This is a genomic window from Bacillus thuringiensis (assembly GCF_001182785.1).
GTDB lineage: Bacteria > Bacillota > Bacilli > Bacillales > Bacillaceae_G > Bacillus_A > Bacillus_A thuringiensis_S.
Map to the genome: position 1 here is coordinate 3,450,864 of NZ_CP012099.1, position 230,686 is coordinate 3,681,549.

Consider the following 230,686-nt stretch of genomic DNA (forward strand, 5'->3'; position numbering starts at 1 on the left):
TGTTGTCCCTCCATTTGTCCCGCTTTAACGGGCAGTAAAATTCCTAACTCAAAATTCAGCGAAAGCTAAGAAATTAGGTGAGGAATCAACTGCTTGTTAAAGCCCGATTGGTTCAACTAATAATCAATGTGGATAAAGAAACTCCCCATTGATTAAAGTTCCACTTTATGAGAACGATTTCATTCAGTTATTATAACAAGATTATTATCATTTACATAATAAATTGCCTAGAAAAAAGCACCTTGCTACTATTCATAGCAAGATGCTTTTTTACTCCGGTCGTTTTTTCGTCCACGTTTCTACTACTTCACCAGTATCATTAACATCTAGCACTAGGCTACCATTACTATACCGGTCTTTATTTCGATACGCTTTCGGATCAATTTCTTCTACAATGTTTTTCTCTGTCTTCATGTAAACTAATTCATCGTCCCGAACAATTTCAATACCGACAATGCGGTACGGATTACGTTTTAACTCTTTGAAAATAACAAGACCTCGCTTTGCCCTCGTCGATTTCTCAATTTCTGATGCTTTTAGACGCTTTACAGCACCGCGCTGCGTTACGAGAATAAGTTGATCTTTGTCACCATTTAATGGTTTACCAGAAGCGACATAGTCATCTTCTTTTAAATTAATTGCTTTCACACCAGCAGCTCTTACACCGACTGGACTTACTTCATCTTCATGGAAAATAAGTGCATATGCACCATGTGTAGCAAGAACGATATCACTCGTTCCATCTGTCGCAAATATATCGACAACTTCATCACCTTTTTTCAAGTTTACAGCAACGAATGCCCTTGAATAACGCTGAACTTTATATTGATTTAATTCTGTTTTCTTTATCATACCATTTCGCGTTACAAATACGATAAATCGTTTTTCTTCCTCAAAGTTCGGTACAACCGTTGCCCAAATGATTGTTTCATCTCGGTCGAGTGAAACGATATTTGCAACGTGCTGACCTAAATCTTTCCAACGAATATCTGGCATTTCGTATACTGGAAGATATATATAGTTTCCTTTACTTGTGAATAAAAGAACTGTTTCAGTCGTATTCGTATCGAATCGTTCAAGTAAGATGTCACCCTCTTTCATACCGAAGTCTTTGCCGTTTGAGGCATTATGCGAGCGCCATCCAGTACGTTTCACATATCCTTCTTTCGTTACAGTAACGATGACATCTTCTTGTGGAATCATCACTTCTACGTCTATTTTAATTTCTTCAATTTGCTCTTCAATAATAGCACGGCGATCATCACTATATGTTTTCTTAACTCTCTTCAAATCAGTTTTAATGACTTGAAGTAATCTTTTTTCACTTTGTAAAATTGACTGTAGCTCTAGAATTTTCTTATTAAGCTCATCTGCTTCTTCTTGTAACGCCGTAATGTCTGTATTCGTTAAGCGATATAATTGCAAGGATACAATTGCTTCCGCTTGTGCTTCTGTAAAGCCAAATTTTGCACTTAAATTATCTTTCGCATTACGTTTATCTTTTGAAGCTCGAATTGTCTCGATTACTTGGTCTAAAATCGATAATGCTTTCTTTAAACCTTCTACAATATGTTGACGATTTTCTGCTTTTCTTAATTCATACTGTGAACGTCTCGTAATAACCTCTTTTTGATGTCCAATATAAGCATCCAAAATTTTCGGTAATGTCATAAGTGTTGGACGACGATTATTGATCGCTACCATATTAAAGTTATATGGAATTTGCAAATCTGTATTTTTATATAAATAATTTAAAATACCTTCGGCGTTTGCTTCTTTCTTTAATTCAACAACAATTCGTAAACCAGTACGATCTGTCTCATCACGTACTTCAGCAATACCATCTAACTTTTTATCTAGACGTAATTCATCCATTTTCTTTACAAGGTTCGCCTTATTCACTTCGTAAGGAATTTCAGTGATTACAATTTGTTGTTTCCCACCGCGTACTGTTTCAACTTCTGCTTTTCCGCGAATAATAATTTTACCTTTACCTGTTTCATACGCCTTTTTAATACCATCAATCCCTTGAATAATACCACCTGTTGGGAAATCTGGTCCTTTCATAACTGTTAATAAATCATCAACAGTACTATTTGGCTTATCAATACGCATCATTGTAGCGTCAATAACTTCTCCAAGATGATGCGGAGGAATTTCTGTTGCATAACCAGCGGAAATCCCTGTAGATCCGTTCACTAATAAATTCGGGAACGCTGCTGGTAATACAACTGGTTCTTCACTTGTATCATCAAAGTTTGACACGAATTCAACTGTTTCTTTATCAAGATCACGTAATAATTCAGATGCGATTGGTGATAAACGAGCTTCCGTATAACGCATTGCTGCCGCTGGATCCCCATCAACACTACCGTTATTACCATGCATTTCAACTAAAACATTACGTACTTTCCAAGTTTGGCTTAAGCGTACCATTGCCTCATATACAGAGGAATCTCCATGTGGATGATAATTACCAATAACGTTACCTACTGTTTTAGCTGATTTACGAAACGCTTTATCATGTACATTACCTTCTACATACATAGAATATAAAATACGTCTTTGTACTGGCTTTAAGCCATCACGTGCATCTGGAAGTGCACGATCTTGAATAATATATTTACTATAACGTGCAAAACGATCACCTAACACGTCTTCAAGCGGGAGGTCATGAAACTTCTCTGCTTGCATGTTATTCCACCTCCGTCTCCATAATCATTTCATTTTCTAAAATATTTCCTTCTTCTTGCATACCAAACTGTACATTACGTTCAATCCATTTACGGCGTGGTTCTACTTTATCGCCCATTAATGTTGTAACGCGACGCTCTGCTCTTGCTGCATCATCAATTTTCACGCGAATTAATGTACGCGTTTCAGGATTCATTGTTGTTTCCCATAATTGATCCGCATTCATTTCACCAAGTCCTTTATAACGTTGTAACATATAGCCTTTGCCAACTTTTTTCGTTACACCGTCTAATTCCTCATCTGACCAAGCGTATTCAATTACCTCACTCTTACCTTTTCCTTTACTTACTTTGTATAAAGGAGGAAGTGCGATAAACACTTTACCAGCTTCGATAAGTGGCTTCATATATCTGTAGAAGAACGTTAATAACAATACTTGAATATGAGCTCCATCCGTATCGGCATCGGTCATAATTACAACTTTATCGTAGTTAATATCTTCAACATCAAATTCATTTCCTACACCGCCGCCAATCGCATAAATGATTGTATTAATCTCTTCATTTTTAAAGATATCAGCAAGCTTTGCTTTCTCTGTATTAATTACTTTACCACGTAATGGTAATACGGCCTGGAAACGACGGTCTCGTCCTTGTTTCGCTGAACCACCGGCAGAGTCACCCTCTACTAAATACAATTCGTTTTTCTGAGGATTACGTGATTGTGCAGGTGTTAACTTCCCGCTTAACGTACCTTCTGATTTTTTTTTCTTCTTACCACTACGTGCTTCTTCTCTCGCTTTACGAGCAGCCTCACGTGCTTGCGCTGCTTTAACTGCCTTTCTCACAAGAAGTGTAGCTACATCCGGGTTTTCCTCTAAAAAGTAAGCTAAATGCTCTGATACAATGGCATCAATAGAAGAACGAGCTTCACTTGTACCAAGTTTCCCCTTCGTTTGTCCTTCAAACTGAAGTACTTCTTCTGGTACACGTACAGAAACGATAGCCGCTACACCTTCACGAATATCTGTACCTTCTAAATTTTTATCTTTTTCTTTTAATAATGAAACTTTACGAGCATACTCATTGAACACACGCGTCATTGCTGTTTTAAATCCAGCTTCGTGTGTTCCACCATCTTTTGTACGTACGTTATTTACAAACGAAAGAATATTTTCTGAGTAACCATCATTAAACTGGAATGCTAGTTCTGCTTCAATCCCGTTTTGTTCACCAGTGAAGTATACAACCGGGTGAATTGAATCTTTTTCTTCGTTTAAATATGAAACGAAAGCTTCAATTCCTGTTTCATAATGAAATACATCCTCTAAATCATTACGTTCGTCTTTTATCGAGATTTTCATTCCTTTTAATAAGAATGCAGATTCACGTAATCTCTCACATAATGTTTCATAATTATAATTTGTCGTGCTGAAAATCGTTGTATCTGGTTTGAAGTGCATTGTCGTACCAGACTCTTTTGTTTTCCCGATTTTCTCTAACGTCGTTGCAGGAACGCCACCATTTTCAAAGCGTTGTTCATAAATGCTACCATCACGTTTAATTGTTACTACTAACCATTCTGACAAGGCGTTTACAACTGATGCCCCAACACCGTGTAAACCACCACTCGTTTTATAGCCACCTTGACCAAACTTACCACCTGCATGAAGTACAGTTAAAATAACTTCAGGTGTAGGTTTCCCAAGTTTATGCATTCCCGTAGGCATTCCTCGCCCTTTATCTATAACGCTAATACTATTATCTTTATGTATTACGACTGAAATTTCGTCGCCAAATCCCGCTAACGCTTCGTCAACGGAGTTATCTACTATTTCATATACTAAATGATGCAATCCACGGCTATCCGTACTCCCGATATACATACCCGGGCGTTTTCGAACGGCTTCAAGTCCTTCTAACACTTGAATCGCATCTTCATTATATTGGAACTGATGCTTCGCCAAACTCCTTGCCCCTTTCCTAATCCAAAATCAGAACATATGTTTCTATTATAGAATAACGCCTCGACTATAGTTTTGGCAAGTTATCTTATCTCTTTTATATACCATCTTCAATAGAAAAATCCTTGTTTTCTCACAAGGATTCCTCTAGGCTACTATTTCAGAAAAATAATCGTTTGTCAACGAGAAATGGATATGTATTCCAAGATTACACATTCCAAACCTTTATTATGATCCAAATGATCAAAATCCAAAATGGGATTACAAATAACAATCCCCAAAAACAGCCTTTAAAAAATCTCATGATGAACACCTCGTTCATCGGCCCTACTTATCTATAATGAGGGCTGAATCAATCTTTCTACCTTTAAATCTATACTATTTTGTCATCGCATGTTCTACTTTAATACAACGATCCATTATTACAGTATAGTCTTTTTCTTTTAAAAGTTTATATGTATCTTCATCTTGTACTCCTAATTGTGCCCAAAAAACATCTGCATCAATCTCTACAAATTCTTTTGCAACATCCATTAAAAACTCTGAGCGACGAAATACATTTACAATGTCAACGTGTTCCTTAATATCCTTTAGTGAAGAAACTGCCTTTTCTCCAAGCACCTCATCTACTGTTGGATTAACTGGAATAATGCGGTATCCAGCATCTTGCATTGCTTTTGAAACCATATACGATGTACGTTCTGGCTTATCTGATAATCCAACAACCGCAATTGTTTTGCTTTTCTTTAATACTTCACCAATTTCCGTACGAGTTGGGTTTTCAATTGTCATAATTAATCCCTCCTATTCCTTTAGTATAGCCGATAAAGAAAGTCTCTTTCAATATGAAAGAGACTTTCTTTTATTTCGATTATTGATTCTTTGTAGCTGAATTATCTGCTAAAGTAGCTGTTTTCGTCATTTTTTGACCGTTACGATAGAAAGTAACTTCTACTTTCTCGCCTACTTTTTTCTTCTCATATAAATATTTACGGAATTGAAGTGAGTTTTCTACTTTTTGATCATCTAATGCTACTACAATATCATATTGCTCTAAACCAGCTTTTTCTGCCGGTGATATTGGATAAATTTTACCTAATACAACACCATTCGTTACTTCTTTCGGTACTTTCAATTGATTGACTGCATAAGCTTGCACATCTTCTAACGAAACGACACCTACTCCAAGAGCTGGACGTTTTACTACTCCGTCTTTTTCAAGTGATTCAATAACTGGCTTTGCGATATTAATTGGAATAGCAAATCCAATTCCTTCAACTTCTTGTTGTGCAATTTTACTTGAATTAATCCCAATTATTTCACCGTTTTGGTTAAATAATGCACCACCACTATTACCAGGGTTAATCGCTGCATCAGTTTGAATAACTTGTGCTTGCCAATCTGGGCGTTTATCGCCATCAATATCAACTGGGATTTCGCGTTCTTTACTACTGATTATACCTTCCGTTACACTTCCGTCAAATCCAAGTGGGTTACCGATTGCAATTGCTTTTTCACCCGCACGGATTTTACTTGAGTCACCTAAAGTTGCAACTTTATTCACATTAGATCCGTCAATTTCAACAACAGCTAAATCTAACCAAGGATCTTTCCCTACTAACTTTGCATCTACCTTTTTACCATCACTTAGTTTTACAGCAAGTTTATTTGCTCCATCTACTACGTGGTTGTTTGTTACAATATATGCTTTATTTCCTGCTTTTTTATAAATAACACCTGATCCTGAACCAGCTTGTTGTTCTTGACCTGTCGGTTGCATCGCAAATGGATCAACACTTTGTTGCATATTAATAACACCTACAACAACATCTTTCGCCCCTTCAATCATACCAGGTAAATCAGTTTCATTTTTCGCTTTATTTACAACTGGAACTACAGTACCTTCTACTTTTGAATCCGAACTAAATGATGATACTGGCGCTCCATTATTTTGAGCCCATGGCATATATGGTGCTGCAAAACTAATCGAAACCGCTCCGACTACAGCCCCCACTAAACCTGTGAAGAAATAGCCTTTTTTACTACCTGATTTTCTCACTTCTCTCGTTTCACTATGCTCTTCATTTAAATTTGGTCCGTCGTAATATCCCATGCTTTATTTCCCCTCTCTGGTGAATTCGTATTTTCAGTATAGTCACGTTTTGTGTCCTTCTTGTGAACTCATCGTGAAATCCAATTAAAAAAATACTCCTATCTAACATTGTAGACAAGAAAAGTATTTTTTGTACATTCTACCTTCAAAAGAGAGTATCAAATCGCCATTTTCCTAGGCTAAATTACACAAATCGTTCTAGATTATTCTTCAAATTTATAACCAACTCGAATAACAGTACCGATATGCGTCGCTTTATCTCCCAGCTTATTTCGAAGTTTTTTAATATGGGTATCAACCGTTCGGTCATCACCGTAATAGTCATATCCCCATAACTGGTCTAATAAATGTTGACGTGATAACACGATTCCTTTGTTCTCCATTAAATAAACGAGAAGTTCAAATTCTTTATGTGTCAATATAATTTCTTCTCCATCTACTAAAACAGTTCTAGATAGACGATTCACTTCTATTCCAGCTAAAGACATAGCATTTTCTTCCGCTACTCCTACCGCACCATCCGCACGTTTCAATAACGTCTTCGCGCGAGCTACTAACACTTTCGGGCTAAATGGTTTCGTTACATACTCGTCTGCACCTAATTCGAAACCTAACAATGTATCATCCTCATCCGAACGTGCTGTCAACATAATAATTGGTACTGCTGATTCTTTTCTAATTCGTCTACAAACAGACCATCCATCTATTTCCGGTAACATAATATCTAACATAATTAAATCAATTTCATGCTCTGCAAATAACTCTAACGCTTTTTTTCCATCTTCTGCTTCGATTACTTCAAAGCCTTCATTACGAAAATAATCACTAACAATTTCACGTAGTCTTCTTTCATCTTCAACAAGCAATACTGTTTTATTCATATAATCTATCCCGCCTTTTTACTCTTTCAATCGAATAATACGTTGATTGGAGCTTCCGCGAAATGGAAGTGTTAAATCTTTTTTCTCAATTTCAAACCTTCCATCGACCAAAACATCCCCATAATGTAACAACTCTATCATATCATTATTTTGAGAACTCTGTATCTCTTCTAACGTATAACCTGTATACATCCATAGGTTTTTTTTCAAATCTTTCACGATCTTTGCTACCTTTTTTACTTCAGCAGCTTGAAAAAATGGATCTCCACCTGAAAATGTTACATCAGTTAATGGATTACTTGCAATCTCTTTCACAATTTCTTCTACTGTCATTTCCGTTCCGTTGCAAATATTCCACGATTTTGGATTATGGCAACCGACACAACGATGCGGACAGCCCGCAAAAAACACGACCGTCCGCAATCCTTCTCCATCTACTACACTATCATGAATAATATTCATCACTTTCATTTATGTTTCACCCGATCTATCTCTTCACTACGTTTCGCACTATTCCACTTCGACATATCTCCTACAAGATAGCCTGTTATGCGGCGAATTCTTTCTATATTAGCCTCATCTTCATTCCCGCAACTTGGACATTCATTTCCAATAACCCCGTGATAACTACAGCACTTACAACGGTCAACAGGATGATTAATTGAACCGTATCCAACACCATGTTCTGCCATGGCTTGTACAATTTGTTTTAATGCCTTTTTGTTATGCATTGCTGCTCCGTCTAGTTCAATATACGTAATGTGTCCTCCATTACATAGAGCATGGAACGGGCCTTCTAAACGGATTTTTTTTATCGCTTGAATGTTATAATAAACTGGAATATGGAATGAATTCGTATAGTAATTATGGTTCGTTATACCGCTAATCACGCCAAATTCTTCTCTATCTTTTTTCACAAACTTCCCTGACAATCCTTCCGCTGGAGTTGCAATTATCGAGAAATTCAGTTGATGTTCTTCTGTCGCTTTATCCATTCTATCTCTCATAAAGGAAATAATTTCATACCCAAGTTTCCATGATTCTTCATCTTCCCCATGATGCTTTCCTGTTAAAGCTACTAAACATTCCGCAAGACCGATAAAACCAATACTTAACGTCCCTTGTTTTAAAATCGAAGCTACGGAGTCTTCAGGCTGCAATGTTTCTCCACCACGCCATACACCTTGTGAATATAAAAACTGAAAATCTCTTGCTCGCTTCGTACATTGATACGCAAATCTTTCTAATAGCTGCTTAATTCCTAAATCTAAATAGTAGTTTAGCGCTTCAAAAAATGCTTCTTTTGAACCACTAATTAACGCTAATTTCACTAAATTAATAGACGTAAATGATAAATTCCCTCTACCAATCGCTGTTTCTTCTCCATGTATATTAGACATAACACGGGTACGACATCCCATGTAACATACTTCACTTTCTGGTCTTCCATCATAATGCACTGCATTAAACGGAGCATCTAAAAATGAAAAGTTAGGGAATAATCGCTCTGCAGTTGTCTCTAATGCTAATTCAAATAAATCGTAGTTCGGATCACTTTCTTCAAAATTCACACCTTTTTTCATCTTGAAAATTTGAATCGGAAAAATCGGTGTCTCTCCTTTACCAAGCCCAGCTTGTGTCGCTTTTAAAAGTTGTTTAATCAACAGTCTTCCTTCTTTTGATGTGTCTGTTCCGTAATTAATAGAAATAAACGGTACTTGTCCTCCGCCCCTACTATGCATACTATTCGAATTATGAACGAAAGCCTCACACGCTTGATACGTATCATTTTCCGTTTCTTTCCACGCGAATTCTTCTATTTGTTCTTTCGTAAGCGGATATGATTGTAATCGTTTTTTATGTCTCTCAATTGTTTTTCGTACATAAGGTGCTAAATCAATATCAAAGAGTGCAAACGATTGACCACCATGCTGCATATTTTGATTCGCTTGAAAAATAATAGACGAAAGAGCCAATGCACTTTTAATGTCTTGCGGTTGTCTCATATGTCCATGTCCAGTATGAAAACCGTTAGCAAGCATTTGCGCTAACGGAATTTGCGAACAAGTCGTCGTTCCTGTCGTATAAAAATCTAAATCATGTGGATATAATATATTTTCATTTATCGCTTTTTTCACTTGATCTGACAATAAATTCTCAACAGCATAATATTTTGCACTCTCAGATGCGAACGTTCCCATTACGCCCATTGGAGAGCGGCCGTCTACATTTGCATTTTCTTGCATTAAATCTTGTTCATTGCCGTGGACTATCGTCTCAAACACTTTCATTAATTCTTCTCCACGTGTAATATTTCGTAACATTTATAACCCTCCACCAATATGTTGTTGTCTTGTGATTAAAATGTTACTACATATAGTCTTACTGTTTCTGTGAGAAATGTAACATTACTGTGAAATTTTTTTCACGAAATAATGAATTTTTCATTTACAAAAAAGAAATGTGCTCTTTACAAATGTATGGTACAATATACGGGAAAAACTCTTTTTACCCTTTATCAACACATTTGAATAAAGGAGACTGAACTTATGGTTACTACATATCTTTTATTTATCGTTGCCTACTTACTTGGCTCGATTCCATTTGCACTAGTTGTTGGAAAAATTGGCTACGGAATCGATATTCGTGAGCACGGGAGCGGTAATCTAGGCGGAACAAACACATTCCGCACATTAGGGAAAAAAGCAGGTTTTACCGTTACAATTGCTGACATTTTAAAAGGGACATTAGCAACAAGTCTACCAATGATTTTCGGATTAGATATTCACCCACTATGGTTCGGGTTAGCGGCTGTTCTTGGACATGTCTACCCGATCTTCGCGAAATTCCGCGGTGGTAAAGCAGTTGCAACTTCTGCTGGGGTGCTATTATGCTATTCACCAGTTGTTTTTGCAATATTAGCTGTTGTATTTTTCACCCTTTTATTTACAACAAGATACGTATCACTTTCTTCTATGGTAACAGCAGTTGTTGCTGTTATTGCATCCATTGTTAGCGGGGATAAAATCTTCATTATTGCGATGTGTTTATTAGCAGGTATGGTTATTTATAAACACCGTGCAAATATCAGACGAATTATAAATAAAACTGAGCCTAAAGCAAACTTTTCAAAAAAGCAAAAATAAGATCGTAACCCACATAACGCAAAAAGAAAACGTGAAGCATATTAATAGCGTCTTTTTGCGTTATTTTTTATACTAAAGAAAAAGCAACATAATTTGGAGGAACTATACATGAATCTTTCCGTAACAAAAGAAGCAGCACAATGGTATAAAACTGAATTAAACTTACAATCAAATGAAACACTACGCTTTTTCGTACAATACGGTGGTTGCAGTACTGTGCAAAAAGGACTTTCTTTAGGTATTCGTAAAGATGATCCTGCACATCCTGCTGTTCAAATTCAAGAAGAAGGTATTAATTTCTTTATTGAAGGCGATGATGAATGGTTCTTCGATGGACATAATTTATCTGTTACACTTAACGAAGGTGACGACTTCCCACAATTTAATTATGAAAAATAAAAAAACGTGGCTTCTGCCACGCTTTTTTATTTTTTCTTAATTTCCTCATATTTCGCATACCACTCAGGATATAACTTTTTAAATGATACAGGGCGGAACCCTTCTTTTTTCGCACAAATATTCGTCGTACTTGCAGTAATACAAAGTTCACCATCACCATTATATATTTCATATCCATATACAACGCGAAGTGGGCTCACAGTATCTACCCATGTTTTTACGATTGCTTTTTCTCCGTAACGCATCGCTTTACGGTATGAAATTTGTAAATCTAACACAGGAGAAATAATTCCTTCTTTCTCCATTTCAACATATGAAAAACCTAAATCTTGTATAAGTTTCGTGCGACCTAACTCAAGCCACACTAAGTAGTTTGAATGGTAAACAACACCCATTTGATCTGTTTCCGCATAACGGATTTCAACTTCATGTTCTGCTACAAACATATGTATTCGCCTTCTTTCACTTCTGCTACCTTGCATACATTTAATCATAATACAGTGACATCAAAAATAAAATAAAAATAGTGAATCTTTTCCCGAAAGGAGCCAGCATATGATTCAAATTGTAACTGTTCGTAGTGGTGATAGCGTATATAGCTTGGCATCAAAATATGGATCAACACCTGACGAAATAGTAAAAGACAATGGATTAAATCCAGCTGAAACACTCGTTGTTGGTCAGGCACTTATCGTTAATACGAAAGGAAATAATTATTATGTACAGCCTGGTGACAGCCTATATCGAATTTCTCAAACATATAATGTCCCCCTCGCTAGTTTAGCTAAAGTGAATAATTTATCTTTAAAATCTATTCTCCATGTCGGACAACAATTATACGTACCAAAAGGTACAAAACGAGCTGTAGAATCCATCGCTTATTTACAACCTTCAACTATACCGATTAAAGAGAGTTTAGTTAATGCTACACGTGCCATCAATCCATTCTTAACATACTTAGCTTATTTTAGTTTTGAGGCAAAAAGAGATGGCACATTAAAAGAACCTACTGAAACAGCTAAAATCGCTAATATTGCAACGCAAGGTAAAACAATCCCTATGCTCGTTATTACAAATATTGAAAATGGTAATTTCAGTGCCGATCTAACATCAGTTATTTTACGCGACGCAACGATTCAAAACAAATTTATTACTAACATTTTGCAAACAGCTGAAAAATATGGCATGCGAGACATTCATTTCGATTTCGAAAGTGTAGCACCTGAAGACCGCGAGGCGTATAATCGCTTTTTACGAAATGTAAAAACACGCTTACCTAGTGGGTACACATTGAGCACAACTCTCGTACCGAAAACAAGTTCCAATCAAAAGGGCAAATTTTTCGAAGCTCATGATTATAAAGCGCAAGGGCAAATTGTTGATTTCGTCGTCATTATGACATATGACTGGGGATGGCAGGGCGGGCCACCGATGGCGATTTCTCCTATCGGTCCAGTGAAAGAAGTACTTCAATATGCAAAATCTCAAATGCCTCCACAAAAAATTATGATGGGGCAAAATTTATACGGGTTTGATTGGAAGCTTCCATTTAAACAAGGAAATCCACCTGCAAAAGCAATTAGCTCCGTCGCAGCTGTTGCACTAGCTCGTAAATATAATGTTCCTATTCGTTATGATTTCACAGCCCAAGCTCCTCATTTTAATTATTTTGATGAAAACGGCGTGCAACACGAAGTTTGGTTTGAAGATTCACGGTCTGTTCAAAGTAAATTCAATTTAATGAAAGAACAAGGTATAGGCGGTATTAGTTACTGGAAAATCGGTTTACCATTCCCACAAAATTGGCGTTTACTCGTTGAAAATTTTACGATTACGAAAAAAGGCTGACAAAAGTCAGCCCTTTTTTTCATATTACTGCTAAAAACTCATCTTTCATTTCCTCACAAAAAAGAAGAATGATAACATTCTCCTTTTTAACCGTTATCAACAATCGGTTGTTTACCTGTTTGATCTTGCATTTGCTTTCCTTTATTTCCACCAGCTTTTTTCGACTGTGTTCCAATATGATTTGGTGCAAAGTCTTTTGAATTTTTTTTCGGATTACCCATTACTATCGCCTCCTTAACACTAGTATCGTACTAGTGTTAAGAATTATTCAGCTTGCTTAAAAAGTTTCATTTCATAACGTTTTTCAATGCGCTCTTCAATGCGATCAATTGCATCACGATCGCTTAATAATTGTTGTTTATTTTCATTTACAAGTTCTTCAAACGATTTACGGCGACTTCTTCTCATGTTGTTCACCCTCTCTCCTTCGCTTTCTTATTACATAGTATGAGCAAACGAAAAACTCTTTAATCAGATTTGTAAGAAAATTTTATGTTTTAGTACTCCTAAAAAAACTCCGTGTACAATATATTGCACACGGAGTTTTTTATACCATAATATTTAAATACTCTTTCAACTTTTCATCTGCATTCATTTCATTTTCTTTATAATCATGAAGCGCCTGTAATACAAAATCATACTGCTCTAAAATATAACTTTCTAATTTCGTAACATCCTCTAAGCTATTAAGCATAATTCTCGTATTACCAACTTCACTTTTTAACGCTGGTTCACATTTTAAGCTTGTACATATTTCTTTCACATCATCTTCTAATATATCTGTTAATACATATTTCTTTCGTCCTGTTACCTTTACTCTCATAACCGGATAAAAAGCTTTTATATCTAAATAACTTCCTACGTTCATACAACGTAGCCATTCTACATTACGTTTATTACGTGCAAGCATTTCTTTCACCGCTTCGTATACTACGATTTCATCAAGTGAGACCTTATTTACTTTTCTCTGTCCTTCTTCTTCAATCGCTGCACACTTTTGATAAACAGCAGCACACGTAATGCAATCATCAAATGCATTATGAGAACTTAAACGAATGCCAAGCATTCGCTTTAACGTTTCAAGTTTATGATTAGGCGCATGCTTCATGTATTTCTTCGCTAAAAATACAGTATCTATTACTTTATTTTTAGGTTCAGGTAGCCCTAGCATATTTACATTACTTTTCAAAAAGCGCATATCAAAAGAAGCATTATGGGCCACAATAACATTTGTATGTAAAAATGCTAAAAATAAAGGTAATACTTCTTCAATCGTCGGTGCATCTGAAACACGATAATTGGTAATACCGGTTAAACTCGTTATTCGGTCCGGAATTAGCCGCTCTGGATTCACGTATGAAACAAATTGATCTACCAGTTCATGATTACGATATTTCACCGCTGCAACTTGAATAATTTTATCATTATAAGGGTTAAATCCTGTTGTTTCAAAATCAATTACAACATAATCTAACGGTAAGGATACATTCCCCACTCCATACACTCCTTTATCTCTAAACGATTATATTTCTTACATCATATCATGAAGTTATTACTACTTGAAAAAGAAAAGGCAGAAATGGGAGCTCTCCACCTCTACCTTTTCACCATTATTTTAATTTAGCAACCCTTTTCTCCATCTCTTTTTGCGTCATCGGCCCAATAAACTTATCTTGAATGACACCTTTTGTATCTATAAAATACGAAGTTGGAATCGTAATTACTTTATACGCTGTTGTCACATCAATGTTCTTGTCCAATAAAATAGGAAAAGTAATTCCTTTTTCTTTAGCAAAATTGCTTACCTTTTCTTCCCCCCCACCTTTTTCTGAAGGCGTATAGTTGATTGCTAAAATTTCTACGTTTTCTTTATGTTCTTTATAGAAAGCCTCCATATCCGGCATTTCTTGTTGGCAAGGTCCACACCACGTTGCCCAAAAGTTTAAAATCACTTTCTTTCCTTTTAAATCTGATAGCTTTACATTCGTTCCATCTAACTTCGTTAATTCGAAGTCTGGCGCACTCTTCCCTATTTCAATACCATTACTTGCAATCATCTCTTTCATCGCAGCTTCACTTTGTTCTTGCTCCCCTTGTACCACCTGCTCTTTTTTACCAAACTGTTCATAAGCTGCATATCCCGCTAAACAAAGTAACACTACAATAATCGTAAGCTTCCGCCACATGTTATATCACCCTAACGTATTTATCTTCTTATAACTTAATTACTCAAATACTATATACCTTATTTTAGCTTATACGGACAAGCTTGGAAATATTCAGAGTCGAAATAATTAGAATATTCTCATTTAAAGTGTAATCTTTTCCTTTTTATCATATAATTAGAAAAACAGATGAGGTGTTGTTTATCTTCTAATGGGCCCATTCACCTTTTTACTTTCGTAGTTATATAAACTTCAACAAAAGGGGGATTTTTTATGAATTCATTCGAAAAAATAACATTATATATTCTTAGTTTTCTTTTATACCCAATCGGTATTATTACATGGATCATTTCACTCTTTAGTAACGATCTTGAAAAGAAGAAAGTAGGGCGTATTTGTCTTTATATCTCTCTAGTCTCATTCGTCCTTTTCTTAATCCTTGGAATTGCAACTTTCCTTATGACTGCTACTTTTAATGTAGATCTAAATCATTCAGAATCTATCCAATATCAAATAAATGATGTTGAATAAAGATAAGGGCACTGCTCTTATCTTTATTCACATCTCTTTCAAAATGAATGACTATTTATTAATTTTTCAGGACTTCCACATGCAATAATACTTCCTTCTCTCATTATGACAACACGATCCGCTAGTATCACTTTCTCTACATCATGTGTTGCCACAATTCTCGTTACATCTCTTCCTAGTCCTTCAATCATATTCCAAACAGTTTCTTGATTACTCGGATCTAACCCCGCAGTCGGTTCATCTAAAATAATAAGATTCGGATTTGAACCAATTGCTCGTAATAATGCAAGACGTTTTCTTTCTCCTCCCGAAAGCTCTTCTCCACTTTTATGTAGTACAGTTTGAATCCCCTTAGGTAAATCTCTAATTATCGGCTTCATATTTATAAGGTCAATATTTTTTTCTAATTCGTTTTCTAAATACTCCTCCCGGAAATACATATTCTCTTTTACTGTCGTCCGAAAGAAACGAGGTTCTTGCCACACTGTAGTCATTCGAGCCTTTTGACCATAATAAACAACACTACCGTTAGATGGTTTATACAAACCTGTCATTAATTTTAAAAGCGTTGTTTTTCCTGCACCGCTTTCTCCCACAATAATAACGAGTTCACCAGGACGAATTTGCAAATCAATATTATGAATTCTGCATTTCTCTTTATCATTCTCCTGAAATGAAACATTTGTTATCCTCATCCCCATCGCTCTTTCTACATTACTATCTGCCATTCTTTTATCTAAAAAGGAAAAAACTCTATTTGCCGAAGCGACTGCAACTTGTGTCATCATTAATAAATCGCCCACGTAACGGACTGGGAAAAAGAGCATTTCAATTGTAGCTAACACTGCAACGAGTGAACCAACTTCCATTTCCCCTTTCATTATTTTTTGTGCGCCTACAATGAGAACAACGATATATGCTCCTGTTTCAATCACTGTTCCAACTACTCCAATGCAATGTTGCATCATCGTCTTCTTTACTTCCGATTTATAAGATTGTGCCGTTACTCCTTTAAATAAGCGAATGGCCCATTTTTCTTTTTGTAAACTACGTAAATCTTGTATAGCCTTTACAAACTGTGACACCATCTCTACAACACTCGATTGATTTTTTTGAGCAATGCTTGCAATATCCCTTACCTTTTCTCCCATCAGTATTGGAACAATTGCACTTAAAAATAAAAACGGAGTTACCCACAATATAAACTGTATATCTATATGTTGTAGTGCTATGAAAGCTCCAATAAATTGGGCAATAGCATGTATATACTCTATTAATATAGAACCATATAATCTGACCCAGTTCGGAATATCAGATACGACCAAAGTTTCTAACTCCCCTTGCTTAATCTTCTCGCTCTCTTCAAACGGTAATGAGAAATAGTGACGCAATAATTCTATACGTTTCGTTTGTGATATACGTTGACTCGCTTTTGAGCTTATATAATCAAATAAAAGATTGTTCGTCCACATTAAAAAGCGAATACCCGCAAACAAAGCTATATATAAATACGCACCTTTTAGCTCCCTTTGAATAAGATTGTCTACAATTAATCCCATGAAAATTGGGCGTGATAAGTTTAAAATGGCAGCAATTATCCCACTACATACAGCTGCCATTACTAATATTTTCTCTTTTCGTAACGGCAACAATATTCTTTTATATTCTTTCATGACGTTCCCTCCACTTTTCGTAGTAAAAAGAAAGGGATGAAACCATATGGTTTCATCCCTTTCCATAAAATAAGGAAGCTAACTATTGTTAGCTTCCTTATTTTTCATTTCAATTATTTAGTTCGACACTTTTGACTCTTCAATTTTCTCACGAAGAACCATTTGCAGAATACCACCGTGACGGTAGTAATCAATTTCAACTTCACTATCGAAACGAGCTACTACTTCAAATTGTTTTTCGTTGCCATCTAAATCAGTTGCAACTACTTTTACAAGATCGCGTGGTCTAACTGTTTTGTCAATTTGGATTTCAAATGACTCGTTACCAACAAGACCTAACGTTTCAGCACTTTCGCCATCTTTAAATTGAAGTGGTAATACACCCATTAACACTAAGTTACTGCGGTGAATACGTTCGAAGCTTTCTGCGATTACTGCTTTAATACCTAATAAGTTAGTACCTTTCGCAGCCCAGTCACGAGAACTTCCCATACCGTAATCTTTACCAGCAACAACTAGAAGACCTGTTCCATCTTCTTTATATTTCATAGCAGCATCATAGATAGATGTTACTTCACCAGTTGGCCAATATGTTGTATATCCGCCTTCTGTGCCTGGTGCGATTTGGTTTTTAATACGGATGTTTGCAAATGTACCACGCATCATAACTTCATGGTTACCACGACGAGAACCGTAAGAATTAAAGTCAACTGGTTGTACGCCGTTTTCTAATAAGTAGCGTCCAGCTGGTGTGTGCTTACCAATTGAACCTGCTGGTGAAATGTGGTCTGTCGTTACAGAATCACCAAATTTACCAACTATGCGTAAACCTGATAACGTTTCAACTTCACCTGGCTCTTTAGATAAACCTTCAAAGAATGGTGGGTTTTGAATGTATGTTGAATCATTATCCCAAGTATATAAAGCTTCGTTTGAAGTTTGGATTTCATTCCAACGCTCATTGCTGTTAAATACTTGTGCATATTCTTTCTTGAACAGTTCAGATGTAACAACACTTTGAACTACATCTTCAATTTCTTTAGCTGATGGCCAAATATCGTTGAAGTAAACAGCATTGCCATTTGCATCTTTACCGATTTCATCATTTTTCAGGTCAATATCAACAGTACCTGCAAGTGCATATGCCACAACAAGTGGTGGTGATGCTAAGTAGTTTGCTTTTACAAGAGGATGAATACGACCTTCAAAGTTACGGTTACCAGATAAAACAGATGTTACTAGTAAGTCGTTTGCTGCGATTGATTCTTCTAATTCTGACGCTAATGGACCAGAGTTACCGATACAAGTCGTACAGCCGTAACCAACTGTTTGGAAACCTAATTGGTCTAAATATGTTGTTAAACCTGATTTATCTAAGTACTCAGTAACAACTTTAGATCCTGGTGCTAATGATGTTTTTACGTACTCAGGTACTACAAGTCCTTTTTCAATTGCTTTCTTCGCAACTAGACCTGCCCCAATTAATACGTATGGGTTTGATGTATTTGTACAGCTTGTAATTGCAGCGATTGCAATTGCACCTGTTTTCATCGTTACTTCTTTATCTTCTAATGTAACCTTCACTTCTTTATCGAACTCTTGCTCATTAAATCCAAGCCCTTGTGTTCCAACTGGTGCTAATACAGCTTTGTGGAACGCATCTTTCATATCTGAAAGTGGAATTAAATCTTGTGGGCGTTTCGGTCCAGAAAGGTTAGATTCGATTGTATTTAAATCAATTTCAACAAGATCAGTGTAGATTGGATCTTTACTGTCTGCTGTATAGAATAAACCGTTCGCTTTACAGTATTCTTCAACAATACGAATTTGCTCTTCATCTCTACCTGTTAAACGTAAGTATTCTAATGAAATATCATCGATTGGGAAGAATCCACAAGTTGCGCCGTATTCTGGTGCCATATTTGAAATTGTTGCACGGTCAGCTAAAGGCATACTCTTTAGTCCATTACCGAAGAACTCAACAAATTTACCAACTACACCTTTTTGACGTAATACTTGTGTTACTTTTAATGCAACGTCTGTTGCCGTAGTACCACTTGGAAGTGTGCCAGTTAATTTCACACCGATTACTTCAGGTACTGGGAAGTATGAAGGCTGTCCAAGCATTCCTGCTTCTGCTTCAATACCACCAACGCCCCATCCAAGAACGCCGATACCGTTAATCATTGTTGTATGTGAGTCTGTTCCAACTAATGAATCTGGGTATGCAACTAAGTCACCTTCAGCATTTTTCACAGCATGAACAACTGGTGCTAAATATTCAAGGTTTACTTGGTGTACAATGCCTGTAGCTGGTGGAACTGCACGGTAGTTATCAAATGATTTTTGTGCCCAGCTTAAAAATTTATAACGTTCTTCATTACGTTTAAACTCTAAGTCCATGTTGAATGCAAGCGCGTCTGCCGTACCCGCTCTATCAACCTGTACAGAGTGGTCAATTACAAGGTCTACAGTAATTTCAGGATTAATTTTGTCAGGATCCCCACCCATGTCTGCCATTGCTTTACGAAGCGAAGCCAAATCAACAACAGCTGGAACACCAGTGAAATCTTGTAAAATTACACGAGATGGTTTAAATGGAACATCGATATCTTGCACATCTTTCGTTCCCCATTTCGCTAAATTTGTAACATGCTCTTCTGTGATTACACGTCCATCTACTTGACGAAGTACTGATTCAAGTAAAACTTTCACGGAATATGGTAATTGAGATACGTTGCCAACCCCTGCATTTTCAAGCGCTTTCAAATCATAATAATGATACGTTTTTCCATCTACTTCAAAAGTTGCACGTGATTGAAATGGATTATGTTTGACCATTATGTTTCCCCCCTGTTAAACGTGACTAAGTTGTCTGAATATAAAATGTAGACAAACTTTTCAATACCTTACGATAATATCTTATTACAACTTTCTAAATAAGTAAATAATAAGAAACTTATAGATTATCATAAGTTTTCTTTATGTTTCTAAATTTGAATAGCTTTCATGCTCCTTATGAATACTATTATCATAAAGTAAAGTGCTCTATTAGCGGTTTACTTACAGTTCATACATACTATGAACTGCTCATCATTCAACATACAAAAAATATTATAGAGGTGAAATAAAATGGGTAAAAGAAAAGCAAATCATACTATTTCAGGAATGAATACTGCATCTGCACAAGGACAAGGAACTGGTTACAATGAAGAATTTGCAAACGAGCCTTTAACTCCAGCAGAGCGACAAAATAATAAGAAACGTAAAAAGAACCAGTAAAGAAAAATCCCAAAAGGTCTATTTTCCTTTTGGGATTTTTTCTAATGTTTATAACGTAGTAATTCCGAAACCGTTACAAATCGATAGCCCTGCTTTTTCAGCTCAGGTAAAATTTTTGCTAGCGCTGCTACCGTTTGACTACGATCATTTCCTCCATCATGTAACAATACAATATCGCCACTTTTAGCATTTTTCACTACATGATTTACAATGGATTCAACCCCTGGATTTGCCCAATCACGTGGGTCTTGATGCCACGACCATAGAACAATTTGATAGCCAGCCTCTTTCGCTGTTTTAAATACAGCATCGTTAATATATCCGCCAGGAGGACGGAATAGCAAAGGTTCTTTCACCCATTTTTCAAAAAATTTCTTTCCATCTAAAATATCATTTTCTAATTTTTCATCTGACGAATTACTTGCGTACAAATGATTCATCGTATGATTTCCAATTTCATGTCCCTCTTTTAACACTTGCTTCACTAAATATGGATTACGCTGAACTCGAAATCCAATCATAAAAAATGTCGCTTCCGCCTTATATTGACGTAATAAATCTAAAACTTGTGGTGTATACGTTGGATCTGGCCCATCATCAAATGTAATTGCAATGATTTTTTCATTATTAGGTACTTCCCATGTTACATAACCAGTTGGTTCTAACTCTTTTCTGAGCAACATTTTCGCTTCCACTTTTTCCACTTGAAATATATGTACTGCGCATAATAAAGAAAAAACTATTAAAAGAATTTTCTGTTTTAACATAACGTTCACTAAAGCAGCAAGGTTGTCGAATAGACAACAACCTTATTTACTTTTCTAATTGATCTACATTTCGCATTATATTTTGGAGATTATTTTCATATTGCTCAAGTTGTGGACGTTGTGTTTCTGAAGCTACCTCTAGTGCATTTTGAATTTGTTCATATGCTTCCTGGACCTCTTGGCGTAACTCTTTTAAATCATGACCGTAGTTAGGGTCATTTTTCACAATATTATTAAATGCATTTTCTGCTTGTGTAACTCCTTGCTGTGCCGCTTGAAAGGCTTGTTGCTTATCTTTATGATATGGCATTATATAATCCCCTTTCCATAATAGTTAGTCCTATTTATCTTTGCCTTTTTTTCTAAAAACATTCCCGTATAAATTTACAAACTTCTCTCATTCTAAAGAGAAAGAGGAGGTGTCACATATAATGGGCAAAAACAATCGTGAAGCGAAAGAAAAAAAAGGACAACCTGAACCATTAAGCGGATCTCATAAAGTAAAAAACCGTAACCATTCACGTCAAAAGAATCATGCACATCATGATATGTAAAACAAAAGGTTCACACTAGCTACCTTTGCCACATACAATGTTTATATTTTTCCATTTATTCTTCACCCCTACTTCATTCATGCATAACATAGTATGAATTGAGATTTTACGGAGGGTGTCTTACATGGGCAAGAAAAAGAAGGATTGTCTTTTTCATGTTGATGGTTTCGAAGAATGGATGGATCAATTTTGTTCCGATTCTTGTAGTAACTTTAGTTTCCCAAATCAAATTCATATTGACCTTTGTGAAACTGAACAAGAGTATATTTTGGAAACAGATGTACCAAATGTATCCGAACAAAATGTAGTTATTAAAAAGATGGAGACAGGCCTAAATATTTGCATACTTCATAATAATAGTTCTTTGCAGCGGATCATTCCTTTACCCGCTACTATTATTTACAAGAAGATGCTGGCCTGCTTAGAGAATGGATATTTAGCCATTCATATTTCGAAAAATGAAGTTGCTAATAAACATGAAAAAAAAGTTCTTTTTCAAATTGAGAATTAAAATAAAGTGAAACTTTAATCAATAGGAGTTTTACTGCCCGCAAATACAAATAGCGGGATGAATACAAAAATAAGCCCCAGTCGTCTGCTGGGGCTTATTTTATTTCGCATGTAATTCTAAATTACAATTTCTATCATCTCTTTTTTTCAATAAACCCTTTGTAACTACAAGCACAGGAAATGCTACAGTTGAAAATATAGCTAGCGCTGAAAAGACAATAAATCCATTTTGGTACCCGTAGTAATCAAGAAGTACTCCCCCAAGCCACGGACCAATTACTGCTCCAATTCCTGAAAAACCCATTGCTCCAAAATACGTTCCTTTTAAATGTGAAACAGCTATACCATCTATAAATACATCCGTCATTGAAAACATGAGAACTTCTCCAATTGTAAAAATAATTGTGCAAATGGCAGCACCTAGCGTAGATTCTGCTATTCCAAATCCAAACAGTCCTCCGCTCACAAATAAAGTTCCAACCATAATGGATACTAACGGTGTATACTTTTTACACATTTGAATAACAGGGTATTGAATTACGACTACAACAATCGCATTTAAAGCTAACATATATGAAAATAATTTCACTCCATCCTGAAATATATGTGCATTTGCAAAATATTGAGATACTGTTGTCGTTAAGTGAGAAAAACCACAATTACTCAAAATAATACCGACTAAAGCAACTAAAAATACGACATCCTTTCGCAAAATGCGAATTGCATTTAACATTGTGACAGGTTTTTCTGTATTTACTTTCTTTTTTTCAATTGGATACTTCTTAAATTGGAATGCTAATATAGCTGTATATAGAATGTACACTCCAGCTGCTACTAAAAAAGGAATTGTAGATTTTGCGCTTCCAATCTGTAATCCGACAAGTGGGCCAATCGCTACGCCAACATTGATTGCACCGTAACGCAAATTATACACGAGTAAACGATACTCTGGTTTCGTTAAATCTGATAATAACGCTCTTGACGTCGGTTCAAAAAAAGACCTACATAATCCATTCAAAGCATTTAATAAAAAGAAACTTAAAACATGATTTGCAAGTGAAAAACCTATAAATACAAACACCCAAGCGATCATGGAGCATATTATAATCATATTTCGGCCAAATCGATCCGATAAATTCCCTCCAATAAAACTAGCGAACACCCCAACAAGTGCACTCGTTCCGATAATAGCACCCGTCATTCCTGCTGATACGCCTTTAACAGTCGTTAAATAAATTGCTAAAAAAGGAATACTCATTGACGTGGCAAACCTCGCAAATAAAGTCCCTATTATAATTGTCATTCCTAACGGATGAATATTTTGCAACTTCCCCTTCATCTTCAAACCTTCTCTCCCAATTCTTACATAAAAAAAAGAAAGCAAAGGATCTGCTTTCTTTTCCCTTTTTATACTTGAGCTGTTGATACCCTCGTTGTTCTCGTTATATCCATATCTATGCCATATGTAAACTGTAATTCTTTACAAACATCTTTAATTAATATTGCAACATTATACTTCTCATTAAATTGTAAAACGATGTTCTCTACTTCTTCATATGTATACTTATATTCGCCTGTAATGACACTTTTTAGATCAAAGCATTCATTTATACAAAGTTGCACAAGCAGCTGGTCATATTTCTCTATTACATCTTCTTTCTTCCACAGTACCTCTTTTACATATAACCGATCAAACTTAACACTTTCTCGATTACAATCCGTTAAAATCCGGGTCATTTCATTTAATTCTCGATACAGTTCAGAAATATTTTTGCTTAAACTAAGCAGTTTATCTACGCCGTTTTCATATAACATATTCATTCCACCCCCGCATTTTCTTTTTCTTATTATAGCAAGAAAATTCTAAAAATAGTTTCTTTCTTCTGAAATATTAGGAAACTAATTTCAATTGCTTTACAATGAAACTAGTTAATGCGAGAGGAGAAAGAAAATTGGAGCACAAATTATATTACACTGACGCTTATAAGCAAGAATTTACTACTAAAATTATAAAGCAAGATTATGATAAAGACGGTAACTTATACGTTGTTTTAAACGAAACCGCATTTTATCCGACTGGTGGCGGACAACCACACGACACTGGAACTTTAAATGGTATTGCTGTATTTGATGTTGAAGAAATCGACGAAGAAATCCGCCACTTCATTGCAGAACAATTACACACAGAAGACGTAGAAGGTAAAATCAATTGGGAGCGCCGGTTTGATTATATGCAGCAACATGCAGCTCAGCACATTTTATCTGCTGCTTTTTGGGATCATTTTAACATACCTACGATTGGATTCCATCTTGGTAAAGAAACGGTAACAATTGATTTAGAAACAGAAAATCTTCATGCAGAAACGGTTGAAAAAGCAATACAAATTGCAAACAAAATTGTTTTTGAAAACCATCCAATCCGTACTCTGTGGATGGACTTAGAAGAAGCGAAAACGTTGCCTCTTCGTAAAGAACCGACTATGACAGAAAATATACGGGTTGTTATTATCGAAAACTTTGACTACAACGGCTGTGGTGGAACGCATCCGAAACGAACTGGTGAAGTTGGTCCTATTCAAGTACTAGGATGGGAGCGCAATAAAGGTGGTATACGCTTAACGTTTATCGCTGGTTGGCGTACACTTAAATTAATGGGACAACAGCAACAAATTATGAAAGATATTTCTAAACAATTAAACAGTAGCGAAACTGATATTCCAGCAAAAGTGGCGCAACTGCTTACTTCTCAAAAAGAAAACGAAAAAGCAATACAAACAATGAATGAAAAATTATTATTTGCAGAGGCAAATGAACTACTTCAACACCCTACGGAAATACATGCCGGCATACTTATTTCTAAAGTATTTACAAATCGTTCTATGCAAGAAATCGCAAAGCTTTCCGCTATTATTACAGAACAACAAGAGCATGCAATTACATATTTCGTTATTGAAAACGAGGACAAATTACAATGTATTCTCGCTTGCGGAAAAACTGTAACGCTTGATATGAATGCTCTTTTAAAAGATGCTCTTCCTCCAATTGAAGGAAAAGGTGGCGGAAATAAAAAGAGTGCCCGTGGCGGCGGGAAAGCAATTATGAGCGGAGATGAATTTTTAAATCAGCTTGTTTCTTCTTTACAGTCGGCGGTGTAAAACATTTTTAGGAAGGATAGCTAATAGCTATCCTTCCCCTATAGTTACAGGCCAATATTTTGTTTCAATCCTTGGTAACTCCCTGCATTTGAAAAACCTTCACTTATAAGAGTTATAAAAGTTTCCGAAAAACCATAATGACTTAAATCTTTAATCGGCACCATTTGTACATCATGAATCGGATTATGATCAAATTCATTTGAGGGTAACGTAATTTCCCCTGTAATCTTTTCAAGTAGAAATGTAATATGTAGTAAAGATGGACTGGCATCCGGTTTATCACAAACATAGAGTAGCTTCTTAATTTTAACTTCTAACCCTGTTTCTTCTATCATTTCTCGAATCATTGCTTCTTCTAACGTTTCACCGTTCTCTACCCTTCCTCCAGGTAAAGACCAATTTCTATTAGCAACTCTTTGCTTTACTAGCAATACTTTTTCATCTTCAATTAAAATTCCCGTAACTCGAACTTGCATTACATTTTCCATATATAATCTCCTTCCCTATTAAATTTACAAATTAATCCTTCCACAAAAAGAACATACGTTTTATAATTAAAGGAAATTATGGAAGAAAGAAGTTGTTATATTCATGCGTCCACCTTTAACTAAGTCTATATCACTTGAAGATTTCCAAAACTATTATTGGTTAAAAGCAGAACTGCAAACATTTTGTCGTGAACATGATTTTCCAGCTAGTGGCTCTAAGATCGAGATAACCGAGCGTATCTCACATTATTTAACTACTGGTAAAATATTAAAAAACAGCTCTGTTCAAAAGGTTACTAAAGCTTCCCTATCCTATAAAGACCTTTCTCTTCAAACGATTATTACTAAAAATCACCGCTGTAGCGAAGATGTTCGTGCTTTTTTCAAAGAAAAAATCGGAACAAACTTCCGCTTTACAGTAGCTCTTCAAAAATTTTTCAAAGAGAATGTTGGAAAAACATATGAAGACGCGGTAGCTTTTTGGCATGAAGAAAACGAACGAAAAAAAGAACCTACATACAAAACAACTATCGGTGCACAATTTGAATACAATCGCTTTACTCGTGACTTTTTCGAAGATCCAAATAATAAAGGGAAAGCAAAAGCTGATGCGATTGCTGCTTGGAACGAAATGAAAGCGAAGCCTGGTAGTAATGTTTATATTCCTCAAAAAGTAGAAAACTAGTTCCTACTTATCAAGACCAAATTTGTAAAAAACGTTTTAAAATACCTCCCCAAACATATTATATATGTCTAATATGTTTGGGGATTTCTATCATTAAACCGGAAAAGAATGATTTGTGCCCAATTTAATATATATAAATGTAATTTATTTGATTGAAGTATGATTTTAATTAGAATCATATCAAAAGGTGTACCTTTTGATGTATATTGATAATAATAATATAATTGAAAATTAATACAAAAAGACTCCCTATAATAAGGGAGTTTTTGTATTAATTTTTATTTAGGTATCATATCCATATCTATAAACCTTTGCCATCTTTCATTTTAAAATTCATGTTTATTATTTGAGATAAACTTTCCTTTAATTGTAAATGCAGCCACTCAGTTCTTTTAACAGGCATACTAGAGCTTCTAAGCATATCAATTAACGGCGATATGTTTTTTAAGCTTACTAGATGATTTAAAACTCTAAAAATTGGTCTTCTTCTTGTAATTAAGTTACAAAACACCTCAAATTCATCTATACTAAAATTAAAAAAGCCTCGGACATTTGGATGTAACTTCCCATCGACTTCTTTATACACCTTATCGTACAAGCTCCAAACAGGAGGGATATTTTCATTATTCAAAGTAATTATATATATATTAGTAACCCCATCAAATACTTCTCTAAAATTTGAATTTAATATTGCCTTATAAGCCTTGTCTGCTTGTAAAAGCGGCGATATAAATAATTTTTGCAAGTCTCTATTTATACTTTCCTCATCTCCCTGGTATGTTGTCTTTACAGTTGGTTTTGCATTCTTCACCTCAATAATTATTAAATTGTTTCCCTCTTTAATATATAGATCTGATGAACGTTTATTTCCATTTTTTTCGTAAACAAATTCTGGAATCAATTGATAAGGAATTTTTGCTTGTGAGATAGATTTTTCAACTAAAATCTCTACATATTTTTCAAAAGGTCTTCCTAAAAAACTAATAAATTTTGTATCTTCTTTAGGATAACATTCTCTTATCTTATGGAACAAACCCATGTATATTGCATTTTCTAATCCGTCTTTATTAAACGCAATAAACTTTCCTTTCTCAACTTCTAGTAAAGGGCGATTCAAAAAAGCACTATAATCCCACTGATTATCGATAGTTTTTTTTGACCATGTACATAAACTACTTATATCAGTCATTAAATCGTCTATAACCTTAGGAGCTACATCCTTTAATAATGAATTGCTAAAATAATTGTCAATTTCATTTGCCCATGAGATTGACAATTCAATCTTATCTTTCTTCATAGTTGTATATAGCCCAAAACAGACAGCCAAATATTCTTTTATTGTATATCCATACCTTTTCTCAAAATCAGTATTAAAATCAACGAATTCATTTTTATCATATAGTTCCTCTTTTTTAGATAACTCTGTATAAATATAAAAAGCTCTTAAAATATCATTTCCCATATCTCTTTTCTTACTAAAAAATAAATTTTGAAGAAGATATGTTGAAAGATTTAAGTCTTTTTCATCTAGATAATCCGCCGTAATTAATTCCAAATGAAGTAATTGTAAGATATCTTTCCCCTCAATTGGAGTAAGAGCCTCATCATTTAGTTCTCCATATGATAACAACCATTTATATAAATTTAATAAGCTTTGTGGACTAAATATATATTGGCTTTTTGCCTCTTTTAACTTTTCGGCTGAAATATATTTATTAAAGGATATTAGATATTCATTTTTAAGTATCATACTTTGCTTATAATCCATTGTACTAAATTGAGAAACTAAGATAAGAGATTTTTTTAATCCCAAAGATTTTATGATACTAATAATGTCTTCTTTTTTCCATTTATTAGTTTGAAACAAATCACTATATACCATTATTATCTTGGACTTTTCAATCATTTCCCTGTTGTTAAACATTTATTACACTCCTTCTAAAATTGGGGACAATTTTTCGCCTTGTTTGTTCAACTCACAAATGTGAGGCTTAAACCCAACATCTATAACGTCATCTTTCGGTGTATCCAGTTGTAGCTTAGGTGCTTGTGGCATATTGTAGTAAATTTTGATGTAACTTGGGTTGTAGAAAATCCACTTTTAATTTTTTTTTTTATATTAATGGTACAGCTGTGAAATTATAAATAAAAAAACTGTGGCTATTGCCACAGTTTTCTACATGCTCAAATGTTGAATAAATTCTAATACTGTAGAGATTCCAACAAATGCAGAAATAACCTTATCAAAATTACATTGAAAATTAAATTCAAATTCATCGAAACTCTTTTTTATTGTTAATTTAAGCATGTTATCACCCGCCTTTTAAGGCAAGCAATGAGTCTTGCAGAATTATCTTTCGGCATATTCTTACTCCTTAGACCTTAGACAACTCCGACACAATTAAGTTGTTATGAGCATATCATTATTTCTTTATATTGTAAATAAAATTGACTATGAGTTGTTTTTTGTGTTTTTACTTGTAACTGTTATCTGTCATAATGGTGATTTTATAATGTGGATTTTATGCTATTATACGGATATATTCAAAACCACTTAGGAGGTAACCATTTGGATTTTGAGAGAATACCAGTAGTGTTAAAACGATATGGTTTTAAGGAGAAAATGAAAGTTTGTCAAGAACATTCGAAGGAGCTCATGTCTATTAATGGTTTAATCCCTATTAGTGAATGGCCTGGTAAAGCATCGCCGTGGGATTTAGAGACATTTGCTTTGTTTTCTGTTATAACAATTGGGGAATATTCTGACCGTAGATTTGATGACGTAAAAGAAAGGAAACAGTTTGCTAAAATAATTAATGCAATCAAGGATTATCTTCCTCCAAAATTAGAAATTTCCCAAGATAACAACAGATTTTTAGATTATTTTATGATTGTCACAGGGTTAAATCAAATTCAAATTCAAGAAGATATAGGTATTAAGATTTACAGACATTCATATCTCTTCAATTTTGAGAATGAAAATGTGAATATGAAGCAAAAATTTATTGAAAAATTTGGATGTAGTTACGAGGAATTTAAAAAATTTGGTTTTATTATTCATAGTCTTTTCTCAAGAGAAATCAATAAATCTTTAAAAACAGATATCTATGATTACGTAATCAGAAAGTACAGGGATGTAATTCAGCATCTTCTTATTGAACGAGCTGATTATGTAGCCCTTCAAGAAAAGATAATACATGACATTACTCAATATATTTATGGCTTTAAATATTTTTATCAATTTCCTTTCATTTCTTACAATCAGGAGACTTTTTTGCCATTGCCTCACCTTATTATGCAATCTGTTACATCTTCCCTTTTGTTTAGATTAACAGAAGGGAATAATAAACTTCGCGAACTGCTTGGAAAAGAGGTTCTTGAGAGCTATCTTTTACACATATGCGGTTTATCCGAATGTTTTGATGAGGTTATAGCTGAATACTCATATAAGCATAAACGAAATACTAAACGTACATTAGATATAATGATTAGAGAAGGTGATAAATGTCTAATGTTAGATAGTAAAAGCATGAGTCCACGGGTTTCTTTAAGGAATCTAAATGATGAGGACGTAGAATATACGGTTAATCGGATGATTGATGCTGTCATTCAAGTTTACGAGCAAATAACTGAGCGTTTTCATAACGAGTATTACCCGTTCAATGTAAAAGTTGACTTCTTGAAAAAAAAACATCTTTGGAGCTGTTATTTTAAACGAGGATAGTTATATTCTAAGAGAAAACATAATGACTAGGGCTGCGGAAAAGCTAAAAATTGTTCATGGCAGCGAAGAATATAAATATCTATGCTCTAACGTCAAATTGATGAGATTGTATGAATTTGAAAAAATGATATTTCAACAAGAAGACGTGCTTCAATTGTTAATAAATAATAGACAGAATGAGAGTAAATGGTTTGATTTTTCATTTATAAATTACGATGAAAAGAATGATAAGGGAGTGATCGAAGAAATTTCTCAAACTAGCGAAAATATGAAAGAAATTTTAATGGAATTCGCACAGGAATTAGTCAAAGATGGTATCATAACACAATGATAAGTAAAATGATGGTTTCAATTTTCTCTTTTAAATACAATAAGAAAAGCAAAAAGAACTTGTAGAAATCTCTACAAGTTCTTTTTTAGATAATGTAAAAAAATTAAAATAAACTATCTCATAATTTGAATCGGAGCAAACACTCTAACCACGGATTGATTGTATTATATATCAAATCTTAACATGTGAATTTTTACATTTGGAAAAGTATAACAAACAAATGTATCAAATCCCTAAAAACTTTATTACTCCCAACTTTATTCAAATTCTTTACTAATTTCTACAAAAATTATTCTATCCTCACATATGTCTATATACATCCGCATAAGCCATCTTCAATTGCTCACGCAATTGTTTTTTCTCTTCTTCTAATCTCTTAATCTTTCGTTTCAAGGAAGCAATGATCGCATCTTTATTGTTTTCATTTCTCTCCCGCTTCATCTGTTTTGGAGTGAGATCTTGAGCTTGTTGTTGACGTAATGATTCAATTCGATTACGGAGTTCCTGGTTGTTATATAGTGTAGCCTTGGCCACACCAGCCTCGCTTGCTACACTGTTAAAATTGATGTTTTGATTAGCTCGCAAGAGCCTTCGAATAGCGTCATCAACTTTTTGAGTGGTGCCTGCCTTTCTTGATGCATGGATTGCTTTCAGTTGTTCTCTACGATTATAATTAGTCATTTTTCCACACCTGACTTTCTTTTCATCCTTTCTTGCCTTCCGAAAATAACATTACCCTCACTGATATTTATTAAAATGTCATGATAACGTTGTAGATTTCTCTCTTGTTTTTCCACCACATCGTCCCTACCGTGCTGTTTTGCAACCTCAATGGATTTAGATGTTGTTTTTACATGAAGCATATATTTTTGTATATCATATTCTGAGAAACCGATTGCCAAGTCCTTACACGGACTCCCACCATTACATGTAAGACAAGGAGGTGCTTCCATATGAGGGCAACTCCCTTTCAATCGAGCGTGACACGTCCCATACGGATTGTCCATAGCATTCAGCTTATGATTCTGCCAAAGAGTATGCAAAATGTCCTTTGGAATATCTTCACCCGCTTTCACTTCTTGCACCTCTCCATTTAAATCAAAACTAAACACACCTTGGCTGATAACTGATTCAAATGCTTTTCGCTTTGTATCGTCCAACAGTTTGGCATACTGCAAGGTCATTTCAGGCGACGCATGTGCTAAAAGCTCCTGTACAGTTAGAATATCTGCGCCACCATTTAACATTTTGATAGCGTAGGTATGACGGAATTGGCGAGCTTTGAAGTGGAATATCTTTCCAGTTTCATCTACAATTTTCTTCTTATGAGCCAGAATATTCAAAAATTTATTGAAAGATTGTTGTTCATAAGGTTTTCCTTTTCGAGCGCCCAGATAATGAACAAAAATATAACCCTCAGGGTTATTCTCTTGGTTACTGTTCTCTTTAGAACGTTGAATGAGAACAGCCAAGATGCCCGCTAATTCTTCATCAATTGGAATTCGATGTCCTTGTACATAGGTTTTTTCGATATCTGTTACAATGGAGTATTTTCCATTCAATCGTTCCAAACAATTAGATGTGAGTCCCAATACATCTGAAATCCGTAATCCAGTTTTATAAGCCACCCATACAACAGGGATAACCTCCCTATGTAAATCGTTTATATGTGTAAAGAGTTGTTCTAATACAAAGTCAGGAATATAATTAATTTGATCAAAAGATTTCTTTTTACGTTTCGGTTTATCCTCCGGAAAAAGTAACAATCGCACATGGGTTTCAGGAGCAATATCGTATTCATATCGTTGGATGTCTTCCAAAAACTTCCCTAAATAGTTCAGTGTCCCTGATATATAGTTTTCAGCGTTAGAATTTTTCCGACTTAAATTATTTCTAGCGTATCCATTTAAACATTGAATGTACTGTTCCATATGTGAACGTTTTAATCCTTTTAAATTTGTCCATGAAGGTTCTAAAGAAAGTATAAGAGATATGAATCTTGGTAAATGTGATAGATATATTTGCGCTGTCCCCCACGCAAGACTCTTATTAATTAAGCGGTGTTTGATATACCGTTTAATAGATTGGCGTATATTCACTTGTTCAAATTTGTTGAAATCAATAAAGTACCCAGCCCTACTTTTGTTATAGGGAATTCCATACTTGTTATGTAACTCCCGCACATCCCATCTATCTTTCTCCCATTCTTCACGGATGTCTGTCATCTTAAATAAATTGGAATAAATCGTTCGTAAAAAAACTGCTAAGGATGATTTATGAGTGTAAGTACCATATGTTACAAGAAATTTCTTTCTTTGTGTTGGAAGACCGTGCTGTTCTAACCAGAAACACCACTCCCGTTCAGCTTGATCAATGTCTAAGTTAAGAAGTGAATGAAGATTAGGATATTTCTCGTTGAGAAACGATGTTAATTTTTGTAAATACGTTGCGTATCCACTAAATAAGCTACTTATTCTCCATTCCTCCTTAAATAATTTGTGAAACCACACATATTTTATTTCCAAATTAACAGTGGCACTATCAATTTGAAAACGCACATGCTGCCTTCCACTATGTTCCTCCACCAACTTCTGAAATTGAGGGATTGTTTCCAAAAAACTAGTATGCCAAATGTCATGAGTCAAAAAATAAGGATTCTTTACATATTGGATATCAACAGAGCCATTTATTTCTATAATATTTACTGGATAACTCGACAGCTCTTGTTGCAACCGCTCGTGAAATTCAAATTGCTCGTCCTCCATTTGATAAATTTGTTTCATTTTCTCCCACCGTTCTATTGTTGAATTCGAAATACATCCTGCGCTTTTTCCCAATCCTTACGGATATCTTCCTCAGATGGATGAAGATACAGACTCATGGTTGTTTGGATATGGGAATGCCCTAAACGCTCTTGCACCTGTTTGATATCCTTTGTCTCTTGATAGTACATTGTCGCATGTGTATGACGAAATAGGTGAGGATGTATGTTAAGCCCTGTTTTTTTTCGTAATCGTTTAAATAAAGATTCTACATCACCATATGTCATCGGTTTTCCCATGTTCTTACCACGTAGTTTGACGAACACAAATTGGGCTTCAAAATCCAATTCGTCAATAATTTCGTACAAGTAGTCGTCGTATAGATCCATAAGGTTTTGTGACACAAAGATTTCCCGTTCACCTGTTTTCAGTTTTGCACCATTCTCCAATTCTCCACGATCCCTCAAACGAATACGATGTCCTTTTTTATGATTAAACTTGAAATCCTCCAAAAATAAAGAAAGAACTTCTCCAATCCTTAATCCTGTCTCAAACAAAAGTTGAATTAGGAAAGTGTCCCGTATATTCGTTGTTGCCGTTAAAACTTGTTGCACCTGTTCTTTCGTGAGTGTTTTCACTCTCTTACGAGGTTCCTTTAACTTTAATACATTCTGTATAGATGGTTTACCCTTATTAATGTGATGAAGGAAACTCTTGTACCGCTTTCCCCCACCTATAAAACCTTGACGCATCAATTTCCCATACATATCATGGGGTAATTCTTCGTTTCTGTACAAATAATCATAGAAATTTATGATGGCAGTGACCGTAAGGTTTACTGTCTTTTCTGTTCTCTTTGCCCTCACAGGTCGAAGGGAAATTGTCTTGCTGCTCTCATACGGGCTCCGAAGCCATCCCACAAATTCCACCAAATCCTCTAATCTTATATCCTTATAATCTTTTTCTGTTTCTTGTAAGTACAGAAAATACTGTTTTAATGCATAGCAGTACGTCTTTTGTGTATTATTACTTTTCCCTGTAACATCCAAATACTTAAGATACTTCAATACAGCAATTACAGGAATGCCTTCATTATCTATTAACATGTATCTCTTTCTCTCTTCTATAATTACCTCTTGTACACGAATAAACATCCACTCCTCAAACCATTTTGACAATTAGGCTATAGACTTCACTACGCCTCCTGTTGTGGTTTCCTCCTAACTAATAAGAGTAAAATTTCGTTAGTGACATTATATACATAATAGACAATCTTTTTTACATCTGATTATTCAGTCTATTATGTGTGAAAAAAATAGGATATTTGTTCTATATTGAACATACTATCCTATTACCATTTTAGTATAGTTAATACCTCGCTAGTCTTCTACTTTCTCAAATAATAGCGCAATCCCTATCCCACCTCCAATTCCTAATGTAGCAACTCCATATTTCATAGACTCTCTTTGCGCCTGATAAAACAAGCGTGTTACAAGCATAGATCCAGATGCACCGTACGGATGACCGAGCGCAATTGCACCACCATTTATATTTAATTTTTCGTAAGGAATTTGTAATTCATTTGCACAAGCTACAACTTTTGAAGCAAACGCTTCATTTATTTCAAAATAATCGATGTCCTCTACCTTTACATTCATTTCATTTAATAATTTATTCACCGCAAATATTGGACCCGTTCCCGGGAGATTAGGATCCACTCCAACCACAGCACTGTGAACGAAACGAAGAACAGGTTTATAACCTAATTTCCGAGCTTTCCCCTCTTCCATAACAAGAACAGCACATGCCCCATCATTTACACCACATGAATTACCTGCCGTTACTGTACCATTTTTTAAAAATGCGGGCTTTGTTCTTTTAATGATTCGTTCATAATTCATTTCTAGCTTTATAGATTCATCTAATAATCCATTAAAAGAAAATATTTCATCATGTATATATCTTTTTTCTAACGCTTGCAGTGTCCGCTTATAACTAAGACAAGCGTACTCGTCTTGCATTTCTCTCGTTATGTTATAACGCTCCACAACATATTCAGCCGCTACTCCCATGTCAGGATCACCAATTGTTTCAGGTGAAAATCGTGCTCTTTTTTGAAAAGGTGACGTACTTGTACTCTCTACTCCTCCTGCGATATAACAAGTACCTGCCCCGCCTTGAATGAAATGACATGCGGTGCGAATCGCTTCCAATCCAGCACCACATTGCCGATCAATCGTTACACCAGGAATATAATAGCCAAGTCCTGCCTCTAAAGCAGATAATCTTGCAACATTCCCTCCCGGTCCAACAACATTCCCTAATATAACATCGTCTATCTCTCTCTCAATTCCTTTACTTAAAAACGTAAGAAGCGGCGCTGCTAATTGCTGAACTTCATAATCTTTAAACATCCCATTCTTCTTACCAATGGGCGTCCTTTTCGCTTCTACAATAACCGCTCTATTCATATATCTTCTCCCGGTTTTCAATCATACTTTTTGCTTCCATACGAGCGATTTTCCCACTATTTGTATAAGGTATTCCATCTACAAAATGCCATTCTTTCGGTATTTTAAACGAAGATAATCGTTGTAAGCAAAAACTCTTTAATTGTTGCTTTGTAGCACTTCCTTTTACGATCGCGACGGGCTTTTCACCCCAGTAACTATCTTTCACACCAATTACAACTATTTCATCTACAGCTGGGTGTTCATGTAATACACTTTCTATTTCTTCTGGGAAAATATTAATTCCTCCAAATAAAATCATATTCTTCTCTCTACCAACAATATATATAAAGCCTTCTTCATCTTCATAGCCTACATCTCGCACTGTCATCCAGCCTTCTGCATTCAACTCCCGTGTTAAAACCCCATCTATTATGTATCCCATAAAAAACTGATCACTTTTCACATAAACAGTTCCTATTTCACCTTTTTGTACTTCTTCGCCTGCTTCATTACATATTCGAATTTGCACATTATGACAAGGTTTTCCTACTGAATTTGGCCTTCTTTCGCTTTCTTCATCGACTAGTGCTGTTACAAAACTTAACTCTGATGCACCATAAAATTCATATCTTTTCGCATAAGGAAATATATTCTTTATTTTTCCTTTCGCTTCAGCTTCCCATTTCGCTCCTGACGAAATAATTTTCACTTTATTTTCTATTACTCTATTTTCTTTATATAAAGATTCAAGCATTGTCGGAACTGTATACATAACTGATATATTTTCAGTTTCTAACTTATCTAGTACTTGATTTGGAATGAACTTTCTCATAATGTACACCGTTTGTCCTACATATAATGCACTTATTGCCCCGTATAAGAAAAGAGAATGAACGAGCGTCCCAGCTATTAAAATCGAATCCTCCCTTTTCATATGAAAGTCATGTACATTACAATCAAAACTATGAACCCACGATTGTTGTGCACGTAAAAATGCTTTTGCTGTTCCTGTTGATCCTGATGTAAATCCCATATAAAAAGGAGCATGTTGTACACTTTCTACAGTGGAATATGTAGGAAGATATTTCTCTATCATTCTTTTCCACCCATCAATTTCAATTACTCTTCCTTCTTCATCTAATAGATCATTTACCTTATATCGTTCTGTCACAATCATATCCGGATTACTGATTTCAATTCTTTCTCTGAGCTCATCTTGTTTCCACTTTATATCTAACGGAACACAAACCCACCCGGCCATAGCGGCACCAGAAAATAGTTGTAAAAACTCTATACGATTTTCTAATAGGATTGCTATTGTTTTATTCTTCGATTCTTTTTCATTTAACCAGTTTGCTACTTTACAAACTGACTCGAACCACTCTTTATATGTTAATACTCTATCATTTTCCTTTATCGCTATTTTATTTGGTTGTAAAGAGGCATGCTTTTTATATTCTTTTGTAATCCCCATATGAGACGTCCTTTCTTTACAAAAATAATAAAAAGAAACACGCAATTAACGTGTTTCTTCCCTTTATCATCCCGCATTTGTATATTTTCCATTCTTTAAAGCGGGCGTAATAATATGTTTCAATGAACGATGTAATTTTGTTACGAGAACTGCCGCAATAATTGCTTTTATACAATCCCCTGGTAAAAACACAGCACTCACTTTCATTGTCTCCCATACAGAAACATCCATTAAGAACGCTTGTACAGTAATACCAAATACATAAACTACGAAAATACCACCAATTATATTAATACATAATACTTTTATAATAGAAACTTCACGTAAACGCTCAATTAAATAACCAATAACAAACGCCCCAATAATGTAACCAAGTAAATATCCTGCACTTGGTCCAACAAATACACCAAGGCCACCGCGTCCACCAGCAAGTAATGGTGCTCCTACTCCTACAATAAGTAAGAAAATAAGCTGACTTAATGCACCTAGTCGTGAGCCTAACAACCCACCCGCAAGCATAACACCGAGTGATTGCAATGTAATTGGAACTGGTGTAATAGAAAGAGCAATCGGAGGTATTAACCCTAACACTCCCATAATAGAACTAAATAAAGCGACAAAAACTAAGTTTTTTGTATTCATATTTGCTTCTCCTATTTGTAAACTTAAAATTTATTTTAGATAACATATCACAAAAATTATATTATCTTTCCACCCCTCTTTTGTCAACCATTAATGTATTAGAGTTTACAAATAGAAGTTCACTTATTTCTCTCTATGCAAATGCTCCAGTTCTTTCCGAAGCGCCTGTTTTAAAAACTTCCCAACAGATGTTTTCGGTATTTCTTCCATAAAAACAATATCGTCTGGCAACCACCACTTCGCAAACTGTGGTTTTAAAAACTCATATATTTCTTCTTTTGTAACCGTACTATTTTTCTTTTGAACAACGCAGGCAATTGGTCGCTCTTGCCACTGAGGATGAGGAACTGCAACGACAGCCGCTTCAAATATAGCATCATGTGCCATTAAAGCATTTTCAAGATCGACCGAAGAAATCCATTCTCCCCCGCTTTTAATAACATCCTTCGTACGGTCAACAATTTTCACGCAACCTTCCTCATCGACTGTGACAACATCACCAGTATATAACCATCCATCGCGAAAACCTTCGACAGTACGATCATCGTTATAATAGCTTTCAGCGATCCAAGGTGCTCGTAAACATAATTCTCCCATCTCAGTACCATCCCACTTCACTTCACCATTTGTACCGACTACTTTCATCTCGACACCAGGTACAAGATATCCTTGTTTGGAGCGAATTTCTAGTTGCTCTTCATACGATAATTCCGTTTCATAACTTTTTAAACGTGCAAGTGTTACGAGTGGACTCGTTTCAGTCATACCATATGCATGTATGAACGGAACATTATGTTTCTGTTCAAATGCTTTAATAACACTTTTCGGCGCCGCTGCACCTCCGCATAGTATTCTCGTCATACTAGATAAATCGTAACTATTATTTTCTAACTCTTGTAATACGCCGAGCCAAATTGTCGGCACACCCGCAGCTAACGTCACTTTTTCTGATTGAATCATCTCTAATAAAATTTTCGGAGTAAACATCGGTCCAGGAAGAACTTGTTTTGATCCAAACCAAGTAGCCGCAAAAGGAAGTCCCCAAGCGTTCACATGAAACATCGGGACGATTGCCATTGCTGCATCACTTTCCGATAAAGCAGCTGTATCAGCTAAACCGAGTGCCATACAGTGTAATACAGTACTACGATGCGTATATACAACACCTTTTGGATTTCCTGTAGTCGCTGACGTATAACACATACCAGCAGGTGTATTTTCATCAATATCTTTTACAAATTGGAAATTGGGATCGCCTTCTTCTAATAGCTTTTCATAATGATATACAGGCTGAAGTGTAGTTTTTGGGAGCTCATCTTTATCAGTCATAACAATGTAGGCTTGTACAGTTGATAATTCGGATTGAATACTTTCAACGAGTGGTACAATATCTTCATCTATAAGTAGAATTCGATCTTCTGCATGCTGAATAATGTATGAAATATGTTGAGGAGATAAACGAATATTAATTGTGTGCAAAACAGAAGCAATACCTGGAATAGCAAAATACGCTTCCACATGCCGATGATGGTTCCACGCTAACGTTCCTACACGTTCACTTTCTTTAATTCCAAGCTTTTTCAACGCACTGGAAAGTCTTCTCGTTCTTTCCCCTAACTGCTTATACGTTAACGTTGTAACTGTATCATGTGTCCGTGAAACAATTTCTTTCTTCGAAAACAGTTTCTCTGCTCTTTCCATCATAGAACTAATTGTTAGCGGTACATTCATCATCATATTGGTTATGTCCCCCTTTAAAACGTTTTCATTTTTTCGTTTATTATAACAGACTTCTACAAATGATTACGACATTTTTCTGTATTTTCTGAATTATTTCTTTGGAAATAATTCAGAACGATAAAAAACATGTTTTGAATACATTGATTCGAAACATGTTTTTTATTTTTTATAAACTATCTACCTTTTTCCTTACTTTCTTTTTCAATTTAAAAATAAAACGATTACTGTATTCCTTATTTTCTACTAAAATCCGATACGTCTCTAACACTCCTAACACACGTACAAAAAGATAAACTCCGATAGCAATAAGTACAACACAATAAGGATAATACTGTACGAGTTCTCCTGAAGTAATTCGTTTTTTCTCAAATAAAAACGGTATCGCTCCTGCTGCAATAAAACAAAATCCAACGATCACTACTGCCGTATACTTCTTCTTAATAGTCGCATATCTTTTGGTCAATTCTTTTAGAAAGTTTTGATCAAATAGTAGTTCTTCCTTTTTCAATACATTGTATCGACTCTCTTCTATCGTTACAGATGCCATCATTGCTCCGATCCCAAGCACTGCAATGATAATGACAAGAAACGTAGACATTGTTGCATTTTCTTTAAATAATAAGTACGGTATTGTAGATAAAATAAGCAAGCTAAATCCTAATGCAATATATTTAGAAATTTTTTGTCCATACACTACATACCCTTCTGCCATTTCCTTACTTACATAATAACCATTTTCCTTTTCGTTACTTTGCTCAGCAGTTTCTTTTAATAAATAGTCAAGTGATACTTCAAATACATTTCCAATCATTATTAACTTTTCAGTTTCAGGAAAACCTTGACCGTTTTCCCATTTACTAACCGCTTGCCTTGTTGTATTTAATTTTTCAGCTAATGCTTCTTGAGAAAGGCCCTTTTCCTTTCTTAATTTAAAAAGCTTTTCACCAAATCCCATATGTGTGTCCCCCTTTGTTTTCTTACCTAAATTGTATGTAAACATTCCCCTTATCTCTATCTTCCCGCGGTTGCACTTTGTCAACTTACGGTTGCGAATGTGTTATATAGTGGTTTTGTATACGATTTAGCTATTATTCTTCTATGATTATGGCGTTAATAAACCACCCTCTCTCAATAACCAATTATAACAATTAAAGGTAAATATTGTTATAAAAAACAAAAAAAACTCCTTTATTCATTTAAAAGAGTTTTAAATATGAAATATTCCAAGAGGAGCTGTTTTTTCTTCCTCCTACTGCCTCACAATTTCTTCTATATATTTTTATGTGTCATATAACGAACTATGTACAGTATATGTTTTCATCTCTTTATCTGAGGCATACTCATATATATGTAAAATATTACTCTTATTAACTTTTCTAATAAAACCACTACTCAATAATCATAACGGCTTCTGCTTAAACTTTTCATAATGTCGTACTTTTAATAGAAGAATATTCCCGCAATCTGTACAAATATAAGCATCCACCGGTGAAGATGTGAACATCGTTTCCTTTTTCCGTATTTGTGCATATCCGACAAACTCACCTTCTCCTATGTTTTGAGAACCACAATTAGAGCATGTCTGCACGGCTTTTTGTTTCATGAGAGCACCACCTTTAATCTGTTTCTACTCCCTTCGACAGTTCAATTCCATTTCCCTTCCAAAAAACTTCTTATTCTCTTACATTACAACAGGAATCTCAAAACAAAAATCGTATATGTACTATGAAAGATATTTATTAATGGAGGAATTTTATGACTACTGTTATGACACTCGATATAGCAACAGAAATTGAAAATGCAGAAATTGATATGCTCTCTTCTAGATTAGAGGGACTACAAGCAATAATCGGAAATCCAATGCAAGTGCAAATGAAAAAGTTCGGTAGTGCCACTGCCTTTTCATCAAAAATAATTGCCGGTCCTGCTTTTAATACGGTAAAAGGTATTACAAATGCAGATGCGATTGATGCAATCATTTCTTATTATGAATCACTACAAATCCCTTGTCGTTTTGAAATTACCCCAGCACAAGGTACAACTGAATTATTTCAATACTTATCTCAAAAAGGTTTTTACCAATCTAGCTTCCATACTGCTTTGTATAGTATACCGAGAGAGGATTCATCACTTCTTCCTTCTAATATTACAATACGAAAACTAAAAGAAAATGAATTTGATATTTTTGCAGACATATATGTACGTGGATTTAATATGCCATCCTTTACAAAAGATGCTGTTCGCCAAAATAACGAAATTCTTTACAATGAACCAGGATGGCATTTTTTCATAGCTGCAGTTCAAAATATCCCTGCTGGTATTGGTGTCCTGTATATAAATAAAGGTGTCGCATCATTAACTGCGTCTGCTACTTTGCCAGAATTTCAGCGTAAAGGCTGTCACACTGCATTAATTCAAAGACAAATTAAGACAGCTATTGAATCCAATTGTACTTTAATAGTTGGACAAGCAAGGTTCGGTAGCGGCAGTCAAAATAATATGGAACGTGCCCATATGAAAATCGCTTATACGAAATCGATATGGACTGCAAAAGACATATAATTTACTTTCTTTCTCCTTCCGTTACATTTTTAAACATTTTATGACAATTCCTTTTCTATCCCGTTAATCATTTGAATATTCAAACTAAATTTGTTACGCTATTACTAGATACATCATTCAACTTGCAATATGAAAAGAAAATTCTAATCAAACTACAAGGAGGAGAAATGTATGACTAAGCACGAACACGGTTTAAAAGAAAAAGTAGAAGGTGCCATTGATAAGGTAAAGGGCGAAGTAAAAGAAGTTGTCGGGAAAGTAACTGACAATAAGAAGTTACAAGCTGAAGGAAAATGGGATAAGGTGAAAGGCACCGCTAAAGATACAGTTGGTAATGTGAAAGAACAAGTACATGAATATAAGGAACATAAATAATAAAAACACGTTAGATGTATTTTCATCTAACGTGTTTTTATTTTACTTTATATATAATGAACCAAATAACATATGATATATTTTTATTTCTCTATACTCTTTGTAAGTGGTTTTTTAAAGGCATTTCTATTCCATACAGCAAAAACAGTAAGAGAAATAATAAAGAATACTACAAGACATATACCCAGATAATCAAAATTAACTACCTGTATGAGATTCCAAAACGGTCCCTGTAAATTATAGCTTTCAATAAGCAAAGATAATAGTTGATACCCCCCTATTAAAAAAGCCGTTATAACAGATATTGAGGTAATTAATACATTATATGAATTTCTTATTCGACTATTTTCCATTGCCCACTTATAATTCGTATTCATGAATGTACTATCTAATGTATCCATCAATGACATTCCTGCAGCAAATAAAATGGGGAAAGCAAATATACTTACAAGTGGAATAGATTGACTTGTTGCAGTTACTGTAGAAAGAGCAATTAATCCAATTTCACTCGCTGTATCAAAACCAAGCCCAAATAAAAAACCGATCATATACAATTGCTTCTGACTATCAATAAATGTAAATAAGCGCTGCGTGAAACGGTATATAAATCCCAGGTTTTCTAGCTGTTTGTCCTCTTGACTTCGTAACACTTTAATAAGGTACAACAGATTGGTAAGACCGATAATGATAAGGAATGTACTAGAAACGATTGTACCAATAATACCGCCTATAGTTGAAAAACTCTCCATCCCATGTTTTGCAGTTTTTCCAATTAAAGCAATTAATACAATCATCACAAATACTACTGTAGAGTGTCCTAGTGAGAAGTAAAATCCCACCCCCTGTGAGTTTTTACCTTTTTCAATTAATTTCCGAACAGTATTATCAATTGCGACAATATGATCACTATCAAACGCATGACGCAATCCTAAAGAATATGCAATAATAGCCATTCCGATTATGCTATTACCTTTATACAGTGCCGGTAATAATAAGAGAATTCCAAGCACATGAAGAAATATAATAATAACAAAAAAGTTAGTTGCCTTTTTCAGTTCACTTTTCCACATAGTTACTAACCCTTTCTACTTTAAATTGAATACTTTTGAAAAAGAAAAGTGCCATAATAAAAACTACAATCGTTATAATAGTCACTAAAATAATTACAAAATTATTTAACACGTCTGTATGATTTGTAAGTGTTAACAGAGCTGGTACTGTTGCAGTAATCCAGGATTCAACGAAGCAAACAATACCTACATAAATATGAATCTTCTTTTTCAATCCATCTTGTAGGAAAAATAAAAACCAAAGGAATGCCCAAAAGAACCAAATTATTGTACTTTGTAAACTTCCACTCTCATGTAATTGATTCACTATTCCCATAACCGTTGCAATGATAGCAACCCAAAGAGAATAGTAACCTACACCTGAAGAATCAAGTTTTAATATATTCGTAAGACCAACATATAAATAAGTAAAACCAAATAAAAAAATAGTTCCACTAGATAGGATAGTCCACTCATCGGATTGACTTCCTGTAAATAATAAATATAATGGTGTCAAAGTTTGTAATGCCCCTACAAATAAATTAAAGTATCCTACACTTTTGCTATCAATGAGTTTAAAAGCTGCTAGTGAATTCATAAATAGAACTGCACCGACAAACAATAATCCCACATTAGTCATAGTATCCCCTTCTCTTACTTAATATTTTCGATAGGATGTTAATTCTTCATGTAGACAATGCTCTCTAACAAAACGATGACACTGAAAAAATATAGACTCGATATCCTCTGTATTATGACTAAGTATGCGTATGACAAAGCCTTTACATGGTGTAGAAGATATTCCAATTTTCATATTGTTAGTGTTAGATAGTGATGTTTTCAATGCTGCAATTAAATCATTTGTAATGTTCTCATTAATAACTATGAAAGTACCATAATGGGAATATTGATTTAATATTCCCATTTGATCTAACGACTCTTTGAAAGGGTTTAACAATAGATGATCGTATACTACAAGTTTATTTTCCATATATATTTTTGTTAACGAATCAAAATATTGGTATGTGAACTTCTCCATATTTGGCGACCAACCGGGCGTAACTGAATCGCATAAAATCAATGTAGAATTATTTTGCATATATATATTGGTTTTTTGCTTATATGCTGCATCCTTGTACATAATTAACGGGTCTGGTAGATATTCCATAACAGCATTCTCACCAATATAAAAATTCAATTCTTGCAAAGCATAACTATTTGGAGTCTTGTAAACTTTCGTTGCCGATTGGCTTGTTATATATGTTTTCGCATCTTTACCAACATTTATATTTATAGAATAGAAATCTCCTTTTAAATAGCCTCCACCAGAATTCATAATATAGTAATATGCTCTACCATACTCGTCCAAATATATTGGCTGCGTTACTTTTAAGGCATCTTTATGATAAACCTTAATAGGTACGGTTTTATGTCTCTTTTCCATCACATCAATATTTAAGACACCTGTAGGGGATTTCATTTTTTCAATCCTTCTAACATAATGTTTTGTCGCATCCAATTTATTAATTCTTGTAAACCTTCTTCATCCTTCAAATTTGTAAAAAAGTATGGTTTATTATGTCGGTAATTTTTCGTATCCTGCTCCATAACTCCAAGATCAGCCCCTACATAAGGTGCCAAATCCGTTTTATTAATTACAAATACATCAGATTTGATCATTCCTTGTCCACCTTTACGCGGAATCTTTTCTCCCTGTGCCACATCAATAATATAAATTGAAAAATCCACTAGCTCCGGACTAAATGTGGCAGCTAAATTATCACCCCCACTTTCAATAAAAATAATATCTAAATTATTATGTCTCATCATAAGTTCTTCAATTGCTTCAAAATTCATAGAAGCGTCCTCTCGAATTGCTGTATGCGGGCACCCTCCTGTCTCTACACCAATAATTCTATCTTCTGGTAAAACACCTGTTTTCAATAAAATTTTTGCATCTTCTTTCGTATAAATATCGTTTGTAATTGCTGCAATTTCATAATCTGTATTTAGATGTTTTGTTAACTTTTCAACTAACATTGTTTTCCCAGCACCTACTGGGCCACCGATACCAATTCTAATAGGCTTTATCATTTTATTTTTTCCTCCCTATGACATGAAGACCCTTACATTTACATCTTCATGTTGCATTTGATTTATTTCGAATTCAGGATCATTCAATCCAAAATCCTCTAATGAAAGTATTTGAATTCTATCAATAGATTCACAGATTAATTCATGGCATTCTTGTAATAATTTTTGACCATCTGTTTGTCCAAGAGGAATGGCTCTCACACCGTTTTGAATTATACTTCCAACACTTGAGTATAAGAAAACTAAGAGCGTTTCTTCTATTGTCATTTTCAATTCCGCCCCTAATATTCCGTATACGATACTCGGATGACCTTGTAATTTATTACCCATAATATTTTCTTTATATATATTTAAATTTACAAATGAGAACAATTCACACAATAATTTAGAAGTACTTTTACTAATCATTCTATTTGCTTTTCTACATTCAAAAGGCAGTGTTTGTGCTGTTATTAAATCATCTAAAAATGTAATTTGTTCTCCCTCATTAGTCTTAATTGCTTCGTAAGTACATTTGCAAATTAAGCCATCCGTGTATGTTAATTGGACCTTTATATATCGATTAACCCATTTGAAAAATTCGGCTTTATTTGTAACTTGTCCCTCTTGAATAAACGTTTCTAATCCAAAAGAGTGACTAAAACTTCCTGTTGGGAAGTTCGAATCACTAATTTGGAGTAGGTTAAGTAGGTTAAATATGTTTGTGTGAAGCATGCTTGAATGGTTTTGGTAATACTCTATTTTCTTTTTGATAAGGAACACCTTCCTTTTTAAGTAAATCTTCTACTAAGTAGTCATTTGCCAAAATCATGCACCCTTCATCGAATTGTGCTGGTAAATGTCTATTTCCTAAGTTATGAGCAATAATTCCCATTTCTTTTATTGATGTTGGAGTAATTACAATCACCTCTTCTGGTAATACTTCAATATATACAATTCGATTTTCATCTTCATATAAAATATCACCGTTCTTTAATGTTTCTCCACTATCTAAAGACACCCCAATTTCAAAACCAGATTCTGAATATAATTTCTGAACCCTCTTCAGTAAAAGCTCACTAGAAATCGATATTTTATCAAGATGCTTTGTTGTATTTGAAAAATTATTCATATTACATACGTTGTTATTAATTTTTTCAATAATCATTTTATCTCCCCCGTTATATCAAAATAAAAAATATCTTTGAGCCATAGGTAGTATATCTACTGCTTCACACGTGATTACTTGTCCATCAACTTTAACTTCATATGTCTGCGGATCTACTTCAATTTTTGGTGTTGCATTATTTAGTTTCATATCTCGCTTCGAAATCTCTCTCGTATTTTTAACAGGTAATACAACTTTATTTAAACCTAATTTTTCTTTAATATTATTCTCATAAGCTACTTTCGATACAAATGTAATCGAACTTGACTGTACTGCTTTTCCATATGCACCAAACATCTTTTTTTCATAATATGGTTGTGGGGTAGGAATCGAAGCATTCTCGTCTCCCATTAATGCCATCACTACCATCCCATTTTTCAAAACCATATCTGGCTTAACACCGAAAAATTGTGGATCCCATATTACAAGGTCTGCATACTTTCCTACTTCAATAGAGCCAACATATTCTGAAATCCCATGTGTAATAGCTGGATTAATTGTATACTTAGCTATATAACGTTGAATTCTATTATTATCGTTATATTCTTTATCTCCCTCTAAACTACCAATCTGCTTTTTCATTTTATCGGCAGTTTGCCAATTGCGAATAATAACCTCGCCAACCCTTCCCATCGCCTGTGAGTCAGAGCTAATCATGCTGAAAACCCCTAGATCTTGCAAAATATCCTCTGCCGCGATTGTTTCTTTTCGAATCCTTGAATCTGCAAACATTACATCTTCTGGAATATTCGCTTTTAAATGATGACATACCATGAGCATATCTAAATGTTCATCCAGCGTATTCACTGTATATGGCAAGGTCGGGTTCGTTGAAGATGGTAAAATATTATTCAGCGCAGCAATCTTTATAATATCTGGTGCATGCCCACCTCCAGCTCCTTCAGTGTGGTACGTATGAATAACACGATTATCAATAGCTTTTATCGTTTCTTCCACAAAACCACATTCATTTAAAGTATCCGTATGAATAGCGACTTGAATATCATATTTATCAGCAATCTGTAACGAGTGATTAATTGCTGAAGAAGTCGCTCCCCAATCTTCATGGATTTTCAATCCGATAGCCCCTGCAAATATTTGTTCTTCCAGGGCAGGTAGACTTGAACTATTTCCTTTCCCTAAAAACCCAAGGTTTACAGGAAAAGCTTCTGCTGCTTCTAGCATTTTTCTTAAGTTCCAAGATCCAGGTGTTATTGTAGTTGCCTTAGTCCCTTCTGCCGGTCCTGTTCCCCCACCAATTAAAGTTGTTATACCTGAAGCTAATGCTGTATCAATTTGTTGTGGGGATATGAAATGCACATGTGTATCAATACCTCCAGCTGTAACGATTTTCCGCTCACCAGAAATTACTTCCGTTGATGTTCCAATGATGATATCAATGTTATCCATAACTGAAGGATTACCACTCTTACCTATTGCTGAAATCTTTCCATCTTTTATACCAACATCCGCTTTATATATTCCTGTATAATCAATAATAATTGCATTGGTAATAACAACATCCACAACCCCCTGTTCTCTTGTAAGTTGTGAATTTTGTCCCATACCATCCCTAATTGATTTTCCTCCACCAAAGACAGCTTCATCACCATATACAGTGGCATTTCGATCAACATGTGCGAATAATTGTGTATCCGCTAAACGAATAGAATCTCCTGTAGTTGGACCATATAAATCAGCATATTGTTTACGTGACATCTTAAAACTCATGCTATCTCCCTCTTTTTGTATAAGATTGAATATCGCCATCCACTTTATTTTTAAATCCATATACTTCTTGTTCCCCTGAATATGGAACTAATTCAATCGTTTTTTCATCTCCAGGCTCAAATCTTACCGCTGTACCTGCTGGAATATTTAAATGTCGTCCAATTGCTACACTTCGATTGAATTTTAACGCCTCATTCACTTCATAAAAGTGGTAATGAGATCCAATTTGAATAGGTCTATCTCCCTGATTTAGTACTTTGACTTTCGTTGCTTTTTTATTTCCATTACATACTATGTCTTCTTTCGCAAGGATATATTGCCCTGGAATCATAACATTCACTTCCTTTAATGAATTGGTTGATGAATAGTTACTAATTTTGTTCCATCAGGAAAAGTTGCCTCAACTTGAATATCTGATATCATGTCTGCAATACCATCCATAACATCTTCAGCACTTAAAATGGTTTTTCCAAGCTCCATTAATTCCGCTACATTTTTACCATCTCTTGCTCCTTCCAAAATTTCATACGTAATAATAGCAATACTTTCTGGATAGTTTAACTTAAGCCCCCTCTCCTTTCGTCGATAAGCTAAATCAGCCGCAACAACTACTAGCAGTTTATCAATTTCTCTTGGCGTTAATCTCATTACAATCTTCCTTTCTGAAGTATTTTAAAACTAAGAATATTCTAAAAATAAAAGGTGTATTTTCAATGTCCTTTCCGTGTTTTCTCCATGTTTTTTTGCTATCAATCAAATAAAAAAAGAGCCCATCGGCTCTTTTTTTATTTTCCTTCATTCTTCTCTAGCACGTATAAATCTTCTTCGATATTCGTTAATTTCTCACTTACAAGCTTTCTTGCATCTCCAATTGCTTGATTGTATGCAAATGGTCCAACTAATTTAATCATTTCTTCTATTAAACGCTCTGCTTGGAAACGTCCAATTTCATCTAAATCTTCTTCCATGAAAAATTGCTGAATTTGCGCTACAAGCTCTTCTTTTTTATCATTTGGTATTTTTATATTCATCATCGCTGTTACTCCTCTATATTTAAGATAATATCTTCCTTAACTCTACCATAGAAAAACGATTACCAGGACAGCTTTTTGTAACTCCTTCTAACTCTCTATGACCTAGTATATTTTCTTTCTTTATAGCAAATTGCTTCATAAACATTTTGCATAAAGAATATAATGCATTCACTTGTGCAGGAGTGGGATCGTATTTATCGAAATTTCCCGTCATACATATTCCAATTGTATGACGGTTATGGTCTTTCGCGTGCGCTCCAATATGTAAACCTCGCCCTTCCACTACAGTTCCGTCCTTTTCGATAAAATAGTTGTAACCAATCCCGCTCCACCCTTTTACAGTTTGATGAAATTCATGCGTTTTATACACGTCCCATCCATCTTCAGCTGTATGGTGAATAATCAGTTTATTTACTTTTTCTAAAGGAACTAATTCATCTTGAAATGTTAGATTGACACATTTAATTTCCATTTGAACTGCCTCCTCTTAAAAATCAATCATAATAATCGTTTTATCATCTGGCCTTATTCTTTTTTCGCCTTCTAGCTCTTCAATGATTGCTACATATTCGTTTATACTATTCTTTCTTATATATGCAACGGTTTGTTCTAATGACCAATCTGGGTGAAATAACCCGTCTGAACAAATAAAAATTCCACTCACTTCATCTGTATGTAATTCACCATGTTGTAAATAATGTATCGCTTCTTTCATTCCATTTGCAACTGAATAACCATTTGGCATATTTGCAAGATAACGATTGTATTTTAACTGTTCTCGAACATCTTGAAAAACATATTCTTCTGGTACAGATAATCCTTTTTTACGATCTTCTTCCCTCTTCTTTTTTGCTCGTTTACTAATTCCTTCAACTGTGTCTTTCGTTAATACTTGCATCGTTCCATTTTGAAAAGTTACGACAATCATACAGTCCCCAAGCTGCGCATATTCAATTTTCTCACCAACTATTTGGACTGCCGCGATACATGTGCACCACAAATACTCTTTTTTTCTCGTGTCTACTTCATATTCTAACATTTTGCTTTGCAATGCTTCATTTGCTTTGGCAACTGCAAATTGTAAACTATGATTCTCTCGTAATGCAGTAAAATAACTTGCAAATAAATGCGAAGCGATGTATGCTCCATTATGTCCCTTTTCATCACGAAACGGGACAAGTGGTGTTGCACCGTCACATACACCATAAATCTTATTTTCTTTATTACAAAAATAAGAATCCTCACATTCTTGCTTCAACGGGCTTTTCTGTTGATATGTTTTTATCTTCACAACTGTATCCCCTTTCAAATGATAAAATACTCAAATTCTTTTGATTAATCTAATTTACCTAAATAAACTGTTTTCACCCAAAACTTTCAATATCATATATAATCTTGAAATAATATGAATTTTTCAGTGAAGGACGGGAAAGAAATGGTCAGATTCCTTGGTGTTATTATCGGTTCTATTATTATTGCGGTTGCCTTTAATCTTTTCCTTATCCCCCACAAAATTTTAAGTAGTGGAATTGGCGGAATTGCTATTATTTTAGGGATTGTAACCCCTGTAAACACAGGCATTATTAACTTTGTATTAAACTTACCTATCCTTATTTTAGGGTACATAGGTCTTGGAAAAAAAGTAATTTTTAACACAGTTGTCTCTGTAGTTGTATTATCTGTTGCATTATACTACGTTCCAGTAAAAGTCGTAGCAACAGATCCATTGTTATCTTCTATCTTCGGAGGTGTCATCGCCGGAGCTGGTATTGGTCTTGTTTTTAACTGTAATGGATCCACTGGTGGATTTGATATTATCGGTATGCTTTTATCCCGCAAGCGAGACATTAAACTTGGCGGATTCCTTATTGTTTTAAATACAGTCGTTGTAATAATCGCAGGATTCTTCTTCACTTGGGATGTTGCACTTACAAGCTTACTTTCAATTTATGTAACTGGTAAAGTAATTGATGCTGTTCATACAAAACATCGTAAAGTTACACTTATGATTGTAACAAATGAAGCAGAAAAAATGAAAAAACAGCTTCTTTCAACTGTTGTACGTGGAATAACGTTACTTGATGGCGAAGGCGCTTATTCAAGCGAGAAAAAGCGTGTACTTATGACAGTCGTTTCTCGTGAAGAATTAGCAAGTATGAAACTAACAATTTCTGAAATCGACCCGAATGCATTCGTTAATATTACAGAAACTGTAGAAGTGTTAGGACTTTTCAGAAGAAGTTAAAGACTAGGTGGGAATCCACCTAGTCTTTATTTTGCATAAATTCAATTCGGTTTCCAAATGGATCTGACACGTAAAATCGAATTACATCTGGTCGTGCATAATCATCAATCACTTTGACACCTTGCTCTATAAGCGTTTGCTTAAATTCATTAATTTCATTCACATAAAAAGCTGGATGAGCCTTTTTAGCTGGTGTAAAGTTCTGCTCGACACCAATATGGACTTCTTGATTTCCACACTTAAACCAACATCCACCTCGTTTTTTCAACTCTTCTGGCTTTGGAATTTCTTCCATACCAATTGTATTCCCATAAAAATCACGTGCCTCTTCTTCACACCCTACAGGTGCAGCTACTTGCACGTGATCAATCCCTCTAATATAACTTTTCATTTTCCATCCCCCCTCTACCCTTATGTTATAACAAAATCATTTCAATGTAACTTACAAAGAAATAATAAAACGATATAAGATTCTCTTATTACTGCATTTTATGTTTTTAGTAAAAAAAGAAAATAAATTCAATTCTGTAACTTCATTTTTTATAGAAATATGGGTTATACCTATATTATAGTTATGAATAGACAAATCTTTTTAGATGCTAGTTGTACGGAGGAAATATTATGAGTCGTAAAAAAATTTCATCAACTCAAAGAAAACGTCATCCGAGCATTTCTGGACGTTTGCGAAACCATATGCACGATCGTTCATTAACAGAAATGTACGCATCTCTGTTCGAACACAATCCTGATAGTATTATTTCACTCAATTTAGAGGGAACTATTTTACATATTAATCCTTCTGCTGAAAGAATACTTGGTTACACTTCTTTAGAATTAGAACGTAAAAACATTACCTCTATTTTAGAAGCTCATATTTCTGAGCAAGTATTACAATATATAAAAACTACTAAAGCGGACAATCAACAAGAGTATATCCTATCTATTTATCATAAAGGCGGCTATTTACTAGATGTCATAACAAAACTAGTTCCTATCTTTTCAAAAAATCGGTTAACCGGTGTATATGCAATAATGAAACCTCTTGAAAAATCAGAAAGAATTGAACAAAGATTAAAAGAAAGTGAGAAGAGATTACGTACATTAATGAATGCAATGCCTGCATTTGTTATATTTAAGGATCATGAAGGCCGTTGGCTTGAAGCAAATGACTACGCCCTTACATGTTTCAATTTCCACCATGTACCTTATCACGGAAAAAAGGACAATGAACTCATTCAATATAATGAAGCGTACCGAGAAGGTTTTTTACACTGTGAAAAAGTTGATGAACTCGCATGGCAACAAGGGCAAATTCTTCATGGAGAAGAATTTATTATACATAGGGATGATTCCGACCTAATCTTAAGCATATCAAAAGTCCCTCTTTATCATCCCGACGGTTCCCGTAAAGGTCTTATCGTGATGGGAAGAGATGTTACCGAGCTAAAAGAAACTGAAAAGTTATTAAGAAAATCAGAAAAGCTCGCGGTAGTCGGACAACTGACAGCTGGAATTGCCCATGAAATTCGAAATCCGCTCACTTCTCTAAAAGGCTTTTTAACATTACTACTCCCTGAAATAAATGAGGAAAATAAATGGTATGTCGATGTGATGTTAAGCGAAATTTCACAAATGGAATCTATCACGAGTCAATTTATGGCAATGTCTAAACCACAAGTATTGTCTATGCAAACTTGTAACATACAAACTTTAATTGAAGAGGTAGTCACATTTATTTTACCGACTGCTATTATGCATAGTGTTCATATCATTATGGATCACTTTGATTACAAACATGATATTCAATGTGATGGTAACCAATTAAAACAAGTTTTCATAAATATATTAAAAAATTCTATAGAAGCAATGCCAAATGGCGGAAATATTTTAATACAAACAAAACCAGTAGAAGATTCCTTTATCTTAATACGCATTATGGATGAAGGTTGCGGTATCCCAGAAAATCGTATCTCTCGTTTAGGTGAACCATTTTATAGTTTAAAAGAAAAAGGCACAGGACTAGGTTTAATGATATGTTACAAAATAATTGAAGAACATCATGGTAAATTACACATTTCAAGCGAATTAAATAAAGGTACTATCGTTGATATTCAGTTGCCACTTTCTTCATCTCATCTTGCAATCCAGTCTTAAATAAAAAAGAAGCATCTGCTAATCGTTAGCAGATGCTTCTTTTTTAAAATGCTTTGTCATACCACTCTTTTGCTTTTTCTACTTCACCCATTGTTAATTGATGCCCTCGATTTTCCCAATGCATTGTTACATTTGCATTTGCATTTTCTAATAATACCTTCAATTCCTCTGACTCTGCTGATGAACAAATTGGGTCATTTGTCCCAGCAGCAATAAACACAGATTTCCCTGCTAAATTTGCTAATTGCATTCCTCTTCTAGGTACCATTGGGTGATGAAGCACAGCACCTTTTAATGCATTCTCGTAATGGAATAATAAGCTTGCTGCGATATTTGCTCCATTCGAATAACCGATAGCTACAATGTTGTTTCTATCAAATTCATATTCTTTAGCCGCTTCATCTAAAAATTCATTTAATTCCTTCGTACGGAAAATTAAATCCTCTTCATCAAAAATGCCCTCTGCTAATCGGCGGAAGAAACGCGGCATCCCATTCTCTAACACATTTCCCCTAACGCTTAATACCGCCGATTCCGGATCAATTATTTCTGCAAGTGGTAGTAAATCTAATTCATTACCACCTGTGCCATGAAGTAATAACAACACTGGTTTTGACGTATCTTTTCCTTTTTGAAAAACATGTTTCATCATAATCCTTTTCCCCTTTCAATCACTTTAATCTAAATTTCTCACTTCAAATGGTAAAAGCGTTTGTTCAATCTGTTTTCTATGTTGTTCATATTGTTCCGGTAACTTTAATTCCTCACCCATCGTCTCTAACGATTCATCATGAGCGAAACCAGGAGGATCTGTTGCAATTTCAAATAAGATTTCACCATGTTCTCTAAAATAAATCGCGTTAAAATAATTTCGGTCTTGTACAGGAGTTACGTGATATCCAAAACGAGACACATGCTCTTTCCAGTCTAGCTGATCAGCATCGTCACTCGCTCTCCAAGCAATATGATGAACTGTACCAACGCCCATTTGGCCACGACCAATTGTTGATAATTTCAAATCAATAATATTTCCAATGTCAGCAGAAGAACGGAATCGAACAAATTCACCCTCTTCTCCAATTTTCTCAAGACCCATAATATGTTCTAACAATTCAGCTGTTTTTTGAGGCTGTGCAGATAAAAGAACAGCACCTCCAAACCCTTTAATTGCTACTTCTGGTGTAACTTCTCCAAAACTCCAATTATTTAATTCGCCTTCTTCTCTTTCAACTAATTCTATATGCAAACCATGCGGATCATCAAATTCTAAATACTGCTCTCCAAAACGAGTCATTTTTGTATACGAAACATCGAATTTTTCTAATCTATTTTCCCAAAACTCCATTGCACCTTTTGGTACAACGTAAGACGTAATTCCTACTTGACCGTCGCCAATAATACCTTGACGAGCACCTGCCCATGGGAAGAACGTAATAATTGTTCCGGGCTTTCCTCCTTCATTTCCAAAATAAAGATGGTACGTACCTGGATCATCAAAATTCACTGTTTGTTTCACTAAACGTAACCCTAATACACCAGCATAAAAATCTACATTTTCTTGTGGATTCCCTACAATCGCTGTAATGTGATGGATTCCCATTGTTTTCTTTTCCATTTCTTCCACTCCTTTTTTATTTCATTATAAAAATTCTTTTACATTTAAATTCATTATTCATTTTGTCCATGCTACAAAGTAAAATCCGTCATTATAATTTTATCTCGAATTCGAGATATCGATTATAAAATTACGCATTAGTGTCTAACCTATAGAAATCATCTCGAATTCGAGATAATCTACAAAAAAACATTTGTTCAATCTATAATTATAATAAACCTTGATTTAGAATGTTATTTATCTCGAACTCAAGATTTATTATAAGTTACTTATTTTTTATTGTCAATAAGTCCTTACTTTCATTTTACATGTAAAAAGAGTAAACGCTATTCATCGTTTACTCTTTTTGCAAATCATTTCATTTCTTCTTCCAGTACTGCTTCCATCTCATTAAATTCACGATAAACTGCCTTAACGGGTTCTTTCGTTAATAAACTTACAACGATAACAGTTAATAAACTACAGAAGAATCCAGGTACCATTTCATACATAATTGCTTTTAAACTTGGAATTTGTACCCATGCTATAACAACTACTGCACCAACAATCATACCTGCAAGAACGCCCCATTTATTCGTCCTTTTCCAATATAAACTTAATAAAATGGCTGGTCCGAATGCTGAACCAAATCCAGCCCAAGCATAACCTACAAGTGTTAAAATTGTATCACTTGGATGATACGCTAAAACAACTGCGATCATAGCTACTACTAATACTGACAATCTACCGATAAATACAAGTTCTTTGTCACTTGCGTTACGACGGAAAAATGTTTTATAGAAGTCTTCCGTTACTGCACTTGAAATAACAAGTAATTGTGAGGAAATACTACTCATAATCGAAGCCAAAATAGCTGATAATAAAAATCCTGTAATGTACGGATGGAATAAAATATTTGAGAATGTTACAAAGACCATTTCTGGGTCTTGTAATGTCGCATTATTTTTAGCATAATAAGCGATACCAATTAGACCAGTAAGCATTGCACCTATAATTGAAATCGTCATCCAACCGATACCGATTCTACGAGAAGTCTTTAAATCTTTAATAGAGGTGATTGCCATAAAACGGACAATAATATGCGGTTGACCAAAATACCCAAGTCCCCATGCTAAAAATGAAATAATGCCAAGTATTGTGGTCCCTTTAAACATATCTAAATGCGATGCATCGACTTGTTTAATCGTATTAAATGTTTCTGTTACACCACCTACATCCGTAAAAGCAACAATTGGCACTAGTACAAGCGCAATAAACATAATACAACCTTGTACAAAGTCCGTCCAGCTTACGGCTAGAAAGCCACCGAATAGTGTATACGCAACAACGACACCCACTGTTACAAATAAACCAATTTTATAATCCAGGTTGAAAGAATTTTCAAACAAACGTCCACCTGAAACTAAACCAGCCGACGCATAAAATGTGAAAAATACTAAAATGACGATAGCGGAGACAAAACGAAGTATTTTCGTACGATCTTTAAACCGATTCTCGAAAAAGTCTGGAATCGTAATTGAATCATTTGCCACTTCTGTATACGTTCGTAAACGTGGGGCAATGATTAAATAGTTTGCATAAGCACCTATTAATAAACCTATCGCAATCCATACACTTGATAATCCTGTTGCATACATCGCACCAGGTAATCCCATTAGCATCCAACCACTCATGTCAGAAGCACCAGCTGATAAAGCTGTAACTGCTGGACCGAGTCCCCTTCCACCTAACATATAATCTGATAAATCGGATGTCTTCTTATAAGACCAATATCCGATATACAACATACCTGCCATATAAATAGCAAGCGAAACCATAATTTCAATCTTCACCAAATCTCTCCCTTATTCCATAAGCCATTCAAAATTTCGAAAAATGACTTTTTCTATTTTCTTGTTTTCGCTTATGGTTCCCTACCTTAACAAACATTTTTTGTTCTTTCAAGTGAACGAGCACTTTTTACTACATGTGAAAACCTTTATAAACGCCTTTATCCCAGTGGATTACAATGATTTTTCAAGAAATTAAAGTAATAATATTCAGAAGATTAAACAGTGTTTTTTCACACCTTATTTTCATTCGTTTACCCGATAAATTTTAAAAGAAAAAGCCATACAAATGTATGACTTTTAGCTTATTGACGTCTCAATTTTCGCTTTCTCTACATATACTTTACGAAATTTCATATAGCATCCAATACGCCAAGGTACTATATAACAAACCGCAAGAGTATAGAAAAGAATGCCGATTGACTTTGGATCTAAACCTTGTAAATGTCTTCTAAAATAAGCACGTAAAAGAACGATAACTAAAAATGTAGCAATAAAAGCGATACTTTTTTTTGCATAAATTTGACCATCTTCTCTGACTTCATACCCACTTAAAATAATAAGTGGAATTGACAATAACAGTCCGATCCCAGCAGCTATACCAATTTGCCAATCAGCAAGTTGTATCGGTGCAGCATATAAAGAAAAACCTGGTAATAAGAAAAATAATGGCAATAGTAGTCGTCTTCCTTTATTATTAATTGGTCGATTCATAGAGCGCATGCGTCTAAATATAACGAGCCCTATGACGAGTAAAAAAATTGTAATACTGTAAGAACCTTGCTGCAAGTGAATCTCTCCCTAAAAATAGTCATTTTTAAAATACTTCCCTATTATACTCCTAATTTTTCCAAAAATATGATTATTCCTTTAAAAAATCTTACATATCAAATATACTTTTAGGTTTGATTTACTATAGGAAACAATTCCGAAAGAGGAACTACTCTCCCCACCTCATCTTTAAACACAATATGCTCTCTCGTTAAATGGCGCGGGCTCTTCACTCCGGCTGCCGCTGCTAATGAAAATAAACTATATCTCATACTAATAATATAATTCATGACTCGCCACTTCTTCTCATACGGATCTAACGCTTTTTGATAATGCGGATTCGTCGTAGCTACACCAGATGGACATTGGCCAGAATTACATTGAAGAGCCATAATACAGCCGCTTGCCATCATAAATCCGCGGGCTGAACTTACAGCATCCGCTCCAATCGCTAAAGCGATCGCCACTTTATCTGGTGTGATTAATTTACCCGATGCAAATACTTTAAACTTGTTACGCACACCATAATAATTTGCTGTATCGATAAATGTAAGTAATGCTGGAATAAGTGGCAGTCCCATACAATCTGCCATCGATTTATACGTTGCCCCTGATCCGCCTTCTGAACCGTCTATTGTAATAAAATCTGGGTAAATGTTTAGTTCTTTCATTGTTTTTATTAAATCTTCCAAAGGCTCCTGCTGACCAATTACAATTTTCATTCCAACTGGTTTACCGCCGCTTTCTTGCAACTGTTGAATAAAATAAAGTGTATCCGCTGCATTCTTTAAAAATGAAAATCGATTCGGTGAATTAATCGTCTCTCCCTTTCTGACGTTGCGAACAGAAGCAATTTTCTCATTTACTTTTTGTCCCTCTAGATGACCACCACGTATTTTAGCACCTTGCCCAAATTTCAATTCGAATGCTCTAATATTACTTTCTTTTGCTTTCTCCATGAATTTTCCCATTGAAAAATTACCGTCCTCATCACGGTATCCAAATAACCCTGGACCAATTTGCGCAACGATATTCGCTCCTGTATGTAAATGTTCTGGAATAACGCCACCTTCACCAGTATTAATCCACGATCCGCCTGCCATTTTTGCTCCAAAACCACTCGCTAAAATATAATTTTCTCCAATCGCGCCGTAAGAAGTCGCAGATGCACCAAACATGCCATGTAGCTTCCACGGATATTTACGGTTCTCACCGACTATAATTGCATCTTCTTCTTCATACAGCCAAAGATTCGTTGTATCCGCTGTCAATTTTTCTCTTCTTGAAAATAACCCTTCTTTATGAATCACGTACTTTTTACCTTCCCGCTCTTGCGTGAGATTCACACTTAATTCCTCAGTTAATATTGGAAATAATGTATTAGCAATATAATAGCCAGAAGATTCAAAATCTCGTTTTGATCCAAAACCAAGTATTTCAGAGCGATATTTCGCTAAAAACATAACACTTTGAAAATCATAACGTGAGAAAGGCTTTCCATCCGTATCATGATCAAACCAATATTGTCGAAATTCAGGCCCTATCTTTTCCAGTAAGTAGCGCATTCTTCCTAAGTACGGATGTAACTTTAAAATAGAATGATGTGTTCGTTTTTTTATAAAAAATGTAATGATAAAAAAGACGATTAAAAGCAACATTAAAAATAGTAATATACTAATAATAACGAGTAGCGTTTCACTCATCCCGCTTCCCCCTATGAAATCCCATAATAAAAGGAGAACACTCGATGTGCTCTCCTTTTATCTTTATTCATACTAACGTAGCAAGATGCTCTTTCGCGTCATATTCAACTAAACTTTCAGCATGTTTAATTCGATGAACAAAGTCTGGATTAGCAATTAACGGTCTGCCAAATGCCACTACATCAATCGTTCCTTCTTGCAACGCTTCTTCGGCCTCTTTCGGATTTAAATTACCAACCCCTACAATCGTACCATCCCAATATTTTCTTACTAGTTGATGAAAATTCTTTCCGTCAGCAATCTCTTGCGTATAGTTCATCGTTGAAGGATGTATCATCGTTAATCCAACTTCTTTGAACATATTTACGAACGTTTCAATTGCAAGCTCAGGGTTTTCCCACATATAAGCAGGATTATCACCTTTGAAAGCAGAGAAACGAAGAAGTGTTTTATTAGCTCCAACAGCTTCTATTACAGCCGCCGTTACTTCTTTCATAAACGTTAACCTTTGTTTTAAATTACCGCCATATTTATCTGTTCGCTTATTCGCAAACTCATACGTAAATTGATCGATTAAATATCCGTGTGCACCGTGAATTTCTACTCCATCAAATCCAGCTTCGATCGCATTTTTCGCAGCTTGTGCGTATTGACCGATCACTTCTTGTATTTCTTCTAACGTCATTGCTTCTGGCGTATCAAACGGTTTACGAAAACGTGGAACATTTCCCTCTGCAGCGATAGCAGATGGTGCTTGCGGCATTTGACCACCAATTATTTCATGATGACTCATACGCCCAACATGCCATATTTGAGCAATAATCGTCCCGCCTTCTTTATGTACTGCCTCTGTAACAGGTTTCCAAGAATTGATTTGTTCTTGTGTATAAATACCTGGTACTCCTGGGTTCCCTTTTGCTCTCGGACTAATGACAATTCCTTCTGTAATAATTAGTCCAATTCCATCCGCAGCACGTTTTCTGTAGTATTCCACTACATCAGCGCCAACTACTCCAGTCTCATTATCTGCAAAGCATCTTGTCATCGGTGCCATTGCTATACGATTACGAAGAGACCAAGCTCCAATTTGAATTGGATCAAACAACTTTGTTTCTTCAACGTTTTCAAAAGATCCACCAGCGTTTACATTTGTTCCTTCATAAATACTCGCTGCTTTATTACTTGAACTTGTCATCTTTTTTCCCCCTAAAAAATCTTACTATAATCGCATCATACTTACTTTTAGATAGTAACGTCAATTTTTACGACTTTACAATAAAACATTCGAATATCAAAAAAATAAAATGCTATAAATAATATTAAAAAGGTTTCCTTAGAAGGAAACCTTTTTTGTTGAACATATATGGCTGTCAATTCATTTATCTCTTTAATATAAAAAATACCTTATCAATAGAAGTGAATATGGTTCAGTATTCTTCTAAAAATAATAACTTATATACCTAAAACAATGAAAGCCCTACCTCTCTTTCATCCTTACGGCTCCTCGTCCGTGCCAGTGTGAATCAGGATTGCAAAAATCAAGTAACTATTTTATCGAAGTATTCAATTAAACTTCGAACATTCATAAATGAAATTTAAAAATAAAAATGGATTTGATTGTAGTAATAACAATAGAGGTAATGCTCTAAAAGTGGTGTGAAAGAGTTGAATGTCTTTGAAATGATAAATTTTCTATAATTATGTTCCCAAAAAATTCAAAATCTTTTTTGGGATATAATACATTATTTGTAATGAACCTTAACAAAAGCTTTTTATCTGATTTTCTGTGATACCTTCAATTAATCCCAGTTCACTAATCAAAAATTCATATGCGTTATCTAACATCTTCTTTTCGCTTGCATTAAGTGCTTTTTCTTTCTGTATACGCATTAAATCACGCACAACTTCAGCACCTTCTTGCATTTTACCCGTCTTTATTTTATCAGTGTTCAATTTATACCTTTGTTTCCACGTAAGTAATCTATCTGATGCCCCATGTTGAAAAATATGCATTATGTGTGCTAATGCGGTTATATCCGTAACTGGTCGTATATTCGAATTCAATATTCTCCCTGCTGGAATCATTAGTTCCATATTACTAGCCGACATTTTTATAACATAATACTGTTGTTTTTCTCCTGAGACTTCCTTCTCTTCTATGGCTTTAATTATACCTGCTCCCTGCATTGGATAAACAATGTTATCGCCAATTTGAAACAAATAATCCACCTCCATATATGGTAACCTTCTCAAGCTTAACATACTTTTAGTTTTTTATCAAAATTTTTATTTTATCATAAAATTATTTTACACGTCAATACTTCAGAAGCAAGAAATTAAATTTACATAATACACTATAAAAACCCGCAATTTTATTAACGGTTCCACAAACATCCATTCTCTTTTAACATAAAAACACATCACTACATTTGAGTAGTAATGTGTTTTTGATAAGGCATAGATAAAGATCTACTTTTCCGTCTATATACTAACCTGCTTACTAACTATTTCCCTCGCTAAAAGAAAACTCATAATCACTTGCGCTGCTACTCTACTCGTCATATCCCTGAAATCAAGAGTTGGATCAATCTCTACTATATCCATCCCTTGAACGAGCGGTTCTTTACCAAGGAATTCAATCGCATCTAGTAAAGTCGTACTATCCATTCCACCAGGCCCAATTGCTGGACAACCTGGTGCAAACGCTTGGTCTAGTACATCCATATCAAGAGAAATATAAATAGAAGTCACACCTTGTTTTCTTAATACTTCAATACTTTCCGTGATAATATCTTTTATTTCTCGCTCTCGTACGTCTTTCATTGTATACACTGTTACGCCATGCTCTATTGCATATTCATGGTACGCACGTGCATTAGAAAAATTACGAATTCCAATTTGAACAAGTTGTTTTCCTGTAATGACATCATTTTCTAGTAAACTACGGAATGGTGTACCATTTGACGGGCCTCCATCATCTAAATTACGTAAATCATGATGAGCATCAAATTGAATAATCCCGACCTTTCCTTTACTGTTTGCAAAGCCTGTTATACTCGGAAAACTAATCGAGTGGTCACCACCAAGAACGATTGGTATGATGTTCGGATTTACTTTCGTTACATGACCAACTGTTTTCGCAATTCGGTTATGACTTTCTTTTATATCCGTCACATGCATCGTAATATCGCCGCAATCATATAAGACACTTTCTTTCATATCGTGTTCTTCTGTAATTGCATATGTGCTGTATGCATCTAACATCGCACGAATTGTTTTTGGAGCAAAACTTGCTCCTGAATGACTAATAGATGGTTTAGAAAGGGGTGCTCCAATTAAGGCAGCACCGAATATTTCTACGCCTTCCTCCCAATCTTTAATCATCTCACTCCATTTTGTCACTTCACGATCAATAAACTTTGCATTTTTCTTTAAATAGTGGCCGTGCTCCACGATTGTTCACCTCTTGTATATGCAATATTACCATTCTTCCATACTGTATTTACATGGCTTACACCGTAATGGTACGGTACGTAAGCATAATTGTAAGCATCCCATAAAACTAAATCTGCCTTACGACCAACTCTAATTTTCCCAGCTACATCACCACGGTTAATGGCATATGATGAGTTAACCGTTACGGCATTCCACACTTCTTCTGGTGTCATTTTCAGTTTTAGCATCGCAATGCTCATAATAAGCTGAATATTTTCAGTTGGACAGCTACCTGGGTTAAAGTCTGTAGCTAACGCAACTGCAACACCTTCATCAATCATTTTACGACCACGAGCAAAGCTTTCTTTATTTAAATAGAAAGTTGTTCCTGGTAATAACGTTGCTACTGTATTCGAATTTGCAAGCATTTCAATCCCTTTATCAGAAGCGCCAACTAAATGGTCCGCTGATGCTGCACCAATTTCTGCCGCTGCTTCCGCACCACCAAGAGGGTCGATTTCATCTGCATGAATTTTCACATCAAAGCCAAGCTCTTTCGCTTTTAATAAAAACTCTTTTGACTCTTCGACAGAGAACACACCTGTTTCACAGAAAATATCAACGAACTCCGCTAATTGCTTCTCTTTCATTTCTGGTAGTAGGTCTAACATCCATTGTAAAAATTCTTTCGATCTACCTTTATATTCTTTCGGAACTGCATGAGCACCTAAAAATGTGGAAACTAAATCAATCGGATGCTCTTTTTGTAATTGTGCAGTTGCCTCTAATTGTTTCCATTCCGTCTCATCATCTAATCCGTAACCGCTCTTCGCTTCTACAGTAGTAACTCCGAAAGATAGCATACGGTCTAAATGGAATTTCGCTTTTTGAACAAGCTCTTCCTTCGACGCCTGTTTCGTTGCATTTACAGTTGAAAGAATACCTCCACCTTGTTCTAAAATTTCTAAGTACGGAACTCCTTGTAATTTTAGTGCGATTTCATTTTCGCGAGATCCACCAAATACAAGATGAGTATGCGGGTCGACAAGACCAGGAGAAACCATTTTTCCGCCGCAATCAATAACTTCTTTCGCCTGAAGTCCTTTCGCTTCTTCCGCTGTTCCAACGAAAGTGATTACATCATTTTCAATTCCAACCACACCGTTTTCGATAACAGGAAGCGTGTTCATCGCTTCCCGTCTTAACAAGCCATCTTCTTGATCCATTGTTAGTAATTGACCGATATTTATTAGTAAAGTGTCCAGCATGTTTTCTCCCCCTTATTTCATCATTGGAATGTTAACGCCTTTTTCTTTCGCAGTTTCCACTGCTAAGTCATACCCTGCATCAACGTGACGAACAACACCCATACCAGGGTCAGAAGTTAATACGCGCTCAATACGTTTTGCTGCTGCTTCTGTTCCATCTGCAACAATAACCATTCCAGCGTGAAGTGAATAACCCATACCAACGCCGCCACCGTGGTGAACAGATACCCAACTCGCACCGTTTACACTATTAATTAATGCATTTAAAATTGGCCAGTCTGCTACTGCATCACTACCGTCTTTCATCGCTTCTGTTTCACGGTTTGGAGATGCTACTGAACCGCAATCTAAATGGTCACGACCAATAACGATTGGTGCTGATAATTCACCATTTGCCACCATTTCATTAATGATGCGGCCAAACTTCGCACGCTCACCGTAACCTAACCAACAAATACGTGATGGAAGTCCTTGGAACTCCACTTGTTGACGCGCCATACGAATCCAGTTACATAAATGCTCATTGTCAGCGAATTCTCGTAAAATTACTTCATCTGTTTTATAAATATCTTCTGGATCACCAGAAAGAGCTACCCAGCGGAATGGTCCTTTTCCTTCACAGAATAATGGACGAATAAATGCTGGAACAAATCCCGGGAAATCGAAAGCATTTTTCAAACCTTCATCAAAAGCAACTTGTCGAATGTTATTTCCATAATCAAATGTAATTGCGCCTTTTTCTTGCATCGCAAGCATTGCTTCTACGTGCTTTGTCATGCTTTCTTTTGATAATTGTACGTAACGTTCTGGGTCTTCTTCACGAAGTTTCGCTGCCTCTTCTAACGTATAACCTACTGGAATATAACCGTTTAATGGATCATGAGCAGATGTTTGGTCCGTAACTAAGTCAGGGATAATATTACGATTTACTAACTCAGGTAAAATTTCTGCTGCATTACCTAATAATCCAATTGAAATAGGCTCTTTCTTCTCTTTATACTCGTTTGCAATAGCCAATGCTTCTTCTAATGATTCTGTATACTTATCACAATATCTCTTTTCAATACGACGATCGATGCTGCGCTTATCTACATCAATCGCAATGACAACACCGCCATTCATCGTTACAGCAAGAGGTTGTGCACCACCCATACCACCTAAACCAGCAGTAAGTGTTAATGTACCTTTTAATGAACCATCGAAATGTTGACGAGCTGCCTCACCAAATGTTTCATATGTTCCTTGTAGAATCCCTTGTGTTCCAATGTAAATCCAGCTACCAGCTGTCATTTGTCCGTACATCATAAGTCCTTTTTTCTCTAGTTCTCGGAAGTGATCCCAATTCGCCCATTTTGGTACTAAGTTTGAGTTCGCTAATAGAACGCGCGGCGCGTCTTCATGCGATTTAAAAATTGCTACTGGTTTTCCTGATTGAACAAGTAACGTTTCATCGCTTTCTAACGTTTTTAATGAATCTACGATTGCATTGTAGCTTTCCCAATTACGAGCTGCACGGCCAATTCCGCCATATACAACTAATTCTTCTGGTTTTTCAGCTACCTCAGGATCTAAATTGTTCATTAACATTCGAAGTGCTGCTTCTTGCACCCAACCTTTTGTTTGTAACTCTGTACCTCTTGGCGCGCGAATTGTTTGTTGTACTTTTTCCATTTCAATCTCTCCCTTTTCTCATTTTATAGTGCTGCGTTTACATCTAATCTTTCTTTTATCGAATAATTCGTTTTTAACCAATGTGCAATATTTTCAATATCCGTTGAGAATATGCGGTCATTTGTAATAGAAGGTACTTGCTGACGCCCTTGATGGTAGAAACTCTTCGTCACTGTACTCATATTTTCAATTCCGCGATATTCTGCCGCTTGCATCGCACAAATCATCTCAATTGAAAGAACACGTCTTGCATTTTGAATAATTTGATGTGCATGGCGTGAAGCAATTGTTCCCATACTTACATGATCTTCCTGGTTAGCTGACGACGGGATTGAATCTACACTCGCTGGATGTGCTAACGTTTTATTTTCAGAAACAAGTGACGCTGCTGCATACTGCATAATCATTGCACCAGACTGAAGTCCTGGTTCTGGACTTAAAAATGGAGGTAAATCATTTAATTGCGGATTTACTAAACGCTCAATACGACGCTCTGAAATATTTGCAAGTTCTGCCATCCCTACTTTTAAGAAGTCCATCGCAAATGCAATTGGTTGACCGTGGAAGTTACCACCTGAAATTACTTTTTCTCCGCCATCAAAAATAAGTGGGTTATCTGTCGCTGCATTCATTTCAATTTCTAGCTTTTCTTTCACATAATTTAAAACTTGCCAAGAAGCACCGTGTACTTGCGGGATACAGCGAAGTGAATAGGCATCCTGTACACGTAGTTCTCCTTGTTTTGTTGTTAACTTACTATCATGAAGAATGTCACGAATTCTGCTTGCTACATCCACTTGCTCTTTATAACCACGTGCTTTATGAACATTTTCATCAAATGCATCAATAATGCCTTGTAACCCTTCAATTGTCATCGAAGCAATTAATTCAGCTTGATACGCCGTTGCTTCTGCTTCTATATAAGAAAGAACTCCTTGCGCTGTCATCGCCTGCGTACCATTAATTAATGCAAGACCTTCTTTCGCTTCAAGTTCAATCGGCTCAAGACCTTCTTCTGTAAGAGCAACCATTGCATGAACGCGTTTCCCCTTATAGAACACTTCACCTTCGCCTAATAATACGAGCGCAAGATGAGATAAAGGTGCTAAATCTCCACTCGCACCAAGCGAACCTTGTTGCGGGACAACTGGGTGAATTTTACGATTTACAAACTCAAGAAGCATATTTACAACAAGCGGTCTTACGCCTGATACTCCTTTAAGCATCGTGTTTGCTCGTAAAATTAACATTCCGCGCGATACTTCTTCCGGGAATGGATCACCTATCCCACATGCATGTGACTGAATTAAATTATGTTGAAGTGCCTTTACATCATCTTTTTGAATTAGCACATCACTAAACTTTCCAAATCCAGTTGTAATACCGTAAACGACTTTTCCGTCCTCTACAATTTTCTCAACTACTTCGCGGCACTCCGCTACCTTTTGCATACTAGTTGGACAAGCTGTTACACCTTCTCCTTCAAGTAATAACCTCTTCATTTCTTCAACTGTCAATGTATGTCCTGTTAACGTAATCATCATTTTTCCTCCTTAAAAAGGCAAAAGGGGACCTTATCTTTTTAAGACAGACTTCTGTCCTAAAAAAAGTAAGGCCCCCTTCTAACTAATAGACTATGGGCAAATCATATGTGATTAATTCCTAAACCAATCGCCTCATGCTCAGATCCTTTTACAGGTGCACCAATCGTTCCATATAATGCAACAGCAACCCATTCGCCTTCTTTTTTTCCGTCGTATGGTGTACCGCGCACAATCGCAAACCGAAGTCCTACTGTACGAAGAACGTCTGCTAACTGAATTTGACCTCTCGTCACTCCGTACAAAGCTTCCATAATTGCATGATAAAGTGCATGTGTTTCTCTGTAAACATCTGTTTCAATAACTTGGTTGCTCTTAGCCGCTGTTTCCATTGCTGCGACAACCTTTTGCGAATTCATCGAACCCACTTTCCCCGTACAATACTTCCAACCTTTCGGAATGGATAATACAGGACTTTCATTTTCATCCGCAAGTGCCAACAGCATGGCCATACGACCAATTCGATGTGTTCCTTGAAGAAGCATGTGACTCTCTCATTTCTTTTGAATTATTTGAATATTACTTAATTTAAGAATATATGAAAACGGTTAAATCGTCAATAGTTTAAACTCACATTCAAACAATTTTTTCATCCCCTCCATTTGTGTACACAAATTATTTACACAATTTTTCCAAGCATGCTATTGTCTCACTAACAGATGCAAAGGGGCGAGATTTCAATGACGAAGCGAAAAGATATTCATTTTCGAATTGAAGAAAAATTACTTGCAAGGTTTGAAGCTGCACTCCATTACGAAGGTTTAAAGAAAACGGATGTATTAACACATGCGATCCAACAATTTTGTACGAAAGTGGAATATGAAAAAATGAATGATGTAAAAAGGCAATATAGCGTCAGTAACAATTTACAAACACGTATCGATACGCATGAACATTACGAAGAAAAACAAGTGAATTTAGATGAAATCGTTATTGAACATTTACAACTTCAAGGGGAAGAAAACATATTAGAGGTTGGGTGCGCTAGCGGAAAATCCCTTTCCCTTTTACAAACAAATGGTCATAAAGGCCCATTAACCGGGTTGGATCAATCCGAAGCTATGCTTGCTGAAGCTGCTAAGACGAATAACTTAATAGAATGGAAACGAGGGGATGCTAGTAAACTCCCTTTCGAAACAAATTATTATGACCTAATAATCGCAAGACATATGTTATATCACATGAAAGATGTTGAAAAAACAATTCAAGGATTCCATAAAGTAATTCGTCCCGGTGGCTCACTTTTAGCTACAACAAATTCTAGTGTTACATTACCTCGTATAGTTGAAATGTGTAACCGCATGTTAGACGCATTTGATTTACCGAAAACAACATCATCAGTCACTCCATTTTGTTTAGAAAATGGTAAAGAGATATTACAATCCGTTTTTCCAACGGTTGAAGAAACAGTTATTCATAATGCGCTCGTTTTTCATCATTCTACCCCAATAGTAAACTATATTTCTAGCATGTTTCCGTCGCTAAATATACCTGATAATACACTTCTTCACGCGGAAATGAAGGTATGGCTAAAAGAAGAAGTAGAAAATGAATTATCACTTCATAACGGTATATGGCGCGATCCGAAAACTTTAGTTATTTATTGGTGTAAAAAAGAAAAAAGCTAGCATTCGCTAGCTTTTATACATTTTCAGATAAAAGTTTCTCCATCATCACATTACCCTTACCGCCATAAAAATTTGTATTATGTTCGTTCGCTATCCCAAAGTAAGAGGCAATCGCTATTCCGAATGGTACAAATGCATGTCCTTGTGCTGTAATAATATTTGAGTGTTGCACAACTTCTTTATACACAAAATTTTCTACTGGAAAACAATCAAGTTTTTGATAATCTATGGTCACTGTATACGAGATTTCTTTGAATAAGCCTGCTTTTGCTAGCGCATACGGTCCAGCGCAAATAGCAGCTACTAATTTTTCTTGTTCGTGAAATTGGCGAATGACTGAAAAGAGTCCTTCTGCATCCTTCATATGTATCTCATCCCCGCCTGGAATAATAATTCCCTCATATTCTTCTACATGCACTTCCCTTAATTCTATATGTGGTTGCACTTGCAAACCTGTTTCACTTATAATCAATTCTTTTGTTAAGCCCGCTGTAATGATTTCAAATTTATTCTTCAGCAATGCCGTTGCTACTGTTATTTCAAACTCTGCAAATGTTGGGTATACAAGTAAAAGTATTTTTTTCATAGCTCTCTCTCCTTTAACCAGTCCATAAAATATACCTCTAAATCGTCCACTGTTAATCTATTCGTGTCCACATAAGTTACAGGAAATTGTTTATACCAGTCTTTTTCAGTTTCTACTAATTTAAATTGCTCCTCAAACGTACTTCTGTTTCTTGTTCTATCATTATTTTTTCTATCATATACATTCTTCTTCGTAACATCTAAGTAAAAAATCGCATCCGAACGGCATTCTCTTAATTCATATAATTCATCTTTCAATTCAGCTTCTATATCCCACTCTTCCCCTATAATCGTTGGATAAAAGAGTGTAAAAAACTCAATATCTTCTGGTCCGCGATCAAAAATTACGACTGAATCTTTCACATTTTGAAACTCCTTAATTTTTGCTTCCATAAACATTTTTTGATTCATAATAAACCCTACTTTTGAATTCATATCTAAATTCAATTTTTTTCGCTTCTCTACAATTGGATATGGATTTTCATATATAACTCGAAACCCTCTCTTTTCTAATCTTTTTGCTAATGTTGTTTTTCCGCTAGCCATCGGCCCTTGCAGTGAAATTACGTATGCCACGCCTATCATTCCCTTACACTTTAGTACACCTATAATATACAGAATTTTGAAAACTCTCAACATTATATATATCATCTTGTTTCTTATTCTTATCTAACTTATAATGAAAAATAGAGATTATGACGGACGCATCAATAATGTAAGCTTGGAAATCCAAGCTTACATTATTTTTTGCTTTCCCTTTTCTAATAAAAAGAGTATACTATATTAGAACGTATGTTCTTAATAATTACATACAGTAAGGAGATAGAACAATGGTATACGACACAAAAGCAATTTCTTGGAATGAATCTTTAAAACAACTTCAACGCCGCTATACAAACAAACAAGTTGACCGAAAAGAATTTGAGGATATTGAACTAATGGAATTCTTCCGCGATAACGACTACATTTCTTTACCTACACATATAAGCGGCCTATCAAAAACACGTTTTACTTCTTACTCTATTTTCACAACTGAAGATAAAGATCGTAAAGTTGGCACACTTATTATTGAGTATGTTGAAGACGATAATAATAATTTATGCGTTGAACAACTATACTTCGTTTAAACTATAACGCTTGGTCAAAATGACCAAGCGTTCTTGCTTTCTATGAATCTCACTGTATATAATATGAATAAAAGAAAACCGCTATCATTAAGGGGGGATATGCTTGCTCGAAGGATGGTTCAGTTGGTTCATTTTATTATGGACGGTTATTTTATTAGGGCTTATGTCTATCGGTGGATACTTTATGTTCAGAAAATTTTTAAAACGATTACCAAAAGAAGACGGCATGTCCATTTTGGATTGGGAAGAACACTACATAAATAAAACGAGACATTTATGGGCTGACGAACAAAAACAATTGTTAGAAGAGCTTGTAAGTCCTGTTCCAGAACTATTTCGCGATGTTGCAAAATCAAAGATCGCTGGAAAAATCGGGGAACTTGCATTACAAGAAAATGCCTCTCAAATTACACAAGACTTAATTATTAAAGGATATATCATTGCCACACCAAAGCGTGATCATAAATTTTTAATTAAAAAACTACAAGAAAAAAAGATTGATTATTCTAACTATCAATCTTTACTCGCAAAGTAACTCCATATTATTTTCGATAAAAAAGACAGCGCCTTTAACGCTGTCTTTTTATTTAGTACATATACAGTTTTTAAGTTAGCTTCATATCTTTTTCATTATAAAAACCATCTTCTTTTTCCATTTCCTTCTGTAATTTCGTAAAGGAACGATACATTGCAATTCTCCATGACACAATCATCGCAAACGCAAGTAAGAAGAACATGCCACTAAGTTGTCCTAAATCAAGAGATTGGCTTAAGTATGTTTTAAATACAATCCGCACGACAAGTAATCCAATTAATATAAAAACAAAGGCTTTTGAACGCTTCAAATAAATCTCTTGTCCTCTAATTTCAAATTTAGATGTTTTAATAAGAAAAATAGAGAAAATCAAACCGACACCAATTGCTTCTAACATTTCTGCTGGAGTTAATCGAAATTCAGGAAAAACATACATCAATGCGCCCGTACTCATAAAAAATGGCGGAAGTATAATTTTTTTCAATGTTGCAGGTTTCTTAGCTGCTTTTAAACGAATAAACATCGCACCGACAGCCATACAAACAGCAACGATACTGGATAAAACAACTATGTTCATATTTTCTCATCCTTTTTTGTGGCTATATGCAAAATATACTTTCATTATATGCTTTTCCGTTAGTATTTCCAACATTTTCGCAGAATAATACTAAAAACCGGTAAAACCACCAAATAAACTTGAGAAATATACGATAATTTTCGTCATCCAGTTAAAGTATAGGAAGACACCCATAACAATCATAATGTATCCTCCGACTTTCATGAAGGCCATACTATTTCTTTTAATCCAAGACATTTTCGTAATAAAAAATGACAGTACGAAAAACGGGATAGCAAATCCAAGTATGTAAGCAATCATGTAAATCATTGCTGATTCTGGGTTTGTTGCTGCTAATCCAATTACGGACACTAGAATTGGTCCGGTACATGGCGTCCACCCTGCTGCAAAGGCTAATCCAATTAGTACTGATCCAAAATAGCCACTTGGACGATTTTTAAATGTAAATTTACGGTCTTGCATTAAAAATTTCGGCTTAAACACCCCGACAATAATTAAACCGAACACGATGATAAAGATACCACCTAACTGTCTGATTAAATCTTTATAGTCAGTAAAGATTCCTCCAATAAAACTTGTACCAAATCCAATTGCAATAAATATAATTGAAAATCCAAGTAAGAAAAACGCTGTATGTATCATACTTCTTTTGCGAAGCATTGCATTTTCTTCTTTCAATTCAGAAACCGACATACCTGTTATGTACGATAAAAATGCCGGATAAAGCGGTAAGCAACATGGGGAAATAAATGATAAGAACCCGGCGCCAAACGCTAAAAAAATACTAATATCTTGCATCATTCCACTCCTCTCCCTAAATATTGTAACAAAAACACATAAAAATACTATGAACAATTCGTGAAATCACTTTTACAACGTGGCAATAAGAAAAAACATATTTCCTCACAGTTTCTAATAAAACGTTTTCATTTCCTTCTATTATATAGAAAAAACTCAAATGCATTATGAAACTCCTTTAATTGTTATTAACATAACAAAGGTAACATAGTTTCTCAAATAATTAGCACGCTACTAGTACGCCTATTTACATATTTGTTTAAAAAATATTTTTTTCAAATGCTGTCTCTATACAATGCAAAGTTGATTTTATAATACTTCTACTATTAATAATTTCAAGATTATGCATAAATATCATACTTTTATTATTATTCTATAAAATGTCATACTTTTCTTTCATTTGACCCTTTATTTCTAATTTTGTATACTTCCCTCTAGTTATATATTTTCGATACGGAACAACTTCATATAGATGGGAGGAATTTTTCATGCTTCGTTATTCTCTTTTAGTTTTATTAGGAGCGTGTAGTTATGGAATTTTAGCTATTTTTGTTAAGCTTGCATATGCAGAAGGATTTTCACTTGGAGAGGTAATTGGCAGCCAATATTTGTTCGGTTGGATTATTTTGCTTGCTATTACACTTCTATTTTCTAGACATCGCGTTCCTTTAAAGCAAGCATTACTTTTATTCGTTGCAGGAACATCTGCAAGTTTTACCGGAATTTTTTATTATGCCTCATTAAAAACTGTACCAGCTTCTATTGCAATTATTCTTTTATTCCAATTCGTTTGGGTCGGAATTATCATTGAAGCAGTCGCAACAAAAACATTACCTTCAAGAGAAAAAGTTATTTCTGTTATTTTCTTACTTGTAGGGACATTTTTATCAAGTGGTTTACTAGAACAATCAGCAGGTGCTTTCGATACGACTGGAATCATTTTAGGTTTATTATCTGCTGTTACATTCGCAACATACATTTTCGTGAGCGGAAAAGTTGCTGTTGAAGTACCTTCATTACCGCGCGGTGTTCTCTTAATGACTGGTGCTTTAACTTTAGTCATGATTGTATTCCCACCAACATTTATTTTTAATGGTGCCATTTCTCAAGGTCTTTGGAAATACGGTTTAGGATTAGGAACATTTAGTATCGTCATTCCATCTATTGCCTTTACAATCGGGATTCCAAAAATCGGTTCTGGCTTAGCGACTATTCTTGGTGCAGCGGAACTACCAGTTACAACAATTATGTCAGTATTCGTTTTAAAAGAGGCTGTACTATCTTCACAATGGTTCGGTGTATCACTTATATTAATTGGGATTGCAATCCCGCAAATTGCATACGCAATGCGTGGACGTTATCGTAAACATCATACGCATAAAAAAGTCGCAGCATAAAGTGAAACTTTAATTAGTTGAACCAATCGGGCTTTTATGGGATAAACGAGAGAGGATTTTCATTTGAGAATCCTCTCTTTTATTGTTGTATACTTATGGTAAATATTTTGCTTAAGAAAGAAGGCATACTACATGGTATCTATTTCAAATCACCTAAAAGAAAAACTTATTTCCATCCGCCGACATTTACATGAGTATCCAGAACTATCATATGAAGAGTTCGAAACAACAAAAGCAATAAAAAATTGGTTAGAAGAAAAAAACATTACTATCATTGATTCCAATTTAGAAACAGGAATTATCGCTGAAGTATCTGGTAATAAAAACGGGCCAATTGTAGCAGTTCGTGCTGATATTGATGCCCTTCCTATTCAAGAAGAAACACATGTGTCCTATGCATCTAAAGTATCAGGGAAAATGCATGCTTGTGGACATGATTTTCATACAGCTGCTATTTTAGGTACTGCTTTCTTATTAAAAGAAAGAGAATCTTCCCTAAATGGCACGGTTCGCTTCATATTCCAGCCAGCTGAAGAAAGCAGCAATGGTGCTTGCAAAGTTATTGATGCTGGACATTTACGTAATGTGCAAGCGATTTTCGGCATGCATAATAAACCTGATTTACCAGTAGGTACAATTGGCATTAAAGATGGTCCACTGATGGCCGGAGTTGATCGATTTGAAATTGAAATTCACGGAGTTGGTACACACGCGGCTGTACCAGATGCTGGCGTAGATCCTATTGTCGCATCCTCTCAAATTGTGATGGCACTGCAAACAATTGTAAGCCGAAATATAAGTTCATCTCATAATGCGGTTGTTAGTGTTACAAGTATTCATTCAGGAAATACGTGGAACGTGATTCCTGAAAAAGCTACGTTAGAAGGAACTATCCGCACGTTCCAAGCTGAAACACGTGAAAAAATCCCAGCACTCATGGAGCGTATTATTAACGGCGTATCTGATGCATTAGGTGTAAAAACGGAATTTCGTTTTTATTCAGGTCCTCCTGCTGTTCACAACGATAAAGCTCTTACAGACTTATCTACTCACGTTGCCGCAAAGATGAATCTTAATATCATCTCACCTAGTCCGTCAATGGCTGGAGAAGATTTTTCATTTTACCAACAGGAAATACCAGGTTTATTCGTCTTTATGGGAACGAGCGGTACACATGAATGGCATCATCCTGCTTTTACAATTAATGAAGAGGCACTGCCTATAAGTGCAGAATACTTTGCTTTACTAGCCGAAAGAGCACTTAAACAATTCTCATAAAAAAAACCGTTCAAAGTGCATCTCAGCGCTCTGAACGGTTTTTTTATTAAGTTAAATCGCGTTTTAAAAACACAGTATATGAAATACATAAAAATACGAACAAATAAAGTAGTAACATACATGATGCAAACGGGAATGTTACTCCATCAATAAAACTTCCATTCTTTGAAATACTATATAAATCTGTGTTTGCTGGCAATAAATATTTCGCCCAGTTATATCTAGTGGCTGCTAATAACGCAATATTGCCTGATAAAGCAAGGAATAGTGAAATACCAATTGCACCTCCACTAGATCTCGTTAACACAGAAATCATAAATGCAAACGATGCATACACAACCGTTGGTAACCACGATAAAACATAATATTTACTTGCTTCCACAAAAATATTTTGTTTTATTATATTTCCATCTTGGAAAATAAACTCACTCCATGCGGGCTGTTGGAATTTATAAATAACAAGTCCACATAAAGCGGAGAAAATCATATTAAATATAAACAATAAAGCTGCAAATATAACGATTGCTAAAAACTTTGCTGTTAAAATTTTAAATCGACTCGCCGGACGGATTGTTAAAAATTTATATGTTCCCCAGCTATATTCATTCGCAAAAATTGTACTTGCATACACGAGGATAAATGGGAGCAAAATTGGAAATACGATAAAACCTGTATCTCTCATGAAAGAAAGTGGAGAACTGCTTGCCGGTGCTGTATCCGTATCTAAATGCTTCATCTTAAGCTGGTATTCTTTTACAAGCTCATCCCCTGATTTTTCTGCTAAAATAGCTTCTTTTTTCATGCCAAGCTTTTTCTCAATTTCTACAGTACGTTCTGTATAATCTACTTTCCATCCTTTTGTTTCCGGTTCAAAATACTTTACCGTAACCCACCCTAATCCGATTATTAATACTGTAATAACCGCAAATGGAATAATCGTTCGCTTCCGCTTAAATATTTTATACAGTTCGTTATATACTAAATTAAACAATATCTTTTCCCCCTGTTAATTCTAAAAATTGCTCTTCTAACGTTTTTCTTTCTTCATATACACGATACACTTGAATGTTTTTCTCAAGCAATGTACGAATAACATTTGGGATTTCTTCATCTTTTACGTTAATAATTAATTCATTATTTTTTACTAAAACATCATGCCCTAACATTTCCGCTGCTTTATTCGCATCATCTACACGTATACGGATCGTCTCCATCTCTTCACTTTGACTATGCTGAATGTTTTGCGTAGCCACATATTCCCCGTGCTGAATAATGATAACTCTGTCACACATTAATTCAACTTCTGAAAGTAAGTGACTCGATACAAGTACAGCTTTTCCTTGTTCATGTGCAATTTTTTTTATGTACATTCTCATTTCATGTATTCCACTAGGGTCTAATCCATTCGTCGGTTCATCTAGTACCAACACATCCGGATCGTGAATAAGCGCCTGAGCGATTCCTAAACGTTGTCTCATGCCAAGTGAATATGCTTTTACTTTACGATTAATTACTTGTCCCATTCCTAACAATTTCACTACTTCATCGATACGTTCTTCGGTCACATTACCATTCATTCGTCCGAAATATGTTAAATTTTCATACCCGCTCAAAAAAGGATAAAATTCGGGTGTCTCAATTACCGCCCCAATTTTCGCAGCGGTTTTTTCAAATTGCTGTTTCACAGATTGACCATCAATCCATACTTCACCTTCTGTCATACGGATCATACCAACCATCATTCTCATTAAAGTCGTTTTTCCAGCACCGTTTGGTCCGAGTAAACCGACAACCTCGCCTTTTTTCACTTCAAAACTAATATTTTGTACAAGTGTCTTTGATCCGATTCGCTTCGTTAACCGATCGACTTTTACAATTGATTGTTCATTTGTCATTCTATACAACCTTTCCTTCCCATTCTTTGTCAGGTCTTTTCACTGTAACATGATTATTTTTATGTGTAAAATAGAAAAAAGCATGATTTCTCATGCCCTTTCTTTAAACCGCAACGAATTTTCATCTTTTAAACTTCGAACAAATCGATAACATTGCATCATCGATATTAAAACGACAGTCATCATAATTACACTAATAATTACAACTGCATATATTGTAATTGGCGCACTATTTACTCCTTGTATCCCTGCGATTTTCATAAAGATAACCGTGAATAATTTCAAAAATAGCATCCCATTAATTAATCCGAAAACAAATGCTGCTCCATAAATGAATAATTGCTCCTGACATAATAAACATAGTACTTCTTTTCTTTTCATATTTTCTGCTACATAAGATGTAAACTCCTCTCTCCTCACTAGCAAAAGGGAGTACATCATTTTATATGTAGTAAAAATACATATGAAAATTAGTACAATAAACAGTGTGTAAAAATACATTTGAAATACAAATGTATCCCCTACTTTCAAAATAGCTCCTTCATTAAATTGTAACGATATCATAAAAAACAAAATCATAGTACTCATAGCAATCCAAATAAATTGCTTCATCCTTTTGGTAGCAAATGTTCTAATATTTTTTCTCGCTAACCGACATAAAGACATAAAATTCTTCCCCTACCTTATTACATACGCATTCTATACTACTAGTGTATAAAAATATGACATTTTAAACATCGCACTACAATCGGAATTTCTTCTAAGTCTTTAGTCCTAGAAAACGAAATGATAAAAAAAGCATATTTAGAATATAATTGTAAAAAGGAGGAGATTGCATGCGTATAAAATTACTATCAATCTTGTGTTTATTATTACTCACAAGTTGTAGTCAAATAAAAAACAATGAAGTTGCCATTGTTGAGCCATACAAATTAACAAAAGAGCAAGCTTCTATTTTACAAATGACTCCTTTTCCAGAAGGAAATAGCATGTTTTATAACGTTACTCTTAAAAATGATAAAGATGAAATAAATGCTACAATTGATTATTATAACAATGGTAAAAAAACAAAAGAAATTGCTAATATAGCTACCTCACATTTTTCAAAAAAGAAAGTAAAGCTTTCTTTTTTACCACCACATTTCCAATTCGATAAAGATATACAAGAAAAAAGGCAGTGGTATCTGAATATTGAAGGTGGTTCAACACTTGTTCCTGAAGAAGCGCCACCAAGCGTAAATAGCTCTGCAACTACTACAATCCAATCTATAAAAAATTTAAAATACAATCAAAAAACAACTTTAGCTGCTGTAATCCAAACCAGTAAAGAAACTGTAAGCGTTCCTATCATTGATGAAGAAACAGGTATTGATCTACTCTTAAAAGAAAATGAACACGTTTATCTATTTAGTATCGAGCTAAAAAAAGAACAATAAAGCGGAAATGCAACTTAAGTTGCATTTCCGCTTTATTGTTTAATAAGGTGTACTTTTATGGATTTGAATTAAATCCATTTTCTGTTACTACTATTACTCGTCTTCTACTTCTATTCTTTTCTTCTCTCTTGCAATTTTTAAAAACTCTAGCAGCTCTGGATTACTATTCATTTTTTTGTAAGCCACTGACATTTCTGCAACAAAATTAGAATCATATAACTCTTTATATACAACTTCTGTTTTATATAACTTATTTGCCGACACGGGTATTACTGTAATTCCAATCCCTGCTGCTACAAGCCCCATAACTGTTTGATACTCTGTTGCTTCTTGTACAATACGCGGACTAAATCCAACTTCTCTGCAAAGAGATAAAATTGTATCATACAAAGCTGGCCATACTGGTCTCGTAATAAATACAAACGGCTCATCTCGTAAATCTTCTATATGTATTTCACTTTTCTCTGCAAGCGGATGTGCCTTTGGTAAACATAAGGTGCAAGATAACCTTTGAATTGGCTCTAATTCTAATAATTGCGTTGGAATTGGTGGACGTAAAAAGCCAATATCAATACGGTTATCATGAAGTGCATGAACTTGATCTGGTGTTGACAATTCATGTAATGCAACAGACACTCTCGGAAATTTCTTTCTATATTCCCTAACAATTGATGGTAAAATATCATATATCGCCGCACCTACAAAACCAATTGAAAGTGATCCTACTTCTCCCCTTTGCGCACTTTGTGCAACTTCTACTGCTTTTTCAATTTGTTCAAACGCTTTTTTTACTTCTTTCAAAAACATTTCTCCTGCTTCTGTTAGTTCAACCTTTCTTTTCGTTCTTGAAAATAATGTAACTCCCATTTCTTTTTCTAATTGCTGTATTTGTTGACTAAGTGGTGGTTGTGTCATTTGTAAACGAGCAGCCGCCCGTCCAAAGTGTAACTCTTCTGCCACAACAACAAAATATTGCAAATGCCGTAATTCCATTTTTGGACACCCTTTTCACTTTCGATTAATATGTCTAATATATTAATAACATATAATTTATATATTAGACAAATATTTTGAATGAACGTATAGTAGAAATTGTTAATTCTTTTTTACAATTTTTATGTAAAAAAAGAAAGAGGGGTTACTGTATGAAATGGTGGAAGTTAAGCGGACAAATTTTATTACTATTTTGTTTCGCTTGGACAGGTGAATGGATTGCAAAACAGGCACACCTCCCAGTTCCAGGAAGTATAATCGGTATTTTTTTATTATTAATTTCATTAAAATTTAACCTAGTTAAAAAAGAATGGATACAGGACGGAGCAGATTTTTTATTAAAAGAACTTATTTTATTTTTCATCCCTTCTGCAGTCGCTGTCATACGTTACAGAGATACACTAACACAATATGGAATCGATCTCATTTTAATTATTATGATTAGCACTCTTTGCGTTACCTTAGTTACAGGACTTTTAACAGAATTGCTACTAAAGCGGAAAGGATCAACGCAATGATCGGATTTCTTTGTTTACTATTAACACTATTCACATATTGGCTATCAAAAAAAATGTATCAACGCTGGAATTGGAGTCTACTTTCTCCTCTTCTCGTCTGTCCCATTATTTTAATTGCTTTATTGCTCGGATTAGATACACCTTATGAAACATACGAAACTGGTGGTCACTGGTTAACTGAATTATTAAAACCCGCAACAGTTGCTTTTGCATGGCCAATCTATAAATACTTTGATTTATTAAAGAAACATGGAATGGCTATCTTACTTAATGTCATTGTCGGTTCGTTTTTATCAGTCATTACTTCAGCACTACTAGCAAATTATTTTCAAATTGATTCATCACTAGAACATAGTTTAGCGCCACATATCGTAACAACACCAATCGCAATGGCTATTTCAGAAATGATTGGTGGTATGTCACAATTAACTGCTGTCTTTGTCGTTTTAACTGCCTTAACAGGAGCATTGCTCGGTCCTTCTCTCATACGTATTTGCCGTATTAAAACAGCAATTGCAAAAGGTATTATGTTAGGAACGAGCGCAAACGGAACCGGTACATCAAAAGCATTCGAAATCGGTCCTGTGGAAGGAACAATTGCAAGTTTATCCATGCTTTTAACAGCAGGCGCTAGTTTAGTTATCGTTCCGCTTTTCTTGTCTTGGATACATTAAAGAAGCAAGTATTTACATACTTGCTTCTTTATTTATATATTGGCACAGCAATTCATAATCCTCTGGAAAAGCTAAACACAATTGTTCAACTTCATATATCCCTTTCCAAGCAATTTCATGTATTAACTCATCAGGATCTTGGATTTTCATATTACCGCCTATTTGTTTAACAAAATAATAATGGACATACACTGGAATTCCGTATGTAATACCCTCTTTTTCATATATTTTATTTACAACTTCCACATTGTAACCTGTTTCTTCCCAAACTTCCCTGATACAACATTCTTCTAGTGTCTCTCCCTTTTCAAGTCCTCCACTTGGGACAGACCACCTTTTTTCTTCTCCCTCTTTGCCCTGCAATACCATTAAAACTTCATTTTTTTCATTTACACATACCGCTGCACTACCTATCCATCTCTCCATAAACATCCCTCCCCTACTAAAATTCGCCTTCTTTATTATTTTCCCCTTGAAAAAAAGAGGAAAATAATAAAACAATGACGAAAAGTTACATCAACTTCATAGACAATCCCTTCTTAGAAATTAAAACTGGAAGGATGAAAATATGATTTCTAATTATGTTGTGGAATGTGTCTTTTGTGAAGAAAATCGAAAACCTCGCCAAGCTATTGTCACAGTTCCCGCCACTACTCAGCTACTAGCCCTTGAAAAAGTGCGCGCGGAATGCAAACGTCGCTTCGGAAAAACTGTATTATTGCAAACAGAAGTTAAAGAAGAAATAATTTTCAAACAAAAAGAAAGCTGACCATAAATTGGTCAGCTTTCATATCCGATCATATTTTCACATGAAGATTAGGGGCATCCTCTTTAAGGATCGGGATTTTCCCATTATGTACGTTCCATAATGGTCATCGAACAATATATTTCTATGCAATTAACTATTGAATAGAATAGGGCAAAACTTGTTCGCATTTTTAGAAAAGGGATAGGGATATAATTCAAGTAGTACTTCGAATACTCGAACTTTACACTCATAATATTAAAACAAATCCTTTTATATGGGAAATATGAATTACCTATATAATTCATTCGTAAAATATATTAATAGTTTGCTATATTAATTTTATCCCGCTATTTGTAGGCAGTAACCCCCTACTGATTATAATTTCACTTTATTCCATCAATAGCATACATCCAGCTAAAACCGGTGTCATAATCATCGAAAACCTCAAAAGCGTTCGCGGTGCATAATTTGTAAACTTCGCGCCAATGTATGCCCCTAACATGGTCCCAATCAATACTTGCAATAACAATATATAATCTAAATATCCTTCCGAACTATATCCTAGCCCGCCTCCAATTGCAATCGGTAATATAACAAGCATTGTTGTCCCTACAGATTGCTGAATCGTAAGTCCCAATAGAACCATTAATCCAAGTTGAATAAACGGTGCAGAACCAATCCCAAATGAACCAGCCATCATTCCAGTAACTAATCCAAGGCATACACATTTCAACAAGTAGTTCGCGGAAAACTCTTTATGTTTATATGAAGACGACTGTTCTTTGTTTTTGAACATAATTAATTTAATAAACATAAAAATTGCCGATAAAAATAACATCCCAGCTGTAAACCAATGAAGAAGATGTGCTGGTATAAGTGAACCAAATTTAGAACCAATATAAGAGCCAATTGCGCCAAATCCCCCAACAATCCCGCCTATAATAAGTGCAACATTGCCTTCACGGTAATGACTTACAACACCTGATAATGTCGTAAATGCCATTGCAGTTAAAGATGTTGCAAGAGCAACATGAATAGGAATTTGGAATACTAAAGTGAGTATCGCGATAATAAACCCAGCTCCTCCAGCTCCAACAAATCCTAATAAAATACCCATTACTAACATTGTTATAATAATTGCCACAGACTTTCCCTCCAGTAACACAATTATCCATCATATTTATCCTTACATACAAATAAAAAGCATCCTAGACGGATGCTTTTTATTTCAATGATATGTACTTAATCTTGATTAATCAAAATAACCGCTGGACCAGCGACCACTACTCCAGCTACTTCTATCTTTTCAAATTCCTTTACTGTAATAGATATAACTCCTTCTCTTTCCATCAATTCTTTACTCAGGACATCAGTCGGGATTGCTTTCACCGTCTTACCTCCTTTTCATTTATACAATATGATAAAGTGAAATTTTAATCAGTGGGGTTTTTGCCCACCCTTATTGATTATTAACCCTCATCAATCGGGTTAATAATCACCCAATGCATCTATATATATGCATCACCTCCGCTTTCATTCCTTATTCCACTCAAAAACCTTCTCTCCCTTCCGTGACATATTGAAAAATAAAAAAGAAGCTATAACATATAGCTTCCCTCTACGTTTCTTTAATCTTTATGCACCGTATATTCCATGACTTTACCATCTCTATCAAATTGTAAAACAAGCTGTTCGCTATCTATTGGAATAAAGCCACGTTCAGTCCCAAGATAATACAAAGTGGTAACTCCTTCTTCTCCACTTCTCGTTTCCGTTGGAGCTCCTAACAATTGGATAATTTCTTCATTTGATTTCCCTATTAATTTATATTTTTGTAATAGATCATCTACCATATGTACCCGCTTATCTGCATGATTTAACCATCTATTTTGATTAAACTTTGATGTATATTCATTTACACTTAGTTGTACAGTGCACACTATTAATGGTATGAGTGCTACTATTAAAACCCCCAACATTTGCTTCTTTTCTTCATTACGATTTTTAGAAACATATAAAATAGCCCTTTGAACCATGACTAATAAAACAAATGGTATGAATACTACAAAAATGCTCCTTACACTTAAGGGCATATGGATCATATCGATGACGAATATAAATAGAATGTACATTACTATATACAAACAAAAATAGACATACAAAATGCCACGTAACATAGCGCTCAGAAAGATCTCCCCTTTTAACTCACTATATAATTCATCCTGCTAATCATTTCTCGAATCTGTTCTAATTCTTGCACTGTATATACTATTTTCCCTGCTAAGATTTCATTTCTGAAGAACGTTACAATTTGCTCCCGATCTTTTAATCTAGGTGTTTCCTCACTTGAAAGATCTATTATTTCTTTTCCATTTTCATTATAAAAATATACAACTGGTTTTACCTTTTCTTTTATACTATTAGCCTGCATTTCTTTCAAACAATTGTATAAAATTTGAGATAGTTTCTTCGCCTTATATACTGGGTTCCCTTCATTTTTCACTTGTATAGTTGACGAATCTTTACCTACTATATATTCAAATGTCTCTTCTTTTTCAACTTCTTGTTGATACTTACCCATTTCATCAATCATAAATGAATATATACCAGCATTTTCTTTCGTTAAACCATGAATTAATTTCTCTTCCCATTCTTTCGTCTCAAGTAGATAAATACCAGTTTTGCACAAGATGAGATGATGGATTCGATTATCGTTTATTTCACTATTATTTTTAATAAAAACATTCGGCATGATTTCAATTTCAGCATCTAATATGATACCTTGCTCTATGAATCCTCGCTTCATATAATGTAATGTTTCGTACGTATTCATTTCAGCGCCGTTTTTAGTATATTCTCGTAATTTTGCAATTAATTTTTGAAACATATGTATTTCGTTATTATGTTTATTTTGTATTTCACTACGTTCTTTACTATGTTGTATAGCTAATTGATTTTTCATCATACGCATATTTTCAATTTCTCTATTTGCACTTACTTGTAAATCATTGTATTTTTTCTGTTCCATATTTTTTAAATTATTTTGTTGTTCTTTATGCTCTATCACCGTAGCTGCAATTTCATTTTCATACGTTTCAATTGCTTGTTTCTTTTCAAATTCTACTTGCTGACTCTCTGATTCTAACTGTTTATTTTTATAAAACAGCACAAATACTACAGCTAATAATATTAAAACCGCACCTATTAGCACATAATTCATATTTTTACCCCTTTATTTCATTTTCTATTATTTTTTATAAATATATCTACTATAGTATACTATGGTTTCGATATAGACTTTGTAAAAGTTGTACATTTTTAATAAAGTGAAACTTTAATCAGTGGGGGTTTTGTTCATTCCCCACTGATTATTAGTTGAACCAATCGGGCGTTTACTGGCAATTGATCCCCCACCTAACTTCTTTGCTTCCGCTGAATTTTGAGGTGGGGGTCTTACCGCCAGTTAATGCGGGATAAAAGGCACCTCTGACGGGGCACCTTTTATTTTTACTCTATTGTACACCATACTGAATATAACTTGGATCGTAGTATATCCATTGATTTGTCCCTAAGCAAAGCCATCCATCTTCCTTACTCCATACTCGATACGATTCACCATGATGTAACTGTCTTATAACATTTCCTTTTAATGATGGAGCGTCACGCAAATTTACATTATCACCAGTAATAGTCGCTACATAATGTTTATACTGAATATAACTCGGATCATTATATACCCACTGATTTGTCCCTAAACAAAGCCATCCATCTTGTTCTCCCCAAACTTCATATGTTTCGCCACGATTCAATTGGCGAATTACACTAGACTGCAAAGATGGTCCACTTCTCAAATTCACATTATCTCCATTAATTATAGCAACCCCATACACTGGAGTTGCATTATTAGGCGGAGAAACATTCCCTCCACCACTTGCTCCATTCCCTTGTAAAGCTTCTAGTGAAACTGCAGCTGATACATCACAATTTCCTACACCTGAAATTTGTCCAGAATCTGTGTACTGCCATGCTGTCCACGCTGTCCATCCACCAGCATCAGCAGGCGGTGTACTCGAGTATTTAGCAATCCAAAGTGGAATATCACTTAATCCGCTGATTCCGAACTCATTAATATACCAAACTCCTGTATATAACATTACATCTTTTCCAGTAGCCTGTTTCACATAATTTATGAAGCTTCTTGCCCAATTCGATATAGCGCTACCAGTTAAATTACTATTACTCGGATCTGTTGGTGATTCTAAATCCAGAACTGGCATTAAGTCTGTCTGGTTACTTTGTAATATACTCACAAAATATTTTGCCTCTGAAATTGCATCATTTTGTTCTGGGCGTGCAAAATGGTATGCACCAATTAATATATTCGCACTTCGGGCTGCTTGTACATTTTTAGTAAAAGTAGGATCAATGTAATTTACACCTTCTGTCGCTTTTGCATACGCTGCTGGAATTCCAGATGCCTTCACTGCATTCCAATCAATATTCCCTTCCCAATGAGACACATCAATAAACGTAACATTTGAACTCGATCTGTTTTGCATATAAAATCTCCTATCAATTTTTTTACTTCGTATACATACAATATGTACAAGTTTCATAAGAGGACACGACATTTATGCTATAGAAACAAAGAGTAAATATATTTTGTATACAAAATAAAAAAGACCTTGTATTTACAAGGCCTTTTGCAAACTCCCTTTATTTTGTAACAAGTACATATTATAATACAAACCTTGCTCACTTAGTAATTCTTGATGTGTTCCTCTTTCTACTATCTCTCCATCATGCATCACAAAAATTTGATCTGCATCTTGAATTGTAGATAACCTATGCGCAATGGCTATCGTCGTTCTACCTTTTCGCATTTGTTGCAACGCTGTTTGAATAGCCTCTTCTGTTTCTGTATCGATATTAGCTGTTGCTTCATCTAATACTAATACTTTCGGATTGGTTGCTATCGTTCTAGCAAAAGCAATTAATTGTCGTTGACCGCTTGAAAATGCTGCACCTCTTTCTACTACTTCTGTTTCATACTGCTCTGGTAACTTTTCAATAAACGTATTCGCTTGCACAAATCGAGCAGCTTCTTTTACTTCTTCATCCGTAATTTCTTCATTATACATACGAATATTTTGCTTTACATTTCCAGCAAATAAAAATGCATCTTGCAATACGAGTCCTATTTTCTTTCTAATTTCTCGTTCTTCAAATTTTTCTAAATCTACACCGTCTATTACAATATTTCCTGACTTAATATTATAAAATCGCATTAACAAATTCATAATCGTACTTTTTCCGCTACCAGTATGCCCAACAAAAGCAACCGTTTGCCCTTGTTTCACGTGAAATGATACATTTTTTAAAACGTCACGCTTTCCATCATACGAAAAAGTAACATTTTTAAATTCAATATCTCCATCCACAACTTGAGGATTCTCATTGCCTTTTTGAACCGGTGCTAAATCTTTCTCGTCCATTAAATGAAATACACGTGATGACGAAACAAGTGCCTGTTGGAAAAAGGACAATTTCATCATCATCTCATTTACAGGTTGGAAGAAACGATGTATATAGTTAACAAAAGCATATAAAACTCCTACTTCAACAGGGCTCTTTAAGGCATCAATCCCAAATAAACCTAGTACTAACGCAATAGCTACAATATGTACTAAATCCGTAGCTGGTCGTAAAAGTAATGCGTCTAACTTCAAAGTACGTCGTCCTGCACTATAATGTTTATTATTCACTTCTTCAAACTCTTTTCTCATACGTTTTTCTTGTCTGAACACTTGAACAATATTCATTCCTTGTATGGACTCGTTCAATTTTGCATTTAACACGCTTAGTTGATTACGTACTTCTAAATAAAAAGCTGCACTTTTCCGGCGATATAATACCATAATCGCAAACATTATCGGAATTAATACGAGAGAAAATAGCGCTAATTTTACATCTAATAAAAACATCGCTATTAAAATACCTACTAAAAAGACTACATTTTTCACAAATGTTGATAATACACTGACATAAAAATCTTTAATCGCTTCCGTATCATTCGTTATACGAGATACGAGCGTACCAATTGGCGTACGATCAAAGAAACTTAATGACAGCTTTTGAACATGTTCATATACTTCAACTCGCATATCTTGAACAATCTTAAAAGCAATGTTCTGAAAGTACAATAGATTTAAATACGTAAATAATACTTTTAATAAATGAGCAACTATGTAAATTACAAATAAAGTAACGAGTGCTGATTGTTCAAAATCCCGCGGTACTAGGTGTTCATCAAGGAATTGTTTAATTAAAAAAGGCCCCATCATTTCCGTTACTGTCGCACCAACTAAAAAGATAAATGCTAAAGATAGCAACCCTTTATATGGCTTCATATAAGAAAGCAATCTACTTAAATCACTTCGCTTCTTCTCTACCATCATACGCCTCCTTTCTCGACTAAAGCTTCTAATTGCTGGCTTTCATACATTTCCTTATACCAGCCGTTTTCCTTCATTAATTCCTCATGTGTACCTCTTTGTACAATTCTACCTTCATCAACAACAAGAATAAGATTGGCATGCTGAATTGCACTTAATCGGTGCGCAGTAATAATCGTCGTTTTCCCTGCTCTTTCCCTCTTTAAGGCACTTAAAATCGTCTCTTCTGTTTTTGCATCTACCGCTGATAAACAATCATCCAAAATTAAAATTTCAGCATTTGTTAATAAAGCACGAGCAATAGAGATTCGCTGTTTTTGACCACCAGATAACGAAACGCCTCTTTCCCCTACTACTGTTTCATATCCTTCTGAAAATTGGAGGATGTCATTATGAATACAAGCAATCTCTGCAGCTTGGGTAATTTCATTATATGTAGCATCCGCCTTTCCAAAGGCAATATTCTCACCAATACTTGCTGAAAATAAAAAATGATCTTGCGGCACGTATGAAATAGCAGAACGGACACCATGAAGTGTTAAATCTCGAATATCTCGCTCCCCAACTTTTAATTCACCATTAAAATGATCATACTCACGGATTAAACATTTTAATAAAGTCGTTTTCCCTGCACCTGTACGTCCTACAACTCCTAGCGTTTCGCCCTTCTTCAAATCAAAGTGAATATCGGTTAAATGTAACAGTTCATTTTTCTTATACGAAAATGAATCAACAGCAAACGAAACATTACCGCTCGCTATTGTATGTACAGCATTTTCTCTATTTACTACATCTGATTTTTGTGAAAGAATTTTTTCTACACGGTCATATGAAGCACGCCCACGCTCCATAATATTGAACAACCATCCAAACGCTAACATTGGCCAAACGAGGGTACCTAAATATGTCGTAAATGTAACGAGATCACCTACTGTTAGTTCACCTCTTACAACTAATACCGATCCGTAACATACTGCAATTAAAAAAGAAAATCCAACGATAAGAGCGATTGTCGGATCAAATAACGAATCAATACGTGCGACTAACACATTTTTATGCACAACATCTTCTGATTTTTTTCGAAACGCCTGCAAATCTTCTTTCTCTTGTCCAAGCGATCGAATCACTTTCATTCCACTCATACTCTCTTGCACTTTATCGTTAATTTCCGAAAACGATTGCTGTGCTTTATGAAACCTTTTATGTAATAACGTTCCATAATAATTTGTCGAAATGGCTACAATCGGCATCGGAATTAAACTTAACAATGTTAACTTCCAACTAATTGTAAAACCCATCGCTACGAGTACACATCCCCCAACGGCTAATGAGTCAACAAGCGTTAAAACACCCGCTCCAGCAGTTTGCTGAATCGCTTGAATATCATTGGTCGCATGTGCCATTAAATCACCTGTTCGATTTGACTGATAGAAAGATGGACTCATCTTTGTAAAATGTTCATATAAATTTTTTCGTAATTGGCGAGCTAATTTTAACGAAGACCCGAAAATCATAATACGCCATATGTAGCGTAATATGTACATCGTAATACCTACAATTACTAATAGTACAACCCAATTTAGTAACTTATCGGTCGTCAATGTTCCATCATTAATTTCATCTACAACGATTCCAATTACTTTTGGTGCTACAAGTTCTAAAAGTGCAACGCCAAATAATAAAATAATTCCGGTTATGTACGCTCGTTTTTCTTGTTTAAAAAACCACGCTAAATTCATAAACACTTTCATTTTTTTCCTCCTCCCTTAAAATGAGCGATGTTTTCAGTTTATCAAAAATACAGAATTTTTAAAAGTTTTAAAAACTATAACTAACAAAAAGAAAGACACTCTTGGCGAGTGTCTTTTAGCGCTTATTTCATTTGTTGCTTGTTCATAGCGCTCATCATTTGATTGATTTTCTTTTGGGAAGGTTTTTGTCCCATTTGCATCATCATCATTTTTAACATTTGTTCGTTAATTGGTGGATTTTTTTGTAAGTAATTCATCATGTATTTGCGGGCAATGAAAAATCCTAACGCCACGCCTGCTACTAGTGCTACTACGCCCACTAGAATACCTAACCAAATTGGCATATATTTTCCTCCTTCATGTTGTCTACCTTACAGTGTACTAAAACCTTTTCAATAAGACAAGATACAATTCGACATTTTTTACACATATGTTCGTACTTGTTTTAGAGGATTCAGCCATCCGTACTTTGTATTTTCATAATCCATAGCTAAAAATGTTAATTCACACTTTCTTAACACCTCAAAGAAAGTCGTTTCCATAGAGACATTTCCAGAGGTATTCATACGAATATAGTGCGGTTTCACCATTATTTCGCCGTACTCCGCTCCCATATAAAGTGTATGTGTATGATGTGTTCTATCATATTTACCAAGAACGCGCAAAGCTTGTTCTAATTTATGATGAATTTTCATTACTTGCAATGGCATCGTTATATACATCATTTGCTTATATAACACTTTTTTCTCCGAAAGGGACCCAGATTCTGAAAATCGAGCAAATAAATCAAAAAACAAATATTCACGACCAAAATAAGCTTTCGCAATATCCTCTTGAATTAAATACAATTCATACGTTTTCATTTTTCCACTCCCAATCTGGACAACCTTTTCTCTTCATTATATATAAGAAAATTTGCAATGATTGTCTGAATGCGGAGAGATAAAAAACTTTTTCTGTCGAAAAAACTCATTTACATAGAAAAACCTCTCCATGCCGGAGAGATTTTTCTGAAATCATTAAAGCATTTCTTTTACTTTACGAACAACGTTCTCTACAGTAAATCCATACTCTTCCATAATCTTCTCACCAGGAGCAGAAGCACCGAATGTATCGATACCTAACACATCTCCTTCAAGACCTACGTAACGGTGCCATCCGAATGTAGCACCCATTTCGATTGCGAAACGTTTTGTTACTGCTTTTGGTAATACAGATTCTTTGTACTCTGCAGTTTGAGCTTCAAAGCGATCCATAGATGGCATGCTGACAACAGATGCGTCAACGCCGTCTACTGCTAATGCTTTTTGAGCTTCAACAGCTAGGCTTACTTCAGATCCAGTTGCAAGTAAGATTACATCAGCCGTTTCTTTCTTGCTTGCAGAAACTACATATGCACCTTTTGCTACTTTTTCATACGTATCATCTTTTGCACCTTCTAATGTTGGAAGGTCTTGACGAGTTAATACTAAAGCAGTTGGTTTGTTTGTAGATTCTAAAGCTAGTCTCCAAGCTGCAACAGATTCGTTACCATCAGCTGGACGGATAACAGAAACGTTTGGCATTGCACGAAGCGCTGCTAATTGCTCGATTGGTTCATGTGTTGGACCATCTTCACCAACAGCGATACTGTCATGTGTGAATACATACGTTACTGGCAATTGCATTAATGCTGCAAGGCGAATTGCTGGACGTAAGTAATCAGAGAATACGAAGAACGTACCACCGTAAGTTTTTAAACCGCCATGTAGTGCAATACCGTTCATTGCTGCACCCATTGCGAACTCACGTACACCGTACCAAATGTTTTTACCGCTGTAATCGTCTCTTGTAAAGTCTTTTTCGTTATTCATGTATGTTTTGTTAGAACCAGCAAGGTCAGCAGATCCACCGAAGAATGATGGTACAGACTCTGCAATTGCATTAATTACAGTACCAGAAGAATTACGAGTTGCTGCTTTTGATCCTAATTCATAAGTTGGTAAGTTTTGCTCCCAACCTTCTGGAAGTTGACCGTTCATTGCTGCTTGGAATTCGTTTGCTAATTCTGGGTATGCTTGTGCATATTCACCTAGCATAGTGTTCCACTCTGCTTGCGTAGTTTCACCAACATCTTGTACTGTTTTACGGAAGTTGTCGTATACCTCTTCTGCTACGTGGAAGTCTTGCTCAGCAGTCCAAGCATATGCTTCTTTCGTTAATTTTGTTTCTTCTACGCCAAGTGGAGAACCATGTGAAGCTGATTTTCCTGATTTGTTTGGAGAACCGAAACCAATTGTCGTTCTTACTTCAATTAGCGTTGGGCGTTTTTCGTCAGCTTTCGCTTCTTCAATTGCTTTCGCGATTGCTTCAATATCGTTTCCATCCTCAACACGGATTACTTGCCATCCGTATGCTTTGTAACGATCTTCTACACTTTCAGAGAATGAACGATTTAAATCGCCATCTAATGAAATATCGTTTGAATCATAAAGCACAACAAGGCGACCTAATTGTAAATGAGCAGCTAATGAAGATGCTTCAGCAGAAACGCCTTCCATTAAATCTCCATCACCACAAATAGCGTATGTATAATGATCTACTACATTATACGCATCACGGTTATATTTAGCAGCTAAATGTCTTTCAGCCATTGCCATACCTACAGCAGTTGCAATACCTTGTCCAAGTGGACCAGTCGTTGCATCTACACCAGCTGTATGACCGTACTCAGGATGTCCTGGAGTTTTGCTTCCCCATTGACGGAAGTTCTTTAAGTCATCCATTGTTACATCATAACCAGATAGGTGAAGTAGGCTGTATAATAACATTGAACCATGACCTGCAGATAATACGAAACGATCACGGTTAAACCACGTTGGGTTATTTGGATTGTGTTTCATAAATTGAGTCCATAATGTATAAGCCATTGGTGCTGCACCCATTGGCATTCCTGGGTGACCAGAGTTTGCTTTTTCAATCGCATCGATGGATAATGTGCGAATCGTGTTGATAGAAAGTTGTTCGATTGAATGTGACATGCTATTCTTCCCTTCGCTTATATTAGTAAACGTTTTATACATTTATATGATAGCTTCCCACGCAAGATTATACAACATGTATCGACAAATATGTTGATATTTTTTTGGTTTTTTATAAAAAAATCAATGTTTCCGGGAATGTATGGGCATTCAATATGACATACTTTTTCATTATTTTTATTTTAAAAAGAAAGAGAATTATCTGTATATTTATACAAACTTCTTTTCTATACTTACTTTTTTCAATATGTTTTTAAAAACACAAAAAAGCATCTAACTTCGATGCTTTTCAAATAAGTTAAACAATCCGTTTCCGAATCGAACTTGAAATCAAATCAATTATAATTACCATTAAAATGATACCTAATAAAATAATCCCAACACGAGACCAATTCCGTGAACTCAGCGCAAAAATTAACGGTGTACCAATCCCTCCTGCTCCAATAACCCCTAAAATCGCAGCGGATCGTACATTAATTTCAAATCTGTATAACGTATACGATAGAAAATCCGGTAACACTTGTGGTAACACTGCATACCAAAGTATTTGAAAACGATTTGCTCCTGTTGCTAGTAACGCTTCCGTCGGTCCTTTATCTATGTTTTCAATTCCTTCTGAATATAGTTTCCCTAACATTCCAATAGAATGTAATCCTAAGGCTAATACTCCTGCAAAAGAGCCTGGACCAACAGCTTTTATAAATAAAAGAGCCATAACTAATTCAGGAAACGTACGAACAAAACTAAGTACAAATTTCCCAGATCCTGAAGTTAATTTTCCACTACTCATATTCGTTGCCGCCCAAAAGGCAAACGGAACAGATAAAAATGCAGAAATAAATGTACCTAATATCGCAATTGCCAACGTATCAATTAATCCATGTAATAAATCTTCACCATCTGGCAAAGATACATACGACCAGTCTGGATTCAATATCCCTGTCATAATTGCTTTCGTGATTTCACCTGCTGTGTCCTTTATCCCTTCTAATGGCACTCCTGAAAAGGCCCATACATATACAACTGTAAGTGCTATTAAAATAATCCAGCGATATATACTCGGTTTCTTCGGTTTTGGAACAATCATCGTCGTTCTATTCATTATAGTTTCTCCCGCAACAACGTACTAATGTAGTCAATTAACAAAACAACAATAAGGGTATAAATAATTATAGAAGCAGTTTGTTGATATTGTAAAAATCCAAGTGTACGATCATAATATAGTCCAATACCACCTGCTCCTACTAAACCTAGGACAGCCGCTGCACGTACATTCACCTCAAATGTATATAGTACATAGGAAACAAAGTGCGCTTTTACTTGTGGAATGACTCCATAAACAATCCATTGCACCTTATTAGCCCCTACAGCTGTCATCGCTTCTAGTGGGCCAGGGTCAATTGATTCAATTGATTCATACAACAATTTCGCTACGAGTCCAATTGAGAAAAAAGTAAGAGCCAAAATACCTGGAAGTGGCCCAATTCCAAAAATTGCTACGAAAATAGCCGCCAATAATAAATCTGGTATCGTTCGTATAAAATTTAAAATCATTCGAGCTGGACTGTATAAAAATGTGTTAGTAAACACATTACTTGCTGCAAACAATGCAAGTGGAATGGCTAAAATCGCTCCTAAAGTCGTCCCAATAATCGCCATACGTATTGTATCTAACATCGCTGTTGTAATAACTTGAAAATAACTCCAATCAGGTGGCACCATTTCTTTCAATAGATCTACCATATTTGGAAAACCGTCTACCAGTTTTGAAAATGATGCATCTACTTGTACACTACTACTCCACAGCATTAAAATAACTAAAATAAACGTTAATATATGTTTCAATTTACTCGGCGGCTTCGGTATTTCATTTGAATATATCGTCACGTCATTCATTTTACTGCCACCTCTAATAATTCGCTTTTCTGAGAAACGTCCCCATAAATTTCAGCAAATTTTTCATCCGTTGCTTCTTCTACTAAACCGTCAAAAACAATTTCTCCTGCATGTAATCCGATAATACGTGTCGCATATTGTCTAGCCAAATCAATAGAATGTAAATTTACAATTGTCGTGATTCCAAAATCTTCATTAATTTTTTTCAAATCATCTAGCACTTGCTTTGTCGTAAGTGGATCTAACGATGCAACAGGCTCATCTGCCAATATGATTTTTGCTTCTTGCGCCAATGCTCTAGCTATCGATACACGTTGCTGTTGTCCTCCTGATAATTCATCAGCACGTGCATATGCTTTTTCTAAAATATTCACTCTTTTTAATGCTTGAAATGCGAGCTCCACATCTTCTTTCGGAAACAAACCTAACGTTGTACGTAATGTGGAATGATAGCCAACACGACCAGCTAATACATTTTTTAATACTGTTGATCGCTTTACAAGGTTAAAACTTTGGAAGATCATACCGATATCTCGGCGCATACGCCTTAATCCTTTTCCTTTTGCAGCAGTAATAGACTCACCTTCAATAAAGATTTCTCCTTCTGTAATCTCATGAAGACGATTTACGGATCTGAGAAGTGTAGATTTTCCAGCTCCGGATAACCCGACCATTACAATAAACTCACCTTTTTGAATCTTTAAATTTATATTATTCAATCCCTTTGTGCCATTCGGATACATTTTGGAAACATTTCGAAACTCTATCACACATCTTACCTACTTTCAATGTATTATCAATAACTAAAAAACGGCAAACTAACTGAAATCTCACACCTTCCAGCTAGCCGCCAGTTCACTATGTATTATTGCGTCTTCACTGTCTTTCCATATTCACGAACAATATCAAATTTACTATCATCAGATTTAATATATCCTTCATGGGAATATACTTCTTTAATGATTTTACGGCCTTCCTCATTTTTTCCAATTTCAATGAAAGCATCTTGTAATTTCTTACTCCACTCTGCATCTAAATCAGAGCGTACAGAAATTGTATCGTTCGGAATTTTCTCAGTAAATTTCACTATTTTCGTTTGATCAAATATATTTGGATAATCTTTTTTTACAATATTACGAGCATCTTGGAATACAACAGCTGCATCTACATCACCATTTAAAAGAGCAATAAGCGACTGATCATGACCTTTTAATGTAACAGGTTTCACATCCTTTAGCGGATCAATTCCCTCTTTTAATAGAACAGCTGCAGGCCATACATACCCTGCTGATGATGTTACATCTTGATAACCAATTTTTTTACCTTTTAAATCTTTTACACTATTTATATTAGAGTCTTTTTTAACAACAAATTCAGATTTATAATAGTCTACTAAATCTTTTGTAGGAGCTCCTGTTTCATCCTCTACTCCAAAACGTTGCGCTTGTAAAATTACATTTGCAGCCTTCTTTTCATGTGCTAATACGTACGCTGTTGGTGGTAAAAACCCTACATCAACTTGTTTAGATGCCATCGCTTCTACAATTGTATTGTAGTTAGTTGAAATACTAACTTTTACCGGAATATTTAATTTATCGCTTAATAGCTTTTCCAATGGTTTTGCCTTTGCCTCTAACGTATCCGCATTTTGAGAAGGAACAAATTGAACATTTAAGGTCTTTGGTACATAACCTTTTTTCGTATCTTCATTTTTACTTGCACTTGACTCTTTCGTCCCGCAGCCACTTAATAATCCCGCTGCTAGTACAACTGTTGTACTCATTGCAAAAACTTTTTTCAACATATTAATGCCTCCATTTTTCTTGTTATATAAATACCTTCCGTAAACATGAAGAAATATATCACATATTTTGATACACAATTGGTTATTTACAGAATCTTTACACATTCTATACATTCACATCAAATTTCACTTCACATATTTGATATGATTAATTGGAAGATAACAATAGAAAAGGTGAGTCATATTGGAACATAATCAAACTGTAACTTTAAACATCTTATTAACAAGCGATATACATGGCACTGTTTATCCCATTCACTACCAAGATAACTCCCCAGCAGAACTTGGTTTAGCTAAAATTTCTACTCTTATAAAAAAAGAACGTTCCCAAAATATAAACGTTCTTTTAATTGATAATGGCGACTTTATTCAAGGAACACCATTTACTTATCATTATGTTACATACGAAAAAAACAAAAAAAACCCAATGTCCTTATTAGCGAATCACTTACAGTATGACGCTGCAATTATCGGCAATCATGAATTTAATTACGGAATGGATATATTAAATAATGCTGTGACTACTGCGAACTTCCCGTACCTATCAGCAAATATTTTAGATAAAAACATAAAAAAACCCTATTTCGGAAAACCTTATATAATCAAACAGATTGAATCCAATATAAAAATTGCTATTTTAGGGGTAACAACACATTACATCCCAAATTGGGAACAGGCCCATCACATTAAAGATTTACTATTTGAAGATGCATTAAAGACTACAAAAAAATGGGTTTCTTATATTCACGAACATGAGAAACCAGATTTATTAGTCGTAGCCTATCACGGTGGATTCGAAAGAGATTTACAAACTGGGGAACCGACTGAAGTGTTAACAGGTGAAAACCAAGGATATGCAATGTGCCATGAAATTGAAGGTATAGACCTTTTACTAACAGGTCATCAACACCGAGAAATTTCTCACACAATGGCTAACGGTATAACAATTTTACAGACCGGATGCAATGGACACTCAGTTGGAAAAGTAAAAGTAACATTCGAAAAAACAAAACATAAATGGGTGAAAAAAGAGAGCTCTTCTGAATTATTATCTGTACAAGGAGTTGAAGCGGACCAAAATGTAATTTCATTGGTAGCCGATTACGAAGAGAAAACACAAAAGTGGCTTGATCAACCTATTGGAATCATTCAGGGAGACATGCAAATTTCAGATGCTATGCAAACTCGTTTGCATGATCATCCTTTTATCGAATTTATAAATAAAATACAGATGGATATAGCTAATGTATCAATTTCTTGTACAAGTTTGTTCCATAATACATCTCCAGGTTTTCCGGAACATGTAACAATGCGTGACATCGTTTCTAATTATATTTATCCAAACACATTAAAAGTAATTAGAATAACTGGAGCAGATATAAAAGATGCTCTTGAACTCTCTGCTTCTTATTTCACATTAAAAACAGATGGGTCCATCATCGTAAGTCCTACCTACATAGAACCAAAGCCACAACATTATAATTACGATATGTGGGAAGGGATTTCATACGTATTAAACATTTCAAAACCAATTGGTGAAAGAGTAGAATCTTTACAGCATAACAGTGTTCCTCTTAATATGAATGAAGAATATGACGTTGTAATGAATAATTATCGTGCAAGTGGCGGTGGAAATTTCTTTATGTTTCAAAACAAACCGGTAGTAAAAGATATACCAACAGATATGTCTGAACTTATCGCTAATTATATATTGGAACATAAAACGATAGAAGCAACAGTTAATAACAACTGGAAAGTTATTAAATAACGATTTTTACAAATAAAAAAAGATGGGCTTCGCCCATCTTTTAATTTAATTTTGCATTATCTTGCTTTTTTAAAGCTTTTAATTTCGTCGGTGTAACATCTGTACCTTCTTCGTTAACAACTTTAATTCCTTTAAGTTCGTTTAACATATTTTGACGAAATCCTTTTAAATATTGTTCACGTAGCGATTGACGCTCACGTTGCTCTTCTTCAGTTAAACCTTCAGCTTTTGCTTTTTTCGCTAAGAAGTTAATGCGTTCAACGAGTTCGTGATTAATCATCTCGAATCCCCCTTCTAATCAAAACTGATTATTATCATACAATAGTTACTCTTCTTTATCAAGCAATTGCTTCGTATACTCTACATATCTACGATGTACAGTCGCCTTTGAAACATTATGACCAAATCCACGTAGTGTTGCTGCAATTTCTTCAAACGTGAGTTCACTTTTTCGCAAACGTACAATTTCCTCAATTGGCACTTCTTTTTTCTCTCTTCCTACACTTAAATGCCGATTTTTTAAATTTTTTTCTGGACGATAGCCTTTTTCTACTGCACGTTGCATACCTCGTTTAATTTTCAAATTATGAATCTTTCTTTGATATTCTTCAACAATACCAATAATATCTAATACCATCGAATCAGAATCCGACAATTGTAATTCACCATTATGTGTATGCGTATATACTTTTATACCTTCTTTATGTAAACAATGCATTAATGCGATTTTCGCATTTCCTCTACCAAGTCGCGTTTCATCTTGTATAAGTAACACATCAATTTGTTCGTCTCGAATTGTATCCAACACCTCTAATATACCGTCACGCTCAATTGTATATCCACTAGCCTGCTCTTCAATCACCTTAGAAACATTCATTTGATAGCGCTCAGCTAAATGCAATAATTCATCTTTTTGACGTAATAATGATGTTTCTTGTGCTTCTTTCGTTGTACTCACACGTGCATAAATAATTGCATTCATTTTGAACCCCTCTTTCTCCCTATTATTTCCCTATAGTGTAACATAAATCAGCCATTTGTTCGAACTTATGTTTGTAGAATGTTTTTTCACATGTTATACTTATTAATAAGAAAAATGAAAGAAAACGAGGTGTTAGAAAACATGGAAAAGTTAACGAAACGCCAGCAAGACATTCTCGACTTTATTAAGCTAAAAGTACAAGAAAAAGGATATCCACCTTCCGTACGTGAAATCGGTCAAGCAGTCGGCCTCGCTTCTAGTTCTACAGTGCACGGACATTTATCACGATTAGAAGAAAAAGGATACATTCGACGCGATCCAACGAAACCACGAGCGATTGAAATTTTAGGCGTAGACCGAATCGATACAGAAACACAATCTGTTATTCAAGTTCCAATTGTCGGAAAAGTTACTGCTGGTTTACCAATTACAGCTGTCGAAAGCGTAGAGGAACATTTCCCACTTCCAGCTAGTATTGTTGCTGGAGCAGACCAAGTGTTCATGTTACGTATTTCTGGAGATAGTATGATTGAAGCTGGTATTTTCGATGGAGATTTAGTTGTTGTTCGCCAACAACAGTCTGCATATAATGGTGAAATTGTAGTCGCTTTAACAGAAGATAACGAAGCAACTGTTAAACGTTTCTATAAAGAAAAAGACCATTTCCGTCTACAACCAGAAAACTCTTCATTAGAACCTATCATTTTAAAACAAGTGTCAGTTATCGGGAAAGTAATTGGCGTATATCGTGATTTACATTAAAAATAACAAAAGAAGATAATTACCTTATTTATATACGGTAATTATCTTCTTTTTTGTATTTTGATAGATTTCCATACATTCTATTTCTTATTAGCGAGTTTCAATCGTCACATCTCCAGCAGCCGTTTTACCGCTAATCTTTTTACTACCATTTCCAATTGTTACGTTATTATTTTCTTCATTAAAAATTGTTACATCTCCGGCAGCACTTTGCCCAGTAATTACCGCATCTTGTGGTTTTTCCGATAAAGTAATATCTATATCTCCCGCAGTTGAACTTGCTTCTAGATTATACTTAGAATCATGATCTTGAATATTTATTTCCCCACTTGTTGTTTTTGCGGTCACTTTCCCTAATACCTTCTTAAAGTTCACCTCACCAGCTTTTGTCGATCCCTCCACATTCTTAGCCGTTACTTGTTTCAACTCTACTTCTCCAGCAAGTGTTCTAACACTTACGCTATCACTTTTCACATCACTCATTTCGATTTGTCCGGCAGATGAATTTACTTTTACATCTTGGTAGGAGCGTTCGGGCACAAGGAGAGTCAATTTAGACGTTTGAAACCTAAAATCGTAAAAAGAAAAATCAAATGAAGCACCTTTTTCTCTTTCCCCAATAATTTTTAATGTGTCACCATCTTCTGCGATACGAATCTCTTGTTTACGTACATCTCCTGATTGCTTGATATAAAAAGAAGAGTCAGGAGATTTTCGGACAATAATATCCCCGGCATCTAACTTAACTTCTATATTTTTTAATGTTTCGTTTTTAATTATATTTTCTTTATCGCCTTTTTCAGCAGTTTGTACTGCTTTTTCATATGTTTGGGAAATTCCTATTACTCCAATAATGATACAAGCGATAGCGATTAAAAATAGTTTTTTCATCATTTACTCTCCTTTTATCATTTTGAAGTTCCATATTACATATCGTACACACAATCTCTTAAACCACTTTGTACTATAAAAAGCGATAATACATAATAATAAACCTACTCCAACAAACGTTATACTAACGAAAAGATCCAACCATATAAAAGTACCCATAAATACTTTTCCAATCACGAAAAATGGTGTTACTACACTAGCAATACCACCAATCCAAAAAGAAAATATAAAAGCAATAATTGCGACTAACGGGCCTAACACAATAATAAAATTAAACAAACTAAGTCCAATCGCTGCCATAACAGCTCTTGTCACATTTGAAGTCGATGGATTTTTTTTCATTTCATCGAAGCGATACATCGCAAGTAATTCTTTTGCGATTACTTTCGGAGAACCAAGGCCCTGTATTATTTCTGATTCAGTTTTCCCCTCTTCTATCCCAAATTGAAAGTGCTCTTCATAATCCGATAAAATATCTTGCCTCTCCTCCTCTGGTAACTTTCTAAGATAACTTGATAATTCTTTAAGAAACCCTTCTTTACTCATCCCATTCCACCCCTTCAATAATTTCTTGTACCCCTTTCGCAAAATCACGCCATTCTGTTACTAACAAATGAAATTGCGTTTCCCCTTGCTCTGTTAATTGATAATATTTACGAGGTGGCCCTTCCGTAGATTCCTTTAAATACGTTTGAAAATACCCTTCTTTCGTCAAACGGCGTAATAAAGGGTATACTGACCCTTCCGATATTAAAAATTTATTAGAAATTTGCTGAACAAGTTCATAACCGTAACTATCTTTACGTTTTACAAGTGCTAATACACAAAGTTCAAGCACACCTTTTTTAAACTGAACGTTCAAGTGCCATCCTCCTTTCCTATCTTAGTACTGTTCAATACACGGTACCTGTTTTATCCATAATATACCACTTAGTATTATTTATTGCAAGGTACTAAGCTATATTTATTCCCTAAATTTAGAAAATGAACTAACGAACCCCTGAATAAGACTGCGTTATAACTAAGCATCATTCAAGGTTTCATTTCATTTACATTAGACTTCATTCACTCTTTCCTCTTGAAGAATCCACCACAACCTTATTCACTATAGCTAATGAGAAAAAAACCCAATACTTATCGGTATTAGGGCTTTTTCTCATTATTATATATTAATCGCATTCCTATTTGAGAACCTGCATACGCGACAAATACTTTAATATCATATTTTATTTCTCATCCCCGTTTCCCAAGATTTTTTGCTTAACATCTGATAAATCCTTCGACAACGAACTAAATGCTTTCGCTTGTTCTTCAATGACCTGTTGATTTTTTTCAATAACTTTTTGATATTGTTCTTCGCGCTGTTCATTCTTTTTTTGCGTAGTAAACAGCATCCATACAAATAAAGCTGCGAATGCTCCTTGTTGAATCATTGAATTGAAGATTTGTTCTTCCATCGTTCTCATCTCCTCCTCACTACTAATTTTGAACTATCTTTATTGTATTGAGATAATTTCGCACTACGCATAATTCGTTGCTTTCTTTTTACAGATTAACTAATTATCGAAATTTAAAATAAATACTATGATATGAACCCTTTTATTAAGTCATTATTCAATAATTCGGTTATCCATTTTAAGCAATTCTCCTCCGATTTCAATTCGCTTCGTTTTCTTCAAATTCAAAGAGATATTCCAAATTATGTTCTGGAAAAAAAGTTTTCTTAATTTCAAAAGCTTCATCATAATAAAAACGAAATTTACCATTTATTTTGTCGCTCACTGTTGCGTGGCGAAGTTTCAGATGCGAAGAAATTTGTGTAATCATAATTCTTTTTCTCGCCATCTCTGCACGCAAATTCGGATACATCGACTCACCACCTATTTTCTGTACGATATTGCGTTCATTTCCATTTAAATATAAACTCAATTTCGTATTTAGTCAACAAAAAAAACATATTTAAATACTCAATTTCGTATACTTTTCTATTTACTAACAAATTCAGTTAGGTTATGATATATACAGAAATACGCAATATCGTATACACTTTAATACGAAAGATGGTGAAAGTAATGAAAAAAGCAGAGGTTGTAACACGCTTAATAAAAGAAGCTGGCTATAGCAAAAGAGCCTTCGCCGAAAAAATAGGTCTCCCCCCCACAACACTGCAATCCATGTTATCAAGAGGGATTGGTAAAGCATCTGTTGATAATGTAATAAAAGTTTGTAAGGGATTAGGAATCACTACTGATGATTTAGAAAAACTCGCAACTCAAGAGGACAATACTGTTAAAGAAGAAGTTTCTATTTATGAAACCATCCAAAACGATCAATCAAATATTATTCATATTCCTATCATTGGTTCTGTAGCAGCTGGTACACCTATATTCGCTGAAGAAAATATCGAAGGCTATTTACCAATGCTAAGTACATTTTTAAACAAGCGTAAAAAGTATTTTTACCTTACTGTAAAAGGCACTAGCATGAATCTCGAATTCCCTGATGGTTCTTATGTTTTAGTAGAGGAAACTCCTTATGTTGAAAACGGACAAATTGCCGTTGTAAAAGTCAACGGTTATGATGCTACCGTGAAAAAGATTTCAAAGTCTGGAAGCATCATTACTTTAATACCATTGAGTAATGATCCTATCCACGAACCAAAAACTTACGATCTTTCAGCTGAAGATGTAAAAATCATTGGTCGCGTTGTACAGGCAGTAAAGAATTATTAAGTTATAGCACAAGTGATTTTTAAAAAAAGATAAAATCACTTCTTTTGAAAAGATTTTCTTAGTAACATGATTTAAGAAACCAAAAACAATTCATTATCTAGTAGTTAATTTATCCAATAACTTCACTAAAAAAAGCCCTGATACCGTAGTATCAAGGCTTTTCATTTCACAAATTATATAAAACTTACGTTTATCTGATAATGTTCTTCTGTGATATCACTACTTGTTATTAATTATTGGCTTTTATGTGGCTGTTTTTCATTTTACAGCCACATTGAAGTGTAATAATAGGGAATTGAAAAACCCTTGATACGAGTTGTATCAAGGGTTCAAGCCTCCTAGTATAGAGACATATATTGATCGCGTTCCCATTGGTGAACTTGTGTTCTAAAGATATCCCACTCAATCTCTTTCGCTTCGATGAAGTGCTCAAGTAAGTGTTCTCCTAGTGCACCACATACTACTTCATTAGACTGTAATGTAACTAATGCTTGCGCTAATGTTGCTGGTAAGTCAACGATACCCGCTTCTTCGCGCTCTTCTTTTGTCATTACATAGATGTTACGATCTACTGCAGCTGGTGGAGTTAATTTGTTTTTAATTCCATCAAGACCTGCAGCTAATAATGTAGCCATTACTAAATATGGGTTTGCAGCCGGGTCAACACTACGTACTTCTACGCGTGTACTAATACCACGAGATGCAGGGATACGTACTAACGGGCTACGGTTTTGTGCAGACCATGCTACGTAACAAGGTGCTTCATATCCAGGTACTAGACGTTTGTATGAGTTTACAGTTGGGTTTGCTATCGCTGTAAATGCTGGTGCATGTTTTAAAATACCTGCGATGAAGTGACGAGCATCATCACTTAGTTGTAAGTCACCGTTTGCATCAAAGAATACGTTCTCACCATTTTTAAATAATGATAAGTTACAGTGCATACCTGAACCGTTCACACCGTATAGTGGTTTTGGCATAAACGTTGCGTGTAAACCATGTTTACGAGCAATTGTTTTTACAACAAGTTTGAATGTTTGAATGTCATCACATGAACGAATTGCATTTGCATATTTAAAGTCAATTTCGTGCTGCCCTGGAGCAACCTCATGGTGAGATGCTTCAATTTCAAATCCCATTTCTTCAAGTTCAAGAACGATATCACGACGACAGTTTTCCCCTAGATCCATCGGCGCAAGGTCGAAGTATCCACCGTTATCGTTTAATTCTAATGTTGGATTTCCTTTTTCATCAACCTTAAATAGGAAGAATTCTGGCTCTGGTCCAAGATTGAAGTCTGAAAATCCTAAATCTTCCATTTCTTTTAACACACGTTTTAAGTTGTTACGTGGGTCTCCATCAAATGGAGTGCCATCTGCATTGTAAATATCACAGATTAGTCGAGCTACTTTACCTTTTTCAGCTGTCCAAGGGAAAATTACCCAAGTGTCTAAATCAGGATATAAATACATATCAGATTCTTCAATACGTACGAAACCTTCAATCGAAGATCCATCAAACATCATTTTGTTATCAAGAGCTTTCGTTAATTGTCTCACTGGAATCTCTACGTTTTTAATTACCCCTAAAAGGTCCGTAAATTGTAAACGGATATACTTTACATTCTCTTCTTTCGCCAAACGGAAAATATCTTCTTTTGTGTATCTAGACATTATAAATTCCTCCTTAGTCCCTCTAATCGCCTTCAGAATCAGTTATCTTTAGTGAAAAAATCTTGAAATGTCACCTTGTCGCAATGAAGTTCGATTGAATCTACCTGTATGTTGTAGTTCATCTCGAAGTATTTTGCGAAGCTCAGTTTTTGAAATTTCTTTCGTTTCTTCTTTTACTTTCACTGCTTCTGTTTGATTTTCTTTCATTAGTAACACTTGTTTAATACCAGCCATATTCAAGCCTTGATCTAACAAATCTTTAATTTCTAACAACTTATCTACATCGTTAAATGAAAATAATCTACGATTCCCCTTCGTACGGGTTGGAGAAACAAGATTATGCTCTTCATAGTAGCGAATTTGACGTGCAGACAATTGTGTTAAATCCATAACAATACCAATAGGAAACAGCGGGGCAGAACGTCTATCTTCTTTCATTTTTCAGTTCCTCCTTCGCCTTAACTGTTTCTCATTTTATACCATGTTATGTTTAGTGTCAATAGATGTTAGCTTTTCTTACATGATTTTTTTATAAATTTTTTCATTCTTTTTTCTAATCTCACAAATCATTACTTTTATACGAAAAAAGCTGCCGAAATCGACAGCTTTCCTTTAAGAAATTGTTAATAAATTCTTTTCAATCAATTCATCAATCGCAGAACAAATCGCAATTTTAACATGCGAATACGTTAAGCCACCTTGAACATACGCAACATATGGCGGTCTAATTGGACCATCAGCAGACAATTCAATACTTGCACCTTGAATAAACGTTCCCGCAGCCATAATCACATCATCTTCATAACCCGGCATATAGTTTGCATACGGAGTAAAATGCGAATTAATTGGAGATGCATATTGAATTGCTTGACAGAAGGCAACCATACGGTCTTTATCATCAAATTGAACAGATTGAATTAAGTCTGTTCTTGGTGCATTCCACGCTGGTGACGTATTCATTCCTAACTTTTCTAAAAAGGCTGCTGTAAAAATCGCACCTTTTAGCGCTTGCCCCGCAACATGTGGCGCTAAGAAGAAACCTTGATACATTTCTTGCAGACTGTATAAAGACGCTCCAGCTTCGGCACCAATTCCCGGAGATGTTAAACGATATGCACACGCTTCAACATACTGTTCTTTGCCGACAATGTAGCCACCAGTTTTTACAATTCCCCCGCCTGGGTTTTTAATAAGCGAACCCGCCATTAAATCCGCACCAACATGACACGGCTCTTGCTCTTCAATAAACTCGCCATAACAGTTATCTACAAACACAACAACATCAGGTTTAATTTCTTTAACAAACGCGATCATCTCTTTAATTTGAGAAATAGTAAACGATGGACGAGTAGCATAACCCTTCGAGCGCTGAATACCGATCATTTTCGTATTACTATGAATCGCTGCTGCAACAGCTTCAAAATCAACAAGCCCAGCTTCAGTTAGTGGAACTGCATTGTAACCAATATTATATTCTTTAAATGAACCTACACCTTTCCCACGCACACCAACGATTTCCTCTAACGTATCATACGGTTTCCCAGTGATATACAATAACTCATCTCCTGGGCGTAAAATACCAAATAACGCTGTAGAGATAGCGTGAGTACCTGAAATAATTTGCGGACGAACAAGTCCAGCTTCCGCCCCAAATACATCAGCATACACTTTTTCTAACGTATCACGGCCAATATCATCATAACCATAACCTGTCGTCGGGATAAAATGCGAGTCACTAATTTTATGTTTACGAAAACTTTCTAATACACGAAACTGATTACTTTCAATTACTTCATCCGCACGTTTATGTACTTCTGTAATCTGACTCTCTACTTCTTTTACGATTGGAGCAATTTTTTCTCCATTTTTCAAACGATCAAACATTTTTATTTTCTCCTTCTTCCACTAAAAATCTCTTTAATTGCACATTAAGCGATGAATGAGTAAAAATATACCCTGCACAATCATATACAAATTTATCTTCCAGAAACTCCATCTTTGCTAATAGCGTTTCCGTCTTTAAAAGCGTTAATAACTTACCTTCACTCGGAGGGATTTCCACTCGATAACGATCCATTTCTTTCTTCATTTTCATTTCTATCGCTTCTTTTATACGCAATAAATCACTTTCTTCAAAAGCACTAGTCATTAAGAAATCACTTTTCGGAAACGGAATAAAGTTTTGATGTAATTCATCTTTTTTATTATATAACGTAATAATAGGAATATGATTAATTTCAAGTTCTGATAATAATCGTTTTACTGTTTTTTCATGCCCTATGTAGTTAGGATCCGCAGAATCAACTACATGTAAAATAACATCTGCTTCCCCCGCTTCTTCCAGTGTTGAACGAAAAGCAGCGATTAATGAAGTGGGTAAATCTTGTATAAAACCAACAGTATCAGTTAGTAATACTGTATAACCAGAAGGTAACGGCATCGTCCTCGTCGTTGGGTCTAGTGTTGCAAACAGAAGGTTTTCTTCAAACGTATTAGCTTCCGTTAATCTATTAAACAGTGTCGATTTCCCTGCATTTGTATACCCTATTAATGAAACTTGAAATACTTTATTATCTTTTCTTCTCTCACGATATCTTTTTCGATGTTCCACAACAACTGCAAGTTGTTTCTTTATTTCATCAATACGCGATCGAATATGACGACGATCCGTCTCAAGTTTCGTCTCACCCGGTCCTCTCGTTCCAATACCACCACCAAGACGCGATAAGGACAACCCTTGCCCCATAAGACGTGGCATTGTATATTGCAACTGAGCTAATTCTACTTGAAGCTTACCTTCCCTCGACTTCGCACGTTGCGCAAAAATATCTAGTATTAGTTGCGTTCGATCAATTACTCTCGCATCTAATACTGAGGATAAATTCCGAATTTGACTCGGCGTTAATTCATTATTAAATACAATAACATCCGGCTCTAATTCTTCAGTTAACATTGTAAGCTCTTCTAATTTCCCTTTACCTATGTAAGTTGCCGGATGAAACTTTGGTCGTTTTTGCGTTGTTGAAACTAACAATTCTGCTCGTGCAGTCTTCGCTAGTGATGCAAGCTCTTTCATGGAATGCATAAATTTTTCATCATCATCTTGTGGCAATTGACAGCCTACTAGTATGACTTTTTCTTTTTCTTCCATCAAATATGTTCACTCATCCTTTTCGAAATTTAAACCTTCTAATATAATAGCAGAGGAAGCACATTTCATCTAGTTAGCGGGGGAGAAAATTCATGGCATGGGAGATTTTTAGCATCATAGGCACAATCGCTTTCGCACTAAGCGGAGCCATTGTTGCAATGGAAGAGGATTATGATATTTTCGGGGTGTATATTTTAGGAATGGCAACCGCATTTGGGGGAGGTGCCCTTCGTAATTTATTAATCGGTTATCCGATTGTCGCGTTTTGGCAACAAGACATGTTATTCCAAATCGCACTTTTATCAATGACTATTATTTTTCTTTTTCCAAATAAATTAATTAGACATTGGAAAAAGTGGGAAAATATCACTGACGCTATCGGCTTATCAGCATTTGCTGTACAAGGAGCATTATATGCTCAAAAATTAAATTTACCAATTAGCGCCACAATCGTAGCAGCTGTTTTAACCGGTATTGGCGGTGGTATCATTCGCGACCTTTTAGCCCGCAGAAAACCTCTCGTTCTTCGAGCTGAAGTATATGCCTTTTGGACGATTTTAGCAGGTTTCTTAATTGGCGCTCAAATTATTGTTAGCGATTGGGCTCTTTACATTTTATTCATTTTAATTGTTTGCTTCCGCATGGTTTCTATTCATTACAAATGGCATTTACCGCACAGACGTATCGAAACGAAAGAACGTTCAATGCATAAATAGCAATCTAACCTCTTTACATATCGTAAAGAGGTTTTTCTTTTCTAACGATTTTTTCTTTATATAATGTTTATACTAATTTTTAAAGTGAGGTGAATACAAATGACAAACCACGTTAATAAAGGAGCTCAAAAAAGCTCAGTAAATCAATTTGGACACGATCCTAATTCAGCACACGAAAAGAGCGCTAAAATGGAACGCTTCCATAAAGCACGCCAAGAAAAAGCAAAAAAAGAGTAAACGAACTTATACACAAAAATCGACGCACAGTTTATGTACTGTGCGTCTCCTCTTCGAGCATTAAATCCATACTCGATATTCCAATTAAATCATTTTTATCATACGCATCTTCTTGTAACAACCGCATCGCCTGTGTACGAATTGATTTTTCAACAATATTCCGTACATACCGCCCATTACTAAACGATGTAATTTGCGACGAATACTTCACCGCATGTAAATGATCCCTAAATTTCCATTCAGCTTCTTTTGATAACTGATATTCACGATCTTCATACATTCTCTTCCCAATTTCCAATAGCTGATTTACCGAGTAATCCGCAAATTCAATAATAAATGGAAAACGAGATTGCAGCCCTGGATTTAATGAAAGAAAGTGATTCATCTCTCTTGAATATCCAGCTAAAATCAATACAAAACCATGTTGTTTATCTTCCATATGTTTTACAAGCGTATCAATTGCTTCTTTCCCAAAGTCCTTCTCTCCTCCTCGAGCTAAAGAATACGCCTCATCAATAAACAAAATACCTCCCATTGCTTTTTTTATTAAATCTCTTGTTTTTTGAGCTGTATGGCCGATGTACTCTCCTACAAGATCAGCACGTTCAGCTTCAACCAAGTGGCCTTTCGATAGAATATTCATCTCAAACAGCAATTTCCCTATCATTCTAGCAACAGTTGTCTTCCCTGTACCCGGATTCCCTTTAAACAGCATATGAAGTACTTGCTTCTCAGACTTCAATCCCTTCTCTTGTCTTTTTTTATTCACATAAATCCAAGCATATATTTCTTTTATTATCTTTTTTATATCATCCATCCCAACAAGCTTCCCCATCTCTTCTTCAATTCTCTGCAGCATTTCATGTTTAATTGTAGTTTCATTTGAAATTACCGTTTTATTTTCTGCGGCTGGCAAAGAAATTTTCTTTCGATGGTTTAACACAATATTAATTTGATTGTTGTTTTTCTTTCGCATCGATTGTTCCATACAATCACCTCATTTTATCCCGCTATTTGCGAGCAGTAAGACTCCCACCTCAACATTCAGCAAACGCTCGGTATTTAAGCGGGAGATAACCACCCGTAAATGCCCGATTGGTTTAACTAATAATCAGCAGGGGATGAACAAAATCCCCACTGATTATAGTTTCACTTTATCCACTCACCAAATATTATTATTCCTGTCCCCTTGTAAATGCCTATTTTCAGAAAAGTTTGCTATAATATAAGAAATAATTAAGGTGGTGGGACTATGGAGACAACGGAATTCCATGATACAATACAAGCCTTTTCTATTTTTTTATTGAATAAAGGCCGAAAACCCTCAACTATTAAACGTTATGTTTATGACGTTGAAGACTTCGGACATTGGTTAGAAAAAAACAAAAAGCTCCCTTCCAGTAATATATGGGCTACACTTTGTACAAAAGACTACGAAGATTACTTTTCCGATTTGAAAACGAATCGACATTACTCAGAAAAAACGATGCATCGTGTATTTACTGTATTAAATAGAATGCATCATTTTCTAAACATTCCCAATCCATTGAAGAATATGGAAATATCTATTCAACCAGACCGTACACTTCGTAACGAAGATTTCATTTCACCTGATGAAGAAAAAAGATTAAAGTATATAGTCACTTCATTAGAAGGACTTTCAGAAAAACAACTTCCTGTGCGCCCTTTATTAATGGATCGCAATATCGCCATTTTAAATCTATTGATCGACTACGGTTTATCCTTACAGGAACTTACAGCATTAACAATGCATCACGTTCACTTTGAAACTAACACATTGTCAATCCCAGCAACCGCAGGTGTAGAAAGAACAATTACATTAGCAAAAGAAGACAAAAAACAACTATATAATTATTACAAAAGTATCCCAGAACCAGTTCGACCTAAGTATCATAGTGACGATTCATTGTTTGTCGCATTTGATTTTAACCGCGGAACATACAGGTGGGTATATGAAAATGATGCACCAAAGGCATTGACGGAAATTGCTATACAAAAAATGATTCGCCTCGAAGTGGCTAGAGCCAATTTACGTAAAGGAATTTCAGGACAACATTTTCGTAACACCTATATTTTAAACTTAATAAAAAAAGAAACTCCTGAATCAGAAATTATAAAACTCGCTGGATTCAAATCAAAAATTTCATTAAAGCGATATTATCAATACGCAGAAAATAGAAAAAACGCCTTATTGTAAGGCGTTTTTTCTATTTTTTCTTTAAACAAACGATTTTACTATGACCATTTAACCAATTTCTGCATCTACTATGATGAGTTTCGTTCACATTTTCATGAGAAAGGAGAGATTTAATGTCTCGTTATAACGACAGTCAAAACAAATTCTCCAAACCATGCTTTCCAAGTAGCGCCGGACGAATCCCAAATACTCCATCAATCCCAATTACTAAAGCTCAACTTAGAACATTTCGTGCGATTATTATTGATTTAACAAAAATAATCCCAAAACTTTTCGCAAATCCATCTCCCCAAAATATTGAAGATCTAATCGATACATTGAACCTACTAAGTAAATTTATTTGTTCACTAGACGCGACTTCCTCCCTGAAAGCACAAGGGTTAGCTATTATTAAAAACTTAATAACTATATTAAGAAATCCAACCTTTGTAGCAAGCGCTGTATTTATTGAGCTTCAAAATCTCATTAACTATTTACTATACATTACAAAATTATTCCGAATTGACCCTTGCACACTTCAAGAGCTTCTTAAATTAATAGCAGCATTACAAACTGCTCTAGTTAATTCTGCTTCGTTCATTCAAGGACCTACCGGACCTACTGGACCAGCAGGCGCTACTGGTGCCACTGGTCCTCGAGGTAGCACTGGCGCTACCGGCGCTACTGGCTCTCAGGGACCTCAAGGTAACACGGGTGCTACTGGACCTCAAGGTGCTCAAGGTAACACGGGTGCTACTGGACCTCAAGGCGTTCAAGGTAACACGGGCGCTACTGGACCTCAAGGCGTTCAAGGTAACACAGGTGCTACCGGCGCTACCGGACCTCAGGGACCTCAAGGTAACACGGGCGCTACTGGACCTCAAGGCGTTCAAGGTAACACAGGTGCTACCGGCGCTACCGGACCTCAAGGGCCTCAAGGCAACACAGGTGCTACTGGACCTCAAGGCGTTCAAGGTAACACAGGTGCTACTGGACCTCAAGGGCCTCAAGGCAACACAGGCGCTACTGGACCTCAAGGCGTTCAAGGTAACACGGGTGCTACCGGCGCTACCGGACCTCAGGGTGCTCAAGGTAACACGGGTGCTACTGGACCTCAAGGCGTTCAAGGTAACACAGGTGCTACCGGCGCTACTGGATCTCAGGGACCTCAAGGTAACACGGGCGCTACTGGACCTCAAGGCGTTCAAGGTAATACTGGTGCCACTGGCATAGGAGTTACTGGACCTACCGGACCTTCTGGTGGGCCTACTGGACCTACTGGACCTCAAGGTGTTCAAGGTAACACGGGTGCTACTGGCGCTACCGGCGCTACCGGACCTCAAGGCGTTCAAGGTAACACGGGTGCTACTGGCGCTACCGGACCTCAGGGACCTCAAGGTAACACGGGTGCTACTGGTGCCACTGGACCTCAAGGTGCTCGAGGTAACACAGGTGCTACCGGCGCTACCGGACCTCAGGGACCTCAAGGTAACACGGGTGCTACTGGTGCCACTGGACCTCAAGGTGTTCAAGGTAACACGGGTGCTACTGGCGCTACCGGCGCTACCGGACCTCAAGGCGTTCAAGGTAACACGGGTGCTACCGGCGCTACCGGACCTCAGGGTACTCAAGGTAACACGGGTGCTACTGGACCTCAAGGCGTTCAAGGTAACACAGGTGCTACCGGCGCTACTGGATCTCAGGGACCTCAAGGTAACACGGGTGCTACTGGTGCCACTGGACCTCAAGGTGTTCAAGGTAACACGGGTGCTACTGGCGCTACCGGCGCTACCGGACCTCAAGGCGTTCAAGGTAACACGGGTGCTACCGGCGCTACCGGACCTCAGGGCGCTCAAGGTAACACGGGTGCTACTGGTGCCACTGGACCTCAAGGTGCTCGAGGTAACACGGGTGCTACTGGTGCTACCGGCGCTACTGGACCTCAGGGACCTCAAGGTAACACAGGTGCTACCGGACCTCAAGGGCCTCAAGGTAACACGGGTGCTACTGGTGCCACTGGACCTCAAGGTAACACGGGTGCTACTGGTGCCACTGGACCTCAAGGTGTTCAAGGTAACACAGGTGCTACTGGACCTCAAGGTGCTCGAGGTAACACGGGTGCTACTGGTGCCACTGGACCTCAAGGTGCTCAAGGTAACACAGGTGCTACTGGACCTCAAGGTGTTCAAGGTAACACGGGTGCTACTGGTGCCACTGGACCTCAAGGTGTTCAAGGTAACACGGGTGCTACTGGTGCCACTGGACCTCAAGGTGTTCAAGGTAACACGGGTGCTACTGGCGCTACCGGACCTCAAGGCGTTCAAGGTAACACGGGTGCTACTGGCGCTACCGGACCTCAAGGCGTTCAAGGTAACACGGGTGCTACTGGCGCTACCGGACCTCAAGGCGTTCAAGGTAACACGGGTGCTACTGGCGCTACCGGACCTCAAGGCGTTCAAGGTAACACGGGTGCTACCGGCACTACTGGTGCCACTGGACCTCAAGGCGTTCAAGGTAACACGGGTGCTACCGGACCTCAAGGTGTTCGAGGTAACACGGGTGCTACGGGTGCTACTGGCGCTACCGGCGCTACTGGACCTCAAGGTGTTCAAGGTAACACAGGTGCTACCGGCGCTACTGGACCTCAGGGTGTCCAAGGTAACACGGGTGCTACCGGACCTCAAGGTGCTCGAGGTAACACGGGTGCTACTGGCGCTACCGGTGCTACTGGACCTCAGGGCGTTCAAGGTAACACAGGTGCTACTGGACCTCAAGGTGTTCAAGGCAACACAGGTGCTACGGGTGCTACTGGACCTCAAGGTGTTCAAGGCAACACAGGTGCTACGGGTGCTACTGGACCTCAGGGTGTTCAAGGCAACACGGGTGCCACTGGACCTCAAGGTGTTCAAGGTAACACAGGTGCTACCGGCGCTACTGGACCTCAGGGTGTTCAAGGTAACACAGGTGCTACCGGCGCTACTGGACCTCAGGGTGTTCAAGGCAACACGGGTGCTACTGGACCTCAGGGACCTCAAGGCAATACTGGTGCTACTGGACCTCAAGGTGCTCAAGGTAACACGGGTGCTACCGGCGCTACTGGACCTCAGGGTGTTCAAGGTAACACAGGTGCTACCGGCGCTACTGGTGCCACTGGACCTCAAGGCATTCAAGGACCAACGGGTGCTACCGGCTCTACTGGTATAGGAGTTACTGGACCTACTGGACCTTCTGGTGGACCTACCGGACCTACTGGGCCAACTGGACCTAGCTTCCCTGTAGCAACAATTGTTGTAACAAACAATATTCAGCAAACAGTACTGCAATTTAATAACTTTATTTTTAGTACTGCAATTAACGTAAACAATATTATCTTCAACGGCACAGATACAGTTACTGTTATCAACGGTGGCATTTATGTAATTAGCGTATCCATTTCTACAACTGCGCCAGGATGCGCTCCACTTGGAGTAGGAATTTCAATTAATGGAGCTGTCGCAACTGATAACTTCTCTTCAAATTTAATAGGCGACTCACTTTCATTTACTACAATTGAAACATTAGCAGCTGGTGCAAGAATTTCTGTCCAATCTACTCTTAATGAGATTACGATCCCTGCGACAGGAAATACTAACATCCGCCTTACTGTATTTAGAATCGCTTAAATTTCACTATATATTGTTTATGACAAATAAAAAAAGAGCGAGAAACTGAAGTGACCCCTAAAAGTTAGACACGGTTATTTCATTAGGCAGCTTGATAAAAGTGAGTCCGGTATTGTACCGGGCTCATTTTTAATTTTGCCTTAATCCGTTTCGTATTATAATAATCTATATATTTTTCTAATTCTATTTTAAAGTGCTCTACATTTTCAAATTCTTTTATGTAGAGGAACTCCGACTTCATAATCCCAAAGAAATTTTCTATTACTGCGTTGTCGTAACAGTTTCCTTTTCGAGACATACTCTGGACGATAGCTCTTGATTCAAGTGTCCGGACGTACTGTCTCATTTGATAATGCCATCCTTGATCCGAATGCATCAGTAGCTGGTGGGTTTCGGGTAAACGTTCCAATGCTTTCTCTAACATGTCTGAAACAAGCGAATACGTCGGTCTAGAACCAATTGTATAGGTAATAATTTCACCATTATACAAATCTAATACAGGTGATACATACAGTTTTTCTCCAAACAATTTAAACTCTGTGATGTCTGTTACCCACTTTTGATTCGGTGCATCTGTATGAAAATTACGCTCTAAAATATTAGGTGCAATTCTACCGACTTTTCCTTTATAGGATTTATATTTCTTCATACGCACAACACACTTTAACCCAAGCTCTTTCATAATGCGCTGAACCTTCTTGTGGTTCACTTTCTGGCCACGATTCGTTAATTCATCACGAATGCGACGGTAACCATAACGACCTTCATTTTCCTCATAAATCGCTTTAATCTCAGCTTTCAAATCGGCATCTACATCTGGACGATTCATTTTCTTTACTAAATCATAATACGTGCTTCGAGGAATAGTAGCTAGCTCCACGAGTGCTTTGACCGAATATTTATGCCTTAATTCATAGACTACTTGCGCTTTGTCTTGTTTTGTGATTTTTCCTTGTTTTGAACTAAGGCATTTAACTTTTTTAAGTACTCATTTTCCATCTCAAGCTGTTTAATGCGTGCTTCAAGTGCTTCGACTGACCCTTCAGCTAAAGGTTGTTTTAATTGTTTATTTGAATCTTTTTTCATGGATGGACGCCCCTTTTTCTTAGATTGAAGGGCATCAATTCCTTGTGTTTCGAGCTGTTTTTTCCAAACAGAAATCGTTGAAGGGGCAGGAATATTAAAGATAGCTGCCGTCTCAAATAAGGACATACCGTTTTCAATCATAAAGTTTAGTACGTCTAGTTTAAATTGTTGTGTGTAATTTGTACATCGTTTTAGAAAAGCTTCCAGACCATTCTGTTTATATTGGTTTACCCAATTCAAAATGATTGTGTCACTTATACCGAGCGATCTACCCAGTTCTCGATAACTTTCATTTCCGTTCAAATAACGTAGAACGATTTGTATTTTTTCATCAGCTGTAAATTTAGCCATAGAAAAACTGCACCTCCAATTGTTAGACTGTGTCTAACAATTGGGGTGCAGTTCAAACTCGCTCTTTTTTTGTTATGTACAATAATTTATTACTATTCTAATTCAATGGAAACATTTTTTTGTGGTACAAATGTAGAAATTGCATGTTTATAAATAAGCTGTTGCTTACCTTCTGTTTCCAGTAGGACTGTAAAATTATCAAATCCTTTAATTAGTCCACGAAGCTGGAAACCATTTAATAAGTACAGCGTAACAAACGTATTTTCTTTACGGAGTTGATTTAAAAACTGATCTTGAATATTGATTGATTGCTTCATGTCGAATCCTCCTCTTTTTCTCTACTTACTATTATTCGACTTTACTTGTAACTTTCCTTCTATGTATCGTAAAATTTCTGACGTTTTTTCACCGTCTGTAACATCAAACCACGTGACATCCATTTTATTACGGAACCACGTTAATTGACGCTTTGCATAACGACGCGAATTCGTCTTTAATTGTGATACCGCATCTTCTAAAGGGGCTCGATTCTCAAAATAATCATAGATTTCTTTATATCCAATCGCTTGAATAGATTGACAATCTCGTATCCCTCTATTATACAGACCTTCCACTTCCTCTAATAGGCCTTGTTCCATCATCAAATCCACTCGTAAGTTAATGCGATCGTATAGCATTTCTCGATCCATTGTCAAGCCAATTAATGAAACATCATAGAGTAACTCTTTTTCTTGTTTCTCAATTTGGTCACTCATTTTTTCACCCGTCGTGTGGAAAATTTCTAACGCTCGAATGACACGTCGTACATTATTTGCATGAATACGCTCCGCACTTTCCGGATCTACTTCTTGCAATTTTTTATGTACATATTCCACACCGCGTTCTAAAGCTAACTTTTCCATTTGCTCTCGGTATATCACATCACCAGCATCATCTGTAAACTGATAATCGAATAAAACAGATTGTATATAAAGACCGGTCCCACCAACTATAATTGGTAATTTACCACGTTCTGTAATTTCTCGAATATGCTTGCGAACACGTTCTTGAAATTCCGCGACAGAAAATGAATCTTCCGGATTTTTTATATCGACCATATAATGTGGAATTCCGTCCATCTCTGCTTGTGTTACCTTTGCAGTTCCAATATCCATCGTTCGATAGATTTGCATGGAATCACCACTAATAATTTCACCGTTCAACGCTTTGGCAAGATCGATACTTAACTTCGTCTTTCCAACAGCAGTTGGTCCAATGATGACAGCAACTTTTTCACGTTGCACTTCTCCCATATCATTCAACTCTCTTTATGTAATATACTCCATCTATTGATTATACCCAATCTTACCAATTTTAACGGCATGATTGCAAGTTCTTTCATTTCGGTACATGAAATTATACATAAAAAAGAACATAGTTTGTCCAATTCTGCATATACATGATAAAAATAGTTTTGAGAGGATGAGTTACCTATGAAACAATCCACCATCAATTTTTCATCTTTGACAAAAGACCTCATTTTAGCTACTTCTACAAAAGAACAAAATTGTTCACAAGAGGAATTATACTTCGCCCTAAATTGTTTACTACGGGTCTTTCATTCTACTCTCCATGAAACAACATTACATCCAGAAAATAAAAATACAGAATATATACAAACGCAATTTTGCAGTGCATATAAAATTATTACAGGTAAAACTATTTATCCCTTTCAATAATCCATAAAAAGCGGCTGCTTACATAATTTCAAGCAACCGCTTTTTATATTAATATCGATAACCTATTGTATAACTTTCACTTTTACAGATTTGCGCCCCCAACTATTAGCACTACCATCTGAACCGACTAATACATCAATACGATTTCCTTTAATAGCACCGCCAGTATCTCCAGCGATCGCTTCTCCATATCCTTCTACCCATACTTTTGATCCAAGCGGAATTACTTTCGGATCAACAGCAATTACTTTCATATTTGGATTTGCTGTTAAATCATGCCCCATTGCAGTTAATACACGACCACCATACGAACCATTCTCACCCGGATCTGCTGTATATGCCGTCGCTTCTACTGTAATTTCACGACCACCAGTAGGCGCACTTGTTTCAGTAGATTTCGCAACTGGTTTTGCAGCCGGCTTTTCTTTTACCACAGGTTTACTTGATTCTACCTTCTTAATAGAATCGTTACTCTTAACAGACTCTTTATTCTTAACTGCTGTATTATTTTTAACCGGCGTATTTGTACTAACCGGTCCTTCTTCTTGAGTTGCAACTTCTTTCTTTTCGATTACAGGTGCCGTTCCTGTTAGAAATGGCACGTGAACATATCCGACTTTTCCATTGTAGTCAAATTGTAACCATTCATTTTGAACTTGATTCGTCGTTTCAATCACATCGTCTTTATTAAGTTTACCAAGAACTTCAGAATCAGTATTCGCTCCAGCACGAACATTTAATACGCCCGCCGTTACATAATATGTGCTCTTTGTAAATTCAGCACTTACAAACGCTTCCTTACCGTTCAACTTAATTTTTGTCCATCCATTTTCTGTATTTATAACATCTAGTGTATTCCCACTTAACACTTTACCTACAAGCTTTGACTCTACATTTGGGTTTTCTCTAACATTTAATACGTCTGTTGTTACAATTGTTTCCGCTTTAGCAGAACCCGCAAAAATCCCAAGACCAAAAACTGCTGCTGTTGCTATACCTAATAATTTTTTCATGAATAGCCTCCATTTGCTTTGTTTTCGTATTCTCATTATAGCAACAGATTTTTAGAATTTTTAGAAATCACACAATTACAAAGCATTCGTAATATACGATTAATGAGTTGTAACATAAATTTCCATATTAATAAAATGTATTTCTAATACAATCTTCAATGGTTTTCATATATTTTTCACATACGAGCACAAGAACTTTTTTCCAGAAAAAATTACAGTGTTACTTTTTTGTTACAAAAAATTCATAATTCATTACATCTTTTACCAAAAAACATCAATATTCAATTGTTAACCTACTTTTTTGTAATAAAAAAAAGCAGCTAATAAAAGCTACTTTCTTTTCATTTGTTATTGAACTTTCTTTTTCCAAACACCTAGCATAATAGCCGAGACAATCGTTCCAATTAATATAGAGAAAATATATAGTAATGGTTTATTTACTAACGCTATTACAAATAATCCACCATGCGGTGCCGGTAATGTAATTTGGAATAACATAGATAACGCACCTGCAATACTTGAACCAACAACACAACTTACAATTACTCGAACCGGATCTGCAGCTGCAAACGGAATCGCACCTTCTGTAATGAACGATGCTCCCATAATATAATTTGTTAAACCAGATTTACGTTCCGCTTCTGTAAACTTTGATTTAAAGAATGTAGTTGCGAATGCAATCGCAAGTGGCGGTACCATACCACCAGCCATAACTGCTGAGTGCACTCCAAAATTTTGTGCTTCTATTGCAGCAATACCAAACGTAAATGCCGCTTTATTAATTGGACCACCCATATCAATTGCCATCATACCACCTAAAATAAGACCTAGTAATATAGCATTCGTACCGTTTAAACCATTTAACCACCCTGTCAACATTTCATTTAATGCTACTACAGGCGGAATTACTACTTTTTGCATTACAACTCCTGTAATCAATAATCCAAAGACTGGATATAACAAAACAGGTTTAATTCCTTCTAATTGTACTGGTAGTCCTGAAAATAATCTTTTCAACCCTAAAACAACATATCCAGCTAAGAAACCAGCAATTAATCCACCTAAAAATCCAGCATTCGCATTCGCTGCTAAAAATCCACCTACAACACCAGGCATAAAACCAGGACGATCAGCAATAGAGCTTGCAATAAATCCAGCTAAAATTGGTACAAGGAATAAAAACGCACCTGTTTTTCCTCCACCAATTGACATGAACAATTCAGCTAAAGGACCTTCCGCCTTTATACCACCAAACGAAAACGCTAGCGCTATTAAAATCCCGCCACCAACAACGAATGGAAGCATATTACTTACACCGCTCATTAAATGCTTATAAATTCCTAATCCTTTTTCTCTCTCAATACTTTCTGATTTCCCGTCCTCTTTTACACCTTTAAAGATTGGTGCATCTTGTTTGACAGCTCGATTGAGCAATTTTTCCGTTTTTCGAATCCCGTCAGCAACTGGCACTTGAATGACATGTTTACCAGCAAAACGATTCATTTCTACTTGTTTATCTGCCGCAACAATAATAGCTGTTGCACGTTCAATATCCTCTTTCGTTAAACCGTTTTTAATACCTGTTGATCCGTTTGTTTCAACTTTAATCGCTATTCCTAACTCTGCCGCTTTTGCTTTTAAGCTATCCGCCGCCATATATGTGTGAGCGATTCCCGTTGGGCAAGCTGTAACAGCAAGTACGTACGGTTCATTTCCTTCTGGTTTGGCGACCTCAATCTCTTCTTCTTTTTCATTCTCTTTTTCATCAAATAGACGAAGAAGCTCAATTTCATCCTTCGCTTCTAATAGTTGCTTGCGAAATCCTTCATCCATTAATACTGTCGATAAACGAGACAACGTTTCTAAATGAGTATTATTCGCTCCTTCACTTGCAGCAATCATAAAGAATAAATGCGCAGGCTGTCCATCAAGCGACTCATAATTGATACCGCTTACACTTCTACCAAAACAAATCGATGGTTGTTTAACAGCCTTTGTCTTCGCATGAGGTATTGCAATACCTTCCCCAATTCCAGTCGTACTTTGGGACTCCCGCTTTAAAATAGCTTCTTTAAATTCCGTTTTACTATTTAAACGATTTGCCCCGTTTAATTTCTCAACTAATTCATCTATGACAGCTTCTTTATTTGAAGCTGCCAAATCCATAATGACTGTATCCCTTTTTAATAGTTCTGTAATTTTCATATGTTGCTTCCCCCTATCGCTTAGCTACAATTACTTGCGACAATAATTCTTCTACTTTTTCCTTCTTACATAAATCAGCTGAAAATGCTGTTGCACTCCCTGTTGCAACGCCGTATTGAAATGCCTTTTCAATATCTTTTGTCTGTTCATATTTGCCTACAAACCCTGCAACAAGAGAATCTCCGGCCCCAACTGAATTAATTACAACACCTTTTGGAACAGTCGCTTCATATATACCTTCTGCCGTAAATAATAAAGCTCCCTCTCCAGCCATCGATACGATAACGTGTTTTACACCTTGTTCAATTAATTTTCTTCCATAAGGTAAAATGTCTTCTACTGTTGAAAGCTCCACTCCAAACAACTCACCAAGTTCATGGTGGTTTGGCTTAATTAAAAATGGCTTATTTTTAATTACATGTTGCAGTGCACTTCCACTTGCATCTACTACTACACGAATACCTTTTTCAGCTCCAAACGCAGCGATTGATTCGTAAAAGGTACTTGGAATAGAGACTGGTACACTCCCAGCGAGTACAACACAATCTCCAGGTTGCATACTCTCAATTTTTTTCATTAACTGTTCGAACTGCTCTTTTGTTACAAGAGGACCTTGGCCATTTAATTCTGTTTCTTCTTTCCCTTTTATTTTCACATTAATGCGAGTATCTTCATCTACTTGGACGAAGTTAGTTGTTACACCTTCATCATGTAATACCTCTTTAATAAATTGACCAGTAAATCCACCAGTAAATCCAAGTGCTATATTTTTAACACCTAAACGCTGAAGAACACGAGAAACATTAATTCCTTTTCCTCCAGGAAACTTCATATCTTTCTCCGCTCGATTTATTGTTCCTAAATCAAAAGAAGGAACTTGCACTACATAATCAATAGATGGGTTTAAAGTAACTGTATAGATCATTGTTTATCAGCCTCAATTACATTGGTTTGTTTTTTATATTTTTCTAAATCAATTTCTAAATGGTTTGTAATAATATTTGCATCTTCAACATTTGCAATTTTCGCAAACGCAACTTCTGAAAACTTACTTTCATCAATTAAGAAATATCCTTCGTTTGCTAATGTTAATGCCATTTGTTTTAAGAGCGCTTCTTCTGGATCTGGCGTTGTAAAGCCAAGCTGTTCATGTACACCATTTGCACCTAAAAAACATTTATCAAAACGATACTTCTGCATACTTTCCTGTGCCATAGCACCGATTAAAGCTTTCGTCCTACTCTTCATCATTCCGCCTAGTAAATACGCACGAATATTATTTTCAACTAAAGCTTCAATATGCATAAGTCCATTCGTAACGACAGTAACATCTTTATTTATTAAAAATGGAATCATTTCAAATGTTGTACTTCCTGCATCTAAATAAATACAATCACCTTGTTCAATAACGCTAGCCGCATAATTAGCAATTTGTTGTTTTATTTGAATGTTTTTGGATGATTTTTCAACCATCGTTGGTTCTTGCCCTTTTCCTGTTAAAACAGCGGCACCACCATGAACTCTTTTTAATAACCTTTGCTTTTCCAATTGTGCTAAATCACGGCGAATTGTCGACTCAGAGCTTTCTGTTTTTTCAACTAATTGCTGTAATTTTACAACTTTCTGTTCTTTTACAAGTTGCAATATCATTTGATGACGTTCAGGAGTTAACATTTTATTCACCTCTTCTTTGATTACAGTATAATGAAAACGGTCACAAAAATCAACCATAAACAACCAAAAATAATCAAAAACACCCACAAACGTTTATAAACAGCAAAAAAGAAACCTATTCGATCAAACAATCAAATAGGTTTCTTTTCTAAATTCACTTATAAAGAAGCTTTATATATACTTAGAACATCATCTTTATTTAATTTTTTAAAGTTACCAAATTCACCATACGCCATCGCTTTATTAGCCATTATATCAATTTCATTTTCTCCAATAGCGTAATCAGATAATGTTACTGGTGCCTCAATTGAAGTCCAAAATTGACGCAGTGCCTCAATTCCTTCTAACGCCACTTCTTTATCTGTTTTACCACCTGTTTCTATATCAAATACACGAATAGCGAACTGTTTAAAACGACTTACATTTTCCTCTACAACATGCTTCATCCAGTTCGGGAATAAAATCGCAAGGCCACCCCCATGTGGTATATCATGAACAGCAGAAACTGCATGCTCAATATTATGAGTCGCCCAATCTCCTTTCACTCCCATCGCTAAAATGCCGTTTAACGCCATAGTACCACAATATAAAATAGTTTCTCTATGCTCATAATTTTCTAAATCACTTAAAAGCTTAGGAGCTGTCTCAATTACTGTTTTTAAAACAGCTTCACAATAACGATCTTGTAGTTCTGTATTCGTTCCATGATGGAAATATTGTTCTAATACGTGCGACATAATATCTACCATACCGTAAATTGTTTGATCTTTCGGTACAGAAGTAGTATGAACTGGATCTAAAATCGAAAACTGCGGGAAAGTAACCGGGCTACCCCATCCATACTTTTCATTCGTTTCCCAGTTTGTAATTACCGAGCCTGCATTCATTTCAGATCCTGTTGCTGCAAGAGTAAGTACAGTACCAAATGGTAATGCCTCATTAGCAAATGTTTTTTTCGTTACAATATCCCATACATCTCCATCGTACTTACTCCCAGCTGCAATTGCCTTCGTACAGTCGATCACACTTCCTCCACCAACTGCTAAAATGAATTCAACACCATTCTCTTTACAAATTTGAATCCCTTTCTTTACAGTTGATACACGTGGATTCGGTTCAACACCTGTCAATTCAAATACTTCTGCATTAATATCCTTTAAAATAGAAATTACATTATCATAAATACCGTTTCTTTTAATGCTGCCTCCCCCGTATACGAGAAGAACTTTTTTACCGAACTGTGGAATTTCAGTTTTTAACTGTTCTAATTGACCTTTACCGAAAATAAGTTTCGTTGGATTACGAAATACAAAATTTTGCATATTTCTTTACCATCCCTTCTATTTGAAAAGCAACTATACTTTTGTATACCATATTTTTTTCATTTCACAAAAATATTTGCTTAATAAAAAAATCCCAGCCTACAGGCTGAGATTTTTTTATTGGTAATAAGGTGAGATCATTAAGTAAACAATAACACCAGATAAACTTACATATAACCAAATCGGCATCGTCCAACGTACAATTTTACGGTGACGTGTCAATTGATTTGTAAAACCAAATACAAGTGCAAACAATGCAAGTGGTACAATAATTGCTGCAAGGATAATATGCGTAATTAAAATAATGAAGTACACATATTTAATGAACCCTTCTCCGCCAAAATGTGTTGCTGGCGCCAAGTAATGATACGATAAATAAGAAACACAAAATAGCAACGTCGTTGTAAATGCTGCGAGGATAAAACCACGGTGCATTTTCACATTCTTTTTAATAATAGAGTATAAAGCTGCTAATAAGAATACGAACGTAAAGCTATTAAAAATCGCATTTAACATTGGTAAAATTGTTACATCAAAATGTACTTCTCCTTCATAGCCAACAGGTCCAAAGAACAAAAATAAAATAATCGCATTTACAATTACAGAAAGCGTTATCACAATAGGAGCATAGCTTTTCTGATTTGTTGATTGATCCACCAAAATGGTCACTCCCTCTTCCTTCAAGTATGTATACATAACCTCACTATTTTAACATATTATTCACAGTGTAAATGTGACAATAGTTTGACACAGCAAGACAAGACAAAGAAAAAAATCCTTCTTAATAAAACTTCTTAAGAAGGATTTTATCGCTTTATTATTCAAATAGCAACGCGATTAATTTTTGTTAAAAAATGTATCGCTATATGCTTGAAAAATTTCAGACACTTGATATCCCATTAATGAAATTGCTGTTAATGAAAAGAAACCAATCATAAGAAATCGAAACCACATATAAATCTCCTCCTTGTATTTAGCTTAAAAAACGTTAGCTACCTTACAAGTTACGTGGCACTCTTCATCATCACTTTCCTTCTTCTTTACAATTGCTGTTATAAATCGAATCATAAAGAATAGAACAAAAGGAAATTGTTCGTAATTCACATTGGCATAGTTTAGCAACGGCTCGCGCTGCACATCGAACGGAGATGAGAAGGAATAGAACATACCTTGCTCTTCCATATATACAATTACAATTTTCATGCAAAATACTATTCCTAAAAACGAAACAATATCTTGCCATTCTGTCGTATATAACAGGTTATACAGCTCTAATACGTACTCTTCCATCATCATCCCCCCTTCCTTTTTTACCATTCTGCTCGCCTTCGTATAAAAAGTCAAGAAAAAAGTTTATATCCACTATGACAATAGTAATTACTTGTTTCTATGATTATATATGATTCTTTTATAGCAATGATTGGGTGTAACTCTCTTCGAAAACAAGAAAATTAGAATCGAACAGATTCCTCATTCTTACTTTTAGGATTCAAAACTGTGCTATTTTTATTTCTATTAAAAATAAAATACGAAAGTATGATAAGAACAGTAACAAACATTGTTAAAAGTGCTTGTGAACGTAAAGAATCAATTGCGAGCATCGCAACTAAAACTGCTATAATAGCGGCAATTGTAACATACGTTACATACGGAAAAAGCCACATTTTCACTTTCAAATTTTGTTGTTCTACTTTCCCCATTTTTTTACGCATCTTTAAATGCGAAACTGCAATAACGAGATAAACTAGTAACGCAATCCCGCCAGATGCATTCACTAAAAACAAAAAGACTTTATCTGGAGAAATGTAACTAAAAACAACTCCAATATAAGCGAAGAAAGTTCCAAATAAAACCGCTCGAACAGGAACACCACTACTGTTCAATTTTAAAAATGACTTTGGCGCATCTCCTCTTTCTGCCATTGAAAAAAGCATTCTTGAGTTTGTATATAAACCTGAATTTAAGCAAGAAAGTACAGCTGTTAAAACGATAAAATTCATAATTTGTGCTGCCGCTGGTATTCCTATATGTTCAAGTACAGCTACAAATGGACTTTTTAATATGTTAGCTGAATTCCATGGCAGTAGCGTAACAACTACCGCTATAGACCCAATAAAAAATACAAGAATACGCCAAATCACACTGTTTGTTGCTGTTTTTACTGCTTTTACAGGTTCTGCAGATTCACCAGCCGCTACTGCTACAATCTCTGATCCCATAAATGAAAATATAACAACAGTAATTCCAAGCAATACCGAACTTATACCGTTAGGCATAAATCCACCTTGTCCAATTAAATTCGAAGTGCCGGGTGCTTCTGTTCCTGGAACAAGTCCTAAAATAACAGCAAGACCTAGGCAAAGGAACAAAACAATACTTATTACTTTAATAAAAGAAAACCAATATTCAAACTCTCCAAATGATTTCACCGAAAAAACGTTCGTCAACGTTAATAAAATTGTTAATATTAAACTTAATAACCAGAGCGGTATTTGTGGAATCCAATATTGGATAATACCAGCACCTGCTGTGGCTTCTATTGCAATAACAATTACCCAGAAAAACCAGTATAACCAGCCTATTGTATAACCCGCCCATGGACCAATTGCTTCTCTTGCATACGTTGCAAATGAACCACTTGTCGGATTTACAGCTGCCATTTCTCCTAGCATTCTCATGACGAAAATGACTAGAAGTCCCGCTAATGCATATGAAACGATAGAACCAGGTCCTGCCGAATGTACAACTGCACCACTTCCAACAAACAAACCAGCCCCTATTACGCCGCCAATTGAGATCATTGTAATGTGGCGTATTTTGAGATCTTTCTTTAGATTTTTATCCAACTCTTGTACATCCCCTTCCAAACTAAATTTTGAAATTTATGTAAGAGTACTGTGCGAAAGATTTTGTCCTATACTTTAAAATATATCAAAATATTCTGAATTTAACAATTACAATTCAACCTTCCTCAAAAATTATTTCATTAGGTTTAATACTTTTCCATACACAATTGTTGAGAAAATTATAGTCCTCTTACAAAAGAAAGAATTTTCAGATATTATTAAATAAACAAGATTATACATCTAGACAACTTTTTGTATAGGAGTGTTGATATGTTAAACAAATTCAAATTTTTTTGTTGTATTTTAGTACTGTTCTTACTGCTACCGCTATCCCCTTTCCAAACACAAGCAGCAAACAATTTAGGTTCAAAATTACTCGTTGGATACTGGCATAACTTCGATAACGGTACTGGCATTATTAAATTAAGAGACATTTCACCAAAATGGGATGTAATCAATGTATCTTTCGGTGAAACTGGTGGTGATCGTTCCACTGTTGAATTTTCCCCTGTATATGGTACAGATACAGAATTCAAATCAGATATTTCTTATTTAAAAAGTAAAGGAAAGAAAGTAGTTCTTTCAATAGGTGGACAAAATGGGGTCGTTTTACTTCCTGACAATGCCGCTAAGCAACGTTTTATTAATTCCATACAATCTCTGATTGATAAATACGGTTTTGATGGAATAGATATTGACCTTGAATCAGGTATTTACTTAAACGGAAATGACACTAATTTCAAAAACCCAACTACTCCTCAAATCGTAAATCTTATATCAGCTATTCGAACAATCTCAGATCATTATGGTCCAGATTTTCTATTAAGCATGGCTCCTGAAACAGCTTATGTTCAAGGCGGTTATAGCGCATACGGAAGCATCTGGGGTGCATATTTACCAATTATTTACGGAGTGAAAGATAAACTAACATACATTCACGTTCAACACTACAATGCTGGTAGCGGGATTGGAATGGACGGTAATAACTACAATCAAGGTACTGCAGACTACGAAGTCGCTATGGCAGATATGCTCTTACATGGTTTTCCTGTAGGTGGTAATGCAAATAACATTTTCCCAGCTCTTCGTTCAGATCAAGTAATGATTGGACTTCCTGCAGCACCAGCGGCAGCTCCAAGTGGTGGATACATTTCGCCAACTGAAATGAAAAAAGCTTTAAATTATATCATTAAAGGAGTTCCGTTCGGAGGAAAGTATAAACTTTCTAACCAGAGTGGCTATCCTGCATTCCGCGGCCTAATGTCTTGGTCTATTAATTGGGATGCAAAAAACAACTTTGAATTCTCTAATAATTACAGAACATATTTTGATGGTCTTTCCTTGCAAAAATAATAAAAAACAACAATAGGTTATAGGACCTATTGTTGTTTTTTATTTATGTAAATTACTTTTTCACTTCTACATGATGAAGAGATTCTTTTTCATCTCTTACATAACTATTTACAAGACTTAAAAGTAATTTACCACCAATTAACATCGCTTGTTCATCAAAATCAAATTGAGGATGATGATGTGGATATTTTGCTCCTATTTCTTCATTACCCGCACCTGTGAAGAAAAATGCTCCAGGAACATGGTCTAAGTAGTATGCAAAATCATCTCCCCCCATAATAGGTGGTACTTCCATGACCCGTTCTCTGCCAAGATCACGTTCCGCAACCGTCATAAAATGACGTGTTTCATCTACATGATTTATTAATATTGGATAGCCTCGTTTATATTGAATATTAACTTCAGCATGAAGAGACTGACAAATCCCTTCAACAACTCGTTTAAATTCCTTCTCCATATATTCTCTCACTTCAGGATCTAGCGTTCGAATGGTCCCTGTAAATGTAGCAGTATCTGCAATAATATTATCTGCTTGACCAGCATGAAATGTGCCTACTGTTAATACTGCAGATTGAAGCGGATCTACTTTTCTACTAACTAAAAGTTGTAATTGGTTAATAACTTGCGTTGCAACGATAATAGCATCTACAGTATGATGCGGCATACCTCCATGACCACCTCGCCCTTGAACCTTCACTTCAAAAGAATCAGCTGCTGCCATCATTGCTCCAGCTCTTGCCCCAACAATTCCTAATGGCATTTGAGAAGATAAATGTGTACCAAATACAACATCTACTCCCTCTAAACAACCATCCTCAATCATGGCAATTGCCCCACCAGGTTCTTTTTCTTCTGCATGTTGATGTATAAGAACTATTTTTCCAGAAAGCTGATCTCTATGGTCACTTAATATTTTTGCAACTCCTAAAAGTGTTGCTGTATGTCCATCATGCCCACAAGCGTGCATTACACCAGGAATCTTTGATTTATATGAAACTTGCTTTTCATCTTGGATAGGTAGCGCATCGAAATCAGCACGTAGCGCTATCGTCTTCCCAGGTCTTCCACCTTCAATTACTCCGATTACTCCTCTGCCCCCGATATTTGTTTTCACCTCAATATGAAAACTTTTTAAGATTTCAGCTACTTTTCTCGGCGTTTCTATTTCTTGAAACGATAGCTCTGGATATTGATGAAAATCTCTTCGCCATGAAACTATTTGGTTATATAAACTTTCCAATTCTTTATGCCATGTTTCTATCATAGAAATTCCCCTTTCTTTATTTAACACATTAAATAAAACTTACATAACATTCAGTATTTAATCAATAAAAAAGAGAACTTTCTCTAAAAGTCCTCCTACTATTCTAGTCACTATTTTGCTTCAACACAAAAACTGAAAGTTCAGGTACACTCAAAAATCTAACAGGCATCCTAGTAGTCCCAATGCCACGATTTACATATAAATATAACGGCTTACTCTTCCCCTCTACTTCATACATACCTTCAACATAGTTCTCAGCTAGTTTGGTAGTAATTAACGGACCTACGAAAGGAATTTGGACTTGTCCTCCGTGACTATGTCCTGACAGTTGAAGATCAACTGGGTAACGATTTATTTTGGTTACAACATCCGGCTCATGTACTAATAACATGTTGAAATCATTTTGTTTCAAGTTTTTTAAAGTTGAATCTATTTGCGGCTTCCCTAATAGAAAATCATCCAAACCTGATATTGTAATATATTTGCCGTTTTCCACTTTAATTTTCTGCACTCCATTTACTAATACAGAAAAACCAGCTTCCTCCATATATTTTTTGTAAAATAAACTACCGCCCCCGCCCCTATCATGATTCCCAAACACAGCATATTTCCCTAAGGGAGCGTAAATTTTCTGCAAAATAGCCTTCGCTTCTTCTCTTTCCGCATTATAAGACCCAAATTTATCTATTAAATCTCCGGTAAAAACTACTATATCTGGATGTAATTCATTCATCTTCTCCACTAAATGTTCAAGTTGTTTCAGTGTAAACTCTGGTCCTAAATGTACATCTGAAAACTGTAATATTTTTTTATTATTAAATTCTTTAGGAATTGCAGAAGCTTCTATTTCATTCCATGTAACCGTTACTAGTTTTCGTTCTATTTCTGTCGCATAATAATACAAACTTACTGGTATCATTAATATACTTATAAAACTAATAATAAATATCTTTATGATTGATTTTTTTCGTTCTTTTTTTACATGATTCGTATTCATGTTTTCACCTCTAGAAACACTTTAAATCCTTATTGTTACATTAATGTGACAACATGAACAATGTTATTAATATGTAATTCCCTCCATATTCACTTTGACAATTTTATACAGAAGTCATAACATATTTTTATAATACGTAGATTTTTGAATTTTTTCTATTCATTCCATCATTTTATTACGGAGGGGTTATTCATGTCTGTATTTACACCAGAAGAAATTACGGAACTTGCTGCGAATTCAGGAAGGAAAAAAGCTCATTTATCATTGCTCCCTATGCTAATTCTTGGTTTTTTTGGTGGTGCTTTTATCGCATTAGGGTATTTACTCGATATTCATGTTATTGGGACAATGCCAAAATATTGGGGATCATTTTCTAGTTTTCTAGGCGCTGCTGTATTCCCTATTGGTCTTATTCTCGTTATTCTTGCAGGCGGTGAACTAATAACTGGTAACATGATGACAGTTTCTATGGCCTGGCTCCAAAAGAAAATTACTTTATTTCATTTCATACGAAATTTAGTTATTGTTACATTTAGCAATTTCATAGGAGCTGTATTCGTAGCCTATTTTTTCGGTCATATCGTTGGCTTAACTGAAGGAGCTTTTTTAGCGAAAACTATTTCTATCGCTCAAGCGAAACTACAAGATACACCATTGCAAGCATTTATTTCTGCAATCGGATGTAATTGGCTCGTTTGTTTAGCTGTTTGGCTCAGTATGGGAAGTAAAGAATTTATCGGAAAGATTATCGGTATTTGGTTCCCAGTTATGACTTTTGTTGCGATTGGATTTCAACACGTTGTAGCAAATATGTTTGTCATCCCAGCCGCAATTTTTGCCGGTCATTTCACTTGGGCTGAATATTTTCCAAACTTTATTTTTGTTTTCTTTGGAAATTTAGTAGGAGGTATGTTATTTGTAGCACTACCTTACTTCATATCTTATAATAAGAAACTACCTTCTCATCAAGAGAAGACTGAAATGAAGAACAAATCTCTGTCCGCTTAAATGGAATGTCTATAAAGTGTCCTAAAAAATATTACAAATTTCATTTTTTTTGCGAATATATGTACGTACACTTGTTCTCGAATGTTTTATACGTTATAATAACAACTTAAATAGCATTATTTACATATGAGGTGAAAAACATGAACAAAACAGAATTAATTAAAAACGTAGCACAAAATGCTGAGATTTCTCAAAAAGAAGCTACTGTAGTTGTACAAACTGTAGTAGAATCAATCACTAACACTTTAGCTGCTGGTGAAAAAGTACAACTTATCGGATTCGGTACATTCGAAGTTCGTGAAAGAGCTGCTCGTACAGGCCGTAACCCACAAACTGGTGAAGAAATGCAAATCGCAGCTTCTAAAGTACCTGCTTTCAAAGCTGGTAAAGAACTAAAAGAAGCTGTAAAATAATGAAAAATATCCTTCTCATTTATGAGAAGGATATTTTTTTCATAACATAATTAATAAAAATCTGACCATTATGCTGTTTCTTTTGTTCTTTTATGCAAATAAAACCTTTACTTTCAAAAAAAGGTTTTGCGGTAATGCTCGCCTCTGTATATATCTCCCTATGCCCCAATTTCACTGCTTCTTTTTCTAACTTCTGTAGTATGTATGAAGCGACTCTTTTCCCTTGATAATCTTTATGCGTAAATAAGCGATCTACGTAATGATCATCGTTATAATCTCCAAACCCCACAATCACACCGTTATGATCCGCTACATAACTAATATTCTTTTCTAAAGACTTTAACCAGCTTTCTCTATCTAGTCGATCCGGTGCCCACGCCTGTAGCTGTAACTCATTATAATCTTTTGCATTAACCGTATGAACTGTTTCATAGAACAATTGTAATACTTGATCTAAATTTTCTTTCTGGAATGTTCTAATTATAATATCTTTTAACATATATAAGTCTCCTTACCAAACTACCTCTTTACTTTTCTACTATATACGACTCCATATTTCTTCTTTATTATATCGTTTTAATTTCTATACGAACAAAAAAACAATACTTATTCAAAGTATTGTTTTTTAATTCTATTCAATTACTTAATGTAGCTTTTTAAGCTTTTAATTTAACTCTTTGTAATCGTAATGCATTTAATACAACAGATACAGAACTAAATGCCATCGCTGCTCCAGCAACCCAAGGTGCTAAGAAGCCTAATGCCGCAATTGGAATTCCTAACGCGTTATAAGCTAATGCCCAGAATAAATTTTGTTTAATATTTCTTATCGTCATTTTACTCATAAAGATCGCATCAGCAATACTATTTAAGTCACCGCGGATTAACGTTATATCCGCTGCTTCCATCGCTACATCCGTTCCCGTTCCAATTGCCATACCAATGTTCGCTGTAGCAAGAGCAGGAGCATCATTTATCCCATCTCCAACCATCGCTACTTTCTTACCATTTGCTTGCAATTTTTTCACTTCTTCTGCTTTTCCTTCTGGCAATACTTCTGCAATTACGTGATCAATACCAACTTGCTTTGCAATCGCCTGAGCAGTTTGTGTATTATCTCCTGTAATCATCACAACGTCTAGACCCATTTTTTTCAGTCTTGTGATAGCTGCTTTTGAAGTATCTTTCACAGTATCTGCAACGGCAACTATACCAGCATATTCTTTATCGATTGCAATAAGCATTGCTGTTTTTCCTTCTCGTTCTAGCTCTTCCATTGATTTTAAAACTTCTTCAATATCAATATTGAATTTCTTCATTAATCGACGTGTGCCAATTAATAATTGTTTTCCTTCTACGACTGATTCGATACCGAATCCAGGAATCGCTTCAAACGTTTCTGAACTTGGAATATCAATTTTCTTTTCTTTAATTCCTTCTACAATCGCTTCTGCAAGTGGGTGTTCAGAATTTTTTTCTGCCGCACCTACTAAACGTAGTATTTCTTCTTCATGGAATCCATCTGCTACAATTATATCTGTTAACACAGGCTTTCCGTTTGTCACAGTACCTGTTTTATCTAGAATAACTGTATCTAATCGATGCGTTGCTTCTAAATGCTCTCCGCCTTTAAATAAAATACCATACTCAGCTGATCTTCCTGATCCTGCCATAATAGATGTAGGCGTTGCAAGACCTAATGCACATGGACAAGCGATAACAAGTACTGCTATCATTTTCTCAAGTGCTCCGCCAAAATCACCAGGTGTAACAAATATCATCCATACTGCAAATGTGATAATCGCAATCACAACTACAACCGGTACGAAAATACCTGAAATTTGATCCGCTACCCTTTGAATAGGAGCTTTTGAACCTTGTGCCTCTTCTACTACTTTAATAATTTGAGCTAATGCAGTATCTCTGCCTACTTTAGTTGCTTTCACTTTTAAAAAACCATTTTTATTTATTGTCGAACCTATTACTACATCCCCAATTGACTTATCAACAGGAATACTTTCACCCGTTAACATCGATTCATCAATCGCTGATTTTCCTTCTACAATCTCACCATCTACTGGTATTTTTTCACCAGGCTTTACATAGACGATATCACCAGCTACTACTTCTTCAATCAAAATTTTTATTTCTGTTCCATCTCGCACAACTGTAGCTGTCTTCGCTTGTAAACCCATCAATTTTTTAATCGCTTCTGATGAGCGCCCTTTTGCTTTCGCTTCAAATAATTTACCTAAAATAATTAATGTAATAAGTACCGCACTCGTTTCAAAATATAAATCTGTCATATGTTCCGAAGAACCAATAGATTGAATACTTAAATATACACTATAGAAATACGCGGCCGACGTTCCAAGCGCCACGAGAACATCCATATTAGCACTTTTATTACGTAACGCTTTATAAGCCCCAACATAAAACTGTCCACCAATGATAAATTGAACAGGAGTTGCAAGTGCTAGTTGCACCCAAGGGTTCATTAACATATCTGGTAAATAAATAAACGACGTAAATGCGAAATGACTAACCATTGCCCACAATAATGGGAAAGATAAAATAAACGAAATAATAAACTTCTTCTTTTGTCTTTCAATTTCTTGTAGTCGATGATCAGTTGATGCATCTTGATCATCTAGTTTCACTTCTAATTTATATCCTAGCTTCGTAATCGCGCTCTTCATTTCATTTACATTAACTTCATCAGGATTAAAGTCTACTGTGGCTGATTCTAAAGCAAAATTTACTGTCGCCTTGTTCACACCATCTAACTTATTTAAACGCTTTTCAACTCTATTTGCACATGCTGCACATGTCATTCCTAAAACAGTAAATTCAGCTTTATCACTTACAATTCCATATCCTAATGATTCAACTTTTTCTTTAAATTGTTGCGGATTTGTTTTAGTTGGATCGTACATTATTTTTGTTTTTTCAAGCGCAAAATTTACATTTGCCTCATGAACACCTTCTACTTTTTTTAGACCTTTTTCAATTCTATTTGCACATGCCGCACATGTCATTCCTGATATTTGAAGATTGGCCTCTTTTTTTTCATTCATGTCTCTCACCTCTATATACCCTTATGAGGTATAATTATTAGCAAAATAAATCGTACTTCATTTAAAGTACGATTTATTTCCATATCTAAAAATAATTATTGAACATCGTATCCTTGATCTTCGATTACAGCAACGATATCTTTTAATGTTACAGCAGACGAGTCGATAGTAACTTCAACAGTTCCTTCTGCTAATTGAACCTTCACTTGTTCAACACCGTTTAGCTCTTTCACACTGCTTTCGATAGCATTTACACAATGTCCACAAGACATACCTTCAACTTGTAATGTTAACTGTTCCATTTAAAATCCTCCTCTTGTTTATTCATTGTTTGTTAATCACAATTACATCTTACCATACCCCCCTAAGGTAATCAATGGTTTTATATCATGATTTTTCAATTATTTTCTAAAAGTTTATTTTACACACACTTTTTCACTACAATACACCAAAATCCAATATAAGGATAAACAAAAAAACAAGCCAGTTAAATACTAGCTTGTTTTTACGCTTTTGAAAAACGTTCAAATACTGTCATTAATTCTTCAATTGCTTCGTCACCATTTCCATTTTTAATAGCTCCTGAAACACAATGACTCGTATGATTTTTGAGAACGCCCATTCCTACTTTTTTCATCGCTGCATTAATCGCTGAAATTTGCACTAAAATATCTACGCAATAACGATCATTTTCAATCATGTTTTGAATACCGCGGACCTGTCCTTCAATTCTCTTTAATCTATTTATAATCTGTTCTTTTTCTTTTTCTGATCTATGTGTTACTGCTTCATGCTCTTTATGATCCATATTATCACCTTCTTAAAGTTTCTCTTCATCCAATAAAACAATTGTTTTTTATGAGTATACCAATTATAGCATTAAATATCTACGCATGATACCCCATAAGAGTATATTTACACTTTATGATTATTCTTAACAACTCATTAGCTTCTTAATCTCAATTTTCAGTATACCCTTTCCTTTTTGCCGAAAAAATCATTATATCTCTCATCAAAATTCAATAAAGTGAAACAAGAATAAGCGGGGATTACCCGCCCCCGCTTATTCTTCGTCTATAATGTTTAAATTTTAATTTTCAGATATTTAATCCAAGAATTTTTTCTTTCCATATATAATTATTGCTGATCACATACTTTTGTATCATTCACTACTGAAGTTCCTTCAACGGTTACCGTATGAAAACAGTCATTTACTCGAACTGTCACAACATTATCTTGCCGATCAATGATATGATATTCATTAAAATTTTTATTTAGAGCACTGCGAATTTGTTCTCCTTCATAAATTGGGATGCCATGCGATAGAACCCAAATAAGTCCAGCGATAGCAAGAATAGTTTTCATACGATCTACCTCCTTGGGAATATAGTGAACTTTTAATCCATGCTTTTTCAGCTCTAAGAATCATGATTGGAATAAACCAAGCCTTTTTGGAAATAAGTTCATTTCGTCTATTTTATGTTTATGCTAATTGTGACCGATTTGTGACAACTTTTTGTCTCTTTAGACGAAAAGTTGAAACAAAACTTTCAAAAAGAACAATTCTACATATTAAAAAGGTTATGGAATGTTTCATCCATAACCTTTTTAAGCTCAATTCTACAACTCATACACCGTACTTCATGTGATCTTTGTAGACTTGTTTTATTTTCGTTCAGTGGCATCAAAGCAAAACTTCGAAAATACTTCCCACACAAGTTCATTTCTGCTACTTACCCCAGTCTTTTCAAAAATGGATTTTAAATGATCTTGTACCGTGTATATAGATATACAAAGTTCTTGGGCTAATTCCTTTGTCGACATACCTGTAAGAATTTTACGTATTACTTGCTTCTCACGCATTGTAAAACTATAAGTTTCCATAATAAGTGGAAAAATCTCTTCCGGTCTTGCTCTTTCGAATAGAACAATATAACCATCTTGAAAACTACTTGTATGTTCTAACTTACTAACCCGAATGATTAAAAAATGGCCATAGGCTAAAGGTAGACAAACTTTTTCTTCTCTATTCATACACCCTACATTATACTCGTTAGCCTTTACTTTCGAACAAACTGCACGTATTGGTCTTGGTATTTCTTTTATATTTAACTGTTCATACTTTCTAAGATTTGAAAGCCACTCGCTGCCATCTTGATTCCAATATAATACATTAAATTCCTCACTTACTATAATCGTGCCTGTGCCTATCACCTTCTCTTCTGAAAAAGGTATAGGAACTGCCTTCTTTAAAGCCTCTCCAGCAATTGGGACTATCGTTGCTAAGTACTTACAATCATCGATATGAAACGCGGGACTTGTACTTCCTCGAAATAAACTAAGATGGCCATAACATTTTCCCTTACTCATACAAACGCCCCTTAATTCATCTCCAAAATTTGCTGGTTTTAAAATATTTCGGTATCTCGAACTTTTCTTTTGTTCACCATTTGTCGCCATACTTAGAGAAGCAACATGAGGGGAGTGTTCTGTTAAACATTTAAATTTATTAAAATCATCTTCTAAAAATTCATTCATAAACAATTGTGGATGAATCTTTTCAACACTCTCATCGGTAAATGCCCCAGTAGATAAAAAAGAAATCGGGTCTATAGTTGTAAAACAAGCGGCGTCAAAATCAATGACTTTACGTATCAAGTGGAGAAATGACTCTTGAAATGACCTTATAGAACTTATATGATTCGCCACCATTGTAATTTCTTTCATTGTTTTTTCATGCATCCTCTTCCCCCCCCAGATTTACGGGATTGTTCCCCTTCATAATTTCATTTCATAATAAACCTATAAAACACATACTTAGGAGGTTTAAAATGAATTGGAATGATACTACCGTAAATTCATATGAACAAAGAATTCCATGTAAAATCCCAGGCTACTACCACTTATATGAAATGATGAATCATTTCTTGTTTACTACACTCCCTAAAAAGAATACCAATCCCAATTTGCTAGTTATAGGTGCTGGTGGCGGACAAGAAATTCTCTCAATAGGCAAACAAAATAGTAATTTATCTTTTACAGGTGTCGATCCATCTGAAAGCATGCTACAGTTAGCTAAAAAAAGAATTAAAAACGAAGGCATACAAAATCATGTTCATCTTGTACATGGAACTATCCACACATTATTACCAAATCAGTTATTTGACGCTGCCACCTGTATGCTTGTCCTGCACTTCATTCCAACTAATAAGGAGAAAAAAGAACTTATTAATGACATCAGTAGTCGCCTAAAGCCTGGTGCGCCATTCTTTCTCTCTTCAATAAATGGTGTGCCCCATACGAGTATATTTTCTACACAATTACATGCTTGGCGCAACCATATGATGCAAAATCAAATTCCATTAGAAGATTGGGACCGATTTGAAAATTCTTTTGAAACAGAAATATTCCCTATTTCCGAAGCTAATTTATTAACTATCATGAAGGAATGTGGCTTTACTCAAATGACTCGCTTTTTCACTAGTTTTTTAATTGATGGATACGTTGCCTTTAAACAATAAGGAAAAAAGGTAAGCAATTGCTTACCTTTTTTCCTATACGTAACTAATAAACCTCAACCCTTTACTTAAAGACGTCGGCACAACAGATGCATGATTCTCCCCTTCAGCTTCATAAAACTTAAATTTAAGTTTATCGTGGTTTACTTGGAGAAGGCGCTCTGATAATTCATTTGCACCTACAACCATATGCTCTCGTTCTAGTGACCCAACTGTAAGGAACACTCCTGTTTCAAACTTAGCATTGTTTAATTCATGTATAAGGCTCTCTTCTTTTTCAAGAACGGATTTATTATTCCACCATATAGATGGACTACTAATAAAATAATTTTGAAAAGCATTTAAGTTTGTAAATAGTATATGCAAAGCAAATAGTCCACCTAAAGAATGTCCAAATAACGTTTGCTTACTTTTATCAATCTCAAAATTCTTTTCAATTTGTGGTTTCAGTTCTTCTTCAATAAAAGTAAAGAAATTATGTGCTCCTCCTGTTTTAGGCCACGGTTTACCGTCTGGTTTTAAAGGGGCATCTTTTGAAATTACGCTAGGCGTAAAATCATAGCATCTTTCTTCCCCTGAAAATGCGCCTTCAATTGGATACCCCACTCCTACTATAATAGCTGGTGAAACACCGGTTTTTTCCGCTCTTACTGATTGTATTTTAACTGCTTCATGAAATGTTTGAAAAAAGGCATTGCCATCTAATACGTAAATAACAGGATATCCTGAATCCGGTGCTGGTTGCCTCGGCTTTGAAATATGAATTTGATATTCCTTACCTTCTAATTTTGAATACATTTTCCACTGCTCTGTATTAGATGTTATAATCTGCTGTTTTTCAATTGTAGTATTCACCCTATCCCCCCCTTTTAACTTGTTACATATATTTCGATTTTTTCTTCTTGAGATACAACGCTATCATAACCGAAACAAACAGGAGCCCCATTATACGGATCAATCATGACACGCGCATCAATATGAAATACTTCTTTTAACACTTCATTTGTAATGATTTCTTCTGGGCTACCAGTTGTAACAATTTCGCCTTCCTTCATTGCAATAATTTCATCTGAAAACCTTGATGCATGGTTAATATCATGTAATACCATAACAACCGTACAATTATGTTCTTTATTTAACTTCTCCACAATTTGTAATACATCTAATTGATGAGACATATCAAGGTATGTAGTTGGCTCATCTAATAGCAACACTTCTGTCTCTTGTGCTAATGCCATCGCTAGCCATACCTTTTGTCTTTGACCGCCTGATAAATTTGCAATTTGTCTCGTTCGAAATTCAGAAGTTTTCGTTATATCTAATGCCCAATCAATCATTTCTTTATCTTTTGTCGTTAACTTATTTACGTTATTGCGATGTGGATAGCGTCCATAAGAAATTAATTCTTCCACTTTAAGTTCACCTGGTGCAATTGGAGTTTGCGGGAGTAAAGCTAACTGCTTCGCAATTTCTTTCGTTGGAATTGTATGTAAATCTTGCCCTTGCAAATATACTTTTCCGCTTTTTTGTTTTAAAATTCTTCCCATCGTTTTTAACAATGTCGATTTACCGCAACCGTTTGGGCCTATAATTGTCGTTACTTTTCCTTCTTGTATTTCCACATTTAAATCGCGAAACACTGTAAGCTTTTCATAACTTGTTTCTAAATTTTTTGCACTTAAAATACTCACTTTTATTCCTCCTCTTACGCTTTCGCCTTATAAAGTAAATATAAGAAATACGGTACACCGACAATAGAAATAACGATTCCAACTGGTAGCTCTACAGGTGTGAAAACTGTTTTCGCAATAAAGTCTGAAGCAATTACAAGAAACATTCCGATTACGCCGCACGTAGGAATTATATACTTATGTTGAATACCGACAAGCCTTTTCGCTATATGCGGTGCCATTAAGCCAATAAAACCGATACTCCCTGAAACAGCAACACATGCGCTCACAAGCCCGATACTACTTAATAGTAAAATCGATTTCTCTCTTTCTACTGAAACACCTAAACTTGTAATACTCGTTTCTTCCAATTGAAATAAATCTAATAAATAAGCTTTCTTTTGTATAAGCGGAATTAAGATAATAAGCCATGGTAACATAGCCACAATATACTTCCAGTTCGCACTATATATGCTTCCAGACACCCACACTGCAGCCATTTCAAAATCAGTTGACTTCATTTTGAGTGATAAATACATAGAAAAGGCTCCAAATCCTGATCCAATTGCAATCCCTGTTAATAAAAGTCGCTGTGAATCTAATTTACCGTTTTTCCAAGAAAACAGATAAATGATGATAGCTGCACCTAATCCGCCTACTAAACCAAACATTGGCATCATCATAATAGAAACCCAGTCTGTGCTTTTTAATTGTCCTTGAAAGAAAAACATAAAAATGACGATCGCTGTTCCTGCTCCGGCATTTACGCCTAAAATACCTGGGTCCGCCAACCCATTTCTCGTAATCCCTTGAATAACGGCACCCGCAACACCAAGGCCTAATCCTACTAATCCAGCAATTATGATACGCGGAAGGCGAAACTCAAAAATAACTAAATCATGTTCTGGTACTGGATCAATTCTAAACAGTGTTTTAAATACATCTGTAATCGTAATGTCGAACGTACCATTTGTTAAACTAATATAAATAGCACATAGTATTAAAAATATAATAATCCCCATCGTCATTCCGAAACGTTGACTTGAACTTTTAAGCATGTCTCTCTCCTCCTCTAGTACGGATTAAATAAAGGAAGAAAGGAATTCCAATTAAAGAGGTAACGACTCCAATAGGTGTTTCAAATGGATAGTTTACAAATCTACTTAAAACGTCACATAACGCTAAGAAAACGCCACCAATAACTCCTGCACATGGCAAAATCCACTTATAATCTACCCCAATTATAAAGCGGGTAATGTGCGGAATAATTAAACCTACAAAACCAACTTTCCCCACTAAAGCAACTGCTGTTCCTGTTAAAAAGATAACTGATAAAATTGCCATCGCTTTAACTAGTTTTGTACGTTGCCCTAAATTAATAGAAACCTCTTCGCCTAATGAAAGAATGGTAATAGATTTTGATATTAACAGTGCTAAAATTATTCCAATTATCCCAAACGGTATCGTGATTTTAATGATATTAGGATCTACTTGATCTAACTTTGCATTAAACCAAAAACTAACATTTTGAGAAATTTGGAAATACGAAGCCATTGCAGCCGATACACTACTTAAAAATGTTCCAATAACTGTTCCTATAATCGCTAACCTAACTGGTGATAAGCCATTTTGAAGGAGCGAACCAAAACCAAACACGATACCGGCTCCTAGTGCAGAACCAATCATTGAACATAAAACCATACCAATTGATGACATTCCCGGAAGAAAAATCATGCTAAGTGTAATAACAAAGGCAGCACCATCCGTCACACCCATAATAGAAGGGGATGCAAGATAGTTTCTTGTCATCCCCTGCATAAGTGCTCCTGATATGGCTAGAAATGCTCCGACTAAAAGAGCTGCAACTACCCTTGGTAAACGTGAAGTAATAATAATATTATGATTTACATCGCTTGAATCAAAATGAAATAATGCGTTCCACACTGTTTCAGCGTCAATACTTTTTGCCCCATACAAAATCGAAAGTATAACTGTAAATAAGATGAGTATGGGTGCTATACATAATATAGTTACTGGTACTGCATTTGTTTTCTGCATATCATTCAACGCACCTTACTTATTGTATTATTTAGATAAATTTTTCACTGCTTCTTTTAAGAATGCTGTTTTACTCCAAGCTGTACCACCTTGTGCCATTGGGTCTACAACATTTACAAATACTTTCTTTTCTTTCGCAGCGTTCATACTTTGCCAAATTGGATTATTTTCAATGTCTTCTAGCACTTTCGGTTTATTATTTTCACTTGCCTCGTATTGTAAGAAGATATAATCAGGATTAACTTCAGCTAATTTTTCTAAAGAAATTTTTTCTTGTGCTTTTACCGTTTTAAGTTGTTCTGGAGCAGTTAGTCCAAGATCTTTATAAATTACGGGGTTAAAGTATACTCCTTCTGGGTATAGGAATAAGTCATTTGCTCTTAGTCTAATGACAAGTACTTTTTTATCTTTTAACTTATCTCCTAGTTTTGCTTTTGCTTTTTCAGCATCCGAATTGTAGTCTTTAATAATTTTTTCTGCTTTATCTTTTTTACCAGTTAATTCTCCCATTAACTTTAAGTTATCTTCCCAATTTGTTGAAACGTGTGATACCGGGAATGTAGGAGCTACTTTCGTAAACTTTTCAGCTGTTTCTGCTGGGAATTTCGTACTTGATGTAATAACGTCTGGTTTTAATTGAAGTAATGTTTCGAAATTTGGTTCCATTTTCTCACCAACAGATTTCGCACCTTCTAAATCTTTCTCAAGATACTTCGGTAATTTACCACCCACAGTAATGGCACCAACTGGTTTAATTCCAAGTACTGCCGCATCTTCCATTGACTCTAAACTAGCTGTCGCAATTTTATCTACTTTTGCTGGCACTGTATATTCTTTACCTAAATATGTAATTTTTCGCTTTTCATCTTTTTTCGTTTCCGTAGCTTTCGTCTGTTGTTTTTGCTCGCCTGAAGTTTTATCCGTACTATTACATGCCGCTAAACCTACACTTAAAACTGTAACCATCCCTAAAGTAAATAATTTCTTGTTCATCTTTATATGTCTCCTCTCGAATTTTCAAACTATATTCTCAATAAAATTTAACTATATGAATCTTGTCCCATATATATATTTCATTAGATTAATAATTTTATCCAGAACTCATTCTCGTTCACTTCCCCTAGACTATAATTCTTTTACACCTTCATCATTTGATAATCATTTTCACTGATAATGATTATCGTTACTAAGTATATATTTAATATAGAATTATTTCAAGAATGATTTGAAAAATTTTAACAAACTGAATAAAAAAAGAAGTATCCACCTAATATTAGGGAGATACTTCTTTTTTAGAAATTTATATGTAATTCAACTGGACAATGGTCTGACCCCATTACTTCACTATTAATTTTCACTTCTGTTATTTGGTCTTTCATTCTTTCCGAAACACAAAAATAATCTAAACGCCATCCAATATTTTTTGCTCTCGCTCCCATCCGATACGACCACCACGAATATGCACCTTCCTGATTAGGATAAAGATAACGATACGTATCAACAAACCCTTCTTCTAAAATACATGTAAATTTCTCTCGTTCCTCATCAGAGAATCCAGGGTTTTTACGATTACTTTTTGGATTTTTTAAATCGATTTCTTTATGAGCAACATTTAAGTCTCCACAAAAAATAACTGGTTTTTTCTCATCTAATCGTTTGATATATGACCTGAAATCATCTTCCCATTTCATTCTGTAATCTAATCTTTCTAATCCACGTTTTGAATTTGGTGTATACAACGTTATCATGTAAAAATCTTCGAATTCTAAAGTAATAAGTCGCCCTTCTTGGTCATGCTCTTCAATGCCTAAACCATATGTAACTGAAAGCGGTTCTTTTTTCGAAAAAATAGCTGTTCCTGAATATCCTTTTTTCACAGCATAATTCCAGTATGTATAATATCCCTCTAGATTTAAATCAATTTGCCCTTCTTGTAATTTAATCTCTTGTAGACAAAATATATCAGCACTTGATTCCTCAAGATATTCCAAAAATCCACCTTTTGCGATAACTGCTCGCAAACCATTTACATTCCATGAAATTAACTTCACTTTTAGCCCTCCTCTTGATGTTTATTTCCAAATTTCATGCTATCACAAAATAGAAAAACAATCATATTTCCACCTTTGTAATCTTGCTCTTACATTTATGAATACATACATACGCACTTTATTCAGGTTATACTAACTTCAGAGGTGATGTTCTTTGCACAATGAAGGAGTTACATTAACAAATGAGTATTGGCAAGCAATTATTCATAATGATTCTTCCTATGATAGCAAATTCTTTTATGCTGTGAAATCAACTGGAATCTTTTGCAGACCATCATGCAAATCAAGAATACCGAATAGAAACAATGTACGAATTTTTCATCATGCGGAACAAGCATTAAGTGAAAACTTTCGCCCGTGCAAACGTTGTAAGCCAAACGGGATCACTTTGCCTAATGAAGAGTGGGTAGAACAAATTAAAGACTATATCGAAAAGCATTATGACGAATCCTTAACTCTCGACATGCTTGCGGAAATGTGTCACGGTAGCCCTTTTCATTTGCAGCGTACTTTCAAAAAAATAATAGGGCTAACTCCTATAGAATATATACAACAATTCAGGGTTCTTAAAGCAACCGAATACCTTTTACACACAAATCAATCTATTAAAGAAATTAGTACTGCTGTCGGGATAGAAAACCCAGAGTATTTCGCAACTTTATTTAAAAAGAAAGCCGGATTTACTCCTACTGAATATCGAAAAAAGAACGAAATGAAAGAGGGATACGATAATGAATTCCTACAAAAATAATTATATATATTGGACGCTACTTACACATAAGAATTGGCGATTTCATATTGCTGCAACTGAAAATGGACTATGTTTCATTGGATCACAAGATGAAAACTTTGAAGAATTAAATATATGGGCTAGAAAAAAACTGCCCCAACATATATTGATCCATAGTCCAGATTACTTGCAAATATATACGAAAGAAGTTATCGAGTATTTAGAAAACAAGCGAGAAACTTTTACATTCCCTATCGATGCTTATGGAACTAATTTTCAATTATCTGTTTGGAATACGGTACGTGAAATTCCTTATGGAAAGACATATTCTTATACAGAAATTGCTGAAAGAATTCAAAAACCTACAGCTGTGCGCGCCGTTGCTTCCGCTATTGCTGCTAACCCTCTTCTTATTACAATTCCTTGTCACCGCGTTATTGGGAAGAGTGGGAAACTAACCGGATTTAGGGGTGGATTAGACATGAAGAAAAAATTGCTTGCATTAGAAAAATTGCAGGTGGAATTCATATGACAGCAGAATATAATAGCGCATTATCTGTAGCAGTTCCGAAAGAATTTTGTTTCCAAGAAAATTTACGCTATCTATCACGTTCGAACAATGAATGTATGTTCCATATTGAAGACAACAAAATTTATAAAGTTATCCCTGTTCAAGATGTAAATCCTTTAGTTGAAATTAGTTTGAATACTGATGGCAATATTCAAATACGTTGTTTAGAAGAATCATATACATCTGAAAAATCGATACGTGAGGCTGTAGCCAACTATGTAAAAGAATGGTTTGATTTAACTACTGATTTAGCCCCTTTTTATACATTAGCTAAACATGATTTACTCCTTCAAGGACCAATTGAACAATATTATGGCCTTCGTAATTTAGGTATTCCAGACTTATTTGAGGCACTTTCCTGGGGAATTATCGGTCAACAAATTAACCTAGCATATGCTTATACACTAAAAAGAAGATTAGTTGAGCAATTTGGAAGTTATGTAGAATGGGACGGTAGAAAACATTGGATTTTCCCATCACCTGAAACAATTGCAAATCTACATCTAGAAGATCTCCAACAATTAAAAATGACGACTAGAAAATGTGAATATTTAATCGGTATTGCGAAGCTTATTACAGAGAGAAAACTGTCAAAAGAGGAGTTACTACAAACACAAAATATAAAAATTGCTGAAAAACAGTTAACTGCTATCCATGGTATCGGCCCATGGACTGCCAACTATGTTTTAATGCGTTGTTTAAGATTTCCTTCAGCTTTTCCAATTGATGATGTTGGTCTGCATAATGCAATTAAATTTATAATAGGCTCCGAAAATAAACCGACTAAAAATGAAATAAAAGATTTTGCAGCAAACTGGGCTAATTGGGAGTCTTATGCGACTTTTTATTTGTGGCGAGTACTATATTAAAAGAACCAAGTAGCACATTCGTACTACTTGGTTCTTTTTTAAGCTTGCTCCTCAAAACGTCTTGCAATTTCTACAATAACTTGAACAGCTTTTTCCATAGTATCTACCGAAACATACTCAAATTTACCGTGATAGTTTTCACCACCAGTGAAAATATTCGGCGTCGGTAATCCCATATATGATAATTGTGATCCATCTGTACCTCCGCGAATCGGGTGAATATTTGGTTCAATATCTAAACTTTTCATTGCTTCATATGCAATATCAACAATTTCTCTTACCGGTTCAATTTTTTCCAGCATGTTATAGTATTGATCATTCATTTCTAAAACGACTGCATCTTCGCCATACTTTTCTTGCATATTCTTCACAATATTTTTAACGTTATTTTTACGCGCTTCAAAATTTTCACGATCAAAGTCTCGAATAATATAATACGCTTTACTTTGCTCAACATCACCATTTAAAGAAAGTAAGTGATAGAATCCTTCATAGCCTTCTGTATATTCTGGTGCCTCTTCTACTGATAAATACCCGTTAAACTCCATAGCCAGTTTAGTTGCATTGCGCATTTTATTTTTCGCTGTTCCAGGATGTGTATTCGTTCCGTTAAACGTTAACTTAGCACCTGCAGCATTAAAACTTTCATACTCTAAACCACCTAATGGACCTCCATCCATCGTATAAGCGAATGATGCACCAAACGCCGCTACATCAAAATGCGCTGGCCCACGACCAATTTCTTCATCCGGTGTAAATGCTACTCTTATTTTCCCGTGCTTAATTTGCGGATTATGTATTAAATAGTTCATTGCAACCATAATTTCTGTAAGACCAGCTTTATCATCTGCTCCTAGAAGTGTTGTACCATCAGTTGTAATAATGGTATGTCCTTTATATGATGGTAATTCTGGGAACTGCTCTGGTGTTAGCACAACATTTAGTTCTTCATTTAACGTAATTGCATTACCATCAAAATTTTCATGAATTTGTGGTTTGACGTTTTTCCCCGTAAAGTCTGTTGCCGTATCTAAATGAGCTAAAAATCCGATTACAGGAACATCCTTGTCCGTATTAGCTGGAAGTGTTGCCATTACATAGCCATTATCATCCATCGTTACTTCTGTTAACCCAATTTCTTTTAGCTCTTCCACTAATAACTTACCAAACTCAATTTGTCCTGGTGTTGTTGGTACTGTATTGCTTTCTTCATTTGATTGCGTATCAATTTTTACATATCTCGTAAATCTTTCAATAAGTTCTTGTTTCAAGTTCATTCACTCCCTTTTATGTTTCTCTCTCCATTATAATCCTTAAAACGAAATATTTTAACTTTTTTGACTGTGAAGATGTATATTTCATTTGCATTGTTAACACATTTAAACAAATGATAAAAAGACATAATATTTGTACATTAAAACCGGAACAGGTAACATACATAATTATAAAATATGGGAGGTTTTAAAGATGAGGCTAACTCTCTTTCGCTATTTTCTTTTTTTCTTAGGATTAATTTTCTTTGGCCTTGGAAACGCTCTTGCAGTCAAAGTTAAATTTCTAGGCTTGCACCCTTGGGAAGTTTTAAATATGGCTCTCTACCAAAAGTTTGGATGGACCATCGGTACGTGGAGTGTCATATGTGGGTTATGTCTCGTTCTAATATCTTTACTAGTAGATCGAAAATATATAAATGTGGGTACATTTTTGAATGCACTACTTATCGGTCCCATTATGGACTTTTTCTTACAATCAAACATGCTTCCAGACGCTAGTAATTATTTATGGATAAACTTACTCATTTTATTTTCTGGTATTGCCATTACAGGTATCGGGGGAGGTATGTACGTTGCGGCTGGGATTGGCGCTGGCCCCCGTGATGGATTCATGCTTACTATTTCCGACAAAACAGGACTTTCTATTAGCCGTGCTAGAATCATAGTAGAATGTATTGTACTAGTTATTGGATTTATGCTAGGAGGTCCTGTTTTCATCGTAACTTTTCTGTACACCTTTATTCAAAGTCCAATCTTTCAGCAAGCATTTAAGATGTTTCAAACACTTTTACATACTTTACATAACAAAAAGAAAATTAGTGAACATATTTAAAGTACAGCTTAATACAAATAAATTCACCCTATTTACGACTCTCACCGCAAATAGGGTGTTTCTGTTTTTATCTCGCAATTTAAGAATATATACTACTCATTTACAATAAAAGTATATACATCATCATGAATACAGCCATTTACTTTAATCACATACTTCCCAGGTTTATTAAAACTAATTGTGTATTTATTTAACTGAATTGCTTCTTTATCTCCAGAAAGAATATCAATGCTTCTGCCACTTAATACATACAATTCACTTAGGTTCATCGTTACATCAATTGTATTAAAATTTTCCACTTTCACTTGCTGTGCTTCCGCAACGCTTACACTTGGTTCTAAAAACAGTAGTCCACTTAATCCAATTGTCCCCGCCAAAGCAACTCCCGCAAACTTTTTAATCTGTTTCATTACAATGACCTCCTTATAGATTTTGCGTAAAGGTGATGTCCCCCCTTACACCACAAAGCCTATATGTAATGAAATGAAAAGTAAACGGGGACTGTAAGACAAAATTCTACATCTTTTTCTCCTATTGAATATAAATCCAACGTTTGGAGTTTTGACATATTTAAAATTGTTTCCCTAAACCAATTTCCCCATAATTTATTCAAATACTGAATAATTACTTATTGATTTAACATTCTAAAAATAGTTGATAAAGATGCTTTCTATTCAAAAAAAGACTTTGCTATAAAAGTAACTTTTACAACAAAATCCATGCACCTAATTTTATTCCGCTTTCCATAATCTCTCTACATTCATTAATTGTTCTTCTTTAAACTCCATCTTATATATATCCGGTTTTGACGTATTCATTAAAAATTCAAAACCATATTGTTTATCAAAATAGTTCATCATTACTGTCATGACAAGCCCATGTGTACCAATTACAATTTTGTGTCCTTGAAAATCCATTAAGATTTCTTTTAATACTTTCACTACTCTTCTCTGGCAATCTGCATACGACTCTCCTTCCGTTCTTGCAAAATCCGGATTAGAGAACATCTTCTGTACAAGTGGATACACCTCTTTGTCTGATATAACCTGATCCTCACTTAAAAACATACACTCTTTAAGATTTTCATATACTACTATTTCTTTTTCATGGAAATTAGCTGACTCCTCTATCGTTAACATAGCCCGATTATAGGGACTGGAAATAAAAGTATCAATTCTCTCCGCTTTTAATATATCATTTACTCTACGGGCATCCATATGTCCCTTCTCAGTTAACCCGCGCATTCTTTCATTTCCTTCTAGTTTTAGTGATTCACCATGTCTAACCATATAAATATATGTGCTCATAATTTCTCCTTAAAATTGTTTATTAGTTAATAAATCACGTTCATTTATCCCATTTCAACACTTAAGCGTAATACTAAAATACTTTATAAAACGTGCTGATTTGTTCGTCTAATCCATTCTCCTACTAAACTTTCAAATAATTCAGGTTGTTCAATTTGCAAATTATGCCCTGCCATATCTAACACTGCTAATGTTGCCCTTGGATATTCTTCAATAATTTCTATAATATTTTGATAACCTACTGATATATCTTGTCTTCCAGTCAGTAAAAGAACGGGCTTTTCATATTTTTCACGCTGAAAATCCATAGTAAGAGAGTAATTCTTTTGCAACCTTTCAATAAATTCATAATTAGCAACATCTAACCCAGGCTTAATTTCTTCTTTAAATCGCGTATATGTATATTGATTTGCTATTACAGCTAACTCACAAAATTCCTCTCTTTCCGTGGAAGTAAGCGTATTTAAAAATTCCTCATCTTGTACAATTACCTGTTTATCTGGAAGAATCCTTTTTTCTGGCTCCGCTACAACAACAGGACATACTAATAGTAATCCGCTAACTCTCTCAAACATCTTTGTAAGTATACCTTTGGCTAAATAGCCTCCATATGATTCTCCTATTAATAAAAATTTTTCAGTAGAAATGATTTCCTCAATAAATGTGATAAGCACTTCTACTATACGATCTGAACTATTTACCCAATTTGGAGCATTCGATTTTCCCATACCAGGTAAATCAATATATATTCGCTTATAACCTTCATATTTCTGAAATACTGATTCCATACATTTCATCATTAACCTATGGTCAGGGGAGCAGCCATGTATGATAATGACCGGTTTACCCTCTCCCACAATTTCATAGTATATTTCTGCATCTTTAATTCGATATATCATAAGAAACCCTCCCTATTTAGTGGCAATACTATCTACTCTGTAAGAATACACGTTCTTATTTTACATCCTTTCTCAACATTTTCACAAATGTTAATTTTCAGATTTTAAAAAATAAAAATCTCATATAAAAAAAGATCCTCATCATTTTATATGCAATTTTGCATCTCCACTTACAAATCACTAAAAAAACTTTACAATTCAAAGGATGACTAAATATACAATTTCTATTTAAAGTCTTGATACCGTCTATACTATCAACCGAAATATTTTTTCAACTTTAAGAATACTTATACTCTTTAACACTTTCCTTATAAACATGATTTTTATAAGGAAATCTGATACAATTCTTAAATAATATTATTATGTATAGATATAACGAACATAGTGCATAATTAAAGAAGGTGATTTCATTGAAATTAAATAAAAATTTGCAATTATGTATATTAATCGGAACATTAATATGCTATTCAATCTATTTTATGTTTTTCTATCTGTTCCCTACTCATTTTTCAAATTCAGATGTACGCTTCGCTTCACTTATCGTCGAAGCCATTACATTTGTATCACTGATCTACTCTATATATTCTAAAAAAGTCAGTTCAAATCCGTTTTGGATATGTATTACAATAGCAATTGGTAGTTTTTTATTAGGGAAAATAGTATATACATATCAAGATAGCTTCTTCGAAATTCCAATAGATCGTTTTACTATTTCTGATGTATTTTACATGTTTTTTCTACTTTTCTGTCTTATCGCTTTCTCCTATAAAATTTTAAAGGAATGCAATAAATGGGAAAAAGCATTCTTTATTTGTGATATATGCATAGTGCTTACTTCCATATTCACATTAGAATGGTATTTATTTAATCAGCCAAATTTAAATATATTCGCTCTTTCACTAGGAGATGTTTTCCTTTCATTTTTATACCCAATTGCAGATTTATTATTTCTACTGCTAGGCGTTAGTCTCTTTTTCCGTCCAACAATTTTTAATTCCAAACGGAAAATTTATATCTTTATTTTTGTATTAATAAGTTCTGCAACTTTTAACTATATTTATTTTTACTTAAATAACCACTTATCAACTGAAACGATAACATTATTACGTCTTTTATATAGAATACCTATATTACTTATTGCAATAGCTGGCTCTATTTCAGAAGATCATAATAGCCATAAAAATTATTTCATTGTAAACCCTATAATAGGGAAAAAAGCTTTAGTTGTATTTCCCTATCTTGCTGTTGCAATACTAATCGGGTTTACATTAAAAGAACAAACATCATCTTCAACTCTCATTACAGGAAATTGTATTACTTTTATTTTCGTACTCATTCGTCATTCTATCGTACGTATGCAAAACAACTCCTTAACAAAACGTTTGCAGGCATTTAATGCCCAACTAGAAGAAAAAGTTACTGTACGGACGTCTGATTTAGTTCATAAATCAGAGGCTCTTTCTCAAAAACAACAAAAGTTTAAATCATTATATGAATATCATCCTGACCCTATTTTCACCATTGATTTAAACGGAACATTCTTAAATGTAAATAAGGCTGGGAGTGTACTACTTGGGGCACCAACGGATGAGTTACTAGGTGAAACTTGTTTTTCGATCATTTTAGATGAAGATAAGCATAAGCTAGCATTGGCATTAGAAAAAGTGAAACAACAAGAATCGGCATTCTTACAACTTAGTTCTCAATATAAAGATGGCTTTACTTATTTTTTATACGTTACAATCATTCCTATTATAATAGACGGACAAATTTCAGGAAGCTATATTATGGTGAAAGATATTACTGCACTAAAAAAACAGCAAGAAGAAATAAAATATTTAGCATTCCATGACACTGTAACGAAAATTGGGAACCGTGCCTTTTTCCATAAGAAATTAAAGAGAGTTATAAAAAATGCTAAAATAACAGAAAGCGAGTTTGCATTATTATATTTAGATTTAGATCGCTTTAAAGCAATTAACGATACACTTGGACATTCATCAGGAGATTACATATTAGAAGAAGTAGCAAAGCGATTCCAATCATGTCTTCCATCACATACTCATCTTTCAAGAATCGGTGGCGATGAATTTACAATCATAATTGAGAACTATACTGACGAAGATTACTTATTCCAATTATGTAACCAATTATTTGAATGCATGAAAAAGTCATTTATCATACATGAGCATAAATTAACTTTATCACTGAGTATCGGCATCGCTATTTATCCACATTCCGGAATCGATACCGCTACACTTCTGAAAAACGCTAATGTTGCAATGTATGATGCAAAAGCAAAAGAGCTTAACTCTGTCTCTATTTATGACGATGTAATCGCTAAAAAAATTGAAAGACGATTACGATTAGAAAAAGATTTACCAAACGCACTACAAAATGAAGAATTGTTCCTTTTGTATCAACCTCAAGTTGATAGTGAATCTAATAAAATTATCGGTGCAGAAGCTTTAATTAGGTGGAATCATCCTGAATTAGGTATTATTTCTCCATACGAGTTTATTCCGATTGCAGAAGAAACACTACAAATTATTTCAATAGGAAAATGGACATTAGAGCAGGCTTGCAAGCAAATGAAACGTTGGCACGCACTCGGATACTCACATTTAAAAATAGGTGTAAATTTATCTGCTAAAGAATTTGAACAAGAGGATTTTGTAAAATCTATTTCTTCTACTTTAACAAATACAGGTTTACCAGCAAGCTCTCTTGATCTTGAATTAACAGAGCGAATTGCAATGATGGATGAGCGAGAAACATTGATAAAACTACGTACACTAAAAAGTTTAGGGATTCACATTTCAATCGACGACTTTGGTACAGGTTATTCTTCACTAGCCTACTTACCTTTGTATCCAATTGATACGTTAAAAATCCCGAGAGAATTTATTACAATGTCTGAAACATGTGATGATGGAATGGAAATTATTAAAACGATCATCACATTAGCAAATACATTAGGAATGTCTGTCATTGCTGAAGGTGTAGAAACGAAAGAGCACGTAAATTTCCTTCAAAAAAATAAATGTCAGTTTATTCAAGGTTATTATTACAGTAAACCTATTCATATTAATGCATTTACTGAGCTATTAGAAAACGGTATTCGCCCATAGTACATGGCTAATTGGAATAAATAATAATGAATTTGAACAAATATAGTAAAAAGGAAAGAAGATACCTTCTTTCCTTTTGTTTTTCTATTTACATTTCTATTACTTCACCACTTCATTTATTATATCTATTAAATGATGAATCCCCTCATCATTTGTTTTCTTATATCCATTCATGTTTTGAATATATTTCTCCTTATTTGTATACAACTTATTTACTGCATGTATAAATGTATTCGTACTTACTCTGTCTTGGAGTATAACTTCCGCATATCCTTGCCGTGAAAAATATTCAGCATTTAAAACTTGATCTCCCCTACTGGAACTGTTAGTTAACGGGATAAGCAACATCGGTTTCTTTAAAAATAACAATTCAGAAATAGCAGTAGAACCCGCTCTTGAAACTACAACACTTGCCATATTTAGTATATGCGGCAACTCATCGCCTATATATTCAAATTGCATATACCCCTCCATGCCAATAGATTGGTCTACCTTCCCTTTACCACATATATGAATAATATTAAAGTTTAATAGTATTGTATCTAAACATTCCCTTACCATATCATTTATCCACTTAGCACCTTGACTCCCACCCATAATTAATAATACTGGTTTATCTTGCTGAAATTCACAATATCTTCTTCCTCTTAATACGTTACCCTTCTCAATTTCTTCCCTTACAATCGGTCCTACATAAACCTTCTTCTCATTACTTACATTTTCTCCTGTCTGAGGAAATGTTGTGCATAGCTTTGTAGCAAAAGGTAATGCTATTTTATTGGCAAGTCCTAATGTGCTATCTGGTTCACGTATAATGATAGGCACACGATTTAACCATGCTCCTATAGCTACAGGAACTGAAACAAATCCTCCTGCTGAAAAGATAACGTCAGGCTTTGTTTTCTTAATTAATTTATAACTTTGTAAACAACCTCGTATAATTTTAAAAGGATCTTTAAAATTTTCCCAATCCCAATATCTCCTAAGCTTGCCCGTTGAAACACTATTGTATTTAACATTTTGCACTAATGATTTTTCAATTCCATTTTTGGATCCAATATACTCGACTCTCCATCCTTGCTCTATAAATTTAGGAATTAATACAATATTAATCATAACGTGTCCGGCTGTACCGCCCCCAGTAAAAAGAATCGTTTTGCTCATAACTTATACCCACCTTTATTATTAAAAATCTAGCTTTATATTTACCTTTTAAATGTAAATAAACTTATTATTTTTTATATAAATCTTTAACTCCACCTCTATATCTTGTAAAAGATCTTTAATGAGTTCATAAAAATCATTTCCATACTCACTACACTCGTATTGAGCAAAGATTTGAATCACATATCTAGTTTCCGTCTCTAATGCTGACTTTATTTGATTAACTCTTTTTTCTTCTACATACGCTTGATATTTATGTATTGCCTCATAAAGACGCAATACATGCGCTTCTTCATCTCTCCAATCCAACGTATCAACAATTGAAAGAAATAGCGTATTTTGATTATCTATTACTTCATAACCATTCATATATTTCTTACACCCTTTTTTGTTTTTCATTGAATGCAGATGTCACTACACTTCGCATACTCAAGTACATCTTTTAATGATTGATGAAATTCAATTTCTGGAATCCAACCTAACTTTTTTATTTCCTCTATTGCTAAACTCTCATTTGAGTCGCTCCCTCTTTTCTCTGTTTCCTCTATAAAAAAATTTAGCTGTGTTAATTCTTTATATTGTTCTAGTACATCTAATAAAGACCGTTTTACTCCTGATCCGATATTATATTGTTTTCCATTTATTCCATCTCGTAATAACAAATGATACGCTTTAATCGCATCACGTACATCTAGAAAATCTCTACTATCTTTCAAACTGTTTACTTCAATAATGGCTTTACTTCTACCTGATTCTATATCTATCATTTTCTTTGCGAGAATCGAGCAAATGCCATTCGATTCCCCTGGACCAATTAAATTTGAGGGCTTTGCAATGATAATATTTGAATCCATTAATCCTCCCCAAGCCTCTGCAATAATGACTTGCATCGTTTTACTTAAACTATATGGATTTGAAATTTTTATTTCGTTCATACTATCTGCTTGCAAAGCCGATCCTATAACTAATGTTCTACAATGCGAGGCTTCTTGCTTAATTGCTTCTAATAAATATAACGTTCCTATTACATTAATCTCTATATACTCAAGAGCAGCTGTCCAAGATTCTATAACTGAATTCCTTCCTGCTAAATGCAATACGTAGTCTGGCTTTATTTGTTTCATTACCTTCATTACTTCGCTCTTATTAGTTAAATTACAAGTAATACCATTTCTAATTTTTTCTCTATGTGCACGATTTTGAAACATAGGAATTACATGAAAGCCCTGCTCTAAAAAATATTGGCAAGCATGACGTCCTGTGAAACCATTTGCACCAGTTATTAAAAGGCTCGCATTTTTTTTCATCGTAAAAACCCTCCTTTTAATAACATTTGTTTCACCTCATGTTTTGCAAGTAAGTCTTGTTGAGAACTAAAACTCTTTACATCCACAAGCGGATAGCTAGCATAATATTCTTGAAGCCCTTCTATAGGAATAGTCGGTAGTACTACAAAATAATTTTGATCAAAACTTATACTTGTTTTACTCTCTACCTCAGATAAAAGCATTTCACTTAATTTTTCACCCGGTCTTATCCCTACCTCTTTTACCTTAACGTTTTCTTTTCCTGAATATTCAATCAATACTTCTGCTAAATCTGTTATTTTACATGCCGGCATTTTCATAACAAAGATTTCCCCGCCTCTACCTTGATATACGGCTTTAAATAACAATCCAACAGCATCTTCAACTGTTAAGAAAAATCTAGTCATATTCGCATCGGTAATCCCTACTTGTGAAGATTTTTTAATTTGTTGTTTAAAAAGCGGTACTACACTTCCACTCGTCCCTAAAACATTTCCACCACGAACACAAATGAATTTTGTTTTCTTCGTTTGCACATTCGCATGAACCATTAACTTTTCACCAATTGCTTTTGTCATCCCATACGTATTTGATGGATCGGCTGCTTTATCCGTTGAAACATATATAACTTTCTCCACTTGCATCTGTATAGATGCTTCAATTACATTTTGCGTACCATGTATATTGGTTTTTATAGCTTCATAAGGATAATACTCACATACTGGAACGTGTTTTAAAGCTGCAAGATGGAAAACATAATGTACGCCTTGGCATGCATAGACTAGTTGATCCTTGTCACGAATATCTCCAATAATAAATTTTAATCTATCATCATTTATAAACTGTTGCTGCATTTCAAACTGAACCGTTTCATTTCTTGAAAAAATCCTAATTTCTTTCGGTGATTTTTCTAATAGTTGTTTTATAAGTTCATGTCCCCACGAACCTGTACCACCAGTAATTAAAATTATTTTATTTAGCATTCCTTTTCCTCCTACCAAACACTTCAATTAAAATTGTATTTATAAAATTTATTGAATTATTTTCAATTGATTCAAATCATAATCGTCGTTTGTTACATTTAATTGACAAAATAAAAAAACAGAAACTATTAAACATAGTTTCTGTTTTTCATTTCACCTTACAACAGCAAATTTTTTTATACTGTTTGCATGATAACTACATTCCTTGTAAAAAAACACCGCTCATTTATTTCTTATACTCGTAATAAAATACATAGAATGATTCATAGCCAATAATCATGTTTAAATTTATAAAAAAAGGGAGGTAACGGAATGTACCGAAGCAATTCAAATCATACATATAACGGACTTTCCAAAGCACTGCCTCTCTCTCTATTCGATGTAAAGAATGAATTAAAACAAAAAAGCAAGATCATGCCTTCTGGCACGATTTATAAATTAACAAAAGAAGAGCAACTCATCATCAACAAAATAAAAATACAAACAGAACAGCTAAATAAAAATAATGTTACAAGAACACGCGCATACTACCAATTTTACATTCAATATCCAGAAATACATTGGGCACTACTTGGGCATATGGTATCACGTAACGGCGGTTGGAATATGACTGATTTAAAGGGTGATTTATATACGAGAATTTTATCAGAGAAAGATCAACTCATATTTTTTTCTTTTTTAGAAAGAGGGAATTGGCTCATTTTCCAAGATGTATATCCTCAATTTTTGCTTTACGAACAAAGTGTAAAAAGATCACAAAAGCTATTTCACCTTCTCCCTCGCCTAAACGTTTCTACATTTATGGAAACGATGTGGAACGATTTTTGGAAAACAGGTAATAAAAAAACATTAGCGATTGCAACTATTATTAATGAACAAAACTACTTAGAAAAAAGAGTGATTCAAAATGTACACTTTCAAAAGACTGTACTAAATAGTATTGGATTTAAACTCTTTGATTTTTTTCAGTTTAATCATATCCTTTTCCCATTCTACGAAAATGATAAGAGACAAAAAGTATTACTATTTGGTGATACAATGAAACATTTCACTTCCTTACATGAACGAATCTTAATCGGAAAAAGGTTGTATTCATTATTATTTCGGGATACACATGTTTTATCTCAAATAATTAGCTGGGCTCAACACCATCCGCATACAGGATCAAGGAAAGATTACTGGCCTCATTTATTTTCAAGTGTAAATGAATCTTTTTCCCGTGAGTTTTATAAGCGCCGAATAAAGAAATGCCAGTTACGTAGCGGCGCTTATCGTATATACAGCCCTGAGCTCATCTATGCATGGCGAGATATGAAACATGAAGAAGGTGACAGCGAAGATTGGTTTACCGATTGGCAAGTTGTAAATTACTTAGTTGATAAGGAGGAAAATATACATGGACAAATTACAGAAGACTACTGCAAAACACTCGAAAAAATTGAACTCGCAATTCTCGCGAAGAAAAACGTCCTCCTTAGAGAAGAAGAATGATTTTCTAGCATTAATAGTTACAATCTTTCTCTCTTCTATTATTGGAACTTGCTTAGATGCTTTTTTTGTTCATAAACAAATATATTCCTTTCCGGCTAGGCCCTTCTCATCCACATTTTCGGTTAATATAGCTTTCACATTGTTCGTACTGCCGATTTCAACCATTATCTTTATACACATTTCAAAAAAATTATCTAAAGTTTCTAGAATTCTATTTATTATTTCAATTGGTATTTGCGCTAGCCTTTTTGAACAAATTGCTGAAAGTTTAGGTTTATTTGTACATAGTACAAATTGGAACCATACATATTCTTTATTTGGTTATATGATTTTTCATTCTTTTATTTGGAACGTATATAACTGGATAAAAAAATAAAGAGGCCATTATAGGTCTCTTCTTAAGCATACTCTTCCGTTATTGCTAATGGTGCCAATGTTTGAAGGCTTTTAGAGCGTAAACGATAGGCAACGATTTTTTTCTTATATTGCTTAATGACATCAACATGTTCCTCATAGCTATATAGAGAAAATCTAATCTCTTTATTCCCTTTCTTCGTATCAATGACTATTGGTGTCCCTTCTCCGTGCGGCGGGAAATAATGTTTATCTAAAAACAAAGCCTCATTAAATTCATGAATAACATGTAGTTTCATTTCTCCCTCTAAATTTTTTCCATCTATCGATATAGAAGTATTTTCCGCCTCAAGCTTTTGATGCAATTCAAATTTACTAATAATTGATTCTACAACAGAAGTGGGCATGCTAGAAACTAATACTTTAATAGCTCCAAAAACAAATAATGTAACTATAAACCATGTTGTCATTGTTATCATCTCCATTACATTTAAAAAATAAATTTCGTTCCATACGGTATTAGTATACTAATGAGTATTCCAGTTACAATCATCGTTACCGAACCGATAGTCGCTTCTTTCTCGCCTTCCTTCACTAAACGGCTCACACCAATAATATGTGATGCACAGCCCATTCCAACTCCTTTTCCAATCGTACTTGTTATACTACAAAGCTTAAGTACTGTTGGTCCGATAATAGCACCTGTTATTCCTGCAACAACTACAAAACTAGAAGTCATAGATGGAATACCTCCAATTTGATCCGCTAATGAAAGAGCAATAGGCATCGTTGCTAATTGTGGTAGAGTAGTTAATATAAGTTCCTTATCTATATTTAAAATCCCACCAATCACTACATTCATACTCGTTACAGCCACTATACCTATCACTACACCGATAAGTATCGATAAAAAATTTTTAATAAGTATCTTTCGCTCTTTAAATAGAGGTATGGCCAATGCTACAATTGCAGGGCTCAATAAGCTTGAAAGAATGTCTCCCCCATTTTCCCTATACTCATGATGAGAAATACCAAAAATCAAAAATAAACAAATCATAATTGCCGTAACTGTTAACACCGGTAACGTAAATGCAAACGTAAATTTTTTATATAACTTTGTCGCCAAGAAATAAATTGCTACAGTAATAATAATTAAGACCATTTGAATCGTGCACCTTGTCGATTTTATTTTTTTGATGTTACTAATAATTGACTTATATACCCTGAAACAATCAAAGTTACTACAGTACTTGCAACTACTAAAAGGAATATAATACTCCCCTTACTTAAAAGAAAAGACCCGTATTCCATCAGCCCTGTTGTCGAAGGGATTAAAAATAACGGTAAAAATACGATTAACTTTTCCGCACCTAACTCAAACCATTTTAACGGTAAAACACGAGTGGAAAGGAGCAGGAACAGCATTAACATCCCTATTAAACTTCCCGGTATTGATAGATGGAATATTTCCTGAATCCACGTACCCACTAAGCTAAATATATATAGCACGCCTACTTGAAGTAAAAGCGTCACGTACTTCATTTCTTTCCCTCATTTCACTATCACACATCCATATTATGAAATCTCATTTAGCGTGTCGGCAAACCGTTTAATTCCAAGTTGAATTTGTTCTATATTCGCTCTACCAAACGTAAATCGTATATATTCATTTTTCGAACCTAAAACACTGCCCGGAACAAATGCGACACCATTCCGTATAGATTCACCTAATAAGTGATATTCATCAAACTTTCCTTTCACTTTACACCATACATGTATTCCACCCTCTGGCACGAAACATTCAACTCGGTCTCCCAATGTTCCTTCAAGCTCTGCAATTAATTCATCTCTTCTTTGCTTCAATTGTCCACGAAGTATCGTAATATGTGTATGAAAATCCTTTGATTCTAAAAATTGATTTGCTACCCACTGCGTAAATACACTATGGCCAAAATCAACTTGTTGCTTTGCATCTGCTAAACGCTCAATTACGCGTGTAGGACCAATTATCCATCCAATACGTAATCCTGATGCAACAATTTTTGATAATGAACTTATATAAAGAACATTTCCATTTTGGTCCATTGATTTTAATGTCGGGTTCACTTCTCCATTAAAAGAAATTAAACTATACGGATCATCTTCTACAATTGGTATACCAAACTCAGAAGACAGTTCTAAAATCTTTTTACGTCTCGCTAATGAAAGCACAGTACCTGTTGGATTTTGATAATCTGGATTCAAAAAGACCATACGAATACGATGCTTTTTGTGCAAATCGATTAAGTCATCTGGATTCATTCCATGCTCATCAACAGGTAAATGAAATATGTTTAAACCGGCCGATTTAAACATTGGAAGTGAAAAACAATATGAAGGATCTTCAATCGCAATCGCATCGCCAGGTTTTAATAAACATTGAACGATAAGATTAAGCGCCTGTTGTGCTCCAGACGTAATAAGAATAGAGCTTGAATCTGCTTCAATTTGTTTATATTGCTGAACATGTGCTGCAATTGTTTTTCTCAACATCTCATTTCCAAGTGGATGGTCATAGCCGAGATTTTCCATAAATGTTTTCTCCGCCAAAATTGTTCGAAATCTATCACTCGGAATTAATTCTGGTGACAGTTCACCACTCGCTAAATTAATTAAATCATCTTTTTGTGTTTCCGTTCGAATTTGTTGAACAAGTGGTACGTTAGGTAAGAACGATCCATCCTCCACGTACCTACCCCAGTTCGGTATTCGTTTATGTGAGACACCCCATATGTCTGTATTAACCCGTGTTCCGCTTCCCTTTTGCCGTTCTACTACTCCAAGTGATTTTAATTCTTCATACGCAGCTACTATTGTACTCCGGTTCACCTCTAATTCCTTTGCCAATATACGCTCAGAAGGTAACTTACTATCAGAAGGAAATTCACCTGAAGAAATGCCTCTTTCAATATAATCAGCAATTTGTTTATATACAGGTGTCTTATCTGCACGATTTGGTTTCCATTCCATCTAGTTCCCTCCTTTCAAAACGAACTATCCTCATTTTTTACTAACAGTATTCACCGTAAAAATAGTATTAATTAGTCACATTTTCTTATCCGTAAATGGATATATCCAAAATGGTTCTCTTTCTGATTACTCAATAGCTTCTGAAATTCCAACTTCATACTCTCATTTCCAGTTCTTTTACAAACTATCAAATCATTACCGCATACCATGTTACCCCAACTAGTAGAACAAAAAGAAGAAGAATATAGATTGCAGATAAGTTTTTCACATTTCTTTTTGTAGACTTACCGTAATTCTCCTCCACGTTTCTTGCAACTAGTACAGTCCCAAATAGCGATACAATTACAATAATAACGACTAGTGAAATTGCAAAACTCATTGTCTTTTCACCTCTCTAAGACCCATCTATTTTAATTAAAGAACTTACATAAAAACCTTCCTCTTTAAAACGTTGATAACATACTACCTTTCTTCTCTTATCATAATAGATGTTTGCAAAAAGCGGACCAACCACTTTCGTGTTTTTTTGCTCATCCACTTCAAAAATAAAAAGCAACTAATCACTTAGGACCAGTTGCTTTTTTACACGATAATTTTTCATTTAAAATTAATTCGATTTAAAAGTTTCGCCTTTTCATAATGAAACATCGACTGAGATAACTCGAAAATTGTTCCATTTACAAGATACACTGTATTTTCAATAAGAAGCGCCGGATCACCTTCATTTAATTCTAAAAGCTGTGCATTTTCTTTATTTACTTTTTCACAACTAATAACTTTATCAGCAAAACCAATATTTAATCGTAAATCTTCAATGAAATAACTGTATACAGAGCTTAATGCTATTTCTTCGTTCAAATATGGAATAATATCCTTTTTGAAATAACTTATTTCAATAGAGAATGGTTTAGCATCTACAATTCTTAAGCGCTTCAAAAAATACAACCTAGTTCCAGTTTCGCATTGCATCCGCTTTGCTATCTCTTCGTCCGCATCTATTACTTCAAGCTCTAACACTTTCGTTTCAATATTTTGTGAAACAAGATTTTTCGTTAATCCACGTAAACTTCCTAAATTAATGTAATCTGTTACAGAAGTTTCGCGTAAAAACATGCCACTACCTTGCACTTGAAAAATATAACCTCTATTCACAAGCTGACTAATTACTTTACGTATCGTATTACGGCTTACTTCAAATCGATTCATCAACGCTTCTTCTGTAGGTAGTTTTTTCGTTTCATTAAAAAGCCCATCTCGAATGTTTTGCTCTAACACATCTGCAATTTGTTTATACTTTGCACTCATACACTTTCTCCTAAAATACTCTTTTATCTGTTATAACTCTTCCCCTCTCGTTTCGATCACACGTTTATACCAATGAAACGAAAGTTTCTTCTTACGTTTTAAGTTATCATTATGATCGACAAAAATAAAGCCATATTGCTTTTTATATCCATTTAACCAACTTAAAAGATCAATCACTGACCATGCATAATAACCTTTTAAGTTAATTCCCTCTTCAATTGCACGCTTCATTACTTTTAAATGCGCTTCAATAAATTTAATTCTCGGAACATCTACAATTTCTCCGTCAATGATTGGATCTTCATCACCAAGTCCATTTTCCGTTACATACATCTTTATGTCACCGTAACGCGCTTTCAACATATGCAATCCCTCTAAGAAACCTTCGGGAGATATTTCCCATCCCCATTTTGTATATGTTTTATCATCCATTTTAACTGTTCGATAAAAACCATCAAAAGAAGGGTTACCTGGAGCAAGCGTTGAGTTTTCTCGAGAATGTCCCTCACTCTTTATATCCATATCGTATCTTTCTACTCGTATTGGTTGATAATAATTCAAGCCAATAAAATCATTTTCTTCTGCATTTTGTTTAATGATTTCTAATTCTTCAACCGTCCAATTAGGAGTCCATCCTTTTTCCTTTAATTGTTGTACAACATAAGACGGATACTCGCCTTTTAAAATTGGATCATAATACCAATACGTTTCATATTCATTCGCATGATTTGCTGCTCGTATATTTTCTTTTTGATCATCCACACTATAAGCAGGTAAGAAAACATGTGTAATCCCAATCTCACCATATTGTTTCAGCTGCTTGTACACCGCAACTGTTTTCGCATGTGCATAAAATACATAATGAGTCGCTTGAAAATACTTTGGAACATCATTTTGGATTCCTGGTGGATGTGCACCTTTTAAATAACCTAATCCACAAAACATTACTGTCTCATTAAAAGTAATCCAATGCTTAACTCTGTCACCAAATGCCTTAAAACAAGTTTCTGCATATTTTACGAAAGCCTCTGCTGTTCTTTTATTCGTCCATCCACCATCTTTTTCTAACGGTAATGGTAAATCCCAATGATATAAAGTGACAAACGGCACAATCCCGTATTTTAAACATTCATCAATTAAGTTGTTATAAAATTCAATCCCTTTTTCATTTACCTTTCCATCTCCAGTCGGCAATATTCTCGCCCAAGAAATAGAAAAACGATACGATTCTAATCCCATCTCAGCCATTAAGCGAACATCTTCCTTATATCGATGATAATGATCAACAGCTACATCACCATTTGTTCCATTGTATGTTTTGCCAGGAATTTTTGAAAACTCGTCCCAATTCGTAACACCTTTTCCATCTTCATTCCATGCACCTTCTACTTGATAAGAAGCTGAAGCAGCTCCGAATAAAAAATCATGTGGAAACTTCATAGTATATACCTCCATTTCATTACAACAAATCAAATTCATTCACATATATAAAATTTATAGGTACAAATTTTATATGTATGATTATATCTTATGTTTTTATTTTTTTCTATTATAAAAGTACAATTTCTATTGTTGGTTATTGGAAAAGAAAAAGAAGCGATATATTTTATCGCTTCTTACTCTCATCATCTTTATTCTTTTATTAATGACTTATTCGCTCTTATAACTTCTTGATACAATAATGGTGACCACTTTTCATTTATGTAGTCTTGAATTACCCAGCCTACTCTTGTAGGATTCTTTTGTTTTATATCGTTTGCAATTTCAGGATTTATATAAGAAGCGTAGTAATATGGACTATTCCATGCTGTACCACCAGAAGACAAGCTTGTAAAATTAATATATAGATGATTTAAATCCTCGCTATTGTTCATCGTTTCATCCATCGTATCTTTAATAGATTTTACTTTCTCATCATAATTCACTTTATATTTATCTTGTACTGTTACATTTACATTTTGGTTTACAGTTGTGGTAAACGTCTCATTATCTGGCCAATAAAAATTATTATATCCTCCAGATTCATTACTACCACTATATCTTTTTAGTAGTACAATTTTCCCACGAGCATCTCCAAGTTTTATATTTCCTTCTGTTTTTAAAAAGATAGGATCAACAAAATAATTTTTTTCAAACGTACTAATAAATGAACCTTCTGCCCCTTTCATATCCTCATACTCTTTTTTTAAAGACATAATAATTGTTTCACTCGGGTTATCTTTTAAAAATTGTTTCGCTTCATTTATGAATTCATGCAGTGTTACGTAAAGATATAATGGCCCATGATGAAGAACTATCGTATTATCATCTGTTAAACGTCCTCTTATATCAAAAATGCGAGCTCCATGGTCCATTTGATAGCGAAAATCATATTCTTGCGTCATTCCCCACACTTGCTTAATCGGATTTTGCAACTTGAACGTCCCACTATCGTGTGTTCCTGGAATTGAAATTCGTGCTAACGGGATATTATCAGGTATAGGTTGCATCCATTTTGACCAATTTTCAAGCTCATTAACAGAGCTAGCTGCAACTACTCTCTTATCATGTAAAGCAAATACAAATGTGATAAATATTGTACTACATATGAATAATTTCAAAATTAACTTCTTATTGCTCATTATTATCCCTCACTTTTTCTGTTTTTACATCAAACTTATTGAATATAATATAAGCTAGTTCATAAAAAATAAATAACATTTCATCAATATGAAATATTGCATAGAAGTAAAGTTAAAAAATCATTCACATATACTAAATTAGAAAAAATTTAAAGGAACTTCATCTGAAGTTCCTTTTGCTTATTTTATGTTCAATACATATGAACCATCTTTATTCTCATATTTATAGACGTATAAATAATATTTCCCTGGCTTTGCATTATAAGTTCCTTTAACTACATTTCCTTCATTTTCACCATATGCTACATAGTTATTTAAATCTGATTCATGATGAAGTACCCATGTCATTCCGATATTTTGTTCATTTAGTAGAGAAATATTAATATTTTCCGGTGAGTCAATTTGGAAAGTAAATACATCTACTCTATCACTATTATGTAGCGTTCCTTTCACCGGTGTATGAAAGTTAACTTTATTTGCCTGTCTAGGCTCATTGTTTGGTTCATTTTCTGTTACTTGTAACTCATTCCCACCGTTTGGTTTTCTTTGTTCATAACCTAAGTTTACTAGTATAGACTTCAAATCTGGTAAAACACCAATTTTATCTGCATATGGATTTTTAGATTTTGTTCCTGTGCTCTGGTTGCTTAATATTGCTCTTAGTTCACTTGGTCTATATGGTTGTCCTAAATTTTCTTTAGCAATGCTTTGTACTAAAGTCGCTGCCCCAGCAATAATTGGCGAAGCACTAGATGTTCCGCTAAAGCTTGAAGTATAAAGATTTACAGCACTTCTACTTTGCTCGGCTGTAGTTGTATCTACATTTTCTCCCCATCCGTACACATCAATACGGCTTCCATAATTCGAAAACCACATACGTTCATGAGGGAAAGATGAAGAGCCAGCTCCTACCATAATTGCACCCGAATCTTTAAAATCTTTACTATTACGATTTAAGACTTGCTTACCCTTTCTATCTTTGAACTGATCTAAATCATTCCACCCATTTGCTCCAGCCTCTATAATTACAATTCCCTTATCTGTACCAGCACGAATTGCATCAAAAATATCTGGTTGTACTTCAACAGGTAAATATTTATCACCATATCCATCAAAGGATGCTTGCGCCTCTAATAATAAAACATCCCCAGCTTCTAACTGATTTACAGCGCTTAATATTGCATCAGCCGTATTATACTGTCCATTATCTCTTATTTGAGAGATAACCTTTGCTTTCGCTTTTGGCGCAATCCCAATATTCCCGACTTCATTGTCCTCAGAAGATACAATTCCTAGTACAGACGTCCCATGACCGACATGCTGATTTATATTTCTTCCAGACATTAATTCAATATTTTGATGTAATAAATCCTCATGATTTAATAGCCATCCGTATTCCATATCAACAAAAGTGATACCATTTCCATTACCGCCTTGAATTCCCCAGGCGAAAGGCGCATTAATACCGTATGGGGCTGCTTCAAGATAACCTTGTTTTTTAAATCTAGGATTGTTATTAGGATTAAGAGCTACACTTGATGATCGCACTTCAGGTGGCATTATTTTCTCTTGTTTCTTCATATACGCATCTTCTATTAAAGAAGATGCCTTTAACTTATCTACTATTTCTTCTTCATACCCACTATTTTGATTTTGAAGAATATAGTAGTTTAATAAACTTGTAGATACATAATTAGGTGCTTTCACTTCAAGGTTTTGTATTTGTTCCGGGCTTACAGATGTGAATAAACGAGTAAATGTTACATCTGGATATTCTGTCAAAAGATCTTTTATTACTTTATCATTCGTTTGAGATTGTATTTGTTTTTCAATACCATCTTCATATGGCAAATCCAAATCCGCTTTAAATTTTACAATGATTTGCTTATCTGTTTCTTGTTCTATCCCTAATTTACTCTGCTGTTCTATAGAATCAGCATATACACTATTGATAGTGCCTCCTGTTCCTAAAAGTGTTGTAATGATTACAGTTGACGCACACATTTTTTGAAATATTTTCATTACATCAATCCTCCTATTAATAATTATTAATCATTATATTAATCTATAATGATTTCTTCTATAACGTATTCCCTTTCTACTAAATAGATTATAGTAATCAGAAATATGAACTTCAATGTATTTTCATATGCAATATTTCATATTCTGACTCTACACTAAACGAATATGAAACTTATAGTGATTATTTATTTTATATGTGCTAATATACTTACATTAATATATTACGCATATACACATTTCAAACTACATTACTTAATAGTTTCACCTTAATTTTTTCTTAGGAGGATTTACAATGAAATTACTAAAAATAAAACATATAATTCCTTTATCTGCGGCCGCAATTACATTCGTATGTAGTCAAAGTACAGCTGAAGCTTCTACCATTCATACAGTAAAAAAGAACGATACACTTTGGGGCATTAGTAAACAATACGGAGTTTCAATACAATCCATTAAACAGGCTAATAATAAAGGAAACGATAAAACCTTTATTGGCGAACAGTTACATATTCCAGGGTCCGTGAAATCAAATGAAATCACTGTTCCTCAAAACGCCAAGCCTGCGAACATTTCTGAACAAATTATTTATCAAGTACAACCGGGAGATTCATTAGAAACGATAGCAAAGCGTTACAATGTCACTGTCCAATCTATAAAACAAATTAACAATACAGTCGGAAACAAGCTTTATACAGGACAACATTTAAAAATCAACTCAAGCATTTCACAAAAAGAAAAAGACTTAATGGCACGCTTAGTTACCGCTGAAGCAGGTGGCGAATCCTATAAAGGAAAAGTAGCAGTAGCAAAAGTTATACTAAATCGTGTAAATGCAAAAGGTTTTCCAAATACAATAACAGGCGTTATTTATGAACCTATTAAATACGGATATGCATTTACTCCTGTTACAGATGGAAGAATTAATCAACCTGCAAGTGCAGAAGCAAAAATGGCTGTAGAAGAGGCTATCTCCACAAATGGAGTAGATTCAGACTGGATTTATTTCTACAATCCAAAAACATCAACGGACAAGTGGATTACGACACGTCAAACAGTAGCAGTAATTGGTAACCATGTGTTTGCTAAATAAGATTTAAAATCATTAACAGGCCTCTTCACTTAAAAGGTCTGTTTTTTTATATGTAAGATGTTATTAATCATATGACATAGTGATTTTTAAACTATTTCTTCTTTCAAATAAAAATTTTTGTATTTACTCCACCACTCGGAGAAATTAATAAAGCATCAAGTTCAAAAACTCCCACTTTATTAATAAAAGCTATTTCTTACCTTCATAAAATTGTTATACACTAGAAAAATAAAAAACAAACTATTCGTTAGCAGGTGAAAGAATATGTATGATGTTACAATTATCGGCGCTGGAGTAAGTAGCATTTTTATGGCTTATTCACTAGCTAAAAGTAACAAAAAAGTTTTAATTCTTGATAAAGGTAAAGCGCTAGAAGATCGCCATTGTCCTTTAGACGAAGGAAAAGTGTGTAATTGTACTACATGTGATAAATATTTTGGGTTTGGTGGTTTAGGAAAATCTGAAGGGAAATTTAATTATACAAACGGATTTGGCGGAGAACTTGAGCAAAAAGTCGGTAAAGAGGGTTTTATACAACTCATGGCTGAAGTAGATGAAATTCTATGCCAGTTTGGTGGAAGTTCTGTCTCAAAATATTCTACTGAAAATTCAAGTCTCACTAAGAGAGCTGAAGCGTGTGGTTTACAAATGCTAACAACAGAAGTAAGACATCTTGGTACTACACTTTCCAGTAACATTTTTCAGCAGCTCTATGAATTTTTACTGACGAAAATAAAGATCCAATTTCATATAGATGTACAACATATTCTGAAACAGGAAGATCATTTTACAATAGATACAAATCAAGGAACAGTTCAAACTAAGCAACTAGTATTTGCAACTGGGCGTTCAGGGGCTGACTGGTTAAAAGATATGTGCAGTTCTCTAAATATTTCTCAGGAGCAAACACGTGTAGATTTAGGAATTAGAGTAGAAATGAAAGAACATCAATTACGTTCTATATTAAAAGATACTTTTGAAACAAAACTTTCTTATCAAGGTGAGCATTTCACAGCAACTACTTACTGTATGAATCCAAAAGGACGCATCATTCGAAAGTACGAAGAAGGTTTAGTTATGCCTGACGGTCAAAATTTTCGAGAGCAAGGAACTGGCACTTCTAATTTAAATTTCACTTTATTTATTCCTCGCTATTTTCCAACTCTCAAAGAAGCAAATGTATACGCAAGTTCAATTATTAAAGGCATTAACCAAGGACGAGATCGGATTGTTATACAGCGCTTAGAGGACTTACTAAAGAAACAACCTACGGCGGAAAACAGCATGGAACATAATCGTATACAGCCTACACTACAGGGGGACTATGGAGATTTGAATCAAGAAATTCCTCAATTATATATTGAAGGGCTAAAAGAATTTTTATTACGCTTAGAACAATTTATACAAGAGCCTATCGATCAGCATACTTTACTATATGGAATTGATGGAAAGTTCTATGCTCCTACGATAAAAATTAATAATCATTTTGAAACTAGTATACATGGGCTATTTTTAATTGGAGATTGTTCAGGCGTTACGCATTCATTATCTCAAGCAGCTGCAAGTGGTCTTTATGTTGGAAAGTACTTATCTGACATTTAATTTCTATTATTAAGATTTCAGTCAAATATATTCAATTTCAAAATACTTTACTTATATATAGTAAAAGTATATTAATAAGTCCCCTATTCTTCCCGGCTAATAATTAACCGACAAAAAGTCGAGATTTTACAAGATACATATGTAATATAACTGTATATTTAAAACGATTGACATTCAATTCTAATAAATTGAATGTCAACAGTTTTAAAAGTCTCTATCCATTTTCACTTTCATTTGTTCGATATTTTGTAACATCATCATAGTGTTTAATATGGTAGGATGTCTATAAGTCAATTTCACTACAACTATGACTTGTTCTGCCCGTTTCTCAAAAAGAGTTATATTTATGCTACTACGCTTTAAAAATCCCCATTGTATGTATATGAATACTTCAAATTATTCCCTTTAGAAAATAGAGTCTAAATGGTTCATTACACTCTAATAGTTATAAAAACATAATATATAACTTCAGTTAAATAAATTGTATAAAGAAGGTGTAAAAATGAAGAATAAAATAAATTTACAAATGCAAAATATAAGCTTTGTTATAATAATGGCTTTAGCAGTATGGTTAAAAACATATCTTATTACGCGATTCAGTTTTGATTTAAAAATCGAGTCTTCAACGCAAGAGCTTATTTTGTTTATTAGTCCTCTAGCCGCATCATTAGCATTTGTTGGATTAGCATTATTTGCAACTGGTGAAAAGCGAAATTATATAGCGCTATGTATTAATTTCTTATTAACAATCGTACTCGTTGGAAATGTAATGTTCTATGATTTTTATAGTGATTTCGTTACATTACCAGTACTTGGACAAACCTCAAACTTTGGACAATTAGGCGGCAGTATTATAGAAATATTAAACTACAAAATTATACTCGCATTCGTAGACATTGTTTTCTTCTTTATTTTATTAAAAAAGAAATCATTGGTCTTTAAAACAGAACGTGTAACTCATTCTACACGCTTGTTATACTTTCTTTTAACAATTGGTGTATTCTTTGCGAATCTACATCTTGCAGAAAAAGAGCGCCCTGAATTATTAACGAGATCATTCGACCGAGTAATGCTTGTCAAAAATTTAGGCCTATATACTCACCAAGTATATGACTTAACACTGCAAGTAAAAGCCGGTTCACAAAAAGCGCTTGCTGATAGTAGTAAATTACAAGAAACTGAAAACTACGTAAAAGCAAACCAAAGCGAGCCAAACCCTAATATGTTTGGTGCAGCGAAAGGAAAAAATGTAATTGTCGTCACTCTTGAATCCTTGCAAACCTTCTTAATAGGCGCATCAGTCAATGGGCAAGAAGTTACACCATTCCTAAATGAATTCATAAATGAAAGTTATTACTTTGATAACTTTTTCCATCAAACTGGTCAAGGGAAAACATCCGATTCTGAATTTCTAATCGATACGTCGTTGTATCCATTAAATCGAGGGGCTGTATTCTTCACACACGGTAACAATGATTATACTGCGACTCCAGAAATTTTACGTCAGCAAGGTTATTTCACTTCTGTATTCCATGCGAATAACGCAACATTTTGGAATCGTAATATCATGTACTCTGCTCTTGGTTATGATCGTTACTATAATGAGCTTGATTACAAAATTACACCAGAAACAAATTTAAATTGGGGATTAAAAGATATCGAATACTTTGATCAATCAGTAGATATATTAAAAACTGTTAATCAACCATTCTATGCTCGTTTCCTTACTTTAACAAACCATTATCCATTTACGTATGATGAAGATACAAAATTCATTGAACCATACAACTCTGGTAATGGCGTATTTGATCGTTACATCGTAACAGCACGTTACTTAGACGAATCAATTAAAAAATTTATTGAACGTCTAAAGGCCGAGGGGCTTTACGATGATTCTATTATTGTGTTATACGGTGATCATTATGGTATTTCCGAAAAACATAATCGTGCAATGGCACAGTTTTTAGAAAAAGATCAAATAACAGAATTTGATACTTTAAATTTACAACGTACACCTTTATATATTCATATTCCTGGACAAACAGAAGGTCAAACTATTTCAAAGCCTACTGGACAAATCGATATGAAACCTACTATTCTAAATTTATTAGGTGTTGATTCTACGAATGATATTCGTTTTGGCCATGATATGTTTTCAGATGAATATACTGGCTTTGTTGTTTTACGTGATGGTAGCTTCATTACAGATAAGTATGCATACAAAAACAACACTTTCTACGACCGTATAACAGGTGAAATTGTAGATTTACCAAAAAAAGAAGCTCAAGCCCTCATTAAACGTGCACAAAATGAATTACGAATGTCTGACAAAATTATTGAAGGCGATTTATTACGCTTCTCAGAAAGCAATAAAATTAAAACTGGCGAAGTACAAACTAAAATTAAAGAAACAGAAAAATAATCTATATATGAAAAAGGAGCAACTTATTACAGTTGCTCCCTTTTACTTTTATTCTACGCTTGTTTCTAAAGCTACATCCGTATAGGTATTATCATTACCTATATTTAAAATTACTTCACATTGACGCAATCTCAATTCAAAGAGCATGATAGAATCATGATAGATTTCAGGATTTGATTTCATCTTATGTAATATCTCTTGTTTTTCTTGTATTTCTAAATGCGTGTTTTCTACAGCTTGCTTTAAGGAGTTAAATGGATTCCTAAAGAATATATTAATATCTCGCTCTTGTGTGTTTTCAAACAGCTCAAATTGCAAGAAAAATTTCTTCATAATAGAAGCCGTTACCTCAGTATAATCTTCATTTTCTACATACTGTTTGTATTTGTTATATAGCATAGATTTATTTTTAGGAAGAACTCCAAATAATTTACCGGCACTTTTCAGTAAAAATTGTGCTGGCGTAAATCGACGTAAAATATTTACTTCATCCATTTGTATTCTAGTCGTCATCCTGTCAGTATCTCTGCGCCAGTCATCAAGCACTTTAAAGTCACATTCTAACTGTATTCTATTTTCTCCAAATAGTGAATTAAGCCCTTCACTAAGTTCTTCTAAATACGTTTGGCTTTGAAGAAGCTCATTATTAGAAGTTGCAATCCAATTTTGCATAGAAAGAGCAAGATTAGATAGTACAGTTTGTTCTAAATATTTATGCACTCTTTCATTCATTGCTTTATTTAGTTCCGTATCCATGTGCCCGAAATCACTTTCTTCACTAATTATATTAGAACAACTCTTTAATATCTTCGGGATATTTTCAGTAAGATCATTCGTAATTTCAGTCTTCATTGAACGATATGATTGTGTAATGAAATGAATTTTTTCCCTCTCAAATGCAGTAAGGTTATTAATGCTACCGTTTAGTTTCACTAGCATATCTTCATTCCAATTAATAGCATCCACTAGATTGTTTTCTTTCTCAACACGTTTATCCAAAAGATATGTAATTGTTTTTCGAATGAAATATAATAACTTTTCAGTACGTTCTGCATCGATATGTTTATGATTAAAGTTAAAATGAATAAACTCAGTTAAATCATTTAATTGTTGACTACTTGTATATAACGAAGAATAAGGGAAAATTCTCGCATGTGGGAAATATGTGTTTATTCTCGCTGCCGTATCATGTAATACCCTTTTTACTTCTGCTTCACTGTAAATGTTATCGATTTTATTTAATAAGAAATGAATTTGTAAATTTGGCGTATGTTCTTGAATACTTAATAGAATGTCACGTTCTTTATCAGTAAAAGGTGAATCCGCATTCAATACGAACAGTAATTCGTCTACAGAATTTAAATATTCGAATATCTCATCTCTAGTGTCGTTATTCCTATTAAAGCCAGGTGTCACTACAAATGTAAGTTTATTTTCATTTAAAAATCTGCATGGTAATTTAAATTCAACACATGCTCTATCTCTATATGTTTGATGGTGCTGGGACATCATATTATGGTAATCAGAGACATCTTCCGTTGTTGTAATTGCTGAGTCTGTTATGGCGTTTATTTCTATATGAGCATCATTTTTTAAAACTACTACATTTGAAATTGATTTTTCTAATATATTTTCTCCTAATATAGAGTTAATAAATGTAGTTTTTCCGTTTCCTGAAGTTCCCGTTACTAAAATACGATTTGTTCTTAAATCTGCGAGCTCGTCAACTAGCCATTTAAATCGGTGACCTATTTCTATATTGTGCTTTTGTGCCCATTGTGTAATAGATTCAAAAAGATGTAAGCTGTACTCTAAGCCATTTACATGATTAATAGAATGTGACAATAAGTTTTCTGCATGTTCTATATTTGCTGAATCTATTTTGGAAGGGAAAATCTCATCCCATGCCAATACAGCTGCAGATGGAAATACAGCATAAGATGGATTGACTACCTTTAACCAATTTGCTAACAGATTTGGTATGATATCGTTTAATTGTCTAAGCGTATATTGACCTTGAATTAATGCAAAGTACGTTTCTTCGTAAAGAGCAGAAACTTTGTTCCATATATCGGACGAATGTATTTCAATATGTAAGAAAAATTCATTTATTGTATTAAGCCATAATAAATAATTTTGTTCATCTTTATAACTGTTCCAAAGTGATGAAACCATTTGTGTAAATTGTACTTGATCTACATTATTTAATGTAGCTAATGCATCATAAAAATAGTCTGGTGAAATATGTTTAGTAAACCCTTTATCGATATATCCTTTTAACACCTCAAACCATGGATACGATTCTATTCGAATTAACTCATTCACAGCAAGCTCTACTGCACTATCAAAATCTTGCTGTTCCTCATAAAAGGAACGGGCAATTTTTGTGACATTCGGATAATCAGGATTTAAAGAAACTGCTTCTTTAATAACACCGAAAGCTGAGTCAAAATTATTTTGCTCAATGTAAAGAGAAAGTAATTGTAATCTAATTTCGGTCATCAATATTTTATTATCAGTAGTAATGGAAGTATAAATATTTTCAGCAAATGATAATTGATTAAGTTCGAAATAAGCATCCGCAATATTTTTTTGTGCCCATGGTGCTAATTCATTACTAACCTTCTCCCATTTAAAAATAGCTGCTTCAAAATCTTGATGACGATAATAAAATTCACCTTGTGCAAAACGGATATAAGACCCATCAGAAATCTCATTTTTTTCTTCGTTTACATAAGCTTGTCCAAGTACGTCAAGAGTTGGTTTTGTTTCATTTTCCATTAGGAATGTTTCATAATACACCTTTTTTATTAATTGTTTTTCTAATCTCATCTTTTCCCCCACTATATCTTGAAAATACATTTTTAAGATATGTCAATACTTTTTGTATGTATGCTTTTTATCTTAACAAAGAATATCTTTTGGAAAATTTCATTTTCCTTTCATTTTTCAAGTTAGATTGAATTTTTATGAGAAAAGTTTCAGTTTTTTTTCAATTTCCTTTCAGTTATGAAACAGCATTAAATGTTCCTAATAACCTAATAAGACTATAATATCCCACATTATATTATCAGGAAAACCCCATATAAACCATATTATAAAAACAATCTATATTGAATTTATATGCATAATTCACTGTGCTGTCAAACAAAAAAAACAACAATAGGAGCTAACAGCTATTCTTACCATTTCTTCTCAAATTGTTTTCCTTTAAAATGTTTCAGTGGTTATGTAATTAAATTCCATTAACCTATATAAATAACTAGTCCAAAAAATATCTATATGCATATCATGTTATAGTAAAGAATTTAGGAGATCCTAAAAGGAGGCATTTTCATGTTTGAAGATAAATCTAAAATAAATTACCCATATGAATTTACTGAAACTACAACAGTTCCTCTAAAGAACCCCATTGATAAAAAATTCAAGAACGGGACAGGTACACATAACTTTCCAATTAAGAAGCACTATAAAGAACAAGTTCTATACACTGAAAAAATTAATAATAATAAAAATAAATAATTGTATAGATCCTTATAACGATTAGCCATGTATAGTTATTTGGTTAGTAATGTAGAAATCTTTATTATACAATTCATGCACCTTTTAAAAAGTGCTGTATACAGCGCTTTTTTATACATAGATAAATTTAAGCTAACGCAGCCAAGAAATAAACTACAAAGTTACTCCACCATATTTTCGTTTAACAATTAAATCTACATATTAAAAGGGAGCAACAGTAAATGTTGCTCCCTTTTGAAATGTAATTTTATTCACCCTACATAACCCTCTTAAACATCTTCTCCAACTCATAAGTAGAATGATGCACAAGAATTGGTCTTCCGTGCGGGCATGTGTACGGGTTTGTTGTTGTACGTAGTTCTTCCAGTAAGGCAAATATTTGATCGTTCGTTAAATATTGATTTGCTTTAATGGATGCTTTACAGCTCATCATGATGGCTGCTTCTTCACGTAACTTTTTAATATCAACTTTTTTTAGTTTAACGACTTGCTCCATCATTTCATCGATAATTTCTGTTTCTTGTCCTTTCGGGAACCACGTTGGATGCGAGCGGACGATAAAGGATTGATGGCCGAATTGTTCTAAAAATAGCCCGACTTTTTTTAGTTCTTCTAACTGCTCTTCGACACGTAAAAATTCAGTAAGAGATAGATCAATACGGTACGGTACAAGTAACTCTTGTACTTCTTGCGCTACTCTTCCTACTTTATCACGGAAGTATTCATAATTAATACGTTCCTGCGCGGCATGCTGGTCAATCATATATAAGCCTTTATCATTTTGAGCGAAAATATATGTTCCGTGCATTTGTCCAATTGGATAAAGCGGTGGTAAGTCATTCCCATTCATTTCAATCTCTTTTATTTCCCGAACTTCTTCTAATTCCTCTAGTTCAAAGTCCTCTTCATTACTGTCCCACGATTTCTCTTCTCGAATTGGTTCTTCAATTATCGGTCTAGTAGATGGCTGCCAACTTTGTTCTTCTCTTATGAGCGACTGTGGTGGTTGCCATTCTTGTTTCGGCGGTTGCCACAGTTGTGCTGGCTGTTTCACAGGCAGCGATTCTTCTTGTTTTTCATCCATGCCAGTTGGTAAAACGATGTCCGGCATGGATGGTTCTTTCGGCTTCGCATGCTCAAACTGGAACTGTTCTTGCACACTTTCGTCTTTTTCTTTTTTCTTCGTTGTTACGCCTGCATCTGGAATGAGCTGTATTTTTTTAAATGCAGCTTGCAATGTTTCTTCGATCAGCTTTAGCAATTCTTGTTCTTTACTAAAACGAACCTCTAACTTCGCTGGATGTACGTTAACGTCAACTAGCATTGGATCCATTTCAATCGATAAGAAGCCAATTGGATACCGGCCGACTGGCAGTAATGTATGGTATCCTTGCTGAATTGCTTTCATTAGTACAAAGTTTCGAACGTAACGACCATTTACGATCGTTGACATATAATTACGAGATGCTCTCGTTACTTCTGGTAATGTTACATAGCCTTTAATTGTAAAGTCTAAAGATTCCGCTTCAATTGGAACAAGCTTCTTCGCAACTTGAATACTGTAAATCGATGCAAGTACTTGTCTTACATCACCGTTACCTGATGTATGAAGCAATTTCTTTTCATTATGAAACAGTTTTAACGATACTTCTGGATGTGACATTGCAATACGATACACGATATCTGTAATATTCCCGAGCTCCGTATGAATGGTTTTCATATATTTAAGACGCGCTGGTGTATTAAAGAATAAGTTTTGTACTGTAATATCTGTTCCTTTTCGGCTCGCAGTTTTCTCTTGCTTTATAATGTCTCCACCTTTAATGATGAGGTGTGTACCAGGCGCATCACCTGTGCTAGTAATTAATTCTAATTCACTAACAGAGGCAATACTCGGCAATGCCTCACCGCGGAAACCGAGTGTTCTTATACGAAACAGATCGTTTTCATCTTTAATTTTACTCGTCGCATGGCGTTCAAAAGCGACGATACAGTCTTCTTCTGCAATACCATCACCGTTATCAATGATACGAATTTTCGATAACCCAGCTTCTTCTAAGTGGATTTCAATAGATGTACTATTCGCATCGATAGAATTTTCCACAAGTTCTTTTACGACTGAGGCAGGGCGCTCTACTACTTCCCCTGCCGCAATTAAATTAGAGAGTTGGTCATCGAGTTTGCGAATTTTCCCCATCTACTTACTCATCCTTTCTTTAACTTCTTCTGTAAGCGATACAATTCGTTCATCGCTTCTAAAGGTGTCATATCAAGTAAATCGATTTTTTTAATTTGCGCAAGTACTGCGCTTTCTTTTTGATCAAGCACAGGCTTGTCTTGTTTTTTTGAAGATTGGTCTCCTCCAAAGAAAGATAGTTGTGACTCTTCTTCAGTCTCTTCTTTCTTTTCTTGTATTTCTGCCGGTTCTTCTTTTACAACTACAGGTTCTGGAACAACTTCTTGTACCTTTACTTCTACACGCTTTGGAATAATAATTTCTTCCTGTCCTTCTAGTTGTGCTAACACTTCTTTCGCGCGGGCAATTAAGCTATCTGGAAGCTCTGCAAGTTGCGCAACGTGAATTCCGTAACTTTTATCAGCTGCTCCATCTTGAATTTTATGAAGGAATACTACTTTTCCATTCTCTTCAATTGCTGAAACGTGTACATTTTTCAGTTGATTTAAACTCTCTTCTAACACAGTCAATTCGTGATAATGCGTAGAGAATAACGTTTTTGCACCAATTTGGTCATGAATATGTTCAATGATCGCTTGTGCAAGTGCCATGCCATCATACGTAGATGTACCGCGTCCAATTTCATCGAATAAAATTAAACTTCTTTCTGATGCGTTTGCAATTGCATTTTTCGCTTCTAACATTTCGACCATAAATGTACTTTGACCTGAAATTAAATCATCTGCTGCACCAATTCTCGTAAAGATTTGGTCAAATACAGGTAATACTGCTTCTGTTGCTGGTACGAAACAACCAATTTGTGACATAACCGTTACAAGTGCTAACTGTCTCATATACGTACTTTTACCAGACATGTTCGGTCCTGTAATTAAAAAGACATCCATCTTCTCTGGCATAATACAATCATTCGGTACATACAATTTCCCGTTCAATACTTTTTCAACGACAGGATGACGACCATCTTTAATAAAGATTTCACGCTTCGTTGTTAGTACAGGTTTTACAAACTGTTCTTCTTCACTAACTGTCGCAAAACTTTGCAGTACGTCTAATTCACTAATTACTTTCGCTAAATGTTGTAATTTCGGAATAAATACTTTTACTTCTTCACGAAGCGCTGTAAATAAATCGTATTCTAGTTGTACAATTTTTTCTTCTGCTTCTAAAATTAACGTTTCTTTTTCTTTCAGTTCATCTGTAATGAAACGTTCAGCATTAGCAAGCGTTTGTTTTCGTTCGTAGCGGCCTTCTGGAAGTGCTGCAAGATTCGCCTTCGTCACTTCAATGTAGTAGCCGAAAATACGGTTGTACCCGATTTTTAACGATTTAACTCCTGTAATATCACGCTCTCGTTTTTCAAGCTCAGCGATCCACGTTTTTCCGTTTTTACTAACGTAACGATATTGATCAAGCTTGTCATTATAACCGTCTTTAATAATATCTCCATCTTTAATAGAAAGCGGTGGGTTTTCTTGAATACTTCTTCCTAGTAATTCAGTTAAGCTCTCACATGGATCCGCCCCTTGAATTAACCTTGCTGCATAAGCATTATCTAACAAACTAATCGCTTCTAAAATAGCTGGTACTTGAAGTAAAGATCGTCTTAACTGTAATAAGTCCCTTGCATTGACATTACCAAATGCAACTTTTCCTGCTAAACGTTCTAAATCATATACTTCTTTTAATTTTTCTTTTAAATCTTCACGTAAGAAGTAATCATTTACAAATGTTTCAACCATTTCTAAACGCTCTTCAACTTTTTCTTTCTGAATAAGTGGACGTTCCATCCACTGTTTTAACATACGACCACCCATAGCTGTTTTTGTTTTATCCAATAGCCATAATAATGATCCTGTTTTTTCTTTCGTTCGAAGTGTTTCTGTCAGCTCTAAATTTCGCTTTGAATGCACATCAATTTTCATAAATTGATTCGTATAATAAATTTCTACAGGTTGTAAATGATCTAATGAACGTTTTTGCGTTCTTATCACATAGTTAAATAAGCGTCCAATTGCTTTAATTAACTTTGCTTGCGAAACATTTTTCACAAGATGTTCTAATCCTTCAGGAATTGCCGTTGCATCTTCATATGAGATTGTCATTTTTAACGTTTCAGTTAATTTATTTAATTCATCTTTAGAAAATGAAGAATCTACAACAATTTCTTTCGAACCAGTTGCATACACTTCTAATAAAATATCTTCTACTGAACCTGTTAACAACGTTACTGTATTTTGTCCAGTCGTTAAATCATTACAAGCTAATGCATATGATCCATCTTCAAAATGTGTTAATGCGGCTAAAAAGTTATTTTCTTTCTCATCAATCGTACGCCCTTCCATCATCGTTCCTGGCGTAATTAGTTGTACTACTTCACGGCGCACTACACCTTTAGCTGTTTTTGGATCTTCCACTTGCTCACAAACAGCTACTTTATATCCTTTTTCAACAAGTTGTTCAATATAGTTTTTAGCTGCATGATGCGGTACACCGCACATCGGTATACGATCACTACTGCCACCATCTCGGCTCGTTAATGTAATTTCAAGCTCATGAGCTGCTTTAACGGCATCTTCAAAGAACATTTCATAAAAATCGCCTAATCGGAAAAATAAAAAGGCATCTTGATAGTCTGCCTTAACCTTTAAATATTGCTGTATCATAGGGGTATATTGCGTCATACTTTTCCTCCATAATTCTTACATAGTAATCAATTTTCATATATGTCACATTTCACGGACATCCATATCTCCTATTTCAGGAGTCTTTCTTCATTATAACATATTTCATAAAGAATCATGTTCATTCAGCGCCACTTATATAAAGTAAAAAGCTAGGAAGAACTTCTCCCTAGCTTTCTATTACTCTTCTTCTGCATCAACGATAAAGTTCGGATCTAATTCTTCAAATTCATCATCAGCAATTTGGAAATCATCATCTGATTCTACGCAGCCTTCAGGATTTACACTTACACAAATTTTCGTTTCTCCAACTACTTCTGTTACAAATTCACGTTCTACAGTTACAACAATTTTATTACCGTTTGGTGATACAAGCGCTTCTAAACAATTTGGTGGCTGAATAACACGAGCAATAATTTCTAAATCGTCACCAGAAAAGTTTTTATCACGATAACCAATGCTTACTTCGTCCGTGTAGTTCACACGTTCTGTTACAACTTCAGTCTTTGTATTTCCATCAAATGAATACCAAGTGTTCACATCATAGAAACCTTCAATTTCCACATGCTTCCCATTCTTTCTTGCTTCGTACGAGTGGTTAATTACCCAGCACCCTAAAATACTTGTTGGTTCATTATTCGATTCACATGTATGCGTTGACTTTGTATACTTACGTCCTTTTCCAACCACTGCTTTTGTAATAATCTCTCTAAATTCGGACATTCGTAACCCTCCTCAATCACTATTCACTTAATCATATGCGTGACAATAGCGGAATGTGTCATTCTTTTTTTGAGAAGAACTTACGTTTAATCAACTAAAAAAAATAGATGTCAATATGACATCTATTTAACAACCACAATTTCCTTTTTTACTTTCTACCGCTGCGCCAGTTTCACCCTTAAGTACATCGCCACCAGTTGAAATTAATATTTCATCTGTAACGTTGTTAGAAATTGTACTAGCAACTAACTGTAATAAGTCATTTACGTATGTTTGTGAAGATTTAAATTCTTGTACGACTGGAATACTGTCTAACTTATCTTGCAATGCATCAATTTCAGCTTCTACCTTTTTTAAAGCTTCCCACTTCCCGTAATGCTGCAAGTTTACTGCTTGTTTTTGCAGTGCTTTAATTTCATCGATTGCGCGCTTTACATTTTCATTTTTATGAATTTGCGCCTCTGCTTTCTTAAAAAAATCAACTTCTTCTGTTTCAGAAATCATTTTTGCTAATTCTTTCGCTTGTTCAACAATGTCATCTTTCGAATATACTTTCATCTATTATTTCACCTCAATCGGCTCTTCAACTAATTCCCCGTTAAGAGACCAAGTTTTTGCTTCCGTTACTTTTACTTTCACAAGCTGACCAATTAAAGATTTTGAAGCGACGAAGTTTACAAGTTTATTCGTACGAGTATAACCTGCAAGTACTTCCGGATTATTTTTACTTTCCCCATCAACTAACACTTCTACAATTTGACCTTTATAACGACTATTCTTTTCAATTGCCAACGTATTTACTAGTGTATTTAAGCGTTGAAGACGTTCTTTCTTTACTTCCATCGGTACATTATCTTTCATTTTTGCAGCTGGTGTACCTTCGCGAGGAGAATAAATAAATGTAAAGGCAGTATCAAATCCTACTTCACGATATAACGACATCGTTTCTTCAAATTGCTCATCTGTTTCATTTGGGAAACCAACGATAATATCTGTTGTTAATACTGCATCTGGAATTGCTTCTTTAATTTTTCTTACAAGTTCTAAATAATGCTCACGTGAATATTTACGCGCCATAATTTTCAACATATCTGTACTTCCAGATTGAACTGGTAAATGGATATGTTCTACTAGGTTGCCACCTTTGCCAAGCACTTCAATTAAGTGATCATCGAAATCACGTGGATGGCTCGTTGTAAAACGAATACGGGCAATATCAACTTTACGAAGTTCGTCCATTAAATCGCCAAGACCGTATTCTACATCTTCAAAGTCTTTACCATATGCATTTACGTTTTGTCCAAGTAACGTAATTTCTTTATAACCATTTGCAGCTAAATGACGAATCTCTTGGATAATATCTTCTGGACGTCTACTTCGCTCTTTTCCGCGTGTATACGGTACAATACAATACGTACAGAACTTATCACAGCCATACATAATATTTACCCAAGCTTTAATATCACCACGACGTACTTTCGGAAGGTTTTCAATTACGTCGCCTTCCTTTGACCATACTTCAACTACCGTCTCTTTCGAGAACATCGCATCTTTTAGAATATACGGTAATCTATGAATATTATGCGTTCCAAATACCATATCTACATGCTGATTTTTTTGCATAATTTTATTTACAACAGATTCTTCTTGAGACATACAACCACATACACCAATTAAAAGGTCCGGATTTCTTCGTTTTAGTGACTTTAAATGGCCTAGTTCACCAAACACTTTATTTTCAGCATTTTCACGAATCGCACAAGTATTTAATAAAACTACATCTGCATCCTCAGTTGAAAAAGTTGGTTCATATCCAAGCGTTGTGAAAATACCTGCCATTACTTCCGTATCATGCTCATTCATTTGACAACCATATGTACGAATATAGAACTTTCTTCCTGTACCAAAATTGCGAAACTCTTCAGGTAAGCCAAAATCCCGTTCAATTTTAACTTCTTCTTTCCCTCGCTTTTTCGCATCCTTTAAGGAAGGTGGTTGATATACACTTTCAAAGTATTTACTATAATCTTTCTCTTCTTTTTTCGTAGAGGAATTTGCTTGTTGACTTGCTAATCGTTGTTGCTCGTTCATCGGTAATCTCCTTTCACCCTTAACTATACACACTCTATAGTCCATTTTAATGCGCTTAGACTCACCTCAAAAATGGTTAGATAGCTTGGAGATAACTTGTCCTTTGAAACTTGAGTAATCAATCTAATCATTCATAAGAATGAAGTCTTCCCCACGCAAATAGACATTCCCTTTTTATCATTTCTTGTTGTCCTACCCAAAAGCATATTGCTTTATCCCTATAAACATTACCATAGTATGACGTGTTTCGCCAATTTTAACAATCCAGAGGCCCTTTATTATCTTACATTTCATAAGCAATGAACTTGCCATTTTCATACAACGATTTACATATTATTTTACCATTCTGAATTTTCTAAGTAAATAAAACTACCCTATATTTTTTGCACATAAAAAAAGGTTACCAAATCGGCAACCTCCTCTTCTTACATTACATAAATTCAGCAACAAGCTCATCAAACATTTTCTGATCCATATTTAAATCAGATTTCACTAAAGGCTCTTCACTATAGCCTTTAACAAGTTCTTGATATGATGGTTGCTTAGTATTTTGATAAATTAAACCTGTTACTAATCCGTTATTTTCCATTAACGTTTGCATAGCCATCATGCGATTAGACGGATCATATCCCTCTACTGTACTTAGTTTCGTTAAATTCTCTTTAAACCAATCGTAAGTATTTACTTTATTGTAAGTAACACATGGGCTGAATACGTTAATTAATGAAAATCCTTTATGGTTAATACCAGCTTCAATAATTTGTGTTAATTCTTTTAAATCACTTGAAAAGCTTTGCGCCACAAATGTTGCACCAGCTGTTAAAGCCATTTCCATAACATTTAGTGACGGTTCAATTGAACCTTGTGGTGTACTTTTCGTTTTAAATCCAGCTTCACTACGTGGTGAAGTTTGCCCTTTTGTTAATCCGTAAATTTGGTTATCCATTACGATGTACGTAATGTCGATATTACGACGAATAGAATGGATTGTATGTCCCATACCGATTGCAAATCCATCACCGTCACCACCTGATGCGATAACTGTTAAATCACGATTTGCCATTTTCACACCTTGTGCAATTGGAAGGGCACGACCATGAATACTATGCAAACCATACGAATTAATATAACCTGAAATACGACCTGAACAGCCGATACCAGAAATAACAGCAAGTTCATCTGGGTTTAAGCCAACGTTAGCTGCCGCACGTTGAATTGCAGCTTGCACCGAGAAGTCTCCGCAACCTGGGCACCAGTTTGGTTTTACACTGTTACGAAAGTCCTTAAATGTTGCCATTTAGTACAACCCCTTTTTTGCATTCGTTGTAAATCTCTTTTGGCAAGAATGGGTTTCCATCATATTTTAAAAGACTAGAAATTTTCTCACCATTACCAAGATTCATTTTCATAATGTTAGCAAGCTGACCTGTTGCATTGTTTTCTACAACTACAACGCGCTTCGCATTTTTCACAAGTGGATCGATTTCAGCTGTAGGGAACGGGTGAATTAAGCGCACATGAGCATGGTTTACTTTCATACCCTCTTGTTCTAAACGCTCCATTGCCTCTTCGATCGCACCACGAGTTGAATTAAATCCAACAAGCAATACGTCTGCTTCGTCATGCTTAACATTTTTATAAACAGGGGTATTAAACTTCAAGTTATCCATTTTACGGAAACGTTTGTCCATTTGATCTTTACGGTTTATTGCTGATTCAGAAGGTTTACCCATTTCATCATGTTCTACACCTGTAACATGGTGAATACCATTTTTCATACCAGGTAAAACACGTGGTGAAACGCCATCTTCTGTTACTTCATAACGCTTGAAGTATGCTTTATTCTCACGTTCTGGTATTTCTATGTCTAAATCAAGCTTACCACGGCGAATTTCCACTTTATCTAACTTAAGTGGTTCTACAGTTTGTTTCCCTAAAGAAAGCTGTAAATCTGTTAAGAAGATAACAGGAACTTGATATTCTTCAGCTAAGTTAAACGCTTCTACAATATCATAGAAAGCTTCTTCAACTGTACTTGGTGCCATTACGATTTTTGGAATCTCACCATGCGTACCGTAAATCATCGCCATTAAATCAGACTGCTCTTGTTTCGTTGGTAATCCCGTACTTGGACCACCGCGTTGTGTATCAACAATTACTAATGGTGTTTCTGTAATACCCGCTAAACCAATCGCTTCCATCATTAAAGACAGACCAGGACCAGCAGACGCTGTTAATGTACGAACACCAGCATAGTTTGCACCGATTGCCATTGTACAAGCTGCGATTTCATCCTCAGTTTGGATTACTGTTCCGCCGACTTTCGGTAATTTTTTAATTAAGTATTCCATAATTTCTGATGCAGGTGTGATTGGGTATGCTGACATAAAACGAGCACCACCAGCTACCGCACCAAATGCGATTGCATCGTTTCCAATCATAAACATGCGTTTTTTACCATCAGCTTTTTCAAGCTGCATCATGTTTACTTTCTCACCTAGTAATTCTTTCATATATTGAGAGCCGCGTTTAATTGCGTCCATATTCTTTTGAACGACTTGCTCTCCTTTACGACCAAAGATTTCTTCAACAACATCTAAATAAGCTGTTTCGTCTAATCCTAATACCGCACTTGATGCTCCAACAGCAACCATGTTTTTCATTAATGATGTGCCTAATTCTGAAGCAATATCTGTAAACGGTATCACATATAGATTTACATCTGTATTATCAGGTATTGTTGGATTAAATTTCGCATCCGCAACCACAATTCCACCTGGACGTAGTTCGTGGAAGTTAAAATCAATTGTTTCTTGGTCAAAAGCAATTAAAATATCTAAATCATCTGAGATCGCTCGTACTTCTGTTGTACTTACACGAATTTTATTATTTGTATGGCCGCCTTTTATACGTGATGAGAAGTGGCGGTAACCGTATAGGTAATATCCTAATCGGTTTAATGCAATACAGAAGATTTCTCCTGTACTTTCAATTCCTTCACCTTGTTGGCCTCCAACTTTCCATGAAAGTTGACTAATCATCTCCTACACCCCTTTTGGCTGCATTCATTGTAGTGTATTTTTTTACAGTAATAGTTTAGCATTTTTTATGCAAATAAACTACAACGGACGCAAATTATGCCTCTTCTGATTTCCCTGAATCTTTAGTATAAAGCTATTTTGTTTTTCATTCTAGTATTAGGTCTTAAAAAAATCAATAATATCAAATGAATTTATTTTAATTTTTCTGAATCTTTAAAACAAAAACTCAAAAACTTATATGTTCAACAAAATTATCGTATAAAAATCGTTCGACCATAGATGCATCATAGTGTTTGTAAAGCTCATTAACTACATTTTCATACTCTCTATATGCCGTTAAATCTACAACCGTCTCCAAAATCCCATCAAAGTCTGAACCAAAGCCTATATTCTTTTCTCCACCTAAGGAACAAATATATTCAATATGTCTTACTATATCTGTTATATTCGCCTGTCTTTCGCTCGTTAAAAATTGCGGTACAAAAGTAACTCCAATCACGCTATTTTTCTTTATGAGTGCTCTAATTTGTTCATCATTTAAATTACGTGGATGTTGACAAAATTTATAGCAATTTGAATGAGATGCAATTGGGTTTTTAGCAATTTCTATAACATCCCAAAAGCTTCTTTCATTCAAGTGAGACACGTCAGTCCATAAATGTAACATATTCAGTTCTTGTACAATATGTTTCCCAAAGGTTGTTAAACCCGCTCCACGCGTCTCTAGCGCACCGTCAGCTAATAAATTGGCATAGTTCCATGTCAGCCCAAAGGAACGCACTCCCAATCGATAAAACAGCCGTAATTTCATTGCATCCTTTCCAATTGCTTCGCAACCTTCTAATGTTAACAGCGCTCCAATCTCGTCCTGTTTTAACATGTTAATATCATCTTTTGTCTGAATAAACTTCACACCCGGTAATGATAAAATTTCATTATAAAAAATATCTACCATTTGTAATGCCACTTCAAATCGTTTTTCATATAGCACCGTTTCTGGCACATATATAGCAAAACATTGTATACTCCCTTTTCTTTTCTTTAATTGTTCAAATGTAATATGTAATTGCGGATCGTTTTTAAAATCCTTTTTCCCCTGTGCACTCCATAACTGAAAGAGTACATCACAATGAGCATCAAAAATTTTCATTTCCATTCCTCCATTATAAAAACAACCTGTTTGCATACTGCAAACAGGTTGTTTAAACTTAACGAGGTTCTACAATTAATTTTATTGCTGTACGCTCTTCGCCATCAATCATAATATCTGTAAACGCTGGGATACAAATCAGGTCCAAACCACTAGGCGCTACAAATCCTCTTGCGATTGCTACTGCCTTTACCGCTTGGTTCAATGCACCTGCACCAATAGCTTGAATTTCTGCTGTTCCGCGTTCGCGAATAACACCTGCAAGTGCACCAGCTACAGAATTAGGGACCGACGTTGCTTTAACTTTTAATATTTCCATTCCGCGTTTCCTCCTCGTTTCTTTAAAAAGTATTAGCAATTATTTCACTTTAACTTATATTCACGAGGAATGGCGCGTATTCCTGCTAAATTTTCGTAATTTTTCTAAAAAATTAAAATATAATAACTTATCTAAAATTTAACGTTGATTTACTCAAAAAATGGTTGATCGTCATTAATTAAAATGCGCTCAATTTTCTTTGCTTTTCCTGTATTTGGATCCACATCAATTAACACTGCACTTAATTGCGTTCTACCACTTGTTACTTCAAATCGTACCGGTAAGTTCGTTAAAAACTTCTTCAATACCGCTTCTCGGTCCATACCTAATATTCCATCATATGGCCCTGTCATCCCAACATCTGTAATATATGCCGTTCCGCTTGGTAAAATACGGTTATCCGCTGTAGGGACATGCGTATGCGTACCTACTACTGCTGTAGCACGTCCATCTACATACCAACCTAGCGCTTGTTTTTCACTTGTAGTCTCCGCATGGAAATCAACAAAGATAATATTCGTACGTTTTTTCGCAATATTAATTAATTCATCCACTTTACGGAATGGACAATCAATCGGAGGAAGGAAAGTACGTCCTTGTAAGTTAATGACTGCAACTTCTTTTCCATTACAGTTCACAAAGATAAGTCCTTTTCCTGGAGTTCCTTCTGGGAAGTTAGCTGGTCTTGCAAGATATTTTGCATCATCGATGAATTCAAATACTTCACGATTATCCCAAGCATGGTTTCCAAGTGTAACTGCTTGCGCCCCACACTCTAAAAAGTTTCGATATATTTTTTCTGTAATCCCACGGCCACCTGCTGCGTTTTCTCCATTAATGATTGTTACTGTAGGTGTATATTTTTTCTTTAATGCCGGTACGTATTGTTGAATCATACCTCTACCAGGAGATCCTACTACATCCCCAACAAATAATATTCTCATATGTCTTACCCTTTCTATGTACTGCATTTTTTATTGCTATAGCATTAAGGAAATTCCTTATAATATGTTTATTATAAGTTTGTTTCACTTTTACGCTATATAACTAACTGTCTTTATTTTATCCAATTCCAACACAAAAAAATAAAGTGGTGTTTCACCACTTTATTTTGCGTATTCCACTGCACGTGTTTCACGAATAACAGTTACTTTAATATGTCCTGGATAATCCAGTTCATTTTCAATACGTTTTCGGATATCACGAGCTAAACGATGAGCTTCTAAATCATCGATTGTATCTGGTTTTACCAAAATACGAACTTCACGTCCTGCTTGAATTGCAAATGATTTTTCAACGCCTTCATAAGACTCTGAAATCTCTTCTAACTTTTCAAGACGACGAATGTAGTTTTCAAGCGTTTCACTACGAGCTCCCGGTCTTGCAGCTGATAAAGCATCTGCTGCTGCAACTAAAACTGCAATGATAGAAGTTGGTTCTGTGTCACCATGGTGAGATGCGATACTGTTTATAACTACAGGATGCTCTTTATATTTCGTTGCGAGTTCAACACCAATTTCAACGTGGCTACCTTCTACTTCATGGTCAATCGCTTTTCCGATATCATGTAATAGACCAGCACGTCTTGCTAGTTTTTCATCCTCGCCAAGTTCTGCTGCCATAAGTCCAGTTAAATATGCAACTTCCATAGAGTGTTTTAAGACGTTTTGTCCATAACTTGTACGGTATTTTAAACGACCTAAAATTTTAATTAAATCTGGGTGTAATCCGTGAACACCCACTTCAAACGTTGTTTGCTCTCCGACTTCGCGAATATACTCGTCCACTTCACGTCTTGATTTTTCGACCATCTCTTCAATACGCGCTGGGTGAATACGTCCGTCCTGTACTAGTTTATCAAGAGCGATACGAGCTGTTTCACGACGAATTGGATCGAATCCAGAAAGGATTACCGCCTCTGGTGTATCATCGATAATTAAGTCAATACCCGTTAACGTTTCTAACGTACGAATATTACGACCTTCACGCCCGATAATACGTCCCTTCATTTCGTCATTTGGAAGATTTACAACCGAAACGGTTGTTTCAGCAACATGATCAGCTGCACATCTTTGCATTGCAAGAGATAAAATCTCTTTTGCTTTCTTATCCGCTTCTTCTTTCGCGCGAACTTCACTTTCTTTTACCATAACAGCGATTTCATGAGAAACTTCATTTTCTACTTTACCAAGAATAATTGCTTTCGCTTGTTCGCGTGTCAGATTGGAAATGCGCTCTAATTCTGTTTGTTGCTTTTGAACTAACTCTCCCACTTTGCTTTCCAACTCTTCAATCTGTTGTTGTCTCGCTACAAGAGAATCCTCTTTCTTCTCTAACTGCTGCTCGCGTTTATCGAGCGTTTCGTCTTTACGATCAAGGTTCTCTTCTTTTTGCATTAAACGATTTTCTTGTTTTTGTAATTCGCTTCTACGGTCACGAATTTCTAATTCAGCTTCTGTACGAAGTGTATGAATTTCATCCTTTGCTTCTAAAAGCGCTTCTTTCTTAAGTGCTTCAGCCTCACGATTCGCTTCGTCTAGAATACGTTTCGCTTCATTAGCCGCACCATTAATCTTCGCTTCAGCAATAGACTTTCGAACAAAAAAGCCAACAACTGCACCGACTGTTGTTGCAAGCAAAATGGAGATGAGTATCCAAACTGTACTACTCATGATTTCACCTCCCCTTGCTATGAATGAAAAAAGACTGTCGGCATGTACATTAAATTACAATATACAGCAAAGACCGTCGTCCCGCTTTTTTAAGGGACTTTCTTCATTTCACAATTAAAATGTCATATTATTATTTCGGTAAGTTTTAAACCTTACTCCGAATATTACTTCTCTTCTTGAGAAGAGTATATCGTATATAAGAAAAAATATACATTCTCATTGTATCTATCGTAATTTTCATTGTCAAGCGTTGTCTACTTTTACTTTCTTTACCTTCAGTCCTGAATGTTATCTGAATTTGAAAAATTGATAGCATATTATCCTGGAAAACCTTAGTAAATACCATTTTATTCCCTTAAAACGCATGAATATTCCTCTTTACACATCCCATTTGAGTCAAAAAAATATTTTAGCCACTACGATAAATACCCCTTTAATAGAAGGTAAAAAATAAAAGACACGGGACCCGTGTCTTTTATTTTTTAATCTTGAAGAGTTGAATCTTCCGTGTCTTCCACACCAGAATCTTCACCAATTCCGTGATGATCACGAACAAAGAAGGCAATTTCCTCTCTTAAGTCCGTATTCTCTTTTAAGAATTGCTTCGAATTTTCACGACCTTGTCCTAAACGTTCTTCATTATAAGAATACCAAGCACCGCTCTTTTGAACGATATCAAGCTCAGAAGCCATATCCAAGATTTCACCTTCTCTTGAAATACCTTCTCCGTACATAATATCAACTTCAGCAACACGGAATGGTGGCGCTACTTTATTTTTCACTACTTTTACTTTTGTTTTATTACCAACGATGTCGTTACCTTGCTTTAATTGCTCCGCACGACGCACTTCAAGACGGACAGTTGAATAGAATTTCAACGCACGACCACCTGGAGTTGTTTCTGGGTTCCCAAACATAACCCCAACTTTTTCACGAATTTGGTTAATAAAGATTGCAATTGTTTTTGATTTGTTGATTGCTCCTGAAAGCTTACGAAGTGCTTGTGACATTAAACGTGCTTGTAAACCTACGTGTGAGTCACCCATGTCGCCTTCAATCTCTGCTTTCGGTACAAGAGCTGCTACAGAGTCAATTACGATAATGTCAACCGCACCACTTCGTACAAGTGCTTCTGCGATTTCTAATCCTTGCTCCCCTGTATCAGGCTGTGATAATAGTAATTCATCTATGTTAACGCCTAATTTTTGTGCATATACAGGATCCATTGCGTGCTCCGCATCGATGAATGCTGCTTGTCCACCTTGACGTTGTACTTCTGCAATTGCATGTAATGAAACTGTCGTTTTACCTGAACTTTCAGGTCCGTAAATTTCGATAATACGGCCACGTGGGTATCCGCCTACCCCTAGCGCCACATCAAGTGCTAAAGAACCACTTGAAATTGTAGAAATTCTACGTTCCGCTTGTTCTCCTAATTTCATAATTGAACCTTTACCGAATTGCTTCTCTATTTGTTTTAACGCCATATCTAATGCCGCTTGACGATCACTCATTCAAAATTCCTCCTTAACTGAATTGCTAATCTTATTATACCTATTTTCAATTCAATTTGCCAACAAAAATCGAACATTTATTCGATTTTTTTATTTTCCATCACACAAATACGGAATTTAACTATAAAAAAAGCTAGAAGAAACTTATATCTCTTCTAGCTTTTTATATAAATGATAAAATCCATATTTTGCTGATCGTTCTCTAATTTGTTGACGACTTCCACTTAAATTAAGAGGAAAGACTGCAGTTTGTTCACCATTAATCGCTAATCCAACAAATACTGTTCCTGGCTCTTTCTGTTCTGAAGCATCTGGCCCTGCTACCCCAGTGAAACTAATTCCGATATCCGCTTTTAATAAATCCTTAACATTTTCAGCAAGATAACGAGCACATTCTTTACTAACTGCACCATCAGTATGCAACACTTCTTCAGGCACACGTAAAACATGTTGCTTCACATCATTATGATAACAAATGACACCGCCCTTAAATACAGAAGAAACACCAGCATTTTCAGTTACTTGATTTCCAAAAAGACCACCTGTTAAACTTTCTGCACATGCTAAAGTTAACCCTTTTCTCTTCAATAACTCGATTGCCTTATAATGCAAAAATTCTTGGTCATATCCGTAGAAAAATTCTCCTACTCTTTCTAAAATCAAATCTTCCACATGTTGAATTAGTTTCTCCGCTTCGCTAACATTTTGATGCTTAGCGGTTAAACGTAATGTCACTTCTCCATCATTTGCTAGCGGGGCAATTGTTGGGTTTGTTTGTCCATCAATTAAATCTTGAACTTTCACCTCTAATTGGGACTCCCCAATACCGAAGAAACGAAGCACACGAGAATAAATGTTTTCTCCTGTTGTAAAATTACGTAAAAAAGGCTCTACGTAACTTACATACATTGGTTTCATTTCTTTTGGCGGCCCTGGTAATAAAATATAAACTTTTCCGTTCTTATTTACCCCCATACCCGGCGCCATACCGTGGTCATTTGCAAATACTGTTGCTCCATTTAAAACGAGCGCTTGCTTTTTATTATTCTCCGTAAATTCACGGCCTGTACGCTTAAAGTAATTACTTATTAAGGCTAATGCCTTTTCATCATACACAAGCTTTTCATCTAAACTAGCCGCTATCGTTTCTTTCGTTAAATCATCTTTTGTCGGTCCTAATCCACCTGTAAAAATAAGTATATCAGCACGTTCTTCCGCAGCTTCAATCGCCTTTTGCAGTCGCTTATTATTATCACCAACAACAGTATGATAGTAAACGTTAATTCCAATTGAAGCCAACTTTTCAGATAAAAACTGGGCATTTGTATTTGCAATTTGTCCAAGTAATAATTCAGTTCCAACCGCAATAATCTCAGCATTCATCCCAATTCCCCCATAAACTTCTATTTTGAGTTTACAAAAGCAGCTCTATTCTTCCAGAAATAATCCCATCCTGAAATAACAGTAAAGATTAATGCAATCCATATGAAGATATCAGCAACTGGAATATGGATTAAATTTAAAGGTACATCGTGTAATAAATATGCTGCAATCGCAATAATTTGTGTCCATGTCTTAATTTTCCCTAGCTGATTTGCCGCAACTACTTCCCCTGTTCCAGCAAGTACAAGACGTAAACCTGTTACAGCAAACTCACGACTGATAATTACAATAACAATCCAAGCCGGTACATATTGCATCTCTACCAATGTAATAAGTGCTGCCGAAACAAGTAATTTATCAGCTAATGGGTCAAGAAACTTCCCTAAATTCGTTACAAGATTATACTTTCTTGCGTAATGTCCATCAATCCAATCTGTAGCTGAAGCAATGATAAAGATAAGTGCCCCTACTAAATGTTGAATTGGCAAATCAACATCACCAATTTTGTATGAACCCCAATCAAAGGGCGCTAACATAATTACCATAAAAATTGGAATTAAGAAGATTCTAGATATTGTAATTTTATTTGGTAAATTCACAGCTATTCCTCCATCATATCAAAAACATTTGTTCATTGAAAAAAGTCATCGAAGCGATGACTGTTATTGTGCAGGTTGCTCTATCCCTTGGTTTTTTATCACCAATCTTTGGTGAAGTTCTTTTTCTGGGTCTAATGGGAAAGCAACCACTTGGCCATTCAGTTTAACTTCAACATTCGTTGCATTTCCAATATTAAGTCGTACTTCTTTTAATGTTGATACATCACGTTTTTCTGTTTGACCACCTTGTACTGTAGTGTTTAAAATTTCGTTACCCGCATCATCTTTAACATCTACATAGCTTGTACCCTTCGCTATGATTTCCAATTCTAACGTTTTATTATTATGAATTTCCAAAGTAGATACCTTACCAGTTGTTCCAACTACTTTCACTTCTTGCTGTCCCGTTGGTGGTGCTGGTTGCTCTTCTTTCTTTGGTTCTTCTTTCTTTGGTTCCTCTTTTTTTGGCTCTTCCGCTTTCGCTTCATCTTTCTTCGTATCTAACGGAGAATCTTTCGCTTTTTGAACTTCAATTTTCTCACTTTGAGCACTCGGAACTTTTTCATCATCTTTTCCAGTTAACGCTTGAAACACAAACCAGATTACCACTCCAACTGCAATTACTAACAGCGCAACTAAGATTTTCGGCATGTGATCTGCAACTGGCCATGATGAAGATTTTTGCATTGTTTCTTGTGTCTTTTGTCCCGTTGATACTTGTGGAACTTCACGCTTTTCAGATTGTGGTATCGTACTCTGATGTTCTACAAGTAGTTCCTCACCATTTAATCCAACCGCATCTGCGTATTGTTTAATGAATGCACGCGCATAAAAAGCTCCTGGCAATACATCATAATTGCCTTCTTCAATTGCCACTAGATGGCGTTTTTGAATTTTTGTAATCTCATGCAGCTGATCAATAGACAAGCCTTTCGCTTCTCTTGCTTCTTTCAGCTTTTGTCCCAATTCCGTCACTACTAACACCTCAATATTTCTTTAAAAGTCAAACATAGAGAAATTATTTTGCGTACCTTGCTCAATTTCATCTACTAAATTATATTGAATTTCTTCATCATAATCGTTACGCAACTCGATAATATAATCAAAATCATCCAATGTGTATTCTGACTGACTCACAAATACATCAGGATGTTCCACAACTTTCGTTGCAGGCAATCTCATAATTTCACGAACGAGCTGCCAATGTCTTTCGTTGGCACGCTTCGTTGACACAATTCCATCTAGGATGAAAATATTGTCATCGCTATACTCATCTTCAATTAATTGACTACGAACAGTTTGCTTAATAAGAGTAGATGATACAAATAACCACCTTTTATTTGCACAAACACTTGCAGCAACAATGGATTCTGTTTTTCCGACACGAGGCATTCCGCGTATCCCAATTAGTTTATGGCCTTCTTTTTTCATAATTTCTGCCATAAAGTCTACCAGTAAGCCTAATTCATCACGCACAAATCGAAATGTTTTCTTATCATCTGCATCTCGTTGTATGTACCTACCATGCCTAACCGCTAGCTTATCTCTTAGCTTGGGCGGACGATATTTCGTTACCGTTATGTTATCCATCGTATTTAAAATTGATTCAAGTCTAGAGATTTGCTCTTGATTATCACACATAAGAAGTAACCCACGTCGTGCATTATCTACACCATTAATTGTGACAATATTAATGCCGAGCATACCGATTAACGAAGAAACGTCACCAAGCAAGCCAGGTCGGTTTTTATGTATTTCATATTCAAAATACCATTCAATCATCCAAGATCACTCCCCTTGCTTACTTTACACCTACGTACTATATTATATGATTTCACCTTAATAGGGAAGCTAAATGTATAATCTATCCTGTGTAATTATTATACAAAAAAAGTAGAGAGGAGAATCTCCTCTCTACTTTTACTTATGTTGTACAAACTTAACCATTAAGTTTGCAATTGTATGTTGCTCCTGTTCATCAGCAACTTTCCAAAGCTCAGCTAATAATTTCTCTTGGTCATTGCGTCCTTCTACTTCATTAGCAAGGTAGTCGCCAACACGAAATGCCATATCTGATACTGCACCGCCATCTAAACCTTTTCCTTGCGCTTGCTCTAAACGATCTCCTAAAAAGCTCTTCCATTGATCAAAATTTTCTAATACTGACATAATTAAGCACCTCACTATTGAGTAATAAAATCATGCTTAATTTGTGCAACTGTTCATTTTTTATGTAAGAAATTTTTAGCAGTGCCAACCGCCATTCACTCCGATGATTTGTCCAGTTATGTAAGATGCTCCTGGTGATACGAGGAATGAAACTGTTTTCGCTACCTCTTCTGGTAACCCTATTCTACCTAATGGTATATCTTCAGCGATTCCCATTTTATCTTCTTCAGAAAAAACACTTAACATTTCCGTTTCAATTGCTCCTGGTGCTACTGCATTCACACGTAATCCACTTAAAGAAACTTCTTTCGCTAGAGCTTTCACATATGAATTTTGCGCCCCTTTTACCATTGAATAAAGCACTTCACAAGAAGCCCCTATTTGTCCCCATATAGATGAAACAATTACAATATTACCGCTTCTCCTCCCGATCATAGGCGGAAGTGCCATTGAAAGTAATTTATATACGTTCTTCACTTGAAGTTCTACCATATAATTCAATTCATCGTTTGTTACATCTGTTACTAGTCCAAAAATACTCTTCCCAGCTGCGTATACGATAACATCAATAGGATGTTCAATTTGCCCCCACAATCGCTCTGCTCCATCACTAGAAGCCAAATTCGCTTGAACAGGGATAACTTCCCCCCATGCTTTCTGCAATTCCAATACCTTTCCTTCACTGTTATTGTAATGAACATAAACTGTATATCCATCTTGAATTAATTGTTTCGAAATAGCAGAGCCAATCCCTCCGCTCCCTCCAGTTACTAACGCATACTTTTTCATAAATTCCCTCTCTTATCTCTACAAGTTCAATTTTCACACAACTAAATAATACCCTCACCTTACAATTTTTCAATGATAAGATGAGGGTATCTTTAAAATGTTATTTTTTCGGTAACACCTGACAAACACTCATTTTTTCTTCTGACAACAATAATTTTGCCACTTCCTGTAAGTCTTGAACGGTTAGGCCTTCTAATACAGTCAATGCCTCAAATAGACTAGATTCATTAAACGCATATCGTGTAAATTGATTTGCAATATATTCTGGTGAATTCAACGAGCGTAAAAAACCACCAATTTTCTTTTTCTTCACTCGCTCTAATGCCGCCGCATCTAATTGATCATAATCTGTTTTTAATAAAATATCTTTTAAACGATCTGCCAATTCATCAGGTTGTTTCGTATCACCGCCAACCATTGCAAAACCGAAGTTATTTTCTTCTGTATAGTCATACGAGAATGAATCATCAATAAGCCCTTCATTATATAAAGCTTCGTAATGAACAGAACTTTTTCCAAATAAATAATCTAAAAGTAACGTAAGCGCAATTTCTTGTTTTAAAAGCGCTTGCCCTTTTTCTTTTAAATTAGTCGCTTTAATACCAACTAAACATTTCGGTGTTTGCACAGGCATTGAAATAATTTTTTTCTTTTCATTTACCTCATTTGGTTCCTCTTCAAATGAACGCACAATTTCTGGCTGGTTTTTATAATCTTTTTTCGCTTGATTTTCACGTACTAAATCCATTGTTTTCTCTGGATCAATTGCACCCACAACAAATAATAACATATTGCTCGGATGATAAAATGTTTCATAACATTCATATAATAAATCTTTCGTAATTTTACTAATAGATTCGATTGTCCCTGCAATATCAATTTTAATTGGGTGTTTTACAAACAAGCTATCAATTAACCCAAAGTACAAACGCCAATCTGGGTTATCTTGATACATTTGAATTTCTTGCCCAATAATTCCCTTCTCTTTTTCAACTGTTTTTTCAGAGAAATAAGGCTCTTGCACGAAGTTTAGCAATGTATTTAAATTTTGTTCTACGTTTGAAGTACATGAAAAAAGGTAAGCTGTTCGTGTGAAGGATGTAAAAGCATTTGCCGATGCTCCTTGTTTACTAAACAATTGGAAAGCATCGTGATCTTCTTTTTCAAATAATTTATGCTCAAGAAAATGCGCAATCCCATCAGGCACACGAATCATTTCTTCTTTCCCTAATGGTACAAATGTATTATCTACTGAACCATATTTCGTCGTAAACGTCGCAAATGTTTTATTAAATCCTTGTTTCGGTAAAACATATACATCTAATCCATTAGGAAGTTTTTCATAATAGAGTGTTTCTTTTAATTGCTCATAAACAATTTTCTCCATTTATTCTCCCTCCGTTCCTTGTAAAAAGTAAATTGTATCTAGTTCAATATTTTTAGCAACTTTTACAATTTCTTCTTTTGTCACACTTTCTATACCTGTAAGCCATTCTTCAACTGGACGTGTACGATCTGAAATAATACCATGATATAGCATTTCTACAAATCCACGCGGTGTATCAATCGCCTCTAATATTTGATTTTGGATGACACTTTTTGTTTGATGTATTTCTTCTTCAGAAAACTCTCCGTTTTGCATCGCAAGCATTTGTTCTTTAATAATCTCAACTGCTTTTTCATAATTTTTCGCTTCGATTCCTGACATAACAAATAATAAACCTTTATGACTTTCAAAGCGCGATGCTGCATAGTACGCTAAACTATTTTTTTCACGCACATTTACGAATAACTTCGAATGAGAAAAACCACCAAACAATCCATTGAACAATTGCAATGCAAAATAATCTTCATCTTTATATGTGACAAATGTACGATAACCGATGTGTAATTTACTTTGTTTTAATTCTTGTTTTTCAACAACTTCTTTTTCTTCATTATTTCGTCTATGAAGGAGTACATTTCTTTCTCTCACTGGACGAACTGAAATAGAAAAATATTTACTTACAAGATCAACGGCGTTTTCTGAAATATCACCAATAATATATAGATCCATTTCATCTTCCGCTAACACCTTTTGATAATATTGATACAGACTTTCATTTGTAATAGACGTAACACTCTCTTTTTTTCCATTTGCACTTAAACGATACGGTTCTACTTTGCACATTTCTTCAATTAAACGCTCGTTTGCATAACGCATTTTATCATCATAAGTAGCTTCAATTCTCTGTAACAGTGCTCTTTTTTCACTTTCTACGATAGAAGATAGGAAACCGTTCCCCTCCGTTGCTGGATGTAACACAATATCAGACAACATAGAAAGTGCTTTTTCAAATAACGGTGGTGCATCATGTAAATAAACTTCATTTGCAATGTCTACATAAATGGAGATAATATGGTCTTCCCCTTTTTTACTTACATCTACCGCTAAAGAAGACCCGTATAATTCTTCTAAATATTGACGAAGACGAATTACAGAAGGTAATTTTTCTGTCGCACTTTGCAATACGTATGGCAATAGAGCACGCTCTGTCACCGTCTCCTCATTTAAAGGCGCTTTAAAACGAAATACAAAGGTATTCGTTTTATATTTATCAGTCGGAATAATATGTACGCGCAAACCACCTAACTCATGTAGTTGTTGTTCCATTAGTTTCATTTATAGCCCTCCTTTACTTATATAGGAATATTCCTCTTCAATATACAGTTTTTAGAAATAAAAAATCAACTTTTCTCCCTTATTATGCTTACATATGATTCTTTCTAAAAACTTTAATATGTAAGGAACATAGTAAAATTCCGTATTAAATATATTCTATGTAAAAAAGCCCACACTAATGTGCGAGCTTTTTTATACTTATAAAATACTTATCGTTTTCCTTTTTCATAAGGAGTTCCTAATGCTTTCGGAGCTTCAGAACGACCTACAAAACCAACAAGCGCTAATATTGTGAATACATATGGTAATATCGTTAATAAAACACTTGGAATTTGATCTAATACAGGAATTGTTCCGCCCGTTACACTAAGAGATTGCGCAAAACCAAAGAATAGAGCTGCACCTAGTGCGCCTAGTGGATTCCACTTTCCAAAAATCATAGCAGCTAAAGCTAAGAAACCTTGTCCTGTAATAGTTGCCCCTGAGAAGTTATTAGAAATTGACATTGCAAAAATCGCTCCACCAATTCCAGCAAACACTCCTGAAATACAGACTCCAATATAGCGCATTTTATATACGTTAATCCCCATCGTATCCGCTGCCATTGGGTGTTCACCAACAGCACGTAGACGAAGACCGAACGGTGTTTTATAAATAACATACCAAACAACGAATGCTAAAATAATGGCAATATACGACGTTATTGGTACGTTCGAGAAAAATATTTTCCCTAAAACTGGAATATCCGAAAGGCCTGGAATATCAATCTTTTCAATACGATACTGAATAAAGTCAGTCTGCCCTTTATCAAAAATCTTCTTAATTGCAAATACTGTTAAACCAAGAGATAAGAAGTTAATTGCTACACCACTTACAACTTGATCCGCTCGGAATGTAATAGAGGCTACCGCATGAAGTAATGCAAATAATCCACTACCAATTGCCGCAAATAATAACGCAATCCATGGAGTCATCGTTCCCCAAGTATCACCCATTAATAAGTTTGTAACTACTCCAATAAATGCACCAAATAGCATTAGTCCTTCTAATCCGATATTTACAACACCCGATCTTTCACTAAACACACCACCTAATGCTGTGAAAATGATAGGTGCCGATGTATATAACGTACCCGTCACAAGAATGGCTAATATATCTAAAAAGCTCATTTATTTCCCCTCCTTGCTCATGCGTGTAAGCGCCCATCTTAACACATAACTACATGCAACAAAGAAGATGATACATGCAATAATTACATTAATAAGCTCTGATGGTACATCTGCCTCAAAGTTCATTTGAGGGGAAGCACTTTTCAAACCACCAAATAATAAAGCTGAAAGGATTATCCCAAACGGATTATTCCCTCCAAGTAATGCTACAGCAATCCCGTCAAATCCTACTCCTGTAAACGAAGACATCGCTGTCATACTTTGGAATGTCCCTAATCCTTCCATTGCTCCACCAATCCCTGCAAATGCACCAGCAATTGTCATGGAGAATACTACATTACGAGAAACTTTCATACCTGCATATTGAGAAGCATGCTGATTAAATCCTACCGATTTTAATTCGTAACCTAAAGTTGTTCGATCTAATAAGAACCACATTAAAATAGCGATTAATATTGCTACAATAATTCCCCAGTGAAGACGCGAACCATCAGTAATAGAAGCAAGCCAGTCTGAAGATAGTGACGCACTCTCTTTAATATCATACGTTTTGTCATTACCCGCATGTAAGAAACGCTTAATGATGTCATACGTTACATACAACGCGATATAGTTCATCATAATGGTTACAATAACTTCATTCACTTGAAACTTCCCTTTTAAATATCCCGGAATGAAGCCCCAAATTCCGCCCACCAATGCTGCGAATAAAATAGATAATGGAATATGAAGGAACGCTGGTAGTGAAACTGCATAACCGAACCAAACCGCTGCAAGCCAACCAACTAACAATTGACCCTCTACCCCGATATTAAATAAACCTGTACGAAATGCAAACGCCACTGATAAACCAGCAAGAATAAGCGGTATCATTGTACGAAGCGTTTCACCAATCGCACTTGCGCTACCGAACATGCCCGTCCAAAGTGCACTATAACCAACAATTGGATCATAGCCACTAACTAGCATTACAATCGCTCCGACAAGTAAGCCGAAAATAACGGATAGTACTGGGACTAAAATATTTATCGTTCGCTCTGTTAAAAGTTTTTTAGCCATTGGTACCCACCTGCTCCTTCTTTGTTCCTCCAGCCATTAACAATCCAAGCTGTTGTTCATTCGTTTCTTTCGCATCAACTATTGCTACAATTTTCCCTTCATAAATAACAGCAATTCGATCGCTAACATTTAAGATTTCATCTAACTCTAGTGATAAAAGTAATACACCTTTTCCTTTATCCCTTTGCTCTATTAATCTCTTATGAATAAATTCAATTGCTCCTACATCTAAACCACGTGTTGGCTGTGCCGCGATTAATAAATCTGGATCACGATCTACTTCACGTGCAATAATTGCTTTTTGTTGATTTCCCCCAGATAGAGCGCGTGCTAACGTTTGCTCACTAGGTGTACGTACATCAAACTGTTCAATCAGAGCCTTTGCTTTTTCTGTAATTTTGCTGAAATTTAAAATCCCTTTCTTTGAAAACGGATTTTTATAGTACGTTTGCAGAACTATATTATCTCTAACAGAAAAATCAAGGACGAGTCCGTGTTTATGACGATCTTCTGGAATATGACCAATTCCCTCTTCTGTTATTCTTCTAACAGGCCAATTTGTTATTTCTTTTCCTCTAATTGCAATAGAACCTGACTCAACTTTTCGTAAACCAGTAATTGCTTCTATTAATTCACTTTGTCCGTTTCCATCAATCCCTGCAATCCCAACAATTTCCCCCGCACGAACAGTTAAGTCAAGGCCTTTTACAGCAGGTAGTTGACGTGCATCGTGAACAACAAGGTTTGCAATTGAAAGTACCTCTTCTTTTGGCTTCGCGTCTATTTTTTCTGTTTTAAAATTCACTTGACGTCCGACCATTAATTCTGCAAGTTTATTTTCATCCGTATTTGCAACGTCAACCGTTCCAATCCCTTTTCCTTTACGAATAATCGTACAACGATCGCAAACTTCCATAATTTCTTTCAACTTATGTGTAATAAGAACAATAGATTTTCCTTCTTGCACAAGCTTTTTCATAATTTGAATTAGCTCATGAATTTCTTGTGGTGTTAACACAGCTGTCGGTTCATCAAATATTAAAATTTCTGCACCGCGGTAAAGAGTTTTCAAAATCTCAACACGCTGTTGCATACCAACTGAAATATCCTGTATTTTCGCATATGGATCTACAGCTAAGCCGTATTGTTCAGACAGTTTTTGAATTTCTTTAGCAGCTTCCTCAACAGCAATTTTCCCTTTTTTCTTCGGTTCATTTCCGAGAATAATATTCTCTGTAACTGTAAAATTATGAACAAGCATAAAGTGCTGATGAACCATTCCAATACCAAGGTCATTTGCCACATTCGGATTGGTAATGTTTACAGACTTTCCTTTAATTTTAATTTCACCTTGTTCTGGTTGGTACAAACCAAATAGTACATTCATCAATGTGGATTTCCCTGCACCATTTTCTCCAAGTAAAGCATGTATCTCACCCTGCTTTACTTGCAGCGTAATATCATCATTCGCTACAATGCCTGGGAATACTTTCGTAATATTATTCATTTCAATTACGTATTCCATTGTGTTCCTCCTTTTAACAGGGAACATTCCCTATTACACTATTAACTTATTAAGCAATTCGGAAGTTTTATACATACAAAGGTTAGTTCTATGAACTAACCTTTGCTATTTCTCTATTTATTTTTTTAGAGAAGCTTCATATTCTTTATACTCTTTATCTGTAGCCGGTACTTTAATTTCACCGTCTGTAATTTTCTTTTCAAATTCTTCTACTTTTGTTAAAATTTCAGGGTTAACTTTTTTCACGTTATCAGTTGTTTTTGAAATACCAATACCGTCATCTTTTAAGCCAAACGCTTCAATTTTTCCACCTTTTAACTTTCCATCTTTTGCTTCTTTAGCTACTTTTTCTACAGCTACATCAACGCGTTTTATCATTGAAGTTAATGTTACATTTTCAGGCATACCTTCTTGATGTTGGTCACGGTCAACACCGATTACCCAAACATTTTCACCTTTTTTCTTACGATTTTTCGCTTCAGTGAACACACCGTTACCTGTACCACCAGCAGCATGATAAATTACATCTACGCCTTGACCGTACATTGCTGAAGCAAGAACTGTGCCTTTTTCAGGCTTATCGAATGCTTCTGCATATTCAGATACGATTTCAATGTTTGGATTTACTGCCTTTGCACCAGCTTTAAATCCATTTTCAAATTTACTAATTAAATCACTCTTCATTCCACCAACAAATCCTACTTTATTCGATTTTGTTGACATAGCCGCTACCGCACCTACAAGGAATGATCCTTCATGATCTTTAAATGTAATGCTCGTTACGTTCGGTGCATCTACAACAGTATCTACGATTGCAAATTGTTGTTTTGAAGATTCTTTTGCAACTTCTTTAATTGCACCTTCTAATTTATAACCAATTCCGAAAGTTAAATCATATTTATCTTTTGAGAATTTTTTTAAATTCGGAATATAATCAGCTTCTTTTTCAGACTGAAGGTAACGATAATTTGTCTTTTCTTTTAAACCATTATCTTTACCAAACTTTTGTAACCCTTCCCAAGAAGATTGGTTAAATGATTTATCATCAACGCCCCCAACATCTGTTACGAGACCAACCTTGAAGTCTTTATTGTCTTTCGTGTCTTTCTTGTCACTGCTCGCCTTATCCGAGTTACCACATGCACCTAAAACTGTACTTGCTGCTAATGTTAATGATAATAAAAGGCCTGCTTTTTTCTTCATACTAGAAACCCCTCCAAAAATGATATATATTTATTTATTCTTACGCTGCTGTCCCTTACTTCTTGCTGTCACCTCCCTAAAAAGAAATTTACCTACATACGCTTTCTTAATACGTGGAAGCTAAACTTATCAGCTCTAAAGTAATTGATAGAATATAAGATTGGCTCATCATTTTGATCATAGTGCATTTGTTTTAATACAAGCAGTGCTGTTTCAGGCTCACATTCTAAAATCGGTGAGATTTTCGGATGATAGCCAATTGGCTCAATGTGAGCAACCGCATATGTTATGCGTTTATGCGTGTTATTATGTATCACCGTTAATAATGATTCCTCATTGTAACCCGATAAATCTGGCAATATTTCTTTTGCAAGTTTATCGATACAATACACAACAGGTTCCCCATCTGCTGTACGCACGCGTTCAATCATCACTGCATTAAAACCATCTTCACTATTAAACTTCTCTTTTTCCTCTTCTGTTAAAGTTGTAGTAGATGATGATAAAAAGATTGTTCCTGGTGTTTTCCCCACACTAGAAATCATATCTGTAATACTAGAAAGTTGTTCTATTCCAGAAGAAAATAATGGCTTTGCATTTACAAATGTCCCTACACCATGTCTACGAATGACAACATTTTCTTCTTCTAAAATACGCAACGCTTCCCTTAAAGTCGCTCTACTTACGCCAAGTTCTTTCGCTAAATCAAACTCTGATGGTAACTTTTGTCGTTCTTTATAAGCTCCATCTTTAATTTTTTCTTTGATGTGATCAATCACCCGTAAATATAGGTGACGACTATCGGATTTTACTGACATAAGACTCCCCCGCATTTCAATTATTCGACCTCTGATGTAAGACTTCTTTTCTCTTTTTTCAACTTACAACATAGTACAAATGACTAACTACTAAAAATAAGCGCAATTGTCGAATAAATAATAATAATTTTTTAAGATGAAATTTTCACTCTTTACTGTATAAAAAAAACTTTGCACCATAAACATTCCTCATTTCGAGAAAAAGTTCGGCACAAAGATCCTTTACATCCTTTGTTACACACTTTTCCCCTCATAGTCTAGCAATTCATGGTTGCCAGGTAGAAACTTATGGACCTTATCTCCAAGATTATATGAGGCAGTGATTCTTTTCGAAGTAATCTTACCATTTGCTCTCATACGTGTCAACAAAATCTAACATTTTTCTACATTAAATATCGAACATTTACAAAAAACACAATCAAAGTATTCGTATTCTAAAGAGTACCTCTAAATGTAAGCCCTTTCTTTACTGCTGAGTATAGTATATAACAAAAACACTATATAAAAAAGCCTAATTGTAAAAACAATTAGGCTTTTTTTAAGAACTTTTTTCTTGTACATCATTAATGAGCACTTCTCTTGGTTTACTACCTTCATATGGACCTACTACACCATTCATTTCCATTGCATCAATTAGACGAGCAGCTCGCGTATAACCTACTCTAAACCTACGTTGCAGCATAGAAACAGATGCTGTTTGCATTTCCACTACAAGTTGAACTGCTTCATCGTATAATTCATCTTCTACTTCCTGCTTTGTATCAGGAACATCTTGCGGAATCATATCTTCTTGATATTGCGCTTTTTGCTGTCCAATAACATATTCTACAACTCTCTCAACTTCATCATCTGATAAAAATGCACCTTGTACACGTACAGGTTTCGATGCACCAATTGGTATAAACAGCATATCTCCACGACCTAACAGCTTCTCTGCACCACCACCGTCAAGAATTGTGCGAGAATCCGTTTGAGAAGATACAGCGAATGCAATACGTGATGGAATATTCGCTTTAATAACACCTGTAATAACATCAACCGATGGACGCTGCGTCGCAATAATTAAATGAATACCAGCAGCACGAGCCATTTGCGCGAGACGCATAATCGCATCCTCTACATCAGACGAAGCAACCATCATTAAATCCGCTAACTCGTCCACAATGACTACAATATACGGTAATTCGGGTTGTTTCGCTTCTGATTGACTATTATGTTCTTTAATATGGTCATTATAACCTTCAATGTTACGCGTACCACTATGAGCAAATAATTCATAACGACGTTCCATCTCACTCACAACTTTTTTCAATGCTTGCGATGCTTTTTTCGGATCAGTTACAACTGGCGTTAACAAATGAGGTACACCGTTATATACATTTAACTCTACCATTTTCGGGTCAATCATCATTAATTTCACTTCATGTGGTTTTGCACGCATTAAAATACTAACAATAATACCGTTAATACATACACTTTTCCCGCTACCTGTCGCACCAGCTACGAGTAAATGGGGCATTTTATTTAAACGAGCTAATACAGCTTCACCTGTAATATCCCGTCCAAGACCAATTAACAACTTCTCTTCCGGATGATTATTAGCCTTAGAATCAAGAACTTCCCTCAGCGTTACCATCGAAACTTCTGAGTTCGGAACTTCGATCCCTACAGCTGATTTCCCGGGAATTGGCGCTTCAATACGAATGTCCTTTGCAGCTAAAGCAAGCGCTAAATCATCACTTAAACTGACAATTTTGCTTACCTTTACCCCCATATCAGGATACACTTCATATTTTGTAACTGCAGGACCTCTATGTACTTTTGTTACTTTCGCTTTCACACCGAAACTTTGGAATGTACGTTCTAATTTTCGAGCATTCTCATAAATTTCAGCATTTTCATTTGTAACTTGCTTATTCTTTGGAAATTTCAATATATCAAGTGAAGGAAGCTTGTAATCTTTATTTTCTACATTTGAAAATTGCATAGGAGGTGCTTGTGCTTCACTCTCTAACGATTCAACGATTTTTTCCCCACGCTTTTTCTTTGGTTCTTCAATTGGTGGAGTCTCTTCAATAGACGGCGAAGTTATCAAATCTTCTTGCTCTACTTCGATTCGTTTATCCTCTTCTTCATTTACAGGATAATTCTCAGTGAAATTTGAAATAATTGGCGGATCAATTTGAATTTCTTCCATCGGCTCAATAACTTCTTCTTGTTCTGCAACACGTTTGCTTCTTGTACTTCTTGTTGTTTTTTTCTTTTCTGTTTGTTCAGCCGTTCTTTTGGATCTCCAATCTTTATAATCCCCTTGCATCACTTGAAATTGACTTCTAAGAATTCTACCAACTGGAGCTAACACTTCTCCAATATGTTTATTTGTTATACAGAGTACCCCAAGAATAACTAAAATAATTCCAATGATATAGGCTCCTACTTCGTCGAATAAGAAGTAACATGTCGCGAACATAAGCGCACCAAACATACCACCGCCTAAATGAACGCTATCTGGCCCCTTTTTCATTTCAAGAAAGAAGTTATCTTTCGTACTCACAATCACAGAAGTATTTTGCACTGCTCCATCTTTTGTAAGAAGGTTAAATAATGTAATATGACTAAACATTAATATCGCCAATACAATTAAATAAAATCCAATTAACCGTTTATTTAAAAGGTTCGGCCATCCGCGTTTTATAACAAAGGAAATCGATAGAGCTATTACACCTAACACACCAATTATGTACCACTCACCAAAGAAGAAGCGAAAAAATAACACAAACGATTTCCCTACAACGCCTAGCTGCAAAATCGTAATGATTGAAAGTGCAAAAAGAGTTAAACCGACGATTTCATAATACAAAGTTGGCTTTATCGTACGTCTTGCCTTTGCCTTCGTCCCTCTTTGCTTTTGTTTTGCCATTTCTTCACCTCGTGTTCTACATATAAGTAAAGCTCCCTTAAAAACGCTCTACTTATATGTCTGTTTTCTCTATTTTTCAGGTCTTTATATCTTCTATTTTTACACTTCTTGTAAAATGCTAAATAAACAGAAGAAAGCAGCCTACTCATGGCTGCTCAACCGTCTTGTTTTTTATATTATACCATAGCTCCTAAACAAAATCCTTCTTTTTGCTAAAAGGTTATTTTCTGACCAGGCTCAAATTCTAAGTAGTGAAGTGGGTTCGTACTGAGCACACGTACAATAGAATAATACCCATGTTCCTCTTCAGAAACCATTAATTCTACACCATTTATATTTACAACTTTTTGACTTTCACATAGTGAATAATCGGCCGGATACACAAGTTGCTCTGGCATAATTGTATATAAAATCATTGTAGCATTGTCCCTTCTGCACTATCTTCCGCGCGAACATCTATTAATTCGTTTAATTTTCGAATCGCATTTCCAATACCACCAACATCATCTATAAGACCGTACTTTACTGCATCCCCACCAATTACATTCGTCCCAATATCTCGCGTTAAATTCCCTTTCGCAAACATAAGCTCTTTAAAACGATCTTCTGTTACTTTCGAGTGCTTCGTCACAAAACGAATGACTCTTTCCTGCATTTTATCCAAATACTCAAATGTTTGTGGCACACCTATGACAAGACCTGTTAAACGAATGGGATGAATTGTCATCGTTGCAGTTTCCGCAATAAACGAATAGTCAGTAGAAACGGCAATCGGTACACCTATGGAATGTCCCCCACCTAAAACTAAAGATACTGTTGGTTTTGAAAGTGAAGCTACCATTTCAGAAATTGCTAGCCCAGCTTCAACGTCACCTCCAACTGTATTTAATATTAAAAGCAAACCTTCAATTTTCGGATTTTGTTCAATCGCAACAATTTGCGGAATGATATGCTCATATTTTGTTGTTTTATTTTGCGGTGGTAATTGAACATGACCTTCCACTTGTCCAATAATCGTTAAACAATGAATACGTGATTCATTCATCTGTGGTACATTTGTCTGTCCAAGCTGTTGAATTTTTTCTACTATTGAAGCCTCTTTTCCAGCTTCTTTTGGCTCAGCTTCTTTTTCTTCATTTGTATATCGTTCACGTTCTGTCATTTCGCATCCCCTTTCACTCGTATATAACTATTATTTCTTAAGTTATAAATTTCATTCGATAGGGTTAAAAAGAAAAAAAGATCACCCATAAGGGTGATCTTTTTTATACTTCCATAATAATCGGTAAAATCATAGGTTTTCTCTTTGTCTCTTCGTACAAGAACTGTCCTAATAATTCACGAATATTTTGTTTTAACATTGACCATTCAATTGAATATTCTTTAATTGACTGCTCAACAATCATACGTACAATCTCTGTAGATCGTTCAATTAACGCTTCTGATTCACGAACATATACGAAACCACGTGAAATGATTTCTGGACCAGAGATAATTTTCTTTTCATCTTTACCAAGCGTTACAACAACTACTAATATCCCATCTTGAGATAGCATCTTTCTATCTCGAAGAACGATATTACCAACGTCACCTACACCTAGTCCATCAATTAAAACATTACCAGCTTGTACTTTACCAACTAAATTCGCTTCATCGTCACCAAAAGCAATTACATCGCCTTTTTCTACGATAAAGATATTTTCTCTTGTAATACCTACATCTTCAGCTAAATATGCATGTGCTTTTTGCATACGGAACTCACCATGTACGGGTACAAAGTACTTCGGTTTCATTAAATTCAACATTAATTTTAATTCTTCTTGGCTACCGTGACCTGAAACGTGAACTTTTCTTTCGCCGTAATAAACAACTTCAGCTCCAGCTCTAAATAACAAATCAATAATTTTTGATACAGATATTTCATTACCCGGAATTGGCGAAGCAGCAATGATAACAGTATCACCTTTACGAATTGAAATTTGTTTATGTGCTTGTTTTGCCATTCTAGATAGAGCAGCCATCGGTTCACCTTGACTACCTGTTGTTAAAATAGCTACCTTTTTCTCTGGGAAGTTGTCTACTTCTTGTAATGAAATAACCATACCTTCTGGAACATCTAAATAACCAAGACGTCTTGCAATGTCTACTACTTTCACCATACTACGTCCTACTACTGCTACTTTTCGCCCTGTTTCGGCTGCTGCATCAAATACTTGTTGAATACGATGTACATTCGATGCAAATGAAGCAACGATAATACGACCTTCTGCGCCGTAGAACACTTTAGAAATTTCTACACCAACTTCTTTTTCTGAACCTGTATACCCTGGACGCTCTGCATTTGTACTATCAGATAATAGGCAAAGTACACCTTCATTTCCGATTTGCGCCATTTTCCCAAGATCTGCTCCACTATTTCCAATTGGAGTTTGATCGAATTTAAAGTCTCCCGTATATACGACTGCACCTTTTGATGTATGGAAACAAACGCCAACAGAATCCGGAATACTATGTGTCGTTCCGAAGAATGACACTGTTGTAGTGTTAAACTCTACCGTTGAGTTTGAATCGATTGTTTTTAGGTCTACACGGCCTAACATGCCCGCCTCACCAAGTTTTTCTTGTATAAGCCCTACTGTTAATTTCGTTGCATAGACTGGAATAGATAATTTACGAAGTACATACACAATTCCACCAATATGATCTTCATGACCGTGAGTAATAAATAAACCCTTTACTCGCTCTTGATTTTCCACTAAATATGTAATATCAGGAATAACGATATCAATTCCAAACATTTCATCTCCCGGGAACATTAACCCCGCATCTACGATAAAGATTTCAGAATCAATTTCAACACAGTACATGTTTTTCCCGATTTCACCTACTCCACCAAGAGCAAATACTTTAACAGACTCATTCTCTTTTCTCTTCATGTTGTTGCCTGGTTTAAAAATCTTGCAAACACTGATTTCACTAAAATTGCAGAGACACCAGGGGAAACTCTACAACCACCATATTTTCACCGTCCAAGACGAATGTCCTTACCGTTATGCGATATCATGTCCTTGTTTATTTTTAAACCAGGTTTCACCTCTCTTTCATTATATAAATCAAATATCTTATTCGATATGATATGAAAATTTAATTAAATTATAATTTTTCCCAATTTTGCTAAGCATACCCGTACTAAGCTACTTAGCCATATTATACCTGATACAAGAAATAGAACACAAGTTAAATCGTGCGAAAGAAAAAGTAAAAGAAAGGAACAGCACTAAAAGTATATGGCTTATTTCCGCTGCTTTTATACTCCATGTTATTTGGAAAAAACTACCCTAAATACTTTAAATTACTTTCATTTGATGGATTTCCTAGATTTTTTTCTTGAATCGCACAAAAACACTTATAAAATGAAGCTTTTTTATAGATTACGTCATATTTGAGGCAATTCCTATAAAAACATAACCGAAAGTATTTTCTGTACCAGCAACTACTTTTCAACAAAATTAAAGATGTAAGATCCTTTTCTTATAAACATTGCATTACATGACAAAAAGCTATGAATTACAAAATCCCGCTAAAAATTTAATAAGGTTAAATTTTTAGCGGGATTTGACAGTCACTATCGAGAACAAGAGGTTGAAACAAAATTAACGAAAGGACCATATCATACTTTAGCCAGTAGAGAACGCGTAGCGTAATATACTCGTTTTCAACATAAAATGTTTTCTATATAGGGTCATATACAGACGAGAAAGGCGAGCCTAAAATCATTTTACAAAAGATTTACATTAAAACAGATTCAAACATTTTCATATCAATAAAAAAATGACCTAGTTCCACACTAGGTCATTTTTATTAACGAGGAATAGATTGCATTACAGATTGTAACGTTACTCTTTCTTCTTCTGTTAATGGAAGAAGTGGTAAACGTACAGAACCTACATCTAATCCAACCATTTGTAACGCTGTTTTTACTGGAGTTGGACTTGGCGCCATAAATAACGAATCAGTTACTCTTACAAGTAATTGATGTAATTTTTGCGCCTTCTTAAACTCTCCTGCTTGAAATGCTGTAATCATTTCTTGCATTTCGTTTCCGATGACATGAGATGCTACCGAAACGATACCTTTCGCTCCAACTGCCATAGCCGGTAACGTTAAACCGTCATCACCGCTGTATACCGCAAAGTCGTCCGCTGTTTTTTCAATGATTTCTGTCATTGTTAACACATCGCCGCCGGCATCTTTAATAGCAACTATGTTTTCTATTTCTGATAAACGAACAACTGTATCAACGGAGATTTGTACAATAGATCGTCCTGGAACGTTATATAGCATAACCGGAAGCGGCGTGCTTTCAGCAATTGCCTTAAAATGCTGATACATTCCTTCTTGACTCGGCTTGTTATAATACGGTGCTACTAGCATTACTGCATCCACACCAACTTCTGTTGCCTTTTTAGTCAAGTCAATAGAAGCATGCGTATTATTGCTACCTGTTCCAGCGATTACGGGCACTCTTTTATCGACAACAGATACGACATGGCGATATAACGCTACTTTCTCTTCTGAAGTTAATGTAGGAGATTCGCCTGTCGTTCCTCCTACCACGATTGCTGTTGTACCGTTATCAATTAAATAATTTACCAATTTCGTTGTCTTCGCAAAATCGATATTACCGTTTATATCAAACGGTGTTACCATCGCAGTTGCAATTGTCCCAAAATCTATCATGGTCTCACTCCTTATTGTTCCAGTTGCTTTTCTTTTGAAAGCTCAAACGCACTATGTAATGCATTTACAGCCTCCACTAAATCAGTTTCTTTTACAAGAACCCAAATTGTTGTATGACTATCTGCCGATTGCAGGATTTGAATACCTTTTTCTGCTAAAGCTGTAACGATTTTCGCAGTAACCCCTGGATATCCTGCCATTCCAGCTCCAACGATAGATACTTTCGCACAATGCTCTGTCACAATTGGCTCATATCCAAGGTTCTTTAATAATTTAACTGCATGACTTGATACATTATCACTCACCGTATATGCTACGCCAGTAGGTGAAATGTTAATTAAATCGACACTGATTCCTTCGTTCGCCATTTCTTTAAACACATGTTGCTGCAAATCATATGCCGTTTCTTTTGCAAGCACTTTAATTTGCGTTACGTTTGATACGTGGGCAATACCTGTAACAGGACGTTCTTCTACATCACGACCTCTTGTAGCACCGTCATATGCTGAAATAAGCGTACCTTCACTCTCAGAATACGTAGAACGTACACGAAGCGGTACTTTTGCATGCATCGCAATTTCAACTGCACGTGGATGAACGACTTTCGCACCTTGATAAGCCATGTTACAAATTTCGTTATACGTTACAGTTTGAAGATGACGTGCATCTTTTACAATACGAGGATCCGCAGTCATAACACCTTCTACATCAGTGAATATATCGATGTATTCAGCATGAAGCGCAACACCTAATGCTGAAGCTGAAGTATCGCTACCTCCGCGTCCAAGTGTTGTCGTATCACCTTTTTTCGTTTGCCCTTGGAATCCTGTAACGACGATTACATCTACATTTTCTAACTCTTCATGTATACGATCGCAATTCATTTCAATAATCTTTGCATTCGTAAAGTCATCATTCGTTACAAAACCAGCTTGTGCACCATTTAATGCTGCTGCTTTTATACCGTTCTCATTCAACATATTAGAGAAAACAATTGCAGAGATTAACTCTCCGCACGATAATAATAAATCTTGCTCACGTTTAGAAATAGTAGATTCCTCTTGATTTACAAGACTTAATAACGTATCCGTTGCATATGGTTCACCTTTACGACCCATAGCAGATACGACAGTAACTACTTTATAACCAGCAGCTAATGATTTTTTTATATGATGAAGCGCATGCTTACGTCCATTGTCATCACGTACTGATGTGCCACCAAATTTTTGAACAATTATTTTCATATTTTGCACCTTCTCTTAGCCGTTTACACTAATTGTAATTTTACTAAGCGCTCTGCAATTTGAACAGAATTCCACGCAGCGCCTTTTAATAAGTTATCAGATACGACCCAAAGATGGAATCCTTTATCGTTATTTAAATCTTTACGGATTCTTCCAACGAATACTTCGTTTTTACCTACTGCAGTAGCTGGCATTGGATATAACTGCTCTTCTGGATTATCTTGCAGAACAATACCTTCCGCATTTGCAAGTAAGCTCTTTAATTCTGCTACTGTTACGCCTTCTTTTTCTACTTCGATGTAAACAGACTCAGAGTGTCCTGATACAACTGGTAAACGTACACATGTTGCCGCTACTTCTAATTCAGGCATATGCATAATTTTTTTCGTTTCATTAATCATTTTCATTTCTTCAAACGTAAATCCATTATCTTGGAACTTATCAATCTGTGGAATCGCATTAAAAGCAATTTGGAAATGCTTCTTATCGCCTGATACAGGAAGAACATTTGCCTTAACTTCTTCGCCATTTAAGATTGCTTGTGATTGTTCATGAAGTTCTTCAATAGCTGCCGCACCAGCACCTGATACAGCTTGATATGTGGAAACGATTACTCGTTTTAAACCATATTGCTGACGAACTGGCTCAAGAGCTACTACCATTTGAATTGTAGAACAGTTTGGATTTGCAATAATACCATTATGTTCTTTTAAGTCGTTTTCATTTACTTCAGGTACAACAAGTGGCACGTTTTCTGTCATACGGAATGCACTTGTATTATCAACAACAATCGCACCGCGTTTTGCTGCTTCTGGCGCTAATTGTTTCGATACAGATCCACCAGCACTAAATAGTGCGATATCTACTCCTTCAAAGCTTTCAGGAGTTGCCTCTTGAACTGTAAATTCTTCGCCTTTAAATACAAGTTTCTTACCTGCAGATCGTTTAGATGAAAGTAACGTTAATTTCCCGATTGGAAATTCTCGTTTCTCTAAAGTATTTAACATTTGTTCACCAACTGCGCCGGTTGCTCCAACTACAGCGACATGAAAAGTTTTTTGCTTTTCCATCACTATGCCCCTTTCTAGATACCAATCCTTCTATAACTTAGAATCAGAAGGAGTATACAATACCCCTTCTAATCTTAATAACGTTAATTTTATCATATTCTACAGTAAGAATGATGGTTTCATCAAAAATTGTCCGTTTTTTTTCGTTTTTTAATTCATATATCTGAATTTTTCTACGACCACCGGTTGCAATTGCTTTCCTTGCAGCGCTTCTAATACTGTATCTTCCAGTAACTCCATACGAGCTACCATTGAGTTCGGTTTTTTCTCTGGCGCATCTTGACCAAATGGGACGAAGTAGATGTTTTTTGTGGCCATTAGGCGCATGAGATTTACCCCATTTAATCCTAAAGCATCATTCGTCGAAACTGCCAATACGACAGGCTTGCCATTTCTTAGCGTCGCTTTTGCTGCCATTAGTACTGGAGAATCTGTCATTGCATTTGCAAATTTACTCATAGAATTTCCTGTTAAAGGAGCGATTACCATGCAGTCTAATGGAATTTTAGGTCCAAGTGGCTCTGCTCCAACAATTGAATTAATTGCTTTAAAACCTGTTATTTCTTCAATTTTCTTAATCCACTCTGCTCCTTCTCCAAATCTAGTATTTGTTGATTGAACAGTGTATGAAACAACGGGACGTACTTCTGCCCCTTCAGCAATTAATTTTTCTAAGTGCGGCATAACTTCCTCATACGTACAATGTGAACCCGTAAATCCGAAACCAATTCGTTTCCCCTTCAAACTCATTTCTTTTCCTCCTCCTTTGCAATTGCATCTGCTGCTAATAACTGAGAAAGAACATTTGCTAAAATTTGCCCAGCCGTTTTGGGAGCAACAATACCTGGTAATCCAGGTGCTAGCAACGCTTTGACTCCTCTTTTTTCCGCATATCTAAAGTCAGTACCGCCTGGTTTAGAAGCTAAATCAATCACTAACGTATGAGCTGGCATTTTTGCAATAACATTCGCTGTTACAACGAGGTGCGGAATTGTATTGATTACAATATCGATATTTCCTACTTCTTTCTCTATGTCTTGCATATGAAAAGGAGAAAACATCATTTCTGTAATACGTGCAATATGTTCAGATCGTCTTGCTCCAACTTTGACATGGGCTCCTAATGATTGAAATGCTCTCGCAACACTCATTCCTGTTCTACCAAATCCTAGAACCATTACATTGGACCCATGAATTGTATAGTCGGTATGTTGAATTACCATCATTAATGTACCTTCTACAGTTGGAATAGAATTGTATATTGCCACATCATCACGATCAAATAATTTAACAAGTTTTCGGTTCGTAGTAGATACGAGATTTTCCAAGTAAGGTGTACCAATACCCGAATATATAGTAAAGTGTTCTGGTGTATTTTCAATTTGTTCTTTCGTTATTGAAACTTTTTCATTTGAAAAAATAGTATCTACTTCTCCTTTAGCATTTGTACCTGCAACCGGCAAAATAATTGCGTCTACAGAAGTGAAATCTAAATTTTGTATACTTTCTTTTGCTGCCCCTGTGAAACCATGATCTAACTGATCAAACCCTATCAAAGAAAGTTTCGCATCCAATTCAACTAGCTTACGAATTACTTCTAGCTGCCTTGCATCTCCTCCTATGACAGCAATATGCATCTCAGTCAACATTCCCTAATTCACCTTCTTTTTCTGTCATTTATAAGAAAAGTGCCTACTTTTTCTTTTTCCTCCACATCATATGTAATGTACGAGTTTATGGTGATTGAAAATCCAAATGCACATATGATTTATCAGGTTTCTATGTAGATACAAAAAAAGATGACCAAAATGGCCATCCTTCACTCCGAATTTGAACGATCTATACTATCACAAAGAAGCATATCATGTCCGACTTTCTTTATTTGACTCCATGCCACCCTTATTTCTTGTGGTTCCTTTTTAAAACCTCCCCACTTCCCTACAGGTATTATAAGTGTTTGTATTTGTCCGTCTTTCTCATTAATCTCTAAATCCATATAACCTAAGACTCCCATTTTTTCCGCTTTTTCTATATCTACAACCTCTTTACCACTTAATTCACTTAATCGCATACATACTCCACTCCCCCTACTTAATTTTTCATTTGTATTGTCTATAATTAGTACCTATTCTATATGTATAAAAAAAATAACCTTCTCTCATTTAAAAAGAGAGAAGGTTATTATCAGATACATCATAAAAATCGATTATAGTTTTATTCCTTTTGGAAGTTTTCCATCTGGACTAATAAGTGCCGCAGAGAATTCATCAGTAAACATGTTGCGAATTAATCCGTCCACATTTTCTTTTGTTACAGTGTTTACACTTTCAATAATCTCATCAAGTGAACGATGTTTACGAAGAAGCAATTCATTTTTACCGTTACGGCTCATACGGCTATTTGTACTTTCTAAACTTAACATTAAGTTTCCTTTTAATTGCTCTTTACTATTCATAAGCTCTTTTTCTGTAATACCTGTATTTTTCAATGTCTCTAATGTTTCTTGCATTGTTTCATACAGTGTATCTAATTGTTGGCTACCTGTTCCACCGTAAAGTGTTAACATGCCTGTATCTTCATAAGAAGAGTGGTAAGAAAATACCGAGTAAGCTAATCCACGTTGCTCACGTACTTCTTGGAATAAACGGCTACTCATGCTACCGCCTAAAACATTATTTAATACAATTAAGTTATAAATATCTTCGTGTCCCATTTGTAAGCCTTTATATCCTAGACATAAATGAGCTTGTTCCGTTTCCTTTTTACGGGCTACCTTATTGAAATGGAAAATTGGGCTATGTACTTGTTCACGGTTTGTTGTTCCTTCATAACTACCGAAATATTGCTCCACTGTTTGTAAAAATGCTTCATCAATATTTCCTGCAACTGATACAACTACATTTTCAGGTGTGTAATGATCTTTTATATATTGACGTAACGTATCACCTGTAAACGTATTAAGCGTTTCTTCTGTTCCTAAAATAGGATATCCAAGTGGATGCGTTTCATATGTTGCTTTCGTTAACATATCATGCACAATATCATCTGGCGCATCTTCGTACATTTTAATTTCTTCACATACGACATTCTTCTCTTTTTTCAGTTCTTCCTCATCAAATGTTGAATTAAAGAACATATCTGCTAAAACATCTAAAGCATATTTAGCATGCTCATCTAATACTTTTGCATAGTAACAAGTATATTCTTTTGAAGTAAATGCATTCACTTGACCACCAATGCTATCAAATGATTCTGCAATCTCTCGTGCACTACGTGTTTCTGTCCCTTTAAAGAACATATGCTCTAAAAAGTGAGAAATCCCATTATTTTTTTCATTTTCATTTCTTGATCCCGCATGGATCCAAATACCAATTGCAACCGATCTTACAGTTGGTATATTCTCCATAACTATTCTTACACCATTTTTACAAGTATATTTTTTAATCAAAAACTTTCCTCCTACTGCCAGTTTCTCTAAATAAAACGCTATTATTTAATGATAACAAGTTTAAGGATGAATGTCATGCAAATGTATTTAATCCACACGTTTTTCATCCAGTAATTCAGTTATATTCCCCACTTTATATCCTTGTTCCTTCAATTTTGTAATCATTGTTTCTAAAGCCTCTGCTGTAGACGAAGTAGGATGCATTAATATGATAGCACCTGGATGTATTTTTCTCATTACTCTCTGCAATAGTACATCCGGCTCAGGTCGCTTCCAATCAATCGTATCTACAGTCCACATAATCGTTCCCATTTGAAAATCATCTGCAATCTTTACGACTTCATCTCGAAAGCTTCCACTCGGCGGGGCAAACCATCTTACTTTTTGATTCGTTGCTACTTCTATCATTCGATTTGTTTTTTGTAACTGATCTCGTATTTCATCTGACGATAACGTTTTCATATTAGGGTGTGTGTATGAGTGATTTCCAACTTCTTGTTTTGCATCGACAATCATTTTTGCAAACCGCAAATTTTCTTTCACCCAACGTCCTTCTAAAAAGAAAGTGGCCTTCACATCATGCTTTTTCAAGATTTCTAATATGCGAGGCAAATACTCATTTCCCCATGCCACATTTATTGTTAATCCTACCATCTTTTTATTGGGATGCCCTCTATAAATTGGAGCTGGTGATAAATCTTCCAAATGAACACTCGGTGAGACTTCTTTGAATTCAAGATATTTTTGATCAAATTCCTTTAGCTTCTTCATATTATTATACGATGCTTCAATATCCACTTGTCTTCCATTATATCCAGGTGTTGCCTTCCATATTTTATCAATCATCGCATTTTGAGGTGCAATCTCATACTGTTTTGCATGCTTTTGAATTTCTTTATGCAAGTTATCTTGTGCAAAAACAGAATAAGAGCCTAAACTGACATATAAAGAAAATATACATATGTATGCCAATATACGAACTTTCATATAAACCCTCCCAAATTAGCTATATAAAAACATTTTCTTCTTATCTTTGTTAATTTGAGCGTTATAATGAAAACTATACCTATACCGACATAAAAATATATGAACATCATGTTTTTTACATAACAAAAAAAGCCAGTTTAACTGGCTTTTACTTATTGCTGCTCTTGTTTGTTTTCTTCTTTAGCAGCTTCTTTTTCTTGCTCTTCTTTTAGCAATACTTTTCTAGATAGATTTACGCGACCTTGCTTGTCAATCTCGATAACTTTAACTGTAATTACATCACCGATTTTCACAACGTCTTCTACTTTACCTACACGCTCAAGTGCAAGTTCAGAAATATGAACTAATCCATCTTTACCGCTGAATAATTCAACGAAAGCACCAAATTTCTCAACACGCTTCACTTTTCCTTCGTAGATCTCACCTACTTGTACTTCGCGAACGATATCTTCGATAATCTTCTTAGCTTTGTCGTTCATTTCTTGATTTATTGATGAAATGAATACTGTACCATCTTGCTCGATGTCAATTTTAACGCCAGTTTCTTCAATAATTTTATTGATTTGTTTACCGCTTGGTCCAATAACGTCACGGATTTTATCTGGGTTAATTGTCATTGTAATAATCTTTGGAGCGTAAGCTGATAATTCAGTACGTGGCTCTGCAATAACAGATAACATATGATTTAGAATGTGCACACGACCAATTTTCGCTTGTTGTAATGCCTCTTCTAAAATCTCACGTGATAAACCATCGATTTTAATGTCCATTTGCAGTGCAGTTACACCTTGTGCTGTACCTGCTACTTTAAAGTCCATATCACCTAAATGATCTTCCATACCTTGAATATCAGATAAAATTGTGTAATGCTCACCAGATTTAACTAGACCCATTGCAATACCTGCAACTGGAGCTTTAAGTGGAACACCCGCATCCATCATTGCTAAAGTACTACCACAAATACTTGCTTGTGAAGTAGAACCATTTGATTCTAATACTTCAGATACAAGGCGTACTGTGTATGGGAAATCTTTTTCAGATGGAATTACAGGCTCAAGTGCGCGCTCTCCTAGTGCACCGTGACCAATTTCACGACGACCTGGTCCACGCATCGGTCTTGTTTCACCAACACTAAATGATGGGAAATTGTAATGGTGCATAAAGCGTTTTGATTCTTCTACACCAAGACCATCTAAAATTTGCACATCGCCTAATGCACCTAATGTACAAATACTTAATGCTTGTGTTTGTCCACGTGTGAATAAACCAGAACCGTGTGTACGAGATAAAATACCAACCTCTGATGCTAAAGGACGGATTTCATCACCTTTACGGCCATCTGGGCGAATTTTTTCAACTGTAATAAGACGACGTACTTCTTCTTTTACAATTTTATATAAAATCTCATTTACTTGTCCTAATGTATCAGCGTCAGCTTCCTCAGCTTCGTAATGCTCAATTACACGCTTTTTCACTTCGTTAATTGCATCTTCACGTGCATGTTTCTCATGTACTTGAATTGCAGAATGCATATCCTTCTCAGCCATTTCACGTACAGCTTGATTAAGATCAGCGTCAACTTCATAAAGTTTCACTTCTGATTTCTCTTTACCTACAGCTTGTACAATCTCTTCTTGGAATGCAATTAAACGTTTAATTTCGTCATGACCAAACATAATTGCTTCTAACATTGTTTCTTCAGGCACTTGATCTGCTCCTGCTTCAACCATGTTAATCGCATCTTTCGTACCAGCTACAACTAAGTGGATATCACTTTGTTCTTGCTGTTCTACTGTTGGATTAATAACGAATTCGCCATTAATACGACCAACTGTCGCACCAGCGATTGGACCTTCAAATGGAATATCTGAAATCGATAACGCTAATGAAGAACCAAGCATAGCTGCCATTTCAGAAGAACAATCTTGATCAACACTCATTACAATGCTGACAACTTGTACTTCGTTACGGAAACCATCTGCGAATAGCGGACGAATTGGACGGTCGATTAAACGACTTGCCAAAATTGCTTTTTCACTTGGACGACCTTCACGCTTAATAAAACCGCCAGGAATTTTTCCGACTGCATATAAACGCTCTTCATAGTTTACTGTAAGTGGGAAAAAATCTACATTTTTAGCTTCTTTTGATGCAGTTGCTGTAGATAGAACCGCTGTATCGCCATATCTTACTAATACTGCTCCGTTCGCTTGTTTTGCAAGCTGACCAGTTTCAACTGTTAGCTGGCGACCAGCTAAATCTATCGAGAAGACTTGCTTTTCTTGACTCATTTAAGTACCCCTCTCAATTTAAAGTATTCAATTCTTCTATGTAAATGGATAGTATATCACAATATTCTACCTCTAGTATTGCCTAAAATTAAGTAAGCTATAAAGCGTAGAAGATATATTTTTACCTAACAAAAAAGCGGGAATATTCCCGCTTCTTTGACTATCGACGTAAGCCAAGCTTTGTGATTAATTCACGGTAACGTGTGATATCGCTATTACGAAGGTAAGTTAGTAAGTTACGACGTTTACCAACCATCTTTAATAGACCACGACGTGAATGATGATCTTTCTTGTGAGTACGTAAGTGCTCGTTTAGAGTGTTAATTTGCTCCGTTAGGACAGCAATTTGAACCTCTGGAGAACCAGTATCAGTCTCATGAGTTCTAAATTGTGCAATGATTTCATTTTTACGCTCTTGTGTTAAAGCCATCCTATTTCACCTCCTATTAATTAAACCCCCAATTACCTAGCAAGCGTCGGTGAGTCGCAATGCCAAGCAATGGTTGTCATAAAGTACATAACATAGAATACTACTTTTCATTTGAAAAAGCAAGTATATTCTTTTCGCTCGCAAAATATTCTTGTGCTGTTTTCTTATCTTTTGCGATTTGTTCAACTAACTCATCAATGCCATTGAATTTCTTCTCTTCTCTTATACGCATATGCCACTCTACTGTAACATTTTGATCGTATATATCTTTGTTAAATTCAAATAAGTGCACTTCAATTGATAATTGACGCTCATCTTCTTTAAAAGTCGGTTTATATCCAATATTACATACACCATCGTACCATTCATCGTGAACTTTTAATCTCACTGCATAAACACCTACAGGTGGCAATAAATACTCATCACTTAAACCTACATTAGCTGTTGGAAAACCAATTTGACGCCCACGTTTGTCGCCGTGTATAACTGTTCCCGCTACAGTATAGGCTCTACCTAAAATAGATGGAATTTGTTCCATTTCGCCATTTCGAATTAACTTTCGTAATGCTGTAGAACTTACTTTCTCTTCTTGAAATTCAACTTTTTCAATCACAGTCTGTGTAAACTCCCCTCTTGCATGAAATGGTAAAGTCTCCATCTTTCCTTTTCCTAAACGTCCATATGAATAATCAAACCCTGCTACTACATGCTTTACATTTAAACCAATAATATAATCATCTACAAATTGTTGCGGTAATAACCCTGCAAATGATTCATCAAATTTAATCACATATAATATATCGATTCCTAAGCTTTCGACTATTTTTTCTTTATCACGCATTGGTGTAATATACTCCACATGCGCATCCTTTTTCCCTAAAACAACAGATGGGTGAGGATGAAATGTCATAACTGCACTTTTATATCCTCGGTCGTCCGCTATTTTTTTCGCAGTTCGAATTACACATTGATGTCCTAAATGAATGCCATCAAAAAATCCTAATGCCATTACAGTAGGTGGTAATTCTAATTTTTTTTGTTCATGTGGATGAGTTAAATGAATAAGTTTCACGCTTGAATTCACCTTTTTCTGTAATAATCCTTCCAATAATTCATTATAGCTTTAGTTCTTGATTATTCACAAGTACTTTCATCGGCTTTAACATGCCAGGATGTTTCGGATGATGTTCATAAATTGCTAAGCAACGATCATTTTCATCAAACACTGTAATAAATGGTGCTGTTATTTCTAATTCATTCTTTAAGAACATACCATTCTTGATTTTCTCTGCTTGCTTTTCATCTACAACCATTTTTGGAAACTTACTTAATGCTTCATCAATTGAAATGAAGATAGACTCTACTGTTCCATTTTGCACGTTTTCTTCAATTTCTTCAAATGATATGCAATCTTCTAATAAAAATTCACCAGATGCCGTTCTTACAAGGTGAGACATATGTGATGGGAAACCAAGTTTCTCCCCGATCATTACCGCTAACGTTCTTACATATGTTCCTTTACTACACGTTACACGGAAACGGAATGAAATATTTTCTCCTTCAAAAACTTCACGGTCATCAAGTAATACGAATTCATGAATCGTAATTGTACGAACTGGACGTTCCACCTCTTGTCCTGCTCTTGCATATTCATATAATTTTTTCCCGTTTACTTTTACAGCTGAGAACATTGGTGGCATTTGTTCAATCGTGCCTGTTAATTCAGCTAGTACCTCTTCTACTTCTTTACGTGTAATAACACGGTTTACATCTTGTTTCTCCACAACTTCACCAGAAGCATCTTCTGTTGTTGTTGAAAACCCTAATGTTACTTCACCTTCATATGTTTTCGTTTCACTTGTTAAAAATTGTGCAATCTTCGTTGCTCTCCCCACACAAAGTGGTAATACTCCCGTTACATCTGGGTCTAATGTTCCCGTATGACCAATTCTCTTTTCTCGCAATACCTTTCTTAATTTAAATACACAATCATGTGATGTCATGCCTTTTGGCTTATGTAATAATACTACACCTTCCATATATGTTCACCTCATCATAATTCTTTCGTAGTAAATATCCAAAACTTATTTTGCATTGAAAAAATGGATAGACAAATGTCTATCCATTATTCTTCACGTTTACCGTCTTTATTAATTTCATGTAAAAGTGTATCAATTCGATGACCATATCCGATAGACTCATCAAACTCAAAGGTAATTTCCGGTGTTTTACGAAGACGAATACGTTGGCCAATTTCTGAACGAATAAAGCCTTTTGCCTTCGCTAAACCTTTTAACGTATTTTCTTTCTGTTCTTCGTCACCTAAAACAGAAATATATACTTTGGCAATTTGCAAATCACCACTCACTTGTACATCTGTTACTGTAACAAATCCGATACGTGGGTCTTTAATTTTACGACTAATGATGTCGCCTAATTCTTTTTTCATTTGCTCGCCTACACGGTTTGCACGTAATTTCATAACTCTTCACCTCATTCAATACCATTCCAATTGTGTTATCGTACGTTCAATTTCAGGAAATGAATCGATGTACTCCAGTACACGATTCATTTCTTTTTCACAGATAACACGATTTGAGGATACGGAGACAATCGCAATTTCTGTACGTTGCCATACATCTTGATGCCCAACTTCAGAAACAGCTACATTATAGCGCTGTTTCACACGAGTTAGCACTCGTTGCAAAATTGCCCGTTTCTCTTTTAAAGAATGCACATCGTAAATCATACACTCGAATGAGAGTGAAGCGACAATCATCGCTTCACTTCTTCCATAACGTATGCTTCAATGATGTCCCCTTCTTTAAGGTCATTATATCTCTCAATTGTAATACCACACTCATAGTTTTGTGCAACTTCTTTTACGTCGTCTTTGAAACGTTTTAACGTATCAAGTTGTCCTTCGAAAATTACGATACCATCGCGGATAATACGAACGCCACTATCGCGTGTAATTTTACCGTCAATTACGTAACAACCTGCGATTGTTCCAACTTTTGTTACCTTGAATGTTTGACGAACTTCCGCTTGACCGATTACTTTTTCTTCGAATTCTGGATCCAGCATACCTTGCATTGCTAATTCAATTTCTTCGATTACTTTGTAGATAATGCGGTGTAAGCGAACATCAACGTTCTCTAATTCAGCTGTACGCTTCGCGTTCACATCCGGACGTACGTTAAATCCAATTACAATTGCATTAGATGCAGAAGCTAAAATAATATCAGATTCTGTAATCGCACCTACACCAGTGTGAATGATTTTAACTTTTACGCCTTCAACATCAATTTTACGAAGTGACGCTGCCATCGCTTCAACAGAACCTTGTACGTCTGCTTTTACGATTAAGTTGATTTCTTTTACATCGCTCTCTTGGATTTGTTGGAATAAATCTTCAAGGCTTAATTTAGATTTCTCACCACGTTGTGCAACTAACGCTTCTTGTGCACGTGATTCACCGATTTGACGAGCTTTCTTCTCATCAGCGAATGCCATGAAACGATCTCCAGCCTGTGGTACTTCATTTAAACCTGTAATTTCAACAGGAGTTGATGGACCAGCAACTTTTACACGACGACCAATATCACTTACCATTGCACGAACACGCCCGAATGAAGTTCCAACAACGATTGGATCTCCAACTCGAAGTGTACCGTTTTGAACTAATAATGTCGCGATAGTTCCTTTACCTTTATCAAGCTGTGCTTCAATTACAGTACCCGTTGCATAACGATTTGGGTTTGCTTTATATTCTTCTACTTCACTTACAAGAAGAATCATCTCTAGCAAGTTGTCAATTCCCTCGCCTTGGATTGCAGAAATTGGTACGAAAATTGTATCTCCGCCCCAAGCTTCTGGAACTAATTCATATTCTGTTAATTCTTGCATTACACGATCAGGATTCGCCGCTGGTTTATCCATTTTATTCACAGCAACAATAATTGGTACTCCAGCTGCTTTTGCATGGCTAATCGCTTCAACTGTTTGTGGCATAACACCATCATCAGCTGCAACAACAAGGATTGTAATATCAGTTACTTGCGCACCACGAGCACGCATCGTTGTAAATGCCGCGTGACCAGGCGTATCTAAGAATGTAATTTTCTTATCATTTACTTCAACTTGGTATGCACCGATATGTTGAGTAATTCCACCCGCTTCGCCAGCAGTTACTTTTGAATTACGAATAGAGTCAAGTAATGTTGTTTTACCATGGTCAACGTGTCCCATAATCGTAACAACAGCTGGACGCTCTTTTAAGTTTTCTTCATCATCTTGCTCATCAATGAATGTTTCAAACTCAGTTTCACTTACAACTATTTCTTCTTCTACTTCAATACCGTAATCAGTAGCAATTAACTCAATTGTATCTTTATCTAAATCTTGGTTAATTGTCGCCATAATTCCTAGCATGAAGAGCTTTTTAATAATTTCAGATGGCTCTTTGCTTAACTTTTTAGCAAGTTCACCTACTGTAAGGCTTCCAGAGAAAGTAATTTTATCTGGTGTTTCTACTATTTGCGTTTGTTGTCTTCCAGCAAAGTTATCTTGACGTTTGTCTTCATTTCCTTTGCCTTTTTTCTTTTTCTTGTTGCTGTTCTTTTTACTGCGAACAACTTTCTCTTCTACTTCAAACTCATCTGCAACAGAAGGTTTTTCCGCTCCAGTGTTATATTCATTATCTAATTTGTTTACTACTTCATCTTCTAACATTGTCATATGATTCGAAACCTCGATATTCATCTCTTTAAGTTTTGTCATAAGATCTTTACTTGAGATATTATTTTTTTTTGCATATTCATGTACTCGAATTTTACTCATACCTTCACCCCCGGTAATTTGTATCGAGCATGCTACGTAGCTTTTTCGCAAAGCCTTCATCTAACACAGCTACAACGACTCGCTCGTCTCTCCCAATCGCATGCCCTAATTGTTGTCGATTTTCGACTTTTTTCATTGGTACGTTGTAGTACGTCGTTTTATCAGTGATACGTTTAGTAGTGTTCGCTGACGCATCTTCAGAAAGCAATACGAGCTTTGCTTTACCACTTCGTACTTCCTTTAAAACGAGTTCTTCACCCGAAATGATTTTTCGAGCGCGATTTGCTAGTCCTAAAAACGATTTCCAATCGGACACTTATTTCGACTCCTTCTCAACAAGCTCAAGAAGCTCTTCGTACAGAGAACTGTCGATTTTCGCTTTTAGATGATGTTCCAAAATGTTTTTCTTTTGGGCTTGCATAATGCATTCTTTATCTTTTGACAAATATGCACCTCGTCCTGATTTTTTTCCAGATAAATCAATAGACACTTCGCCCTCTTTGGAACGAACAATGCGAACGAGCTCTCGTTTTGATTTCATCTCTTGCGTCGCGATACATTTTCGTAACGGAACTTTTCGATTGCTCATACTCATCACCTCTATTCGATTTCGTCTTCAACTGAATCGAATCCGAATGCGATTACGCTATCTTCTTCTGTTACAATTCCAA

Annotated in this window: 228 protein-coding genes and 1 riboswitch (2 of these 229 only partly in view); of the genes, 47 read left to right on the plus strand and 181 right to left on the minus strand. The window is 35.2% G+C overall.

The genetic code is table 11. The features are described 5' to 3' along the window. The 8 genes from AC241_RS17670 to AC241_RS17710 all read right to left on the minus strand — a co-directional run. Position 1, minus strand: a 1-nt sliver of a protein-coding gene (locus tag AC241_RS17670; protein ID WP_016080680.1) for an oxidoreductase. The gene continues 1,031 nt to the left of window position 1, outside the view; just 1 of its 1,032 coding nucleotides falls inside the window; only part of the start codon is in view: it crosses the left edge, with 1 base visible at position 1; its stop codon lies off the left edge, out of view. A gap of 269 nt (positions 2 to 270) precedes the next feature. Then, positions 271 to 2,694, minus strand: a complete 2,424-nt coding sequence (gene parC / locus AC241_RS17675; protein ID WP_016080679.1) for a DNA topoisomerase IV subunit A — start codon at positions 2,692 to 2,694, stop codon at positions 271 to 273. 1 nt (position 2,695) lies between these two features. Next, positions 2,696 to 4,660, minus strand: coding sequence for a DNA topoisomerase IV subunit B (gene parE, locus AC241_RS17680; RefSeq protein ID WP_016080678.1), 1,965 nt, complete (start codon positions 4,658 to 4,660; stop codon positions 2,696 to 2,698). A 375-nt stretch (positions 4,661 to 5,035) separates the two neighbouring features. After that, a complete protein-coding gene (locus tag AC241_RS17690) occupies positions 5,036 to 5,449 on the minus strand; it encodes a CoA-binding protein (protein WP_000151390.1) in 414 nt (137 codons plus the stop codon). Between the two features lie 79 nt (positions 5,450 to 5,528). Further along, positions 5,529 to 6,770: a S1C family serine protease gene (locus AC241_RS17695; RefSeq protein WP_016080677.1), complete on the minus strand. Its 1,242-nt coding sequence runs from the start codon at positions 6,768 to 6,770 to the stop codon at positions 5,529 to 5,531. Positions 6,771 to 6,973: 203 nt separating this feature from the next. Further along, positions 6,974 to 7,651 (minus strand): response regulator transcription factor, encoded by a 678-nt coding sequence (locus AC241_RS17700; RefSeq protein WP_029443029.1) that lies wholly within the window; start codon positions 7,649 to 7,651, stop codon positions 6,974 to 6,976. Between the two features lie 18 nt (positions 7,652 to 7,669). After that, positions 7,670 to 8,122 (minus strand): anaerobic ribonucleoside-triphosphate reductase activating protein, encoded by a 453-nt coding sequence (nrdG, locus tag AC241_RS17705; RefSeq protein WP_000867078.1) that lies wholly within the window; start codon positions 8,120 to 8,122, stop codon positions 7,670 to 7,672. After that, the gene (locus tag AC241_RS17710; protein WP_029443030.1) at positions 8,119 to 9,975 is read right to left on the minus strand and encodes an anaerobic ribonucleoside triphosphate reductase; all 1,857 of its coding nucleotides are present in this window, start codon (positions 9,973 to 9,975) and stop codon (positions 8,119 to 8,121) included. Before AC241_RS17710 ends, nrdG begins: the two co-directional genes overlap by 4 nt. A gap of 225 nt (positions 9,976 to 10,200) precedes the next feature. On the opposite strand from AC241_RS17710, the gene plsY reads away from it, so the two are divergent. Together plsY and AC241_RS17720 are read left to right on the plus strand one after the other, a co-directional pair. Next, entirely contained in the window at positions 10,201 to 10,797 is a 597-nt protein-coding gene (gene plsY / locus AC241_RS17715) for a glycerol-3-phosphate 1-O-acyltransferase PlsY (protein WP_016080675.1), read from the plus strand. A 108-nt stretch (positions 10,798 to 10,905) separates the two neighbouring features. Then, entirely contained in the window at positions 10,906 to 11,196 is a 291-nt protein-coding gene (locus AC241_RS17720) for a HesB/YadR/YfhF family protein (protein WP_001054455.1), read from the plus strand. Positions 11,197 to 11,222: 26 nt separating this feature from the next. Here the strand turns inward: AC241_RS17720 and AC241_RS17725 are convergent, their stop codons facing one another. Then, a complete protein-coding gene (locus AC241_RS17725) occupies positions 11,223 to 11,642 on the minus strand; it encodes an acyl-CoA thioesterase (protein WP_000495812.1) in 420 nt (139 codons plus the stop codon). A 109-nt stretch (positions 11,643 to 11,751) separates the two neighbouring features. On the opposite strand from AC241_RS17725, the gene AC241_RS17730 reads away from it, so the two are divergent. Continuing rightward, complete coding sequence (locus tag AC241_RS17730) at positions 11,752 to 13,044, plus strand: glycoside hydrolase family 18 protein (protein ID WP_000614855.1); 1,293 nt, start codon at positions 11,752 to 11,754, stop codon at positions 13,042 to 13,044. A gap of 86 nt (positions 13,045 to 13,130) precedes the next feature. Here AC241_RS17730 and sspN read toward each other — a convergent pair whose 3' ends face one another. The 4 genes from sspN to AC241_RS17750 form a co-directional block, all read right to left on the minus strand. Then, positions 13,131 to 13,265 (minus strand): acid-soluble spore protein SspN, encoded by a 135-nt coding sequence (gene sspN / locus AC241_RS17735; protein ID WP_000527987.1) that lies wholly within the window; start codon positions 13,263 to 13,265, stop codon positions 13,131 to 13,133. A 43-nt stretch (positions 13,266 to 13,308) separates the two neighbouring features. After that, on the minus strand, positions 13,309 to 13,452 hold the full coding sequence (locus AC241_RS17740) for an FbpB family small basic protein (RefSeq protein WP_001254699.1): 144 nt from the start codon (positions 13,450 to 13,452) through the stop codon (positions 13,309 to 13,311). A 139-nt stretch (positions 13,453 to 13,591) separates the two neighbouring features. Beyond that, on the minus strand, positions 13,592 to 14,539 hold the full coding sequence (locus tag AC241_RS17745; protein ID WP_043936423.1) for a 3'-5' exonuclease: 948 nt from the start codon (positions 14,537 to 14,539) through the stop codon (positions 13,592 to 13,594). A 115-nt stretch (positions 14,540 to 14,654) separates the two neighbouring features. Further along, positions 14,655 to 15,230, minus strand: coding sequence for a TlpA family protein disulfide reductase (locus AC241_RS17750; protein WP_000269065.1), 576 nt, complete (start codon positions 15,228 to 15,230; stop codon positions 14,655 to 14,657). 252 nt (positions 15,231 to 15,482) lie between these two features. On the opposite strand from AC241_RS17750, the gene AC241_RS17755 reads away from it, so the two are divergent. Beyond that, the gene (locus AC241_RS17755; protein ID WP_001083876.1) at positions 15,483 to 15,740 is read left to right on the plus strand and encodes a hypothetical protein; all 258 of its coding nucleotides are present in this window, start codon (positions 15,483 to 15,485) and stop codon (positions 15,738 to 15,740) included. Between the two features lie 38 nt (positions 15,741 to 15,778). Here the strand turns inward: AC241_RS17755 and AC241_RS17760 are convergent, their stop codons facing one another. Both AC241_RS17760 and acnA read right to left on the minus strand, forming a co-directional pair. Next, complete coding sequence (locus tag AC241_RS17760) at positions 15,779 to 17,413, minus strand: ABC transporter ATP-binding protein (RefSeq protein ID WP_050844408.1); 1,635 nt, start codon at positions 17,411 to 17,413, stop codon at positions 15,779 to 15,781. 117 nt (positions 17,414 to 17,530) lie between these two features. After that, positions 17,531 to 20,254 carry an aconitate hydratase AcnA gene (gene acnA, locus AC241_RS17765; RefSeq protein WP_050844409.1) on the minus strand — a complete coding sequence of 908 codons (2,724 nt, stop codon included), beginning with the start codon at positions 20,252 to 20,254 and terminating at the stop codon, positions 17,531 to 17,533. A gap of 291 nt (positions 20,255 to 20,545) precedes the next feature. Here acnA and sspO point away from each other — a divergent pair, with 291 nt between their 5' ends. Next, on the plus strand, positions 20,546 to 20,695 hold the full coding sequence (sspO, locus tag AC241_RS17770; protein WP_016080671.1) for a small acid-soluble spore protein SspO: 150 nt from the start codon (positions 20,546 to 20,548) through the stop codon (positions 20,693 to 20,695). A gap of 41 nt (positions 20,696 to 20,736) precedes the next feature. On the opposite strand, the gene pdaB is transcribed toward sspO, so the two are convergent. Further along, positions 20,737 to 21,462, minus strand: coding sequence for a polysaccharide deacetylase family sporulation protein PdaB (pdaB, locus tag AC241_RS17775; RefSeq protein WP_043936425.1), 726 nt, complete (start codon positions 21,460 to 21,462; stop codon positions 20,737 to 20,739). 46 nt (positions 21,463 to 21,508) lie between these two features. Beyond that, the gene (locus AC241_RS17780; protein ID WP_001146295.1) at positions 21,509 to 21,772 is read right to left on the minus strand and encodes a hypothetical protein; all 264 of its coding nucleotides are present in this window, start codon (positions 21,770 to 21,772) and stop codon (positions 21,509 to 21,511) included. 121 nt (positions 21,773 to 21,893) lie between these two features. Here AC241_RS17780 and AC241_RS17785 point away from each other — a divergent pair, with 121 nt between their 5' ends. Both AC241_RS17785 and AC241_RS17790 read left to right on the plus strand, forming a co-directional pair. Beyond that, positions 21,894 to 22,016 (plus strand): small acid-soluble spore protein P, encoded by a 123-nt coding sequence (locus AC241_RS17785; RefSeq protein ID WP_000517650.1) that lies wholly within the window; start codon positions 21,894 to 21,896, stop codon positions 22,014 to 22,016. A 124-nt stretch (positions 22,017 to 22,140) separates the two neighbouring features. Further along, complete coding sequence (locus AC241_RS17790; protein WP_000516738.1) at positions 22,141 to 22,527, plus strand: Hsp20/alpha crystallin family protein; 387 nt, start codon at positions 22,141 to 22,143, stop codon at positions 22,525 to 22,527. A 99-nt stretch (positions 22,528 to 22,626) separates the two neighbouring features. Here AC241_RS17790 and AC241_RS17795 read toward each other — a convergent pair whose 3' ends face one another. Continuing rightward, entirely contained in the window at positions 22,627 to 23,865 is a 1,239-nt protein-coding gene (locus AC241_RS17795; RefSeq protein WP_043936426.1) for an MDR family MFS transporter, read from the minus strand. Between the two features lie 68 nt (positions 23,866 to 23,933). Further along, positions 23,934 to 24,341 (minus strand): hypothetical protein, encoded by a 408-nt coding sequence (locus AC241_RS17800; protein WP_000965142.1) that lies wholly within the window; start codon positions 24,339 to 24,341, stop codon positions 23,934 to 23,936. A gap of 137 nt (positions 24,342 to 24,478) precedes the next feature. On the opposite strand from AC241_RS17800, the gene AC241_RS17805 reads away from it, so the two are divergent. Further along, entirely contained in the window at positions 24,479 to 25,681 is a 1,203-nt protein-coding gene (locus AC241_RS17805; protein ID WP_155417070.1) for an alanyl-tRNA editing protein, read from the plus strand. 44 nt (positions 25,682 to 25,725) lie between these two features. Here the strand turns inward: AC241_RS17805 and AC241_RS17810 are convergent, their stop codons facing one another. Further along, complete coding sequence (locus AC241_RS17810; RefSeq protein WP_043936428.1) at positions 25,726 to 26,169, minus strand: NUDIX hydrolase; 444 nt, start codon at positions 26,167 to 26,169, stop codon at positions 25,726 to 25,728. A gap of 103 nt (positions 26,170 to 26,272) precedes the next feature. Here AC241_RS17810 and AC241_RS17815 point away from each other — a divergent pair, with 103 nt between their 5' ends. Further along, complete coding sequence (locus tag AC241_RS17815) at positions 26,273 to 26,854, plus strand: DUF6434 domain-containing protein (RefSeq protein WP_043936429.1); 582 nt, start codon at positions 26,273 to 26,275, stop codon at positions 26,852 to 26,854. Positions 26,855 to 27,155: 301 nt separating this feature from the next. Here the strand turns inward: AC241_RS17815 and AC241_RS17820 are convergent, their stop codons facing one another. Next, positions 27,156 to 28,778, minus strand: a complete 1,623-nt coding sequence (locus AC241_RS17820) for a hypothetical protein (RefSeq protein WP_050844410.1) — start codon at positions 28,776 to 28,778, stop codon at positions 27,156 to 27,158. A 645-nt stretch (positions 28,779 to 29,423) separates the two neighbouring features. Between AC241_RS17820 and AC241_RS17825 the strand changes: the two genes are divergently transcribed. Both AC241_RS17825 and AC241_RS35235 read left to right on the plus strand, forming a co-directional pair. Continuing rightward, positions 29,424 to 30,578, plus strand: coding sequence for a hypothetical protein (locus AC241_RS17825; protein ID WP_230690605.1), 1,155 nt, complete (start codon positions 29,424 to 29,426; stop codon positions 30,576 to 30,578). A 22-nt stretch (positions 30,579 to 30,600) separates the two neighbouring features. Beyond that, positions 30,601 to 30,909, plus strand: coding sequence for a hypothetical protein (locus AC241_RS35235; RefSeq protein WP_230690606.1), 309 nt, complete (start codon positions 30,601 to 30,603; stop codon positions 30,907 to 30,909). Between the two features lie 300 nt (positions 30,910 to 31,209). Here AC241_RS35235 and AC241_RS17830 read toward each other — a convergent pair whose 3' ends face one another. The 9 genes from AC241_RS17830 to AC241_RS17870 all read right to left on the minus strand — a co-directional run bounded on the left by AC241_RS17830 (position 31,210) and on the right by AC241_RS17870 (position 41,583). Further along, complete coding sequence (locus AC241_RS17830; RefSeq protein WP_050844411.1) at positions 31,210 to 31,590, minus strand: DUF6262 family protein; 381 nt, start codon at positions 31,588 to 31,590, stop codon at positions 31,210 to 31,212. After that, positions 31,587 to 33,692, minus strand: coding sequence for a tyrosine-type recombinase/integrase (locus AC241_RS17835; RefSeq protein WP_050844412.1), 2,106 nt, complete (start codon positions 33,690 to 33,692; stop codon positions 31,587 to 31,589). Before AC241_RS17835 ends, AC241_RS17830 begins: the two co-directional genes overlap by 4 nt. A gap of 14 nt (positions 33,693 to 33,706) precedes the next feature. Beyond that, positions 33,707 to 34,819, minus strand: coding sequence for a tyrosine-type recombinase/integrase (locus AC241_RS17840; protein ID WP_050844870.1), 1,113 nt, complete (start codon positions 34,817 to 34,819; stop codon positions 33,707 to 33,709). Positions 34,820 to 35,050: 231 nt separating this feature from the next. Continuing rightward, on the minus strand, positions 35,051 to 36,142 hold the full coding sequence (locus tag AC241_RS17845) for an acetyl-CoA C-acyltransferase (RefSeq protein WP_050844413.1): 1,092 nt from the start codon (positions 36,140 to 36,142) through the stop codon (positions 35,051 to 35,053). Then, the gene (locus AC241_RS17850; protein WP_050844414.1) at positions 36,135 to 37,598 is read right to left on the minus strand and encodes an acyl-CoA synthetase; all 1,464 of its coding nucleotides are present in this window, start codon (positions 37,596 to 37,598) and stop codon (positions 36,135 to 36,137) included. The genes AC241_RS17845 and AC241_RS17850 overlap by 8 nt, the downstream gene beginning before the upstream one ends. Positions 37,599 to 37,664: 66 nt before the next feature. Next, a complete protein-coding gene (locus tag AC241_RS17855; protein ID WP_001093334.1) occupies positions 37,665 to 38,240 on the minus strand; it encodes a biotin transporter BioY in 576 nt (191 codons plus the stop codon). A gap of 123 nt (positions 38,241 to 38,363) precedes the next feature. Further along, positions 38,364 to 39,977: a long-chain fatty acid--CoA ligase gene (locus AC241_RS17860; protein ID WP_050844415.1), complete on the minus strand. Its 1,614-nt coding sequence runs from the start codon at positions 39,975 to 39,977 to the stop codon at positions 38,364 to 38,366. A gap of 169 nt (positions 39,978 to 40,146) precedes the next feature. Continuing rightward, positions 40,147 to 40,935, minus strand: coding sequence for a helix-turn-helix domain-containing protein (locus tag AC241_RS17865; RefSeq protein ID WP_029443041.1), 789 nt, complete (start codon positions 40,933 to 40,935; stop codon positions 40,147 to 40,149). Positions 40,936 to 41,379: 444 nt separating this feature from the next. Further along, positions 41,380 to 41,583 (minus strand): hypothetical protein, encoded by a 204-nt coding sequence (locus AC241_RS17870; RefSeq protein WP_000810192.1) that lies wholly within the window; start codon positions 41,581 to 41,583, stop codon positions 41,380 to 41,382. Between the two features lie 152 nt (positions 41,584 to 41,735). On the opposite strand from AC241_RS17870, the gene AC241_RS17875 reads away from it, so the two are divergent. Together AC241_RS17875 and AC241_RS17880 are read left to right on the plus strand one after the other, a co-directional pair. Then, complete coding sequence (locus AC241_RS17875; RefSeq protein WP_050844416.1) at positions 41,736 to 42,542, plus strand: GNAT family N-acetyltransferase; 807 nt, start codon at positions 41,736 to 41,738, stop codon at positions 42,540 to 42,542. Between the two features lie 171 nt (positions 42,543 to 42,713). After that, positions 42,714 to 42,917: a CsbD family protein gene (locus AC241_RS17880; RefSeq protein WP_016080658.1), complete on the plus strand. Its 204-nt coding sequence runs from the start codon at positions 42,714 to 42,716 to the stop codon at positions 42,915 to 42,917. A gap of 83 nt (positions 42,918 to 43,000) precedes the next feature. On the opposite strand, the gene AC241_RS17885 is transcribed toward AC241_RS17880, so the two are convergent. The 12 genes from AC241_RS17885 to AC241_RS17940 form a co-directional block, all read right to left on the minus strand. Further along, positions 43,001 to 43,987 (minus strand): HoxN/HupN/NixA family nickel/cobalt transporter, encoded by a 987-nt coding sequence (locus AC241_RS17885; protein WP_016080657.1) that lies wholly within the window; start codon positions 43,985 to 43,987, stop codon positions 43,001 to 43,003. Then, positions 43,974 to 44,606 carry an AmiS/UreI family transporter gene (locus tag AC241_RS17890; RefSeq protein WP_043936434.1) on the minus strand — a complete coding sequence of 211 codons (633 nt, stop codon included), beginning with the start codon at positions 44,604 to 44,606 and terminating at the stop codon, positions 43,974 to 43,976. Before AC241_RS17890 ends, AC241_RS17885 begins: the two co-directional genes overlap by 14 nt. 18 nt (positions 44,607 to 44,624) lie before the next feature. Beyond that, complete coding sequence (locus tag AC241_RS17895) at positions 44,625 to 45,446, minus strand: urease accessory protein UreD (protein ID WP_016080655.1); 822 nt, start codon at positions 45,444 to 45,446, stop codon at positions 44,625 to 44,627. Continuing rightward, entirely contained in the window at positions 45,443 to 46,060 is a 618-nt protein-coding gene (ureG, locus tag AC241_RS17900) for an urease accessory protein UreG (protein ID WP_016080654.1), read from the minus strand. The genes AC241_RS17895 and ureG overlap by 4 nt, the downstream gene beginning before the upstream one ends. A gap of 15 nt (positions 46,061 to 46,075) precedes the next feature. Beyond that, complete coding sequence (locus tag AC241_RS17905; RefSeq protein ID WP_050844417.1) at positions 46,076 to 46,774, minus strand: urease accessory protein UreF; 699 nt, start codon at positions 46,772 to 46,774, stop codon at positions 46,076 to 46,078. Then, positions 46,752 to 47,207 (minus strand): urease accessory protein UreE, encoded by a 456-nt coding sequence (locus AC241_RS17910; RefSeq protein WP_016080652.1) that lies wholly within the window; start codon positions 47,205 to 47,207, stop codon positions 46,752 to 46,754. Before AC241_RS17910 ends, AC241_RS17905 begins: the two co-directional genes overlap by 23 nt. 18 nt (positions 47,208 to 47,225) lie before the next feature. After that, positions 47,226 to 48,938, minus strand: a complete 1,713-nt coding sequence (gene ureC / locus AC241_RS17915; protein ID WP_043315353.1) for an urease subunit alpha — start codon at positions 48,936 to 48,938, stop codon at positions 47,226 to 47,228. A gap of 1 nt (position 48,939) precedes the next feature. Further along, positions 48,940 to 49,269 carry an urease subunit beta gene (locus AC241_RS17920; RefSeq protein WP_016080650.1) on the minus strand — a complete coding sequence of 110 codons (330 nt, stop codon included), beginning with the start codon at positions 49,267 to 49,269 and terminating at the stop codon, positions 48,940 to 48,942. 14 nt (positions 49,270 to 49,283) lie between these two features. Further along, positions 49,284 to 49,586, minus strand: a complete 303-nt coding sequence (locus tag AC241_RS17925) for an urease subunit gamma (protein WP_001241328.1) — start codon at positions 49,584 to 49,586, stop codon at positions 49,284 to 49,286. 137 nt (positions 49,587 to 49,723) lie between these two features. Continuing rightward, positions 49,724 to 49,972, minus strand: coding sequence for a DUF2164 domain-containing protein (locus AC241_RS17930; protein WP_000981064.1), 249 nt, complete (start codon positions 49,970 to 49,972; stop codon positions 49,724 to 49,726). Between the two features lie 19 nt (positions 49,973 to 49,991). Further along, positions 49,992 to 50,444 carry a peptidoglycan recognition protein family protein gene (locus AC241_RS17935; protein WP_029443046.1) on the minus strand — a complete coding sequence of 151 codons (453 nt, stop codon included), beginning with the start codon at positions 50,442 to 50,444 and terminating at the stop codon, positions 49,992 to 49,994. Between the two features lie 15 nt (positions 50,445 to 50,459). Further along, positions 50,460 to 51,281 carry a protein phosphatase 2C domain-containing protein gene (locus AC241_RS17940; RefSeq protein ID WP_029443047.1) on the minus strand — a complete coding sequence of 274 codons (822 nt, stop codon included), beginning with the start codon at positions 51,279 to 51,281 and terminating at the stop codon, positions 50,460 to 50,462. Between the two features lie 126 nt (positions 51,282 to 51,407). Here AC241_RS17940 and AC241_RS17945 point away from each other — a divergent pair, with 126 nt between their 5' ends. Then, positions 51,408 to 52,217, plus strand: a complete 810-nt coding sequence (locus tag AC241_RS17945; protein ID WP_000251348.1) for a YitT family protein — start codon at positions 51,408 to 51,410, stop codon at positions 52,215 to 52,217. 19 nt (positions 52,218 to 52,236) lie between these two features. On the opposite strand, the gene AC241_RS17950 is transcribed toward AC241_RS17945, so the two are convergent. After that, on the minus strand, positions 52,237 to 52,608 hold the full coding sequence (locus AC241_RS17950) for a VOC family protein (protein ID WP_016080646.1): 372 nt from the start codon (positions 52,606 to 52,608) through the stop codon (positions 52,237 to 52,239). A gap of 230 nt (positions 52,609 to 52,838) precedes the next feature. Between AC241_RS17950 and AC241_RS17955 the strand changes: the two genes are divergently transcribed. Next, the gene (locus AC241_RS17955) at positions 52,839 to 54,371 is read left to right on the plus strand and encodes a BA3702 family sensor histidine kinase (protein WP_043936437.1); all 1,533 of its coding nucleotides are present in this window, start codon (positions 52,839 to 52,841) and stop codon (positions 54,369 to 54,371) included. A 43-nt stretch (positions 54,372 to 54,414) separates the two neighbouring features. Here the strand turns inward: AC241_RS17955 and AC241_RS17960 are convergent, their stop codons facing one another. From AC241_RS17960 to hutP, 12 genes are all read right to left on the minus strand, one after another. Beyond that, entirely contained in the window at positions 54,415 to 55,023 is a 609-nt protein-coding gene (locus tag AC241_RS17960; protein ID WP_043315358.1) for an alpha/beta hydrolase, read from the minus strand. Between the two features lie 24 nt (positions 55,024 to 55,047). After that, positions 55,048 to 55,986 carry a ring-cleaving dioxygenase gene (locus AC241_RS17965; RefSeq protein WP_016080643.1) on the minus strand — a complete coding sequence of 313 codons (939 nt, stop codon included), beginning with the start codon at positions 55,984 to 55,986 and terminating at the stop codon, positions 55,048 to 55,050. Between the two features lie 353 nt (positions 55,987 to 56,339). After that, entirely contained in the window at positions 56,340 to 57,818 is a 1,479-nt protein-coding gene (gene putP / locus AC241_RS17970; protein WP_016080642.1) for a sodium/proline symporter PutP, read from the minus strand. Positions 57,819 to 58,115: 297 nt separating this feature from the next. Continuing rightward, the gene (locus AC241_RS17975; RefSeq protein WP_043936438.1) at positions 58,116 to 58,604 is read right to left on the minus strand and encodes a cytochrome c biogenesis protein CcdC; all 489 of its coding nucleotides are present in this window, start codon (positions 58,602 to 58,604) and stop codon (positions 58,116 to 58,118) included. 110 nt (positions 58,605 to 58,714) lie between these two features. Next, positions 58,715 to 60,289, minus strand: a complete 1,575-nt coding sequence (locus AC241_RS17980) for an FMN-binding glutamate synthase family protein (protein WP_043936439.1) — start codon at positions 60,287 to 60,289, stop codon at positions 58,715 to 58,717. A gap of 67 nt (positions 60,290 to 60,356) precedes the next feature. Further along, positions 60,357 to 61,484 carry an alkene reductase gene (locus tag AC241_RS17985; RefSeq protein WP_043936440.1) on the minus strand — a complete coding sequence of 376 codons (1,128 nt, stop codon included), beginning with the start codon at positions 61,482 to 61,484 and terminating at the stop codon, positions 60,357 to 60,359. Between the two features lie 563 nt (positions 61,485 to 62,047). Then, positions 62,048 to 62,509 carry a CarD family transcriptional regulator gene (locus AC241_RS17990; RefSeq protein ID WP_196303430.1) on the minus strand — a complete coding sequence of 154 codons (462 nt, stop codon included), beginning with the start codon at positions 62,507 to 62,509 and terminating at the stop codon, positions 62,048 to 62,050. Positions 62,510 to 62,770: 261 nt separating this feature from the next. Then, entirely contained in the window at positions 62,771 to 63,742 is a 972-nt protein-coding gene (gene hutG, locus AC241_RS17995; RefSeq protein ID WP_043936441.1) for a formimidoylglutamase, read from the minus strand. Beyond that, the gene (gene hutI, locus AC241_RS18000; RefSeq protein ID WP_000887549.1) at positions 63,721 to 64,992 is read right to left on the minus strand and encodes an imidazolonepropionase; all 1,272 of its coding nucleotides are present in this window, start codon (positions 64,990 to 64,992) and stop codon (positions 63,721 to 63,723) included. The genes hutG and hutI overlap by 22 nt, the downstream gene beginning before the upstream one ends. Before the next feature lie 12 nt (positions 64,993 to 65,004). Continuing rightward, on the minus strand, positions 65,005 to 66,663 hold the full coding sequence (gene hutU, locus AC241_RS18005; RefSeq protein ID WP_000416938.1) for a urocanate hydratase: 1,659 nt from the start codon (positions 66,661 to 66,663) through the stop codon (positions 65,005 to 65,007). A gap of 23 nt (positions 66,664 to 66,686) precedes the next feature. Further along, positions 66,687 to 68,204, minus strand: coding sequence for a histidine ammonia-lyase (hutH, locus tag AC241_RS18010; RefSeq protein WP_000631871.1), 1,518 nt, complete (start codon positions 68,202 to 68,204; stop codon positions 66,687 to 66,689). Between the two features lie 104 nt (positions 68,205 to 68,308). Next, a complete protein-coding gene (gene hutP / locus AC241_RS18015) occupies positions 68,309 to 68,749 on the minus strand; it encodes a histidine utilization transcription antiterminator HutP (RefSeq protein WP_000926516.1) in 441 nt (146 codons plus the stop codon). Positions 68,750 to 68,944: 195 nt separating this feature from the next. Between hutP and AC241_RS18020 the strand changes: the two genes are divergently transcribed. Beyond that, complete coding sequence (locus AC241_RS18020; protein ID WP_050844419.1) at positions 68,945 to 69,892, plus strand: class I SAM-dependent methyltransferase; 948 nt, start codon at positions 68,945 to 68,947, stop codon at positions 69,890 to 69,892. 13 nt (positions 69,893 to 69,905) lie between these two features. Here AC241_RS18020 and AC241_RS18025 read toward each other — a convergent pair whose 3' ends face one another. Both AC241_RS18025 and AC241_RS18030 read right to left on the minus strand, forming a co-directional pair. Then, positions 69,906 to 70,478 carry a DJ-1/PfpI family protein gene (locus tag AC241_RS18025; RefSeq protein WP_016080634.1) on the minus strand — a complete coding sequence of 191 codons (573 nt, stop codon included), beginning with the start codon at positions 70,476 to 70,478 and terminating at the stop codon, positions 69,906 to 69,908. After that, positions 70,475 to 71,062 (minus strand): AAA family ATPase, encoded by a 588-nt coding sequence (locus tag AC241_RS18030; protein WP_042969035.1) that lies wholly within the window; start codon positions 71,060 to 71,062, stop codon positions 70,475 to 70,477. The genes AC241_RS18025 and AC241_RS18030 overlap by 4 nt, the downstream gene beginning before the upstream one ends. Positions 71,063 to 71,307: 245 nt before the next feature. On the opposite strand from AC241_RS18030, the gene AC241_RS18040 reads away from it, so the two are divergent. Together AC241_RS18040 and AC241_RS18045 are read left to right on the plus strand one after the other, a co-directional pair. Further along, positions 71,308 to 71,604 (plus strand): hypothetical protein, encoded by a 297-nt coding sequence (locus AC241_RS18040; protein ID WP_000262400.1) that lies wholly within the window; start codon positions 71,308 to 71,310, stop codon positions 71,602 to 71,604. Positions 71,605 to 71,707: 103 nt separating this feature from the next. Then, positions 71,708 to 72,139 carry a DUF2621 domain-containing protein gene (locus AC241_RS18045; RefSeq protein ID WP_050844420.1) on the plus strand — a complete coding sequence of 144 codons (432 nt, stop codon included), beginning with the start codon at positions 71,708 to 71,710 and terminating at the stop codon, positions 72,137 to 72,139. A gap of 70 nt (positions 72,140 to 72,209) precedes the next feature. On the opposite strand, the gene AC241_RS18050 is transcribed toward AC241_RS18045, so the two are convergent. The 3 genes from AC241_RS18050 to AC241_RS35905 all read right to left on the minus strand — a co-directional run bounded on the left by AC241_RS18050 (position 72,210) and on the right by AC241_RS35905 (position 73,680). Further along, positions 72,210 to 72,716 (minus strand): CcdC family protein, encoded by a 507-nt coding sequence (locus AC241_RS18050; protein ID WP_001028640.1) that lies wholly within the window; start codon positions 72,714 to 72,716, stop codon positions 72,210 to 72,212. Positions 72,717 to 72,806: 90 nt separating this feature from the next. Further along, positions 72,807 to 73,514, minus strand: a complete 708-nt coding sequence (gene ccdA / locus AC241_RS18055; RefSeq protein ID WP_001152676.1) for a cytochrome c-type biogenesis protein CcdA — start codon at positions 73,512 to 73,514, stop codon at positions 72,807 to 72,809. Positions 73,515 to 73,530: 16 nt separating this feature from the next. Then, a complete protein-coding gene (locus tag AC241_RS35905; RefSeq protein WP_002152557.1) occupies positions 73,531 to 73,680 on the minus strand; it encodes a hypothetical protein in 150 nt (49 codons plus the stop codon). 322 nt (positions 73,681 to 74,002) lie between these two features. Between AC241_RS35905 and AC241_RS18060 the strand changes: the two genes are divergently transcribed. Beyond that, a complete protein-coding gene (locus AC241_RS18060) occupies positions 74,003 to 74,911 on the plus strand; it encodes an EamA family transporter (protein ID WP_000947043.1) in 909 nt (302 codons plus the stop codon). A 132-nt stretch (positions 74,912 to 75,043) separates the two neighbouring features. Further along, the gene (locus AC241_RS18065; RefSeq protein ID WP_050844421.1) at positions 75,044 to 76,189 is read left to right on the plus strand and encodes a M20 peptidase aminoacylase family protein; all 1,146 of its coding nucleotides are present in this window, start codon (positions 75,044 to 75,046) and stop codon (positions 76,187 to 76,189) included. Positions 76,190 to 76,235: 46 nt separating this feature from the next. Here AC241_RS18065 and AC241_RS18070 read toward each other — a convergent pair whose 3' ends face one another. The 3 genes from AC241_RS18070 to AC241_RS18080 form a co-directional block, all read right to left on the minus strand. Next, positions 76,236 to 77,180: an ABC transporter permease gene (locus AC241_RS18070; protein WP_050844422.1), complete on the minus strand. Its 945-nt coding sequence runs from the start codon at positions 77,178 to 77,180 to the stop codon at positions 76,236 to 76,238. Continuing rightward, positions 77,173 to 78,084 carry an ABC transporter ATP-binding protein gene (locus AC241_RS18075; RefSeq protein WP_050844423.1) on the minus strand — a complete coding sequence of 304 codons (912 nt, stop codon included), beginning with the start codon at positions 78,082 to 78,084 and terminating at the stop codon, positions 77,173 to 77,175. Before AC241_RS18075 ends, AC241_RS18070 begins: the two co-directional genes overlap by 8 nt. A gap of 90 nt (positions 78,085 to 78,174) precedes the next feature. Beyond that, complete coding sequence (locus AC241_RS18080; RefSeq protein WP_043936448.1) at positions 78,175 to 78,750, minus strand: ABC transporter permease family protein; 576 nt, start codon at positions 78,748 to 78,750, stop codon at positions 78,175 to 78,177. Positions 78,751 to 78,920: 170 nt separating this feature from the next. On the opposite strand from AC241_RS18080, the gene AC241_RS18085 reads away from it, so the two are divergent. After that, on the plus strand, positions 78,921 to 79,520 hold the full coding sequence (locus tag AC241_RS18085; protein ID WP_043936449.1) for a hypothetical protein: 600 nt from the start codon (positions 78,921 to 78,923) through the stop codon (positions 79,518 to 79,520). 93 nt (positions 79,521 to 79,613) lie between these two features. Here the strand turns inward: AC241_RS18085 and alsR are convergent, their stop codons facing one another. Next, positions 79,614 to 80,513 carry an acetoin biosynthesis transcriptional regulator AlsR gene (gene alsR / locus AC241_RS18090; protein ID WP_029443059.1) on the minus strand — a complete coding sequence of 300 codons (900 nt, stop codon included), beginning with the start codon at positions 80,511 to 80,513 and terminating at the stop codon, positions 79,614 to 79,616. 152 nt (positions 80,514 to 80,665) lie between these two features. Here alsR and AC241_RS18095 point away from each other — a divergent pair, with 152 nt between their 5' ends. Together AC241_RS18095 and AC241_RS18100 are read left to right on the plus strand one after the other, a co-directional pair. Further along, complete coding sequence (locus AC241_RS18095; RefSeq protein WP_000872365.1) at positions 80,666 to 81,031, plus strand: CidA/LrgA family holin-like protein; 366 nt, start codon at positions 80,666 to 80,668, stop codon at positions 81,029 to 81,031. Next, positions 81,028 to 81,705, plus strand: coding sequence for an LrgB family protein (locus tag AC241_RS18100; RefSeq protein ID WP_016080627.1), 678 nt, complete (start codon positions 81,028 to 81,030; stop codon positions 81,703 to 81,705). The genes AC241_RS18095 and AC241_RS18100 overlap by 4 nt, the downstream gene beginning before the upstream one ends. A 12-nt stretch (positions 81,706 to 81,717) precedes the next feature. Here the strand turns inward: AC241_RS18100 and AC241_RS18105 are convergent, their stop codons facing one another. Next, positions 81,718 to 82,131 carry an NUDIX hydrolase gene (locus tag AC241_RS18105; protein ID WP_000442974.1) on the minus strand — a complete coding sequence of 138 codons (414 nt, stop codon included), beginning with the start codon at positions 82,129 to 82,131 and terminating at the stop codon, positions 81,718 to 81,720. Between the two features lie 142 nt (positions 82,132 to 82,273). Between AC241_RS18105 and AC241_RS18110 the strand changes: the two genes are divergently transcribed. Next, the gene (locus tag AC241_RS18110; RefSeq protein WP_050844424.1) at positions 82,274 to 82,474 is read left to right on the plus strand and encodes a DUF3903 domain-containing protein; all 201 of its coding nucleotides are present in this window, start codon (positions 82,274 to 82,276) and stop codon (positions 82,472 to 82,474) included. Between the two features lie 367 nt (positions 82,475 to 82,841). On the opposite strand, the gene AC241_RS18115 is transcribed toward AC241_RS18110, so the two are convergent. From AC241_RS18115 to AC241_RS18180, 14 genes are all read right to left on the minus strand, one after another. Continuing rightward, complete coding sequence (locus AC241_RS18115; RefSeq protein ID WP_050844425.1) at positions 82,842 to 83,597, minus strand: sulfite exporter TauE/SafE family protein; 756 nt, start codon at positions 83,595 to 83,597, stop codon at positions 82,842 to 82,844. A gap of 98 nt (positions 83,598 to 83,695) precedes the next feature. Next, complete coding sequence (locus tag AC241_RS18120; RefSeq protein WP_000644411.1) at positions 83,696 to 83,842, minus strand: BC1881 family protein; 147 nt, start codon at positions 83,840 to 83,842, stop codon at positions 83,696 to 83,698. Between the two features lie 239 nt (positions 83,843 to 84,081). Beyond that, complete coding sequence (locus AC241_RS18125) at positions 84,082 to 84,630, minus strand: hypothetical protein (protein WP_050844426.1); 549 nt, start codon at positions 84,628 to 84,630, stop codon at positions 84,082 to 84,084. A gap of 23 nt (positions 84,631 to 84,653) precedes the next feature. Then, positions 84,654 to 85,673 (minus strand): NERD domain-containing protein, encoded by a 1,020-nt coding sequence (locus AC241_RS18130; RefSeq protein WP_050844427.1) that lies wholly within the window; start codon positions 85,671 to 85,673, stop codon positions 84,654 to 84,656. Between the two features lie 292 nt (positions 85,674 to 85,965). Then, positions 85,966 to 87,012, minus strand: a complete 1,047-nt coding sequence (locus tag AC241_RS18135) for a GH25 family lysozyme (RefSeq protein ID WP_050844428.1) — start codon at positions 87,010 to 87,012, stop codon at positions 85,966 to 85,968. 132 nt (positions 87,013 to 87,144) lie between these two features. Further along, positions 87,145 to 88,908 carry an ABC transporter ATP-binding protein gene (locus AC241_RS18140; RefSeq protein ID WP_016080622.1) on the minus strand — a complete coding sequence of 588 codons (1,764 nt, stop codon included), beginning with the start codon at positions 88,906 to 88,908 and terminating at the stop codon, positions 87,145 to 87,147. Continuing rightward, positions 88,908 to 90,659 carry an ABC transporter ATP-binding protein gene (locus tag AC241_RS18145; RefSeq protein ID WP_050844429.1) on the minus strand — a complete coding sequence of 584 codons (1,752 nt, stop codon included), beginning with the start codon at positions 90,657 to 90,659 and terminating at the stop codon, positions 88,908 to 88,910. The genes AC241_RS18140 and AC241_RS18145 overlap by 1 nt, the downstream gene beginning before the upstream one ends. Before the next feature lie 122 nt (positions 90,660 to 90,781). Beyond that, positions 90,782 to 91,003, minus strand: a complete 222-nt coding sequence (locus AC241_RS18150) for a YneF family protein (protein WP_001123317.1) — start codon at positions 91,001 to 91,003, stop codon at positions 90,782 to 90,784. Positions 91,004 to 91,081: 78 nt separating this feature from the next. Continuing rightward, a complete protein-coding gene (gene sirA, locus AC241_RS18155) occupies positions 91,082 to 91,522 on the minus strand; it encodes a sporulation inhibitor of replication protein SirA (protein ID WP_050844430.1) in 441 nt (146 codons plus the stop codon). Positions 91,523 to 91,678: 156 nt separating this feature from the next. Continuing rightward, the gene (gene tkt / locus AC241_RS18160; RefSeq protein ID WP_016080620.1) at positions 91,679 to 93,679 is read right to left on the minus strand and encodes a transketolase; all 2,001 of its coding nucleotides are present in this window, start codon (positions 93,677 to 93,679) and stop codon (positions 91,679 to 91,681) included. A gap of 298 nt (positions 93,680 to 93,977) precedes the next feature. Further along, on the minus strand, positions 93,978 to 94,781 hold the full coding sequence (gene phnE / locus AC241_RS18165; protein WP_001082388.1) for a phosphonate ABC transporter, permease protein PhnE: 804 nt from the start codon (positions 94,779 to 94,781) through the stop codon (positions 93,978 to 93,980). Next, entirely contained in the window at positions 94,781 to 95,575 is a 795-nt protein-coding gene (phnE, locus tag AC241_RS18170) for a phosphonate ABC transporter, permease protein PhnE (RefSeq protein ID WP_016080618.1), read from the minus strand. Before phnE (AC241_RS18170) ends, phnE (AC241_RS18165) begins: the two co-directional genes overlap by 1 nt. Further along, on the minus strand, positions 95,572 to 96,345 hold the full coding sequence (gene phnC / locus AC241_RS18175) for a phosphonate ABC transporter ATP-binding protein (protein WP_050844431.1): 774 nt from the start codon (positions 96,343 to 96,345) through the stop codon (positions 95,572 to 95,574). The genes phnE (AC241_RS18170) and phnC overlap by 4 nt, the downstream gene beginning before the upstream one ends. A gap of 95 nt (positions 96,346 to 96,440) precedes the next feature. After that, on the minus strand, positions 96,441 to 97,379 hold the full coding sequence (locus AC241_RS18180) for a phosphate/phosphite/phosphonate ABC transporter substrate-binding protein (RefSeq protein WP_000915063.1): 939 nt from the start codon (positions 97,377 to 97,379) through the stop codon (positions 96,441 to 96,443). A 184-nt stretch (positions 97,380 to 97,563) separates the two neighbouring features. On the opposite strand from AC241_RS18180, the gene AC241_RS18185 reads away from it, so the two are divergent. Then, positions 97,564 to 99,147, plus strand: coding sequence for a bifunctional metallophosphatase/5'-nucleotidase (locus AC241_RS18185; protein WP_043936454.1), 1,584 nt, complete (start codon positions 97,564 to 97,566; stop codon positions 99,145 to 99,147). Between the two features lie 40 nt (positions 99,148 to 99,187). On the opposite strand, the gene AC241_RS18190 is transcribed toward AC241_RS18185, so the two are convergent. Next, positions 99,188 to 99,427, minus strand: coding sequence for a DUF896 domain-containing protein (locus AC241_RS18190; protein ID WP_000607015.1), 240 nt, complete (start codon positions 99,425 to 99,427; stop codon positions 99,188 to 99,190). A gap of 45 nt (positions 99,428 to 99,472) precedes the next feature. After that, the gene (locus tag AC241_RS18195; RefSeq protein WP_016080615.1) at positions 99,473 to 100,129 is read right to left on the minus strand and encodes a YneB family resolvase-like protein; all 657 of its coding nucleotides are present in this window, start codon (positions 100,127 to 100,129) and stop codon (positions 99,473 to 99,475) included. A gap of 141 nt (positions 100,130 to 100,270) precedes the next feature. Here AC241_RS18195 and lexA point away from each other — a divergent pair, with 141 nt between their 5' ends. Further along, the gene (lexA, locus tag AC241_RS18200) at positions 100,271 to 100,891 is read left to right on the plus strand and encodes a transcriptional repressor LexA (RefSeq protein ID WP_016080614.1); all 621 of its coding nucleotides are present in this window, start codon (positions 100,271 to 100,273) and stop codon (positions 100,889 to 100,891) included. Positions 100,892 to 100,981: 90 nt separating this feature from the next. Here lexA and AC241_RS18205 read toward each other — a convergent pair whose 3' ends face one another. The 5 genes from AC241_RS18205 to AC241_RS18225 all read right to left on the minus strand — a co-directional run bounded on the left by AC241_RS18205 (position 100,982) and on the right by AC241_RS18225 (position 103,651). Further along, positions 100,982 to 101,785: a DUF4097 family beta strand repeat-containing protein gene (locus tag AC241_RS18205; protein ID WP_050844432.1), complete on the minus strand. Its 804-nt coding sequence runs from the start codon at positions 101,783 to 101,785 to the stop codon at positions 100,982 to 100,984. Continuing rightward, on the minus strand, positions 101,786 to 102,328 hold the full coding sequence (locus AC241_RS18210) for a DUF1700 domain-containing protein (protein WP_016080612.1): 543 nt from the start codon (positions 102,326 to 102,328) through the stop codon (positions 101,786 to 101,788). Further along, positions 102,321 to 102,644, minus strand: a complete 324-nt coding sequence (locus AC241_RS18215) for a PadR family transcriptional regulator (protein WP_001102628.1) — start codon at positions 102,642 to 102,644, stop codon at positions 102,321 to 102,323. The genes AC241_RS18210 and AC241_RS18215 overlap by 8 nt, the downstream gene beginning before the upstream one ends. 364 nt (positions 102,645 to 103,008) lie before the next feature. Next, positions 103,009 to 103,239 carry a BhlA/UviB family holin-like peptide gene (locus AC241_RS18220; protein WP_000392443.1) on the minus strand — a complete coding sequence of 77 codons (231 nt, stop codon included), beginning with the start codon at positions 103,237 to 103,239 and terminating at the stop codon, positions 103,009 to 103,011. 199 nt (positions 103,240 to 103,438) lie between these two features. Continuing rightward, complete coding sequence (locus AC241_RS18225) at positions 103,439 to 103,651, minus strand: hypothetical protein (protein WP_000283430.1); 213 nt, start codon at positions 103,649 to 103,651, stop codon at positions 103,439 to 103,441. A gap of 203 nt (positions 103,652 to 103,854) precedes the next feature. On the opposite strand from AC241_RS18225, the gene AC241_RS18230 reads away from it, so the two are divergent. Further along, positions 103,855 to 104,514, plus strand: a complete 660-nt coding sequence (locus AC241_RS18230) for a LexA family protein (RefSeq protein ID WP_000708856.1) — start codon at positions 103,855 to 103,857, stop codon at positions 104,512 to 104,514. Positions 104,515 to 104,852: 338 nt separating this feature from the next. On the opposite strand, the gene glnA is transcribed toward AC241_RS18230, so the two are convergent. The 4 genes from glnA to hflX form a co-directional block, all read right to left on the minus strand. Then, the gene (gene glnA / locus AC241_RS18235) at positions 104,853 to 106,187 is read right to left on the minus strand and encodes a type I glutamate--ammonia ligase (RefSeq protein WP_043936459.1); all 1,335 of its coding nucleotides are present in this window, start codon (positions 106,185 to 106,187) and stop codon (positions 104,853 to 104,855) included. 48 nt (positions 106,188 to 106,235) lie between these two features. Then, positions 106,236 to 106,625 (minus strand): transcriptional repressor GlnR, encoded by a 390-nt coding sequence (gene glnR, locus AC241_RS18240; RefSeq protein ID WP_000656783.1) that lies wholly within the window; start codon positions 106,623 to 106,625, stop codon positions 106,236 to 106,238. 174 nt (positions 106,626 to 106,799) lie between these two features. After that, positions 106,800 to 108,071, minus strand: coding sequence for a methionine gamma-lyase family protein (locus tag AC241_RS18245; RefSeq protein ID WP_016080610.1), 1,272 nt, complete (start codon positions 108,069 to 108,071; stop codon positions 106,800 to 106,802). Then, a complete protein-coding gene (gene hflX / locus AC241_RS18250; RefSeq protein WP_050844433.1) occupies positions 108,064 to 109,338 on the minus strand; it encodes a GTPase HflX in 1,275 nt (424 codons plus the stop codon). The genes AC241_RS18245 and hflX overlap by 8 nt, the downstream gene beginning before the upstream one ends. Positions 109,339 to 109,430: 92 nt before the next feature. On the opposite strand from hflX, the gene AC241_RS18255 reads away from it, so the two are divergent. Beyond that, positions 109,431 to 110,054, plus strand: a complete 624-nt coding sequence (locus tag AC241_RS18255; RefSeq protein ID WP_000312267.1) for a trimeric intracellular cation channel family protein — start codon at positions 109,431 to 109,433, stop codon at positions 110,052 to 110,054. 99 nt (positions 110,055 to 110,153) lie between these two features. Beyond that, entirely contained in the window at positions 110,154 to 110,291 is a 138-nt protein-coding gene (locus AC241_RS34850; RefSeq protein WP_016080608.1) for a hypothetical protein, read from the plus strand. 31 nt (positions 110,292 to 110,322) lie between these two features. Here the strand turns inward: AC241_RS34850 and spoVK are convergent, their stop codons facing one another. Then, entirely contained in the window at positions 110,323 to 111,279 is a 957-nt protein-coding gene (gene spoVK / locus AC241_RS18265) for a stage V sporulation protein K (RefSeq protein WP_016080607.1), read from the minus strand. 264 nt (positions 111,280 to 111,543) lie between these two features. On the opposite strand from spoVK, the gene AC241_RS18270 reads away from it, so the two are divergent. Continuing rightward, the gene (locus tag AC241_RS18270) at positions 111,544 to 112,509 is read left to right on the plus strand and encodes a tyrosine-type recombinase/integrase (RefSeq protein WP_000450330.1); all 966 of its coding nucleotides are present in this window, start codon (positions 111,544 to 111,546) and stop codon (positions 112,507 to 112,509) included. A gap of 113 nt (positions 112,510 to 112,622) precedes the next feature. Next, complete coding sequence (locus AC241_RS18275; protein WP_050844434.1) at positions 112,623 to 116,150, plus strand: Gly-Xaa-Xaa repeat protein; 3,528 nt, start codon at positions 112,623 to 112,625, stop codon at positions 116,148 to 116,150. Positions 116,151 to 116,232: 82 nt separating this feature from the next. Here the strand turns inward: AC241_RS18275 and AC241_RS33140 are convergent. The 3 genes from AC241_RS33140 to miaA all read right to left on the minus strand — a co-directional run bounded on the left by AC241_RS33140 (position 116,233) and on the right by miaA (position 118,879). Continuing rightward, a protein-coding gene (locus AC241_RS33140) for an IS3 family transposase (protein ID WP_098630116.1) occupies positions 116,233 to 117,587 on the minus strand; the annotation gives its coding sequence in 2 pieces (ribosomal slippage) (positions 116,233 to 117,134 and positions 117,134 to 117,587; 1,356 coding nt in all). A gap of 92 nt (positions 117,588 to 117,679) precedes the next feature. Next, positions 117,680 to 117,904, minus strand: a complete 225-nt coding sequence (gene hfq, locus AC241_RS18290) for an RNA chaperone Hfq (protein ID WP_000813896.1) — start codon at positions 117,902 to 117,904, stop codon at positions 117,680 to 117,682. Between the two features lie 21 nt (positions 117,905 to 117,925). Further along, positions 117,926 to 118,879, minus strand: a complete 954-nt coding sequence (gene miaA, locus AC241_RS18295; protein ID WP_000504953.1) for a tRNA (adenosine(37)-N6)-dimethylallyltransferase MiaA — start codon at positions 118,877 to 118,879, stop codon at positions 117,926 to 117,928. A 180-nt stretch (positions 118,880 to 119,059) separates the two neighbouring features. On the opposite strand from miaA, the gene AC241_RS18300 reads away from it, so the two are divergent. Beyond that, the gene (locus tag AC241_RS18300) at positions 119,060 to 119,305 is read left to right on the plus strand and encodes a hypothetical protein (RefSeq protein ID WP_016080602.1); all 246 of its coding nucleotides are present in this window, start codon (positions 119,060 to 119,062) and stop codon (positions 119,303 to 119,305) included. 62 nt (positions 119,306 to 119,367) lie between these two features. On the opposite strand, the gene entD is transcribed toward AC241_RS18300, so the two are convergent. The 8 genes from entD to gabP all read right to left on the minus strand — a co-directional run bounded on the left by entD (position 119,368) and on the right by gabP (position 128,365). Continuing rightward, on the minus strand, positions 119,368 to 120,318 hold the full coding sequence (entD, locus tag AC241_RS18305; protein ID WP_043936352.1) for a cell wall-binding protein EntD: 951 nt from the start codon (positions 120,316 to 120,318) through the stop codon (positions 119,368 to 119,370). 348 nt (positions 120,319 to 120,666) lie between these two features. Then, positions 120,667 to 122,523 carry a PTS fructose transporter subunit IIABC gene (locus tag AC241_RS18310; RefSeq protein ID WP_043936353.1) on the minus strand — a complete coding sequence of 619 codons (1,857 nt, stop codon included), beginning with the start codon at positions 122,521 to 122,523 and terminating at the stop codon, positions 120,667 to 120,669. Between the two features lie 13 nt (positions 122,524 to 122,536). Then, positions 122,537 to 123,448, minus strand: coding sequence for a 1-phosphofructokinase (gene pfkB, locus AC241_RS18315; protein WP_043936354.1), 912 nt, complete (start codon positions 123,446 to 123,448; stop codon positions 122,537 to 122,539). Next, positions 123,445 to 124,197 (minus strand): DeoR/GlpR family DNA-binding transcription regulator, encoded by a 753-nt coding sequence (locus tag AC241_RS18320; RefSeq protein ID WP_043936355.1) that lies wholly within the window; start codon positions 124,195 to 124,197, stop codon positions 123,445 to 123,447. Before AC241_RS18320 ends, pfkB begins: the two co-directional genes overlap by 4 nt. A gap of 158 nt (positions 124,198 to 124,355) precedes the next feature. Further along, the gene (locus tag AC241_RS18325) at positions 124,356 to 125,519 is read right to left on the minus strand and encodes an iron-containing alcohol dehydrogenase (protein ID WP_043936356.1); all 1,164 of its coding nucleotides are present in this window, start codon (positions 125,517 to 125,519) and stop codon (positions 124,356 to 124,358) included. A 117-nt stretch (positions 125,520 to 125,636) separates the two neighbouring features. Beyond that, on the minus strand, positions 125,637 to 126,179 hold the full coding sequence (locus tag AC241_RS18330) for a DUF420 domain-containing protein (RefSeq protein ID WP_000228316.1): 543 nt from the start codon (positions 126,177 to 126,179) through the stop codon (positions 125,637 to 125,639). A 318-nt stretch (positions 126,180 to 126,497) separates the two neighbouring features. Beyond that, on the minus strand, positions 126,498 to 126,836 hold the full coding sequence (locus tag AC241_RS18340; RefSeq protein WP_140163816.1) for a hypothetical protein: 339 nt from the start codon (positions 126,834 to 126,836) through the stop codon (positions 126,498 to 126,500). A 134-nt stretch (positions 126,837 to 126,970) separates the two neighbouring features. Next, the gene (gene gabP, locus AC241_RS18345) at positions 126,971 to 128,365 is read right to left on the minus strand and encodes a GABA permease (RefSeq protein WP_016080595.1); all 1,395 of its coding nucleotides are present in this window, start codon (positions 128,363 to 128,365) and stop codon (positions 126,971 to 126,973) included. A 270-nt stretch (positions 128,366 to 128,635) separates the two neighbouring features. Between gabP and AC241_RS18350 the strand changes: the two genes are divergently transcribed. Further along, complete coding sequence (locus tag AC241_RS18350) at positions 128,636 to 129,718, plus strand: chitinase (RefSeq protein WP_016080594.1); 1,083 nt, start codon at positions 128,636 to 128,638, stop codon at positions 129,716 to 129,718. Positions 129,719 to 129,770: 52 nt separating this feature from the next. Here AC241_RS18350 and AC241_RS18355 read toward each other — a convergent pair whose 3' ends face one another. Together AC241_RS18355 and AC241_RS18360 are read right to left on the minus strand one after the other, a co-directional pair. Beyond that, positions 129,771 to 130,982 carry a M20 metallopeptidase family protein gene (locus tag AC241_RS18355; RefSeq protein WP_050844435.1) on the minus strand — a complete coding sequence of 404 codons (1,212 nt, stop codon included), beginning with the start codon at positions 130,980 to 130,982 and terminating at the stop codon, positions 129,771 to 129,773. 103 nt (positions 130,983 to 131,085) lie between these two features. Beyond that, positions 131,086 to 131,979, minus strand: a complete 894-nt coding sequence (locus AC241_RS18360) for a metallophosphoesterase (RefSeq protein WP_016080592.1) — start codon at positions 131,977 to 131,979, stop codon at positions 131,086 to 131,088. Between the two features lie 192 nt (positions 131,980 to 132,171). On the opposite strand from AC241_RS18360, the gene AC241_RS18365 reads away from it, so the two are divergent. Further along, positions 132,172 to 132,987: a formate/nitrite transporter family protein gene (locus AC241_RS18365; RefSeq protein WP_016080591.1), complete on the plus strand. Its 816-nt coding sequence runs from the start codon at positions 132,172 to 132,174 to the stop codon at positions 132,985 to 132,987. A gap of 140 nt (positions 132,988 to 133,127) precedes the next feature. Then, complete coding sequence (locus AC241_RS18370; protein ID WP_001043904.1) at positions 133,128 to 133,400, plus strand: HU family DNA-binding protein; 273 nt, start codon at positions 133,128 to 133,130, stop codon at positions 133,398 to 133,400. Positions 133,401 to 133,419: 19 nt separating this feature from the next. Here AC241_RS18370 and AC241_RS18375 read toward each other — a convergent pair whose 3' ends face one another. The 6 genes from AC241_RS18375 to AC241_RS18400 all read right to left on the minus strand — a co-directional run bounded on the left by AC241_RS18375 (position 133,420) and on the right by AC241_RS18400 (position 139,219). Then, positions 133,420 to 133,899, minus strand: coding sequence for a GNAT family N-acetyltransferase (locus AC241_RS18375; RefSeq protein WP_016080590.1), 480 nt, complete (start codon positions 133,897 to 133,899; stop codon positions 133,420 to 133,422). Positions 133,900 to 134,056: 157 nt separating this feature from the next. Next, positions 134,057 to 136,477 carry a heavy metal translocating P-type ATPase gene (locus AC241_RS18380; protein WP_050844436.1) on the minus strand — a complete coding sequence of 807 codons (2,421 nt, stop codon included), beginning with the start codon at positions 136,475 to 136,477 and terminating at the stop codon, positions 134,057 to 134,059. 95 nt (positions 136,478 to 136,572) lie between these two features. Further along, complete coding sequence (gene copZ / locus AC241_RS18385) at positions 136,573 to 136,779, minus strand: copper chaperone CopZ (RefSeq protein ID WP_000436973.1); 207 nt, start codon at positions 136,777 to 136,779, stop codon at positions 136,573 to 136,575. Positions 136,780 to 136,982: 203 nt separating this feature from the next. After that, complete coding sequence (locus AC241_RS18390) at positions 136,983 to 137,285, minus strand: metal-sensing transcriptional repressor (protein ID WP_000349637.1); 303 nt, start codon at positions 137,283 to 137,285, stop codon at positions 136,983 to 136,985. Positions 137,286 to 137,614: 329 nt separating this feature from the next. Next, complete coding sequence (locus tag AC241_RS18395) at positions 137,615 to 137,842, minus strand: hypothetical protein (protein ID WP_000849103.1); 228 nt, start codon at positions 137,840 to 137,842, stop codon at positions 137,615 to 137,617. A gap of 300 nt (positions 137,843 to 138,142) precedes the next feature. Then, positions 138,143 to 139,219 carry a helix-turn-helix transcriptional regulator gene (locus AC241_RS18400; protein ID WP_050844437.1) on the minus strand — a complete coding sequence of 359 codons (1,077 nt, stop codon included), beginning with the start codon at positions 139,217 to 139,219 and terminating at the stop codon, positions 138,143 to 138,145. Positions 139,220 to 139,308: 89 nt separating this feature from the next. Between AC241_RS18400 and AC241_RS18405 the strand changes: the two genes are divergently transcribed. Further along, a complete protein-coding gene (locus AC241_RS18405; protein WP_050844438.1) occupies positions 139,309 to 139,998 on the plus strand; it encodes a class I SAM-dependent methyltransferase in 690 nt (229 codons plus the stop codon). 33 nt (positions 139,999 to 140,031) lie between these two features. Here AC241_RS18405 and AC241_RS18410 read toward each other — a convergent pair whose 3' ends face one another. From AC241_RS18410 to AC241_RS18435, 6 genes are all read right to left on the minus strand, one after another. Continuing rightward, positions 140,032 to 140,850: an alpha/beta hydrolase gene (locus AC241_RS18410; protein ID WP_016080586.1), complete on the minus strand. Its 819-nt coding sequence runs from the start codon at positions 140,848 to 140,850 to the stop codon at positions 140,032 to 140,034. A gap of 14 nt (positions 140,851 to 140,864) precedes the next feature. Beyond that, on the minus strand, positions 140,865 to 141,686 hold the full coding sequence (locus AC241_RS18415; RefSeq protein WP_000025766.1) for an ABC transporter ATP-binding protein: 822 nt from the start codon (positions 141,684 to 141,686) through the stop codon (positions 140,865 to 140,867). Positions 141,687 to 141,700: 14 nt separating this feature from the next. After that, positions 141,701 to 142,723: a FecCD family ABC transporter permease gene (locus tag AC241_RS18420; protein WP_016080584.1), complete on the minus strand. Its 1,023-nt coding sequence runs from the start codon at positions 142,721 to 142,723 to the stop codon at positions 141,701 to 141,703. Then, complete coding sequence (locus AC241_RS18425; protein WP_001173064.1) at positions 142,716 to 143,723, minus strand: FecCD family ABC transporter permease; 1,008 nt, start codon at positions 143,721 to 143,723, stop codon at positions 142,716 to 142,718. Before AC241_RS18425 ends, AC241_RS18420 begins: the two co-directional genes overlap by 8 nt. A gap of 27 nt (positions 143,724 to 143,750) precedes the next feature. Further along, a complete protein-coding gene (locus AC241_RS18430; RefSeq protein WP_016080583.1) occupies positions 143,751 to 144,716 on the minus strand; it encodes an iron-hydroxamate ABC transporter substrate-binding protein in 966 nt (321 codons plus the stop codon). A gap of 299 nt (positions 144,717 to 145,015) precedes the next feature. Beyond that, positions 145,016 to 145,774 (minus strand): exodeoxyribonuclease III, encoded by a 759-nt coding sequence (locus AC241_RS18435; RefSeq protein WP_050844439.1) that lies wholly within the window; start codon positions 145,772 to 145,774, stop codon positions 145,016 to 145,018. A gap of 154 nt (positions 145,775 to 145,928) precedes the next feature. On the opposite strand from AC241_RS18435, the gene AC241_RS18440 reads away from it, so the two are divergent. The 3 genes from AC241_RS18440 to AC241_RS18450 are packed head-to-tail and all read left to right on the plus strand — an operon-like array spanning position 145,929 to position 147,944. Continuing rightward, on the plus strand, positions 145,929 to 146,525 hold the full coding sequence (locus AC241_RS18440; protein WP_050844440.1) for a bifunctional transcriptional activator/DNA repair enzyme AdaA: 597 nt from the start codon (positions 145,929 to 145,931) through the stop codon (positions 146,523 to 146,525). Next, the gene (locus AC241_RS18445) at positions 146,506 to 147,036 is read left to right on the plus strand and encodes a methylated-DNA--[protein]-cysteine S-methyltransferase (RefSeq protein WP_043936363.1); all 531 of its coding nucleotides are present in this window, start codon (positions 146,506 to 146,508) and stop codon (positions 147,034 to 147,036) included. The genes AC241_RS18440 and AC241_RS18445 overlap by 20 nt, the downstream gene beginning before the upstream one ends. Beyond that, positions 147,033 to 147,944 (plus strand): DNA-3-methyladenine glycosylase 2, encoded by a 912-nt coding sequence (locus tag AC241_RS18450; RefSeq protein WP_043936364.1) that lies wholly within the window; start codon positions 147,033 to 147,035, stop codon positions 147,942 to 147,944. Before AC241_RS18445 ends, AC241_RS18450 begins: the two co-directional genes overlap by 4 nt. A 38-nt stretch (positions 147,945 to 147,982) precedes the next feature. On the opposite strand, the gene pepT is transcribed toward AC241_RS18450, so the two are convergent. Continuing rightward, positions 147,983 to 149,215, minus strand: coding sequence for a peptidase T (pepT, locus tag AC241_RS18455; RefSeq protein ID WP_043936365.1), 1,233 nt, complete (start codon positions 149,213 to 149,215; stop codon positions 147,983 to 147,985). Between the two features lie 196 nt (positions 149,216 to 149,411). On the opposite strand from pepT, the gene AC241_RS18460 reads away from it, so the two are divergent. Continuing rightward, positions 149,412 to 150,050 carry a YczE/YyaS/YitT family protein gene (locus tag AC241_RS18460; RefSeq protein WP_043936366.1) on the plus strand — a complete coding sequence of 213 codons (639 nt, stop codon included), beginning with the start codon at positions 149,412 to 149,414 and terminating at the stop codon, positions 150,048 to 150,050. 92 nt (positions 150,051 to 150,142) lie between these two features. On the opposite strand, the gene AC241_RS18465 is transcribed toward AC241_RS18460, so the two are convergent. From AC241_RS18465 to AC241_RS18475, 3 genes are all read right to left on the minus strand, one after another. Continuing rightward, positions 150,143 to 150,460 (minus strand): hypothetical protein, encoded by a 318-nt coding sequence (locus tag AC241_RS18465; protein ID WP_029443086.1) that lies wholly within the window; start codon positions 150,458 to 150,460, stop codon positions 150,143 to 150,145. A 321-nt stretch (positions 150,461 to 150,781) separates the two neighbouring features. Beyond that, positions 150,782 to 151,357 carry a histidine phosphatase family protein gene (locus AC241_RS18470; RefSeq protein WP_043936367.1) on the minus strand — a complete coding sequence of 192 codons (576 nt, stop codon included), beginning with the start codon at positions 151,355 to 151,357 and terminating at the stop codon, positions 150,782 to 150,784. An 83-nt stretch (positions 151,358 to 151,440) separates the two neighbouring features. Then, on the minus strand, positions 151,441 to 152,256 hold the full coding sequence (locus AC241_RS18475) for an alpha/beta fold hydrolase (protein WP_016080574.1): 816 nt from the start codon (positions 152,254 to 152,256) through the stop codon (positions 151,441 to 151,443). A 410-nt stretch (positions 152,257 to 152,666) separates the two neighbouring features. Between AC241_RS18475 and AC241_RS18480 the strand changes: the two genes are divergently transcribed. Beyond that, positions 152,667 to 155,387, plus strand: a complete 2,721-nt coding sequence (locus AC241_RS18480; RefSeq protein WP_029443087.1) for a sensor domain-containing protein — start codon at positions 152,667 to 152,669, stop codon at positions 155,385 to 155,387. 99 nt (positions 155,388 to 155,486) lie between these two features. Here the strand turns inward: AC241_RS18480 and AC241_RS18485 are convergent, their stop codons facing one another. The 4 genes from AC241_RS18485 to AC241_RS18500 are packed head-to-tail and all read right to left on the minus strand — an operon-like array spanning position 155,487 to position 158,841. Further along, positions 155,487 to 156,551 carry an undecaprenyldiphospho-muramoylpentapeptide beta-N-acetylglucosaminyltransferase gene (locus AC241_RS18485; RefSeq protein WP_050844441.1) on the minus strand — a complete coding sequence of 355 codons (1,065 nt, stop codon included), beginning with the start codon at positions 156,549 to 156,551 and terminating at the stop codon, positions 155,487 to 155,489. 48 nt (positions 156,552 to 156,599) lie between these two features. Then, positions 156,600 to 156,950, minus strand: a complete 351-nt coding sequence (locus AC241_RS18490) for a DUF6572 domain-containing protein (RefSeq protein ID WP_016080571.1) — start codon at positions 156,948 to 156,950, stop codon at positions 156,600 to 156,602. After that, complete coding sequence (locus tag AC241_RS18495; RefSeq protein ID WP_050844442.1) at positions 156,947 to 157,858, minus strand: SDR family oxidoreductase; 912 nt, start codon at positions 157,856 to 157,858, stop codon at positions 156,947 to 156,949. The genes AC241_RS18490 and AC241_RS18495 overlap by 4 nt, the downstream gene beginning before the upstream one ends. Beyond that, a complete protein-coding gene (locus AC241_RS18500) occupies positions 157,855 to 158,841 on the minus strand; it encodes a UDP-N-acetylglucosamine 4,6-dehydratase family protein (RefSeq protein WP_050844443.1) in 987 nt (328 codons plus the stop codon). Before AC241_RS18500 ends, AC241_RS18495 begins: the two co-directional genes overlap by 4 nt. A 312-nt stretch (positions 158,842 to 159,153) precedes the next feature. Here AC241_RS18500 and AC241_RS18505 point away from each other — a divergent pair, with 312 nt between their 5' ends. Beyond that, on the plus strand, positions 159,154 to 160,332 hold the full coding sequence (locus AC241_RS18505; RefSeq protein WP_043936372.1) for a DUF2515 domain-containing protein: 1,179 nt from the start codon (positions 159,154 to 159,156) through the stop codon (positions 160,330 to 160,332). Continuing rightward, the gene (locus AC241_RS18510) at positions 160,238 to 160,708 is read left to right on the plus strand and encodes a CBO0543 family protein (protein WP_080117121.1); all 471 of its coding nucleotides are present in this window, start codon (positions 160,238 to 160,240) and stop codon (positions 160,706 to 160,708) included. Before AC241_RS18505 ends, AC241_RS18510 begins: the two co-directional genes overlap by 95 nt. A gap of 22 nt (positions 160,709 to 160,730) precedes the next feature. Here the strand turns inward: AC241_RS18510 and AC241_RS18515 are convergent, their stop codons facing one another. From AC241_RS18515 to AC241_RS18555, 9 genes are all read right to left on the minus strand, one after another. After that, positions 160,731 to 161,156, minus strand: coding sequence for a YfmQ family protein (locus AC241_RS18515; RefSeq protein WP_043936373.1), 426 nt, complete (start codon positions 161,154 to 161,156; stop codon positions 160,731 to 160,733). Positions 161,157 to 161,176: 20 nt separating this feature from the next. Next, complete coding sequence (locus AC241_RS18520; protein WP_016080566.1) at positions 161,177 to 161,848, minus strand: LrgB family protein; 672 nt, start codon at positions 161,846 to 161,848, stop codon at positions 161,177 to 161,179. Between the two features lie 23 nt (positions 161,849 to 161,871). Continuing rightward, positions 161,872 to 162,228: a CidA/LrgA family holin-like protein gene (locus tag AC241_RS18525; RefSeq protein ID WP_029443094.1), complete on the minus strand. Its 357-nt coding sequence runs from the start codon at positions 162,226 to 162,228 to the stop codon at positions 161,872 to 161,874. Between the two features lie 33 nt (positions 162,229 to 162,261). Further along, positions 162,262 to 163,695 carry a MocR-like pyridoxine biosynthesis transcription factor PdxR gene (gene pdxR / locus AC241_RS18530; protein WP_029443095.1) on the minus strand — a complete coding sequence of 478 codons (1,434 nt, stop codon included), beginning with the start codon at positions 163,693 to 163,695 and terminating at the stop codon, positions 162,262 to 162,264. 187 nt (positions 163,696 to 163,882) lie between these two features. After that, positions 163,883 to 164,074 (minus strand): hypothetical protein, encoded by a 192-nt coding sequence (locus AC241_RS18535; protein WP_000006459.1) that lies wholly within the window; start codon positions 164,072 to 164,074, stop codon positions 163,883 to 163,885. A gap of 218 nt (positions 164,075 to 164,292) precedes the next feature. Next, positions 164,293 to 165,000: a GntR family transcriptional regulator gene (locus AC241_RS18540; protein WP_016080562.1), complete on the minus strand. Its 708-nt coding sequence runs from the start codon at positions 164,998 to 165,000 to the stop codon at positions 164,293 to 164,295. Positions 165,001 to 165,030: 30 nt separating this feature from the next. Beyond that, positions 165,031 to 166,440: a glycoside hydrolase family 1 protein gene (locus tag AC241_RS18545; protein WP_029443096.1), complete on the minus strand. Its 1,410-nt coding sequence runs from the start codon at positions 166,438 to 166,440 to the stop codon at positions 165,031 to 165,033. A gap of 191 nt (positions 166,441 to 166,631) precedes the next feature. Then, entirely contained in the window at positions 166,632 to 167,621 is a 990-nt protein-coding gene (gene plcA / locus AC241_RS18550; RefSeq protein WP_029443097.1) for a phosphatidylinositol diacylglycerol-lyase, read from the minus strand. 180 nt (positions 167,622 to 167,801) lie between these two features. After that, positions 167,802 to 169,643, minus strand: coding sequence for a S8 family peptidase (locus tag AC241_RS18555; protein WP_050844444.1), 1,842 nt, complete (start codon positions 169,641 to 169,643; stop codon positions 167,802 to 167,804). A 292-nt stretch (positions 169,644 to 169,935) separates the two neighbouring features. Between AC241_RS18555 and AC241_RS18560 the strand changes: the two genes are divergently transcribed. The 3 genes from AC241_RS18560 (at position 169,936) to AC241_RS18570 (ending at position 174,757) form a co-directional block, all read left to right on the plus strand. Continuing rightward, positions 169,936 to 170,733: a cell wall hydrolase gene (locus AC241_RS18560; protein ID WP_000771003.1), complete on the plus strand. Its 798-nt coding sequence runs from the start codon at positions 169,936 to 169,938 to the stop codon at positions 170,731 to 170,733. Positions 170,734 to 170,997: 264 nt separating this feature from the next. Continuing rightward, positions 170,998 to 172,335: an NAD(P)/FAD-dependent oxidoreductase gene (locus tag AC241_RS18565; protein ID WP_050844445.1), complete on the plus strand. Its 1,338-nt coding sequence runs from the start codon at positions 170,998 to 171,000 to the stop codon at positions 172,333 to 172,335. 502 nt (positions 172,336 to 172,837) lie between these two features. Beyond that, positions 172,838 to 174,757 (plus strand): LTA synthase family protein, encoded by a 1,920-nt coding sequence (locus tag AC241_RS18570; protein ID WP_043936378.1) that lies wholly within the window; start codon positions 172,838 to 172,840, stop codon positions 174,755 to 174,757. 48 nt (positions 174,758 to 174,805) lie between these two features. Here the strand turns inward: AC241_RS18570 and AC241_RS18575 are convergent, their stop codons facing one another. After that, complete coding sequence (locus tag AC241_RS18575) at positions 174,806 to 177,589, minus strand: dynamin family protein (protein ID WP_043936379.1); 2,784 nt, start codon at positions 177,587 to 177,589, stop codon at positions 174,806 to 174,808. 504 nt (positions 177,590 to 178,093) lie between these two features. Between AC241_RS18575 and AC241_RS18580 the strand changes: the two genes are divergently transcribed. Next, positions 178,094 to 178,279, plus strand: coding sequence for a hypothetical protein (locus AC241_RS18580; protein ID WP_000461138.1), 186 nt, complete (start codon positions 178,094 to 178,096; stop codon positions 178,277 to 178,279). 256 nt (positions 178,280 to 178,535) lie between these two features. On the opposite strand, the gene mutL is transcribed toward AC241_RS18580, so the two are convergent. From mutL to nusA, 47 genes are all read right to left on the minus strand, one after another. Next, positions 178,536 to 180,476 carry a DNA mismatch repair endonuclease MutL gene (mutL, locus tag AC241_RS18585; RefSeq protein WP_050844446.1) on the minus strand — a complete coding sequence of 647 codons (1,941 nt, stop codon included), beginning with the start codon at positions 180,474 to 180,476 and terminating at the stop codon, positions 178,536 to 178,538. Between the two features lie 8 nt (positions 180,477 to 180,484). Then, entirely contained in the window at positions 180,485 to 183,157 is a 2,673-nt protein-coding gene (gene mutS / locus AC241_RS18590; RefSeq protein WP_029443103.1) for a DNA mismatch repair protein MutS, read from the minus strand. Between the two features lie 180 nt (positions 183,158 to 183,337). Further along, positions 183,338 to 183,880, minus strand: a complete 543-nt coding sequence (cotE, locus tag AC241_RS18595; RefSeq protein ID WP_001288799.1) for an outer spore coat protein CotE — start codon at positions 183,878 to 183,880, stop codon at positions 183,338 to 183,340. 126 nt (positions 183,881 to 184,006) lie between these two features. Continuing rightward, positions 184,007 to 184,438: a YlbF/YmcA family competence regulator gene (locus AC241_RS18600; protein WP_000870460.1), complete on the minus strand. Its 432-nt coding sequence runs from the start codon at positions 184,436 to 184,438 to the stop codon at positions 184,007 to 184,009. Between the two features lie 3 nt (positions 184,439 to 184,441). Then, positions 184,442 to 185,971 (minus strand): tRNA (N6-isopentenyl adenosine(37)-C2)-methylthiotransferase MiaB, encoded by a 1,530-nt coding sequence (gene miaB, locus AC241_RS18605; protein ID WP_001005392.1) that lies wholly within the window; start codon positions 185,969 to 185,971, stop codon positions 184,442 to 184,444. Positions 185,972 to 186,401: 430 nt separating this feature from the next. Continuing rightward, complete coding sequence (locus AC241_RS18610; protein WP_029443104.1) at positions 186,402 to 187,268, minus strand: 2-oxoacid:ferredoxin oxidoreductase subunit beta; 867 nt, start codon at positions 187,266 to 187,268, stop codon at positions 186,402 to 186,404. Then, positions 187,255 to 189,012: a 2-oxoacid:acceptor oxidoreductase subunit alpha gene (locus tag AC241_RS18615; RefSeq protein ID WP_029443105.1), complete on the minus strand. Its 1,758-nt coding sequence runs from the start codon at positions 189,010 to 189,012 to the stop codon at positions 187,255 to 187,257. Before AC241_RS18615 ends, AC241_RS18610 begins: the two co-directional genes overlap by 14 nt. 226 nt (positions 189,013 to 189,238) lie before the next feature. After that, complete coding sequence (locus AC241_RS18620) at positions 189,239 to 190,198, minus strand: dipeptidase (protein ID WP_140163812.1); 960 nt, start codon at positions 190,196 to 190,198, stop codon at positions 189,239 to 189,241. Positions 190,199 to 190,220: 22 nt separating this feature from the next. Then, positions 190,221 to 190,481: a stage V sporulation protein SpoVS gene (gene spoVS / locus AC241_RS18625; protein WP_000404341.1), complete on the minus strand. Its 261-nt coding sequence runs from the start codon at positions 190,479 to 190,481 to the stop codon at positions 190,221 to 190,223. A 149-nt stretch (positions 190,482 to 190,630) separates the two neighbouring features. After that, a complete protein-coding gene (locus AC241_RS18630; protein WP_029443107.1) occupies positions 190,631 to 191,425 on the minus strand; it encodes a TIGR00282 family metallophosphoesterase in 795 nt (264 codons plus the stop codon). Between the two features lie 162 nt (positions 191,426 to 191,587). After that, positions 191,588 to 193,153 (minus strand): ribonuclease Y, encoded by a 1,566-nt coding sequence (rny, locus tag AC241_RS18635; RefSeq protein ID WP_000099769.1) that lies wholly within the window; start codon positions 193,151 to 193,153, stop codon positions 191,588 to 191,590. Between the two features lie 482 nt (positions 193,154 to 193,635). Next, the gene (recA, locus tag AC241_RS18645; RefSeq protein ID WP_001283854.1) at positions 193,636 to 194,667 is read right to left on the minus strand and encodes a recombinase RecA; all 1,032 of its coding nucleotides are present in this window, start codon (positions 194,665 to 194,667) and stop codon (positions 193,636 to 193,638) included. Between the two features lie 144 nt (positions 194,668 to 194,811). Then, complete coding sequence (locus AC241_RS18650) at positions 194,812 to 196,050, minus strand: competence/damage-inducible protein A (protein ID WP_050844447.1); 1,239 nt, start codon at positions 196,048 to 196,050, stop codon at positions 194,812 to 194,814. Positions 196,051 to 196,070: 20 nt separating this feature from the next. Then, entirely contained in the window at positions 196,071 to 196,649 is a 579-nt protein-coding gene (pgsA, locus tag AC241_RS18655) for a CDP-diacylglycerol--glycerol-3-phosphate 3-phosphatidyltransferase (protein WP_001052967.1), read from the minus strand. Positions 196,650 to 196,712: 63 nt separating this feature from the next. Then, positions 196,713 to 197,624 carry a helix-turn-helix domain-containing protein gene (locus tag AC241_RS18660; RefSeq protein WP_029443110.1) on the minus strand — a complete coding sequence of 304 codons (912 nt, stop codon included), beginning with the start codon at positions 197,622 to 197,624 and terminating at the stop codon, positions 196,713 to 196,715. A 21-nt stretch (positions 197,625 to 197,645) separates the two neighbouring features. Then, positions 197,646 to 198,431 (minus strand): DUF3388 domain-containing protein, encoded by a 786-nt coding sequence (locus AC241_RS18665; protein ID WP_000574107.1) that lies wholly within the window; start codon positions 198,429 to 198,431, stop codon positions 197,646 to 197,648. A 138-nt stretch (positions 198,432 to 198,569) separates the two neighbouring features. Beyond that, entirely contained in the window at positions 198,570 to 198,818 is a 249-nt protein-coding gene (locus AC241_RS18670; protein ID WP_000114504.1) for a DUF3243 domain-containing protein, read from the minus strand. A 75-nt stretch (positions 198,819 to 198,893) separates the two neighbouring features. Continuing rightward, positions 198,894 to 199,607 carry an elongation factor P 5-aminopentanone reductase gene (gene ymfI / locus AC241_RS18675; RefSeq protein ID WP_043936383.1) on the minus strand — a complete coding sequence of 238 codons (714 nt, stop codon included), beginning with the start codon at positions 199,605 to 199,607 and terminating at the stop codon, positions 198,894 to 198,896. A gap of 100 nt (positions 199,608 to 199,707) precedes the next feature. Continuing rightward, positions 199,708 to 200,994: an EF-P 5-aminopentanol modification-associated protein YfmH gene (gene yfmH / locus AC241_RS18680; protein ID WP_043936384.1), complete on the minus strand. Its 1,287-nt coding sequence runs from the start codon at positions 200,992 to 200,994 to the stop codon at positions 199,708 to 199,710. Next, positions 200,995 to 202,269 carry an EF-P 5-aminopentanol modification-associated protein YfmF gene (yfmF, locus tag AC241_RS18685; protein WP_029443113.1) on the minus strand — a complete coding sequence of 425 codons (1,275 nt, stop codon included), beginning with the start codon at positions 202,267 to 202,269 and terminating at the stop codon, positions 200,995 to 200,997. 209 nt (positions 202,270 to 202,478) lie between these two features. Further along, positions 202,479 to 203,438: an ABC transporter permease gene (locus tag AC241_RS18690; RefSeq protein WP_000008857.1), complete on the minus strand. Its 960-nt coding sequence runs from the start codon at positions 203,436 to 203,438 to the stop codon at positions 202,479 to 202,481. Further along, positions 203,439 to 204,497, minus strand: coding sequence for an ABC transporter permease (locus tag AC241_RS18695; RefSeq protein WP_001085254.1), 1,059 nt, complete (start codon positions 204,495 to 204,497; stop codon positions 203,439 to 203,441). Continuing rightward, positions 204,490 to 206,022: an ABC transporter ATP-binding protein gene (locus AC241_RS18700; RefSeq protein WP_000456926.1), complete on the minus strand. Its 1,533-nt coding sequence runs from the start codon at positions 206,020 to 206,022 to the stop codon at positions 204,490 to 204,492. The genes AC241_RS18695 and AC241_RS18700 overlap by 8 nt, the downstream gene beginning before the upstream one ends. Positions 206,023 to 206,139: 117 nt before the next feature. Further along, on the minus strand, positions 206,140 to 207,225 hold the full coding sequence (locus tag AC241_RS18705; protein WP_000725769.1) for a BMP family lipoprotein: 1,086 nt from the start codon (positions 207,223 to 207,225) through the stop codon (positions 206,140 to 206,142). Between the two features lie 92 nt (positions 207,226 to 207,317). Beyond that, on the minus strand, positions 207,318 to 208,043 hold the full coding sequence (locus AC241_RS18710; protein ID WP_000114182.1) for a GntR family transcriptional regulator: 726 nt from the start codon (positions 208,041 to 208,043) through the stop codon (positions 207,318 to 207,320). Between the two features lie 233 nt (positions 208,044 to 208,276). Beyond that, positions 208,277 to 208,378: riboswitch (purine riboswitch) on the minus strand. 203 nt (positions 208,379 to 208,581) lie between these two features. Continuing rightward, positions 208,582 to 210,963: a DNA translocase FtsK gene (locus AC241_RS18715; protein ID WP_016080547.1), complete on the minus strand. Its 2,382-nt coding sequence runs from the start codon at positions 210,961 to 210,963 to the stop codon at positions 208,582 to 208,584. Between the two features lie 212 nt (positions 210,964 to 211,175). Continuing rightward, positions 211,176 to 211,379, minus strand: a complete 204-nt coding sequence (locus AC241_RS18720) for a YlzJ-like family protein (protein ID WP_016080546.1) — start codon at positions 211,377 to 211,379, stop codon at positions 211,176 to 211,178. Next, complete coding sequence (gene tepA / locus AC241_RS18725; RefSeq protein WP_016080545.1) at positions 211,376 to 212,125, minus strand: translocation-enhancing protein TepA; 750 nt, start codon at positions 212,123 to 212,125, stop codon at positions 211,376 to 211,378. The genes AC241_RS18720 and tepA overlap by 4 nt, the downstream gene beginning before the upstream one ends. Before the next feature lie 103 nt (positions 212,126 to 212,228). Further along, positions 212,229 to 213,899 carry a ribonuclease J gene (locus AC241_RS18730; protein ID WP_000823096.1) on the minus strand — a complete coding sequence of 557 codons (1,671 nt, stop codon included), beginning with the start codon at positions 213,897 to 213,899 and terminating at the stop codon, positions 212,229 to 212,231. A gap of 925 nt (positions 213,900 to 214,824) precedes the next feature. Further along, on the minus strand, positions 214,825 to 215,703 hold the full coding sequence (dapA, locus tag AC241_RS18735) for a 4-hydroxy-tetrahydrodipicolinate synthase (protein WP_000564763.1): 879 nt from the start codon (positions 215,701 to 215,703) through the stop codon (positions 214,825 to 214,827). 11 nt (positions 215,704 to 215,714) lie between these two features. Continuing rightward, positions 215,715 to 216,947, minus strand: a complete 1,233-nt coding sequence (gene dapG, locus AC241_RS18740; protein ID WP_000692456.1) for an aspartate kinase — start codon at positions 216,945 to 216,947, stop codon at positions 215,715 to 215,717. Positions 216,948 to 216,970: 23 nt separating this feature from the next. Then, positions 216,971 to 218,017 (minus strand): aspartate-semialdehyde dehydrogenase, encoded by a 1,047-nt coding sequence (asd, locus tag AC241_RS18745; protein WP_016080543.1) that lies wholly within the window; start codon positions 218,015 to 218,017, stop codon positions 216,971 to 216,973. A 150-nt stretch (positions 218,018 to 218,167) separates the two neighbouring features. Beyond that, a complete protein-coding gene (dpaB, locus tag AC241_RS18750; protein WP_000053596.1) occupies positions 218,168 to 218,767 on the minus strand; it encodes a dipicolinate synthase subunit B in 600 nt (199 codons plus the stop codon). Then, positions 218,764 to 219,666, minus strand: coding sequence for a dipicolinic acid synthetase subunit A (gene dpaA, locus AC241_RS18755; protein WP_000954735.1), 903 nt, complete (start codon positions 219,664 to 219,666; stop codon positions 218,764 to 218,766). The genes dpaB and dpaA overlap by 4 nt, the downstream gene beginning before the upstream one ends. Positions 219,667 to 219,836: 170 nt before the next feature. Further along, the gene (locus tag AC241_RS18760) at positions 219,837 to 220,088 is read right to left on the minus strand and encodes a YlmC/YmxH family sporulation protein (RefSeq protein WP_016080542.1); all 252 of its coding nucleotides are present in this window, start codon (positions 220,086 to 220,088) and stop codon (positions 219,837 to 219,839) included. Between the two features lie 135 nt (positions 220,089 to 220,223). Continuing rightward, the gene (locus AC241_RS18765; RefSeq protein WP_000593001.1) at positions 220,224 to 221,465 is read right to left on the minus strand and encodes a M16 family metallopeptidase; all 1,242 of its coding nucleotides are present in this window, start codon (positions 221,463 to 221,465) and stop codon (positions 220,224 to 220,226) included. Positions 221,466 to 221,552: 87 nt separating this feature from the next. Next, the gene (locus AC241_RS18770; protein WP_016080541.1) at positions 221,553 to 222,452 is read right to left on the minus strand and encodes a polysaccharide deacetylase family protein; all 900 of its coding nucleotides are present in this window, start codon (positions 222,450 to 222,452) and stop codon (positions 221,553 to 221,555) included. Positions 222,453 to 222,604: 152 nt separating this feature from the next. Beyond that, positions 222,605 to 224,743 carry a polyribonucleotide nucleotidyltransferase gene (gene pnp, locus AC241_RS18775; RefSeq protein WP_000076745.1) on the minus strand — a complete coding sequence of 713 codons (2,139 nt, stop codon included), beginning with the start codon at positions 224,741 to 224,743 and terminating at the stop codon, positions 222,605 to 222,607. A 160-nt stretch (positions 224,744 to 224,903) separates the two neighbouring features. Further along, positions 224,904 to 225,173, minus strand: coding sequence for a 30S ribosomal protein S15 (gene rpsO / locus AC241_RS18780; RefSeq protein ID WP_001229392.1), 270 nt, complete (start codon positions 225,171 to 225,173; stop codon positions 224,904 to 224,906). A gap of 100 nt (positions 225,174 to 225,273) precedes the next feature. Then, positions 225,274 to 226,245: a bifunctional riboflavin kinase/FAD synthetase gene (ribF, locus tag AC241_RS18785; RefSeq protein ID WP_016080539.1), complete on the minus strand. Its 972-nt coding sequence runs from the start codon at positions 226,243 to 226,245 to the stop codon at positions 225,274 to 225,276. A 43-nt stretch (positions 226,246 to 226,288) separates the two neighbouring features. Beyond that, entirely contained in the window at positions 226,289 to 227,212 is a 924-nt protein-coding gene (gene truB, locus AC241_RS18790) for a tRNA pseudouridine(55) synthase TruB (protein ID WP_048564393.1), read from the minus strand. Between the two features lie 86 nt (positions 227,213 to 227,298). Continuing rightward, entirely contained in the window at positions 227,299 to 227,655 is a 357-nt protein-coding gene (gene rbfA, locus AC241_RS18795; RefSeq protein WP_000776437.1) for a 30S ribosome-binding factor RbfA, read from the minus strand. 15 nt (positions 227,656 to 227,670) lie between these two features. After that, positions 227,671 to 227,952 carry a DUF503 domain-containing protein gene (locus tag AC241_RS18800; RefSeq protein WP_000634349.1) on the minus strand — a complete coding sequence of 94 codons (282 nt, stop codon included), beginning with the start codon at positions 227,950 to 227,952 and terminating at the stop codon, positions 227,671 to 227,673. Next, on the minus strand, positions 227,949 to 230,015 hold the full coding sequence (gene infB, locus AC241_RS18805; protein WP_016080536.1) for a translation initiation factor IF-2: 2,067 nt from the start codon (positions 230,013 to 230,015) through the stop codon (positions 227,949 to 227,951). Before infB ends, AC241_RS18800 begins: the two co-directional genes overlap by 4 nt. A 4-nt stretch (positions 230,016 to 230,019) precedes the next feature. Further along, positions 230,020 to 230,331, minus strand: coding sequence for a YlxQ family RNA-binding protein (locus AC241_RS18810; protein ID WP_001286522.1), 312 nt, complete (start codon positions 230,329 to 230,331; stop codon positions 230,020 to 230,022). After that, a complete protein-coding gene (gene rnpM, locus AC241_RS18815) occupies positions 230,332 to 230,604 on the minus strand; it encodes an RNase P modulator RnpM (RefSeq protein WP_000071125.1) in 273 nt (90 codons plus the stop codon). An 11-nt stretch (positions 230,605 to 230,615) separates the two neighbouring features. Beyond that, on the minus strand, positions 230,616 to 230,686 hold the 3' portion of the coding sequence (nusA, locus tag AC241_RS18820; protein WP_000102598.1) for a transcription termination factor NusA. Its footprint extends 1,036 nt past the window's final position; the window shows 71 of its 1,107 coding nt (coding positions 1,037-1,107); its start codon lies beyond the right edge, outside the window; it ends in the stop codon at positions 230,616 to 230,618.

Excerpts from the sequence above, each read along its gene's own strand:
- parC (WP_016080679.1), bottom strand. The coding sequence starts at position 2,694 with ATGCAAGCAGAGAAGTTTCATGACCTCCCGCTTGAAGACGTGTTAGGT.
- AC241_RS17690 (WP_000151390.1), bottom strand. The coding sequence starts at position 5,449 with ATGACAATTGAAAACCCAACTCGTACGGAAATTGGTGAAGTATTAAAG.
- AC241_RS17695 (WP_016080677.1), bottom strand. The coding sequence starts at position 6,770 with ATGGGATATTACGACGGACCAAATTTAAATGAAGAGCATAGTGAAACG.
- AC241_RS17700 (WP_029443029.1), bottom strand. The coding sequence starts at position 7,651 with ATGAATAAAACAGTATTGCTTGTTGAAGATGAAAGAAGACTACGTGAA.
- nrdG (WP_000867078.1), bottom strand. The coding sequence starts at position 8,122 with ATGAAAGTGATGAATATTATTCATGATAGTGTAGTAGATGGAGAAGGA.
- AC241_RS17710 (WP_029443030.1), bottom strand. The coding sequence starts at position 9,975 with ATGTTACGAAATATTACACGTGGAGAAGAATTAATGAAAGTGTTTGAG.
- plsY (WP_016080675.1), top strand. The coding sequence starts at position 10,201 with ATGGTTACTACATATCTTTTATTTATCGTTGCCTACTTACTTGGCTCG.
- AC241_RS17720 (WP_001054455.1), top strand. The coding sequence starts at position 10,906 with ATGAATCTTTCCGTAACAAAAGAAGCAGCACAATGGTATAAAACTGAA.
- AC241_RS17725 (WP_000495812.1), bottom strand. The coding sequence starts at position 11,642 with ATGTTTGTAGCAGAACATGAAGTTGAAATCCGTTATGCGGAAACAGAT.
- AC241_RS17730 (WP_000614855.1), top strand. The coding sequence starts at position 11,752 with ATGATTCAAATTGTAACTGTTCGTAGTGGTGATAGCGTATATAGCTTG.
- sspN (WP_000527987.1), bottom strand. The coding sequence starts at position 13,265 with ATGGGTAATCCGAAAAAAAATTCAAAAGACTTTGCACCAAATCATATT.
- AC241_RS17740 (WP_001254699.1), bottom strand. The coding sequence starts at position 13,452 with ATGAGAAGAAGTCGCCGTAAATCGTTTGAAGAACTTGTAAATGAAAAT.
- AC241_RS17750 (WP_000269065.1), bottom strand. The coding sequence starts at position 15,230 with ATGTGGCGGAAGCTTACGATTATTGTAGTGTTACTTTGTTTAGCGGGA.
- AC241_RS17755 (WP_001083876.1), top strand. The coding sequence starts at position 15,483 with ATGAATTCATTCGAAAAAATAACATTATATATTCTTAGTTTTCTTTTA.
- AC241_RS17760 (WP_050844408.1), bottom strand. The coding sequence starts at position 17,413 with ATGAAAGAATATAAAAGAATATTGTTGCCGTTACGAAAAGAGAAAATA.
- acnA (WP_050844409.1), bottom strand. The coding sequence starts at position 20,254 with ATGGTCAAACATAATCCATTTCAATCACGTGCAACTTTTGAAGTAGAT.
- sspO (WP_016080671.1), top strand. The coding sequence starts at position 20,546 with ATGGGTAAAAGAAAAGCAAATCATACTATTTCAGGAATGAATACTGCA.
- pdaB (WP_043936425.1), bottom strand. The coding sequence starts at position 21,462 with ATGTTAAAACAGAAAATTCTTTTAATAGTTTTTTCTTTATTATGCGCA.
- AC241_RS17780 (WP_001146295.1), bottom strand. The coding sequence starts at position 21,772 with ATGCCATATCATAAAGATAAGCAACAAGCCTTTCAAGCGGCACAGCAA.
- AC241_RS17785 (WP_000517650.1), top strand. The coding sequence starts at position 21,894 with ATGGGCAAAAACAATCGTGAAGCGAAAGAAAAAAAAGGACAACCTGAA.
- AC241_RS17790 (WP_000516738.1), top strand. The coding sequence starts at position 22,141 with ATGGGCAAGAAAAAGAAGGATTGTCTTTTTCATGTTGATGGTTTCGAA.
- AC241_RS17795 (WP_043936426.1), bottom strand. The coding sequence starts at position 23,865 with ATGAAGGGGAAGTTGCAAAATATTCATCCGTTAGGAATGACAATTATA.
- AC241_RS17800 (WP_000965142.1), bottom strand. The coding sequence starts at position 24,341 with ATGTTATATGAAAACGGCGTAGATAAACTGCTTAGTTTAAGCAAAAAT.
- AC241_RS17810 (WP_043936428.1), bottom strand. The coding sequence starts at position 26,169 with ATGGAAAATGTAATGCAAGTTCGAGTTACGGGAATTTTAATTGAAGAT.
- AC241_RS17815 (WP_043936429.1), top strand. The coding sequence starts at position 26,273 with ATGCGTCCACCTTTAACTAAGTCTATATCACTTGAAGATTTCCAAAAC.
- AC241_RS17820 (WP_050844410.1), bottom strand. The coding sequence starts at position 28,778 with ATGTTTAACAACAGGGAAATGATTGAAAAGTCCAAGATAATAATGGTA.
- AC241_RS35235 (WP_230690606.1), top strand. The coding sequence starts at position 30,601 with ATGACTAGGGCTGCGGAAAAGCTAAAAATTGTTCATGGCAGCGAAGAA.
- AC241_RS17830 (WP_050844411.1), bottom strand. The coding sequence starts at position 31,590 with ATGACTAATTATAATCGTAGAGAACAACTGAAAGCAATCCATGCATCA.
- AC241_RS17835 (WP_050844412.1), bottom strand. The coding sequence starts at position 33,692 with ATGAAACAAATTTATCAAATGGAGGACGAGCAATTTGAATTTCACGAG.
- AC241_RS17845 (WP_050844413.1), bottom strand. The coding sequence starts at position 36,142 with ATGAATAGAGCGGTTATTGTAGAAGCGAAAAGGACGCCCATTGGTAAG.
- AC241_RS17850 (WP_050844414.1), bottom strand. The coding sequence starts at position 37,598 with ATGGGGATTACAAAAGAATATAAAAAGCATGCCTCTTTACAACCAAAT.
- AC241_RS17855 (WP_001093334.1), bottom strand. The coding sequence starts at position 38,240 with ATGAATACAAAAAACTTAGTTTTTGTCGCTTTATTTAGTTCTATTATG.
- AC241_RS17860 (WP_050844415.1), bottom strand. The coding sequence starts at position 39,977 with ATGATGATGAATGTACCGCTAACAATTAGTTCTATGATGGAAAGAGCA.
- AC241_RS17865 (WP_029443041.1), bottom strand. The coding sequence starts at position 40,935 with ATGGGATTTGGTGAAAAGCTTTTTAAATTAAGAAAGGAAAAGGGCCTT.
- AC241_RS17870 (WP_000810192.1), bottom strand. The coding sequence starts at position 41,583 with ATGAAACAAAAAGCCGTGCAGACATGCTCTAATTGTGGTTCTCAAAAC.
- AC241_RS17875 (WP_050844416.1), top strand. The coding sequence starts at position 41,736 with ATGACTACTGTTATGACACTCGATATAGCAACAGAAATTGAAAATGCA.
- AC241_RS17880 (WP_016080658.1), top strand. The coding sequence starts at position 42,714 with ATGACTAAGCACGAACACGGTTTAAAAGAAAAAGTAGAAGGTGCCATT.
- AC241_RS17885 (WP_016080657.1), bottom strand. The coding sequence starts at position 43,987 with ATGTGGAAAAGTGAACTGAAAAAGGCAACTAACTTTTTTGTTATTATT.
- AC241_RS17890 (WP_043936434.1), bottom strand. The coding sequence starts at position 44,606 with ATGACTAATGTGGGATTATTGTTTGTCGGTGCAGTTCTATTTATGAAT.
- AC241_RS17895 (WP_016080655.1), bottom strand. The coding sequence starts at position 45,446 with ATGAAATCCCCTACAGGTGTCTTAAATATTGATGTGATGGAAAAGAGA.
- ureG (WP_016080654.1), bottom strand. The coding sequence starts at position 46,060 with ATGATAAAGCCTATTAGAATTGGTATCGGTGGCCCAGTAGGTGCTGGG.
- AC241_RS17905 (WP_050844417.1), bottom strand. The coding sequence starts at position 46,774 with ATGCTTCACACAAACATATTTAACCTACTTAACCTACTCCAAATTAGT.
- AC241_RS17910 (WP_016080652.1), bottom strand. The coding sequence starts at position 47,207 with ATGATTATTGAAAAAATTAATAACAACGTATGTAATATGAATAATTTT.
- ureC (WP_043315353.1), bottom strand. The coding sequence starts at position 48,938 with ATGAGTTTTAAGATGTCACGTAAACAATATGCTGATTTATATGGTCCA.
- AC241_RS17920 (WP_016080650.1), bottom strand. The coding sequence starts at position 49,269 with ATGATTCCAGGGCAATATATCCTTGCGAAAGAAGACATAGTATGTAAT.
- AC241_RS17925 (WP_001241328.1), bottom strand. The coding sequence starts at position 49,586 with ATGAGATTAACGCCAAGAGAAATTGATAAACTGCTAGTAGTTGTTGCG.
- AC241_RS17930 (WP_000981064.1), bottom strand. The coding sequence starts at position 49,972 with ATGATGAATATAAAAATACCAAATGATAAAAAAGAAGAGCTTGTAGCG.
- AC241_RS17935 (WP_029443046.1), bottom strand. The coding sequence starts at position 50,444 with ATGGAAATTAAATGTGTCAATCTAACATTTCAAGATGAATTAGTTCCT.
- AC241_RS17945 (WP_000251348.1), top strand. The coding sequence starts at position 51,408 with ATGGTCAGATTCCTTGGTGTTATTATCGGTTCTATTATTATTGCGGTT.
- AC241_RS17950 (WP_016080646.1), bottom strand. The coding sequence starts at position 52,608 with ATGAAAAGTTATATTAGAGGGATTGATCACGTGCAAGTAGCTGCACCT.
- AC241_RS17955 (WP_043936437.1), top strand. The coding sequence starts at position 52,839 with ATGAGTCGTAAAAAAATTTCATCAACTCAAAGAAAACGTCATCCGAGC.
- AC241_RS17960 (WP_043315358.1), bottom strand. The coding sequence starts at position 55,023 with ATGATGAAACATGTTTTTCAAAAAGGAAAAGATACGTCAAAACCAGTG.
- AC241_RS17965 (WP_016080643.1), bottom strand. The coding sequence starts at position 55,986 with ATGGAAAAGAAAACAATGGGAATCCATCACATTACAGCGATTGTAGGG.
- AC241_RS17980 (WP_043936439.1), bottom strand. The coding sequence starts at position 60,289 with ATGAGTGAAACGCTACTCGTTATTATTAGTATATTACTATTTTTAATG.
- AC241_RS17985 (WP_043936440.1), bottom strand. The coding sequence starts at position 61,484 with ATGACAAGTTCAAGTAATAAAGCAGCGAGTATTTATGAAGGAACAAAT.
- hutI (WP_000887549.1), bottom strand. The coding sequence starts at position 64,992 with ATGCTGGACACTTTACTAATAAATATCGGTCAATTACTAACAATGGAT.
- hutU (WP_000416938.1), bottom strand. The coding sequence starts at position 66,663 with ATGGAAAAAGTACAACAAACAATTCGCGCGCCAAGAGGTACAGAGTTA.
- hutH (WP_000631871.1), bottom strand. The coding sequence starts at position 68,204 with ATGATTACGTTAACAGGACATACATTGACAGTTGAAGAAATGAAGAGG.
- hutP (WP_000926516.1), bottom strand. The coding sequence starts at position 68,749 with ATGCTTCTTCAAGGAACACATCGAATTGGTCGTATGGCCATGCTGTTG.
- AC241_RS18020 (WP_050844419.1), top strand. The coding sequence starts at position 68,945 with ATGACGAAGCGAAAAGATATTCATTTTCGAATTGAAGAAAAATTACTT.
- AC241_RS18025 (WP_016080634.1), bottom strand. The coding sequence starts at position 70,478 with ATGAAAAAAATACTTTTACTTGTATACCCAACATTTGCAGAGTTTGAA.
- AC241_RS18030 (WP_042969035.1), bottom strand. The coding sequence starts at position 71,062 with ATGATAGGCGTGGCATACGTAATTTCACTGCAAGGGCCGATGGCTAGC.
- AC241_RS18040 (WP_000262400.1), top strand. The coding sequence starts at position 71,308 with ATGGTATACGACACAAAAGCAATTTCTTGGAATGAATCTTTAAAACAA.
- AC241_RS18050 (WP_001028640.1), bottom strand. The coding sequence starts at position 72,716 with ATGAACATAGTTGTTTTATCCAGTATCGTTGCTGTTTGTATGGCTGTC.
- ccdA (WP_001152676.1), bottom strand. The coding sequence starts at position 73,514 with ATGCAAGATATTAGTATTTTTTTAGCGTTTGGCGCCGGGTTCTTATCA.
- AC241_RS35905 (WP_002152557.1), bottom strand. The coding sequence starts at position 73,680 with ATGCATTTGAGTTTTTTCTATATAATAGAAGGAAATGAAAACGTTTTA.
- AC241_RS18060 (WP_000947043.1), top strand. The coding sequence starts at position 74,003 with ATGCTTCGTTATTCTCTTTTAGTTTTATTAGGAGCGTGTAGTTATGGA.
- AC241_RS18065 (WP_050844421.1), top strand. The coding sequence starts at position 75,044 with ATGGTATCTATTTCAAATCACCTAAAAGAAAAACTTATTTCCATCCGC.
- AC241_RS18075 (WP_050844423.1), bottom strand. The coding sequence starts at position 78,084 with ATGACAAATGAACAATCAATTGTAAAAGTCGATCGGTTAACGAAGCGA.
- AC241_RS18080 (WP_043936448.1), bottom strand. The coding sequence starts at position 78,750 with ATGTCTTTATGTCGGTTAGCGAGAAAAAATATTAGAACATTTGCTACC.
- AC241_RS18085 (WP_043936449.1), top strand. The coding sequence starts at position 78,921 with ATGCGTATAAAATTACTATCAATCTTGTGTTTATTATTACTCACAAGT.
- alsR (WP_029443059.1), bottom strand. The coding sequence starts at position 80,513 with ATGGAATTACGGCATTTGCAATATTTTGTTGTTGTGGCAGAAGAGTTA.
- AC241_RS18095 (WP_000872365.1), top strand. The coding sequence starts at position 80,666 with ATGAAATGGTGGAAGTTAAGCGGACAAATTTTATTACTATTTTGTTTC.
- AC241_RS18100 (WP_016080627.1), top strand. The coding sequence starts at position 81,028 with ATGATCGGATTTCTTTGTTTACTATTAACACTATTCACATATTGGCTA.
- AC241_RS18105 (WP_000442974.1), bottom strand. The coding sequence starts at position 82,131 with ATGGAGAGATGGATAGGTAGTGCAGCGGTATGTGTAAATGAAAAAAAT.
- AC241_RS18110 (WP_050844424.1), top strand. The coding sequence starts at position 82,274 with ATGATTTCTAATTATGTTGTGGAATGTGTCTTTTGTGAAGAAAATCGA.
- AC241_RS18125 (WP_050844426.1), bottom strand. The coding sequence starts at position 84,630 with ATGTTACGTGGCATTTTGTATGTCTATTTTTGTTTGTATATAGTAATG.
- AC241_RS18130 (WP_050844427.1), bottom strand. The coding sequence starts at position 85,673 with ATGAATTATGTGCTAATAGGTGCGGTTTTAATATTATTAGCTGTAGTA.
- AC241_RS18135 (WP_050844428.1), bottom strand. The coding sequence starts at position 87,012 with ATGCAAAACAGATCGAGTTCAAATGTTACGTTTATTGATGTGTCTCAT.
- AC241_RS18140 (WP_016080622.1), bottom strand. The coding sequence starts at position 88,908 with ATGGTAGAGAAGAAGCGAAGTGATTTAAGTAGATTGCTTTCTTATATG.
- AC241_RS18145 (WP_050844429.1), bottom strand. The coding sequence starts at position 90,659 with ATGAAAGTGTTTATGAATTTAGCGTGGTTTTTTAAACAAGAAAAACGA.
- AC241_RS18150 (WP_001123317.1), bottom strand. The coding sequence starts at position 91,003 with ATGCCAATTTGGTTAGGTATTCTAGTGGGCGTAGTAGCACTAGTAGCA.
- sirA (WP_050844430.1), bottom strand. The coding sequence starts at position 91,522 with ATGAAAACGTATGAATTGTATTTAATTCAAGAGGATATTGCGAAAGCT.
- tkt (WP_016080620.1), bottom strand. The coding sequence starts at position 93,679 with ATGTCACATTCAATCGAACAACTTTCTATCAACACGATTCGCACATTA.
- phnE (WP_001082388.1), bottom strand. The coding sequence starts at position 94,781 with ATGAATAGAACGACGATGATTGTTCCAAAACCGAAGAAACCGAGTATA.
- phnE (WP_016080618.1), bottom strand. The coding sequence starts at position 95,575 with ATGAATGACGTGACGATATATTCAAATGAAATACCGAAGCCGCCGAGT.
- AC241_RS18180 (WP_000915063.1), bottom strand. The coding sequence starts at position 97,379 with ATGTTGAAAAAAGTTTTTGCAATGAGTACAACAGTTGTACTAGCAGCG.
- AC241_RS18190 (WP_000607015.1), bottom strand. The coding sequence starts at position 99,427 with ATGATTAATCACGAACTCGTTGAACGCATTAACTTCTTAGCGAAAAAA.
- AC241_RS18195 (WP_016080615.1), bottom strand. The coding sequence starts at position 100,129 with ATGAATGCAATTATTTATGCACGTGTGAGTACAACGAAAGAAGCACAA.
- lexA (WP_016080614.1), top strand. The coding sequence starts at position 100,271 with ATGGAAAAGTTAACGAAACGCCAGCAAGACATTCTCGACTTTATTAAG.
- AC241_RS18205 (WP_050844432.1), bottom strand. The coding sequence starts at position 101,785 with ATGATGAAAAAACTATTTTTAATCGCTATCGCTTGTATCATTATTGGA.
- AC241_RS18210 (WP_016080612.1), bottom strand. The coding sequence starts at position 102,328 with ATGAGTAAAGAAGGGTTTCTTAAAGAATTATCAAGTTATCTTAGAAAG.
- AC241_RS18220 (WP_000392443.1), bottom strand. The coding sequence starts at position 103,239 with ATGGAAGAACAAATCTTCAATTCAATGATTCAACAAGGAGCATTCGCA.
- AC241_RS18225 (WP_000283430.1), bottom strand. The coding sequence starts at position 103,651 with ATGTATCCGAATTTGCGTGCAGAGATGGCGAGAAAAAGAATTATGATT.
- AC241_RS18230 (WP_000708856.1), top strand. The coding sequence starts at position 103,855 with ATGAAAAAAGCAGAGGTTGTAACACGCTTAATAAAAGAAGCTGGCTAT.
- glnA (WP_043936459.1), bottom strand. The coding sequence starts at position 106,187 with ATGTCTAGATACACAAAAGAAGATATTTTCCGTTTGGCGAAAGAAGAG.
- glnR (WP_000656783.1), bottom strand. The coding sequence starts at position 106,625 with ATGAAAGAAGATAGACGTTCTGCCCCGCTGTTTCCTATTGGTATTGTT.
- AC241_RS18245 (WP_016080610.1), bottom strand. The coding sequence starts at position 108,071 with ATGTTTGATCGTTTGAAAAATGGAGAAAAAATTGCTCCAATCGTAAAA.
- hflX (WP_050844433.1), bottom strand. The coding sequence starts at position 109,338 with ATGGAAGAAAAAGAAAAAGTCATACTAGTAGGCTGTCAATTGCCACAA.
- AC241_RS18255 (WP_000312267.1), top strand. The coding sequence starts at position 109,431 with ATGGCATGGGAGATTTTTAGCATCATAGGCACAATCGCTTTCGCACTA.
- AC241_RS34850 (WP_016080608.1), top strand. The coding sequence starts at position 110,154 with ATGACAAACCACGTTAATAAAGGAGCTCAAAAAAGCTCAGTAAATCAA.
- spoVK (WP_016080607.1), bottom strand. The coding sequence starts at position 111,279 with ATGGAACAATCGATGCGAAAGAAAAACAACAATCAAATTAATATTGTG.
- AC241_RS18270 (WP_000450330.1), top strand. The coding sequence starts at position 111,544 with ATGGAGACAACGGAATTCCATGATACAATACAAGCCTTTTCTATTTTT.
- AC241_RS18275 (WP_050844434.1), top strand. The coding sequence starts at position 112,623 with ATGTCTCGTTATAACGACAGTCAAAACAAATTCTCCAAACCATGCTTT.
- hfq (WP_000813896.1), bottom strand. The coding sequence starts at position 117,904 with ATGAAGCAATCAATCAATATTCAAGATCAGTTTTTAAATCAACTCCGT.
- miaA (WP_000504953.1), bottom strand. The coding sequence starts at position 118,879 with ATGGGAGAAGTGCAACGTGAAAAAGTTGCTGTCATCATTGGACCAACT.
- AC241_RS18300 (WP_016080602.1), top strand. The coding sequence starts at position 119,060 with ATGAAACAATCCACCATCAATTTTTCATCTTTGACAAAAGACCTCATT.
- entD (WP_043936352.1), bottom strand. The coding sequence starts at position 120,318 with ATGAAAAAATTATTAGGTATAGCAACAGCAGCAGTTTTTGGTCTTGGG.
- AC241_RS18310 (WP_043936353.1), bottom strand. The coding sequence starts at position 122,523 with ATGAAAATTACAGAACTATTAAAAAGGGATACAGTCATTATGGATTTG.
- pfkB (WP_043936354.1), bottom strand. The coding sequence starts at position 123,448 with ATGATCTATACAGTTACTTTAAACCCATCTATTGATTATGTAGTGCAA.
- AC241_RS18320 (WP_043936355.1), bottom strand. The coding sequence starts at position 124,197 with ATGTTAACTCCTGAACGTCATCAAATGATATTGCAACTTGTAAAAGAA.
- AC241_RS18325 (WP_043936356.1), bottom strand. The coding sequence starts at position 125,519 with ATGCAAAATTTTGTATTTCGTAATCCAACGAAACTTATTTTCGGTAAA.
- AC241_RS18340 (WP_140163816.1), bottom strand. The coding sequence starts at position 126,836 with ATGGTAAAAAAGGAAGGGGGGATGATGATGGAAGAGTACGTATTAGAG.
- AC241_RS18350 (WP_016080594.1), top strand. The coding sequence starts at position 128,636 with ATGTTAAACAAATTCAAATTTTTTTGTTGTATTTTAGTACTGTTCTTA.
- AC241_RS18355 (WP_050844435.1), bottom strand. The coding sequence starts at position 130,982 with ATGATAGAAACATGGCATAAAGAATTGGAAAGTTTATATAACCAAATA.
- AC241_RS18360 (WP_016080592.1), bottom strand. The coding sequence starts at position 131,979 with ATGAATACGAATCATGTAAAAAAAGAACGAAAAAAATCAATCATAAAG.
- AC241_RS18365 (WP_016080591.1), top strand. The coding sequence starts at position 132,172 with ATGTCTGTATTTACACCAGAAGAAATTACGGAACTTGCTGCGAATTCA.
- AC241_RS18370 (WP_001043904.1), top strand. The coding sequence starts at position 133,128 with ATGAACAAAACAGAATTAATTAAAAACGTAGCACAAAATGCTGAGATT.
- AC241_RS18375 (WP_016080590.1), bottom strand. The coding sequence starts at position 133,899 with ATGTTAAAAGATATTATAATTAGAACATTCCAGAAAGAAAATTTAGAT.
- AC241_RS18380 (WP_050844436.1), bottom strand. The coding sequence starts at position 136,477 with ATGAATGAAAAAAAAGAGGCCAATCTTCAAATATCAGGAATGACATGT.
- copZ (WP_000436973.1), bottom strand. The coding sequence starts at position 136,779 with ATGGAACAGTTAACATTACAAGTTGAAGGTATGTCTTGTGGACATTGT.
- AC241_RS18390 (WP_000349637.1), bottom strand. The coding sequence starts at position 137,285 with ATGGATCATAAAGAGCATGAAGCAGTAACACATAGATCAGAAAAAGAA.
- AC241_RS18395 (WP_000849103.1), bottom strand. The coding sequence starts at position 137,842 with ATGAAAACTATTCTTGCTATCGCTGGACTTATTTGGGTTCTATCGCAT.
- AC241_RS18400 (WP_050844437.1), bottom strand. The coding sequence starts at position 139,219 with ATGCATGAAAAAACAATGAAAGAAATTACAATGGTGGCGAATCATATA.
- AC241_RS18405 (WP_050844438.1), top strand. The coding sequence starts at position 139,309 with ATGAATTGGAATGATACTACCGTAAATTCATATGAACAAAGAATTCCA.
- AC241_RS18420 (WP_016080584.1), bottom strand. The coding sequence starts at position 142,723 with ATGCTTAAAAGTTCAAGTCAACGTTTCGGAATGACGATGGGGATTATT.
- AC241_RS18425 (WP_001173064.1), bottom strand. The coding sequence starts at position 143,723 with ATGCAGAAAACAAATGCAGTACCAGTAACTATATTATGTATAGCACCC.
- AC241_RS18430 (WP_016080583.1), bottom strand. The coding sequence starts at position 144,716 with ATGAACAAGAAATTATTTACTTTAGGGATGGTTACAGTTTTAAGTGTA.
- AC241_RS18445 (WP_043936363.1), top strand. The coding sequence starts at position 146,506 with ATGAATTCCTACAAAAATAATTATATATATTGGACGCTACTTACACAT.
- AC241_RS18450 (WP_043936364.1), top strand. The coding sequence starts at position 147,033 with ATGACAGCAGAATATAATAGCGCATTATCTGTAGCAGTTCCGAAAGAA.
- AC241_RS18460 (WP_043936366.1), top strand. The coding sequence starts at position 149,412 with ATGAGGCTAACTCTCTTTCGCTATTTTCTTTTTTTCTTAGGATTAATT.
- AC241_RS18465 (WP_029443086.1), bottom strand. The coding sequence starts at position 150,460 with ATGAAACAGATTAAAAAGTTTGCGGGAGTTGCTTTGGCGGGGACAATT.
- AC241_RS18470 (WP_043936367.1), bottom strand. The coding sequence starts at position 151,357 with ATGAGCACATATATTTATATGGTTAGACATGGTGAATCACTAAAACTA.
- AC241_RS18475 (WP_016080574.1), bottom strand. The coding sequence starts at position 152,256 with ATGATATATCGAATTAAAGATGCAGAAATATACTATGAAATTGTGGGA.
- AC241_RS18485 (WP_050844441.1), bottom strand. The coding sequence starts at position 156,551 with ATGAGCAAAACGATTCTTTTTACTGGGGGCGGTACAGCCGGACACGTT.
- AC241_RS18490 (WP_016080571.1), bottom strand. The coding sequence starts at position 156,950 with ATGAAAAACAAAAAAGGGTGTAAGAAATATATGAATGGTTATGAAGTA.
- AC241_RS18495 (WP_050844442.1), bottom strand. The coding sequence starts at position 157,858 with ATGAAAAAAAATGCGAGCCTTTTAATAACTGGTGCAAATGGTTTCACA.
- AC241_RS18500 (WP_050844443.1), bottom strand. The coding sequence starts at position 158,841 with ATGCTAAATAAAATAATTTTAATTACTGGTGGTACAGGTTCGTGGGGA.
- AC241_RS18505 (WP_043936372.1), top strand. The coding sequence starts at position 159,154 with ATGTACCGAAGCAATTCAAATCATACATATAACGGACTTTCCAAAGCA.
- AC241_RS18510 (WP_080117121.1), top strand. The coding sequence starts at position 160,238 with ATGGACAAATTACAGAAGACTACTGCAAAACACTCGAAAAAATTGAAC.
- AC241_RS18515 (WP_043936373.1), bottom strand. The coding sequence starts at position 161,156 with ATGACAACATGGTTTATAGTTACATTATTTGTTTTTGGAGCTATTAAA.
- AC241_RS18520 (WP_016080566.1), bottom strand. The coding sequence starts at position 161,848 with ATGGTCTTAATTATTATTACTGTAGCAATTTATTTCTTGGCGACAAAG.
- AC241_RS18525 (WP_029443094.1), bottom strand. The coding sequence starts at position 162,228 with ATGAAGTACGTGACGCTTTTACTTCAAGTAGGCGTGCTATATATATTT.
- pdxR (WP_029443095.1), bottom strand. The coding sequence starts at position 163,695 with ATGGAATGGAAACCAAATCGTGCAGATAAGACACCTGTATATAAACAA.
- AC241_RS18535 (WP_000006459.1), bottom strand. The coding sequence starts at position 164,074 with ATGAGTTTTGCAATTTCACTAGTCGTTATTATTGTAATTGTATCGCTA.
- AC241_RS18540 (WP_016080562.1), bottom strand. The coding sequence starts at position 165,000 with ATGAGTGCAAAGTATAAACAAATTGCAGATGTGTTAGAGCAAAACATT.
- AC241_RS18545 (WP_029443096.1), bottom strand. The coding sequence starts at position 166,440 with ATGAAGTTTCCACATGATTTTTTATTCGGAGCTGCTTCAGCTTCTTAT.
- plcA (WP_029443097.1), bottom strand. The coding sequence starts at position 167,621 with ATGAGCAATAAGAAGTTAATTTTGAAATTATTCATATGTAGTACAATA.
- AC241_RS18555 (WP_050844444.1), bottom strand. The coding sequence starts at position 169,643 with ATGAAAATATTTCAAAAAATGTGTGCGTCAACTGTAATCATTACAACA.
- AC241_RS18560 (WP_000771003.1), top strand. The coding sequence starts at position 169,936 with ATGAAATTACTAAAAATAAAACATATAATTCCTTTATCTGCGGCCGCA.
- AC241_RS18565 (WP_050844445.1), top strand. The coding sequence starts at position 170,998 with ATGTATGATGTTACAATTATCGGCGCTGGAGTAAGTAGCATTTTTATG.
- AC241_RS18570 (WP_043936378.1), top strand. The coding sequence starts at position 172,838 with ATGAAGAATAAAATAAATTTACAAATGCAAAATATAAGCTTTGTTATA.
- AC241_RS18575 (WP_043936379.1), bottom strand. The coding sequence starts at position 177,589 with ATGAGATTAGAAAAACAATTAATAAAAAAGGTGTATTATGAAACATTC.
- AC241_RS18580 (WP_000461138.1), top strand. The coding sequence starts at position 178,094 with ATGTTTGAAGATAAATCTAAAATAAATTACCCATATGAATTTACTGAA.
- mutL (WP_050844446.1), bottom strand. The coding sequence starts at position 180,476 with ATGGGGAAAATTCGCAAACTCGATGACCAACTCTCTAATTTAATTGCG.
- mutS (WP_029443103.1), bottom strand. The coding sequence starts at position 183,157 with ATGACGCAATATACCCCTATGATACAGCAATATTTAAAGGTTAAGGCA.
- cotE (WP_001288799.1), bottom strand. The coding sequence starts at position 183,880 with ATGTCCGAATTTAGAGAGATTATTACAAAAGCAGTGGTTGGAAAAGGA.
- AC241_RS18600 (WP_000870460.1), bottom strand. The coding sequence starts at position 184,438 with ATGAAAGTATATTCGAAAGATGACATTGTTGAACAAGCGAAAGAATTA.
- miaB (WP_001005392.1), bottom strand. The coding sequence starts at position 185,971 with ATGAACGAGCAACAACGATTAGCAAGTCAACAAGCAAATTCCTCTACG.
- AC241_RS18610 (WP_029443104.1), bottom strand. The coding sequence starts at position 187,268 with ATGGCAACATTTAAGGACTTTCGTAACAGTGTAAAACCAAACTGGTGC.
- AC241_RS18615 (WP_029443105.1), bottom strand. The coding sequence starts at position 189,012 with ATGATTAGTCAACTTTCATGGAAAGTTGGAGGCCAACAAGGTGAAGGA.
- AC241_RS18620 (WP_140163812.1), bottom strand. The coding sequence starts at position 190,198 with ATGCAAACAGGTTGTTTTTATAATGGAGGAATGGAAATGAAAATTTTT.
- spoVS (WP_000404341.1), bottom strand. The coding sequence starts at position 190,481 with ATGGAAATATTAAAAGTTAAAGCAACGTCGGTCCCTAATTCTGTAGCT.
- AC241_RS18630 (WP_029443107.1), bottom strand. The coding sequence starts at position 191,425 with ATGAGAATATTATTTGTTGGGGATGTAGTAGGATCTCCTGGTAGAGGT.
- rny (WP_000099769.1), bottom strand. The coding sequence starts at position 193,153 with ATGAGTAGTACAGTTTGGATACTCATCTCCATTTTGCTTGCAACAACA.
- recA (WP_001283854.1), bottom strand. The coding sequence starts at position 194,667 with ATGAGTGATCGTCAAGCGGCATTAGATATGGCGTTAAAACAAATAGAG.
- AC241_RS18650 (WP_050844447.1), bottom strand. The coding sequence starts at position 196,050 with ATGAATGCTGAGATTATTGCGGTTGGAACTGAATTATTACTTGGACAA.
- AC241_RS18665 (WP_000574107.1), bottom strand. The coding sequence starts at position 198,431 with ATGATTGAATGGTATTTTGAATATGAAATACATAAAAACCGACCTGGC.
- AC241_RS18670 (WP_000114504.1), bottom strand. The coding sequence starts at position 198,818 with ATGTCAGTATTAGAAAATTTTGATCAATGGAAGAGCTTTTTAGGAGAT.
- ymfI (WP_043936383.1), bottom strand. The coding sequence starts at position 199,607 with ATGAAAAAGTATGCGTTAGTAACTGGAGGGAGCGGAGGGATTGGCTCT.
- yfmH (WP_043936384.1), bottom strand. The coding sequence starts at position 200,994 with ATGGAGAAAATTGTTTATGAGCAATTAAAAGAAACACTCTATTATGAA.
- yfmF (WP_029443113.1), bottom strand. The coding sequence starts at position 202,269 with ATGAAACTAATGGAACAACAACTACATGAGTTAGGTGGTTTGCGCGTA.
- AC241_RS18690 (WP_000008857.1), bottom strand. The coding sequence starts at position 203,438 with ATGAGCTTTTTAGATATATTAGCCATTCTTGTGACGGGTACGTTATAT.
- AC241_RS18695 (WP_001085254.1), bottom strand. The coding sequence starts at position 204,497 with ATGGCTAAAAAACTTTTAACAGAGCGAACGATAAATATTTTAGTCCCA.
- AC241_RS18700 (WP_000456926.1), bottom strand. The coding sequence starts at position 206,022 with ATGGAATACGTAATTGAAATGAATAATATTACGAAAGTATTCCCAGGC.
- AC241_RS18705 (WP_000725769.1), bottom strand. The coding sequence starts at position 207,225 with ATGAAGAAAAAAGCAGGCCTTTTATTATCATTAACATTAGCAGCAAGT.
- AC241_RS18710 (WP_000114182.1), bottom strand. The coding sequence starts at position 208,043 with ATGTCAGTAAAATCCGATAGTCGTCACCTATATTTACGGGTGATTGAT.
- AC241_RS18715 (WP_016080547.1), bottom strand. The coding sequence starts at position 210,963 with ATGGCAAAACAAAAGCAAAGAGGGACGAAGGCAAAGGCAAGACGTACG.
- AC241_RS18720 (WP_016080546.1), bottom strand. The coding sequence starts at position 211,379 with ATGATTTTATATACAATTATGCCAGAGCAACTTGTGTATCCGGCCGAT.
- tepA (WP_016080545.1), bottom strand. The coding sequence starts at position 212,125 with ATGACAGAACGTGAACGATATACAAATGAAGAAAAAGAAGCTGAGCCA.
- AC241_RS18730 (WP_000823096.1), bottom strand. The coding sequence starts at position 213,899 with ATGAAGAGAAAAGAGAATGAGTCTGTTAAAGTATTTGCTCTTGGTGGA.
- dapA (WP_000564763.1), bottom strand. The coding sequence starts at position 215,703 with ATGATAGATTTTGGGACAATTGCAACTGCGATGGTAACACCGTTTGAT.
- dapG (WP_000692456.1), bottom strand. The coding sequence starts at position 216,947 with ATGAAAATAATTGTTCAAAAATTTGGTGGCACATCAGTACGTGATGAC.
- asd (WP_016080543.1), bottom strand. The coding sequence starts at position 218,017 with ATGGAAAAGCAAAAAACTTTTCATGTCGCTGTAGTTGGAGCAACCGGC.
- dpaB (WP_000053596.1), bottom strand. The coding sequence starts at position 218,767 with ATGAGTTTGAAGGGGAAACGAATTGGTTTCGGATTTACGGGTTCACAT.
- dpaA (WP_000954735.1), bottom strand. The coding sequence starts at position 219,666 with ATGTTGACTGAGATGCATATTGCTGTCATAGGAGGAGATGCAAGGCAG.
- AC241_RS18760 (WP_016080542.1), bottom strand. The coding sequence starts at position 220,088 with ATGCGATTAAGTGAATTAAGTGGTAAAGAGGTTGTAGATATAGAAAAA.
- AC241_RS18770 (WP_016080541.1), bottom strand. The coding sequence starts at position 222,452 with ATGAAAGTTCGTATATTGGCATACATATGTATATTTTCTTTATATGTC.
- pnp (WP_000076745.1), bottom strand. The coding sequence starts at position 224,743 with ATGAGTCAAGAAAAGCAAGTCTTCTCGATAGATTTAGCTGGTCGCCAG.
- rpsO (WP_001229392.1), bottom strand. The coding sequence starts at position 225,173 with ATGGCTTTAACACAAGAGCGTAAAAATGAAATCATTGCACAATTTAGA.
- truB (WP_048564393.1), bottom strand. The coding sequence starts at position 227,212 with ATGGAAGGTGTAGTATTATTACATAAGCCAAAAGGCATGACATCACAT.
- rbfA (WP_000776437.1), bottom strand. The coding sequence starts at position 227,655 with ATGAAATTACGTGCAAACCGTGTAGGCGAGCAAATGAAAAAAGAATTA.
- AC241_RS18800 (WP_000634349.1), bottom strand. The coding sequence starts at position 227,952 with ATGATTGTCGCTTCACTCTCATTCGAGTGTATGATTTACGATGTGCAT.
- infB (WP_016080536.1), bottom strand. The coding sequence starts at position 230,015 with ATGAGTAAAATTCGAGTACATGAATATGCAAAAAAAAATAATATCTCA.
- rnpM (WP_000071125.1), bottom strand. The coding sequence starts at position 230,604 with ATGAGCAATCGAAAAGTTCCGTTACGAAAATGTATCGCGACGCAAGAG.